This is a genomic window from Thermovibrio ruber (assembly GCF_055380895.1).
The window spans coordinates 223,530-454,215 of the sequence record NZ_AP042397.1 but is presented as its reverse complement, the minus strand read 5'-3'; the positions used below and the strand labels follow the sequence as shown (position 1 = coordinate 454,215).

At 44.2% G+C, this 230,686-nt stretch carries 219 protein-coding genes, 1 pseudogene and 1 riboswitch (2 of these 221 only partly in view); of the genes and pseudogenes, 117 read left to right on the top strand and 103 right to left on the bottom strand.

Annotation, left to right across the window (positions count from 1 at the left end; genetic code table 11):
* Positions 1-286, top strand: the 3' portion of a protein-coding gene (locus ACZ424_RS02335; protein ID WP_464904918.1) for a PocR ligand-binding domain-containing protein. Its footprint begins 44 nt before the window's first position; only the last 286 of its 330 coding nucleotides appear in the window; its start codon lies off the left edge, out of view; its stop codon occupies positions 284-286.
* 126 nt (positions 287-412) lie between these two features.
* The gene (locus tag ACZ424_RS02330) at positions 413-1,156 is read left to right on the top strand and encodes a GGDEF domain-containing protein (RefSeq protein WP_464904917.1); all 744 of its coding nucleotides are present in this window, start codon (positions 413-415) and stop codon (positions 1,154-1,156) included.
* Here the strand turns inward: ACZ424_RS02330 and ACZ424_RS02325 are convergent.
* Positions 1,153-1,494 carry a histidine triad nucleotide-binding protein gene (locus tag ACZ424_RS02325; protein ID WP_464904916.1) on the bottom strand — a complete coding sequence of 114 codons (342 nt, stop codon included), beginning with the start codon at positions 1,492-1,494 and terminating at the stop codon, positions 1,153-1,155. The genes ACZ424_RS02330 and ACZ424_RS02325 overlap by 4 nt on opposite strands.
* On the bottom strand, positions 1,473-2,735 hold the full coding sequence (locus ACZ424_RS02320) for a penicillin-binding transpeptidase domain-containing protein (RefSeq protein WP_464904915.1): 1,263 nt from the start codon (positions 2,733-2,735) through the stop codon (positions 1,473-1,475). The genes ACZ424_RS02325 and ACZ424_RS02320 overlap by 22 nt, the downstream gene beginning before the upstream one ends.
* Before the next feature lie 49 nt (positions 2,736-2,784).
* Here ACZ424_RS02320 and ACZ424_RS02315 point away from each other — a divergent pair, with 49 nt between their 5' ends.
* From ACZ424_RS02315 to mnmH, 3 genes are read left to right on the top strand one after another with little or no spacing between them, the layout of a single operon-like run.
* Complete coding sequence (locus ACZ424_RS02315; RefSeq protein WP_464904914.1) at positions 2,785-3,867, top strand: DNA double-strand break repair nuclease NurA; 1,083 nt, start codon at positions 2,785-2,787, stop codon at positions 3,865-3,867.
* On the top strand, positions 3,860-4,552 hold the full coding sequence (locus ACZ424_RS02310) for a class I SAM-dependent methyltransferase (RefSeq protein ID WP_464904913.1): 693 nt from the start codon (positions 3,860-3,862) through the stop codon (positions 4,550-4,552). The genes ACZ424_RS02315 and ACZ424_RS02310 overlap by 8 nt, the downstream gene beginning before the upstream one ends.
* Entirely contained in the window at positions 4,543-5,574 is a 1,032-nt protein-coding gene (gene mnmH, locus ACZ424_RS02305; RefSeq protein ID WP_464904912.1) for a tRNA 2-selenouridine(34) synthase MnmH, read from the top strand. The genes ACZ424_RS02310 and mnmH overlap by 10 nt, the downstream gene beginning before the upstream one ends.
* Here the strand turns inward: mnmH and ACZ424_RS02300 are convergent.
* On the bottom strand, positions 5,550-6,638 hold the full coding sequence (locus ACZ424_RS02300) for an SPOR domain-containing protein (protein WP_464904911.1): 1,089 nt from the start codon (positions 6,636-6,638) through the stop codon (positions 5,550-5,552). The genes mnmH and ACZ424_RS02300 overlap by 25 nt on opposite strands.
* Before the next feature lie 96 nt (positions 6,639-6,734).
* Here ACZ424_RS02300 and amrS point away from each other — a divergent pair, with 96 nt between their 5' ends.
* From amrS to ACZ424_RS02280, 4 genes are read left to right on the top strand one after another with little or no spacing between them, the layout of a single operon-like run.
* A complete protein-coding gene (amrS, locus tag ACZ424_RS02295) occupies positions 6,735-7,742 on the top strand; it encodes an AmmeMemoRadiSam system radical SAM enzyme (protein WP_464904910.1) in 1,008 nt (335 codons plus the stop codon).
* A 40-nt stretch (positions 7,743-7,782) separates the two neighbouring features.
* Entirely contained in the window at positions 7,783-8,241 is a 459-nt protein-coding gene (locus tag ACZ424_RS02290; protein ID WP_464904909.1) for a YbhB/YbcL family Raf kinase inhibitor-like protein, read from the top strand.
* 14 nt (positions 8,242-8,255) lie between these two features.
* The gene (locus ACZ424_RS02285) at positions 8,256-9,518 is read left to right on the top strand and encodes an MBL fold metallo-hydrolase (protein ID WP_464904908.1); all 1,263 of its coding nucleotides are present in this window, start codon (positions 8,256-8,258) and stop codon (positions 9,516-9,518) included.
* Between the two features lie 8 nt (positions 9,519-9,526).
* A complete protein-coding gene (locus ACZ424_RS02280; RefSeq protein WP_464904907.1) occupies positions 9,527-10,966 on the top strand; it encodes a hypothetical protein in 1,440 nt (479 codons plus the stop codon).
* Here ACZ424_RS02280 and ACZ424_RS02275 read toward each other — a convergent pair.
* The 5 genes from ACZ424_RS02275 to polX all read right to left on the bottom strand — a co-directional run bounded on the left by ACZ424_RS02275 (position 10,947) and on the right by polX (position 16,411).
* The gene (locus tag ACZ424_RS02275; RefSeq protein ID WP_464904906.1) at positions 10,947-11,321 is read right to left on the bottom strand and encodes a hypothetical protein; all 375 of its coding nucleotides are present in this window, start codon (positions 11,319-11,321) and stop codon (positions 10,947-10,949) included. The two genes, ACZ424_RS02280 and ACZ424_RS02275, sit on opposite strands and share 20 nt — an antisense overlap.
* Positions 11,290-12,213, bottom strand: a complete 924-nt coding sequence (lpxC, locus tag ACZ424_RS02270) for a UDP-3-O-acyl-N-acetylglucosamine deacetylase (RefSeq protein ID WP_464904905.1) — start codon at positions 12,211-12,213, stop codon at positions 11,290-11,292. The genes ACZ424_RS02275 and lpxC overlap by 32 nt, the downstream gene beginning before the upstream one ends.
* A gap of 96 nt (positions 12,214-12,309) precedes the next feature.
* On the bottom strand, positions 12,310-13,962 hold the full coding sequence (locus tag ACZ424_RS02265) for a radical SAM protein (protein WP_464904904.1): 1,653 nt from the start codon (positions 13,960-13,962) through the stop codon (positions 12,310-12,312).
* Between the two features lie 130 nt (positions 13,963-14,092).
* Positions 14,093-14,611: an Hsp20/alpha crystallin family protein gene (locus ACZ424_RS02260; protein ID WP_464904903.1), complete on the bottom strand. Its 519-nt coding sequence runs from the start codon at positions 14,609-14,611 to the stop codon at positions 14,093-14,095.
* 66 nt (positions 14,612-14,677) lie between these two features.
* The gene (gene polX / locus ACZ424_RS02255; RefSeq protein ID WP_464904902.1) at positions 14,678-16,411 is read right to left on the bottom strand and encodes a DNA polymerase/3'-5' exonuclease PolX; all 1,734 of its coding nucleotides are present in this window, start codon (positions 16,409-16,411) and stop codon (positions 14,678-14,680) included.
* A gap of 39 nt (positions 16,412-16,450) precedes the next feature.
* On the opposite strand from polX, the gene ACZ424_RS02250 reads away from it, so the two are divergent.
* The 9 genes from ACZ424_RS02250 (at position 16,451) to ACZ424_RS02210 (ending at position 25,474) form a co-directional block, all read left to right on the top strand.
* The gene (locus ACZ424_RS02250; RefSeq protein ID WP_464904901.1) at positions 16,451-16,861 is read left to right on the top strand and encodes a hotdog domain-containing protein; all 411 of its coding nucleotides are present in this window, start codon (positions 16,451-16,453) and stop codon (positions 16,859-16,861) included.
* The gene (locus ACZ424_RS02245; protein ID WP_464904900.1) at positions 16,858-17,937 is read left to right on the top strand and encodes a hypothetical protein; all 1,080 of its coding nucleotides are present in this window, start codon (positions 16,858-16,860) and stop codon (positions 17,935-17,937) included. The genes ACZ424_RS02250 and ACZ424_RS02245 overlap by 4 nt, the downstream gene beginning before the upstream one ends.
* Positions 17,930-18,619 carry a YggS family pyridoxal phosphate-dependent enzyme gene (locus ACZ424_RS02240; protein WP_464904899.1) on the top strand — a complete coding sequence of 230 codons (690 nt, stop codon included), beginning with the start codon at positions 17,930-17,932 and terminating at the stop codon, positions 18,617-18,619. The genes ACZ424_RS02245 and ACZ424_RS02240 overlap by 8 nt, the downstream gene beginning before the upstream one ends.
* 13 nt (positions 18,620-18,632) lie before the next feature.
* Positions 18,633-19,637: a 3-dehydroquinate synthase II gene (locus tag ACZ424_RS02235; protein ID WP_464904898.1), complete on the top strand. Its 1,005-nt coding sequence runs from the start codon at positions 18,633-18,635 to the stop codon at positions 19,635-19,637.
* Between the two features lie 9 nt (positions 19,638-19,646).
* Positions 19,647-19,958, top strand: coding sequence for a hypothetical protein (locus ACZ424_RS02230; RefSeq protein WP_464904897.1), 312 nt, complete (start codon positions 19,647-19,649; stop codon positions 19,956-19,958).
* Positions 19,955-20,899, top strand: coding sequence for an ADP-glyceromanno-heptose 6-epimerase (gene rfaD / locus ACZ424_RS02225; RefSeq protein ID WP_464904896.1), 945 nt, complete (start codon positions 19,955-19,957; stop codon positions 20,897-20,899). The genes ACZ424_RS02230 and rfaD overlap by 4 nt, the downstream gene beginning before the upstream one ends.
* A gap of 100 nt (positions 20,900-20,999) precedes the next feature.
* Positions 21,000-21,383 carry a MerR family transcriptional regulator gene (locus ACZ424_RS02220; protein WP_464904895.1) on the top strand — a complete coding sequence of 128 codons (384 nt, stop codon included), beginning with the start codon at positions 21,000-21,002 and terminating at the stop codon, positions 21,381-21,383.
* Positions 21,380-23,923, top strand: coding sequence for an ATP-dependent Clp protease ATP-binding subunit (locus ACZ424_RS02215; protein ID WP_464904894.1), 2,544 nt, complete (start codon positions 21,380-21,382; stop codon positions 23,921-23,923). The genes ACZ424_RS02220 and ACZ424_RS02215 overlap by 4 nt, the downstream gene beginning before the upstream one ends.
* A 237-nt stretch (positions 23,924-24,160) precedes the next feature.
* Positions 24,161-25,474 carry a hypothetical protein gene (locus ACZ424_RS02210; RefSeq protein WP_464904893.1) on the top strand — a complete coding sequence of 438 codons (1,314 nt, stop codon included), beginning with the start codon at positions 24,161-24,163 and terminating at the stop codon, positions 25,472-25,474.
* A gap of 129 nt (positions 25,475-25,603) precedes the next feature.
* Here ACZ424_RS02210 and bioF read toward each other — a convergent pair whose 3' ends face one another.
* Genes bioF through dnaX form a run of 3 tightly spaced genes read right to left on the bottom strand, consistent with a single transcriptional unit; the run spans position 25,604 to position 28,637 of the window.
* Complete coding sequence (gene bioF, locus ACZ424_RS02205; RefSeq protein ID WP_464904892.1) at positions 25,604-26,707, bottom strand: 8-amino-7-oxononanoate synthase; 1,104 nt, start codon at positions 26,705-26,707, stop codon at positions 25,604-25,606.
* The gene (locus ACZ424_RS02200) at positions 26,707-27,261 is read right to left on the bottom strand and encodes a response regulator (protein ID WP_464904891.1); all 555 of its coding nucleotides are present in this window, start codon (positions 27,259-27,261) and stop codon (positions 26,707-26,709) included. Before ACZ424_RS02200 ends, bioF begins: the two co-directional genes overlap by 1 nt.
* Positions 27,258-28,637: a DNA polymerase III subunit gamma/tau gene (dnaX, locus tag ACZ424_RS02195; protein WP_464904890.1), complete on the bottom strand. Its 1,380-nt coding sequence runs from the start codon at positions 28,635-28,637 to the stop codon at positions 27,258-27,260. Before dnaX ends, ACZ424_RS02200 begins: the two co-directional genes overlap by 4 nt.
* A 160-nt stretch (positions 28,638-28,797) precedes the next feature.
* Between dnaX and ACZ424_RS02190 the strand changes: the two genes are divergently transcribed.
* Positions 28,798-32,184, top strand: coding sequence for a cytochrome c3 family protein (locus ACZ424_RS02190; protein ID WP_464904889.1), 3,387 nt, complete (start codon positions 28,798-28,800; stop codon positions 32,182-32,184).
* A gap of 272 nt (positions 32,185-32,456) precedes the next feature.
* Here ACZ424_RS02190 and ACZ424_RS02185 read toward each other — a convergent pair whose 3' ends face one another.
* Positions 32,457-35,039, bottom strand: coding sequence for a plasma-membrane proton-efflux P-type ATPase (locus tag ACZ424_RS02185; protein WP_464904888.1), 2,583 nt, complete (start codon positions 35,037-35,039; stop codon positions 32,457-32,459).
* A 58-nt stretch (positions 35,040-35,097) separates the two neighbouring features.
* Complete coding sequence (locus ACZ424_RS02180; protein ID WP_464904887.1) at positions 35,098-35,238, bottom strand: hypothetical protein; 141 nt, start codon at positions 35,236-35,238, stop codon at positions 35,098-35,100.
* 201 nt (positions 35,239-35,439) lie between these two features.
* On the opposite strand from ACZ424_RS02180, the gene ACZ424_RS02175 reads away from it, so the two are divergent.
* Genes ACZ424_RS02175 through ACZ424_RS02140 form a run of 8 tightly spaced genes read left to right on the top strand, consistent with a single transcriptional unit; the run spans position 35,440 to position 44,682 of the window.
* Positions 35,440-36,981 carry a chloride channel protein gene (locus ACZ424_RS02175; protein ID WP_464904886.1) on the top strand — a complete coding sequence of 514 codons (1,542 nt, stop codon included), beginning with the start codon at positions 35,440-35,442 and terminating at the stop codon, positions 36,979-36,981.
* Between the two features lie 39 nt (positions 36,982-37,020).
* A complete protein-coding gene (locus tag ACZ424_RS02170; RefSeq protein WP_464904885.1) occupies positions 37,021-38,538 on the top strand; it encodes a glutamate synthase-related protein in 1,518 nt (505 codons plus the stop codon).
* Positions 38,539-38,546: 8 nt separating this feature from the next.
* On the top strand, positions 38,547-38,999 hold the full coding sequence (locus tag ACZ424_RS02165; RefSeq protein ID WP_464904884.1) for a 4Fe-4S dicluster domain-containing protein: 453 nt from the start codon (positions 38,547-38,549) through the stop codon (positions 38,997-38,999).
* Positions 39,000-39,004: 5 nt separating this feature from the next.
* Positions 39,005-40,294, top strand: a complete 1,290-nt coding sequence (locus tag ACZ424_RS02160) for an NAD(P)/FAD-dependent oxidoreductase (RefSeq protein ID WP_464904883.1) — start codon at positions 39,005-39,007, stop codon at positions 40,292-40,294.
* Complete coding sequence (locus ACZ424_RS02155) at positions 40,294-41,415, top strand: class II glutamine amidotransferase (protein ID WP_464904882.1); 1,122 nt, start codon at positions 40,294-40,296, stop codon at positions 41,413-41,415. Before ACZ424_RS02160 ends, ACZ424_RS02155 begins: the two co-directional genes overlap by 1 nt.
* 11 nt (positions 41,416-41,426) lie before the next feature.
* The gene (locus ACZ424_RS02150) at positions 41,427-42,221 is read left to right on the top strand and encodes a GltB/FmdC/FwdC-like GXGXG domain-containing protein (protein ID WP_464904881.1); all 795 of its coding nucleotides are present in this window, start codon (positions 41,427-41,429) and stop codon (positions 42,219-42,221) included.
* 38 nt (positions 42,222-42,259) lie between these two features.
* Positions 42,260-43,468, top strand: a complete 1,209-nt coding sequence (gene trpB / locus ACZ424_RS02145) for a tryptophan synthase subunit beta (RefSeq protein ID WP_464904880.1) — start codon at positions 42,260-42,262, stop codon at positions 43,466-43,468.
* Entirely contained in the window at positions 43,462-44,682 is a 1,221-nt protein-coding gene (locus ACZ424_RS02140; protein WP_464904879.1) for an EAL domain-containing protein, read from the top strand. Before trpB ends, ACZ424_RS02140 begins: the two co-directional genes overlap by 7 nt.
* Positions 44,683-44,708: 26 nt before the next feature.
* Here the strand turns inward: ACZ424_RS02140 and ACZ424_RS02135 are convergent, their stop codons facing one another.
* The 4 genes from ACZ424_RS02135 to ACZ424_RS02120 form a co-directional block, all read right to left on the bottom strand.
* A complete protein-coding gene (locus ACZ424_RS02135) occupies positions 44,709-46,559 on the bottom strand; it encodes a citrate/2-methylcitrate synthase (protein WP_464904878.1) in 1,851 nt (616 codons plus the stop codon).
* A gap of 10 nt (positions 46,560-46,569) precedes the next feature.
* Complete coding sequence (locus ACZ424_RS02130) at positions 46,570-47,871, bottom strand: ATP citrate lyase citrate-binding domain-containing protein (RefSeq protein ID WP_464904877.1); 1,302 nt, start codon at positions 47,869-47,871, stop codon at positions 46,570-46,572.
* 80 nt (positions 47,872-47,951) lie between these two features.
* The gene (locus ACZ424_RS02125) at positions 47,952-50,159 is read right to left on the bottom strand and encodes an NADP-dependent isocitrate dehydrogenase (RefSeq protein ID WP_464904876.1); all 2,208 of its coding nucleotides are present in this window, start codon (positions 50,157-50,159) and stop codon (positions 47,952-47,954) included.
* 58 nt (positions 50,160-50,217) lie between these two features.
* The gene (locus tag ACZ424_RS02120; RefSeq protein WP_464904875.1) at positions 50,218-52,173 is read right to left on the bottom strand and encodes an aconitate hydratase; all 1,956 of its coding nucleotides are present in this window, start codon (positions 52,171-52,173) and stop codon (positions 50,218-50,220) included.
* A gap of 126 nt (positions 52,174-52,299) precedes the next feature.
* Here ACZ424_RS02120 and ACZ424_RS02115 point away from each other — a divergent pair, with 126 nt between their 5' ends.
* Positions 52,300-53,475: an RtcB family protein gene (locus tag ACZ424_RS02115; protein WP_464904874.1), complete on the top strand. Its 1,176-nt coding sequence runs from the start codon at positions 52,300-52,302 to the stop codon at positions 53,473-53,475.
* A 196-nt stretch (positions 53,476-53,671) separates the two neighbouring features.
* Here the strand turns inward: ACZ424_RS02115 and ACZ424_RS02110 are convergent, their stop codons facing one another.
* The 9 genes and pseudogenes from ACZ424_RS02110 to ACZ424_RS02070 form a co-directional block, all read right to left on the bottom strand.
* Positions 53,672-53,812 carry a nitrate- and nitrite sensing domain-containing protein gene (locus tag ACZ424_RS02110; RefSeq protein WP_464905201.1) on the bottom strand — a complete coding sequence of 47 codons (141 nt, stop codon included), beginning with the start codon at positions 53,810-53,812 and terminating at the stop codon, positions 53,672-53,674.
* A gap of 169 nt (positions 53,813-53,981) precedes the next feature.
* Positions 53,982-55,055, bottom strand: a complete 1,074-nt coding sequence (locus ACZ424_RS02105) for a hypothetical protein (RefSeq protein WP_464904873.1) — start codon at positions 55,053-55,055, stop codon at positions 53,982-53,984.
* A gap of 48 nt (positions 55,056-55,103) precedes the next feature.
* Complete coding sequence (locus tag ACZ424_RS02100; RefSeq protein ID WP_464904872.1) at positions 55,104-57,047, bottom strand: DUF505 domain-containing protein; 1,944 nt, start codon at positions 57,045-57,047, stop codon at positions 55,104-55,106.
* A 40-nt stretch (positions 57,048-57,087) separates the two neighbouring features.
* A pseudogene (locus tag ACZ424_RS02095) lies at positions 57,088-57,204 on the bottom strand (IS5/IS1182 family transposase); the annotation flags it as partial.
* 101 nt (positions 57,205-57,305) lie between these two features.
* Positions 57,306-57,431, bottom strand: a complete 126-nt coding sequence (locus ACZ424_RS02090; RefSeq protein ID WP_464904871.1) for a hypothetical protein — start codon at positions 57,429-57,431, stop codon at positions 57,306-57,308.
* The gene (gene mqnE / locus ACZ424_RS02085; RefSeq protein ID WP_464904870.1) at positions 57,428-58,540 is read right to left on the bottom strand and encodes an aminofutalosine synthase MqnE; all 1,113 of its coding nucleotides are present in this window, start codon (positions 58,538-58,540) and stop codon (positions 57,428-57,430) included. Before mqnE (ACZ424_RS02085) ends, ACZ424_RS02090 begins: the two co-directional genes overlap by 4 nt.
* A complete protein-coding gene (gene mqnE, locus ACZ424_RS02080; RefSeq protein ID WP_464904869.1) occupies positions 58,540-59,649 on the bottom strand; it encodes an aminofutalosine synthase MqnE in 1,110 nt (369 codons plus the stop codon). Before mqnE (ACZ424_RS02080) ends, mqnE (ACZ424_RS02085) begins: the two co-directional genes overlap by 1 nt.
* Positions 59,642-60,055 (bottom strand): metal-dependent transcriptional regulator, encoded by a 414-nt coding sequence (locus tag ACZ424_RS02075; protein WP_464904868.1) that lies wholly within the window; start codon positions 60,053-60,055, stop codon positions 59,642-59,644. The genes mqnE (ACZ424_RS02080) and ACZ424_RS02075 overlap by 8 nt, the downstream gene beginning before the upstream one ends.
* A gap of 57 nt (positions 60,056-60,112) precedes the next feature.
* Positions 60,113-61,552, bottom strand: coding sequence for an FAD-dependent oxidoreductase (locus tag ACZ424_RS02070; protein ID WP_464904867.1), 1,440 nt, complete (start codon positions 61,550-61,552; stop codon positions 60,113-60,115).
* 66 nt (positions 61,553-61,618) lie between these two features.
* Between ACZ424_RS02070 and ACZ424_RS02065 the strand changes: the two genes are divergently transcribed.
* Both ACZ424_RS02065 and ACZ424_RS02060 read left to right on the top strand, forming a co-directional pair.
* Positions 61,619-62,587 carry an ADP-ribosylglycohydrolase family protein gene (locus tag ACZ424_RS02065; RefSeq protein ID WP_464904866.1) on the top strand — a complete coding sequence of 323 codons (969 nt, stop codon included), beginning with the start codon at positions 61,619-61,621 and terminating at the stop codon, positions 62,585-62,587.
* Positions 62,588-62,612: 25 nt separating this feature from the next.
* Positions 62,613-63,872, top strand: coding sequence for a peptidyl-prolyl cis-trans isomerase (locus tag ACZ424_RS02060; protein ID WP_464904865.1), 1,260 nt, complete (start codon positions 62,613-62,615; stop codon positions 63,870-63,872).
* Here the strand turns inward: ACZ424_RS02060 and ACZ424_RS02055 are convergent.
* The gene (locus ACZ424_RS02055; protein ID WP_464904864.1) at positions 63,837-65,045 is read right to left on the bottom strand and encodes a M16 family metallopeptidase; all 1,209 of its coding nucleotides are present in this window, start codon (positions 65,043-65,045) and stop codon (positions 63,837-63,839) included. The two genes, ACZ424_RS02060 and ACZ424_RS02055, sit on opposite strands and share 36 nt — an antisense overlap.
* Before the next feature lie 43 nt (positions 65,046-65,088).
* Between ACZ424_RS02055 and murD the strand changes: the two genes are divergently transcribed.
* The 6 genes from murD to ACZ424_RS02025 are packed head-to-tail and all read left to right on the top strand — an operon-like array spanning position 65,089 to position 70,501.
* Positions 65,089-66,348: a UDP-N-acetylmuramoyl-L-alanine--D-glutamate ligase gene (gene murD, locus ACZ424_RS02050; RefSeq protein WP_464904863.1), complete on the top strand. Its 1,260-nt coding sequence runs from the start codon at positions 65,089-65,091 to the stop codon at positions 66,346-66,348.
* Entirely contained in the window at positions 66,338-67,504 is a 1,167-nt protein-coding gene (locus ACZ424_RS02045; RefSeq protein WP_464904862.1) for an FtsW/RodA/SpoVE family cell cycle protein, read from the top strand. The genes murD and ACZ424_RS02045 overlap by 11 nt, the downstream gene beginning before the upstream one ends.
* Positions 67,501-68,592 (top strand): undecaprenyldiphospho-muramoylpentapeptide beta-N-acetylglucosaminyltransferase, encoded by a 1,092-nt coding sequence (gene murG, locus ACZ424_RS02040; RefSeq protein WP_464904861.1) that lies wholly within the window; start codon positions 67,501-67,503, stop codon positions 68,590-68,592. The genes ACZ424_RS02045 and murG overlap by 4 nt, the downstream gene beginning before the upstream one ends.
* Positions 68,571-69,095 (top strand): SMC-Scp complex subunit ScpB, encoded by a 525-nt coding sequence (gene scpB, locus ACZ424_RS02035; RefSeq protein ID WP_464904860.1) that lies wholly within the window; start codon positions 68,571-68,573, stop codon positions 69,093-69,095. Before murG ends, scpB begins: the two co-directional genes overlap by 22 nt.
* Positions 69,070-69,924: a cytidylate kinase-like family protein gene (locus ACZ424_RS02030; protein ID WP_464904859.1), complete on the top strand. Its 855-nt coding sequence runs from the start codon at positions 69,070-69,072 to the stop codon at positions 69,922-69,924. The genes scpB and ACZ424_RS02030 overlap by 26 nt, the downstream gene beginning before the upstream one ends.
* A 1-nt stretch (position 69,925) precedes the next feature.
* On the top strand, positions 69,926-70,501 hold the full coding sequence (locus ACZ424_RS02025; RefSeq protein WP_464904858.1) for an isochorismatase family protein: 576 nt from the start codon (positions 69,926-69,928) through the stop codon (positions 70,499-70,501).
* Here the strand turns inward: ACZ424_RS02025 and ftsZ (ACZ424_RS02020) are convergent.
* Positions 70,498-71,577, bottom strand: a complete 1,080-nt coding sequence (gene ftsZ / locus ACZ424_RS02020; protein WP_464904857.1) for a cell division protein FtsZ — start codon at positions 71,575-71,577, stop codon at positions 70,498-70,500. The two genes, ACZ424_RS02025 and ftsZ (ACZ424_RS02020), sit on opposite strands and share 4 nt — an antisense overlap.
* Before the next feature lie 54 nt (positions 71,578-71,631).
* Between ftsZ (ACZ424_RS02020) and ACZ424_RS02015 the strand changes: the two genes are divergently transcribed.
* Positions 71,632-72,654, top strand: a complete 1,023-nt coding sequence (locus tag ACZ424_RS02015; protein ID WP_464904856.1) for a DUF1786 domain-containing protein — start codon at positions 71,632-71,634, stop codon at positions 72,652-72,654.
* Here the strand turns inward: ACZ424_RS02015 and ACZ424_RS02010 are convergent.
* Positions 72,637-73,464 (bottom strand): tyrosine-type recombinase/integrase, encoded by an 828-nt coding sequence (locus tag ACZ424_RS02010; RefSeq protein WP_464904855.1) that lies wholly within the window; start codon positions 73,462-73,464, stop codon positions 72,637-72,639. The two genes, ACZ424_RS02015 and ACZ424_RS02010, sit on opposite strands and share 18 nt — an antisense overlap.
* A 282-nt stretch (positions 73,465-73,746) precedes the next feature.
* On the opposite strand from ACZ424_RS02010, the gene ACZ424_RS02005 reads away from it, so the two are divergent.
* The 9 genes from ACZ424_RS02005 to ACZ424_RS01965 are packed head-to-tail and all read left to right on the top strand — an operon-like array spanning position 73,747 to position 84,226.
* Positions 73,747-74,433, top strand: a complete 687-nt coding sequence (locus ACZ424_RS02005) for a hypothetical protein (protein WP_464904854.1) — start codon at positions 73,747-73,749, stop codon at positions 74,431-74,433.
* A gap of 1 nt (position 74,434) precedes the next feature.
* Complete coding sequence (locus tag ACZ424_RS02000) at positions 74,435-74,926, top strand: HIT family protein (RefSeq protein WP_464904853.1); 492 nt, start codon at positions 74,435-74,437, stop codon at positions 74,924-74,926.
* Positions 74,926-75,981 (top strand): hypothetical protein, encoded by a 1,056-nt coding sequence (locus tag ACZ424_RS01995; protein WP_464904852.1) that lies wholly within the window; start codon positions 74,926-74,928, stop codon positions 75,979-75,981. The genes ACZ424_RS02000 and ACZ424_RS01995 overlap by 1 nt, the downstream gene beginning before the upstream one ends.
* Positions 75,971-79,918, top strand: coding sequence for a translocation/assembly module TamB domain-containing protein (locus tag ACZ424_RS01990; protein ID WP_464904851.1), 3,948 nt, complete (start codon positions 75,971-75,973; stop codon positions 79,916-79,918). The genes ACZ424_RS01995 and ACZ424_RS01990 overlap by 11 nt, the downstream gene beginning before the upstream one ends.
* On the top strand, positions 79,915-80,742 hold the full coding sequence (rnhC, locus tag ACZ424_RS01985; RefSeq protein WP_464904850.1) for a ribonuclease HIII: 828 nt from the start codon (positions 79,915-79,917) through the stop codon (positions 80,740-80,742). The genes ACZ424_RS01990 and rnhC overlap by 4 nt, the downstream gene beginning before the upstream one ends.
* Positions 80,739-81,626 (top strand): signal peptide peptidase SppA, encoded by an 888-nt coding sequence (gene sppA, locus ACZ424_RS01980; RefSeq protein ID WP_464904849.1) that lies wholly within the window; start codon positions 80,739-80,741, stop codon positions 81,624-81,626. The genes rnhC and sppA overlap by 4 nt, the downstream gene beginning before the upstream one ends.
* Positions 81,589-82,224 (top strand): lytic transglycosylase domain-containing protein, encoded by a 636-nt coding sequence (locus ACZ424_RS01975; protein WP_464904848.1) that lies wholly within the window; start codon positions 81,589-81,591, stop codon positions 82,222-82,224. The genes sppA and ACZ424_RS01975 overlap by 38 nt, the downstream gene beginning before the upstream one ends.
* On the top strand, positions 82,221-83,498 hold the full coding sequence (gene purD / locus ACZ424_RS01970; RefSeq protein ID WP_464904847.1) for a phosphoribosylamine--glycine ligase: 1,278 nt from the start codon (positions 82,221-82,223) through the stop codon (positions 83,496-83,498). The genes ACZ424_RS01975 and purD overlap by 4 nt, the downstream gene beginning before the upstream one ends.
* Positions 83,495-84,226 carry a glycerophosphodiester phosphodiesterase gene (locus tag ACZ424_RS01965; RefSeq protein ID WP_464904846.1) on the top strand — a complete coding sequence of 244 codons (732 nt, stop codon included), beginning with the start codon at positions 83,495-83,497 and terminating at the stop codon, positions 84,224-84,226. Before purD ends, ACZ424_RS01965 begins: the two co-directional genes overlap by 4 nt.
* Before the next feature lie 34 nt (positions 84,227-84,260).
* On the opposite strand, the gene ACZ424_RS01960 is transcribed toward ACZ424_RS01965, so the two are convergent.
* From ACZ424_RS01960 to ACZ424_RS01885, 16 genes are all read right to left on the bottom strand, one after another.
* Entirely contained in the window at positions 84,261-84,893 is a 633-nt protein-coding gene (locus ACZ424_RS01960; protein WP_464904845.1) for a tetratricopeptide repeat protein, read from the bottom strand.
* Positions 84,894-84,905: 12 nt separating this feature from the next.
* A complete protein-coding gene (locus tag ACZ424_RS01955; RefSeq protein WP_464904844.1) occupies positions 84,906-85,802 on the bottom strand; it encodes a TonB-dependent receptor in 897 nt (298 codons plus the stop codon).
* Positions 85,777-87,873 (bottom strand): urea transporter, encoded by a 2,097-nt coding sequence (locus tag ACZ424_RS01950; protein WP_464904843.1) that lies wholly within the window; start codon positions 87,871-87,873, stop codon positions 85,777-85,779. Before ACZ424_RS01950 ends, ACZ424_RS01955 begins: the two co-directional genes overlap by 26 nt.
* Complete coding sequence (locus tag ACZ424_RS01945) at positions 87,867-89,222, bottom strand: diaminopimelate decarboxylase (RefSeq protein WP_464904842.1); 1,356 nt, start codon at positions 89,220-89,222, stop codon at positions 87,867-87,869. The genes ACZ424_RS01950 and ACZ424_RS01945 overlap by 7 nt, the downstream gene beginning before the upstream one ends.
* A gap of 11 nt (positions 89,223-89,233) precedes the next feature.
* Positions 89,234-90,262, bottom strand: coding sequence for an ATP-grasp domain-containing protein (locus tag ACZ424_RS01940; protein ID WP_464904841.1), 1,029 nt, complete (start codon positions 90,260-90,262; stop codon positions 89,234-89,236).
* The gene (locus ACZ424_RS01935; RefSeq protein WP_464904840.1) at positions 90,255-90,506 is read right to left on the bottom strand and encodes an HPr-rel-A system PqqD family peptide chaperone; all 252 of its coding nucleotides are present in this window, start codon (positions 90,504-90,506) and stop codon (positions 90,255-90,257) included. Before ACZ424_RS01935 ends, ACZ424_RS01940 begins: the two co-directional genes overlap by 8 nt.
* A gap of 245 nt (positions 90,507-90,751) precedes the next feature.
* Complete coding sequence (locus ACZ424_RS01930) at positions 90,752-90,934, bottom strand: helix-turn-helix domain-containing protein (RefSeq protein WP_464904839.1); 183 nt, start codon at positions 90,932-90,934, stop codon at positions 90,752-90,754.
* A gap of 13 nt (positions 90,935-90,947) precedes the next feature.
* Positions 90,948-92,003, bottom strand: a complete 1,056-nt coding sequence (hypD, locus tag ACZ424_RS01925; RefSeq protein ID WP_464904838.1) for a hydrogenase formation protein HypD — start codon at positions 92,001-92,003, stop codon at positions 90,948-90,950.
* The gene (locus tag ACZ424_RS01920; RefSeq protein WP_464904837.1) at positions 91,996-92,766 is read right to left on the bottom strand and encodes an ABC transporter permease; all 771 of its coding nucleotides are present in this window, start codon (positions 92,764-92,766) and stop codon (positions 91,996-91,998) included. Before ACZ424_RS01920 ends, hypD begins: the two co-directional genes overlap by 8 nt.
* 11 nt (positions 92,767-92,777) lie before the next feature.
* Entirely contained in the window at positions 92,778-93,764 is a 987-nt protein-coding gene (gene hypE, locus ACZ424_RS01915; RefSeq protein ID WP_464904836.1) for a hydrogenase expression/formation protein HypE, read from the bottom strand.
* Positions 93,761-94,585 (bottom strand): phosphatidate cytidylyltransferase, encoded by an 825-nt coding sequence (locus ACZ424_RS01910; protein WP_464904835.1) that lies wholly within the window; start codon positions 94,583-94,585, stop codon positions 93,761-93,763. The genes hypE and ACZ424_RS01910 overlap by 4 nt, the downstream gene beginning before the upstream one ends.
* Positions 94,582-95,268: an isoprenyl transferase gene (locus ACZ424_RS01905; protein WP_464904834.1), complete on the bottom strand. Its 687-nt coding sequence runs from the start codon at positions 95,266-95,268 to the stop codon at positions 94,582-94,584. The genes ACZ424_RS01910 and ACZ424_RS01905 overlap by 4 nt, the downstream gene beginning before the upstream one ends.
* 8 nt (positions 95,269-95,276) lie before the next feature.
* A complete protein-coding gene (locus tag ACZ424_RS01900; protein ID WP_464904833.1) occupies positions 95,277-96,164 on the bottom strand; it encodes a methylenetetrahydrofolate reductase in 888 nt (295 codons plus the stop codon).
* Entirely contained in the window at positions 96,165-96,815 is a 651-nt protein-coding gene (locus ACZ424_RS01895; RefSeq protein WP_464904832.1) for a methylenetetrahydrofolate reductase C-terminal domain-containing protein, read from the bottom strand.
* Between the two features lie 149 nt (positions 96,816-96,964).
* Complete coding sequence (locus ACZ424_RS01890; protein ID WP_464904831.1) at positions 96,965-97,813, bottom strand: peptidylprolyl isomerase; 849 nt, start codon at positions 97,811-97,813, stop codon at positions 96,965-96,967.
* 62 nt (positions 97,814-97,875) lie between these two features.
* A complete protein-coding gene (locus ACZ424_RS01885) occupies positions 97,876-98,427 on the bottom strand; it encodes a SurA N-terminal domain-containing protein (RefSeq protein ID WP_464904830.1) in 552 nt (183 codons plus the stop codon).
* Positions 98,428-98,549: 122 nt separating this feature from the next.
* On the opposite strand from ACZ424_RS01885, the gene ACZ424_RS01880 reads away from it, so the two are divergent.
* Genes ACZ424_RS01880 through ACZ424_RS01845 form a run of 8 tightly spaced genes read left to right on the top strand, consistent with a single transcriptional unit; the run spans position 98,550 to position 103,878 of the window.
* On the top strand, positions 98,550-99,062 hold the full coding sequence (locus ACZ424_RS01880; RefSeq protein WP_464904829.1) for a YceD family protein: 513 nt from the start codon (positions 98,550-98,552) through the stop codon (positions 99,060-99,062).
* Between the two features lie 3 nt (positions 99,063-99,065).
* Positions 99,066-99,245, top strand: coding sequence for a 50S ribosomal protein L32 (rpmF, locus tag ACZ424_RS01875; RefSeq protein ID WP_464904828.1), 180 nt, complete (start codon positions 99,066-99,068; stop codon positions 99,243-99,245).
* Positions 99,246-100,250: a phosphate acyltransferase PlsX gene (plsX, locus tag ACZ424_RS01870; RefSeq protein WP_464904827.1), complete on the top strand. Its 1,005-nt coding sequence runs from the start codon at positions 99,246-99,248 to the stop codon at positions 100,248-100,250.
* Positions 100,251-101,195, top strand: coding sequence for a beta-ketoacyl-ACP synthase III (locus tag ACZ424_RS01865; RefSeq protein ID WP_464904826.1), 945 nt, complete (start codon positions 100,251-100,253; stop codon positions 101,193-101,195). It begins immediately after the preceding gene.
* 18 nt (positions 101,196-101,213) lie between these two features.
* Positions 101,214-102,164 (top strand): enoyl-[acyl-carrier-protein] reductase FabK, encoded by a 951-nt coding sequence (gene fabK / locus ACZ424_RS01860; RefSeq protein ID WP_464904825.1) that lies wholly within the window; start codon positions 101,214-101,216, stop codon positions 102,162-102,164.
* A 10-nt stretch (positions 102,165-102,174) separates the two neighbouring features.
* On the top strand, positions 102,175-102,642 hold the full coding sequence (gene ribH, locus ACZ424_RS01855; RefSeq protein WP_464904824.1) for a 6,7-dimethyl-8-ribityllumazine synthase: 468 nt from the start codon (positions 102,175-102,177) through the stop codon (positions 102,640-102,642).
* Positions 102,642-103,085 carry a transcription antitermination factor NusB gene (gene nusB / locus ACZ424_RS01850; protein WP_464904823.1) on the top strand — a complete coding sequence of 148 codons (444 nt, stop codon included), beginning with the start codon at positions 102,642-102,644 and terminating at the stop codon, positions 103,083-103,085. The genes ribH and nusB overlap by 1 nt, the downstream gene beginning before the upstream one ends.
* Positions 103,072-103,878, top strand: coding sequence for an LpxI family protein (locus tag ACZ424_RS01845; protein WP_464904822.1), 807 nt, complete (start codon positions 103,072-103,074; stop codon positions 103,876-103,878). Before nusB ends, ACZ424_RS01845 begins: the two co-directional genes overlap by 14 nt.
* Positions 103,879-103,992: 114 nt before the next feature.
* Here ACZ424_RS01845 and ACZ424_RS01840 read toward each other — a convergent pair whose 3' ends face one another.
* Positions 103,993-105,117, bottom strand: coding sequence for an iron-containing alcohol dehydrogenase family protein (locus tag ACZ424_RS01840; protein WP_464904821.1), 1,125 nt, complete (start codon positions 105,115-105,117; stop codon positions 103,993-103,995).
* Between the two features lie 62 nt (positions 105,118-105,179).
* Here ACZ424_RS01840 and rgy point away from each other — a divergent pair, with 62 nt between their 5' ends.
* Positions 105,180-108,764: a reverse gyrase gene (rgy, locus tag ACZ424_RS01835; RefSeq protein WP_464904820.1), complete on the top strand. Its 3,585-nt coding sequence runs from the start codon at positions 105,180-105,182 to the stop codon at positions 108,762-108,764.
* 27 nt (positions 108,765-108,791) lie between these two features.
* On the opposite strand, the gene truB is transcribed toward rgy, so the two are convergent.
* Genes truB through ACZ424_RS01775 form a run of 12 tightly spaced genes read right to left on the bottom strand, consistent with a single transcriptional unit; the run spans position 108,792 to position 122,592 of the window.
* Positions 108,792-109,652 carry a tRNA pseudouridine(55) synthase TruB gene (gene truB, locus ACZ424_RS01830; protein ID WP_464904819.1) on the bottom strand — a complete coding sequence of 287 codons (861 nt, stop codon included), beginning with the start codon at positions 109,650-109,652 and terminating at the stop codon, positions 108,792-108,794.
* Positions 109,640-109,867 carry a hypothetical protein gene (locus ACZ424_RS01825; protein ID WP_464904818.1) on the bottom strand — a complete coding sequence of 76 codons (228 nt, stop codon included), beginning with the start codon at positions 109,865-109,867 and terminating at the stop codon, positions 109,640-109,642. Before ACZ424_RS01825 ends, truB begins: the two co-directional genes overlap by 13 nt.
* Positions 109,864-111,822, bottom strand: coding sequence for a type IV pilus secretin PilQ (locus tag ACZ424_RS01820; RefSeq protein ID WP_464904817.1), 1,959 nt, complete (start codon positions 111,820-111,822; stop codon positions 109,864-109,866). Before ACZ424_RS01820 ends, ACZ424_RS01825 begins: the two co-directional genes overlap by 4 nt.
* Positions 111,823-111,826: 4 nt before the next feature.
* Positions 111,827-112,270 carry a hypothetical protein gene (locus tag ACZ424_RS01815; RefSeq protein ID WP_464904816.1) on the bottom strand — a complete coding sequence of 148 codons (444 nt, stop codon included), beginning with the start codon at positions 112,268-112,270 and terminating at the stop codon, positions 111,827-111,829.
* A 3-nt stretch (positions 112,271-112,273) separates the two neighbouring features.
* The gene (locus ACZ424_RS01810; RefSeq protein ID WP_464904815.1) at positions 112,274-112,882 is read right to left on the bottom strand and encodes a type IV pilus inner membrane component PilO; all 609 of its coding nucleotides are present in this window, start codon (positions 112,880-112,882) and stop codon (positions 112,274-112,276) included.
* Complete coding sequence (locus tag ACZ424_RS01805; RefSeq protein WP_464904814.1) at positions 112,866-113,429, bottom strand: PilN domain-containing protein; 564 nt, start codon at positions 113,427-113,429, stop codon at positions 112,866-112,868. The genes ACZ424_RS01810 and ACZ424_RS01805 overlap by 17 nt, the downstream gene beginning before the upstream one ends.
* Complete coding sequence (pilM, locus tag ACZ424_RS01800) at positions 113,416-114,462, bottom strand: type IV pilus assembly protein PilM (RefSeq protein ID WP_464904813.1); 1,047 nt, start codon at positions 114,460-114,462, stop codon at positions 113,416-113,418. Before pilM ends, ACZ424_RS01805 begins: the two co-directional genes overlap by 14 nt.
* Before the next feature lie 18 nt (positions 114,463-114,480).
* Positions 114,481-115,689 (bottom strand): type II secretion system F family protein, encoded by a 1,209-nt coding sequence (locus tag ACZ424_RS01795; protein ID WP_464904812.1) that lies wholly within the window; start codon positions 115,687-115,689, stop codon positions 114,481-114,483.
* Positions 115,689-117,293: a type II secretion system ATPase GspE gene (gene gspE, locus ACZ424_RS01790; protein ID WP_464904811.1), complete on the bottom strand. Its 1,605-nt coding sequence runs from the start codon at positions 117,291-117,293 to the stop codon at positions 115,689-115,691. The genes ACZ424_RS01795 and gspE overlap by 1 nt, the downstream gene beginning before the upstream one ends.
* Positions 117,274-119,178: a type II secretion system secretin GspD gene (gene gspD / locus ACZ424_RS01785; RefSeq protein WP_464904810.1), complete on the bottom strand. Its 1,905-nt coding sequence runs from the start codon at positions 119,176-119,178 to the stop codon at positions 117,274-117,276. Before gspD ends, gspE begins: the two co-directional genes overlap by 20 nt.
* Before the next feature lie 11 nt (positions 119,179-119,189).
* Positions 119,190-119,987 (bottom strand): PDZ domain-containing protein, encoded by a 798-nt coding sequence (locus ACZ424_RS01780; RefSeq protein ID WP_464904809.1) that lies wholly within the window; start codon positions 119,985-119,987, stop codon positions 119,190-119,192.
* A complete protein-coding gene (locus ACZ424_RS01775) occupies positions 119,968-122,592 on the bottom strand; it encodes a CBS domain-containing protein (protein ID WP_464904808.1) in 2,625 nt (874 codons plus the stop codon). Before ACZ424_RS01775 ends, ACZ424_RS01780 begins: the two co-directional genes overlap by 20 nt.
* A 53-nt stretch (positions 122,593-122,645) precedes the next feature.
* Between ACZ424_RS01775 and folP the strand changes: the two genes are divergently transcribed.
* From folP to ftsY, 10 genes are all read left to right on the top strand, one after another.
* Positions 122,646-123,854, top strand: a complete 1,209-nt coding sequence (gene folP, locus ACZ424_RS01770; protein WP_464904807.1) for a dihydropteroate synthase — start codon at positions 122,646-122,648, stop codon at positions 123,852-123,854.
* Positions 123,848-124,660, top strand: a complete 813-nt coding sequence (gene cdaA, locus ACZ424_RS01765) for a diadenylate cyclase CdaA (protein WP_464904806.1) — start codon at positions 123,848-123,850, stop codon at positions 124,658-124,660. Before folP ends, cdaA begins: the two co-directional genes overlap by 7 nt.
* Positions 124,644-125,321 carry a YbbR-like domain-containing protein gene (locus tag ACZ424_RS01760; protein WP_464904805.1) on the top strand — a complete coding sequence of 226 codons (678 nt, stop codon included), beginning with the start codon at positions 124,644-124,646 and terminating at the stop codon, positions 125,319-125,321. The genes cdaA and ACZ424_RS01760 overlap by 17 nt, the downstream gene beginning before the upstream one ends.
* Complete coding sequence (glmM, locus tag ACZ424_RS01755) at positions 125,281-126,627, top strand: phosphoglucosamine mutase (RefSeq protein WP_464904804.1); 1,347 nt, start codon at positions 125,281-125,283, stop codon at positions 126,625-126,627. Before ACZ424_RS01760 ends, glmM begins: the two co-directional genes overlap by 41 nt.
* Before the next feature lie 17 nt (positions 126,628-126,644).
* Positions 126,645-128,558: a DUF3857 domain-containing transglutaminase family protein gene (locus ACZ424_RS01750; RefSeq protein ID WP_464904803.1), complete on the top strand. Its 1,914-nt coding sequence runs from the start codon at positions 126,645-126,647 to the stop codon at positions 128,556-128,558.
* Complete coding sequence (locus ACZ424_RS01745) at positions 128,528-128,764, top strand: hypothetical protein (protein ID WP_464904802.1); 237 nt, start codon at positions 128,528-128,530, stop codon at positions 128,762-128,764. The genes ACZ424_RS01750 and ACZ424_RS01745 overlap by 31 nt, the downstream gene beginning before the upstream one ends.
* Positions 128,764-129,753 carry a tRNA (adenosine(37)-N6)-threonylcarbamoyltransferase complex transferase subunit TsaD gene (gene tsaD / locus ACZ424_RS01740; RefSeq protein WP_464904801.1) on the top strand — a complete coding sequence of 330 codons (990 nt, stop codon included), beginning with the start codon at positions 128,764-128,766 and terminating at the stop codon, positions 129,751-129,753. Before ACZ424_RS01745 ends, tsaD begins: the two co-directional genes overlap by 1 nt.
* 38 nt (positions 129,754-129,791) lie before the next feature.
* The gene (locus ACZ424_RS01735; protein WP_464904800.1) at positions 129,792-130,187 is read left to right on the top strand and encodes a GIY-YIG nuclease family protein; all 396 of its coding nucleotides are present in this window, start codon (positions 129,792-129,794) and stop codon (positions 130,185-130,187) included.
* A gap of 128 nt (positions 130,188-130,315) precedes the next feature.
* On the top strand, positions 130,316-131,347 hold the full coding sequence (trpD, locus tag ACZ424_RS01730) for an anthranilate phosphoribosyltransferase (RefSeq protein WP_464904799.1): 1,032 nt from the start codon (positions 130,316-130,318) through the stop codon (positions 131,345-131,347).
* 36 nt (positions 131,348-131,383) lie between these two features.
* Positions 131,384-132,826 (top strand): signal recognition particle-docking protein FtsY, encoded by a 1,443-nt coding sequence (gene ftsY / locus ACZ424_RS01725; protein ID WP_464904798.1) that lies wholly within the window; start codon positions 131,384-131,386, stop codon positions 132,824-132,826.
* A 42-nt stretch (positions 132,827-132,868) separates the two neighbouring features.
* Here the strand turns inward: ftsY and ACZ424_RS01720 are convergent, their stop codons facing one another.
* Genes ACZ424_RS01720 through moaCB form a run of 7 tightly spaced genes read right to left on the bottom strand, consistent with a single transcriptional unit; the run spans position 132,869 to position 138,121 of the window.
* On the bottom strand, positions 132,869-134,062 hold the full coding sequence (locus ACZ424_RS01720; protein ID WP_464904797.1) for an ABC transporter permease: 1,194 nt from the start codon (positions 134,060-134,062) through the stop codon (positions 132,869-132,871).
* Complete coding sequence (locus ACZ424_RS01715; protein ID WP_464904796.1) at positions 134,059-135,249, bottom strand: ABC transporter permease; 1,191 nt, start codon at positions 135,247-135,249, stop codon at positions 134,059-134,061. Before ACZ424_RS01715 ends, ACZ424_RS01720 begins: the two co-directional genes overlap by 4 nt.
* A complete protein-coding gene (locus ACZ424_RS01710) occupies positions 135,246-135,929 on the bottom strand; it encodes an ABC transporter ATP-binding protein (RefSeq protein ID WP_464905200.1) in 684 nt (227 codons plus the stop codon). Before ACZ424_RS01710 ends, ACZ424_RS01715 begins: the two co-directional genes overlap by 4 nt.
* Positions 135,922-136,314, bottom strand: a complete 393-nt coding sequence (msrB, locus tag ACZ424_RS01705) for a peptide-methionine (R)-S-oxide reductase MsrB (RefSeq protein WP_464904795.1) — start codon at positions 136,312-136,314, stop codon at positions 135,922-135,924. The genes ACZ424_RS01710 and msrB overlap by 8 nt, the downstream gene beginning before the upstream one ends.
* Complete coding sequence (locus ACZ424_RS01700) at positions 136,298-136,654, bottom strand: molybdenum cofactor biosynthesis protein MoaE (protein ID WP_464904794.1); 357 nt, start codon at positions 136,652-136,654, stop codon at positions 136,298-136,300. The genes msrB and ACZ424_RS01700 overlap by 17 nt, the downstream gene beginning before the upstream one ends.
* Positions 136,635-137,195, bottom strand: a complete 561-nt coding sequence (gene mobA / locus ACZ424_RS01695; RefSeq protein WP_464904793.1) for a molybdenum cofactor guanylyltransferase — start codon at positions 137,193-137,195, stop codon at positions 136,635-136,637. The genes ACZ424_RS01700 and mobA overlap by 20 nt, the downstream gene beginning before the upstream one ends.
* Positions 137,196-137,209: 14 nt before the next feature.
* Positions 137,210-138,121 (bottom strand): bifunctional molybdenum cofactor biosynthesis protein MoaC/MoaB, encoded by a 912-nt coding sequence (gene moaCB / locus ACZ424_RS01690; protein WP_464904792.1) that lies wholly within the window; start codon positions 138,119-138,121, stop codon positions 137,210-137,212.
* 67 nt (positions 138,122-138,188) lie between these two features.
* Here moaCB and ACZ424_RS01685 point away from each other — a divergent pair, with 67 nt between their 5' ends.
* Both ACZ424_RS01685 and ligA read left to right on the top strand, forming a co-directional pair.
* A complete protein-coding gene (locus tag ACZ424_RS01685) occupies positions 138,189-138,425 on the top strand; it encodes a hypothetical protein (RefSeq protein WP_464904791.1) in 237 nt (78 codons plus the stop codon).
* A gap of 30 nt (positions 138,426-138,455) precedes the next feature.
* On the top strand, positions 138,456-140,627 hold the full coding sequence (gene ligA, locus ACZ424_RS01680; protein WP_464904790.1) for an NAD-dependent DNA ligase LigA: 2,172 nt from the start codon (positions 138,456-138,458) through the stop codon (positions 140,625-140,627).
* Here the strand turns inward: ligA and ACZ424_RS01675 are convergent.
* The 10 genes from ACZ424_RS01675 to glmS all read right to left on the bottom strand — a co-directional run bounded on the left by ACZ424_RS01675 (position 140,624) and on the right by glmS (position 153,372).
* Positions 140,624-141,709: an ABC transporter permease gene (locus tag ACZ424_RS01675; RefSeq protein WP_464904789.1), complete on the bottom strand. Its 1,086-nt coding sequence runs from the start codon at positions 141,707-141,709 to the stop codon at positions 140,624-140,626. The genes ligA and ACZ424_RS01675 overlap by 4 nt on opposite strands.
* On the bottom strand, positions 141,706-142,821 hold the full coding sequence (locus ACZ424_RS01670) for an ABC transporter permease (protein WP_464904788.1): 1,116 nt from the start codon (positions 142,819-142,821) through the stop codon (positions 141,706-141,708). Before ACZ424_RS01670 ends, ACZ424_RS01675 begins: the two co-directional genes overlap by 4 nt.
* Positions 142,814-144,670 carry an ATP-binding cassette domain-containing protein gene (locus ACZ424_RS01665; protein WP_464904787.1) on the bottom strand — a complete coding sequence of 619 codons (1,857 nt, stop codon included), beginning with the start codon at positions 144,668-144,670 and terminating at the stop codon, positions 142,814-142,816. Before ACZ424_RS01665 ends, ACZ424_RS01670 begins: the two co-directional genes overlap by 8 nt.
* Entirely contained in the window at positions 144,667-145,839 is a 1,173-nt protein-coding gene (locus ACZ424_RS01660) for an HlyD family secretion protein (protein WP_464904786.1), read from the bottom strand. Before ACZ424_RS01660 ends, ACZ424_RS01665 begins: the two co-directional genes overlap by 4 nt.
* Complete coding sequence (locus ACZ424_RS01655; RefSeq protein ID WP_464904785.1) at positions 145,836-147,125, bottom strand: TolC family protein; 1,290 nt, start codon at positions 147,123-147,125, stop codon at positions 145,836-145,838. Before ACZ424_RS01655 ends, ACZ424_RS01660 begins: the two co-directional genes overlap by 4 nt.
* On the bottom strand, positions 147,061-148,638 hold the full coding sequence (locus ACZ424_RS01650) for a DHA2 family efflux MFS transporter permease subunit (protein WP_464904784.1): 1,578 nt from the start codon (positions 148,636-148,638) through the stop codon (positions 147,061-147,063). Before ACZ424_RS01650 ends, ACZ424_RS01655 begins: the two co-directional genes overlap by 65 nt.
* Positions 148,635-149,900, bottom strand: a complete 1,266-nt coding sequence (locus ACZ424_RS01645; protein ID WP_464904783.1) for an HlyD family secretion protein — start codon at positions 149,898-149,900, stop codon at positions 148,635-148,637. Before ACZ424_RS01645 ends, ACZ424_RS01650 begins: the two co-directional genes overlap by 4 nt.
* A complete protein-coding gene (locus tag ACZ424_RS01640) occupies positions 149,897-150,457 on the bottom strand; it encodes a TetR/AcrR family transcriptional regulator (protein ID WP_464904782.1) in 561 nt (186 codons plus the stop codon). Before ACZ424_RS01640 ends, ACZ424_RS01645 begins: the two co-directional genes overlap by 4 nt.
* A gap of 223 nt (positions 150,458-150,680) precedes the next feature.
* The gene (gene purU / locus ACZ424_RS01635) at positions 150,681-151,532 is read right to left on the bottom strand and encodes a formyltetrahydrofolate deformylase (RefSeq protein ID WP_464904781.1); all 852 of its coding nucleotides are present in this window, start codon (positions 151,530-151,532) and stop codon (positions 150,681-150,683) included.
* A 10-nt stretch (positions 151,533-151,542) separates the two neighbouring features.
* A complete protein-coding gene (gene glmS, locus ACZ424_RS01630; protein WP_464904780.1) occupies positions 151,543-153,372 on the bottom strand; it encodes a glutamine--fructose-6-phosphate transaminase (isomerizing) in 1,830 nt (609 codons plus the stop codon).
* Between the two features lie 61 nt (positions 153,373-153,433).
* Between glmS and mnmE the strand changes: the two genes are divergently transcribed.
* From mnmE to ACZ424_RS01615, 3 genes are read left to right on the top strand one after another with little or no spacing between them, the layout of a single operon-like run.
* The gene (mnmE, locus tag ACZ424_RS01625) at positions 153,434-154,834 is read left to right on the top strand and encodes a tRNA uridine-5-carboxymethylaminomethyl(34) synthesis GTPase MnmE (RefSeq protein WP_464904779.1); all 1,401 of its coding nucleotides are present in this window, start codon (positions 153,434-153,436) and stop codon (positions 154,832-154,834) included.
* A gap of 4 nt (positions 154,835-154,838) precedes the next feature.
* Entirely contained in the window at positions 154,839-155,759 is a 921-nt protein-coding gene (locus ACZ424_RS01620) for a peptidoglycan DD-metalloendopeptidase family protein (protein ID WP_464904778.1), read from the top strand.
* Positions 155,719-156,099 carry a bactofilin family protein gene (locus ACZ424_RS01615; protein ID WP_464904777.1) on the top strand — a complete coding sequence of 127 codons (381 nt, stop codon included), beginning with the start codon at positions 155,719-155,721 and terminating at the stop codon, positions 156,097-156,099. Before ACZ424_RS01620 ends, ACZ424_RS01615 begins: the two co-directional genes overlap by 41 nt.
* Here ACZ424_RS01615 and ACZ424_RS01610 read toward each other — a convergent pair.
* The 6 genes from ACZ424_RS01610 to ACZ424_RS01585 are packed head-to-tail and all read right to left on the bottom strand — an operon-like array spanning position 156,057 to position 160,706.
* A complete protein-coding gene (locus ACZ424_RS01610) occupies positions 156,057-156,845 on the bottom strand; it encodes a 6-carboxyhexanoate--CoA ligase (protein ID WP_464904776.1) in 789 nt (262 codons plus the stop codon). The two genes, ACZ424_RS01615 and ACZ424_RS01610, sit on opposite strands and share 43 nt — an antisense overlap.
* Positions 156,811-157,974, bottom strand: a complete 1,164-nt coding sequence (locus ACZ424_RS01605) for a mechanosensitive ion channel family protein (RefSeq protein ID WP_464904775.1) — start codon at positions 157,972-157,974, stop codon at positions 156,811-156,813. The genes ACZ424_RS01610 and ACZ424_RS01605 overlap by 35 nt, the downstream gene beginning before the upstream one ends.
* A gap of 1 nt (position 157,975) precedes the next feature.
* Positions 157,976-158,422: a D-aminoacyl-tRNA deacylase gene (gene dtd, locus ACZ424_RS01600; RefSeq protein ID WP_464904774.1), complete on the bottom strand. Its 447-nt coding sequence runs from the start codon at positions 158,420-158,422 to the stop codon at positions 157,976-157,978.
* Between the two features lie 3 nt (positions 158,423-158,425).
* Positions 158,426-159,037 carry a MarC family protein gene (locus ACZ424_RS01595; protein WP_464904773.1) on the bottom strand — a complete coding sequence of 204 codons (612 nt, stop codon included), beginning with the start codon at positions 159,035-159,037 and terminating at the stop codon, positions 158,426-158,428.
* Positions 159,025-159,906, bottom strand: a complete 882-nt coding sequence (locus ACZ424_RS01590) for a UbiA-like polyprenyltransferase (RefSeq protein WP_464904772.1) — start codon at positions 159,904-159,906, stop codon at positions 159,025-159,027. Before ACZ424_RS01590 ends, ACZ424_RS01595 begins: the two co-directional genes overlap by 13 nt.
* Positions 159,906-160,706: an HAD-IIA family hydrolase gene (locus tag ACZ424_RS01585; protein ID WP_464904771.1), complete on the bottom strand. Its 801-nt coding sequence runs from the start codon at positions 160,704-160,706 to the stop codon at positions 159,906-159,908. Before ACZ424_RS01585 ends, ACZ424_RS01590 begins: the two co-directional genes overlap by 1 nt.
* Positions 160,707-160,843: 137 nt before the next feature.
* Here ACZ424_RS01585 and ychF point away from each other — a divergent pair, with 137 nt between their 5' ends.
* The 5 genes from ychF to ACZ424_RS01560 are packed head-to-tail and all read left to right on the top strand — an operon-like array spanning position 160,844 to position 164,767.
* The gene (ychF, locus tag ACZ424_RS01580) at positions 160,844-161,947 is read left to right on the top strand and encodes a redox-regulated ATPase YchF (RefSeq protein ID WP_464904770.1); all 1,104 of its coding nucleotides are present in this window, start codon (positions 160,844-160,846) and stop codon (positions 161,945-161,947) included.
* Positions 161,947-162,591: a DNA repair protein RecO gene (gene recO / locus ACZ424_RS01575; RefSeq protein WP_464904769.1), complete on the top strand. Its 645-nt coding sequence runs from the start codon at positions 161,947-161,949 to the stop codon at positions 162,589-162,591. The genes ychF and recO overlap by 1 nt, the downstream gene beginning before the upstream one ends.
* Positions 162,592-162,648: 57 nt before the next feature.
* Positions 162,649-163,839: an NAD(P)/FAD-dependent oxidoreductase gene (locus ACZ424_RS01570; RefSeq protein ID WP_464904768.1), complete on the top strand. Its 1,191-nt coding sequence runs from the start codon at positions 162,649-162,651 to the stop codon at positions 163,837-163,839.
* Complete coding sequence (locus ACZ424_RS01565) at positions 163,839-164,552, top strand: aminotransferase class IV (RefSeq protein ID WP_464904767.1); 714 nt, start codon at positions 163,839-163,841, stop codon at positions 164,550-164,552. The genes ACZ424_RS01570 and ACZ424_RS01565 overlap by 1 nt, the downstream gene beginning before the upstream one ends.
* Positions 164,553-164,602: 50 nt before the next feature.
* Complete coding sequence (locus ACZ424_RS01560; RefSeq protein WP_464904766.1) at positions 164,603-164,767, top strand: hypothetical protein; 165 nt, start codon at positions 164,603-164,605, stop codon at positions 164,765-164,767.
* A 387-nt stretch (positions 164,768-165,154) separates the two neighbouring features.
* Here ACZ424_RS01560 and ACZ424_RS01555 read toward each other — a convergent pair whose 3' ends face one another.
* The 18 genes from ACZ424_RS01555 to prmC all read right to left on the bottom strand — a co-directional run bounded on the left by ACZ424_RS01555 (position 165,155) and on the right by prmC (position 182,605).
* Positions 165,155-165,556, bottom strand: coding sequence for a chemotaxis response regulator CheY (locus ACZ424_RS01555; protein WP_464904765.1), 402 nt, complete (start codon positions 165,554-165,556; stop codon positions 165,155-165,157).
* A gap of 10 nt (positions 165,557-165,566) precedes the next feature.
* Positions 165,567-166,538: a chemotaxis protein gene (locus ACZ424_RS01550; RefSeq protein ID WP_464904764.1), complete on the bottom strand. Its 972-nt coding sequence runs from the start codon at positions 166,536-166,538 to the stop codon at positions 165,567-165,569.
* Positions 166,539-166,540: 2 nt separating this feature from the next.
* Positions 166,541-168,424, bottom strand: coding sequence for a methyl-accepting chemotaxis protein (locus ACZ424_RS01545; protein WP_464904763.1), 1,884 nt, complete (start codon positions 168,422-168,424; stop codon positions 166,541-166,543).
* A gap of 1 nt (position 168,425) precedes the next feature.
* Positions 168,426-168,932, bottom strand: coding sequence for a chemotaxis protein CheW (locus ACZ424_RS01540; protein ID WP_464904762.1), 507 nt, complete (start codon positions 168,930-168,932; stop codon positions 168,426-168,428).
* Complete coding sequence (locus ACZ424_RS01535) at positions 168,929-170,920, bottom strand: chemotaxis protein CheA (protein ID WP_464904761.1); 1,992 nt, start codon at positions 170,918-170,920, stop codon at positions 168,929-168,931. Before ACZ424_RS01535 ends, ACZ424_RS01540 begins: the two co-directional genes overlap by 4 nt.
* Positions 170,921-170,931: 11 nt before the next feature.
* Positions 170,932-171,453, bottom strand: a complete 522-nt coding sequence (locus ACZ424_RS01530; protein WP_464904760.1) for a hypothetical protein — start codon at positions 171,451-171,453, stop codon at positions 170,932-170,934.
* A gap of 82 nt (positions 171,454-171,535) precedes the next feature.
* On the bottom strand, positions 171,536-172,630 hold the full coding sequence (ftsZ, locus tag ACZ424_RS01525) for a cell division protein FtsZ (protein ID WP_464904759.1): 1,095 nt from the start codon (positions 172,628-172,630) through the stop codon (positions 171,536-171,538).
* A gap of 10 nt (positions 172,631-172,640) precedes the next feature.
* A complete protein-coding gene (locus ACZ424_RS01520) occupies positions 172,641-173,885 on the bottom strand; it encodes a cell division protein FtsA (RefSeq protein WP_464904758.1) in 1,245 nt (414 codons plus the stop codon).
* Positions 173,864-174,610 carry a cell division protein FtsQ/DivIB gene (locus ACZ424_RS01515; protein ID WP_464904757.1) on the bottom strand — a complete coding sequence of 249 codons (747 nt, stop codon included), beginning with the start codon at positions 174,608-174,610 and terminating at the stop codon, positions 173,864-173,866. Before ACZ424_RS01515 ends, ACZ424_RS01520 begins: the two co-directional genes overlap by 22 nt.
* On the bottom strand, positions 174,595-175,488 hold the full coding sequence (locus tag ACZ424_RS01510) for a D-alanine--D-alanine ligase family protein (protein WP_464904756.1): 894 nt from the start codon (positions 175,486-175,488) through the stop codon (positions 174,595-174,597). Before ACZ424_RS01510 ends, ACZ424_RS01515 begins: the two co-directional genes overlap by 16 nt.
* Positions 175,485-176,789: a UDP-N-acetylmuramoyl-tripeptide--D-alanyl-D-alanine ligase gene (locus ACZ424_RS01505; RefSeq protein WP_464904755.1), complete on the bottom strand. Its 1,305-nt coding sequence runs from the start codon at positions 176,787-176,789 to the stop codon at positions 175,485-175,487. The genes ACZ424_RS01510 and ACZ424_RS01505 overlap by 4 nt, the downstream gene beginning before the upstream one ends.
* Positions 176,767-178,194 carry a UDP-N-acetylmuramoyl-L-alanyl-D-glutamate--2,6-diaminopimelate ligase gene (locus ACZ424_RS01500; RefSeq protein WP_464904754.1) on the bottom strand — a complete coding sequence of 476 codons (1,428 nt, stop codon included), beginning with the start codon at positions 178,192-178,194 and terminating at the stop codon, positions 176,767-176,769. Before ACZ424_RS01500 ends, ACZ424_RS01505 begins: the two co-directional genes overlap by 23 nt.
* 3 nt (positions 178,195-178,197) lie before the next feature.
* Positions 178,198-178,497, bottom strand: coding sequence for a YtxH domain-containing protein (locus ACZ424_RS01495; RefSeq protein WP_464904753.1), 300 nt, complete (start codon positions 178,495-178,497; stop codon positions 178,198-178,200).
* Positions 178,498-178,557: 60 nt separating this feature from the next.
* Positions 178,558-178,815: a hypothetical protein gene (locus ACZ424_RS01490; RefSeq protein WP_464904752.1), complete on the bottom strand. Its 258-nt coding sequence runs from the start codon at positions 178,813-178,815 to the stop codon at positions 178,558-178,560.
* Positions 178,816-178,818: 3 nt separating this feature from the next.
* Positions 178,819-179,787 (bottom strand): GTP 3',8-cyclase MoaA, encoded by a 969-nt coding sequence (moaA, locus tag ACZ424_RS01485; RefSeq protein WP_464904751.1) that lies wholly within the window; start codon positions 179,785-179,787, stop codon positions 178,819-178,821.
* Positions 179,788-179,826: 39 nt separating this feature from the next.
* On the bottom strand, positions 179,827-180,480 hold the full coding sequence (gene hisG, locus ACZ424_RS01480) for an ATP phosphoribosyltransferase (protein ID WP_464904750.1): 654 nt from the start codon (positions 180,478-180,480) through the stop codon (positions 179,827-179,829).
* Between the two features lie 11 nt (positions 180,481-180,491).
* Complete coding sequence (murA, locus tag ACZ424_RS01475; RefSeq protein WP_464904749.1) at positions 180,492-181,757, bottom strand: UDP-N-acetylglucosamine 1-carboxyvinyltransferase; 1,266 nt, start codon at positions 181,755-181,757, stop codon at positions 180,492-180,494.
* Positions 181,757-182,605 carry a peptide chain release factor N(5)-glutamine methyltransferase gene (gene prmC / locus ACZ424_RS01470; protein WP_464904748.1) on the bottom strand — a complete coding sequence of 283 codons (849 nt, stop codon included), beginning with the start codon at positions 182,603-182,605 and terminating at the stop codon, positions 181,757-181,759. Before prmC ends, murA begins: the two co-directional genes overlap by 1 nt.
* A gap of 28 nt (positions 182,606-182,633) precedes the next feature.
* Here prmC and ACZ424_RS01465 point away from each other — a divergent pair, with 28 nt between their 5' ends.
* From ACZ424_RS01465 to ACZ424_RS01420, 10 genes are read left to right on the top strand one after another with little or no spacing between them, the layout of a single operon-like run.
* Positions 182,634-183,326, top strand: a complete 693-nt coding sequence (locus tag ACZ424_RS01465) for a biotin--[acetyl-CoA-carboxylase] ligase (RefSeq protein ID WP_464904747.1) — start codon at positions 182,634-182,636, stop codon at positions 183,324-183,326.
* Positions 183,323-183,994, top strand: coding sequence for an HD domain-containing protein (locus ACZ424_RS01460; protein ID WP_464904746.1), 672 nt, complete (start codon positions 183,323-183,325; stop codon positions 183,992-183,994). Before ACZ424_RS01465 ends, ACZ424_RS01460 begins: the two co-directional genes overlap by 4 nt.
* 43 nt (positions 183,995-184,037) lie before the next feature.
* A complete protein-coding gene (gene secD / locus ACZ424_RS01455) occupies positions 184,038-185,708 on the top strand; it encodes a protein translocase subunit SecD (protein ID WP_464904745.1) in 1,671 nt (556 codons plus the stop codon).
* A 9-nt stretch (positions 185,709-185,717) separates the two neighbouring features.
* Positions 185,718-186,605, top strand: coding sequence for a protein translocase subunit SecF (secF, locus tag ACZ424_RS01450; RefSeq protein WP_464904744.1), 888 nt, complete (start codon positions 185,718-185,720; stop codon positions 186,603-186,605).
* Entirely contained in the window at positions 186,602-187,681 is a 1,080-nt protein-coding gene (locus ACZ424_RS01445) for an LptF/LptG family permease (protein ID WP_464904743.1), read from the top strand. The genes secF and ACZ424_RS01445 overlap by 4 nt, the downstream gene beginning before the upstream one ends.
* Complete coding sequence (locus ACZ424_RS01440; protein ID WP_464904742.1) at positions 187,675-188,724, top strand: LptF/LptG family permease; 1,050 nt, start codon at positions 187,675-187,677, stop codon at positions 188,722-188,724. The genes ACZ424_RS01445 and ACZ424_RS01440 overlap by 7 nt, the downstream gene beginning before the upstream one ends.
* Positions 188,721-189,428: an endonuclease V gene (locus ACZ424_RS01435; RefSeq protein ID WP_464904741.1), complete on the top strand. Its 708-nt coding sequence runs from the start codon at positions 188,721-188,723 to the stop codon at positions 189,426-189,428. Before ACZ424_RS01440 ends, ACZ424_RS01435 begins: the two co-directional genes overlap by 4 nt.
* Entirely contained in the window at positions 189,418-189,846 is a 429-nt protein-coding gene (gene ndk / locus ACZ424_RS01430) for a nucleoside-diphosphate kinase (protein ID WP_464904740.1), read from the top strand. Before ACZ424_RS01435 ends, ndk begins: the two co-directional genes overlap by 11 nt.
* 49 nt (positions 189,847-189,895) lie before the next feature.
* Positions 189,896-190,720 carry a hypothetical protein gene (locus tag ACZ424_RS01425; protein ID WP_464904739.1) on the top strand — a complete coding sequence of 275 codons (825 nt, stop codon included), beginning with the start codon at positions 189,896-189,898 and terminating at the stop codon, positions 190,718-190,720.
* Between the two features lie 8 nt (positions 190,721-190,728).
* Positions 190,729-191,502: a fumarylacetoacetate hydrolase family protein gene (locus ACZ424_RS01420; RefSeq protein WP_464904738.1), complete on the top strand. Its 774-nt coding sequence runs from the start codon at positions 190,729-190,731 to the stop codon at positions 191,500-191,502.
* A gap of 242 nt (positions 191,503-191,744) precedes the next feature.
* Here ACZ424_RS01420 and ACZ424_RS01415 read toward each other — a convergent pair whose 3' ends face one another.
* Entirely contained in the window at positions 191,745-193,913 is a 2,169-nt protein-coding gene (locus tag ACZ424_RS01415; protein ID WP_464904737.1) for an IGHMBP2 family helicase, read from the bottom strand.
* Between the two features lie 104 nt (positions 193,914-194,017).
* On the opposite strand from ACZ424_RS01415, the gene murC reads away from it, so the two are divergent.
* A complete protein-coding gene (gene murC, locus ACZ424_RS01410) occupies positions 194,018-195,319 on the top strand; it encodes a UDP-N-acetylmuramate--L-alanine ligase (protein ID WP_464905199.1) in 1,302 nt (433 codons plus the stop codon).
* Complete coding sequence (gene polA / locus ACZ424_RS01405; RefSeq protein ID WP_464904736.1) at positions 195,316-197,820, top strand: DNA polymerase I; 2,505 nt, start codon at positions 195,316-195,318, stop codon at positions 197,818-197,820. Before murC ends, polA begins: the two co-directional genes overlap by 4 nt.
* Here the strand turns inward: polA and ACZ424_RS01400 are convergent.
* On the bottom strand, positions 197,817-198,077 hold the full coding sequence (locus ACZ424_RS01400) for a hypothetical protein (protein ID WP_464904735.1): 261 nt from the start codon (positions 198,075-198,077) through the stop codon (positions 197,817-197,819). The two genes, polA and ACZ424_RS01400, sit on opposite strands and share 4 nt — an antisense overlap.
* Positions 198,078-198,135: 58 nt before the next feature.
* On the opposite strand from ACZ424_RS01400, the gene ACZ424_RS01395 reads away from it, so the two are divergent.
* From ACZ424_RS01395 to ACZ424_RS01290, 22 genes are all read left to right on the top strand, one after another.
* Positions 198,136-198,798, top strand: a complete 663-nt coding sequence (locus ACZ424_RS01395) for an O-methyltransferase (protein ID WP_464904734.1) — start codon at positions 198,136-198,138, stop codon at positions 198,796-198,798.
* Positions 198,798-198,918: riboswitch (molybdenum cofactor riboswitch) on the top strand. Its footprint overlaps the gene before it by 1 nt.
* A gap of 98 nt (positions 198,919-199,016) precedes the next feature.
* Positions 199,017-199,751, top strand: a complete 735-nt coding sequence (gene modA, locus ACZ424_RS01390) for a molybdate ABC transporter substrate-binding protein (RefSeq protein WP_464904733.1) — start codon at positions 199,017-199,019, stop codon at positions 199,749-199,751.
* A complete protein-coding gene (gene modB, locus ACZ424_RS01385) occupies positions 199,741-200,427 on the top strand; it encodes a molybdate ABC transporter permease subunit (RefSeq protein WP_464904732.1) in 687 nt (228 codons plus the stop codon). The genes modA and modB overlap by 11 nt, the downstream gene beginning before the upstream one ends.
* A 235-nt stretch (positions 200,428-200,662) precedes the next feature.
* Positions 200,663-201,259, top strand: a complete 597-nt coding sequence (locus ACZ424_RS01380; RefSeq protein WP_464904731.1) for a beta/alpha barrel domain-containing protein — start codon at positions 200,663-200,665, stop codon at positions 201,257-201,259.
* A complete protein-coding gene (locus tag ACZ424_RS01375) occupies positions 201,253-202,302 on the top strand; it encodes an ABC transporter ATP-binding protein (RefSeq protein ID WP_464904730.1) in 1,050 nt (349 codons plus the stop codon). Before ACZ424_RS01380 ends, ACZ424_RS01375 begins: the two co-directional genes overlap by 7 nt.
* The gene (locus tag ACZ424_RS01370; protein ID WP_464904729.1) at positions 202,299-203,321 is read left to right on the top strand and encodes a molybdopterin-binding protein; all 1,023 of its coding nucleotides are present in this window, start codon (positions 202,299-202,301) and stop codon (positions 203,319-203,321) included. The genes ACZ424_RS01375 and ACZ424_RS01370 overlap by 4 nt, the downstream gene beginning before the upstream one ends.
* Positions 203,321-204,532, top strand: coding sequence for a molybdopterin molybdotransferase MoeA (locus ACZ424_RS01365; RefSeq protein WP_464904728.1), 1,212 nt, complete (start codon positions 203,321-203,323; stop codon positions 204,530-204,532). The genes ACZ424_RS01370 and ACZ424_RS01365 overlap by 1 nt, the downstream gene beginning before the upstream one ends.
* A 120-nt stretch (positions 204,533-204,652) precedes the next feature.
* Positions 204,653-205,921 carry a hypothetical protein gene (locus ACZ424_RS01360; RefSeq protein WP_464904727.1) on the top strand — a complete coding sequence of 423 codons (1,269 nt, stop codon included), beginning with the start codon at positions 204,653-204,655 and terminating at the stop codon, positions 205,919-205,921.
* A complete protein-coding gene (locus ACZ424_RS01355; protein WP_464904726.1) occupies positions 205,918-206,523 on the top strand; it encodes a hypothetical protein in 606 nt (201 codons plus the stop codon). Before ACZ424_RS01360 ends, ACZ424_RS01355 begins: the two co-directional genes overlap by 4 nt.
* Entirely contained in the window at positions 206,520-207,395 is an 876-nt protein-coding gene (locus ACZ424_RS01350; RefSeq protein ID WP_464904725.1) for a cytochrome c3 family protein, read from the top strand. Before ACZ424_RS01355 ends, ACZ424_RS01350 begins: the two co-directional genes overlap by 4 nt.
* Before the next feature lie 10 nt (positions 207,396-207,405).
* The gene (locus ACZ424_RS01345; RefSeq protein WP_464904724.1) at positions 207,406-208,500 is read left to right on the top strand and encodes a hypothetical protein; all 1,095 of its coding nucleotides are present in this window, start codon (positions 207,406-207,408) and stop codon (positions 208,498-208,500) included.
* Positions 208,500-209,432 (top strand): formate dehydrogenase subunit gamma, encoded by a 933-nt coding sequence (locus tag ACZ424_RS01340; protein WP_464904723.1) that lies wholly within the window; start codon positions 208,500-208,502, stop codon positions 209,430-209,432. The genes ACZ424_RS01345 and ACZ424_RS01340 overlap by 1 nt, the downstream gene beginning before the upstream one ends.
* The gene (locus ACZ424_RS01335; RefSeq protein WP_464904722.1) at positions 209,432-210,142 is read left to right on the top strand and encodes a hypothetical protein; all 711 of its coding nucleotides are present in this window, start codon (positions 209,432-209,434) and stop codon (positions 210,140-210,142) included. Before ACZ424_RS01340 ends, ACZ424_RS01335 begins: the two co-directional genes overlap by 1 nt.
* 12 nt (positions 210,143-210,154) lie before the next feature.
* Positions 210,155-210,961, top strand: coding sequence for an NHL repeat-containing protein (locus tag ACZ424_RS01330; RefSeq protein ID WP_464904721.1), 807 nt, complete (start codon positions 210,155-210,157; stop codon positions 210,959-210,961).
* Complete coding sequence (locus ACZ424_RS01325; protein WP_464904720.1) at positions 210,961-213,636, top strand: cytochrome c3 family protein; 2,676 nt, start codon at positions 210,961-210,963, stop codon at positions 213,634-213,636. The genes ACZ424_RS01330 and ACZ424_RS01325 overlap by 1 nt, the downstream gene beginning before the upstream one ends.
* 11 nt (positions 213,637-213,647) lie before the next feature.
* Positions 213,648-213,797: a hypothetical protein gene (locus tag ACZ424_RS01320; protein WP_464904719.1), complete on the top strand. Its 150-nt coding sequence runs from the start codon at positions 213,648-213,650 to the stop codon at positions 213,795-213,797.
* A 10-nt stretch (positions 213,798-213,807) separates the two neighbouring features.
* On the top strand, positions 213,808-213,939 hold the full coding sequence (locus tag ACZ424_RS01315; RefSeq protein ID WP_464904718.1) for a hypothetical protein: 132 nt from the start codon (positions 213,808-213,810) through the stop codon (positions 213,937-213,939).
* Positions 213,940-213,969: 30 nt separating this feature from the next.
* Positions 213,970-214,392, top strand: a complete 423-nt coding sequence (locus tag ACZ424_RS01310; RefSeq protein ID WP_464905231.1) for a deoxycytidylate deaminase — start codon at positions 213,970-213,972, stop codon at positions 214,390-214,392.
* Positions 214,393-214,433: 41 nt separating this feature from the next.
* A complete protein-coding gene (gene thyX, locus ACZ424_RS01305) occupies positions 214,434-215,039 on the top strand; it encodes an FAD-dependent thymidylate synthase (RefSeq protein ID WP_464904717.1) in 606 nt (201 codons plus the stop codon).
* Positions 215,032-216,357 (top strand): TldD/PmbA family protein, encoded by a 1,326-nt coding sequence (locus ACZ424_RS01300; protein ID WP_464904716.1) that lies wholly within the window; start codon positions 215,032-215,034, stop codon positions 216,355-216,357. The genes thyX and ACZ424_RS01300 overlap by 8 nt, the downstream gene beginning before the upstream one ends.
* Positions 216,358-216,657, top strand: coding sequence for a 30S ribosome-binding factor RbfA (rbfA, locus tag ACZ424_RS01295; RefSeq protein WP_464904715.1), 300 nt, complete (start codon positions 216,358-216,360; stop codon positions 216,655-216,657). It begins immediately after the preceding gene.
* Positions 216,654-217,640, top strand: a complete 987-nt coding sequence (locus ACZ424_RS01290) for a DHH family phosphoesterase (protein ID WP_464904714.1) — start codon at positions 216,654-216,656, stop codon at positions 217,638-217,640. The genes rbfA and ACZ424_RS01290 overlap by 4 nt, the downstream gene beginning before the upstream one ends.
* On the opposite strand, the gene ACZ424_RS01285 is transcribed toward ACZ424_RS01290, so the two are convergent.
* Together ACZ424_RS01285 and ACZ424_RS01280 are read right to left on the bottom strand one after the other, a co-directional pair.
* A complete protein-coding gene (locus tag ACZ424_RS01285; protein ID WP_464904713.1) occupies positions 217,637-219,811 on the bottom strand; it encodes a BamA/OMP85 family outer membrane protein in 2,175 nt (724 codons plus the stop codon). The two genes, ACZ424_RS01290 and ACZ424_RS01285, sit on opposite strands and share 4 nt — an antisense overlap.
* Before the next feature lie 362 nt (positions 219,812-220,173).
* Positions 220,174-221,103, bottom strand: coding sequence for a radical SAM protein (locus ACZ424_RS01280; protein WP_464904712.1), 930 nt, complete (start codon positions 221,101-221,103; stop codon positions 220,174-220,176).
* A gap of 63 nt (positions 221,104-221,166) precedes the next feature.
* Here ACZ424_RS01280 and ACZ424_RS01275 point away from each other — a divergent pair, with 63 nt between their 5' ends.
* The 8 genes in view from ACZ424_RS01275 to ACZ424_RS01240 are tightly spaced (each overlapping or abutting the next) and all read left to right on the top strand, a layout consistent with a single transcriptional unit that may run on beyond the window.
* Positions 221,167-222,678: a sodium:neurotransmitter symporter family protein gene (locus ACZ424_RS01275; protein ID WP_464904711.1), complete on the top strand. Its 1,512-nt coding sequence runs from the start codon at positions 221,167-221,169 to the stop codon at positions 222,676-222,678.
* Positions 222,668-222,823 carry a hypothetical protein gene (locus ACZ424_RS01270; protein ID WP_464904710.1) on the top strand — a complete coding sequence of 52 codons (156 nt, stop codon included), beginning with the start codon at positions 222,668-222,670 and terminating at the stop codon, positions 222,821-222,823. The genes ACZ424_RS01275 and ACZ424_RS01270 overlap by 11 nt, the downstream gene beginning before the upstream one ends.
* Entirely contained in the window at positions 222,820-225,510 is a 2,691-nt protein-coding gene (locus ACZ424_RS01265; protein ID WP_464904709.1) for an AAA family ATPase, read from the top strand. The genes ACZ424_RS01270 and ACZ424_RS01265 overlap by 4 nt, the downstream gene beginning before the upstream one ends.
* Positions 225,494-227,191 (top strand): mechanosensitive ion channel family protein, encoded by a 1,698-nt coding sequence (locus ACZ424_RS01260; protein WP_464904708.1) that lies wholly within the window; start codon positions 225,494-225,496, stop codon positions 227,189-227,191. Before ACZ424_RS01265 ends, ACZ424_RS01260 begins: the two co-directional genes overlap by 17 nt.
* Positions 227,166-228,125, top strand: a complete 960-nt coding sequence (locus ACZ424_RS01255) for a PhoH family protein (protein ID WP_464904707.1) — start codon at positions 227,166-227,168, stop codon at positions 228,123-228,125. Before ACZ424_RS01260 ends, ACZ424_RS01255 begins: the two co-directional genes overlap by 26 nt.
* A complete protein-coding gene (locus ACZ424_RS01250) occupies positions 228,094-230,154 on the top strand; it encodes an HD family phosphohydrolase (RefSeq protein ID WP_464904706.1) in 2,061 nt (686 codons plus the stop codon). The genes ACZ424_RS01255 and ACZ424_RS01250 overlap by 32 nt, the downstream gene beginning before the upstream one ends.
* Positions 230,141-230,470: a diacylglycerol kinase gene (locus tag ACZ424_RS01245; RefSeq protein WP_464904705.1), complete on the top strand. Its 330-nt coding sequence runs from the start codon at positions 230,141-230,143 to the stop codon at positions 230,468-230,470. The genes ACZ424_RS01250 and ACZ424_RS01245 overlap by 14 nt, the downstream gene beginning before the upstream one ends.
* Positions 230,470-230,686 carry the 5' portion of a DUF2905 domain-containing protein gene (locus ACZ424_RS01240; protein WP_464904704.1) on the top strand. It continues 23 nt past the right edge of the window, so the window shows 217 of its 240 coding nt (coding positions 1-217); its start codon is at positions 230,470-230,472; its stop codon lies off the right edge, out of view. Before ACZ424_RS01245 ends, ACZ424_RS01240 begins: the two co-directional genes overlap by 1 nt.

Here is a 230,686-nt window from a genome sequence, read left to right as displayed (position 1 = left end):
GGGAAGACTCCTTCAGAACTTCGTTTGCCATTTAGGAGCTTCCTCAATGGTTTGGGATGAGAGGGGGGAGCTTCGTTTCGTTGACTTTGTTACTCCCTACTGTGAACTCATCTATTCAAGGGTTCCTGAAAGATGCGAGGCCGACAGAAGAGAGCGTTTTGAGAAGGCAAAGGAAAGGAAAAAGCCCTTTCTCCATACCTGTTTTGCCGGAAAACTGAACTTCGTTATTCCCCTTAAGGTTGACTCCAAAAAAGACGAGTTTTTCATAGGCGTTGCCGGTGGCTGACAGGGTTTAAATAAACTCTCCCGGCGGGAGATAGTTAAGATTGAAAAGCTTGCTAACGAGATAGGAATTGATAGATCCCTCCTCTTAAAACTTGCAGAGGAAGACTACCAGCTTGGATGTCAGAGGTTGGGTTTCCCGATTCAAAAGGTAGGAAGGAAAAAAGTTCTCCTCTTTCAGAGTGAAATGTTCTATAGGGCATTCTTGAGGCATTTAAGCCTACCTAAAAATTATCCTGAGGAGCTCTTAAGGGTTCTTAACCGAATTGAGGAGCTTATTGGCTGGAACTTTGTAAAGCGAATAAACGGCGACGGGGGTGCTTTAACCCATCCCCTTACAGATGCCCTTAACGACCTCGTAGATTCCGTTGACTTCTTAGTCAAGAACGTAGTTCCACGGAAAATAATTTACTATGCCTTTAGAGATCCTCTAACAGAAGTTTTTAACCGTTACTTTCTTCAGGAACAGATTCACTTCCTCTCTAGGAACAGAGAAAACTTTCCTATTGGACTTATCTACTTAGACCTTGACAGATTGAAACAGGTTAACGACACTTTTGGCCATAGGGTTGGAGACCTCTACATTCAGCAGTTTGCCTCTATTCTCCGTTCGTCTGTCAGGAAGGGAGACCTTGTCTTTAGAGTGGGGGGAGACGAGTTTCTAATCCTTGTCCCTAAGGCAAGCGAGAGGTTATTAAACAGGATAATTTACCGTATAAGGAACAACACAGAATTGGTTAATAGAACGGGGAAACTTCCGGTTCCCCTCTCCTTTTCTTCAGGTTGGAGCCTCTGGACTTCCCCTTCTGAACCCTTTGAAATAGCCCTTGAGAGGGCAGACAGGATGATGTATTTAAACAAATTTTCACGTTAGCGGCAGACCATTGGCCCTAAGGGAGCTCCTCCAAGTAGGTGGAAGTGGAGGTGGTATATCTCCTGTCCTCCGTCTCTGTTGCAATTAACGAGAACCCTGTAGCCGCTTTTGGCTATTCCCATCTCTTTCGCTATCTGCTTTATCACGGTGAATATGTGCCCTATCAGTTCCTTCTGTTCCTCATTTATGTCGTTAAGCGTAGGAATGTGCTCCTTTGGAATTACTAAGATGTGAACGGGGGCTTGGGGGTTTATGTCGTGGAACGCCATAACTTTATCGTCCTCGTATACAACCTTTGCAGGTATCTCACCGTTTACTATTTTGCAGAAGACGCACATCTCGTCCCTCCTTTTGCGTATCTCTCCTGTAGTTTAACAAAATCTGCAGCTGCAACCGCTGCTATCTCGTAACCAGAGATGTAGTAGAACCAGTTGTTAACTGCAACAGACGAAACTGCAAGTGTTTTTCCGTTGTAGCTCATAAATCCGGTAAACCACTCACACCTTCCTTCAGGGTAGCTTCTCTCTGTAAGAGTTCCCGTTTTCCCGCCTACTGTAAGGTTACTGTATCTCCTGAGGAGTCTAAAGTATCTTCTGCTTGAAATAGTTCCGGTTTTTACAGTTAAGACCATCATCTTCTTTATTTTGTCTGCCGTTTTTTCCTTTACTACCCTTCCTAATGGAGTGGTTTCAAACTTATACTCCTTTCCCGTTTTGAGGTCTATAACTTTTTGGATCAAACGTGGTTTAACCATCACTCCGCCGTTTAATATCGTTTGAGCTATAAGGGCTTCGTGGAAAGGACTTGTAACCGTGTCGCCAAGACCAGCAGCGATAAGGGCTAACTCGTAGTCGTCAAGAGGTTTTCTGACAATCCCCCACGGAAAGTTGTATCCGGTTCTGTTAAATCCGAACTTGTAGGCATACTCCATCAGAGTTTTCTTCCCTATGAGCCTTCCTAAGTTCCCAAAGAATGGGTTTGCCGATGTTGCAAAGGACTGTGAGAATGTTCTCTCTACTCTATAGGGGCTGTTTAGCCATACTGATGGGGAGCAGGAGTCTCCTACGCCTCCACAGTTAAGCTCAGTTTCAGGGGTTGCAACTCCCGTGTCTAAAGCTGCAGCGGCCGTTACGATTTTAAAAGTAGAGGCGGTAGGGAATGAGCGCTTAAACAGGAGGTTAGGATAGTCAAGGCTTGAGACGGCTGCTACAACTGTTCCCGTTTTTGGGTCTAATGCAACGTAAGCTCCATACTTAACCTTAAACTTTTTAAACTCGTTTTCTACGGCTTTCTGAAACTGAGGGTTTACTGTGAAAACGATTTTGTAGTTCCCCGTGTTGTATACGAACTTGTCTCCTTCCTGCTCTGCTTTCTTGAAGAGCTGATACTGGAGTTTAAAGTCGCTTTCAAGCTCTTTAACTATTTGTGGCATCTGATTTTCTTGTGTCTCTTCAACCTTTGCCTCTGCGTCCTCTTCCTTACCTTTTTTCGGAGCGAGCGTATTTACAAAACTCACCAGCAGTAGAAATAGGAGAGCAGAGATAAGGGGAACAGAGAAAAGTTTTATCTTCTTTCTCATATCTCCTCCGTTGCAGCATATAATATATGCACAGCATAGGAGGTTGACTTTGACGATTAGAGGAGTTCTTATAGAGGCTGCCTACAGGAAGTTAGGAGTTGTCTCAATCTCTTCCGACGGCCTTGAGGAAATTTCAAAGAAGGTTAAGGAGCTCTGGCGGGAGCTCCCCCCACCTACCCCGCCGGAATCTGCAGGAGCCGTTGATGGCAGTAGGAACAGGAAAGAGTTTTCGGGTTACGTTGTTTACGCAGTCGGAGCTGCTTCTGCGTCGTTTAACGGCAGTAACCCTGTAGAGCTTGAGATAGATGCAGACGTTGACCTCTTAAAGCCTTACGAGTATTCAGACTCAAGACTTAGAATCTTAATGGGAATTTTGGAGTTTAAGAGAGCTCTCTCTATCCTTCCTCAGGTCTCCCTTCTCATGCTTGACGGTTCGGTGATAGGAGCTCTCATTAGACCCCCTTCCTTCTATCACGAGGTCTCAGTTAACGGTGAAGTTAAAGAGAAGGTGTGGGAGCTCTTTAAGGAGTTAGAAGAGAACTACTCAACCAACAGGATAAACTCTAAAGACTTCTATAGTAGAATTCAGAAGGAGTTTTCAGGCAGGGACTACGCTGTTGCTGCAGGTTATTTGGAGTACCTTGAGTATCTCTACACAATTTACCTTCTGTTGAAAGAGGCAAAAAAGAAGGGAAAGCGCTTGGTAGCCTTGTCTAAACGGTCTGATTCAAGGCTCCACTCTTTAGACAGTCTCCTTCCAGACATTGCCGTTCTTAACCTCTTAAATCTCCCTTCCGGATACATTAAGCCAAAGTTTGGAAAGAGAGTTGACGAGGAGAAGAAGTTTAAATATCCCGGTAAGTTTGATCAGCTCTTAAGACTCTTTTCCTTTACAGTTTCTTTTGTAAAACTGAGGGATTGGGTTCACAAAGTTGAGGTTTTAGAAAACTCTGAGTCGGAGGGGAACTTTAAGGAAATTCTGAGTTTCCTTAACTTTTACTCTGTTTCCGGATACCCGTATCCCCTTGCCGAAGTCCACAGGAGCGTGAAGATAACCTCTGCAGACATTGAAGAGGTTCTGAGAATACTAAAGCTAAGGGGAGTTACGGGGAGGGAGCCCTTAGGTGAGTAATCCCTTTACAGGAAAGGTAGCTAAAGAATACGACAGCTTCTTTGAAACTGAATTTGGGAAAACGGTAAAGAAGTTAGAGGGGGAGCTCCTTTTAAAAGCTCTCTACCCGTTTAAAGGCGGGGAACTCCTTGAGGTCGGCTGTGGAACTGGAATTTGGATGGACTTTTTAAAAAGTAAAGGTTTTCCCGAACCTGTAGGACTTGACCTTTCAGTAGACATGCTTCTTGAAGCAAAGAAAAAAGGTTTAAAAAAGCTGATTAACGGAACGGCGTTGGAACTACCCTTTTTGGACGATTCCTTTGACCTTACCTACTTCGTAACGAGCCTTGAGTTTATTACAGATAAGAGGAGAGCTCTCCTTGAGGCAGCCAGAGTTTCAAAGAAGGGGATTCTTGTAGCTTTTCTCAACAGGTATTCACTTCTAAACCTATACAGGGAGCTTAAGTCCCTTTTCGGGAGTTCCGTTTACTCGTCTTCAAACTTTCTTACTAAGGAGGAGCTCCTTTCCTTTGGCCGATACGTTAACGAGGTGGGGAGGAAAAGGCTTAAACTGGAAAAGTTCTACACCACGCTTAATTTAACCCTCGGCACTCTCGTCAGAGAGGAGTGGGAGAGAAAGTTGGGGTTTAACCTGCCTTTTGGGGCTTTCGGAGTTGCTCTTTTTAAGGTGCAGAGATGGAGTTAGTAAGGGAGATAACTGTAGAGGAAGCTCTTAAAAAGAGTTATCGGTTCATAGATACGAGAACACCTGAAGAGTTTGAGGAGTTTCACATTCCCGCCGCCTACAACGTTCCCCTTTTCTCTGGGGAGGAGAGGAAAAAGGTCTCTAAGGTTTACTACGAGAAAGGAGAAAAAGAGGCGCGACTCTACGCTCTTGAAATTGTTGGCCCCAAGCTACATAAAATTGTTAGGAAAGTAAAAGAGATAAAAGAAAAAGAGGGAAAAGTAGTCGTTTACTGCTGGAGGGGAGGTTTAAGGAGTCTTGCCGTTGCCGCCATCTGCACCCTTGCCGGAGTTAACGTTCCGAGGCTCGTTGGAGGTTACAGGGCTTTTCGCCAATACATACTCAAGAGGATAGCTGAAATCCTTGAGGGTAAAAAACTTATTGTTCTTTATGGTCCAACCGGCTGTGGGAAAACGAGGATAGTTAGAATCCTTAAAGAGAAAGGTTATCCTGTTATAGACCTTGAGGGACTTGCGGGGCATAGGGGTTCTGTTTTTGGCGGAATCGGGCTTCAGCAGCCTTCCCAAAAAATGTTTGACGCTCTAATGTGGCAAGAGGTTGAAAGGTTAAAAGACTCTCCGTGTATTTTGGTTGAGGGGGAGAGTAGAAAAATAGGGAAACTCTTTATACCGGAGCCTTTCTGGAAAGCAATGCAAAAGGGGGAGAAGATTTACATAGAGCTCCCGTTGGAAGAGAGGGTCAGGATATCAATGGAGGACTACGGTGTAGACAGGTTTTCTCCCGAGGTTTACTTGGGAGCTCTCTCAAGAATTAAGAAAATTTTGGGAGACGAAAAGTATAGGAAAATAGAGAAACTGATACAGGAGAAGAGATACCCGGAGGCGGTTACAGAGCTTATGGTTAACTACTACGATAAACTTTACTCCCGCTCAACGCCTCCGGAAGTTAAGCCTTTCGGAGTAAAGACCTTTGACGAGGCAGTTTCTACAGTAGAAACCTACTTAGCCTCTGTTTGCGGGTAAACCCATCTTTCAGGCTTGTAAACACAGATCCTTGAAAAGGCTTTTTTATTAATCTTTTCCCTTATCTCTTTTGCCAGTTTCTTATCTTTACTGAGGCTTCTGTCAAATCCTACCCTTAAGGTGAAAAACTTCCCTATCTTTTCAACCCTTACGTAGGGAAACTCATTCAACTTCTCTGCCAATTTTATGAGCCTTTCTGGGGAAGAGTCTGTAGCAACCTGAACGCAGTAATAATTTACTCCTCTGAGGAGCTTTTCTCTTTTCTGTATAGAGCTGACTTGAGTTTTTTCGGAGCTCTCCTCAGGAAGTTTTTTGTTCTCTTCAGCCTTTTTGTTAGCCGTAACGACTCCTTGAGAAGGGGTAGAGCTTCGGTTGGCGGCTAACTGTTGGGAGCTCCCCTTTCCTGCTCTTTCGTTTAACTCTTTTTCGGTACTTACTTCTACCTTAGGTTGAGGCGGTTCCTGAGAGGTTTTTACTTCCCTTTTTTGTTTAACTTCTTTCTCTTTTGCGAAGAGCTCTACCTCCCTTCTGGTCTTTTTTCCGTTTGCCTCAGAATACTTCACCGTTAGACCGGTGTTTTTCGTATAGAAAAATATTTTAGCTCCTAAGAAAATAGTTCCTGCTGTTACTACAACTACCATTAGATACATAATTTTTTTGAGTTTTCTCTTTAGGGTCAGGTTTCGCTGGAAGGTGAGGAGCTCTTTCCTAATTTCGTTGTCCTGTGTATAGTTCATAAACTCGCTGGGAATGGAGATAATCCTTCTCCACAGGTATTCCCTTATGAGGAACTTAAACAGATTCTCCTGGTCTTTAGACAGGTTCTCAAACTTACAGAAGAGTGTGCCGTTTTCGGAATAGCACTTGAGTTTTACGTCGGGGATTATTAGTTCGTTGTAGGTGTCGTAGGGAAAGATAAAATTAGCCGTAACTGTCTCTTTCAACTCAACAATGGGAGAGTTCTCTATAACGGCTCCCGTAACCCCCCACTTTATCACCTTAAAGCGTTTGTTCCCAACCTTAATGTAGGCGGGTATGTTAAACAGGTTTCTGTTCTCCTCCATCTTTTCTCCCTTGTTTTACTCAATTTCTCAGTTGGATTAAATTGAATTAATGAAGCTGCTAAAGAATTAGCGTTGAAATTTTATCAGGAGGGAGAGATGCCAAAAACTGTTGCTCGTTATTGGGAGCCCCTTGAAGGTGGAAAAGTTAGGTGCATTCTATGTCCAAGGGAGTGTGTAATTCCTAACGGAGGAAAAGGGTTCTGTTTGGTAAGGGTTAACGAAGGGGGAACTCTCTACACAACCGTTTACTCTGAGATAACATCTGCAAACTATGACCCTGTTGAGAAAAAGCCTCTCTACCATTTTTACCCAGGCTCTGTTATCTTCTCAATAGGAACAAACGGCTGTAACCTTGACTGTAAGTCGTGTCAGAACTGGGAAATTGCTCGGAGGGATACTCCCTACCTGAGGCAAGTCTTTACGCCGGAAATGGCAGTTGAATACGCAAAGCGTTACGGTTCAATAGGTATTGCCTACACGTACAACGATCCGATTATCTGGTTTGAATATGTAAAAGATACTGCAGAGAAGATAAAAGAGGCAGGTTTAAAGAACGTTATGGTTACGAATGGAAACATAAACCTTGATGCCTTGAGGGAGCTCCTGCCCCTCATTGACGCCTTCAACGTTGACCTTAAAGGGATGGACAGGGAGTATTACCTCAAGTTTTCCTCTTTCCCAAATCCGAATGTGTGGCAAGTATGTGAAGAGATAAAGAAGGCAGGAAAACACCTTGAGCTGACAAAACTCATAGTCCCAGGATTTGAGGAGTTTACTCCAGAGCACTTTGAGCGCTACGCAAAGTGGGTTGCAGAGAACCTTGGAAGGGACGTTCCTATTCACTACTCAAGGTTTTTCCCTGCTTACAAGCTGATGAACACTCCACCTACACCGGTAGAAGTTATAGACATGGCCTATGAAGTAAGTAAGGAATACCTCTGGTATGTTTACGTAGGGAACGTTATTGAACCGGAGAGGGAATCTACTTACTGTCCCCGGTGCGGAGAGCTCTTAGTAAAGAGAGTAGGGTACAACGTAGAGGTTCTCTTTACTCCAGATGGTAAGTGCCCAAGGTGTGGAAGGCCGGTAGATTTTGTTTTTTAAGAAAGTGGTAAACTAGATAGGAACCTTGTAGGAGGGAGAGATGAGACTTTTTAGTCCGGCCTTTGGAAACGGAGAGTACATACCGATTAAGTATACCTGTGACGGAGAAGACGTTTCACCACCTCTTCTCTTTTTAGAGCCTCCTGAAGAAACACAGAGTTTTGCCATCTTAGTTGACGACCCGGACGCTCCCGGAGGAGTTTTTACCCACTGGGTTATTTACGACATTCCTGCCACTTTTGAGGGCTTACCTGAAGACATTCCACCGGCTCTGGAGCTAGAGTATGGAATAAAGCAGGGAATAAACGACTTTGGAAGAGTAGGTTACGGAGGACCTTGCCCACCGCCGGGAAGACCCCACAGGTATTTCTTTCTACTCTTCGCCTTAGGCGTTCCTACTCTTGGAATCCCTGCCGGAGTTGGAAAGAGGGAGTTCTTGGAGGCGATTGAGGGGCACATCCTTTCCCAAGATGAGCTTGTAGGCCTTTACGTTAGGTAATAAATTACTCGCCTATGGAAAATCTGTTTATACCAATAAGTGGTGGGAACGAGATAGGGGCAAGCTGTTACCTCTACATCGTTTCCGGAAAAAGGATTCTCGTTGACTCCGGAATAAGGTTTCACAGGAGTGAGCCTTACCCGGACTTTAACTTTTTAAAGGCGCTTTCTCCGGAGCTTGACGCCATTTTTATCACACACGCCCATGTTGATCACTGTGGTAGTATCCACATTCTCTCCAACCTTTACCCGGATACTCCTATATACACTACCCACGAAACTGCTCAGCTCCTTTCACTTATGGTTGAAGACGCAATAAAGGTTCGCTACATAAACGACAGGAACTCTCTAGACGAGTGGAAGGAGTATAAACTCCTTAACGAAGCTCTCTCCCGAGTTGAGAGAAGAGATTTCTTTGATAGGATTGTAGTTGGAGACGTTGAAGTCGTTCTCTACCCTGCTGGTCACGTCCTTGGAGCTGCCTCTGTAGGGATTTACTACGGGGAAAGCTCCCTCGCCTTCCACTCCGGTGACATCTCTTTCTCTCACCAGAAAACCGTTGGAAAGGCGGAGCTCCCCTCAGAGAAAGCCACTTTTTTAGTCCTTGAAAGCACCTACTACTACTCAGACAGAAGGTTTAGAAGGGAAGAGGACGAAAGGGAGCTCCTTGAAACCGTCAAGAAAACCGTTGAAAGGGGAGGAAAAGTCCTCATACCGGCCTTTGCCTTCGGAAGAGCCCAGGAGATACTCCTCCTCCTTTCAGAAGGCATGAGGAGTGGAGCCGTTCCGCCGATGACCGTTTACGTAGACGGTCTTGCCAGAGAAGTTTCAACTCTCTACGAGAACCTTTTAAGAAAAAACCTATTTAACTACTACGTTCAGCCTGCTCCCTCCTATCAGGGGCTTCCTTTCGAAGAAGCGTGTAGGGAAAACCTGAGGGAGGCAGACTGTATTCTCTCAACTTCCGGAATGTTGGTTGAAGGAACGCCCTCTTACATCTACAGTAAGCTTCTTTCAAAAGACCCTAAGAGCTCTATCATCTTTAGCGGGTACATGGCAGAGGAGAGCTTTGGCTACAGACTTCTCTCAAGTAAGAAGCTCCTTTCAGCATTCAGGTGTCAAATAGAAAAACACCACCTCTCTGCCCATTCAGACCGGAAAGAGCTTGAGGAAATTCTTGAAATCCTTAATCCTGAAAGGACAGTTTTCGTTCACGGATACCCTACAAACGACCTTAGGAAGCACCACGCATTTAACAGAGAGGTTGTTAGGTTTTGAGGGTTTACTTGGGATACCCTGAATCATACTTGTCAGACAAGAGTTTTAAGCTAAAGGACAGCTTCCTCTCTGAAGTTGGAGTAGACTACTCCTCAGTTCCCGTTGAGGTAAAGAAGAAGCTACTTTCCCTCTTGGAAAATATTGATAAGAGAGACTACCTGTTCCTCGGTGATGTCTTCTACGACGGAATAGACGTTTTAGAGTTTGCACTCTTTCCCGTTGAACCCCATTCTTTTGACGAGGTAATTCTTCCCGGTTACGTTTACGGTAAGTCTACGTTTCTGATAAGGAACTTGTTTAAGAACTCCTTTGGAAAGAGGATTTCTGTTTTCTACGACTTTAACTTGTTTAATAAAAGAACGGTTGTCGTTAATGTTGGGTATACGAAAACTTCTCTATCTTTAGGTGGGGAGCTTCTATTCATTTTGCCCTTTGGCGAGTTTCATTTGGTAGATACTTTAGGAAACTACCTCTTTAACAGGTTCATAGGGGAGACCGGCGTCTCAAACGCGACTCTAAGGAGGGAAGGGCTTAGAGGGACTATTCTTGACCTCTGTAGAAGCTGCGGAGCCCGTCTCCTCTTTGGAAGGACTGATAAGGTTGAAATCCCTTACTTTGGCTACAGCCGCAAAGTTTCTATCAGTGAAGTTCGTCTTGCCATCACCCCCGTTGTAGGGAATACCCGCTTTGGCGAGTTTATAACAGGTCTTTCGGACTTTTCCTCTTCCCTGATTACAGCCCTTTATTCCTACGAAGAGTTAGTTAGAGAGCGGTTAAAGGTGGAGAGAGTTGTTCTCGTAGGAAGGCTCAGATGGCCGTTTCTTGATGTTATCTCTCAGGTCTTTCCCGTCTCTGTTGAGGAGTTTTTGGGTAGGGAGCTCCTCTCTCTGAGTGTCGTTAACAGGAACTTTAAGATTCCCGTAAGGAGTTTTTCCCCGGAGAAGTCCGTCCCGAGGGTTGTACCTGTAGAGGAGTTTCCCCAAGAGGTTTCCCTTGAGTCGCTCCGTCGCTACTTTAACAGCAGAGATCCTAAAGGTATAGGTGTTATAGAGAAACTCTCGGAAGAGAGGTTAACAGACAGGTCTCTCGTCTCTTTTGTCTACGAGCTCCTCTCGGTTTTAAGGAGGTGTTCTGGCAGGAGCTCTGTTGAAATTGCCTACCTTAACAGTGCAATCTCTGCCCTTAGTCGATTAGACATTCCAGAGTTCCTTTTCAATAAGGTGGAGAGGGAGCTCTCTGAGAAGGCCTTTAACTGGAACTTACCCTTTGAGACAAAGCTTAACATTCTCTATTTTTGCCACAGGTTCAGAGATAGACTTCAAACCTCTCCGCTTTCTGTTTTTCCTCCTTTAATGCTCAGCTACATAAGAGAGAGGAGGATAACGGAAGGGGAGAAGAACTTTGTAAGAACAGTTGCGGAAGGCTTTTTTACCCCTTCCCGTAGTTGACCTTTATCGTTAAGTAGGCGGCAAGGGCGACCATTATTACAGAGGTTGTTGTTGCTGAAAGGCAGAAGGGAAGGAGGAAGAAGCTCCCGAGTTTCAAGTAGAGGAGTGAAAGAAGAATCCCAAGGAGTGGAAAGGGAAGTAGGTCTTTGTATTTTCCCCTCTCTAAGTAGAGGAACAGCCAGGTAGACAGAACGTCAAAGATTAGGCACCTAACGGCCATCAGTTTCAGCTGTAGGTTTGGAAGGACGTTAAAGTAGAAGAGAGGAACTTGAGCAGCTAAAACGATAAAGAAGAGAACTATTCCAACTTGAAGTCTGTATCTCTCAATTAAAAGAGGGAACTCCTTCTTCTCCAAAACTTAATCCTCTTTCTTTCCCCTCTGTTCCTTCCTCAAACTCAACGAGTTCGTAGAGCCTTTCACTGTATATTCTTTTGACTAACGCTGCGTTGAGGGCGTGACCTGTTCTAAAAGCTGTTATTTTTGCCAAAAGAGGATATCCTAAAATGTAAAGGTCTCCTATAAGGTCAAGGGTTTTGTGGGCTACAAACTCGTTGTCAAGCCTTAATCCCCCTTCGTTGAGAATTCCGTAGTCGTCTATAACTACTGCGTTTTCAAGGCTTCCACCTTTTGCAAGTCCGGCAGCCCTTAAAGATTCTACTTCTTGGTAGAAGCAGAACGTTCTGGCCTTTGCAATTTCCTTAAAGTTCTTTAGGTTATGGGTATAAACGAGCCTCTGGTGGCGGACTTTCTTGTAGGTGTGGTTAAAGGAGATTGTGTTGTCTATCTCAAGCTTGTCTGAAGGTTCTGCAAGAACCCTTTTTCCCTCAAACTCAATTAAAACTTCCTTTTTTAGAACTGCGTATTTCCTCTTCTGGGAGAGTTCTTTAACTCCTGTCTCCTCAAATAGGTAGATGTAAGGGGCGGAGCTCCCATCAAGAATAGGGAGTTCCTCGGAGTCAAGGTATACAAACAGGTTATCTATTCCAAAGGCAGAGAGAGCTGCCATAAGGTGTTCAACCGTTTGAACGCTTACGTTTCCATCGGAGAGATTTGTTGCGTAGAAGAGCCTACTCAGGTATTTCGGAGAGGCCTTTATTGAAGGAGAACCCTCAAGGTCGCTTCTTATGAAAATGATTCCCGTATTTGACGGTGCTGGAACAAGTCTAACGTTTACCTTTTTTCCCGTGTGTAAACCTATACCGCTGAAGCAAACCTCTTTGGCAAGGGTTCTTTGGTAAACCTGCATAGAGCTCTCCTGTCTTTAGAGTTCTTCTAAACCAAATTATATTCGGCATATCCGTTCAGTTTTTGGATTTTAAAAGGGGGAATTTGCAAATTTGCACTATGCCTTTTTAACGAGCTCTTCTTCTCTGCAGAGCCCACACACCTTACAGCCCGGGAAGCAGGTAGGGGTAGACCGCTTTTCGTAGACCATTTGGTATTCATGCCACAGGTATTCCCTGTTTATGCCGCTTTCTACCACTTCCCACGGAAAGAGCTCCTCCTTTTCCCTTTCCCTCGTGTAGAGCTCTTCAAAGGGCAGTCCTAACTCTTTAAGGGCTTTTCTAAAGGGGACTCTCTCTGTTGCACTGGTTACAGCAGCTTCTCCAACCCTCGTATCTCCCCTTGAAATAATTGCCTGAAGGATGGCGTCTTTTACGTTCTCGTGTGTTAGCTTTACTCCCTTTACTTTTCGGAGCTCCCTCTGAAGAACTCTCTGTTTCTTCTCTATCACTGACTTGGAGTTTAAACCGTACCACTGAAACGGTGTAAATGGCTTTGCTATTACTGGGTTGACGCTTACGTGGATTTCTCCTCTTACTCCCCTCTCTTTCCAGAACTTCCTGCCGATTTCTAAGAACTTTTGGGTCATTTGAGCTATTGCCTTTATGTCTTCTTCTGTCTCTCCAGGGAGACCTATGAGGAAGTAAAGTTTTATATTCTCTGCTCCGCTCTCTAAAGCCTTCTCTGTAAAGGTGAAATACTTCTCATCTGGAACTTTTTTATTTATTGCAAACCGGAGCTCCTCCCTTCCTGCCTCCGGAGCTATCGTTACGGTTTTCTGTCCCGACTCCTTAATAATTTCAAAGATTGCAGAGGAGGAAGACGAGGCTTTAAGTGACGAAAATGAGGCTTTAACGTTGTATTTCTTGAGTATTTTGTGGAGCTCCTCCATTTTAGAGTAGTCTGTAACTCCTGCTCCTATCAATCCGATCCTGTCAACGTACTTAGACGCAATTTCTATTTCTCTTTCAACGACCTTTAAGTTCTTTTCCCTGTAGGGAAGTCCCATGTAGGTTGCAACACAGAACCTGCACTTCTCTATGCAGCCCCTGTTAAGCTCTATCAGGAACATGTCTTTAAAAGCAGCGTCTCCCGTTAGAAAGCAGGAGTGGGAGGGAGTTTGGGAAAAGAGCTTTGACCTGTAGATTCTCTTCTTCTCCCCTTTTATCTCCTTAACAAATAGGTTTTCGTAGAGAAAAGAGTAATTTCTACTCACTATTACGTTGTCAAACCCATCAAAGGTTTCAAGGGATGGCGATTGCCGCAGAGCTCCGAAAACCTCCTCAATTCTCCCCTCTGCCTCTCCAAGGTAAACGGCGTCAAAGATAGGAAGAATAGGAGCAGGGTTGTAGTAGAGGCCTATTCCCCCTCCAATTATCAAGGGAGAGTTCTCTCTCCTCTCCCTTAAAGGGTCTATTCCCCAGCTTGAAAGGAGCTCTGTGGCCTTAAAGATGTGGTTTTCGTAGGTTATTGAAAAGGCGATAACGTCAAACTCTTTCGGAGAGAGTTCTAAAAAGTAGGAGCTCCTCAACCCATCAAATATCAAGTCGCAAGTTATCCCTTCTATACTGTTTAAGAGGGAATAAACCCTGTGAACTGCAAGGCTTGAAAAGCCTACCTTTTCGTTTCCCGGATATACCAGTAGAACCTTCAGGTTTTCGGGTCTGTGCTTAAGGTGGTTACACTCTCTAACTATGACAAGTTCTGACATAAACCTCCTTTAAGAAACTGAGAATAGTTCTCAATAAATATTGGGCAAAGTAACGTTCCTGTCAAAATGAAAAACCGCCCTAAAGGGCGGCCGGTTAACCTTTCAGATAAGTCCAAGTTTTTTTTCTAATCTACTTCTCTTCCTTTCCCTTATCCTCTTTGCCCTTTTCCTTCTCTTCCGGCTCTTTAACGATAATCTTAACCTCTTTCCTTGCAGTTTCTGCTTTAGGAAGCCTTATCTCAAGGACTCCCTTGTCGTAGTAGGCCTCAATTCCCTCTTCCTTAACCTCTACAGGAAGGGGAATTACTCTTTGGAACTCTCCGTAGAAGGTCTCGCTGAAGAATACGTTGTCTTTCTCTTCTTTCTGCTCCTGCTTTTTAACGCCCTTGATTATCAGGTAGTTTCCCCGAACTTTAACGTCAATGCTGTCTTTGTCAAGCCCGGGCATTTCGGCTCTAACAACAATTTCGTCCGGAGTTTCATACATCTCAATCCTTGGCTCAAACCCAGCTTCAAAACCAGGAAATTCTCCGAAGCTGCCGAAACCTCTCATCATTTCGGCCATAATTCTTTCAATTTCCTGAAACTGTTTGAACATATCCTCAAACGGGTCAAACCCTCTTCTCCTTCCGAAGAATCCTCTGAACATCTCTCCCTCCTTCAATTGAGTTTTAGCTAACTTTCAATCCTATTTTAATATTAGGCCAGCCGACTGTTAAGTCAACTGCTCTGCGCCGAATTTTTTCCTCTTCTCTTTGACGAACTTTTGGAGCTCCCCCAAACTCCCTGCATTAACAACATCCTTTTTCTCAACCCAACCCCTTCTGGCCGTTCCCACTCCAAGCTTTATCATCCACATGTGGTCAACGTGGTGTGAGTCTGTGCTTATAATGAGCTTTACCCCGAACTTAACCGCCATTCTGCAATGGGCGTCCCTTAGGTCAAGCCTGTTGTAGTAGGAGTTAACCTCAAGTGCCGTTCCCGTTTCTGCTGCTGCTTTCATTACTTTCTCAAGGTCTAACGGGTAGCCCTCCCTCTGGCCGATTACCCTTCCCGTTGGGTGTGCTATTACATTTACGTATGGGTTGTTTATTGCCTTTAGAATTCTCTCTGTGTTGTCCTGGTTGAACCTTGAGTGGATTGCAGCAACAACAAAGTCAAGCTCCTTTAAGATTTCATCTGGGTAGTCAAGGCTTCCGTCAGGAAGTATGTCAACTTCCGTTCCTTTTAGAATTTTAATTTTTCCCTTAAACTTTTCGTTCAGTTTATCTATCTCGTAGTTTCTCCTCTCTAAGTCTTCTTCTGAAAGCCCTCCTGCAACCTTTAAGCTCTTTGAGTGGTCGGTTATTGCAACATACCTGTAGCCCATTTCTATGGCCTTTTTGGCTATTTCCTCAATGGTTGAGGCTCCGTCTGACCAGTTTGAGTGGACGTGTAGGTCTCCCTTTATCTCGTCGTAGCCGATGAGTTTCGGAAGCCTGTGCTCAAGTGCCGCCTCTATTTCTCCTGTGTCTTCCCTTATCTCCGGTGGCGGAGTGTCCATACCGAGGGCTTTGTATATCTCCTCTTCCGTCCTTCCGGCAATCTTTTCGTCTCCCTTAAACAGACCGTACTCGTTGAGCTTATAGCCAAGTTTCAAACAAATAGTTCTCAGGTGTATGTTGTGGGCCTTAGATCCTGTAAAGTATTGGAGGGCTGCGCCGTAGGAGTCCGGCTCTATAACTCTTAGGTCTACTTGCTCTCCCTCCTCAACAATTACAGTTGCTTTTTTAGTTCCCTTCCAGAGAACCTCTTTAACGTTTGGAAGGTTTACGAAAGCGTCAATGATTTCAATGTTGTTTCCAGTTGCTAAGATGTCTATGTCTCCAACGGTCTCCTTCATTCTTCTTGTAGAGCCGCATACAGATATCCTCTCAACTGCAGAGTGTTCTTTCAGCTGGTTTACTATCCTGTCGGCAATGAAAACGGCAACTCCTAAAAGTATCCTTCCGCCGCTCTTATCAAGGAGCTCTATCCCTTTCTTTATCTTTTCAACCTTTTTAATTCCAAAACCGGGAAGTTTCAGTAGATCTCCCCTCTCAATTGCCCGTTTTAAGTCCTCAATGCTTCTTATTCCGAGCTCATCGTAAAGAAGTTTCACCGTTTTAGGGCCAACTCCCGGAATGTCTAAAAGAGTAAAGATTGTATCGGGGACTTGCTGTTTTAACTTCTCAAACTCTTCAATCTTCCCGGTTCTGAGGAACTCTAAAATCTTTGCCTGAAGTCTCTGTCCTATTCCTGGAAGCTGAAAGAGTTTCCCTTCTTTAGCTAAAACTTCAATGTCTTCAGAAAGGTCTCTTATGAGCCTTGCAGCGTTCCTGTAAGCCCTTATGTGGTAGGGATTATCTCCCATAAACTCAAGTATGTCTGCCCACTTGTCAAATATGTCTGCAAGCTCTTTGTTCTTCATTTCCTCTACCTCCTTCATTCTATTTATAATTCAACTACTATGAATGGAAAAGAGCTGAGAAGGGACAATTACTGTTTTGTCTGCGGTGATGAAAACCCTAAGGGTATGCACTTAAAGTTTGAAAGGAGAAACGGAAGAGTTTACAGCCGCCTTTCTCTTCCCAAGTTCTACCAGGGTTACGACAACGTTATTCACGGCGGGATAATTTCACTTATCTTAGACGAGTCTATGGCATACCTTCAGGGGTTAAACGAGAGGTTCCTCACCGGAAAGATAACCGTTAGATTTCACTCTCCCCTTTTCGTTGGGGAAGAGGTTGAAGTAGAGGCCTGGGTTGAGGAAGAAAGGAAGAGGTTTAAAGTGACGAAGGCAGTTATGAGAAAGATCTCAGGTGAAAAGGTTGCAGAGGCAGAAGCCCTCATGTTCGTGGTTAAGGAGATTAAAAGATGAAAAGGTTGCTGTCTGCGCTTGTTCTTCTCTTTCCGGCCGTTTCTGTCGCCCAGGAGTTTCAGGTTATTTCAAGTGCTGCCTCTATTAGGCAGGTTCCAATGGGTCAGATTGAGAAGACTTTAAGTGAAGGAGATAGAGCTCCCCTATCAACACTTTTCACTTTTTGGGGAAAGACGGAGAGCGGTTGGGTTAACCTTGACTATACCAGCTTTCAGTTTCCCTTGGAAAAAGTGATAGGAGAGCTCTCCTTAAAGTTTGCTCTTGTAACAACTCCTATGGAAGTTAACGGCCTTGATTTAAAGGAAAACGACGTACTGTACGTTGCAAAAATTGAAAAGGGAAGCGCCCTTTGTGTTTTCAGAAATAGAGCCTTTTTAGTTCCGGAAAAAGACTTAAACATTGAAGATGACACCTTTTCGGTTGTTGTTGTGAACAGGGGAGCTCTCCTAACAGACGGCATAAACTCTGTTGAGTTAAAACCGGGAATAGCTCTGCTAAAGGGAAGCGGAGGTTACATCTACAGAAACCACTACTATACATCTTTAAAGGTTCAAAAAGACAGTAGAGACTTAGATTTAGACGCCGTTTTAAAAGAGATTAACAGGATCATAGACATATTTAACAGTGCAAAATTCTCCTCACCTCTTGCCGACAGGTTGGGCTACTACGTTAAGACCCTTCCTGTAAAAGACTCAGACTTAAAAATTGTAAGAACAGACGACGGTGGTATTGGGGCTGTTGTTTACCTAAGGTATAAGTTCTTCCTCAAAGGTGGAGAGCCGATAACTGGGAGGAGAACGAGGCTTTTCCTTAAAAAGTCTAACTACGAGTTCTGGAGGAAGCTGACGAAGGAACTCTTTGATTCTGGCGTCAACAAGTTCGTTGACATCAGGGTTTTCAGGTTTGACGGCAAAAGCTCATACGAGAACTGCGGTTTTGTAGATTCAAGTTACCATCTTTACAGTCTGGGTTACTTAAAGGACTGGAAGTCTTTTCTCAGTAACTCAGAGTCAAACTTGAGCGACGATCTCTGGTTCTTTGCAGACGAGGTTTACGAGAGGTTAGAGAATGATTAGGGATAACTACGAGAGGATAATGGAAGAAATAGAGAAGGCTTGTTTGAGAGCTGGAAGGAATCCTAAAGAGGTAAAACTCCTTGCAGCAACCAAGACCAGAACTCCCGATGAGATAAGGGAGGCTTACCGGGTTGGCGTAAGGCTCTTCGGAGAGAACAGAGTTCAGGAAGCGAGGGAGAAAATTCCTCAGCTGGAAGACTTAGAATATGCAGATTGGCATATGATTGGCCACCTACAGACAAACAAGGTTAAGTATGCCGTGGAGCTCTTTAACTGCATAGAGACTTTAGACAGAAAGGAGCTCGTAGATGAGCTCTTAAAGAAAATGAAAAAAAAGGGCATCGAGAGTATAGACCTTTTAGTAGAGGTTAAGCTCTCTCCTGAAGAGTCAAAACACGGCTGCCCTCCGGAGAAAGTGGAGGAGCTCCTTTCCTACGCTTTCCAGTATCCTCAGTTAAACATTTTAGGTTTTATGACCGTTCCTTCATACCTTGAAAATTCGGAAGAAGTCCGCCCCTACTTTGTCAGACTGAGGGAGATTCGGGATAAAATGGAGGAGGTTTTTGGAAGGAAGTTTCCGGAGCTCTCTATGGGAATGTCCCACGACTTTACAGTAGCCGTTGAGGAAGGGGCTACAATTGTAAGGATAGGAAAAGCTCTTTTCGGCCCAAGAAACTATTAGGAGGTTTATGGTTATGAAAAAAGAGTTAATCGTTTACGTTAAAGACCCAAAGGATAAAAAAGTTGTAACTGCAGCCCTTGAGTCTGGAGTTTCAGCTCTCCTTTTAGACAAGCCTGAGAGTGAAAAGGTTAAAAAGCTTGCAAAGGTTAAGACAATTGCTCCAGACGGAGACTTCAAGCTCGGCGAAGACTACGTAATCGTTGAGATAAAGGGAAAGGAGGACGAGGAGAGGGCAGCGGAGCTCCTTAAAAAGGGCAAAAAAGTAATCGTTAAAACAACCGACTGGACGATAATTCCTTTAGAGAACCTCTTAGCCCAGGGAGATGACGTCTACGCTTGGGTTAGGAACGCAGAGGAAGCAGAGACGGCAATAACCATTTTGGAGAAGGGAGTTAAGGGAGTAGTTCTTGACACAGAAGACGTAAACGAGATAAAGGCAGCCGGAGAGGCAATTAACCTTGCAGGTGAAAAAGTTCAGCTTGAGGTTGCAAAAATAACAAGGGTAAAACCAATCGGAATGTGTGATAGGGTCTGTATAGACACCTGTTCAAACATGACCCGGGGAGAGGGAGCTTTAGTTGGTAACTCATCTGCGGGAATGTTCCTTGTACACGCAGAGACAGAGTCTAACCCCTACGTTGCAGCAAGGCCTTTCAGGGTAAACGCCGGAGCCGTTCACATGTACGTTCGCCTTCCGGGTGGCAAAACCAAGTATTTGGCAGAGATAGAGAGCGGCGACGAGGTAATGATTTACAACTACAAGGGAGAAGGTAGGATTGCCTACGTTGGAAGGGCAAAGGTTGAAAGGAGGCCGATGCTCTTAATAGAGGCCAAAACAAAAGATGGAAAGAAAGTTTCTGCAGTTCTTCAGAACGCCGAAACCATTAGACTAACCTCTCCTAAAGGAGAACCAATTTCTGTTGTTGACCTAAAAGAGGGAGACGAAGTTCTTGTTTACACAGAGGAACCTGGAAGGCATTTTGGAATGAAGGTTAAAGAGACAATCGTTGAAAAGTAGGAGGAGGGTATGGGAGACGAATTTTTCAGGGAGCTGATGGCGGATGCTTTGGGGAAGTCTCCGAAGGAGCTTTCAGAATATCTCGGGAAAAACCCAAAAATCTGCGACATTTTCGTTCAGAGGGTCTACTTAGACGATCAGCTGAGGAAATTTGAGTGGGGAGTTTCCGTTGTTCGGTTTAACGGAGACGAGTTAGAAGAGGCTACAACGTACGGGGTTTTCCACAGCTGGAACTTGGCAAAGAAGTACGGTTATGCCCTAAAGGAGTTCTTTAAGAGTAAGGGATACGAAACTCACCTGAAAGGAGAGCTTGGAGAATGAGAGTTTTGGTTACAGGAGGAGCAGGTTTTATAGGTTCAAACCTCGCCTTAGAGCTCCAGAAACGCTACCCAGACTGGGAGGTTTTCGTTTTAGACGACTTCTCAAAAGGAACGTTTAAGAACCTGATTGATTTTGAAGGAGAAGTTATCACTGGCTCAATAACGGATAGAGAAACTTTAGAGAAGCTCAGGAAGTATAAGTTTGACGCTGTTCTCCACCAGGCTGCAAACGTTGACACGACAGACATGAACCAGCGGAGAATGATGGAGGTCAACTGCGAAGCCTTTAAGGATTTATTGGAGCTCGTTAGAGAGTCAAGGGGAAGAATGGTCTACGCTTCCTCTGCAGCTGTTTACGGAAACACTCCTCCACCTATGAAGGTTAACCGGGGCTTAAAGCCTGAAAACGTTTACGGCTACTCAAAGCTTGCAATGGACAGGTACGCCTACCGTTTCATCTCAGAAAACCCAAAAATTTCCGTTGTTAGTCTTCGCTACTTCAACGTTTACGGCCCAAGAGAGACCCATAAGGGAAAGATGGCAAGTATGGTTCTCCAGCTAACAGTTCAAATCCTAAAGGGTAAGAGACCTCGCCTTTTCAAGTGGGGGGAGCAAAAGAGAGACTTTGTCTACGTTATGGACTGCGTTGAAGCGAACATAAGGGGACTCTTTGCAAAGAGGAGTGGAGTTGTAAACGTTGGAACCGGCAGGGCAAGGAGCTTTAACGAGGTTGTTGAGGTAATAAAGAAAACGTTAGGGGTAAACGTTGAAACTGAGTACTTTGACAACCCTTATGACTTCTACCAAAACTATACAGAAGCCGACCTTACGGATACTAAAGAAATTTTAGGTTGGCATCCGCAGGTTCAGATAGAGGAGGGGATTCCCCTCTACGTTAACTGGATTAAAGAGAACGTTAACTGGGAGAAGCTTCCTTACTAACCGGTAGCCGCTCCTCCAAAGTTAAAAAGTTTTTTTAGAATAGTTGACGATTGGTTTAAAAATAACTAAATTGTTATTCAAGGATAAAGGAGGAGCGGCGGTGATTGACAAGGATACCCCCGTCTACATGATAAGCATTGTTGCAAAGATTGCCGGTGTTCACCCTCAAACCCTTAGATTTTACGAGAGTGAGGGGCTTATTAAACCCTCAAGGACTGAGGGGAAGACCCGTCTTTATTCAGAAAGGGACTTAATCCGGATTAAACGGATAGTCTCTCTAACGAGGGAGAGGGGCGTTAACGTAGCAGGAACCAGCTTAATCCTCAAGCTTGAGGACGACATTGAGCGCCTCTTTGAGGCACTTGCCGAGAGGCTTGACTGTGAAGCAAAAGAGATGCTTGTAGAGCTCTTATCCAGTCTCCACTTTGACGAACTTAACAGAGAAAAACTCTTACAAATACTAAATAGAGGAGGAGAGAGATGAACATCTGGGACGTTTTAAGCGGTAGAGCAAAAGATGCAATTTTACTTTCTCAGGAAATTGCAAGGCAGCTTGGTGAAAGGTATGTAGATACTGAACACCTGCTCCTTGCAATGGTTGAACTTCCAGGTTCGCCAATACTTGACATCTTTACACTTTCAGGCTACGACCCTGTAAGGGCTAAAAAGTTCATAAGGGAGCAGGTTGATAGGGTTGGAAGGTTAGGAATTCCAAGCAGTTACGCTGGATACGAGGAGATTTACATAACTCCAACTCTCAAAAAGGTCTTTGACGCTGCCTTAGACATTGCTCGTCAGATGAAGGCCCGTAGCGTAGACCTTGAGCACCTCTTCCTTGCATTCTATGAAGTTCCAGAGGGAATGGCCTACAGGATCCTTCTTAAACTCGGTCTTGAGAAAGACGAAGCTGTTAAGGCCGTTAAGAAGTACAGGGAAGGAAGGGCTAAAGTTTCCCGTGAAATCGGAGCCAAAGCCGGAAGGGGTGGAAAGCAGCTTCCCGAAGTTCTCAGAAAGTTCGGTATTGACCTTACCGGTCTTGCTGAAGAGGGTAAGCTTGACCCAGTTATTGACCGTGAAACTGAGATTAAGAGGGTTATCCAGATTCTTTCCCGTAGGACTAAGAACAACCCTGTTCTTGTTGGTCCTGCAGGAGTTGGTAAAACTGCCATTGTTGAAGGTGTTGCCCAGAAGATTGCAAACGGTGAGGTTCCAGACAATCTGAAGGATAAGAGAATCGTTGCCTTAGACATGGCAGCTCTCGTTGCCGGAACCAAGTACCGCGGTGAGTTTGAGGAGAGGTTAAAGCAAGTTCTTGACGCAGTTAAGGAAGAAGGGAATATCATTCTCTTCATTGACGAGCTCCACACCGTTGTTGGAGCTGGAGCTGCAGAAGGTTCTATGGATGCAGCAAACATTATGAAACCAGCTCTTGCCCGTGGAGAGATTAGAGTAATCGGTGCTACAACTGTAGACGAGTTCAGGAAGTATATTGAAAAAGATCCAGCTTTAGAGAGGCGTTTTGCTCCCGTTTGGGTTGATGAGCCTGACATTGAAACTGCAATCCTCATGCTCAAAGGTTTAAGGCCTAAACTTGAAGAGCATCACGGAGTTAAGATTACAGACGACGCTATTGAAGCTGCCGTTAAGCTCTCTAAGAAATATATACAGGGTAGGTACTTACCTGATAAGGCAATTGATGTTTTAGACGAGGCCTGTGCTCGTAAGAAAATAGAGGCTACTTATAGCTCTCCGGAGCTCTCCGAGCTTAAAGAGAAGCTCCACAACTTAAGGGCTGAGCTTGATGAGGCCGTTAAGAACGAAGAGTTTGACAGGGCAGCAAAGCTCAAAAAGGAGATTAAGGATATAGAGGCCCGCATCAAAGAGCTTGAAGAGAAGATGGAGAAGTCCAAAGAGCAGGGAGAGGAGAAGCCCGTTGTTACTGCTGAAGATGTTGCAGAGGTAATCTCTGAAATGACGGGTATTCCGGCCTCTAAACTTCAGGAAGAGGAGATTCAGAAGCTCCTCAGGATGGAGGAGGAGCTCCACAAGAGGGTCATCGGCCAGGAGAGGGCTATCAAAGCCATTTCCGAGGCCATCAGGCGCGCAAGGGCAGGACTTCAGCCGCCGAACAGGCCACTGGGAAGCTTCCTCTTCCTGGGACCAACCGGTGTTGGTAAAACGGAGCTTGCTAAGACCTTGGCAGAGTACCTGTTTGGTGACGAGAGCGCTATTATTAGGCTTGACATGTCTGAGTACATGGAAAAGCACGCAGTTTCTAAGCTGATCGGAGCTCCTCCAGGATACGTTGGATACGAGGAGGGTGGTCAGCTTACAGAGGCCGTTAGGAGGAAGCCTTACAGCGTAATCCTCCTTGACGAGATTGAGAAGGCTCACCCAGACGTGTTCAACATACTCCTTCAGATCCTTGACGACGGTAGGCTCACAGACGCTAAAGGTAGGACTGTTGACTTCAGCAACACAGTGATAATTATGACCAGCAATATTGGTTCTGAATACCTGATGCACCTCTCTAAAGAGGAGTTTGAGAAGAACTACGACAAGATTAAAGAGCAGATAATGAACGAGCTCAAGAGACGCTTCAGGCCTGAGTTCCTTAACAGGATTGACGAGATAATCATCTTCCATCCTCTCAGCGAAGAGGAGATTAAGAAGATTGTTGATCTCCTTATCTCCAAGCTCAACAAGAGGCTTGAGGAGAGAGGTATTAAGGTTAAGCTTACTGAAGAGGCTAAAAGCGAACTCGCTAAGAGGGGCTACGTTCCAGAGTTTGGAGCAAGGCCTCTTAGGAGAACAATTCAGAGGGAGATTGAAACTCCTCTATCTGTAAAGATACTTGAGGGAACTGTTAAAGAAGGAGACACTGTAGTTGTTGACTACGATAAAGAGAAGGGAGAGTTTACTTTCAACGTTGAGAAGGAGGAGCTCCCTCCAAAGCAAGCAGAGATAAAAACTGCCGAGGAGAAGGAAGAAGATAAGGATAAGGGAAAAGACGAAAATAAATAACCTAATCGTGAGATAACTCTTAGCCCCCGCAAATTGCGGGGGCTTTTTATTTTTATAGTTGAATTCTATTGGTAATTCCTAACACTACAGAGAGAGTTTCTTAACGTAAAGTGGCTCTGAAACCTTGGCCTTTAAAGTTTATTCCTAAACAACTTATTCATAGTTTGCTGCAATTGACCTTCTTTTTACCGTCCTATATACTTGAGTTATCGGGAGTGGCTATAAAAGAGGTGCAAATTGGCATATGTTAGATTACCTGATTTACCTAAAGGAAAAGAGTTTGAAGAATATATCTCTGCCTTTTTTCAATCAGGTGGGAGTTACATTGAAAGAAACATAATTGAAAGAGAAACCGAAGAGGTTTTGGAACTGGATATTGTTACTACAGACTACTCCTCATCTTTGCCAAAAATCAAACTCGTCGAAGTAAAATCAGGGAGTTGGGGATTTCCGGATTTATTTAAAATTAGGGGGTGGATGGATTATCTAAATATTGATAACGGTGTATTTATTGCAAGTAAAGAAAGAGACCACATAGATCTTTTTAAAGAGAAAGCCAAGAGACTAAATATAGATTTAGTGGTAATTCCTGATTTGAGCAATTCTAAAGAAGCATTATCTGAAGTCATAAATAATAGCACTATTCAAGATGTAGATATCTCAATGTGGAGATTCTCTTATTGGGTTGAACGTAATTTGCTGAAACGTCTGAACCGAAAGAAAAAATCACATTCAGATAAGAAATGCTTTAAAGCTTTGAATGACTATTATTTTAAAGTTAATAGTGGAATATTCTTTACTGAGAGTATTGTCCAAAAGGTAAAAACCTTATACTCTACCTTCAAAGATTTTTCACACATTTCAGCTAAATGTGGAAATGAACTTATAGGTAACATTTTTGATGAGGAATACAATAGCTTACCGAAGCAAATCTATGAGGATACTTACTATAAATGCAATTACAATGTTATTCAAATATCCACATTTATAGAACACCGAGCAAGATTGGCTATTTTGAAAAATGCAATTGATTATCAACTATACAAAATGGCTGGGAATGAAAATAAAACCAAAGATACCTTGAAAATAGCGGGATTGGACTTTGAAATATTATTATTAGATTTACCAACCTCATTCAAAAAAGGGTTAGATACTCTCTCTAAGCATAAGTATTTTCACAAATATCCCGTTTTCTGGCAATGGTTCATGTGGATATTTGGAGGATTTATTTTGAAAGATTATAAAGAAAAAGAATATGAAGTATTATCCCAGAGAACAGGTATTCCTATAAAGGAAATACCAAATGCCTTGAAAGCTTATCAAATATTATTTCCACAAGAAGACGGGTGGTTTATGGATTTGTCTCCAGTATCAAATATAAAGATGCTTAAAATGTTCTCAGTTCCTTTTATGGGAATAGGTGCAAACTATAGAAGGTTACTTTACACCGAATCGAGAGAATTTAAAGACTTAAAACTAACAGGAACGCATACATTAAATGACTTGATTAAATGGAATAATCTAACAGTAGAGGTGTTGAAAAATGAATAATAAACCCCTTCCGATAACACAACATATACGCTACGGGCTAAAGCCCTTGCCCTTCGGGACATTGCTTTTGGCAACTTCGTATATGCTGCGAACGTTAAGAGTAAATTAAAATAGGTTAAATCTTGGGTTTTATCTGGCCAAGAAGGATTTGATACTCTGGTAAAGGTTAGTCATCTCTTCTTCTGTGTGTTCTGAAGTTATTGTTATCCTTAGTCTACTCTGTTTTACTGTCGGAGGGCGGATTGCTGGGACGAAAAATCCTTCTTCATAAAGTTTTTTGGAGAGATTCACAGCTTCTTCCGGGCTTTTAAGAAGTAATGGAAAAATTGCCGATTGACTGTTAATTCCTGTTAGCTTTCTGAAGAACTTGATGTTTTCTTGTAGTTTTTTCGTCCTTTCTGGAACTAACTTCAGGTTTTCTAACGTTTGGCAGGCAATTGCTGGGGGAAGGGCAGTTGTAAATATAAAGGTTCTGCATCTGTTTATTAGGTACTTCCTTAAAACTTTACTTCCGCATACAAAAGCGCCAAAAGTTCCAAGGGCTTTCCCGAGGGTTCCAACTATTACTGTTCTCTCGTCCGGCTTCAGGTTAAAAACTTCTAAACTTGACCAACCTATAACTCCCGTTCCGTGGGCATCGTCAAGGATTAAAACGGCATCATATAGGTCTTTTAGTTTAAAGAGTTCTCTCAGTGGAGCTATGTCTCCATCCATACTAAAAACTGTATCGCTTACGATGAAACAGTGACGGTAGTTTTTCCTCTCTTTTGAAAGAATGAACTCTAAAGTTTCTGCGTCTGAGTGGGGATAGATGATCTTTTTAGCCTTTGAGAGTCGGCAACCGTCAATGAGGGAGGCGTGGTTAAGTTCATCTGAGAGGATTAAATCTCCCTCTTTTGCAAGTGTTGATATGACTCCAACGTTTGCCATGTAGCCGGTAGAGAAGAGAAGAGAAGCTTCTGTCCCTTTTACCTTTGCAAGTTTCTCTTCTAACTTTTCGTGAACTTCCAAGTTTCCACAAACGAGCCTTGAAGCTCCGCTTCCTGTTCCCCATTGTTCAAAACACTCTTTTGAGAAATTTTTTGCAAGCCCCAGGTAGTCGTTTGACGAGAAGTTAAGAAGTTCTCTTCCATTTATCCTTATTTTTTTTCCCTGAGGTGAAGAGAGAGAACGGAGCTCTCTGTAAAGCCCCAATTCTTTAATTTTAAGAATTTCTTCTTTTAGCCACTCCATCAGCTGTTTATTCCGTATTTGTTCAGTTTTCTGTAGAGGTTTGAGATGTCTATCTCCATGAAATTTGCACTTTTTTTAAGGTCTCCGTTAAACTTCTTAATAATGCTTAATATGTAGTCTTTCTCAAAAGCTTCTTTAGCCTGTCTCAGTGGAAGATTGCTGTAGTTGCACTTTTTTTCCAATTTTTGGGTTTTTCTTTTAACTGCATTATCAATTGTAGAAAAGAGTTTTTCGTACTTTATAGGCTTTTCTATAAAGTCAAACGCCTTTAGTTTCATTGCTTTTACAGCAGTTTCAACGGTTCCATGGCCAGAAACTATAATGACTGAGATTTTCTCTGTTAGCCCTTCGCTGTTGAGTTTTTCCAAAACCTCCATTCCTGAAGTTCCGGGTAGGAAAAGGTCAAGGATTAAGATGTCGGGGTTTATCTCTTTTACCTTCTGAAGGACTTTAGAGCCCAACTCCTCTGTAAACACTTGGTGGCCTTCGTCTTCTAAAATTTCTTTTAGAGTTTCCCTTATGGTTCTTTCGTCGTCTACCACTAATATTTTCATTGCCTGCCCTTTGGCCTCAGTTCCAGGATTTTTGCGTTTAAAATTTTAATCATAGTATCAATTTTTTTCTCCGATTCTTCAGATAACTTTTTTGTATTCTGAACACTTTTTACTTCGGGTTCTATCAGTTTTATTCCTTTCCCGAAAATCTCTTTCAGCCTTTCAGCTCTGGTTTTGAGCATCTGATAAGCAGTTATGTTCTTAGGGTATATTTCTACGAAGTTCCCTTTATCTATGGTTTTTTCTATGAAGGCTTTTAATGTTTCTGAGTTTCCGTTTTTAGTTTTTTTTTCAGTAGGTCTTTCTACTGTCGTAATTTTTAAGTTTCCGTTGAGAAGTTCTGAGAGCTTTTTAACTTCACTAAAGTATGACAGTTTATAAAGGGTGAAAAAGAGTAACGTGAAAGGGTAAGGATGGTTTTGGAGCTCCCTGTATCCTTTACTTACTATCTCAAAAGCTGCCGTTAGCTCTTCGTCTGAGAACTCTGAGTTTGACAAGAATTCTCTCTCTATCAGCTCTATTGTCTGTTTTGTGATGTAAATTGGGTTGTATCCCTCAATTTCTAACTTTTTGAGTCTCTTTTTCAATTCTTCCTTTTCGCCTTTAAAACCTAAAGAGAGGAGCTCCCTCACTTCCCTTCCTGTCAGTATTCCTAAGAACTCCGAAACTGACTTTGTTTCAACTTTTCCCTGTCCTAAGGCTATTGCCTGGTCTAATAAACTCTCTGCATCCCTCATACAGCCCTCTGAGGATACCGCTATAAGCCTCAGGGCTTCCTCTTCACACTCAACTCCCTCTTTCTCACAAATTTCCTTTAGAGTTTTGACTATTACCTCTTCAGGGATTCTTCTGAATATGAACTTTTGGCACCTTGAAAGGATTGTAGGTGGAATCCTGTCAAGCTCTGTCGTTGCCAGGATAAATACGACGTGCTCAGGGGGTTCTTCAAGGGTTTTAAGAAGGGCGTTAAAGGCCTCCTTTGTGAGCATGTGGAACTCGTCTATTATATAAACCTTCTTCTTTCCTTTAACCGGCGCGTAGTGGACGGATTCTCGGAGCTCCCTTATCTGGTCAACTCCCCTGTTTGAGGCTGCGTCTATTTCTATAACGTCTGGATGTGAGCCTTTTGTTATTTCAACACACTGGAGGCAGGAGTTACACGGCTCTCCTTCCTGAGGGTTGTCGCAGTTTAGAGCTTTGGCAACTATCCTTGCGGTTGTCGTCTTTCCTACTCCCCTTGGACCTGCAAATATGTAGGCGTGGGCAACTCTGCCCGTTGCTACGGCGTTTCTCAAGGTTTCAGTTATGAACTCTTGACCTGTAACTTCAGAAAACCTCTGTGGGCGATACTTTCTCGGTATAGCTGTGTAGGCCATTTCCTCTCCTTCCTTTAATTGAAATTATACCCGAGAGCAAGTATAAGTTTTCCTTTATTAATTAAAGTGTTTATAAATTAATTTAGTGATTAATAATATTGACATTTAGTTTATAAAGTAGTATAAAATTAGGTAAGAATCCTATTAGGAGGTCTTCATTATGGAAGGGGTCAGAGGAACTATCTCACTGGCGCTCCTTACTTTACTCTTCGGGAGCTCCCAGGTATTTGCCCACCCTTCAGTTGACCTGAAGGACGTTCTGGGCAACAACATCCTTGACTCAAGCGGGAACGTCGTATCAAAGCTCCCGGTCAGCTACCAGAAATCCTGTAGCGCCTGTCACGACCTTGACTTCATCAATGAAGGCTGGCACAGCCAGCAGGGAAGGCTTTCTATTCTGACTTCCGATGTTTACAGCCTCTATTACCAGAAATTCGGTGACAAAAACTTTACTAACGGCCTTCCGCAAGATCAGTCAAAACTGTGGTTGAAATGGTTTGGTCCAAACAACATCTATGGCCCGGGAGGTATGTACAACAGGGTTACTGTTCCCCACATGTTAAAACTTGCTCCCTACAAAACCACTGATCCCCTTGACGTTGACCTTACTACTGCTGACTGGGATTTTGGAAAGTGCTCAATCTGTCACCCAGGTGGGGGTTACGGTTTGAAAGACCAGAAAGACCAACCTCTTGATCAAATGGATATGACAAAGGTTGAAGACGGACTTAAAAACGGTACCTATTACGGCGATTACCTTATGAACTCGGTAGACGGTTCTGGAAAACTAATAGTTCAGACCTACCACGCAAAGGCTGGAGACGTAACAGTTCCAAACGTTAGAGACAACGACTGTCTCGTTTGTCACGCCTACTCCTACGACCTTGCTAATGCCCGTATGACTTCATGGAAGAAGAAACACCCCGGCTGGGTTGATACCGTAGGAGCAAGGCTTGGAACAGTTAATGCAGACTGGACTGTCTCCTACGATGCAACTGCCGTTCAGAACTTCCATAACCTGATAGGCTCAACTTCTAACGAGTCCTGTGCAAGGTGTCACGCAGGAGTTTCTGACCTTAATGCTGATGGGAAGATCACTCCTTACGACAACATAGGACTTTTTGGAAACCTCTCCATACTTACTTCTCCTGGCTTTTTCAAGAGGGCTCAAGAGATTGGAGACGTTGCTGAATTAGGAAGCGACGGACTTCCTCACAAAGTTATTGATCCTGATAAAAGACCCCAGTTCTTTGATCCCAAGACAGAAACTTGGAAAGATGTTCCATACTTAGACGTTCACGCAGAAGCTGGTCTTAAGTGTGCCGACTGCCACTTCCCCGTTAAGCACGAACCGGTTTCAACAGGGGGACTCGGTTACGTTCCAAACCTTTCAGCTGCGATTCCTTCACACGACCTTGCCAAAGGAACGGACGGATTTAACGTTCGTTCAGATTTAGACGGAACGATCACCTGTACGAAGTGTCACACCAATTACCTCCAAGACCACGCCGGAGTTTTTGGCCCCGGAGATGCAACTGCTAAACACATGAAGTATATCCACTGCACAACTTGTCACATTCCACAGAAGTTTAACGGGGTTATCCAAACTCTCATAAGAACAACGGAGGAAGGTAAAGGTCACCTCTTTGCAAACTTTAGAGAAATTGAAGTTAACGGAGAGAAGAAGTTCGTAACAGTTCCGTTTACTCCTGACTACGTTTGGTTCCCTGACATTCCAGCTAAAGGACAACCTCCTACACTTAAAGTTAAACCGGCTAACTTGATTGCGGAGCTCTACTGGAGGCTCAGCGACGGAAGAACTGTTCCAAACAGATTTCTCCACATGGTATTCAAGGTTTCTCCGGATACCTGGGACGTTAACAATCCCAACAGGCCCGAAGCAGAGTTTGGACTCACCTACTTTAAAGACGGTAAACCTTACATTCCTGCAAAAGCCCTTAACAATCCATACGTAAACCCAGGTGGAATGGTCTTTTGGGCTTACGTTGGTAAGTATGGTGATAACGTTGAATTCACCAACTCGGACGTTGCGCAACAGCTCGGAGTTGACGACAATGCTCCCATAGTTGGTAGGTTCAGGCCGGATGGAACAGTTGATTGGATAGACAGTAACAACAAAACCGGCTGGGTTGTTAAGTCTACCCTTCCAAACATGCTTGAGAACCCGGAAACTGGTGAAACTATGATAATCAGAAAAGATGATGCTGAAGCTCCTTTTGTTGATAATTCAGACGAAATCCAGTTCGCAGCTCAAGCCCTTGAAGCTGCTATTCATAAAATAACCGGAAAGACAGTTAAAGTTCAATACGTTTATCACTTAGGTATATTTGACGGTTCCTACATTATGAGTCACAACATTGCTCCAGTAAGTAGCGATCCTCAACTAAGCGGTGGTGATGCTGCATATGCAAAAGACCCAATGCACGTTCTTCAATGTGAGGACTGCCACTCTTCTAAGGGCCGTTTCAACAGGCCGGTTCAAAAGTATCCACACATAGATACTGTTCCTGGGGTAACAGTATTTGAAGTTCCGAAGGCTGCTATAGAGGGATACAGTGGAGACTTTACACAAGAAGACCTGAGAAGACTTACCTACGCTTACTACTCGCCTACAGATGTAGAAGTTAAGCCTTACGACGGAAACGGCTACATCGCTGCCGTTTGGACTCCAGATGGTGCAAACATTGATCCTCTCACAGCAGAGCCAGACAGCGTTGATACAAGCTTTGTTCCACAAGGTAAGCAGATTGAGGAGGCCTTTAAGATTAAACTGACTGGTTCTGAAGCAACCTTTGAAGTTATTCCAGCCGTTGGCAAAGCTTCAGACTATTCAGTTGTTGCAGGGCCAAACACGGTTATTAAAAGTACTCAGGTTGAGGATGGAAGACTTCTCTTTACTGTAGCTACATCTTCTAAACAGTCTGACGAAGCTACCGTTGCCATTGTTAAGGGAGCTGCACCATCTCCTACACCTTCTGTTCCAGTAGTTCCTCAAGTTACCGTTCAGAATGTTCAAGATGGAACGGCTAACCTTCTAGTTAACTTAAATGGTCAAAAGAAAACTATTGAAGTTGAGGTTAAGAACGCTGTTATTCAAGGAGCAGCACCTGAAACAGAGGTTCAGCAGATTGCTCAGGAGAAAAAATTGGCTAAAGTAATTGCACATCTTGTTGTGGTTCCACAATCTACTACATTTACCATTACATTTACCGGCCTTTCTTCCGATGAAGTTCAAAAGGCTACAGTTGTTCCTGACAGGGGAATTGTTACCAACATCTCCCGTGATTCTGAAAATGGAACCGTTATTGCAACAATTTCTCTAACCGCAACGAAAGCAGAAGAACCAGTTACCGTTGTTCTTGGAGAGTTTGCTGCTAGTGGATCTACCTCAACAGGTGGAGGCGGCGGAGGAGGATGTTCTCTCACTCCAAACGCCGGAGCTGGAAACATTCTCTCACTCCTGTTTGGTCTACTTCCGCTCGGATTTATCAGGAGGAGAAAAAACAGTAGAGAAGGTGGAGCATAAAACGGCGGGAGTTTTTAAAGAACATTGAGTTCGTTGGAATTGGATGTGTTGCTGGGGGTCTTCTGGACCCCGTTATAACCTCCTGGGGAACACCCCACAAATACCAACCCCAGGAGGCAAGAATGGAACTACAAAAGATTTTACCAGACCTCGTTAAAGAAGTGGTAAAGCAAACCTTAGAGTCAATGAGGAGATTCAGGAAATGTTCCTCAGGAGGTATTCCTAAATGGCTTACACAAAATTATTGACACAACCCCGGAGCCCGCTAAAAACTAAGCTGAAAAGACTTTCCTTATAAACTTAAAGTGACCTGGAGCGAACATAAACTTCTTCTCCCAGTACATCTTCAGAACTGCCATCTTTACTGCATCGTTAAAGAGAAACCAAACAGAGGCGTATCCCCAGATGAAAAGTCCCCAGCCCCAACCTACCGGGGTTATCAGTCCGAATCCGTAAACGGCAATTATCGTTCCAAGCAACCTTGTTCCAAACGTTGCAACGAAAAGGATTGCTGAAGGCCACGGTTTCTTCCAGAACCAGTTTTTAACCCTTGTGTTGTAGATTGTTCCATGCCCGGCAACCACCAGTTTTGTGAATATGATTGACTGTATGAGATCTTGAGGGAGTTTCCAGTACTCTTCAAGTAGGAAGAAGAGAGTAAACGAGGAGAGGACTCCTGCAATTCCAAGCCAGAAGGCCATAACGTTCATCTCGTAGAAGTCCCACCTTACGGGTTTTGGGGAAACTTTCTGTCTGTCGTAGGCTATGGCTAAGATCGGAATGTCGTTTAGGAGGGCAAGGAGAATTATCATTATCGTTGTAATTGGGTAGAACTGGAAGATGAGGATGGAGAAGGTCATGAAGAAGACAACCCTTATCGTCTCTGTAATTCTGTAAATTGTATAGGATTCCATTCTTGCAAAGATTTCCCTTGCAATTTCCATAGCTTTGATGATTACCCTTAAGCCTGGGGCAAGGAGGACTAAAGCTGCTGCAGCCCTTGCCGCGTCTGTTGCTCCAGATACTGCTATTCCACAGTCTGCCTTCCTTAGGGCAGGTGCGTCGTTTACTCCGTCTCCAGTCATTCCAACTATATGTCCAGCCTTCTGGAGCTTATCAACTATGAAGTACTTGTCTTCAGGGAATACCTCTGCAAAGCCGTTTGCCTCTTCAATTATCTTTATAATCTCAGACTCGTGGCGTTTTACAGTTCCAATTGAGAGCTTCGTGTTCTCAAGCTCTTTCTTAACAAGTTCTGCCACCTCTTTTGCCTTCTTTTCGGCCTCCTCAGGGCTAAGACCTTCAACTCTCATTATTGCCTTTGCTATTATCTGGGCTAAAACTGCGTACTCCTCGTTTGTTGTCTCCCGGAGCTCCCTTGCACTTATTATCTTTTCACCGATTCCCAGTATTCTTGCTATGTACCTGGCAATGGCTATGTTGTCTCCAGTTACCATCTTAACTTCTACACCGTACCTCTTTGCCTCCGCTACTGCCTCCTTTGAGTCTGGGCGGGGCGGGTCGTAGAGAGGGATTAAACCTACGAAGTGGAACTTCTCCTCCTCAGGTTTTTTGTAGGCTACGCCAAGTGTTCTAAAGCCGTTCTCTGCAAACTCCCCTATTTTTTTCGTAATAACCTGTGGGTCTATCTCGCTTTTGTCTGAGAGCTCCAGTATCACTTGGGGAGCTCCCTTCGTTACGTAAATCTTCCTATCTCCACACTTTACTAAAGCTTCTGTTCTCTTCCTTACCGGGTCAAAGGGAATGAACTTCTCCTGAATGCACTCCTTCGTTTTCTGGTAGAGGTTGTGTTTCTTTAGCCAGTCGAATATCGGTATCTCTATCGGGTCGTTGTTCTCCTCACGAGATGCAAGGGCTGCGTAGAACATTAGGTCTTCAGATGTGTAGCCGTTTACCGTAAATGGAATTGAAACTGACATCTTGTTCATAGTTAGGGTTCCAGTTTTGTCTGAACAGAGGACGTCAACTCCTGCAAGCTCCTCAATTGAGGCAAGCCTACTAACAATAACCTGCCGTTTTGCAAGGTAGAGAGCTCCCACTGCCATCGTAACTGTTAAAACTGCAGGTAGGGCAACGGGGATTGCTGCAACGGTTAGAACTAAAGAGAACTGTAACAGGTCTATCAGAGGTTTCCCCCTGTTGATTTCAACTAAGACCATTATTGATATTAAAATGAGGGTGAGAACAATTAGGAAATTTCCAACTTTAATAACCATCTCCTGGAAGTGGGAACGCCCCTCCTTTTCAGCCTTTGCAACTAACTGAACAGTTTTTCCGAAGTAGGTACCTAAGCCGGTTGCAACTACAACTGCATTTATCTCTCCTTTCTTCACTATTGAGTTTGCGTAGGCTATGTCACCGGGCTTTTTTGTTACGGGAAGTGACTCTCCCGTTAGGGCCGACTGGTCAACTAAAATGAAGTCTCCCCCGTGGTCAAGTTTAACGTCTGCAGGGATAATATCTCCAATCTTTAGTTTTATTACGTCGCCAGGAACTAAGAGCCTTGCATCTATTAGCTTCCACTTACCGTCCCTTAGAACCAAACTCTTTTTTGCTAACTTTTCTTTGAGAACCTTTAAAGCTGATAGGGCTTTGTGTTCCTGCCAGAAGTCAACACCAGCGTTTACAAATAGGAGAATCAATATGATTACAAAGTCTTCCCAGTGTTTTACCAGTCCAGACAGAACTGCAGCTGTTTCAATCATCCAGGGAATCGGTCCCCAGAACCTTCTAAATATTCTGTGCCAGAGGGGTTCTTCCTTCTCTGGAATTTCGTTGTAACCGAACTTCTGAAGTCTCTTCTTTGCCTCTTCTTCCGAAAGTCCCCTTTCCAAGGAGGTTTGAAGTTCTTTAATGGTCTCTTCTATACTTTTGTTTTTGAACGCATCTATCTTAGCTATTGTTCTCCTCCCTCTCCTTCCACCAGTCGTAGCTTATTATGGAGCCAATAATAACTACTGCAACTATCACTATGGCTCCTAAAACTTCTAAGGTTTTAAAGAAAATGTCTCCCGGCGAGAGGTAGTTCTCCATCTCTGCCCTTCGATGTCTGTTGTAGTTTCTTGCTATCAGTTTATCACAAATTTACTGGGGTATATTGGGGTATATAAGATTTGATAAAATACCCTTACTTTGAGCAGGATTAAGAACTTACTTAAACTCTTGAACCATTTCTTCCTTATACCCTCTATAATTGGAGTGATAGGGGGTTTTTCAGCCATCCTTTTTAGAAAGTTGATTTTTCTAAGCCATTCCCTCTCAGACGGGATACTCAACGCTCTCATTTCCTATCCTGTCCTTCTGCCGTTTATCTTTTTTCTTACCTATCAAGTTTCTAAGTTCTTCGTTGTTTCCCCTGAGGACGCAACCATTGACGAGATAGCAAAGAGAATATCACTTGAAAGAGGTGGTTTTAACCTTAAGAAAGGAATTTTAGTTCTCTCTTTAACTTCGTTTAACATAGGTTTTGGAGTTCCTGTAGGCCGCGAAGGTCCAATTGCTAAGTTGGGAGGGGTTCTTTCGGAGCTCTTCTGTAAACTATTCCGTATAGACAGGGTTCATCTCCCAATCTACTTAACCTGCGGTGTTGCCTCTGCTATCTCTGCAACTTTTAATGCTCCTTTAGCTGCAGTTCTCTTTGGGACGGAGATAGTTTTGGGGAAGATAAACAGCTATGTTCTCATTCCCTTGGTTGTTTCGGCCAGCGTAGGAGCCTTAGTTGCCCAAGAGTTTCTTGGAGACTTTACTGCCTTCTACGTTCCACCTCTCCACTTTCAGGACGCTGAAATTCCCCTTTTCATACTTGTGGCTTTCCTCTCAACCGTTTCATCACTTTTCTTTTTCGTTTCTCTTAACTTCTTTACCCGTTTGAGGACTACATACCGCCACCACTGGGGAAAGGTTGCCTTTAGTTTCGGCCTTGTCGTCGGTCTTCTTCTCCTCTTTCACCCGGAAGCTGCCGGAGTTGGTTATGGAGCTGTAGGGGAGCTCTTCAAGAACCATTTTTCTCCCGTTTCTGCCCTTGAGATTGCCCTTACCAAATTAATTGCCGTTGTTCTCTCCTTCGGCAGCGGAGTTTTCGGTGGTGTAATGGCTCCCTCAATCTTTACGGGGGCGTTTTTAGGCTATTTCGTAGGAAACTACTCCAACTTCGATCCGAGAGTTTTTGCCCTTGTCGGTTCTGCAGCTATGCTCAGCGGGATTTCAAGAGCTCCCTTCCGTTCCTCCTTGGTAATCGTTGAGCTTACTCACAGCTACCAGCTAATAATTCCTACCCTTTTGACCTCTGTTACTACGAATTTCCTTGTAGGTCTCTCAAACGAGATTGACTTCTTTAAGAGAGCTCTCTTCCACAAGGGAATTAATCCCGAGGAGCTCCTCTCTGCGCGCCTCAAAAAGTTTAACCTTTCAGACTACTTAAAGCCTGTTCCTCCGGTTTACGAAAATGCCCACGTAAAGTATTTGATAGAGCGGTTCTTAAAAGAGAAGGAGAGGTACATCCCTGTCGTTAAAAGCCCCAAGGATAGACAGCTTGTAGGAATCGTTTCCCTTCGGGATTTAAGACTTGCAGCTATCAGCGACCTTTCAAGCCTCAGAGTTAAAGACCTGATGACTGAAGAGCCTTTTGTTCTGACGGTGGGAGCTCCTGTTGAGGAACTCCTAAAAGTCGTTGCCATATTTGAGGCCAACCTGATTCCTGTCGTTGACAAAAAAGGCGTGTATCAAGGTATGTTTGACGTAGACTCCTTCCTTAGGAAGATTTCGCTCCCTGAGTAGCCTGTAGTAGAATAATCACACTCACTTTGGGGGTGTGAGATGCTCTTTAAGAAACCGCAAGTTGCTTTCTACCCTTTTATGGTCTTAAGAGACGACTACAAGTGCGTTAGGTGTAAGTCCTGCGTTGACCAGTGCTCCTTTGACGCTACATACTACGACGAAGACCTTGACATGATAATGAACCACCACGAAAACTGTGTTAACTGTAAGAGATGTGAGGCTTTCTGTCCAACAGACGCAATTAAGGTGGTAAAGAACCCTTCAACTTTCCACCCAGATGCCAACTGGACCCCTGAGGCAATCAGGGACATCCACGTTCAGATGTTAACTGGAGCCGTAATCCTTACCTCAACGGGAAACGACAAGCCTATAAAGAACTACTTTGACCACCTCCTTTTAGACGCCTGTCAGGTAACAAACCCTCCAATAGACCCTCTAAGGGAGCCTATGGAGTTAAAGACGTTTATCGGAAGGAAGACCGATCAGCTCCAGTTTGACTCAGACGGAGTGAGCATAAAAACGACAATAGGAAAACAGCTTGAGCTTGAGATACCTGTTATGTTCTCTGCAATGTCCTACGGTTCAATTAACCTCAACCTTCAGAAGGCTATGGCAATTGCCTGTAGGGAGTTTGGAACTTACTGGAATACGGGAGAGGGAGGTCTTCACAGGTCCTTAAAGGACTTTAAGGACTACACTATCGTTCAGGTTGCATCTGGCCGATTTGGGGTTGATCTTGAGTACCTTGAAACCTCTGCCGCAATAGAGATTAAGATAGGTCAGGGAGCAAAGCCCGGTATAGGCGGACACCTCCCTGGAGAGAAAGTAAACGAGGGAATTGCCGAAACAAGGATGATTCCAGTAGGCTCAGACGCAATCTCTCCGGCTCCCCACCACGACATCTACTCAATTGAAGATTTGAGGCAGCTCATCTATGCCCTTAAAGAAGCTACGAACTACGAAAAACCCGTTTTCGTAAAGATTGCTGCTGTTCACAACGTTGCCGCAATTGCCTGCGGAATTGCCCATGCAGGAGCTGACGCCATTGCGATAGATGGAGTCAGAGGCGGAACAGGTGCAACGCCAAAGTCTTTGAGAGACCACGTTGGTATTCCAATTGAGATGGCTATTGCAGCAGTTGACGACAGGCTCAGGAAGGAAGGGCTCAGGAATCAGGTTTCCCTCATAGCAGCAGGCGGTTTCAGGAGTGCCGTTGATGTTCTTAAGGCGATAGCCCTGGGGGCTGATGCCGTTTACATCGGAACGGTTGCAAAGCTTGCTGCCGGCTGCACCCAGTGTCAGCAGTGCCACACCGGTAGGTGTGCATGGGGAATTACAACAAACGACCCTAAACTGGCAAAGAGGTTGAACCCAGATATTGTTGCTGAAAACCTCTACAACCTTTTAAGGGCTTGGGCCCACGACATAAAGGAACTCCTTGGAGCTATGGGCATCAACGCCATTGAGTCAATTAAGGGTAACAGGTTGAGGCTCAGGAGCTGGGGACTTACGGAGCAGGAAAACAAAATCTTGGGCGTTCTGCCTGCCGGAATGTAGGGGGCAAGATGAAGAAGAGAAAACTGATGAAAGTTTACCCCATAGAGGAAAACTGTATCTCTTGCCGCTACTGTGAAGTTGCCTGCACTATGGTTCACAGTGAGAGTAAAGACCCTGTTAAGGCCTACAAACTTGAGAACCTGCTGCCAAGGGCAACAGTTGAGGTAAAAGGTGCAGTTTCTCTTTCCCTCATGTGCCGCCACTGTAAGCATCCTTTCTGCTTTGACGCTTGTATATCTGGGGCGATAATGGTTGATGAGAACGGAAAAGTTAACCTTGATGAAGAGAAGTGTGTAGGCTGCTGGAACTGCGTTTTGGTTTGCCCATTTGGAGCAGCCCACCCAATGATAAAAGAGGAGAAAAGACACTCCTTTAAGTGTGACCTCTGTGGGGACAGGGGATTCCCTGCCTGCGTTGAGGCATGCCCCAACAGGGCTCTTGTTTACGACTTTGAGAGGTAAGAGAAATGAGATACGTGATAGTAGGGAACAGTGCTGCTGCGGTTGGGTGTATCACCGGAATAAGGAAAGTTGATCCGGAAGGGGAGATAGTTGTTATCTCCTACGAGGACAGGTGCTACTCAAAGCCGATGATCGCAGACGTTTTGGTTGATATTCCAGAGGATAAGCTCCTCTATAGGGATAGCTCATTCTTTGAGAAGAACAGAGTTGAGGCAGTTTTAGGCCATAAAGCTGTAAAGATTAATACAGACTCAAAGGTCGTAGTCCTTGACTCAAACGAGCTTGTTCCCTACGACAAACTCCTCATAGCAACCGGTGGAAAACCCTTCGTTCCGCCGATAAAGGGAAGTGACAAGAAGGGTGTTTTTACGTTTACGGAGCTCCGCTCAGCCCTATCCTTTAAAGACTACCTGAAGGAAAACGGAGCTAAAGAAGTTGTAGTTATCGGTTCTGGTTTTATCGGCCTTGAGGTTGCCTACTTCCTCAGGGAGATTGGAGTTAACGTAAAGGTTGTGGAGCTCCTTGACAGAGTCCTTGCACGAGCGCTTGATAGGAGGAGCTCCCAGATAGTTGAAAGTATGCTAAGGGAGAAAGGGGTTGAATTCATCTTCAACGATACGGTTGAAGAGATTATGGGAGATGAGAAAGTAAGTAGCGTTAGGTTAAAGTCCGGCTCCGTTTTAAGGGCAGATGCTGTAGTCGTTGCCATTGGTGTTAGGCCCAATACAGAACTTGCAGAAACTGCCGGAGTGGAAGTTAACAGGGGAATTGCAGTTTCAGACAATATGGAAACTTCCGTTCCAGATATTTACGCCGCAGGAGATTGTATTGAATGTTTAGACATCGTTGACGGTCAGAAAAAACCGATACCTCTATTTCCCTTAGCCTTTGAACAGGGCTTTATTGCCGGTTTAAACATGGCTGGTAAAAAGATGAAATACTTAGGCGGTTTTGTCCTCAACTCTTTGAAGTTCCTACCTGTCCCAGTTCTCAACGCCGGCGTAGTTGAGCCGATTGACAATTCCTGCGAAATTCTCGTAAACGACAAGTTTGAGAAGAAGGGCTACTACAGGAAAGCTATTGTTAGGAATGGAAAACTCGTCGGCTTCATAGCCATTGGAGAGATAGACAGGACGGGAATCCTTACGAACCTCATAAGGCAGAAGATAGACGTTTCAGATATAAAGGAGAGGTTGGTTGAACTTGACTTTGGCCTTGTAGACCTTCCACAGTGGTGGCGGGAGGAGAAACTAAAGCAGGATAAAACGGCCTACAAAGACTGGAGGGCGCTCTAATGGCTTGCTACAGCGAAATGGCAGGGTGCGGCCTTGCCGGTATAGTTAATAGGGACGGAAAGAGGATAAGCGGGAAGTTCATATACGACTCAATAACTACGATGAAAGAGCGTGGAAACGGAATGGGAGCCGGCTATGCTGCCTACGGAATCTATCCGGATATGGCTGACTTCTACGCCTTCCATGTGATGCTTGACGATTTAGATTACGAATCGGAAGTCAACGCTGTTCTCAACAGATCTTTCAGAATAGTAAAGTCTGAAATGATTCCAACTAAAGAAGTTCCTTCTCTATATAAAAAAACAAAGCCCCCCTACTTTTACCGCTACTTCGTTGAGCCGAGAGACGACGCGAGGCTTCCTATGGAGTCTGAGGAAGACCTTGTTGTTAGAACAGTAATGACGATAAACGAGAAAGTTGAGGGGGCCTACGTCATCTCAAGCGGAAAGAACATGGGAGCTTTTAAGGGAGTAGGTCATCCCGACGAAATAGGGGACTTCTTTGAAATAAAGAGTTACGAAGGGTACATTTGGCTTGCCCACACCCGTTTTCCGACGAACACTCCCGGATGGTGGGGAGGAGCTCACCCTTTCACCCTCTTAGACTGGGCAATAGTCCACAACGGAGAGATAACTTCCTACGGAACAAACAAGCGCTACGTTGAGATGTTCGGTTACAGGTGCACTCTCCTTACAGATACGGAGGTTGCGGCTTACCTTTTTGACCTTCTCTTTAGAAAGCATAGGCTCCCTATAAGGGCTGTCTTTATGGCAATGGCTGCTCCCTTCTGGAAAGACATTGAACACTACAGGGAAGTAGGCCTTGAGAAGGTTTACAGGATGGTAAAGATGATAAGAACTGTCTACGCTCCTGCAATGCTCAACGGTCCATTTGCAATGCTCTTTGCCTTTAAAGACGGCGTAATTGGCTTTAACGACAGGATAAAGCTTCGTCCCTTTGTTGCCGCTGAGAAGGGAGATACTGTTTATATGGCCAGTGAGGAGTCTGCAATTAGGGTTATCTGCGAAGACCCAGATAGGGTTTGGATGCCAAAGGCGGGAGAGCCGGTTATTGCCCTTTTAAACCACTGTAAAGAAGAGGACCTCTGTTACCCAGCTTAAAGGAGTAAGCTATGGAAGTTAGGGAGATAGGAAAAGGCGTTTATGAGGTAGTTTGTGGAACTGCCCACTACAGAAAAGTTAACGCAAAGGTAAAGGAGCTTGTAAACAACGGAGCTGAAAAGGTTATCTTGAAAGAGGTTTACGGCCAGAGATACATAGGGACTGGAGTTAAAGGGAAAGTAAAGATAGAGGTTCACGGAACTGCCGGAAACGACCTTGGAATCTTCCTATACGGTCCAGAAATTGAGGTTCTTGGAAATGCTCAAGACGGCGTTGGAAACACTATGAGAGACGGGAAGATTATCGTTAGAGGCCACGCCGGAGATGTCTGCGGCTACGGAATGAGGGGAGGGAAAGTTTACGTAGAGGGAGACGTTGGCTACAGGGTCGGAATCCACATGAAAGGTTATAAAAACTTAGTTCCAACTTTCATAGTAGGGGGTAAGGCTGGAAACTTCTTTGGTGAGTATATGGCCGGTGGAGTTCTGATTCTTCTGGGGTTAAATAGAAAACCCGGAGAGGACATAGTTGGCGACTACTGTGCGACGGGAATGCACGGTGGTGTAATCTTTGTAAGGGGAGAAGTTCCTCAAAGGTATTTAGGAAAGGAGGTTAAAGTCTTTGAACCGGACTTACAGGACATAAAGCTCTTAACTGAAGAGCTAAAAGGCTTTTCAGAGGCCTTTAACATACCGGTTGATGAAATAATCTCTGAACCCTTTACGAAAATTGTTCCCGTCAGCGCAAGACCTTACGGAAGGATGTACGCCCACAGGTGGGGAATTGCTACTGGTATTATCAAGTAGTAAACTTCTCTTCTCATTAAGTAAACAGGAGGCTTGTTTTGTATAGCTACCCTGACGAGAGAGGCAAGTACGGAGAGTTTGGAGGGAAGTACGTTCCAGAAACCTTGATGGCTGCTCTCTCCGAGCTTGAGGAGAGTTATTTAAATATAAAGGAAGATCCTGAGTTTAAAGAGGAGTTTGAGAGGCTACTTAGGAACTACGTTGGCCGTCCTACTCCCTTACAGTTTGCAGAGAGGTTTTCCAAATACCTTGGAAATGGAATTAAAATTTATTTAAAGAGGGAAGACCTTAACCATACTGGAGCTCACAAGATAAACAATGCCCTTGGTCAAGCCCTCCTTGCAAAAAGGATGGGTAAAAAGAGAATCATTGCCGAAACTGGGGCTGGTCAGCACGGGGTTGCAACAGCTACTGCCTGTGCTTTCCTAGGTTTGGAGTGTATTGTTTACATGGGTGAAGAGGACGTTAGGCGCCAAGCCCTCAACGTTTTTAGAATGGAGCTCCTTGGAGCAAAAGTTGAGGTTGTAAAGAGCGGTAGTAGAACCTTAAAAGATGCCGTTAACGAGGCGATTAGAGACTGGGTTACAAACGTCAGAACTACCCACTACATAATTGGTTCAGTAGTTGGTCCACATCCTTACCCGAAGATAGTCAGGGACTTTCAGTCTGTAATTGGGAATGAGACGAAGAAACAGATATTGGAGGCTGAAGGAAGATATCCAGATACTATAGTTGCCTGTGTAGGTGGTGGCAGCAACGCTATTGGTATTTTCTATCCGTTCGTTGAAGTGGAAGACGTTGAGCTTGTTGGAGTTGAGGCAGGTGGTTACGGTTTAGATACAGATAAACACGCTGCTACTTTATGTAAGGGAAAAGTTGGGGTTTTTCACGGAGCAAAGTCCTACCTTCTTCAAAACGAGGACGGTCAGGTTACTCCTACTCACTCCGTTTCAGCAGGGTTAGACTATCCAGGTGTCGGTCCTGAACACTCACTACTAAAGGAGATAGGAAGGGCTAAGTATGATGCAGTTACGGACGATGAGGCCCTTGAAGCTTTTCAAGTTCTTTCAAGAACCGAAGGGATAATTCCAGCTTTGGAGAGTTCCCACGCTATTGCCTGGGTCATAAAGAATAGAGAAAGCCTGAAAGGTAAGCTTGTCGTTGTTAACCTCTCTGGAAGAGGAGACAAGGACGTTTCTCAGGTTAAAGACCTCTTAGAGGAGAGAAAGGATCTCCGTTTATGGTAGATGAGATAACGGGGCTACCATCTCGTAAGTCTTTCTTTAGGGAGCTTTCTAACTTAAAAGGAAATAAACCTGTAATTCTTCTTCTTCTTGACATAGACGATTTCCGATTTGTCAACTTTACCTACGGTTATAGGATCTCAGATTCTGTTTTGAAAGCCGCCGGTCAATATTTCCATAGAGTTTTAAATAAGTTCTTTTCAGAAGTTTTCCTTGCCAGGGTTGGAGCTAACTGTTTCGGAGCTCTCATAAAAGACGAAGTTCCCTTAATAAGGATTGAGGAGGTCTTTAACAGGTATCTCCACCTTGTTGAGTTTAAGTTGAAGTCAGAATTTATCCGTTTGACGACAAGTGCCGGAGTTAGTGTTGGCATTTCTCGGTTTGAAGAGGTTTTTTCACAGGCAGAGAGCTCTCTCTACTCTGCAAAAGAGTCTGGGAAGAACACAATTGTTGTTTTTCAAGAGGCTAAAGCCTACGATATTGAGAAGTTCAGACAGGTAAGACAGAAATTAATAAGAGCTATACGTGAAAAAAAGGTTATTCCACACTTTCAGCCTATAGTATCTTTAAGAACGGGAAAAGTTTATGGTTATGAAGTCTTATCTAGAATTTTTGTAGGAGATGAAGTTCTTAGAGGAGACTACGTCTTTTTGGTTGCAGATACGTTAGCTCTTACCCCTGAAATAGATAAACTGCTTTTTATTAATGCTATTAAGTATTTTGGAGATTACAAGCTCTTCTTTAACCTATCTATGAAATACTTTTTCAGAGAATTAAACGCAATATTTCAGGTAGCTAAGAAGTATAACCTTGACCTCAGTAACGTAATTTTTGAGATTACAGAATCTCAAAAATTGATGGAAGAGGGAGTAGCAGTAAGTCTGTTTAGTCTATTTAAAGAGTTTAACGCAGGGATTGCTGTTGATGACTTTGGAGCTGGCTACTCAAACTTTATGTATCTGAAAAAGTTCCCGGCAGACGTCCTTAAAATTGATGGAGCCTTTGTAAGGGGGGCGAAAGAGAGCACAAAAGACCTGACAATAATAAAGGCCATTGTTGATGTTGCAAAAGTTTTTAGATTAAGGACTTTAGCTGAATTTATAGAAGACGAGGAAACTTACAGATTGATGAGAAGTATCGGAGTCTCTTTAGGTCAGGGATTTTTCATAGGAAAGCCGGAACCTGAACCTAAAAAAGTAGAGATTAAAATAACTTAATAAAAGGGGGGAAAGCCCCCCTGAATTTAAACCCCTTCTGGACGCTTGACGTCGTAGAGAATGTCGTCCCAAGGATGCCTGTAGAGAGGCATTGCGAGGCGCTTTTCGTCTAAAATGTGGCCAATGAATCCGATTGAACGGCCTAAGACGAAGAAAGCGTTAAAAGCTCCTGCCTCAATTAGCTCGTCAATTTCTTCTTCTGAGAATCCTAAGCTTCTGAACATGTCAACTAAGAGAACGCCGATCGTTCCGTCAACGTTGAGGATGAGGTTTTCCTTCTTGGCAGTTGTAACCTTCTCAACCTCAAGGGCGTAGTCAAGGAGCTCCGTTGAGGGGAAGTTCTCTTTTGCGAAATTCTTGAGGAGTTCTACCCTCTTGTCTGGGTTCTTAGTTGACTTGATCCTGTGGCCAATTCCCGGAATCGGCTTCTTCTCAACCTTCTTCATGTAATCAACAAACTCGTATGGGTCCATTCCCTTCTCTTTGGCCATCTTAAAGTATTTAGCAGCTCCGTCAATTGCACCGCCAAACCTTGGGCCGATGGTTAGAAGCCCAGTTACGAGAGCGGAAATAAGGTCTTTTCCAGCCCTTGCAGTAACCTTCGCGTTGTGAGCTCCAGAAACTGCAGGTCCGTGGTCTGCGACGATCTTTAGAACCATGTCAATAAACTGAGAAGCCCAAGACGGGAACTTCCTCTTGAACCAGAGTAGTCCAATTACGTCCGCAATAGAGTAACCCTTCTCAACAACCTCAGAGATAGGAACTCCGCAGTATGTTGCCTCCTCTCCTCTGTCGTCAGAGATGGTACAGATAAAGTGGGTAGGTCTTCTGACCTTTCCTGCCTTTCTTGCCTTGTCGTAGTCTTCAGGGATTGGCGGAACTTCGGGTTCTTCAATCTCTCCAATTTCTCCCTTAGCCTTGAGCTCTTCGTAAACTGAGCGGATTACCTCTGGGAAATCGTTGAAGGAGTCTGGAACGATAGCTCCTGCCTCTTTAAGAGCCCTGTTCTTAGCGTCTGCCGTCTCCCTGTCGGCCCCAGCTTTAGCCCCTGCGTGGCCGAACTGAACCTCTCCTCCAAAGTGCTTGGCAATTGTTCCGATGCACCAAGCTATAAGGGGCTTAGTGATTAATCCCTTTTCAAGAGCCTCTACAACTCTATACTCTAACTCTCCACCAACCTCTCCGAGCATAATCATGTACTTGACTGCAGGATTCTTCTGGAACCTAAGGAGGTGGTCTAAGAAGTCTGAGCCCGGGAATCTGTCTCCACCTATGGCGATACCTTCAACGATACCGTCTGCGTTTCTTGCAATGATGTTTGATAGCTCGTTGAAAAGGCCTCCAGACCTTGTAACCAGTCCGCAGGAGCCAGGTCTGTGGAGTTTTGACTTAACGATGTTCTCAAGGGTTCCACCGGCGTTTCCAATCCTGAAGGCCCCTGCAGCAATTCCTCCAACTGTAGCAGGTCCGATTATCCACTTGCCTTCAGCCTTTGCCCTTGCTGCCATGTCACGGGCAAGCCTTTCAGGGATACCTTCTGCAGTAATGGCGATTGTCCTGATTGTCGGTAGGTTGAGGGCTTCCCTCGTAACATCGTATGCCGTTCTAAAAGAGGCAAAGTTTACAAGAACGTCTGCGTCTGGGTGAGCTTCTGCTGCCTCTGTTGTTGACCTATAGATTGGGATCATTATCTCTTCTGTTCCGTAGAAGAACTTCTCAAACTTTCTGTTCTGGGTTGGAGCTACGATTGCAACGATTGAAGGTGAGCGTCCAACTAAGTAATCGTAGTCAAGCATCCTCTGGATAGCATTTCTGTTGAGGTTCCAGAAGATTGCCTTTGTGTTCCTGTCAAAAAGTATGTAATCAGGTCTTCCCATTTTCCCCTCCTTATGGATTCTCCTTTAGAGCTTTCTCAACTATTGCTGTGATGTGGGTTTCTGGTCCATAAACCTCTATTGGAAGTCCAAGTTCCTCTGCAGCCTTCTTGATCTTTGCAAGACCTACTTCGTAGTTTGGACCTCCACGGCGGACGTAGATTTTAACCCCTACCTCTTTCAGCTTGTCCGCATACTCCTTGAGGGCATCAATTATTCCGTCAAATGTCTTTGCAACGTCTGTGAAGTTTGCAATAGCACCACCGATTATGAGGATCTTAGGCCTTCCTTGTGGGTCCTTGTGGCGGGTCATAAGGTCAAGAACGGTTTTAACGTATTCCCTCGTCTCTGCCCTTGATGGGTTACCTGAGTACTCTCCGTAGTTTGCAAGCTCCTTAACGTAGCCAAGGTCCGCAACTGTGTCTGCGTAAACTACTGAAGCTCCACCACCAGCAACCAACGTCCAAATCCTTCCCTCTGGATTGAGAATGGTGAGCTTAAGAGAGGCTCCAGACTTTTCGTCCATCTCTTTGATGTACTTCTCCTCAGGTGAGAGCTCCCCTCCAAAGCCTGCAGGGAATTCAAGTTCTCCCCACTTCCTTCCAACCAAGAACTGGGCTGTATCGTCAACCCTTCCAACAAAGTCAAGTGGATAAACTTTGTTTCCAACCATAACAAGAGGGTTAATCTCAAGGTATGCAAAGTGCATATCCCTAAAGAACCTGTAGAGACGCTTAACGAAGTCTGTAAACTTCTCCTTGTCTTTAATCTCAGGTGGAACGTTCTCCTCTATTAGCCTGTCAATTTCCTCCTCAGTTGCAAGAGGGGGGATAACAACTTCCTTTACCTTGTCCCAGTTCTCCTCAACGTCAATTCCGCCGAAGGCAGACATGTAGATGTGGTCTCCATCGTAGCCTAACGTCATAGCTACGTAGTACTCGTCTTCTGGAGAGTGGGGAACGCAGGGCTCAATGAGGAAGTGGGTAAGCTTACCCTTTTTCCCCTTAATCTCTACTTCTTCCTGCATCTTCTCCTTGATCCACTGCTTTGCAGTCTCGTAGTCAACGTCGCAGGGCTTCTCCTTCTTAAAGAGAATGAGTCCTAACTTTCCCCTCTTTCCAAAGAGCATGTCCGGCTTTGCAACTAAGGGAACTTCCCTGAGCCAGGGGTACTCTTCGGGGAGCTTGTCTAAGTCGGTTTCAGGAGTTACAAGGACAGACCTGAACTGATACTCAAACTCCGGAGCGAAGTACTCGTCCCAGTGCTGGGCAAGGATCCTCTTGCCGTCGTACTCCCTAATTCCTCTCTGTGCCATCTATCTCCTCCTAAGTTGTTTACATACGAAAAAGGGGGGCAATTTGCCCCCCTAATTTTAACAACTTTTTTACAAATTGTTTACAGTGAATCAATTATCTCGTTGAGCGTCTTTGAAGGCCTCATTGCAGCTGTAGCCTTCTCGTCGTCTGGGTGGTAGTAGCCTCCTAAATCTTTGGGAGAACCTTCTGTTGCAGCTATTTCGGAGAGTATCTTCTCCTCGTTCTCTACAAGTTTTGCTGCGACAGGTTCAAATACCTTGGCGAGTTCTGGATCTTCTGTTTGAGCTGCAAGCTCTTCAGCCCAGAACCTTGCAAGCCAGTAGTGGCTTCCCCTTGTATCAAGCTGTCCAACCTTCCTCTTTGGAGTCTTGTCCTCGTCTAAGTATCTCTCTACGGCCTTAGAGAGGGTCTCTGCCATTACGAGAATTCTCTTGTTCTCACTTCCTGCCTGTTTGTAGGCAAGCTTCAGAGCCTCAACAAAAGCAAGAAACTCTCCTAATGAATCCCACCTGAGGTGGCCTTCCTTAGCAAACTGCTGAACGTGCTTTGGAGCAGAACCTCCGGCTCCTGTTTCAAAGAGCCCTCCACCTGCGATAAGTGGAACGATTGAGAGAGCTCTCGCGGAAGTTCCAACCTCAATAATCGGGAAGAGGTCTGTCAGGTAGTCCCTCAGAACGTTTCCAGTAACAGAGATTGTGTCAAGTCCCTTTCTAAACCTTTCTAAAGTGAACTTCATTGCCTCCCTTGGAGGCTTAATGTACCATTCAACTCCCTCAAGGTCGTATTTCTGAAGCTCCTCCTTAACCTTCTCAATGAGTTCCCTGTCGTGGGCCCTTAGTGAGTCAAGCCAGAAGACAATTGGAAGACCTGTTTCCTTAGCTCTGTTTACTGCGAGCTTTACCCAGTCCCTAATTGCAATGTCCTTTGCGTGGCAGCTTCTATAGATGTCTCCTTCCTCTACCTCGTGCTCCATGAGAACACTTCCGTCTTCGTCAACAATTCTAAATTTACCCTTGCTCGGAGCAAACCAGGTCTTGTCGTGGGAACCGTACTCCTCTGCCTTCATCGCCATGAGGCCAATGTTCTGAACAGATCCAACTTTTGTTGGGTCAAACTGTCCACGAACCTTTATGTCCTCAACAATTTCTGAGTACATTGTTGCGTAGCACCTGTCTGGAACTGTGATTACGCAGTCATCTGTCTCTCCGTTTGGTCCCCATCCCTGGAGCCCGTTCTTTATGACTGCAGGGATTGAGGCGTCAATAATTACGTCGTTTGGCCTGTGGAGGTTTGTGATTCCCCTGTCTGAGTCAACCATGTAGAGCCTTGGCTGCTCTTTGTATATCTCCTCAAGGGTTTTCTTAATCTCTTCTTGCTTTTCAGGTGGGAGCTTTGAAAGCTTGTTCTCAAGGTCAATCAGTCCCTTGTTGGGGTCAAATCCTATCTCTTCAAGCTCTTTTCCGTGCCTTTCAAAGAGTTTTTTGTAGTAAACCCTGATTGCGTCTCCGAAAATTGCAGGATCGGAGACCTTCATCATTGTGGCCTTTACGTGGAGGGAGAAGAGGATGTCTTTGTACTTGGCGTCGTTTATAACTTCCTCAAAGAACTCCTTGAGTTTCTTCCTGCTCATAAAGGTTCCATCAACGACGTCACCCATTCCCATGTCAAACTCTTTGAGGACCTGAACGTTTCCGTTCTCGTCAACGAACTCGTACCTTATCTTTGTGTCCTTCTTGAGTGTTACAGACTTCTCATTCTCGTAGAAATCCCCGCTCTTCATGTGGGCAACGTAGGACTCAGACTTTGGAGAGACCTCTTTCATCCTGTGGGGGTGCTTTTTCGCGTAGTTCTTAACAGGAGGAGCTATACGCCTGTCTGAGTTACCCTGCCTAAGGACCGGGTTAACAACGCTACCTACACACTTGTCGTACTTTGCTTTTATTTCCTTCTCTTCTTCTGTTTGAGGGTTTTCCGGGTAGTCTGGAAGATCGTAGCCCTGTGACTGGAGCTCCTTAATACAATCAAGGAGCTGGGGTAGTGATGCAGAAATGTTTGGAAGTTTAACAATGTTTGCCTCAGGCTTGTGAACCAACTCTCCGAGATAAGCAAGGTCGTCTGGAACGTAGCCAAACTGAGCAAGAACTCTTCCAGCAAGGGAGATGTCCTTAAGGTCAACGTTCACTCCTGCGAGCTTTACAAACTGCCTGATAATTGGAAGCAAAGAGTAGGTTGCAAGCAGTGGCGCCTCGTCTGTCTTTGTCCAAACAATAGTTGGCCTTTTAGCCATATCTATCCTCCTCCGGATTTGATTTCAAAGGAAAAGGGGGCTTCAAGCCCCCTGGTTTTTAGTTGTTCTTTTGGTTTTCAAACTTCTGCTTAACGTAGGCAAGAACGCCGCCAGCCTTGATGATTTCAACCTGCCGCTTGTTGAGACCGTGCTTTGTAGGAATGGAGATTCCCTTTGTCCTGTTTATCACGGTGATGATGTTGTCTTCTCCCGGAGCGAAGTTTGAGAGGTCTATTTCAAGGTAGTCTCCCTGGTCTATCTTGTCGTAGTCCTCTTTGTTTACAAACACAAGGGGAAGGATTCCAAAATTTATGAGATTTGCGTGGTGGATACGGGCAAAAGACTTAGCGATTACGGCTTTAATTCCGAGATACATAGGTCCGATTGCTGCGTGTTCCCTTGAGGAGCCCTGTCCGTAGTTCTCTCCCCCTACGATGAACCCGCCACCTTTCTCCTTTGCCCTCTGGGCGAAGGTTTCGTCTACAACTGAGTAGACGTATTCGGAGATTGCAGGGATGTTTGAACGTAGCGGGAGGATCTTTGCTCCACCTGGGATAATGTGGTCTGTGGTGATGTTGTCTCCGACTTTCAGGAGAACTTCTCCCTCAAGTTTGTCTCCGAGAGGCTCCTTGTAACCTACGTAGTTAATTGTTGGACCCTTAAATACTTCAACCTCGTCCGGGTCTGCAGCTGGGGCAAAAATCATTGAATCGTCAATTTCAAACTTCTCAGGGAGGAATACCTTAATTTCCTCAAGACCTAAATCCCTCGGGTCTGTGATAACTCCTTTCATAGCGGTTGCTGCCGCTGTTTCTGGTGAAGCAAGGTAAACCTGAGCGTCTTTTGTTCCTGAACGGCCGTAGAAGTTCCTGTTGAAAGTTCTAACAGATACTCCTCCGGAAGGTGGTGCGAATCCCATACCGATACAGGGGCCGCAGGCGTTCTCAAGTATCCTGAAGCCTGCCCTTAGGAACACGTCGTAGTATCCTTCCTTGTCCATCATTCTGAGGACTTGCTTTGAGCCTGGAGAGATTGCTGCAGAAACTAACGGGTGAACCATTTTTCCTGTTCTCTTAAACATCTCTCCAACTGTTTTAAGGTCACGGTAAGAGGAGTTTGTACAGGAGCCGATTGCAACCTGGTGAACCCTTAGTCCTTCAACCTCTTTAACCTTCTTAACGTTATCAGGCATGTGTGGGCAGGCGATCAACGGCTCAAGCTCAGAAAGGTCTATGTCAATTACCTCGTCGTAAGTTGCGTCTGGGTCTGCCTGGAGCGGCCTCCACTGGGCTTCCCTTCCCTGAGCCTTCATAAAGAGGTAAGTCTGTTCGTCGCTTGGGAAGATGGAGGTTGTAGCTCCAAGCTCTGCTCCCATGTTCGTTATTGTTGCCCTCTCTGGAACTGTAAGGTATTTGACTCCCTCTCCGCCGTACTCAAAAATCCTTCCAAGTCCTCCCTTAACTGTTAGGCGGCGGAGGAGCTCCAAAATGATGTCCTTAGCTGAAACGAAAGGTCTTAACTTTCCATAGAGGTTAACCCTTACAACCTTTGGCATTGTGAGGTAGAAGGGCTCACCTGCCATTGCAAGGGCAACGTCCATTCCGCCAGCTCCAATTGCAAGCATTCCGATTCCACCGGCAGTTGGTGTGTGAGAGTCTGAACCGAGGAGAGTTTTTCCCGGAACTGCGAACCTTTCAAGGTGAACTTGGTGGCAGATACCGTTTCCTGCCTTTGAAAAGTAAATTCCATACTTTGCAGCAACTGTTTGGAGAAAGAGGTGGTCATTTGCGTTCTCAGGGCCTCCTGCTTGGAGGGTGTTGTGGTCAACGTAGGAGACGGAGAGCTCCGTCTGAACCTTTGGTAGCCCCATAGCCTCAAAGTGGAGGTATGCCATCGTTCCCGTTGCGTCCTGGGTAAGTGTCTGGTCAATCTTAATGGCTATGGGCTTCCCGGGAGTCATGTCCCCTTCAACGAGGTGAGTCTTAATAATCTTCTGGACGATGTTTAGTCCCATTTCTCCTCCTGTTTATATAAATTTCAAATAGCTTTCAAAAACCTTGCTCAAAATTATGTAAAAATTTTGTAAAAATTTCAACAGTGGCTAAAAGTCTTTGTAGCTTAATCTTTTGGTAGGTGCAAGATGGAGCCGATTGTTTTAGAGGGTAGATTTCCTGTTTACATATATGCAGGTTCAGTTGAGGATGATGTTCTCTCTCAGGTTGAGAGGGTAAAGGACCTTCCTTTCTTCAGAGACAAGATAGTGATAATGCCAGACTGTCATGCAGGAAAGGGGTGTGTAATCGGGTTTACCGGCTACTTTGACGACGTTGTCATTCCGAACATTGTTGGAGTTGATATAGGCTGCGGAGTTTACACCTACCCACTTGAGAGGAGGGTTGACCCTAAAAACCCAGGGGAAGACGTTAATCTTCCAAAGTTTGACGCCTTTGTTAAAGGAAGGATTCCGACGGGATTGACTTCAAGAATGAAGAACAACGCCAAGAAGCTTCCTCTCTCAAATGAAGACAAGGGGCTCCTCTCTGAGATCCGTTCTGTTCTCATCAATACTTACAGGATAGACCTTCAGGAGCCTCTACTTCAGGTTGGAACGTTAGGTAGCGGGAACCACTTTCTTGAGCTTGGAGTTGACGATGAAGGTAGGCTATACCTTACGGTTCACACCGGCTCAAGGAACCTTGGACTTAGGCTCTGTAACCACTTTCAGAGGCTTGCTTGGGAACATACAAAAAAGGTTATGCCGGACTTTCCCAAAGACCTTGCCTTCCTGCCGATGAAGAAGGGAGGAAGGGAGTACATAAGGGCAATGAGGCTTGCACAGTCCTACGCTGACCTTAACAGGAGAATGATTCTGAAAATCATCGTTGAGGAGTTTTTTAGGGAAGAGTTCAAAGAGGAAAGGCTGATAAAGAGCGTCCACAACTACATAGACGTTGACAGAGATATGTGCGTGAGGAAGGGAGCTATCTCTGCACATAAAGGTGAGAGGGTTGTAATTCCTTTCAACTTAACTACCGGTTTGGTTATAGGAAGGGGAAAAGGTGTAAGAGAGCTTAACTTCTCAGCTCCTCACGGTGCTGGGAGGAAGGTTAGTAGGAGGAAGGCAAAAGAGCTCTTCTCGGTAGGAGAATTCAGAAAGGCCGTTGAGGAGGCAGGCGTTTACTCCTCAACAGTTTCAAAGGAGACTTTAGACGAAGCTCCTTTTGCCTATAAAGAACCAGAGAAGATTCTTAAGTTTTTACCTAAAACCCTTGAGGTAGAGAAGTTTGTTAGACCTATCTATAATTTAAAAGGATAGGGAGATGATAGAAGACCGACAGAGTCTATAAGTCTGTTGTTAAACTGTGTGTAGAAGGCTATTGCTTTGTTTAGTAGGTTATTAACTATGTTTTTTATCCCAATAAGCTGTGGAAGTTGTTCGTTTATAAGATTTAAGAAGAACTCCCTCACTTTAGGGGGAAGTGCTTGAACTGTCTCTTTTGAGAGAACCCCCTTTAGCTGATTCGTTTGTCTGTCACTTTTCTCTGTTCTTTAAGCTCCTCAGAAAAGGTTTTCCCTCCGCTTCCTAAAAATCCAGCAGTCCTTCCCCTTTCTTTTTGGAGCTCGTGAACTAAGAGGGAGACTCTTTCTGCGATTGTGATGCTGGTTTTGAGATTTTCAGATTTAAGGTAGTTTCTGTAAGCACTGTTTATCAGCTTGTAGGAAAGGATACCTATGGCAAATAGGGAGAGAAGGGTATCCCACGGCTCTCCTCCTTTTGTTTAATTCCCGTTAATTTTACAGGAGAACCGTGAGATACGTCATTTAAGCTACCGGGTAAGCAAACTCCGGTCTTTCCTCTAAGAGCTTGATATCTGTAGCCTCTTTTGGTAAAGGAACAACTTTAACCCTCTCAACCCAGCGTTCAGGAAGGTGGATTACCCGCTTGCCAATCCTTATAACTGCAGGTGAGACTTTTGCCTTATACTTTATCCTTACTCCCCAAACTTTCTTTCCGAACTTGTTCTCAAACTCAGCAGGTCCTTCTATTTCAATATCTTTAGCTGAACCAGGGAAGTAGATTCTCTTTGCAAAGTGTCTATTCCTTCCCTTGTGAAAGTAAACCAGCCATAAAGTTTTCCCTTCTTTGTACTTGGCCTCTGTAGGAATATATTGCTCTGCCTTTTTCTCTTCTTCAAGGAGCCTTTGAACATACTGTTCTAAGGTTTCGTCTTCCCTAACTTCGTTTTCAGTCCAGACCTCAAACTCAACCTTCCATCCCCTTACTTCGGCTATGATGTTGGCAAGCTTAACGTTTCTCTCTTCCTCCCTCTTAACCAGCTCATCAATCTTGTCTAAAATATCTGAGAATCTTTCTCTAAAGTCCTCTAACCTCGTAATTGCAACGATTAGATCTCCTTGTTTCTTTAACCTCTCAAGGGTCCCTTTGTCCTCAGCTAAAACCATAGCTTTTTTGATTTCGCAGAAGTTCCTGCGGAGCTCCTCCAGTATCTCAGGGGAGAGCTTCAGGTCAACAACGCTCTCTAAAATCTCTTTCATTATCTGTTCAGGAATTTCCTTCAGCTTCTCGTCTATGCTCCTGTTGTCGCTTCCCCAGGGGCTGTACTCTTTGTCCCACTTTTTATACTTGGCTACGTAGTTGGCAAGCCTTACTGTTACCCTGTTCTCCTCTAAAGCTACCTCTCTAAGCTCTTCAATCATTGGGCCGAACTTTATCTTCCAAAACGGCGAGTATGTGAGGGTGCACAGGTAGTCTGAGCGTTTTTTCAGGTCTGTTAGCTGTTCTGGAGTTTCTACCTCTAACATTTCATCTCTGATGATACAGTTAATACGTCTGATGTCCTCCGGTCCTTCTACTTTTCCGTAGATCCTTGCCATCTCTCCCTCCACTATTCAGTTAAAAGGGGGAATAGCTCCCCCTTGTTCTTAGTTCAATTTCTCTAAAGCCTCTAATATGAGCAGTCCGGCTTCGTTGATAGAGTTCTTACCTACAAGGTTTGAAGCCCTGAGGATAACCATCTCCTTCTCAAAGGCTTCTGGATCAAGTCCCGAGAGTTTAATGGCCTCTTTTATGTTCTTCGGAAGGATTCTTATCTTCCTCTCTTTAACGTAGAGGGTTCCAACTTTACTGAGGGCTTCAAGGACTCTAACGGCAAGTGGAGTAATAGGGTTTGCAAAGCCTTCCGGAGTTCCGGATAGAGCTCTCTTTATGAGCTTTCCAGCCTCTGTAAGAATAATTGCTTCGTTCTGAAGGATGTCTATGTAGCCCCTTGCCTCAAGCTTGTTGAGTGCGTAGTCAATTTCCTCCTGCCAGGTTTCGTCAAACTGTTCGTAAACGTCTTTAACGAAGAAACCTTTCTCAGGAAGCTTGTGGAGAACTTGAAGCTCAAACTTTGTGATGTGGGGAAGTCTTCTGATCTGGTATGCCATCTCGGCATACATCTTACCGGATTCCGTTGCCTCTCCACCGCCTATGAGCTGTGTCTTAACTCCCTTGTTATACCAGTCAACGTTAGGAGCTGCAAACTCCTTGTTTGTAATTGTAATTGACTTAACTGCAACTGCGGGAATTTCCCTGAAACCGCGGGTCTTCATGTCTTCAAGTACTTTCTTTCCAAATTCAGTTAGGTAGTGGACTTTCTTTCCTTCAAACTCTTCAGCCCTAATCAGGTTGAAAGACTCAAGGGTATAGAGGGATTCCTGAACGATGTCGTACATCTTTTCATACCATTGGTTGCCCTTTTCGTAGAACGACTTGAAGAGCTCCTCAACGGTTTTAACCTCAGAGAACTTCTTCTTAATCTCCTCTTTCTTCTGATAACCTAAGTCTTGATAGATTCTCCTTCCATAGTGCTCAAGAAGGTGTTTATACTCTTTAACGGGCTTGTAGAAGAGGTAGTGGACGAGCTCGTCAACTGTTGGAAGGGTAGACGGATCTTGTTCGTGGTGCTTCCAGACCTCCTCTATTCCTTTAAGGAGCTCCGCGTCTAATATCTCAACGTTCATAGACTTAACGGGCTTAAAACTCCTCTCCTTCCAGATTCTATATGCCTCTAACAGGTGTTCACCTGCTGGAAGTGGGTTCCCTTCGTCGTCTATGAGGGCAAGTGCAAAGAGAACTTCTTTCTCCTCGTCCGTTACGGCATCAAACCCTTCGTAAACTGCCCTTTCAAGTGAATCCATTATATCTTCAGAAATTACCGTTTCAAGGGTAGGAGCAATTGTCTCACAGGCAGCTTTTATTTCCCTTCCAAGTGGGGTAAGAGCATAAACGTCTGAAGTTGGAACGGAGAAGGCTAGTAACCTCATAGCTCCCATTAGAATCGGGAACCTACCTCCCGCAGGGAGCATTGAGGATTCAGCAGGTCCTGCCGGCATCTCCTTGATGTACTGGCAGAGCTCCCTGTCAATAATGAGCCTCGGGTGAGCGTTTTTAAACACTTCGTAGATGTCTTTTGCATACTGGTTGATGGCCTTGAAAGTCCCCTTTTTCTCTACTTTCCTTTCTTCAATGAATCCCCTCTTTTCTAATTCCTTTTCGGTTAGAGGACCTGGAACGTCGTCGTTTTCAATGGCCGTCTCAATCATCATAAGAATTTCAGAGCCGAGCCATCTAAACTCTTCCGTCCACTTGGACGGGTGTTCTATCAGTTTTTTCTCAACCATTTCGTCTAAAATGTTTGCGAGAACCCTTCCCCAGTAGGTAAGGGAGTACTCTAAAGGTCTTACCATCCTTAAAAGGTTCATCCTCTCAAGCTCTAAGTAAGGAGGTTCCTCACTCTTTACAAAGAGCTGGCAGGTTGGTGCGTTGTTCTTCTCCTCCTCCCTTACTCTCATTAGTGCCAGTGCGTGTTCTTTTCTGATTACCATTTACTTCCCTCCTCACGGACTTTTCTTTTCTAAGTTTAAATTATGTCAAATAAAATTTTAAGTCAATTGGTGAGGCTTTTTGAAAGATCCAGAGGAATAAGAAAAGAACCCAGAGATTGAACAGGCAAAACTTAGCTAATACAAACAACTGAGCTATCTAAAAGCTCTTAGTCCTCTTTTAATAACCAACTCTTTGAAGTTGGTAGGAATAACTTCGCGGGCCGATATATCCCGCTACCTGGTAAAGAAAGGCGTTGTTTAACCCTGAGTTCTGTTTTTTTTCTTCTCATCTAACGTGTGCTTCCAGGCTAAAACGGCAAAGGAAAGAGGTAAGAGGATTGCAATGATTGTGCAGATTATTCCAAGAATCGTGTTTTCGCTCATCTTTTAACCTCCTCGTAAATCTTAACGACGTTGTAGAGGGTATCCCTCTCAACGGGAACTTTTCCGGCTTCCCTTATCAGCTTTATTAGTCTCTCTTTCGGTATAAACTGACCTGCCCTTGCCCCTGCAGCTTGAGTAATGTCTTCCTCGGTTACCGTTCCGTCTATGTCATCTGCTCCAAACTGAAGGGCTATCTGGGCTACCTTCTCACCTAACATTATCCAGTAGGCCTTTATATGGGGGAAGTTGTCAAGAAGTAGCCTTGAGACGGCGATTGTTTTAAGTTCGTCAAAACCTGTTGTGTAGTTAGCTCCAGGTATTTCTGTATTTTTAGGGTGGAAGGCAAGGGGAATAAAGGTTTGAAAGCCTCCTGTTTCGTCCTGAGCCTCCCTGATCCTTATCAGGTGGTCAACTCTGTCGGCGTAGGATTCAATATGGCCGAAGAGCATTGTTGCGTTGCTCTTTAGTCCAAGTCTGTGTGCCGTTTTGTGAATCTCTAAGTACTCTTCAGCCGTTATCTTGTCCGGGCAGATTCTCTTCCTTACCTCTTCTGTAAATATCTCTCCTCCTCCCCCGGGAATTGAGCCGAGTCCTGCTTCTATTAGCTCTTTCAGCGTCTCTTCAATACTCCTGTTTCCCTTTTCTGATATGAACTTAATCTCTTCGGCTGTGTAGGCCTTAACGTGAATGTCTGGGAAGGCCTTTTTAACCTCTCTCACTATTCCAATGTAGTGGTCGTAGCTCCAGTCTGGGTGCAGTCCTCCTACTATGTGAACCTCTGTGAGTCCGGGGTTTTGCTTCTTATACTCGTCCAACTTTTTTAGGATTTCATCAACCGTTAACTCGTAAGCTCCTTCTTCTCCCTTTCTCTTCCTGAAGGCACAGAACTTGCAGGTTCCAACGCAGATGTTTGTAGGAGTTATGTGAACGTTTACGTTAAAGTAGGCAAACTTCCCGTTTTTCCTCTCGGCTACCAAGTTAGCAAGGTAGCCTATTGTGTGTATGTCTTTTGACTCAAAGAGTGTAAGACCGTCTTCAAAAGAGAGTCTTTCTCCATTTAAAACCTTTTGGGCAACTGGTATTAACCTTTCGTCTCTTATAAACTCCATCAGTAGACCCTCAGAACGTTGTAGTTTGTGTCCCTTTCAACAGGTATTTTTCCAGCCTCTTTTATGAGGTTTATCAGCCTCTCTTTTGGCATAAACAACGAGCCGGGAGCTCCCGCCGACCTCGTTATCGTCTCCTCAACCACAGTTCCGTCTAAGTCATCAACTCCAAAGTGAAGTGAGACTTGAGCCAGTTTTTCTCCTAAAGTTATCCAGAAAGCCCTAACGTGGGGAAAGTTGTCAAGGATTAGTCTCGCTACTGCCAGCATCTTCAGGTCGTCAAAACCCGTCGTGAAGTTTCCTCCCAACTCTGTGTTCTTTGGCTGGTAGGCAAAGGAGATAAACGCCTGAAAGCCTCCCGTTTCGTCCTGGAGCTTTCTGAGCCTTAATAGGTGGTCAACCCTTTCCTCTACAGTCTCTATGTGGCCGTAGAGGATTGACGCGTTTGTTTTCAGCCCGTAGGAGTGAGCTATTTTGTGGATCTCTAAGTACCTCTCAGCAGAGAGTTTCTGAGGGCAGAGTTTCTCCCTTACCCGTTTACTGAAGACTTCTGCTCCTCCTCCCGGAAGCGCGTCAAGTCCTGCCTCTATAAGCTCTTTTAAAACTTCCTCGGCACTCTTTCCAGATATCCTGCAGAGGTGGTCTATCTCTTCTGCAGTGAAGGCTTGGATTTTCGCCGTTGGAACGGCTCTCTTTATCTCCCTTATGAACTCTAAATACTTTTCGTAGTTCCACTCCGGGTGAAGGCCGCTTACTATGTGAATCTCAGAGACGTTTCCAACCTCCTTTGCCTTCTGAACTGCCTCTTCAACCGTTAACTCGTAGGCGTCCTTATCGTTTTTTTCCTTTCTGAAGGCACAGAACTTACAGCTTCCAACGCATAGGTTCGTAAGGTTTATATGCCTGTTAACTGTAAAGTAAACTAAATTTCCGTTCTTTTTCCTGTTAACGAAGTCTGCAAGTTTTCCGACCGTTAGCAGGTCGTTGCTCTTAAAGAGTTTCACTCCATCTTCAAAGGAAAGCCTTTCTCCCGAAGCTACCTTCTCGGCTATCGGAAGGAGTTCCCTGTCCTCAACTAACCTTTCGTCAGTTATCTCCTCAATTTCAACCATTTTCTTCCTCAAAGGGCTTGATGTTCTTCTCTTTAAGTGTCTCCATTAGTTTCTCTATCCGCCTGACCGTTTCGTCTGAGAGGTGGTGTTCTATTAAACACCCTTCCCTCTCTGCGTCTTCGGGGGGAAGCCCTAAAACAGACCGGAAGAAGTTAATCAGAACCTTGTGTTTCCTGTAGAGCTCCTTTGCGTAGTTTCTTCCTTTTTCTGTTGTGCTCACGTATCCGTAAGGTTCATACTTTATGTAACCCTTCTCCGAGAGCCTCTTTAAGACTTCTGTAACTGTAGGCATCTTGACGTTTCTCGCCTTCGCTATCTCTTTAACCCGCGCTACTTTATTCTCCCTTTCAAGGAGGTAAATTGTTTCAAGGTAGTCCTCAAGCCTCGGTGCTAACTTCTCTTCCATCTTCTTTCCCTTTCTTTTCTTTACTGGAGAATATATTCCTAACTACGTTAAGTTTCACTAACTCCTCACCTTTACTCCGCAGTGTTGGCAGAGGGAGCTCTCCGAGACTATAAACAGGTTCTCGCCTGAAACCCTGTTCGGTTTTTCCCTGTGTACGTCAACGGTAAACCACGCCCTTTCAGAAAGGCCTATTTTTTTTAAAATCTCTGCTGCCGTTTCTCTTGCTCTACTGCAGGCCTCAACGAAAGTCGTCATTCCAGAAACTGCGTCTCCCGTTATGAAGGTGTTTTTACCTTTTGAGAGTTTCTCTATTAACTCTTTATCAACTTTAAAGCCCACGGCGGGAATAAGGTAGTCAAACTCAAACTTTCCACAGGATAGCTCCACCGTTTTTCCCTTTATCCCATTAACGGCACAGTTTGTGTATACCTTTACTCCTTCCCTTACCGCTGCTGAGAGCTCCTTCCTCTGCGCCCTTATTCCCTTTGCATCTCCCCTGTAGAGGACTGAGACGTCTGCTCCGAGCCTTACTCCAAGCCTTGCAACGTCTATAGCCGTATCTCCTGCTCCTAAGACTATTAACTTTTTGTCGCGGAGCTCCGGTGGCTTTTTCAGAAAAGAGAGGGGATAGACAACCCTTTCTCCTTCTATTCCTTCAATTCTCCTTTCAATCTGTGCCCCAACAGCTATGACAACTGCATCGTATCCTTTTAGCTCTTTTTCAACAGGGTTATTCGTAAAAACGTTCAAGTTCTTAAAGGATGTTGCGTATTCTATTTCCTTTTTAGCAAGCTCTCTATTGAACTTGAAGTTCGGAATGTAGTTGATTAAACCTCCCAACTCACTCTCTTTCTCGTAGAGGTCAACCTGAACTCCACAGGAGGCGAGGTAGTAGGCAGCAGTGATTCCTGAAAGACCTCCTCCAACAACTGCCACTTTTCTCTTTACTTCTGGGAAAAAAGGCTCTCTTTCTTTTATTTCTAACTCTTCTAGGAAAACTTTTGCCATTTCTCTATGAACTTCCCGAATCCTCAGAGGTCTCTCAGGGAGGATTCCGCACTTCTCCTCGCAGGGTGCAGGGCAGAGCTCCCCGAGAGTAAATGGAAAAGGTGATGACAGGAAAAAGATTCCAACTCCCTCTTCAGGTTTTCCCTCTTCACAGTAAGCCATAAATGAGGGAATCTTTGCCCCTATCGGACAGAAGTCCTCACAGGGGGAGGTTTCTCTGTTTTCGCTCCTTCCTGCGTCTAACACTTGGAGGCCGTAGAGGAGGGCTTGAGCTCCTACTAAAGTTAAAGATCCGTAGTTTATCGGGAATCCCAACAGATACCAGTAGTAGAAGGGAAAACTGAACAGCGTAAAGAACGAAAGACCGGTTAAGTATCTTTTTCCGTAAACCTGTCCAGCTCCGGGAATAAGAGCTGAGAGGAGCTTACTCTTTCTCCTTTCCTTAATTATCTTGGAAGTTTTAAGGGCAACTTTCCTGTCAGGCTCCATAACTTCTCCTTCATCAGTAAATACAATTATAGAGGTTTAAAGCCATTAAAGGGTTTAGGAGGAGTTATGCTTGAGGAGAAGATAGAAGGTGCAGTTTTCGGAGCTGTTATAGGGGATGCCCTTGGAACCTTAGTTGAGGAGATGGACAAAGAAACAGTTAAGAAAGCCTACGGAGGTCCCATACTTGACTTTAAGGAGCCCTCTCCCCTCTCTGTCTGTCCTCATCTCAAGAAGGGGCAGTATTCCCACGAATCTCAGATCTTTCTGATGGCTCTAAGAGTTTACGCAGAGAAGGGCTACTTTGATGAAAGCCTCTACATAGAGGAGCTGATAAACTGGGTGAAGGATGAAAAGTCCCACAGGTATCCTGCAGGCTCCCACGTAAACGCTGCCCTCTCTTACGCTGCCGGCCTTGAACCGGACGAGGCGCGGGTGAAGGCCTGTGATATAGACGGTGCTATACCAGCTGCTGCTGCAGGTATCTTCAGGTGGGACAGCAGCTACGACGCCTACTCTGAGGGGAGGTATATAGCTTCAATTACACACGACGACGAAGCCCTCGTTGATACAGCTGGAGTTCTTGCCGTTGCAGTTTCAGAAGTTTTAGGGGGAAGAGTCCTTCTCTCGTCAAGGGAAGACCGTTTGGGTTTTGTTGAAGTTCTCAGGGAGTTTGCCCAAACACAAATGGTGCGTTCCTACTTAGACCTTCTCTATCAGGCTCTTGCTAAGGAGAGTGTGAGCTTGGACGAGATTATTCTGCTCTTAGGTAACGGAAGTTTCGCCCCCGAGGCCTTTTCCCTTTCTCTCTACATAGCCTTAAACAACTCCAAGTCTTACAGAAGGGCTGTCGTGACGGCAGTTAACTCCTACGGAGACTTTGGGGGAGATACAGATGCCGTTGCCTTCGTTGTTGGAGCTCTCGTCGGGGGTTACTTAGGCATTTCGTCAATTCCGGAGGAGTGGCTTAAATGTCTTGAAGGGGCTGATTATATTGATCTTCTTGCAAAGAAATTAATTGATAAAATCAAACAATAATTTCAATTTAAAACTTGGAGGAAGTATGAGGTATAGAGAACCATTTATAGCTTTCGTCTTGTCAGCCCTTCTTACGGGGAGTTCTCCTGCCGCCTGTAACCCGGATACTCCCCTTTTGAAAATTGACGGCCGGACTGTTGACTACTCCTACTTCCGTTACGTTGAGTCAACCATTCCCCAGTGGGCTATGAAGAAGTATTACTCCGGCGTTAAGGGTAGGGAGGAGCTCCTTCAGAAAATCCTTGAAAGGCAATTGATCTTCCAGTCTTATAAGGATAAGGGTTTTTTTGATAGGCCAGAAATAAGAGAACATGTTGAGAGGTTTAAGGTAAAAACTCTCGCTTCTCTATACCTTGCTGAACACATAAAAGCGCCAAGAGTCACGGAGTCGGAGGTAGAGGCAGCCATAAAGAAATACTACAAAGGGAAGAAAGTTACGCCAGAGCTCCGCCGTTCAGTCAAAATAAACCTTGAAGCTCAGAAGATATCCCAAGAGAGGGAAAGGGTAATCTCATCTGTGAAGTCTCGTCTAAAGATTCTTAGCCTTAACCCTAAGTCTTCCAGTGACGTTGTTGCAGTTTATAATAGGAAGAAAATAACCTACGGTGATATTAAACCCTTAATTGAGGGGAAACCAACGCCTTTGGCTTTGAAGAGAGCTCTTGAAACTTACGCTCTCTACTTAGAAGCGCTGAAAGAAGGGCTTGATAAGAGTCGTAGCTTTAGGAATCGGCTCCTATCCTTTGAGGAGAACCTTGCAGCTTCCTCTTTTGAAAAAGAAATTTTAACCAGTATAAAGGTTTCAGACAGGGAGATTAAGGACTACTACTCAAAACACAGGGAAGAGTTTAAAACCCCTGCTTCTGCTAAAGTTCTCATCTTCGTCTTTCCGTCAGAGAAGGAGGCCAAGAAGTCTCTCAGCGCCCTAAACTCGGGAAAATCTTTGAAAGAGTCTATTCCTGGATACATCTTCTCAACAGGTAGAGAATGGACAGTCCTTTCAAACGACGAGAACAATCCGGTTTCTATGCTGGTCTTTTCGTCTAAGAAGAAGTTTAACCTCCTTAACATGCCAGACGGAAGGACTCTTCTGATAGTTGTTGAGAGCAGGAAACCTTCAACTTACCTTCTACTGGGAGACGTTTACTCCACAATAAAGATCAGGTTGAAAGGGGAAAGGGCAAAAAAACTCATCGAGGAAAAGGTCTCTCAGCTAAAGAGGAAATACTCTGCCAAAGTTCTTCCCGCTTCAGAAAGCTGTTTCAGGGAGGAGGAGTCCGATTAGGGGCTCCTCTTTTAGGAACTCTACTGCCTTTAGAAATTCTGAAAATTTAGCTTCCTGGAGGTCTTTCAGGAACTCTGTTGAGTACCCGATGTCTTCCATAACGGTTACAGCGAAACCTAAACTGTCTGCCTCTCCAGATTCCCTTCCGAAAACTTCAGCCCTATAGAGCTTCCTCTTTGCTATTTCAAATTCTTCTTCCTTTACATCTAAAACGTTTCGGCAGAGCTCCTTCATCTCCCTTACAGCCACTTCCGGTTTGTCTGTAACTGCCCCTAAGGTAAAGTTTGCTCCGAGTTTAAGGTTCTGGTAGTTTGACGAGGCTGAGAAAACTACTCCCGTTTCTCTTAGCTTTCTAAACAGGAGGGAGCTCCGTCCTAAAGAGAGTAGTGAATCCAGTATGTCGTAGTAAACGTCGTGTCTTCCTGCAGGTGGAAGCTTCCAACCTAAGAGAACGTAGGGAAGTTCCACTGTCGGGTGTCTAACTACGAACTCCCCTTCTGAAACGAGGTCTTTCTCTCTTTCTGGAGTTAAAGGAGTGTCTTCCTTTTTTAGGCTTCCAAACAGTTCCTCAACTCTCTTTAAAACTTGTTCTGCCTTTATGTTCCCTTCAACTACGACGGTTATCCTTTTCGGGGTGTAAAGCCTCTCGTAGAAATCCCTCACCTTTTTGGAAGTGAAACTCTTAACCGTCTCTTCAAAACCTAAAATCGGGAACCTGTAGGGAGCTCTTCTATAAAGTCTTTTTAAGAACTCCTCAGTAAAGACCTCGTGGGGGTTGTCTTTGCTTCTTGCTATTTCTTCAAGGACTATAGGTATCTCTTTCTCAACGTGCTTTTTGTCTATTAGAGGCCTCAGCGTAAGGTCTGATAGAACGTTAAGGCCGGTCTCCCACTCCTGAGCCGGAAGGTTTGTGTAGTAGTACGTGTAGTCGTAGGAGGTCGCTGCGTTAAGTTCCCCGCCTACCCCTTCAATAACTCTGTCTGCCTCTCCTTCTGGGAAGTTCTCACTTCCGTTAAAAACTATGTGTTCAAGAAAGTGGGCTATTCCCCTTTCCTCTTCTCTTTCGTATGCCGCTCCTGCCTTTACCCAGACAGAAACGGTAGCAGAGAAAAGGTCGGGTCTCTCTTTTACTACGGCTTTTACTCCGTTTTTCAGCGTCTTTACCTTTAACATGTGGAAAATTATACTTTAGAGAAACTGCCGGAGGGAACAGAACTTGAGAGCTCTTATTTTAGGAAAAGGCCTAAGCGGTAAAGGAGCAGCTCTTCTTTTAAGTTCTTTGGGTTTTTTCTATGAGTTCTACCAGGATGGCAATGGTTTACCTGACTTGTCCTTATTTGATTTTGCTGTGAAGTCCCCTGGGTTTCCTATTAACCATAAAATTTTACAATATCTAAGCAAAAAAGACGTACCCACCCTCGGCGAAATTGAACTCGCCTTCCGCTTCTCCCGAGGAAAAATCGTCTCAGTCACAGGGACAAACGGAAAGAGCACGACAACAGCTCTCATTCACCACACGCTCAAAATCAACGGATACAAAACATTCATCGGCGGAAATTTCGGAATTCCCTTTTCTGAGTTTGCACTAAAGACCACACCAGAAACCATCTCCGCCATAGAACTCTCTTCATTCCAAATAGAAGACCTAAAGTCTTATAGGTCAAACGTTTCCGTAATCCTAAATGTCACTCCTGACCATATGAACAGATACAGAGATTTCACAGAATACAGAAATGCAAAACTTAAACTGATTAAACACTCGGACCTAACAGTTCTAAACAGAGACGACGAACAGTTAAGAAACTTAAAAGGGAATAACCTTATCTTCTTCAGCACAAGGAGGAAAGCAGATACCTATGTGGCAAAGAACAAATTGATCATCAACCTAAAAAACAGAGTAGAGCTCCCTTTAACAGAGCTCCCTCTAAAGGGAATTCACAACTTAGAAAACTACACTGCTGCCGCTACAGTTTTAAGTATTCTAGGACTAAACGAAAAAGAGATACTTAGAGGATTTAAATCCTTTAAAGGTCTTCCCCACAGAACGGAAATCGTAGAAACAGTAAAGGGAGTTACCTTCGTAAACGATTCAAAGTCAACAAACCCAGATTCCCTTAAAAAAGCCCTTGAGAGCTTTAAAAATATTATCCTGATAGCCGGCGGAAGCGATAAAGGACTTGACTTTGGCCACCTAAAAGAACTTGTCAGAGAAAGGGTAAAGGCAGCCGTATTTATAGGAGAAACGGCAGAGCTCCTCTCCCAAACATTCAGAGAAGAAACCCTCACGTTAACGGCAAACTCCATGGAAGAGGCGGTAAGGAAAGCCTTTGAACTCTCTGATGTAGGAGATACAGTCTTACTCTCTCCGGGATGTGCCAGTTTTGACATGTTTAAAAACTTTGAGGAAAGGGGAGAAGCCTTTAAAAGAGAAGTCTTAAAACTTAAAGAGAAGCTGGAGGAAAAAATTGAAAATTAGAGAATCCTACGGGTGGATAATTTTTGGGAGCTCCCTCTTTCTTTCACTCCTTGGGATCATATTTGTCTACACAGGAAGCTACTTCTGGTGTGTAAAGCACGGAGCTCCGCCCTACTCGTATGCCCTTAAACAGTTCGTTGCCTTTACTTTAGGAGTTACAGCAGCACTTCTAATCTATAAGTACGCAGACTACAGGAACTTTGTCTCAAAAAAGTTCCTCTGGGCGACATACTTTACAGCAATATTCCTCTTAGTCGCAGTTCTCCTCTTTGGAAAAGAGATAAACAACTCAAAGAGCTGGATAATTGTAGGAGGGCTCTCTTTTCAACCGGCAGAGCTTGCAAAAATCCTGATAATCGTATTTGACTCAGCCTACATAAGGTATAAGTGGTATGACATAACAAAGAGCCTCAAGTTCTTCCTTACGTTCATAACCTTCGGTCTGTTCATTCCAGACCTTCTCATACTTGCCGAGGGTGACCTTGGTTCCGCAATGATACTGACAATTTCGGTCTTTGCAATTCTCTTCGTTACAGGTTTGAACGTTAAATACATAGTTTATCCGGCTGCCTTAGGAACAGCCCTTTTTACTCTTGCCGTCGTTACAGCTCCCTACAGGCTCATGAGGATAAAGATTCTCCTTCATCCGGAGAACTACATACAGACTACAGGTAAGTACAGTAGCTACCAGTTAGTCCAAGCGTTCGTTGCCTTTGCAAAGGGGGGCATCACGGGAATGGGAATCGGAAACGGAGTTCTATCAAAGTTTCAGTTCCTCACGTTTGCCTTTAGTGACTTTATGTTTGCCCACATAGCTGAGGAAGTCGGAGCCTTAGGAGTTCTTTTTGTTCTCCTTATATACCTTTTAATTCTCTACTCTGGGCTTTCAATAGCCGACAGAACAGACGAACAGGTTGGGAAATACATGGCCTTAGGGCTTACCCTATACATTTTCCTTCAGGCGGCCGTCCACATAGGAGTAAACATTGGGCTTCTGCCGACAACAGGTATAACGCTTCCCTTTATGAGCATGGGAGGGAGCTCCCTCATTTCTCTATTCATTGCCGTGGGAATAATAATGAGCGTGGCAAGGCACCTTCCTCCGGAGTCTCAGGTAACAGTTAAGTTAATGAGCAAGGGGAGGTATACATATTGAGGTTTCTAATAGCTGGCGGTGGAACAGGAGGGCACTACTTCCCAGCACTTGCCGTTGCGGAGGCCCTGAAGGAAAAAGGACACTCAATCTTCTACGTCGGAACAGAGAACGGCATAGAGAAAACCTTAGGCTTCCCATCTGAAAATTCCCTGCTACTTAACGTTTCTGGGTTTATTGGCAGAGGGTTAAGAGGATACTTCTCCTCTTTCAGGTTTGTTACCTCAACCCTAAAACTCCTAAGAGAGATTGAAAGGTTCAATCCAGATGCAGCTATAGTTTTCGGAGGTTACGCCTCTCTCCCTTCGGGAGTCGCTTCTTTTCTGAAGGGTATTCCCCTATACGTTCAGGAGCAGAACTCGGTTCCCGGCAGAGTTAACAGATTTCTCTCAAGGTTTTCAAAGTGCTCATTTTTGGGGTTTCCGGGTGCAGAGGCTTTTTTAAAAGGTAAAAATCTCTTTACGGGAAACCCTGTAAGGAGACAGGTAGTTGATGCATCAAAGAGAAGAGAGGAGGTAGGGAGAAAAACTTTAGAAAAGCTCAACCTCTCAAGAAAAAAGAAAACTCTTCTCGTTATAGGAGGAAGTCAGGGAGCTCTCTTCCTCAACAGGCTCTTCATAGAGACGGCTCCGCTCCTCAACAGGGAAGTTCAAGTCATTCACATAACGGGGAAATCTAAGGAAGAGGAAAAACTTAAAGTAGTTTACAGAGAAAGTGGAATAGATGCAAGAGTTTTCCCTTTCTACAGGGAGGTGTGGGAGCTCTACTCTATAGCCGACTGTGCCGTTTCAAGGGCAGGAGCTCTGGCGATTTCGGAACTCTCCCTCTTTGGAATTCCTACCCTCTTCGTCCCTTTCCCTTACGCAGCTGACGACCATCAGCTGAAAAACGCACAGTTTCTTTCACAGATGGGAGCTGCGCTATACCGGAAGCAGGAGGAGATCACTCCACAGGAAACGGCTCAAATAATTGAGACGCTTCTCTTTGGTATAATTGATTCACAGAAGCTGAAAGAGAACTTCCTCTCTTTCTCAAGACCCAACGCTACAGACAGAATAACAGAGGTGTTATGCGAGAAAAGAGGCTGTTAGAGGCTGCCATTTTCCTGTCTCAAGATCCAGTTAGACCTGAGGAGCTCTCTGAGAAGTTCGGAATCCCCGTTGATAGAGTAGAGGAGCTCCTTGAGGAACTCCTGAAAGAATACAGCGACAGGGGAATTGTTCTTAGGAGGGTGGCGGGCGGTTACAGGTTCTTTACAGCTTCTGACCTTTCTCAAGACCTGAAAGAGTTCGTAGAGGACAGACCTGTTAAACTCTCAAGATACCTGCTTGAAGTCCTTGCCGTTATTGCCTACAACCAACCCATAACAAAGAAAGAGATAGCCATGATAAGGGGACAAAATCCTGATGGAGCTCTAAAGTCTCTGCTGGAGAAGGGACTAATTGAAGTAGCCGGTAGAGCTCCTACGCCTGGCAGACCGAAGCTATACAGAACGACAGAGAGCTTTCTCTACCACTTTGGATTAAATTCACTTTCAGAGCTCCCAAAAATTGATTTAGAGGAAGAAGTTGGACAGGATTCAAGAAGCGATTGAGATGCTCTACGAAGACGAATCTTTAGCCCTGTGCTGTGAAGATGCAATTCCTAAGGTTGAGGAACTCTTCGTTCAACTTGACAGAGTTCTGCCGAGATACATAGACGAGGATTTCTTCCTTGAACTTGCGGACACTATTAGGATAAACTTACTCTCAAACCCAGAGTATAAAAGAAGATTTACGGAGGAGAAGATGGGTGTCGTTACCGTTACCTACGAGTTAGGATCCATGGGGCTTGAGGTTGCCAAGCAGGTTGCGGAGAAGTTGGGCTACAGGTTTGTCTTCACCGAGGTTCTCCAGGAGGTTGCAAAGAGGTTGGGGGTTCCTGAGTGGAAGGTTGAGGAGTTCAACGAGTTTAAATACGTTCCCTCAAAGCTCTCACTCTTTGACCTCTTCCAGCTTGACAAAGACCTAATAGACTTCGGAGCAATCTTTGGAACGAAAAAGAAGGAGATAACTTTTGAGGAGTTTAGAGAAGCTTTAGTTAAAGCAGTTACAGCATTTGCGGTCTCAAACAACGTTGTTATTGTGGGGCACGGAGCTGCCTGCATACTTCAGGAGTATCCAAACTCCTTACATGTAAAAATTGAGGCTCCTTTCGTTGATAGGGTAAAGACGTATGCCGAAAACACCGGAAAGAGCCTTGAAGACGCAGAGAAAGAGCTTAAAAAAATTGATGAGAAAGAGGTAATGTTCTACAAGGACATATGTGGAGAAGATATTAGAGAGATTAACCTTTTCCATATAAAGCTTAACACCTCAAAAGTTCCGGTAGAGGTTGCAAAAGAGCTCGTAGTAAACGGATTCAAGCTGTTGGTTGAGGAGTAGTATGGTCTCTTTAACCGACAGAGATGCCCTCGTCGTTGTTGATATGCAGAACGACTTCATGCCCTGGGGAAGGCTTCCTGTTCCCGGGGCTGACAAGATAATCCTAAAAGTTAACTATTACTTAAAACTCTTCTCATCAAAGGGGATTCCCGTTTTTGCAACGAGGGACTGGCACCCGGAAAACCACATCTCCTTTGACGTTAACGGAGGAAGGTGGCCGGTTCACTGCGTTCAGTGGAGCAGGGGAGCAGACTTTGCCGAAGGGTTGGAGCTCCCACCGGACACTTTCATAATAGACAAGGGTGATAGGCCGGAGCTTGAGGCATACTCCGGGTTTCAGGGAACTGTTCTAAACAACCTTTTAAAGGAGAGGGGAGTAAGAAGGATTTTCGTCTGCGGTGTCGCAGCAGAGTTCTGTGTTAAGAATACCTGTATAGGAGCTCTAAACTTAGGCTACACAATCTTTGTCTTAAAAGACGGAGTTAAAGGTCTAACTAAAGATTCGGAGGAGGAGGCGGTTAGGGACCTCCTCCGTTTAGGTGCTGTCGTCATAGAAAGTTCCAATATTATCCCTTAGTCCTCCTTCTCAAGGTCTTTGAGAATGTTCTCAATATCTATGGGGAACTCTGAGATTTCGGAGGTTTCGCTCTCAGCGCTACCGGTTTTCCAAATAGTTCCGCCGGTAGCCCTTCCCTTTTCGTCAAACCCTGTCGCTATAACGGTTACTTGAATAATCCCTTCAAGTTTTTCGTCTATCGTAACTCCAAAGAAGAAGTTTGTATCGTCCCTCTTCGTCCTCTCCTTTATTAGACCGGCAGCGGCGTAGGCTTCGTCAAGGGTTAAATCTGGTCCTCCGCTGATGTTTACGAGTATTCTGCTTGCTCCCTCCACCTGAACGTTCTCAAGGAGAGGATTGTCTATCGCCTTCCGTGCTGCCGTCAGAGCTCTGTCCTCCCCGTCTGCTTCACCTGTTCCCATAAGAGCGTAGCCTCCGCTGTGCATAACGGTCTTAACGTCGGCAAAATCAAGGTTTATAAGGCCGGGCTTCGTTATAACTTCCGTTATTCCCTTTACCGCCTGGTAGAGAACGTTATCTGCAAGTTTGAAAGCGTCCATTATTCCAATCCCTTTAGGAGCAACTGTTATCAGCTTCTGGTTTGGAACTACCATAAGCGTGTCAACAAACTCCTTTAGCCTCCTAATTCCTGCCTCCGCATATTCCTGGCGGCGTCTCCCCTCAAAGTCAAAGGGCCTCGTTACAACTCCAACTGTCAAGATCCCCATGTCTTTTGCTATCTTTGCAACTATCGGGGCTGCTCCAGTTCCCGTTCCGCCTCCCATCCCGGCAGTTATGAAGACCATGTCAGAGCCTTCCAACACTTCCCTTATTTTGGGCTCGTCCTCTAAAGCAGCCTGTTCACCAATTTCTGGTTTTCCGCCGGCTCCAAGGCCTTTGGTTAATTTCTCTCCTATCTGAACTTTAACAGGAATAGACATCCTTGAAAGAACTTGGGCGTCTGTATTAACGGCTATAAACTCTACGCCTTCTATTCCCCTTTCATACATCCTTGAAACGGCGTTTCCTCCGCCTCCTCCAACTCCTATTACCTTTATGACCGGTCCTTGAAACTGGTCATCTGCAACTTCAAACATAGAACTCCTCCAAACTTCGTAATTCTTTAGAATTTTATGTAAAGGAGGCGGAGTGTGGCAAACTTTCTCTTTGCTGTTGACGTGGGAAAAGGCACTCAAGATATTGTTGTTCCAAACTTTAAAGAAAACGAAGAGAACTGGGTTAAGGTTATTCTTCCTTCCCCTACAGAGAAGCTGGCCAGGAAGGTTAAACTATTTAAAAGGGATATAACAGTTGATGGTTACGTTATGGGCGGGGGGCCTGTTAAGAGAGCTCTCCTTGAACACATTAAGAAGGGTTACTCGGTAACTATTACAGAGAGGGCTGCAAGGACTGTAAGGGACGACCTTGAAGAGGTAGAAAGGTTAGGTTTCAGTATTGTTGACTCTGTAGATGATGTAGATCTGTTTCTTACCGACTTAGAGATTGATAACTACCAAAAAATTTTATGGTTAATAAATAAAGACTTGGAACTGAAAAACTTTACAGTCGGCGTCGCGTGTCAAGACCACGGGTTTGTCAAAGGTCAGAGCGACAGGGTGACCCGGTTTAACTTTTTGAGAGAGCTCCTTGAGAAGGAGAGGCGACCTGAAAAGATGGTAATAATCGAAAAGACCGGCTTCTTTTCAAGATTTGATTCTATCCTGGAACAGCTAAAGGAGGCAGGGTTAAACGGGTTTGTTATGGACAGTAAGCTGGCGGCAGTTGCCGGTATGGTGGATTACGCCGATAGGTTAGGAGTTGAAGAGTTTGTCGTTTTAGATGTAGGGAACGGCCACACCTTGGGGGCCTCTGTAAAAGGTGGTGAAGTTATAGGTCTGTTTGAGCACCACACCAAATTGTTGAACAGGGATAAGGTAGAGAAGCTCGTTAAAAAGCTTGTTAAAGGGGAGATAACTTTTGATGAGGTGTTTGAGGACGGAGGGCACGGAGCCGTAGTCTTTGAAACTATTGAGCCGGAAAGGGTTTTTGTTGTTGGACCAAACAGGGAAATTCTTAAAGGCTACGGGGAGGAAGCCTACCCGTTAGGGGATGTTATGCTTTACGGCTGTGCCGGGCTTGTCCGTGCCTTTCGGTTCCTACAGAGAGTTTGTTGAGAAGACCTCGTCAACAACTTTGAACATAAGGTCGTCTCTTACCTTTGCATAGCGGGCAGATGTGTTAGGTGACGCATGGCCGAGAAAGGCCTGAATTACCCTTATGTCAACTCCTCTGTCAACCAAAATGGTTGCAAAGGTGTGACGGAGCTTGTGGGGGTGAAGGTCAACTCCGCTTCTTTCCTTTATTCTGTTGAAAATATACTTTGCTCCTTGATAGCTCAGTGGAAAGAGCCTCTCTGTTTTGCAGCTCTCTGCGTAGGAGAGGAGCTCCCTTCCAAACTCTTCAGTTAGGGGGATAAACCGCTCCTTCCCACCTTTTCCGATAACCCTTAGAACTCTTCTCCCTCTGTATTCAAGGATGCTCTCTTTTGTGAGGGAGAGGAGCTCCGATATCCTTAGGCCACACTGGAGGATTGTTTTTACCATTAGATAGTCCCTGTATGGGCGCTCCCTTGCTGCTTTAAGAACTTTTTCTATCTCTTCTTCTGTGAGAGCTTCTGGAACTCTCTGTTTAACTTTCTTTATCCTGAGGGAGGGTTTAATCGGATTTTTCTCAAGGAGTTCCATGTCAACTAAAAAGTTGAAGAAAGAGTTCAGGGCTGAGAGGCGTCTGTTTATGAGGGAAGGGGAGCAGTTGAGGGAGCTCCGAAAAACCATGAGGTGTGCCGTTTTTATCTTATCAACGGGAACGTCTCCTATCTGTTTTTGAAGGAGTTTCAGGTCGTTCCTATACTCTTTTAGGGTTCTGGGGGAGAGTTCCTTACTCTTGAAGTTTATGAAGAGCTCTACAGCTTCAGAGAGTTTCATGCCGTTTCTCCTTACCGTTGATATATTTCGCCCGTTTCAAGCTGAGGGGTATTCCTATACCCTGTATTCCGAAATTCCGGAAATATATCAACGTTTTTTAAAAGTCAATTTCCAGGTCTTACGGTTTCCCGGTTTCTAATTTCTATTTTACTATAACAAATTGACATTTGTTATAGTCAGTTTACCGGTCTGCCGGTGTATCGGAGGTAGTTTAAAGGAAATAGCGGAAATTTCTCACTTTAACGGGTAGAATCTTAGTAAAGTTTTAGTGTGGAGGGAATTGTGAAGAAAGGTCTTCTGATCTCTACTTTGGCAGTTGTTATAACGTGTAGTGGGGTGTGGGGAGCTCCCCGGTCAAACTCCGACACCCTTGAGACGTTTCTATCAAAAGACCAGAAGTTTTGGGTTGAAGGGCTTGTAGAGTTTATTGAGGACGCTGAAGAACATCTTAAACTCTTAGACGTTGAACCTGTTACGGCTGGGAAGCTCAAAATATTTACGCAGGTTGCCGGAAGCTACAGCATTTCTGCAAAGGAGTTAGAGAAAGCCTACTCCTTAGCTGTTGGGAGGGCTGCTGAAAAGAGCTTAGAGAAACTAAAAGAGAGGATAGAAGAAGAGAATCTTTCTGATGCAGACGTAGCTTTTTTGATGGGAGATATGGCAAAGTTCCTAAAGTTCAGATACGGCAGTTTTGTAAAGAACTACTCCGATAAAATAGCAGGTAAAGAGCTAAAAGAAGCTTTGAAAGAGTGTATTTCACTCAGGTTAAGTCCTACTGTTGAAGCCTTCATGAAGAGTGAAGACTGTAGGGAGCTCCTCAAAGAGTTTCCAAGCGACGTTGAGAAGATTGTCTTCAGTCAGCTGGTTAGGAGAGAGAAAAAACTCATCTTAAACCCTTCACTTACCGATAAACCCAACCTGCGCTATATTTTAGAGAACTTAAAGAGATTTGACCTTTTAGGAGGTTAAGTTGGAGATTATTTGGGCTCCCTGGAGGCTCTCTTACGTATCTAAGGTGGGGAAGGAAAATGATAAGGGCTGTTTTATCTGTAGGGCTGTAGAGGAGCATCCGAAGAAGGACAGAGAGAACCTACTTCTATATAAAGGAGAGAGGGCTTTAGTCATACTTAACAGGTTTCCCTACAACACGGGTCATTTAATGGTCTGTCCCGTAAGGCACACCGGGGACTTTCTTTCTCTGTTACCTGAGGAACTCTCAGAGATTGACCAGTTAATAAAGCGTTCAATAAGGGTACTTAAGCGGGCTTACAACCCTGACGGGTTTAACGTAGGCCTGAACTTGGGAAAGGCGTCGGGGGGAAGTGTTGATACCCACATCCATTATCACATAGTTCCACGGTGGGTAGGAGATACGAACTTCTTGCCGGTTGCTGCTGGGGTAAAGGTAATTCCTCAGTCTTTGACGGAAACTTACGAAACTCTAAAGCGGTTTTGGGAATAATGATTGACAGGATAAGATCTCTTTTCAGCAAAGAGAAGCGGTTTTCCGTTGAGAGCTACCTAAAGAAGCTCTCTGTAAACAGGCAAGACCTGATAAAAGAGATATCCGACGTTGACTTAGACAGCCCGGTTAACGCCTACCTTACGTTGGCTATCCTTCTGAGGGAAAAGGGAGAATATTATAAGAGTTTAAAGATTTTAGAAAGGCTCAAAAGAGAAAAACTTTCTGAAGATGAAAAAAAGTTGATCGTTTTGAACCTTGCCCTCGTTTACAGGGCTGCCGGTTTTATAGACAGGGCCGAGGAAGCCCTCAAGGAAGGTATAGAGCTCTATCCCGGCGAGAGCTTCTTCTACTACGAGTTGGCCCAGCTTAAGAAAGCTTCCGGGAAACTGAACGAGGCGGTAGAACTCCTTGAGAAGGCCGTTAAGTTAAAAGAGGACTTTAAAGACGACCTCGTTCATACGAAGCTTTACCTTGCAAACAGTTACATAGACTCTGGAAGAACTGATAAAGCTTTCAGGGTTATGAGGAAGATGGAGCTCCAGTTTCCCGTTCCTCTCTACTACTATGTTCTCTCAAAGCTTTTCTATTCGGTAGGTGAAAATGAAAATGGTTACAGTAGTGCACTTAAAGGTATAAAACTCTCTCCTAAGAAAGCATCTCCTTTTATTGATGTTGTAGAAAAGTTTGATACTCTTACCGAGGAGAAGTTGGTTCAGCTCGTTGAGGAGTCGGAGCTCTCCCCTCCTGCCGTAGGTAGGGCTGTAAACTTCTGGATGGATAAAGGAGAAACAGAGAAAGCCATAGCTCTACTTAAGCGTTTCTGGGAGAGCAGTAAGTTTGATCCAGAACTCTTTGAAATTTACATTAGGATTTTATGGGAAAGTGGTAGGAGAAAAAAGGTTGCCGAAGAGATCATGTCTCTCCTTCTCCAGCTGAAGGAGAGGAGGAAGATGTATAAGTGTGAAAGCTGTGGTTTTAGGACTAACACCTTTGACTGGATATGTCCTAAGTGCCGAGCTTGGGAAACTCTGGAGATAGAGTGTGAGGTTTAGGGAGTTTCTAAGGGCTTTTCTCAAATCGTTAAAGAGCGGTCGTCTCCACAGAGTCCTCAAGTTTTCTATGGTCTTACTGTTCCTCTTTTTCTCCTATCAGGTTTCTGTAAGCATTGTTAAGTATTGGTTAAAAGAGAAAGAGGAGCTCTCAGTGGTAAAAAAGAACTTTCGCTGGGGGTTCAACTGGAAGAGGGGAGAGCTCTCCTTAGAGGCGGATTACCTGTTCTTAGAAAATCCTAAGTTCTCCTGTGAACTTTACAAGCCGGAGTTGGACGTTAACGTTTACAGGAGTTTTAGGGAGCTTCGTCCAGTTTTTTCGTTTGTCGGTGTTTCAGAAGGTAAACTGAATCTAAAGAGAAAAGGTGAAAAGAGAAAGGAATTTTCCTTCAAGCTTCCTTTTCTGGTGGAGAAGGTAGATGTTGGGAGGTTTACTGTAAAGTGGAACGGCGGGGGTGCCGTTCTCGGAAAGTTTATCTACAACGAGCGGGAGCTTCAGTTTGGAGGGTTAAACGGAAGTATAAGAGGGAAAGAGTTTTACATTTCTTCTTTTAGTGGCGTTAAAAAAGACGGCTATTTCTTAATTCCCGATTTCTACGCAGGTTACGGGAGTTCCAAGTTAAGCGGGGAATTAAAAGTTTACAGTTTAGGTAATTGGTGGTTTTCTGGTAGTTTGTTTTCATCTATGTTTTTTGGTCAAATAACTGTAAAAAATTATGGTAAATTAGATGTGAGCTGGAAGGGAAAGCTGAAGGATTTAAACACAGAAGGTACGGCAATTTTAAGGCTTAAAAGAGGGAAAGTTGTTCTTGAAAAGGTTTCTGGAAAGTTTGACGGGGCAGACTTTTCGTTAAAAGGAGAAGTAGGAGAAAATGTTGAGTTAAAGGGAACAGTTCGGTCAAAGAGATTTGTTTACGGGAACTGTAGAGCCGAAGGGGTTTACTTAAGAGTTTCTGCGTTTGGGAGATTAAACGATCCGGAGGTAAACATAAGAGGAAACATAAGCGCTTTAACAGCTCCGAAGATTGAGCTCAGGAAGTTAGAGGTAAACGGAAATTTAAACAGGGAAAAAGGGAAGTTTAAGTGGAGCTCTGAGAGTTTAGGCGGAGAGGTCTCTTTAGCGTGGAAGGAAAAGAGCGCGAAGGGAACCGTTAAGCTAAAGAGTTTTGAGTTGAAACAGATTCCCGTCGTTAGAGTTTACAGAAGTAAGTATAGAGGTTGGATACCTGAGGTTAACCTCTCTGGTGATTTAGTATTTAAGGTAAGCGATGGTAGAGCAGATTACAGAGGAAAGTTAAAGGTAAATCGATTTAATTTCCAAGGTTTTAAAGCTTCGGGAACGGTTCAGATAACAGGAAATGGAGAGGTTGTAAAAGTTGAAGGAGAACTAACGGGGGAAAAAGGAGGTAAGACTGAAGGAGAAGCGGAGCTCCATCTGAAGAAAATGGAAATAGAGAGTTTTTACACGGCCGAATCTGTCCCGGTTGAAGGGTTCAAGTTTCTTGAGAAAGTTGGTCTTGGAGGAAAGGTAAGCGGAAAAGGGAGAGTTTGGGGGAGTTTAAAAAACCCCCGGGCCGACTTTCAGGTAAGAAGTGAGGATTTAAGGTTTAAGGGTGTAGAGCTTGGAAAGAGTAAGGGAGAGGTAAAGCTTAAGGATTTCGTGTTGTCCGTTAGGGCTATTACAGAAAGAGGAACTTTAGATAGACTGAGTTTGAGGTTAAAAGGAAAGAGGAAGCTCTACCTGAAAGGAAAAGTAAACGGGGTTTCCGGAAAAGAGATTGAGCAAATTTTAAAAGGGTTTAGGGTTAAGCTGCCTTTTAAGTTGGATGGAAAAGGAGAAGGAGCTTTCTCTGTTTATTCAGAAAACTTAAAGGAGAAAGGTTCTATTCAGATAAAGATTAACGTAGACAGTTTCTCTGGGGTTATTAAGTATGACAGTTTGGCGGCTGAAGGAAGCGGAAAGGGGGAAGTTGAATACAGAAACGGTTATGTGATCGTTAACCTATCCGGTGAGCTGAAAAGGGCTTCTTTTAAGGGGAAAGTCTTAAACGGCGGTAGTTATAGGGTTTCTTATAAGGGGAAAGAACTATTAGTCGGTTTAGAGAACAGCCATTACGTTAGTGGAGTAGAAGGTTTTGAGAACAGTTTATCCGGAGATGTGTTTATTGATTTTGAAACGGGAAAACTGGAAGGGAAAGGTAGGGTGACGGGAAGGTATTCACTGAAAGAGAAAGGGGAGGTTTTTGGTGGGGTTGATTATTTCCTTTTTGGTGTTTTGTCTAGATTTACTGTAAAAATTTCTGGTAAATTAAATTGGAACTCTGACATCACTGGAAAAAATGAGTTTAAAGTTGAAGGGGCTATTTTGGAGCCGGATAACCTTGGAACTATAACAGTTTCAGGAAACAACGGTACAGACCTTAAAGTAATAGCAAACAAAGATCAGTGGCAGGTAGTGGGTTCTGTTAGGAACTTGAATATTAAAATACCTCAGGTAAAAGCGAAAATAAATATGGCCTTCGTTAACGTTAACGTCACAACACTTACGGGAACAGTTGCTGTTCCGACATTTAAGGTCTACCCGAAGGGTTTCTACCCTCTATACTCTGTATCGGGTATCTACGCAAATCTAAAGAACGGGGAGCTCCAGCTCTCCGACGTAACACTCTCCTACGTTGACGGCTGGATAAGAGTAAAAGATCTGCTCTTTGACAGAGAGAAAAACGGCTTAAAGGGGAAGGTAGAGGCAAGATTAGGGGCCAAAGGGCTTGTTTACTTGGTAAAAGCCCAGAGGTTCGTTCCATACGTAAGGAACGAGCTCCGAGTAAACGGAGATTTTAGCTACGAAGGGAACCTAAACTACAGGGTAAGTGTAGACGGAACAGGAGTTGAATTTAGGACGGAGTATCTACTTGATAAAGCGGTGGTTAACTCCCTGAAGGCTTTAGTTGAAAACGGCAGATTAAAGGAGGTAGAAAGTAATATAAGTATCGGAAGCGGAAGTATCCTGATATCCGGAGGGGAAAAAGAAACGAATGTAACGGTATCTTTAATTCCTGTAGGAGAAGTAGGAAAGTGGAAAGGGCTGATCTCTGGGAAACTGAACTACGGAGAAGGAGGAATAAAGGGTAACTTAACAGTTTCAAAGGCCAAACTCTTTATAGGAAAGGAAGAGAAGAAAAAGAGGAAGAGCTCCGAGGGAGCTCCCAGATTCCCTGTAAATGTAGATGTAAACCTTCTCTTTGACCAGCCTTTAAAGATAAAGGGAGAACTCTTTAGTCTTACACTGATTCCAAAGCTCTGGATAAAAACAGTAAACGAAAGAGCCGTAATAGGAGGGACCTTCTACGTTACAGACGGAAAAATAGACTACATGGGAAAAGAGTTTAAAGTGATATACGGAACGGGAACGATTGAGGATTTAGAAAGAGAGAAGGGAAGGGTTAATATACTGGCAAGTGCGTATGTATCCGGTTACTACATATACATGAAGATAGAGGGAGAGTTCTCCAACCTTACAATTTACCTCTCATCAGACCCGCCCCTAACGAGGGAACAGATACTGAACCTGATAATGACCGGGGCATCGCCTGAAGAGATTGAGGCAAGCTCCGAGCTCTTTCCGGCAGTTCAAGTAGCATACTACGCAACGGCTTTTTTGTTTAAACCATTTGAAACGAAGTTTAAAGAGACACTAAAGCTTGAAAGTTTCTCTATAGAGCCACACATAACGAAATACGGAGAGACCGTAGCTAAACTAACAATAGCAAAGAGATTGGCGGAAAGGATAAGGCTCGTAGGCTACGGAACAACCGGCCAGAACCCGGAGTACGGGGGAAGCTTCCAATTCTTCCTTAAGAAGAACTACTACTTAGAGTTGAGATACAATAGCTACTACGGCCTTGAGGCCGGTATAGGGTTAGAGGTCAACAAACGGTGAAACTGGAAAAGAAGAAAGTAGAAAAGCTGGTAGAGAGACTAAAAGAGAAGGGAGCAGCGGAGAAAGAGCCGCCGGAACATGCTTCCTACAAACTCAATTTAAAGAATGGAGATTTAATAGTTTACGACTCTGGAAGCATCGTCTACTCGGGAAAAGGAAAGGAAGAGTTAAAAGAAACCGTTATAGAGGAACTCCTCAAGTTAGAGGAGAACTTACCGAAAATAGGGTGCGACGAAGCGGGAAAGGGGGAGTTCTTTGGACCGTTAGTGGTTGCCTGCGTGTGTGCAGACAGGGAGTGTTTAAAGGAACTCCTCAGTTTAGAGGTAAAGGACTCAAAGAGGTTAAAACCGGAAAAGATAAAGGAACTCGGAGAAAAAATAAAAGAGAAGTGTAAGGGAGTTATAAGAGTAATCCCACCTGAAGCCTATAACAGAGAATACGAAGAGTTTAGAAACGTAAATCTCTACCTTGAGAAGGTTTACCAGGAAGTTCTGAAGAAACTACTGAAAAGGTGTAAGCCGAAAGAGATAGTTGTAGATAAGTTCAGTAAAAGGCTGGAAGAGGTTTTAAAGGAAAACATAGAGAAAGGTCTAAAAGGGGTAAAAGTCACCGTAAGGGAAAGGGGAGAATCCGACCCGGTTGTTGCGGCTGCATCAATCGTTGCAAAGTCAGAAAGGTTAAAGGCCATTAAGGAGTTCTCAAAAGAGTTGGGGTTTGAGGTAAAAGAAGGAAACGTAGAAAACAGGAAACTCCTTAATAGGATTCCGAAGGGAGAGCTCCACAGGTTCGTAAAGCTTCACTTTAACATTAAGGAGAGGAAATGAAAAGGTTAAAAACGTTTCTAATAGTTATTTTTGTTGTTCTGTTCTCTGCCTTTGTAACTTGGGAGGTTTCAAAGTTTTTAAATAGGTCGTTGGGTGGACTGGAGGTTGGAAGTGATAAGGTTGCGGTTATAAGAGTAAAAGGGGTTATAAAAGACGCAGACAGATACTTGGAGCTCCTTGATCGGGTAGAGAAGAACAGAAGCGTAAAAGCGGTAGTTTTAAGGATCAACTCTCCGGGGGGAGTTGTAGGAGCGTGTCAGGAGATTCACGATAAGGTTGAAGAAGTAGCCAAAGAGAAACCGGTAGTCGTCTCTATGGAGTCTGTCGCAGCTTCCGGCGGACTTTACATATCTGTTGGGGCGACAAAAATTGTCGCAAATCCCGGAACGATAACGGGAAGCATCGGAGTCATTCTCCAGACTTACAACGTAAGCGACCTGATAAAGAAAATCGGAGTTAAAGTAATAACCGTAAAGAGTGGTCCCTACAAGGACTTACTGAACCCGTTTGAAGAGCCAAATTATAAGCAGATAGAGGTTGTTCAGAAGTTGATAAACGACTCCTACATGCAGTTTGTAGAGGCAGTTGCAAAGGGAAGGAAACTGCCGGTTGGAGAGGTGAAAAAGTTCGCAGATGGTAGGATATTTACGGGGAAAGAGGCAAAAAAGTTAGGACTTGTTGACTATTTAGGGAACTTTGACAGGGCTGTTGAGGTAGCAAAGGAACTGGGGAAGTGCCCGAAGGCAAAGGTTGTTTTCGTAAAGGAGAAGAAAGGGTTGTTTGAGAGAATTTTTGGAGAGGGAAGTGAAAGTATTTTGAAAACCGTAATTGGAGCTCTCAACGGAAATGTTCAAGAAGTTAGGGTTATGTATCTCCTCAATTAGTCTGGTTTTAGGCTGTTTCTACGGTAAGGCCTTCGGGTGGATAAAGGTCTACGAGAAGAATGGAGTTATATACATAGTTGGCTCCGGAGAGAAGAGGTTCAAGAGGCCGAAGAACTCTAAAAGGATTGAGGAGAAAGTCGTTTACTACGCAAAGAAGTATGGACTTCCGGTAAAGTTGTTTAAAGAGCTGGTGAGGGCAGAGTCAAACTTTAACCCGAAGGCGGTTTCAAAGAAGGGAGCTTTAGGCCTTTGCCAACTAATGCCGGAAACGGCAAGAAGACTGGGGGTTAAAGACCCATTTGACCCGGACGAAAACTTAGACGGAGGGGCAAGACTCCTGAAGGAGCTCTACCTAAAGTATAGAAACTGGAAGCTGGCCTTGGCCGCCTACAACGCAGGAGAGGGAGCAGTTGAAAGGTACGGAGGGATTCCCCCATACAAGGAGACTAAGAACTACATAAGAAAAATTTTAAATAGGAGCGGAAATTTAAAAGGAAATCTGCCCAAAAACCGGAGAAAATATAGGATAGTTATGTATAGAAGGGGAGATACTGTTATAATTGCCCAACAATTTATAAACCAAGGGGTAGAGCAATGAAGGTTCTGATAGTTGGAGGCGGAGGAAGGGAACACGCGCTGGCCTGGAAGGTTGCTCAGAGTGAAAAGGTTGAAAAGGTCTACGGAGCTCCCGGAAACCCCGGAATAGCTCAAATCGGAGAGTGCGTTGATATAAAAGCAACCGACATTGAGAAGTTAGCTCAGTTTGCAGAGAAAGAGGGAGTAGACCTTACAATAGTAGGGCCTGAGGCTCCGTTAGTCGCTGGAATAACAGACGAGTTTGAAAAGAGAGGCTTAAAAGTCTTTGGCCCTTCCAAGGCCGCTGCTCAGCTTGAGGGTAGCAAGGCATTTGCAAAGGAGATGATGAAAAAGTATGGAGTTCCAACTGCAGACTTTCAGATATTTGATAACCCTGAGAAGGCAAAGGAGTACGTAAAGAAGGTTGGAGCTCCGATAGTCGTAAAAGCCGACGGTCTTGCAGCAGGGAAGGGAGTAGTTGTAGCCCAGAACGTTGATGAGGCAATAGAGGCAATTGAGAAAATCATGGTTGAAAAGGTTTTCGGAGATGCCGGAAATAGAGTCGTTATAGAGGAGTGTCTAAAGGGAGAAGAGGCGTCTTACCTCGTGATAACGGACGGTGAAAGGTTCGTTCCCCTTGCAACGGCTCAAGACCACAAGGCCGTGTTTGACGGAGACAAGGGACCAAACACGGGGGGAATGGGAGCCTACTCCCCGGCACCTGTCCTCTCTAAAGAGATGGAAAGAGAAGTACAGGAAAAAGTTATCAAGCCGATTTTAAGGGGAATGGCGAAGGAGGGAATGCCCTTCAGGGGAATTCTATACGCCGGGTTGATGATAACAGAAGAGGGGCCAAAGGTCCTTGAGTTTAACGTCCGGTTCGGAGATCCTGAAGCCCAAGCAATACTAAGAAGGTTAGAGGATGACCTTGTTGACGTCGCACTAAGTGCAGTTGAGGGAAGGTTGGTCAAGGAGCTCCACTGGAAACCCGAAACCTCAATCTGCGTAGTCCTCGCATCTAAAGGGTATCCCGGAAAGTATGAGAAAGGAAAGGTGATAACGGGAATAGAGGAAGCCGAAAAAGTCCCGACTGTAGTCGTTTTTCACGCAGGAACAGCAGTTAAAGACGGAAAGTTGGTGACAAACGGTGGAAGGGTCTTAAACGTTACTGCACTTGGCAAGGACATAGTGGAGGCAAGGGAGAGGGCCTACGAGGCCGTTAAGAGGATAAAGTTTGAAGGTATGCACTACAGAACAGACATAGGTTTAAAGGCGGTTAAAAGGTTAAAGGGTTGAAAGAGATTATAGAGAGGTTAACTACAGAGCCGTTCTCAATAGTCGGTCACAGGGGAGCAGGAGGGGAGCTCCCCGAAAACACCTTAAAGGCCTTTAAGTTTGCCGTTGAGTTAGGAGTTGACGTTGTTGAGTGTGACGTCAGGAGAACCTTAGACGGAAAGTTGGTTGTAGTCCACGACCCGGACTTTAAAAGGGTTGCTGGAGTTAAAGCTAAAGTAAGCGAGCTGACGCTGGAGGAGATGAGAGAAAGAATAAGGGTATCCGGAACTGAACCTGTTCCAACGCTGAAAGAAGTAGTTGAAACGGTTAACGGGAAGTGTGGACTCTTTATAGAGATAAAGGAACCCGAAACTACAGAACGAGTGGTAGAAGAGGTTAGGGGAAACACAGAAAAGAGCGACTGGGTAGCCTTTATCAGTTTCTACGAGGGAGCTCTCCAAAAAGTTAAAGAGATTGACGAAAAACTAATAACCGGTTTAATCTACTCAAAACCTCCAGGGAAGATACTGGAAGCAAAAGAGATCGGAGCAGAGATCGTTCTACCGAAGTGGCCACTGGCAACGGAGAAGGCTGTAAGGTTTGCCCACAGGTTAAAAAGAACAGTAGTAGCTTGGGTAGTTGATGACGAGAAAACCCTTGAAAGGTGCTTAAGAAACGGCGTAGACGCAGTGGCAACAGACTATCCTTCTTGGCTGATAGAGAGGAGAAGAGAGCTAAGTCAAGGTTAACTGTAGCAGTCTTCTCGCTGCTGTTTTTAATTCCTCATTTTTTATTTTCTTTTATCTTTTGAAGGTATTCTTTTGCAACAGGGTTCTCGGGGTCAAGGATTAAAAGGTTTTCAAAGATCGTTTTAGCATAAAGCCTTTTACCCTCCCTTAAAAGAGAAAGAGCAAGCTCATTTAGAAAGTTAACATCTGTGGGGTAGATGGAGAGCATCTTCCTATCTACAGCCTCTGCTATGCTAAATTTTTTCTCCTTTCTTAAGGCAATTGAGAGACGAAGGTTTCCGTAGTAGTTGTAGTAGTCAATCTTAAGGATTCTGTAGGCAAGGGACTCAACATCCTCCCAACTCTGCTGAGCCATTAGGGGAAGCATAAGGCCGAGCATGGCCTCAACGGAGGTTGGAATGGCTTTTAAGGCCTTTTTGTAGTGGTATTCTGAGTCTCCGTATCTTCCGGAGAGGTAGTAGAGCCAACCCAAACGTAGGTTGATCGTATATCCGTTTGGGTAACTCTTGTAGACGGGCATTAAGACCTTTATTGCATCCTTGTAGTCTCCGCTCTTTTCGTAGATGTATGAACGGCTGTAGGCGTCTTTTATCTCTGAGTAGTTCATAGAGAAGGCCAAAGGAATTAGTGCTAAAGCCAACAGAAAACCTAAGAAGAGTTTTCTCAAATCAGCCTCCCTTTAGAACCTGTAGCCTAAGGATACCGTTCCGACTGTTTGAGTTACGTTATGGCCTCCTTCTGTGTACCTATTAACAGATAGGTTAAAAGAGACTCGTAGGCCGTTCTTAAAAGTGTAACCAACCTCTCCGTAGGCTCCTCCTTTATATTTTTCAGAAAGGTTGTAGACCACAAAGCCTCCGTTCTTTACGGCAAACATCTGCTTCCCTACCCAGCCACCGATTTTAATGTCATAGCTGCCGTAGTAGTATCGGAGAGTTCCGTCTAAAGAGTAGTAGTTGTCGTTCCCTATTCCAAGTTTATCTGAGTCTGTTACGTGGATGTAGTAGCCTGTTAGATCTAAGTAGAGAGCTCCCCTCTTGTAATCTGAAAATAGTTTAACCGTTGAGTGGGGGTTAACCTGGTAGACGTTAAAGTTAATAGTGTTTGAGTAGTGGCTGTAGTAGAGACCTATACCGGAGTTCCACCTAAAGGAGTAGGGGTACTTAGGGGAGTAGTTTGAGTAGGTTCCATCAAAAAAGAGGGTGTAGCCGCCGTCTGTTAATTCATCGTCGCTGTTTATGTAGTGGACTCCTAAGGTAAAGGTGTGGTTTTTTAGGATCTGGTTCGTGTTTGAGTAAACGGCAGTAAAGTCTTCCTGGTTAAGGTCTGAGTAGCCGTCCTTGTAGTTTATGTGGGTATAGCCTACCCCAAACTGGAAAGCGTTGTGAAGGCCGTCGCCAAGGCTTAAGTAGCCGGTAGTGCTGTAGCCGTCCTCTTTGTATTTGGAGTTGTTGTAGTTTAGGTAGGAACTGTAGAGAGCTCCGTAACCGTAGATAATTTTCCCCATCTCCTGAGCAAAAGAGTTAGAAAAACCTAAAAGGACAAGTACACTAACTAGCAAAAGTAATTTCTTCATCTCCCTTCCTCTTTATTGTAATGTTCTCTACTTTTATTTCTTCAAAACCAAATCTATCTGAAAGTTTAACCAAGGCCCTTAAACGTTTAGAAGGTTGGATTATATCAGATTCAAAGGATAGGGGACCTGTCCAGTGAGAGGTTGAGTGGACAGTGAATCTATCTGGAACAAACGAAGAAAGGAACAGGTAGAACTCCCTCTTTATCCGTGAATCAATCGAGATAAGAGGAAGGTGATCGTGCCATTTAAGGTCCTTGGTAGAAAACAGGGGAATTTTTGGAGAAACGAAGAAGAAGTATTTAAGTGGAGAATTGGTATCTCCCTCAATGTGGTAGAAGTAGAAAGTAGAGTTCTGAATTCCGAAGTAGAGTTTTGCCTTACCGTCTGTAAGGTAGAAGGTTCCGTCTGGGGCCATCTTTACGGTTAGTTCAAGCTCACCTTCGTTCTTCCCGTTGGAGATAGAGTAGCAGAAAACCTGGTCTATTAGGAAGTTCAGTTTGTTGTAGAGGGATTTGTCTGGGAAGATAGGCTGAACCACATCCCCCTCTTTGGGAAGGCCAACGTCGTAGAAGGTCTCTTTTGAGATGTAAGATGAGAAGTTAAAGGGAACGGTTGAAGCTCCCAAGTAGGGAGAGAGCTGAACGTGGACGTGGATGTGGGGCTGTGGGGAGTAGCCAGAGTTCCCACAGAAACCTAAAAGAGTTCCCTTTACAACGGTGTCTCCCGGTTTGACTTGTACTGAGTTTTTCTTAAAATGGCAGAGGAGGACGTAAAAGCCCCTCCTATCGTAGATGAGGACGTAGTTCCCCCAGTTGTTCTCCCTGTCTGCATGTCCTGGAGGGTTGTCCGGAAGCTCTGAAACGACAGAGACTACCTGGCCGTCAACAGGCGATAGGACAGGTTTACCAAAGGCGTAGTAGTCTGTCAGTTTTTCTCCGGTTCCAGAATAGGTTTTTCCGCTCTCGTCAGTTATTACAAAGTCAACAGCATACCTCCAAGGACCCCTGTGGGTCCACTTTCCGTCTACAGACTGCCACACAGTCCACTGGCCGGAGAAGGGAAGACCAATCTCACGGCCGGTAAAGGGAAACCTCCTCAAGTAGGTCAGGTAGTAGTCCAAGGTTCTTTCAGGAGTTCCTTTGTAAATCTTTGTAACGTAAAGGTATCCAACGGAGAAGAGAACGTAGAGGAATAGGAGAGAGACTCCGTTGAATGGAAGGGCAAAAACGGGAATTCCGTAGCTCTCCCAGAAGACTTTTACCCCTTCAACAACTGGGACTGAAACGATAGAGGCAGTCATGGCAAACTTGTAGCTCCTGAGGGAAGGAATGAGGAAAACCCCTCCAACGGCCATCGAGGTAAGTATGTAGTTGAAGGCAGAAGTGTCTGTGAAAACCTTATACCAGGAGCCTGTAAAGAGGTAACCGGTTAGAGCTCCAGAGTAGTAACCAAGAACGGCCAAGAAGAAGAGAATTCGAGAGACGGAAAGTAGAAGGAGGGCTATGATGAACCCTGTAGTAGAGTAGGGTAGGAAGAAGACAGCTCCGAGGGAGCGGAAGAACCCGTCAAGAAATGGGGGGAACGGAGAAAGGAGGAGTAGGGGAGAGTGGGAGTAGAGGTCTGAGACAAAGAGCTGAGAGAACTTGGTTGAGGATAGGTAGAAGAGGGAGCTGACTACGACGAAGGGAAGGCTGAGAACTGGGAGCTTTAGGTAGTAGAAGAGTGAAGATAGGGTGTAGGTTAAGAGGAACGTAAGTATCCCGGCAGAGACAAAAAAGAGAAGGCTGAGGAGACTCAGTTTAAAAAGGTAGCCGAGGGAGAGGCCAACCAAGAGGGGGTTGTAGATGTAGTAGTCAAGCCGAAGGAAGTCCTTCTTAAAGCCGATGAGCCTTGCAAAGATGTAAGAAGAGGTAAGGGCTACAAGACCTCCAATTCCCAAGTTTGGGTTAATTAGAGTAATAAGGAGGAGGAGAGTTCCCCCAAAAACGCTTGAGTTAAAGAGAACGGCAGAGTAGCTCCTAAAGAGTGGAATGGAAAACTTCTCAATCTTCGAGAGGAGTAAGCCTACCATCTCAGCTTGAGCCTCTCAGGTAGTTTCTCCCGCCTTACGATGTCGGTAATGTCTTCAGCCTCCCTAATAAGGTCAACCTCTCCGTTCTGGCCGAGTAAAACCACAGCAGGCCTGTACCGGATAAACTGCATCCACTGTGTAACGTTGTAGGCTCCGACGGGGGAGAGGATGAGCCTTGTTCCCCTCGGAAGGGGTGGAAGGTAAGTAAGGTCGTCAACTACGTCTATGTTCATACATAGTGGACCGTATAGGACGCAAGGTTCAGTTGTTCCGTGGAGCTCCCTGTCTACTTCAACGTTGAACTTGTACCAGAAGGAGGTAAAGAGGATGTTAACTCCTGCGTCTAAAACGTAGGCCTTAAGGCCGGAGGGAAGCCTCTTGGCGGCGTGAACTGTAGTTATGAGGTAGCCTGCCTCGTCAACAATAGCTCTACCGCTCTCTATGATGAGTTTAGGGTAGTCTCCAGGCCTTAGGTTTGAGAGAAGGGCCGAGCAGACCTTCTCTGCAAACTCATCAACCGACGGAACGGCGACTTCAGGTGGAAGGTAGATGCCCTTTAACCTATTCTTAGATGGGAAACCTCCTCCGATGTCTATGTATTCAATCTTAAACCCAAACTGGTCTTCAATTAAGTAGGCAAAATCAACGAGTTTTTTTACTTCAAGTTCATAGGCTTTAGGGTCAAGTATGAAAGTGCCGATGTGACAGTGGAGGCCAACAAGCTCTAACTTCCCGCCTGAGGCTATCCTCTTAACGGCGTCCAAGGCCTGGCCAGATTCCAAGTTAAAACCGAAACGGCTCCACTGGGGATAAATACCGGTGTCCATGTTAAGCCTTATTCCAACCCTTGGCTTTACTCCAAGCTCGTCTACTACTCTTTCAAGGTCTGCTATCTCCTCAAAGTGGTCAACGTTTATTCTGCTCCCCTCTTTAACTGCTGTAACTAAAGAGTCGTAAGGTTTGTAGGGTCCGTTGTAGATTAACCTGTCTCCCGGAACTCCTAAACGGCGGGCTTTTTCGTATTCAAACTCAGAGACTACCTCTGCTGTCTCTCCCTCGTCGTGGAGAACTGCACAGATAGCGTCAAGGTAGTTGGTTTTGTAGGACCAGCTGAACTCAACGTTTGGATACCTAAGGGTAAATGCGTTCTTAATTTCTCGGAACTTCTCCCTAAGCTTTCTCTCGGAGAAGACAAAGAGTGGAGAGCCAAACTTCTCAACCAACTCTTCAACTGGAATGCCGTCAATCTCCTTTCGAACTCTTTTGAGGTAAGCTGGGAAGCTCCCGAACTTGTTCATCATTCCGGTCTTCAGTTTAGAGATTACTGGTTTCTCGTAGGTTTCTTTCATCTTTAACCTCCTCAACTCTCTCCTCTCGTTATAACCTTCTGGAACTCAGTCATGTCCGTTACGAAATCGTCGGTAAACCGGACGTAGAGCTTCCCAGCCTCGTAGTCCCAGCTCCTATCAGGTTCCTCCCCTATGGCAGCTTTAAGAAGCCTCTCTGGAAGGTTGACTCCAACCCCTGCGGCAAAGTAGACCCAAGCGGGGAAACGGGGGTTTATCTCTATGAGGTAAACATCGCTGCTGTTGACTATGCACTCAAACTCAAAGGCTCCCCTCCAGCTGAACTCTGATATAAAACGCTCTACAGCAGAAAGGAGAGCTCCGTTCCTAACGGTAACTCCGGTCCATATCTTCCCAAGGCTCGTAATCCAGAGTTTCTTTATTCCTACAAGGCCAAAGTGCCCCCCTTCACCGTCCCCAACGCCGACTACGTTCATCTCTTCTCCGCTTACAACCTCCTGAACGATTACAGGGTAACCCCACTCTGAAACGATTGAATTGAAGTAAGCAGTGGCCTGAGAGATGTTAAAGGCCTTGTAGGCCTTGTAGAAGATGCCCTTTATCATAACTGGAAAACCTATCTCCTCAACGGCCTTGCTGAGCTCTTCATAAGAAGTAACGACCACCGTTTTTGGGACCTTAACTCCAATTCTCTCTGCAACCTCAGGGAGTTTATCTTTACCCCTGAACTTAAACTGTTCTTCCGTGGGGAGAAATGTTCTTATTCCAAAGCTCTCAAGCTTCTGAGATTCCTTTATAAAAAGGGGGAGCTCTGCGTCTAAGGCTGGAATTACTACATCTAAGCCGTGTGCAGCCTTTATGTAGAGAAGTCTCTCAATAAAGGCTTCTTCTCCAGCTGAAGGATATGGCATAACAAAGCTTTTCTCAAAGAGCCACTTCATGTAGATTCCAGGCTCCATAGCGTCGTAGGCAAAGCCGTAGATAGAAACGTTAAGGCCACTCTCCTTCAAGCCTTTCGCAATTCCGACTCCCGGCCCCGGGTTGTCAACTGCGTTTATTCCCGAAACTGCAATCTTAAACATTATTCACCTCTAAGAGGCCGTTAATCCTCAGCTGCTCAATAAAGTCGATTAAGTCTCTCTTTGCTTCATCCTCGCTTACCTCAAAGCGTTCGGTTAAAGCCTTTACTATCTCTTCCTCTGTTTTTCCCTCTTTGAGGAGCTTAATGATGAAAAGTCCTGTTTTGTTTACCGTGTAGCTGTTCCCCGTTTCGGGGTCAAAGATGAAACCCTCGTCGTTAATGGCCAACCGCTCAAGCTTACCCATTATTTAACCTCCATTCAATCTACTTATTCTTGAGTTATTAGACTTTTAGATAAGCAACAAAAATGCCAAATTTAAGCCTTAAGAACTACTTTTAGAATTACCAGGAAACTATGGTTGTGTCAATAATTTTGTATAAGCCATTATGGAAATGTAGAAGGTTTGGATCTCCCTATGGAGAAGGTAAACGTTCAGCAGGATGGCGGTAAAGAGGACTAAGAAAAGGGAAGCCGGTAGTGTAAGCCCTCTCATATTCTGTACTTTCTCCTCTTATACCTGAGGGACTTTTCATCTATTCCCAACAGTTTCGCAGCCTTAGTTTGAACGTAGCCGGTTCTTTTTAGAGCCTCCTCTATCATCAGCTTCTCAAGGTTTACTACCTTTTCAGGAAAGGTTTCATCATCTTCAACTAAGAGAAGCTTACACTCCATAGATAAAGCCAAATTAAACAGTTGTTTTAACGCCTGAGCGGAACCAGATGTTACAAGCTCCCTCTAAAGATACCATACAAGGACCTTTCGGGCTCCTTGGAGTGCAGGCAGTTCCGTAAAGCTTACAGTCTGTCGGGTAAGCCTTACCGAGAACCACCTTATCGCAGATACAGCCCGGAATTTTCTCCTCCTTTATCTCAGGAAGGTTAAAAACGGCCTTTGCGTTAAGGTGCGAGTACTCTGACCTAAACTCAAGTCCGGACTTTGGAATGTAGCCAATTCCCCTCCAGTTTACGTCAGCCTTCTCAAAGTACTTGTACATAAGCTCCTGGGCTTTTCTGTTTCCCTCAGGTCTAACAACTCCCCTGTAGACGTTTTCAAGCTCAGACCTCCCCTCTCTAATTTGGTATAGGATCCTAACGATTGCTAACAGGAGGTTTTCAGGCTCAAACCCTGCGACAACTGTCGGTATTCCGTATTTTTCAGGGAAAACCCTCCAAGCGTTTGAACCGACGATCGCAGAGACGTGCCCCGGAGCCACAAAGGCGTCAACTCCAACATCTGAGTCTTTAACAAGAACTTCCATAATTTCGGGAGTGAGTTTTTGAGAGGTAAGGACTGTAAGGTTTTCTGGAACTCCCATTTCTAAGAGGGCAGCAGTTGGAGCAGTTGTGGTCTCAAATCCGATTGAGAAGAAGACGACTTTTTTGTCGGGGTTTTCCTTGGCAATTTTAAGGATCTCGTGGGGAGCCGAAACCATACAGTAGTTCCCGCCGTTTGACCTGATTGAACCGATACGGGTTGGAACTCTGAGCATATCTCCGTAAGTGCACAGAATTACATCCGGTCTTTTAGAGAGATTTATGGCGTTGATGACGTCACTCTCTGAGCAGACACAGACGGGACAGCCTGGTCCTGGAACGAGCTCAACGTTTTCCGGCATAAGTGAACGGAGGCCGCTGTAGGCAATAGTGTGTTCGTGAGAACCGCAGACGTTCATTATTTTAACTTTCCCATCTTTCGGAGCAAGAGAGTGAATTAGATCAACCAACTCTTTAACTCTACTCATTTTCTCCTCCGGGATAGATTTTAAGCCCAAAGAGTGAAACTAAAAAGAACAGAGCAACTGCGGGGGTGAAAGTAAACTGGAAGACCATCGTGCTGAGAACTGCAAACTGAACGGCTGCAGCCTTTAGTGGGAAAACTCCTGAGAGTAGAAGACCAACCATAACGCCGGGTATATGGACAATTCCTGCAGATCTGAACATGTCCCTAACGGGAACTGTAATGTCGTCTATTAAGTTCCTGAAGACGTAACCAAAAACCTGAAGATCAGTTGCCCCAAGTGCAAACATTCCAAGGAGTATGTCTTGGAGGTCAAAGAGACGTCTCTTAAAGTATCTAAAAGCAAGAGAAAGACTCCTCATTCCAGCGGCTGTAACGATACCTGCAAGGGGAATGAGAGAAGTAGGAGTTGGTTTAAGAATCCCTGCAAGGTAGAGGGAAAATAGAGAAAAGGTTGAAATGGCAGATATGGAAAGGAATATAATTGAGAAGGTTTTAAGTGTAGAGTAGGGAAAAGGTTTGAGTCTTCTATAGGCTATGAGGGAAGCGTTAAAGAAGAAGAGAAGAACTACTCCAAAATCTAAAGCGGTTATTTTGAGCTTAAGCAGGTAGAGAATAACAAGGGCAACGGTAAAGAGTTGAATCAGTGAAAGGAGAGAGGAGATAAGGAGCTCCCTCCACATACCAGACTTAAACTTAAAGTCAATAGCGATAACCAAGAGGATAAACAGATAGGAAATCAAGATTATTTTTAGAAAGTGCCCCATAAGTGCTCCACCTAACAGATCCTTGGAAGGGGATCTTCCTCTAAGAGTTCAAGCCTCCTCTCTCCGCCGATTGAGGTAACGAGATTCACTCCGTTTCCTTCAACTACTTCCCCGATGACATAGGCGTTTTTACCTAACGGGTGGGAACGGAGAATCTGGAGGGCTCTCTCCTCGTCTTCTGGAGAAACTACAACAACTGCCTTACCCTCATTTGCTAAATAGAGGGGGTCGTATCCCAACATGTCGCAGATGAACCTTACCTCTTCCCTAACTGGGACTTTTTCCTCGTAGATCCTGACTCCAAGGTTTGAAGACTCGGAGAGCTCCACCAAAACCGTAGCAAGCCCTCCACGGGTAGGGTCTCTCATAAACCTAAGACCAGGAAGTTCAAAGAGCGGAGTTAGTAGAGAGTTTAAGGGGGCACAGTCGCTTTCAACCGGCGTTTCAACCTCAAAGCTCTCCCTTGCTAATGAGATTGCAACGCCGTGGTCTCCAACGTAGCCTGTAACAATAACCTTATCTCCCGGTTTAACCAGAAGAGGTGAGAACTCCTTCACAACTTCACCAACCCCTGAGGTGTTTATGTAGATTCCGTCGCACTTTCCCTTCTCTACAACCTTTGTATCTCCTGCGACGATCTTCACTCCGGCAGAATTAGCAGTTTCGGCCATTGAGGAGACGATTCTCTCCAAGGTCTCAAGGGGAAGTCCCTCCTCAACTATGAAGCCAACTGTAATGTATTTTGGGAGAGCTCCGCTGACTGTAAGGTCGTTAACTGTTCCTGAAATTGAGAGTTTCCCGATGTTCCCCCCGGGGAAGAAAAGGGGACTGACAACGTAGGAGTCTGTAGTGACTGCAATTTTTGAAAAGCCGGAAAGGTAAGTTGCGTCCTGAAGTGTATGGAGCTCTGGAAAGTTAAAGTGTTTCAGGAAGAAATCGTTTATAAGCTCTCTCGTCAGTTTACCGCCGCTTCCGTGACCTATCTCAACCTTTTTCAACTGACACCTCCAAGAACAAACAGAATGGGAGCAACTGCCAAAGTACTGTCTATTCTATCAAGGATTCCGCCGTGGCCGGGGATGATGTTTCCTGAGTCCTTTACGCCGAAGATCCTCTTTAGGGAACTCTCAAGCAGGTCTCCCAGCTGAGAAACAAGCGTAAGGAGAAAAAGAAGAAGAAGAGTCAGAAAATTTGAAGGTAGCAAGGAAAGTTTGACGGCAACCAAGTAAGAAATAAGAGTTCCGGCGAAAGAACCGCCAAGTGAACCTTCAACAGTTTTCTTAGGACTGACTGAAGGGATGAGCTTTCTCTTTCCAAAATACTTGCCTACAAGGTATGCAAACGTATCTGTAGACCAGACGATAGAGATGAGAAGCAAAAGAAAAGGTTTAGATAGGCCAGAAATGGCAAAAATTCCAAAGATAAGGTAAATAAAGAAGGCAAGGCACGTGAAGAAATCTTTGTTAACCGTCCCGTCAAGAATAAGAGCATAGGTAAACATGGAGAGAAGTATAAAGAGGGGAGAGACAATTAAAAGCGATGAGAGGAGAGCTCCCCCGTAGAAAGAGACCGCCAAACTCGTGTAATAGTGGCTGAGAAGTTTAATTAGCTGTGGAATGTTGATAAAGAGTAGGAAGAGAAGGGAAAATACGAGAAGGGCTACTGTCTGGTAGCGCTCTAAACGGGAAAGGGAAAAGATCTCTAAAATGGAAAGGGCTCCCAGAAAGTAGACCAATAGGTAGTAGTAAGGAACTGGAGCAAGAAACATAAGTAGAGTATACAGGAAAACAAAAAAAGCCCCTATGAGCCTGGCTTTCATTTTATTCCGCCGAACCTCCTCTCTCTCTTTGAGAAGTCCTCAAGGGCTTTTCTAAACTCCTCTTCGGTAAAGTCCGGCCAAAGAGTTTCTGTAAACCAGAGTTCGGTGTATGCAGACTGCCACAGGAGAAAGTTTGAGATCCGGAGCTCTCCACTCGTCCTGATTAGAAGGTCCAAGTCCGGAAGCTCAGGAATGTAGAGATACTTTCTAAAGGTTTTCTGATCAACCTCCTCTAAGTCAGTCTTTAGGATTTTGTTCACCGCATCAATAATTTCCTGACGGCCTCCATAGTTTACTGCGAAAACTGTAGTTAGACCTGTGCAGTAAGAAGTCTGTTCCTCCATCCAGGCAAAGCCTTCTTGGAGGTAGTCAGGGAGCTCCCAGAGTCTTCCCATAGCCCGAAACTTCACGTTATTTTCAAGGAACAGGTCAAGCTTACTCCTCACGTATTCATACATAAGAGAAAAGAGGAAGTTAACTTCCTCCTTTGGCCTCTTCCAGTTTTCAGTAGAAAATGCATAGAGAGAAAGGTACTTAATTCCCAAATTGCTAGCAGCTATAACTATTTTCTCGGTAGTTTCTGCACCTTTTCTGTGGCCTTCAATTCTGGGAAGACCTCTTTTTACAGCCCAACGGCCGTTACCGTCCATAATTACTCCAACGTGGATAGGCAAGTTCTCCATTTCCCCCTCTAAAATCTGCCGTTATAGTCTTTATGGTTTTTAAGAAAATCTATAAAGTTTGCAAGTTCTTGCACTTTTCCTACCAACATAAAGTGAACACCACCGGAAAACTCAACACAGGCCTTTGCAACTTCTAAAGCGAACTCCCAACCGTAAGAGGCAGGGTCTGAAGAGGACTCAAGGCCTCTAATAAGAAAACTGGGAACAGAAGTAGGGTTAAGTTTTTTCATAAAGTTTGCCATTTTGAGGCTCTTTATGGGAAGAATACCTATAAGAGGAACTGCACCGAAGGAGTAAATAAGGTTGCTCACTTCCTCCGCCAGTTTCACGTCGTAAATTGGTTGAGTCTGAATAAAACGGGCACCGGCCTTTATTTTCTTCTCCAGTTTCCAGATCTGGAGAATCTCAGGCCCTGCAAAGGGATTGTAGACAGCTCCTACGAATAGGTCAACATCCCCCTTTAGCTCTTTACCGTTTAAAAGACGGCCTTCGTTCAGTTTAGAGGCAAGTTCTATAAGTTGAACAGAGTCAAGGTCAAAAACAGGCTTGGCGTCAGGCTGATCACCTAAGGTCGTAAAGTCTCCCGTCATTAAACAGACGTTTTTCACACCTAAAGCGTAAGCCCCTAAAAGTTCAGACTGAAGGGCTATTCTGTTCTTATCCCTACAGGTAACCTGAAGTATCGGTTCATATCCAGAGTCAAGGAGAAGTTTTGCCATGGGAAGAGGAGCCATTCTAACCATAGAACGCTGACAGTCTGTAACGTTAAAAGCGTCAACCTTGCCCTTTAAAGGCTCTATAGAATCAATAACCGGTTTCCAGTCTGTCCCTCGGGGCGGTGCAACCTCTGCCGTTATAACGAACTTACCTGAGTTAAGTTTCTCCCTAAAAGACAACTATTCCTCCAGAGTGAGCTTTCTTGGGTAAACAGAGAGGGAATAGTCTTTTGGAGGAACAGGATTCCTTAGTTTTTCTAACTCTTTAAGCTGCTCCATCCTTTGGGCAATTCTATACCAAATACAAGGAAAGTTCGGATCAACTTCACACTTTCCAGCTATGGCTCCCCCACAGGGACCGTTGGTTAAAGACTTGGGACACCTTGCAATGGGACAGATACCGCCGGTATCCGATATAACGCAGTCTCCACAGGCTATACAGTATTCCTCAAAGTACCGCCCTTCCCGTTCTGAACCGATAAAAAGCGTTGTAACACCAGTTTTAACGGGAATGACTACGTTTTCGGCTATCAGTTGAGTTCCTGCACCGCAGGCAAGGGAGAGAATAACGTCTGCGCTCTCTTCGGCTTCACGGAGAAGGCTCTTTGCAGAGTGATCAAGCCTCTCTAAAACGCAGGTTCCGCCGGGGCTTTTTACCCCTACAACTTTGAAACCTTTCAACTCAAGGTAACCGGCAATCCTGTAGGCCTCACGGAGACCCCCGTTCTTACACCTTGCAGAGCCCAACTGACAGCCTATTACGTAAACACGCTTAAAACCGGAAAGTGAGCTGAGTATTTCATCTAAAGGTTTCAGTTTAACAGTTACCAATAGAACCTCCTGAAAGGAAAAGCATAGAGGCTTAAAGATGGTATTCTACTAAATAGTAAGGCAGCAAGAAGTTTTACAGCAGGAATTTGAGGGGGAGCTCCCCCTCAGCAGTAACCTAACCCCAAAAACTCTAAAAACTTATGAACAAACTACATGTAAACCTTTACACTGGCGCTCTTTTTTAGCTTATCAAGGTAGTCCTTAAGGGCTTTCTGAAACTTCATCATGTAGAGCTGTTCCCTTATCTTATCCCTATTGCAGCGCCCTCTCTTCTCAGACTTTACGTAAACGATGTAAAAACCATTGGAAGTTCTAACGAGTTTATAGCTTCCCGGCTTCAAGTTCCATACAGCTTTGTCTAAAGGTTTTATGAGCATTCCAGGAGAAACTTCACCGATTTGGCCGCCGTTAACTGCAGTTTCCCTGTCCTCAGAGAGCTCCCCGGCAACCTTCTCAAAGGGAACGCCGTTTTGGAGGAGCTCCATCGCTTTCTCAGCAACAGAACGGCTCTTAGTGTAGATGTAGTAAACGTCCCTTACTGGCTTCCCCTCCTCCTTCTCACATATCTGCTCAACTTCACCTTCAGAGACGTTAATCTTTGACTTAACGTCCTTTGCTATTAACTTGGCGATTAAAAGCTGCTCACGAATTTTCTCCTTAAAGTCGTCTAAAGTAAGCCCTTCTTTACTGAGAAGTTCCTTTAGTTCTTCCTCGTTCTTTATGCCGCTTTTATCCATAAAATCTTTAAGAGCTCTCTCAACCTCTGAATCTGAAACCTTTAAACCTTCCGATTTGGCCTGAGTAAGTAGTATCTCCTTCTCAATCACTTTGTCCCTTGCAACTCTGAGATCTGGAATGCCGTTCTCCTTTGCATAAGAGACAATTTCGCTGTAGAGTATCGGCTCCCCGTTAACAACGGCAGCTATGTAGTCAACAACTTTTGCCTGAGACGGTAGAGCAGTCAGCAGAAGAAATAGAAGGAGAACTTGGAAACGCACCTTCAACCTCCGCAATCGGTTTAAAAGCCCTAAAGGGGCAGTTATACCTTATATACCTTGAGCTACTTTACATAGATTTCAACTTTTGACTTCTTCTCAAGCTGGGAAACGTATTTGTTCAGCGCCTCCTTAAACATCTCTTGCTCTTTCTGTTGTTTAAGACTCTGAACAATAAACGGTTTAAGTGAACTGAAAGGAACAGGTTTCCCGTTTGCGTCTGTAAACCTCTCCTTGTTCTTCTCGTAGAAAGCTTTTGCTTCACTGTCTGAAATTTGAACACTTCCGAGCTTAATGTGTTTTCTTAAGAGAGCCTGAACCAAAATACGCTTTTTCATCGTCTCAATCTCTCTCTGAACTCTGGAATCTTTCTCAACGCCCTCTTTTATAGCCTCTTGGTAGAGGAGCTCCTCCTTCACCATGTTGTTAAGGAGCTGTTTTCTAAAGGTAGGGTTCTTTTCAAGGGTTTTGTAGTTTGGAGGTAGAGACTCCATAACTTGGTTCAGGTCTTTTTCTGTTATGGCCTTCCCGTTTACTTTGGCCAATATTTTCTCAGCAGCAAGGGCAGAACCTCCAACGAAAAGGGCTACAGACAGAGCAACTAACGTTTTTCTCAACTTATCCTCCAAAAAGTTTATTTGAGCTAAAGTTAGTTTACTACCAATCCGATTGCAAAGATAGGGGTTGAGCATAATTTTATGGAGCAAATTTTCCACAAAAACCTTTTTAGGTGAGCAGTATGAAAAGGAAAGTTAACCTTAACGAGATAACGGCAAAGGAGCCATTAAAGGTAAAGACGGAAATTCAGCCATCTGTAATGAACCTACCGAAAGAGGAGATAAGCAACGCCTCGCCTTTTAAGTTAGAGGTTGAGATACAGAAAAAACCGACAGGCTATCAAGTTAAAGGACACATAACCGGAGACGTTGAACTTACTTGCAGCAGGTGTTTAAGGAAGTTTACGCATCACGTTGAGCAAGACTTTGACTACAAACTGCTTCCCACTTCCGAAATATCCGGAGGAGAGATAAAGGGAAGTGACCTTGATATAAAATTCTTCGACGAAACTGTTCTTGACCTTGCTGAAGTTGTTGAGGAACAGATAGTTCTTAACCTGCCGGTAAAACCGATATGCAGCGAGGAGTGTAAAGAAGTCCACTACAGAGAGTGGAAAGAGGAAGAAAGGAATAGAGAGCCTGACAAAAGGTGGGAAAAACTTAAAGAGCTTAAAAATAAACTGAAAAAGGAGTGAGGTATGGCAGTTCCAAAGAGGAAAGTTTCAAGAACGAGAAGGGACAAGAGGAGAACACACTGGAAGGCCAAAAACCCTGCCATCTCTGTATGTCCAAACTGCCTTCAGCCTAAGCTTCCCCACAGGGTATGTAAACACTGTGGATACTACAACGGCAGGACTGTTGTAGAGGTTGAGGAGTAGATGAAAGTCGTTTTGGATGCTATGGGGGGAGACTTTGCCCCCCATACCCCCATTGTAGGGGCAGTTCAAGCAGCAAAAGAGTTGGGAATAAAGGTTGTTCTAGTTGGAGACAGGGAAAAGGTTGAGAGGGAACTCTCCAAACTCTCCTACCCAAAAGAGCTGATTGAAGTCGTCCACGCAGACGATGCCGTTCCTATGGATGAGCAACCGGCAAAGGCGCTGAAGAGGAAAAATTCCTCTATTCACGTAGGGCTAAATCTGATAAAAAACGGCGAGGCCGACGCGTTTGTTAGCGCAGGAAATACAGGGGCAGTAATGGCAATCGCCCTGTTTACCCTTGGAAGGCTAGAAGGAGTTGAGAGGCCGGCTATCTCTACAATCCTTCCTAACTTAAAAGGACACACATTCCTGTTAGACGTAGGGGCAAACGTAGACTGTAAACCCAACCACCTTCTTCAGTTTGCAGTAATGGGAAGTGCCTACGCCCGCTACGTTTTAGGGGATGAAAATCCCAAAGTAGGCCTTTTAAACATAGGAGAGGAAGAGGGAAAGGGTAACGAGCTGACAAAAGAGGCGTATAAACTCTTAAAAGAGGCAAGGGAAAAAGGTTTAAACTTTATAGGGAACGCTGAGGGAAGAGACATCTATTCGGGAAACTTTGACGTTATCGTGTGTGACGGCTTTGTCGGAAACGTCGCCCTTAAACTAAGTGAGAGTTTAGCAAAGATACTTGCGAAAATTTTAAAAGAGGAAATTGAAAAGCACTTTATCTCAAGATTAGGAGCTTTAGCTCTTAAACCGGCCATAAAAGGATTTAAGAGGAGAATAGACTACGCAGAGTGGGGAGGAGCTCCACTCCTCGGTGTAAAAGCTCCTGTTATAATTTCCCACGGGAGCTCCAACGCCAAGGCCATAAAAAACGCCATCAGAACGGCTACACAGTTTGTAGAATCGGAGCTTAACAGACACATAGAGGAAGAGATAGAAAAGTTAACGGGTAGGTAAATGGGCGTAAAAATAGTCTCTACCGGTTCTTACGTTCCCGACAGAGTTCTGACGAACTTTGACCTTGAGAAAATGGTTGAAACTTCCGACCAGTGGATAACTACCAGAACTGGGATAAAAGAGAGGAGAATCAGCCAAGGGGAAACAACCTCAGACATGGCTGCAGAAGCGGCAGCAAGGGCAATAGAGGGTAAAGTTAACCCGGAAGAGGTAGAGCTGATAGTTGTCGCAACTGCTACTCCTGATGCATTCTTCCCGTCAACGGCGTGTAAAGTCCAGTCAAAGCTGGGAAATAGAGGAGCTGTAGCCTTTGACATATCTGCAGCCTGTACAGGTTTCATTTATGGACTATACACTGTAGACTCAATAATGAGGAGCAAAGGAGTAAAGAGAGCCCTCCTCATTGGAGCGGAGAGGTTCTCAAAAATACTGAACTGGAAAGACAGGACAACCTGTATACTGTTTGGGGACGGAGCAGGTGCCGTCCTCGTTGAGCAGAGTGACGAAGAAGGAGTTTTAGGGTTTGACTTAGGGGCAGACGGTTCTTACGGGGAGCTCCTCGTAGCCCCATCTGTAGGTTCTAATGAAGAACAGCCTCACTACTTGAGAATGAGGGGAAACGAGGTATTTAAAGTTGCTGTAAGAACCATGGTTGAGTCTGCACAGAGGGTTTTAGAGAAAACCGGTATCTCCCCGAAAGAAGTATCCCTTTTGGTTCCCCATCAGGCAAACGTAAGGATCATAAATGCAGTTGCAGAAAGGCTTAAAATACCGAAAAACAAAGTCTTTATAAACCTGAACCGTTACGGAAACACAAGTGCAGCTTCAATTCCCATAGCGTTAGACGAGGCTGTAAGAAGCGGAAAAGTTAAAAAAGGTGATAAAGTTCTCATGGTTGCCTTCGGCGGAGGGTTTACCTGGGGCTCGTGTATAGTAGAGATATAACGGTAAACTGGAGGGAGAATGTTAAAGACGAGGGTATGCGAAATACTGGGAATTGAATACCCTATTCTGCAGGGAGGAATGGCCTGGATTGCAGATGCTGAGCTTGCCGCAGCCGTTTCAAACGCCGGAGGATTAGGAATAATAGCTGGGGGCAGTAGAACAGCAGAGGAGCTCCGCCGGGAAATACGCAAGTGTAAAGAGCTTACAGATAAGCCTTTTGGCGTAAACGTAATGTTGATGATGCCCAACGCCGAAGAGATAATTCAGGTCTGTTTAGATGAAGAAGTCCCTGTAGTTACAACAGGGGCAGGAAATCCCGGAAAGTATATACCTGCCTTTAAAGAGAAGGGAATAAAGGTCATTCCCGTAGTTGCAAACGATGCCCTCGCCAAGAGAATGGAAAGAATAGGCGTTGACGCCGTTATAGCCGAAGGTATGGAGGCCGGAGGCCACATAGGAAAACTGACGACGATGGTTCTCATACCCTCAATAGTAAGGGCTGTTAAGATTCCCGTCATTGCAGCAGGTGGAATAGCCTTAGGTGAACAGGCAGCAGCTGCCTTTGCCCTCGGAGCCGAGGGGGTTCAGGTTGGAACAAGGTTTTTAGCCGCAAAAGAGTGTAATGTTCACCCCAAATATAAGGAGAGAATCTTAAAGGCAAGGTTCAATCAGGTTACAGTTACAGGAATAACTACCGGACACCCGGTCAGGCTTCTTGAAAATAAACTGACGAAGAAGTTTGCAGAGCTTGAGTTTTCAGGAGCTCCAAAAGAGGAGTTAGAGGAGCTGGGAAGGGGAAGGTTGAGACTTGCCGCTGAGAGTGGAGACGTTGAGTGGGGCTCTGTAATGGCCGGTCAAGTAGTTGGGTACGTCAACAAAGAGGAAACTGCCGAAGAGATCGTTAAAGATATAATAGAAGGAGCTGAGAAAACCCTTAAAAACCTTTGTAGCCGCTTCTTTGAGTGCTAAGGAGACAGAAATGAGAGTAACTGAGGGAAAACTCTGGGCAGAAGGCTTTAAGTTTGGAATAGTTGTAAGCAGGTTCAACTCATTCATAACCGAAAGGCTCCTTGAAGGAGCGTTAGACTGTTTAAAAAGACACGGCTGTAGAGAGGAAGACATTGAAGTAGTTTGGGTTCCCGGTTCTTTTGAGATACCCTTAACTGCAAAGAAGCTGGCAAAAAACGAAAAATATAGTGCAGTTATAGCCCTTGGAGCTGTTATAAGGGGAGAAACTCCCCACTTTGACTACGTAGCGGCCGAGGTAAGTAAGGGAGTCGCCGCAGTTTCTTTAGAAACGGAAAAACCAGTGGTTTTTGGAGTTTTAACAACAGACACAGTTGAGCAGGCCATAGACAGGGCTGGAACAAAAGCAGGAAACAAGGGTTGGGAGGCTGCCCTTACGGCCATTGAAATGGTAAACCTACTGAAGGAGATGGAGGAGTGATGGGTAACCTCTCAAACCCAGAGAAGAAAAGGGCAAGGGAACACGCATACCTGATAGCTTATCAGGTTGACGTTTCAGGGTTTTCACCTGATGAAGTTGCAGAAACCTACTGGGAAGAGCTTGAAGAAGAGAGAGATAAAGAGAAAAAAGAGGTAAAAGAACTGGCAGAAAGGTTAGTAAAGGGAACTTTTAGAAACCTTCTTGAAGTTGACTCCCAAATATCAAAACACCTAAAGAGAGGGTGGATTATAGATAGACTTTTGCCTATGGACAGGTCTATCCTGAGGGTGGCCACCTACGAGCTTTTGAAAGAGGAGATTTCACCGGCAGAAGCCGTAATAAACGACGCAGTGGAGCTTGCAAAGGAATACGGAGAGGATGAAAACTCATACAAGTTTATAAACGCCATTTTAGACAAAGTTAAAAAAGATGCAAGAAGTTAGACTTGGACTTCTTGCCGGAGCCGGGGAGCTCCCCCTTGAATTCCTCAAATCGGCAAAAGAGAAAGGAATAGAAGTAACAACATTTGGAATAACAGGCCTTACGGACAAAAGGGTAGAGGAACTTTCAAAAAGAGTAATCTGGATAAAACCGATAAAGTTAGGGAAATTCTTAAAAGAGCTGAAAAAGAGCGGCGTCAGGGAGATTGCCGTTTTAGGAAAAGTTGAACATAGGGAAGCTTTAAAGCTGAGAAACCTTGACATAACTGCATTTAAACTGATAGCAACTCTAAAAGACCTTAAACCTGAATCGCTGATAAGGGGAGTTTTTAAAGAAATAGAGAAATCAGGAGTTAAGGTCATCTCCCCAGAAACCTTCTTAAAACACCTTCTCGTTCCGCCGGGAACTCTGTTTGGCCCTCAGCCGGACGAAGAAACCCTGAAAGACATGAAGTTTGGAATGAAAGTTGCAAAGAAGATAGCCGAACTTGACATAGGCCAAACGGTGGTTGTAAAGAGGGGAACTGTAGTAGCAGTTGAAGGTGTAGAGGGAACAGACAGGTGTGTAGAGAGGGGAGCGGAGCTCTCCTCCGGCGGTTTTGTGGTCTGTAAAGCTGCAAGGCCTAACCAAGATATGAGAGTAGACGTTCCTACTGTAGGGGAGAAAACTATAAAACTGGTAAAGGAGTTAGGTGGAAAAGGAATAGCAGTAGAAGGGAACAGAACGTTTGTAGTTACGCCGGATAAAATAGGGGAGCTCTGCAGAAGACAGAGACTCCCCCTTTTAGCCCTTTAACCCACAACCCTCCCCTGGCCCCACTTAAGCCGTCACCCTGTTGTTTTTTCTCAGGTATAAGAATAGCCCTTGAACTGTAAGAGTTTCAAGACCCAAAAGTTTTAACATAAAGTTTTAAACTAAAGTTTCAAGAATAGCCCTTACATTCCTCTCCGTAGGAATCCTCGGAAGGTTGCCCATAAGGAACTTCTTCTCCATAACTAAAGACAAAAAGAGGGTGAAATCGTCCTTATTAAGGCCAACAGAAGAGGCTTTCTCAGGGATTCCTAAGTATGAAAGGAGCTCCTTTAAAGAACAGATAAAGCCCTCGGCTCCGCCGGAAATACCCAAGTAGTTTGAGAGTTCCTCAAGGCTGTCCTTTACAGAAAGGCCGTAGAACTCAAGAACCGGAACCAAGAATATACCGTTCGCAAGGCCGTGGGGAACCCTATAGAGAACCCCTAAAACGTGGGCAAGGGTGTGAACAAGACCTGCACCGGCATCGGTAATTGCCATACCTCCCAAAAGGCTTCCCATCATAACCCGCTCTCTTGAATAGAGGTCTTTGGGATTCCCAAAAGCCTTTGGAAGGTAACTGAAGAGGAGCTTAACAGACTCAAGGGAGTAGAGTTTGCTGATAGGGGTTGCCCTCTTTGAGAGAAAGGCCTCTAAAGCGTGGGTTAAAGCGTCAACTCCCGTATTTGCAGTAACGGTCTGAGGCATTGAAAGCGTAAGTTCTGGATCGTCTAAGGCCAGAACGGGAAATAGGTAACGGGAAATAAGGGGAGCCTTTTTCAGTTTCTCCCTGTCTGTAAGAACGGCGTAGGGAGTAACTTCCGAACCGGAACCGGCAGTTGTAGGAACGGCAACAACTGGAACTCCCGGATTTTTAAAGGCTTCAGGAACTCCTATAAACTGGCGAAGGTCACCCTCGTTTGTAAGCATAACAGAGACTGCCTTGGCTACGTCTAACGGACTTCCTCCCCCTATGGCAACAATGAGCGTCGGAGAGAATGATTTCACCTCCTCTAAAACCTGTAAAGCGTTCTCTATGGTGGGATCAGGCTCTACAGAGCAGAAGACCTGTGTCTTTCCGGTAAGGAGCTCCGTTATAGTTTTCACGTAGCCTTGAGATACGGCAGAGGACCCGCAGATAACTGCCGTTCTTGACGGATCAAGTTTCAGGAACTCAACCTCGTCTTTCAATTTATAGAGAGCTCTCCTTCCAAAAACTACCCGAGTAGGCATGTGGTGTCTCATCTCTATCTCCCTCAAAGATGTTGTGCTACACTATTTTCAAGTCTAACAGAAAAGAGGTGGATATGAAAATAGCAGAGTTTCACAGAATGTGCCCAAACTGTGGAAGGATCATTTCAGACGAGAGGCTTAAAAAAGGTTTACCCTGTGAAAAGTGTCTACCTAAAGAGATTGAATACACCCAAAGAATTGAAATATGTGAAAACCTTGAAAAAGAGAAACGGTTAGAGAAATTCCAGGAAATTTGCCAAATAGACCAATTCGTAGAGGACTACACAAAGTTTTTCAAGGAAAAGACTGGGTTCTCTCCGTGGAGCCTTCAGGTTATGTGGGCGAAACGGGTAGCGTTAAAGAAGTCCTTTACAATGATAGCTCCTACAGGGGTAGGGAAAACTACGTGGGGACTTGTAACAAGTGCATACATAAAAGGAAAAGTTTACATACTGGTTCCAACCAAACTCTTAGTTCTCCAAACTGTGGAAAGACTAAAAAAACTGACAGACAAAAAGATAGTTGCATACACGGGAAAGAAGAAAGAGAAAGAAGAGATAGCATCGGGAAACTACGACATCTTAGTAACTACAACAAACTTCCTCTACAGGAACTTTGAGATTATCCCAAAGCCCTTTAAGTTCGTTTTCGTTGACGACGTAGATTCTCTTCTAAAGAGTGCAAAAAACGTAGATAAGGTTATACAGCTCCTCGGTTTTACAGAAGAAGACGTTGAACTGGCAATGAAGGTAATTGACTTAAAGTCAATGTTGGCAAAACAGGGTGAAAACGCTGAAAGAAAGCTAATTGAAAGAGTAAGGAAGTATGAAAGATACCTTGAAAAGAGACGGAAAGAAATAGAGAACGTTTTAGTAGTTTCCTCTGCAACGTCTCAACCAAGGTCTAAAAGGGTGAAACTCTTTAGGGAACTTTTAGGATTTGAAGTAGGGAAGTCTGCAACAACACTAAGAAACGTTGAGGATATTCTCATCTACACAGATAAGGACTTTTTAGAAGGAACAGTTGACCTGATAAAGAGGTTCGGAAAGGGAGTTTTCGTATTTGTATCTGCAGACAGGGGAAAAGACTTCGTAGACGTTATTGTTGAAGAACTTAACTCAAATGGAATACCTGCAGTCTCCTACGAGGATTTTACTCCGGAGAATCAGGAGAAGTTTGTAAAGGGAGAACTCTGGGCTGCAGTCGGAATCTCAAGCTACAGAAACCCCCTTGCAAGGGGAATTGACCTTCCTCAGGCCGTAAGGTATGCAATCTTTATAGGCGTTCCAAAGATGGAGTTCAGCGCAAGACTCTCCTTAGCACCGGTTAAGCTACACGGAATGCTTTTAGTTCTGAGGGAACTCTTTCCCCAAGAGGAACAGCCAAAGGCTATTTCATACATCAGTTACCTGAAAAAGTATCTGACGCTAAAAGAGGAGCTCCTTGACAGATACCCAAAGATTAAAGAGAAATTAGAGGAGATAAAGGAGTTCATAGAGAAATACCTGAACGACCCTGAGTTCTTAGAGAAAATCAGGGAATCCGAAACCGTCTCACTGAAAGAGGAAGGGGGGGAGCTCTACTTAGTGGTAGGAGATGCAGCCGGATACATACAGGCTTCCGGAAGAACGTCAAGAATGTTTGCAGGAGGCCTTACAAAAGGCGTAAGCCTCATGTTTATAGACGACCTAAAAGCCCTGAACTCCTTGAGGAAAAGAGTTCTCATATTTTTGGAGGATATAACCTTTAAGGTTTTAAACAGAGACAGAGGAAAGGAACTTGCAGAAAGGTTCGGATTTGAGCTCATAGAGGAAAAAGACCTCCAGAGGATATTTGAAGTTGTAGACAGAGACAGGAAGAGGGTAAAAGAGATATTAGAAGGAAGGATAACGGCTGAGACGAAAAGCCTTGTCACGACAGCCCTTGTTGTAGTTGAGTCTCCAAACAAGGCAAGAACGATAGCCAACTTCTTTGGAAAGCCCGTAAGGAGAAGGATAAATGACGTAGACGCCTATGAGATAAACATCGGGAACAAACTTCTACTCCTTACAGCATCTAAAGGCCACGTATTTGACATAACGGTAAGAGACGGAATCTGGGGAGTAAAAGAGGAAGAGGGAAAGTTTATTCCCGTCTACGACACGATAAAGTTCTGTTCGGCCTGTAACGAACAGACGACGGAACCTTACTGCACAAAGTGTGAAGGGAAGCCAGACCTTGACAAAATAACTATTGTTGAAGCCTTGAGGGAGTTAGGGTTAGAAATAGACGAAGTTTACATAGCCAGCGACCCCGATACAGAAGGAGAAAAGATAGGGTGGGACGTAGGAACCGTCGTAAAGCCTTACCAGATGAAGATGAGGAGAATGGAGTTTCACGAAGTAACCAAGTGGGCATTTATGGAAGCCCTTGAAAACCCGAGGGAAATTGACGAGAACCTCATAAAAGCTCAAATAGTAAGGAGGGTAGCAGACAGGTGGGTCGGTTTCTCTTTGAGTCAGCGCCTGTGGAAAGTCTTTAAAAAGAGCTGGCTCTCTGCCGGAAGGGTTCAGACGCCTGTTTTGGGCTGGGTGATAGAGCGTTACGAGGAGAGCAAAGAGAGAATCGGGATCGTTACAATTGAAACTGAGGCGGGAAAATTCTCCTTTAAAGTAGACGACCCAAAACTCCTGAAGGGAATCGTTGCAGACAAGTTAAAGCTAAAGGTCTTAAAGAAGAAAGTAGTAGAGAAAAATCCAAGGCCGCCTTTTAACACAGGGGAGCTCCTTAAAGAGGCCGCAGATACTCTAAAACTCTCTGCAGAGAGAATTATGGAAATTGCCCAAGACCTGTTTGAAAGCGGCTTCATAACCTACCACAGAACAGATTCTACAAGGGTTTCAACGGCAGGAATGGGAGTTGCAAAGGAGTATATCTCCGAAAAGTTTGGACCGGAGTTCGTAAAGTTGAGACCGTGGGGAGAAGGCGGGGCTCACGAGTGTATAAGGCCAACCAGACCGTTAGATGTAGATGCCCTTAGAACACTGGTTTACGTTTCCGGGTCAACGGCAAAAATGACGAGAGACCACTTTAAGGTATACGACCTCATATTTAGAAGGTTCATGGCGTCGCAGATGGTTCCTGTAGAAGTAGAAAAAGTAGAAGTTGAATTGAAAATCCTTCCGGATGAACTGACATCTCAGGAAGAATTTGTAACGAGAGTTGTTAAAGACGGCTGGAATCTAATATTTCCTATTGAGGTAGAGGAGATTCCTGTAGAGCCCGAAGAGGGAGAAACCTACTACTTTGACGTTAAATCCGTTATAAAGAGAACAGTTTCCAAAGTCTTCCCGTATACACAGGGAGAGTTAGTTGAGGAAATGAGGAAGAGAAGAATAGGAAGGCCGTCAACGTACGCAAAGATTGTCCAGACCCTTCTTGACAGACACTACGTAGTTGAAAGGGGAAGGTTTCTATACCCTACAAAGTTAGGAATAGAGGTTTACAACTACCTGTCACAGAACTTTCCAGACTACACCTCTGAGGAGTTTACAAGAAAACTTGAAGAACTGATGGATATGGTTGAAAGGGGAGAGGCAAACTACCAGGAGATAATAAGGGAGCTGAAGCCTGTTTTAAGGTTTGCAAAGATTGACCCGAGACAGGTTGTTGGTGAGTAAGCTGCGGCCTCGTGCCGCTTCCTAACTTTACGAAATTACCGTTTCAGGTTTGAGAACCTCTCCGTTTGACCTTCCGACTCCCAAAAAGTTGCCGGTACAGGAGAGGACTGAGTAGAAACCTTTAGGGAGCTCCCGTCTCAAGAAAACCCCGTTTCTAAAGAGTCTTTCTTCCTTCTCCGTCAGTTTAAGGACGGGAAATCCTAAAACCTCTTGGGGTGGTTTTAGAAAGGGTTTTATGCCTTCCTTTTCCAGCTCCTCAAGGGGAACTGCCTGCTCTTCACAGATTTTTCCAACGCAAGTTCTACAGAGCTCCACAACAACGGCACTACACCCCAAAGAACTGCCGATATCGTGAATTAAAGACCTTATGTAGGTGCCGGAAGAACAGTGAACCTTTAGCTCAAATTCGGGATAGGAGAAAGAGAGGAGCTCCAACGAGTAAATTTCAACCGTTCTGGAGGGGAGCTCAACCTTTTTTCCTTCCCTTGCAAGCTGGTAAGCCCTCTTTCCCCCTATACGAACAGCAGAATAGGAAGGAGGAACCTGTTCAACTTTCCCGGTAAATTTAGGAAGAACCGAGAGGAACTCCTCTTTTGAAACTTCCCGGCATTTGACGGGGGAGAGTTCCCCGTCTACATCGTAAGTTGGAGAAGATAAACCAAACCTCCCTTTAACTACGTAGACCTTGTCCCATTTCAGAAGGTATTTAGAAAGCCTGGTGGCCTTTCCAATGGCGAGAATAAGAACTCCGGTAGCCAGGGGATCTAAAGTTCCCGTATGGCCAACCTTACACCTCTTCCACACAAGCTTTCTGACTTTAGAAACAACGCCGTGAGACGTTACCCCTTTAGGCTTGTCAAGAACTAAAAAACCTGTCATTGCTGACATAGGTCGTTATCGTTCTCAATAAAATTGGAGAACTCAACAGGAATAGAAACGGTCTTTTCAATAGTGCCGCCGCAGTTAGAAGAAAAGTTGTAGATAACGTTTACCCTGTAAAGGAAAGGAGCGTAATTCTCATACTTTTTGTATTCCGATTCCTTCAAGAAATCCGGAGAGGTCATCTCTTGGGGCAGTAAGGTAATAGGAAGAAGTTTTCTCACTTTGTTACCTCACCATTGGATTCAACGATGACAGGGGTTATAAACACAAGCATCTGTTTCTTTGAAACGGTAGTCTGAGAGTTCTTAAAGAGCCAACCTAAAAGGGGAACTCTTGAGAGGACAGGAACACCTGAGACAGACTTGTTCTTCTCTTTCTCATAGATACCACCTATAACTAGAGTATCCCCGTTGTGGACGAGAACTTTTGACTTAACGTTCCTAGTATTTATAGCCGGTTCACCGCTTCCGGTAACTGTAACGTAGTCGTAGTTGGGGGAGTCTTTGTGGAGCTCCAAGTTAAGCAAAACATTGTTGTCTGAAGTTATGTGGGGTTTCACTTTCAAGATGAGAGATGCCTTTTTGAAGTTAATACTGTAAGAGGTGGCACCTCCGGCACCTACCGTTGATTCTCTGTACGGTATCTCTATACCCTGTTCTATCGTAGCTTCTTGATTATCAAGGGTTAAAACTTTTGGAGAGGAGATAATCTGGGCTTCTCCGTCAACCTCTAAAGCCTTAAGTGCAAGTTCCACCCTCAAAGTCTGAGAGCGGTTAAGTATTCCTAACGCAAGGGTTGAGTTCATGACAGGAATGTTGGATAGGTGCATGTAAGAGTCAGGAGTAATTAAAGGAGAGTAACCGGATGTATTGAATCCGTAGCTACCGGTAGTGTAAGTTGAACCACTTGAGTTACCTATACGGTTGTATCCGCTAATATACCAAGTAAAGCCTAAGTCCTTCTCAGCCTTTGTGCTAAGCTGAACAATTTTAGCTTTAACGAGAACCTGTTTTCTGGGTTTATCTATCTCTTTAATAAGCCTAACTATATCCCTGTAGTGTGTCTGAGTAACTCTCAGGAGAAGTGAGTTTGTCTGCTTGTTTACAGCTATCTTTTCTCTGCCTGATTTACCCAACATGTTCGTTATGTCTTTAACAAGGTCTGAAGCGTTAACGTAGTTAACCGGAACAATATACTCGTTAACAGGCTCTAACTTTTCCTCTTTTACTATCTTTGATTTTGGAAGGACTCTTATGTAATCCGGTGTTTCTACGTAGGTAAGGGAAAGGGGCTCAAGAACAGCCTTTAAGGCTTCCTTCCAAGGAACCGGCTTCTTAAAGTCAACGTTTACCTTTCCGCTAACTTCAGGGTCAAACACAACGTTAACGTTTGCAACAGATACTATTGCCCTAACTACAGACTTTACCTCAGCATTTGTAAAGTGAAGAGCAACTTCCGGACCTTTAACTTTAAGGTTTTGCTTCCAATTTTTCGCAAGTTTTACTTTAGGAGTTAAAAGTTTCACAAAAACTTGATTCTCTTTTGGTAAAACCTCTACTGCTTTAACTTTTGGTGAAAGCGTCAGAGTAATAATAGCTCCTTTATCTGAATTGGAGAGAAACACGGAGTTAACGTAGGTTGCGTTGATATATTCTTTCCCCGGTTCCAATTTAATATTAGGCACATTTAGTATTAATTTATTTCCTACTTTTTCAAATCGTGGATTTACAGGCATAGGAAAATCAATAACTATCTCTTCTCCGGATACCGTTTTAAGGGAGTTTATTTCCGGTTTTATGAAACCTCCCTCAAGGACTTTAAGCTTTACAGTTTTACCCGATTTAGAAAGCTTCAAAACTCCGGCCTTGTTAAGCTCTACAACCAGTAGTGAATCTTCACCTTTCGGTATAAGTTTAGCACCTTTTACAAAGTCTCCCCGCTTTCCTACAGAGTAAGGCCTGTTTATCTCACAGTTTTTAAGATAAACAACTATCTTCTTACCCCTGTCTTTTTCCGGAACAACAGAACAGCCTTCCTGTATCAAGTCTATCTCTAAAAAGTTCCGACTAATACCGCCAGCCGGCTCTGAAGAGTAGAGGAAGTTAACACTTTTTAACTGACCAGCATAGGAAAGGGAAGAAAGTATCAAAACTAACGGTAGAAGTTTCCTAAACATTATGTTAGCCCTCCAGATTCACATTTAAAGTTTCGTAGCTCTTTACGAGCTTACCTTTCCTGTAAAAATAACGTGCTATAACAACTTTAGAAGGAGTTATTCTAACTATCTTTTCCGAAGGGGAAACGGCGTCTCCTTCTCTCAACATGTAAGTTTCCCCTGTTTCAGGGTCAAGAACAACTAAGAGATACCCTTTCCCTCCACTCAAAACTCCCTGAATACTCAGTTCAGTTAGGGGTTTAGAAATAGCTGGTTTAAAAAGTCTTACAAGATTATTTTTATTCCCTTTATTTAGTTTTCCTTTCAACTCTTCAAGTTTTTTGAGCTTTTCTTCTTTCAGTTTAATGGGATTGATAAATGGATCAACAAACTTTGTCTCACCGGTTTCCTGAGAATAACTACTACTACTCAGCATTAAAATTAAGAGGAGAAAAATCAACAACCTCATACTCTACTCCGTCAGAGTAAATGCTTTTATTTCAAGAGTCGCTTCAAGAGTAGCTCCTTTAGGGAGCTCCCCCTTTCTTTTACCGCTCCAACCATCTTTAAAAGTGTAGAGAGACTTTAACTCTATGTTTCCGAAGTTGATAATTCTGTTTGCTTTAGACAGTTTTTCACACCAGTTTATAAAACTTGGGTAGTTTCCGATAAGTTCCACCTTATACGGATATTCAACGTAATACCTGTGGCTTCTAGGAGATTCCTTCTTTATGAGCTTTATAACCATACCGCTGTCAGCATCAGTAATTGATTTTATTATCTGACTAACGTCTTCCTTTCCAGTGGGCAATTTACTTTCTATCTGCTCTATCTGTTTGTTGAGTTCTTCAAGCTCCTTTAAAAGAAGTTGTTTTCTCTTCTCTACAACTTTAAGCCTGTTAACTGTAAGGGTAAGAGATTCTATCTCTTGTTTTTTTCTGGCTAACTCTTCTTTAAGAGATGAAATTTTAAAGTAGTAGATAAGGCCGGTGAGAATAAGAGCAAAGATGAAGATAACTATCCATTTCTGCCACCTGGGGATGTGAAGCCACCTTTCGTAGAGACTAACGAGCTGTTCCATTCTTTAGCTCCAAGCCAAAGTTAAATTTGTAGTAGGTTACTTTATAGTCTAAGTTCTTATTCTCGTAGAACTTTCTAAACGTTTTACGAAACAGGATACTGCCAAGTTTCTCTTCAGAAATATTTAAGAAGTCTGGAAATTTATCGATGTTTAAAGTTCCACCTACCAGTTGAAGCCGATTTCCGGTATAGGAAAGGGAATCTAACCATACGTTTTTAACGTTGTCAGGTTCTGCAAAGAAGTAGAGAAAGCCAGGAACTTTTCTCCTTTTATCAAGTTGTGAAACTACACTGAGTTTTTTCTGAAGCTCTTTCTTCTTTGAAAGGAGCTCCTTCTCTGTCCTTTGAACCTGATGAAGTCTTCTTATCTCCCGTCTAAGGTTGTCTATTTGGAGTTGGGCGTTTTTTATCTTTTGGTTCAGGGAGAGGGTATAAAGGTAAGTGCCCACACTGACGGAAAAAACAATGAGTAAAAAGAAGATAAGGTCAGGTTTCAAGTATTTAGAGTAAGCCGACTCTTTTGTCTCTGCAAAGTTAAACCTTAGCATTTTCGTCACCCTTATATCTGATACTTAATCCCGATGCAACAGCAAATTCCTCACTTCCCAATATACCGGAAAACTTTAAGGGGTTTCCTCTGGTTACCTCTAAGCCGGAGAACTCTCCTAAGAAGTCAGCAATACCTTTTAGTTTTGCAGAACCTCCGTAAAGGTAAACAGACCCAACCTCAAGGTTAAACCGGTCTTTAAAGTTATCTATAGTCCACATTATTTCCGTGGCTATTTTTCTTAAAACTTTCTTTATAACACCGAAAGCCTCATCGTAAGTGACATCTTTTACAGTCTCTCCTCTCTTAAGAAACTCCACATCTCGAGAACTGAGCATAAATTCTTTTTGAAGCTGCTCGTTTATTGCCTGACCGCCTATCTCTATATTCCTGGTAATGTAGGGATAACCTCCAAATGAAACTATAACTTTTGTAAAAGATGCTCCTATATCAACCAAACAGACCGGAGAAACCGTTTTTTCAGGGTTGTTAAGGTAGAACTGATTGTTTATTGCAGCAGGCTCTATATCTATAACAATCGGGCTAAGATCAGCTTCCTGAAGAAGCTTTATCCGGCTTTCAAGGAAATCTTTCCTTATTGCTGCAATGGCTATGTCTAAGTTTCCCTTCTCAACGGAAATGGGAAGGACTTTATAGTCTATGTTTACAAGTGAGAACTCCTCAGGGTTTATGATGCTTTTCATGTAGTCTATTACAGCCTCTTCAGGGTTTTTTGAAGAAGGGATACTGATAACGCTGTATAAACAGGCAGACAGTGGAACGTGTACTATTACCTCTTTGTCTTTAACGGAGAGCTCTCTATAAAGCTCTTTAATAGTATTAACAAGCTCTAACTCATCAATTACTTCAACTCCAGCAAATACCTGCTCCCTATACTCTTTCTTTCCAAAAGTTTTAACCTTGTAGCTATTTCCCTTTCTTTCCGACTGGACGAGTTTGAGGGAAGAGGTGCCTATATCAAGAGCAGGAACTAAGTAATCGGAACCTTTAAAAAACTTTACTAACCAATCCATTAATCACACCCCATACTCTTAAAAAGCTTTAATAGTGCTAATACTCAAAATTGGAAGAAGTAGAGCATAAACTATAAAACCTATAACCACCCCTACAATTAACATAGTAACAGGCTCAAGAAGGGAAGTCAAGTTTTTTATTTTAAAGTTCAGCTCATTCTCTAAAAACTTTGCTACTCTTAAACTCATTTGGGAAAGATTTCCAGAATCTTCTCCCGCTTTTATCAGTTGAACTGCCACCTTCGGAACCTGATTAATTCTTGAAAGAGCTTGATAAAAGGAAGCTCCTCTCTCAAGGTCTGAAATATTTTTAAGAAAAAAGTTTTTTAATTCCTCGTTTAGGATGGTATCTGTAGCTGTTCTGAAAGCCTTTACTGCAGGAACTCCGGCAGACAGTAGGTCTCCAAACGTTGTAAAGAACTTCACAAGTTCGGCATAGATGAAAAGCCTTCCTACCAACGGAAGGTTCAGTTTGAGGGCATCTAACTGGCGCCTCTTTTTACGGTAAAGGAAGACAAGAAAGACAGTAAAAACCGCAACAGAAATTAGAATGAAGATGTAGCGGTTCAGAATAAAAGAGCTAACAGAGAGGAGAAAGCGGGTTGAAAAGGGGAGCTCCAAGTTGGCAGTAGTGTAGATGGCCTTTACTTTTGGAATTACCGTAACCAACATAAAAACAATAACGCTGAAGGCAACAGTTAGAAGGACTGAAGGGTAAATCAAGGCCTGCAGAACTTTCCCTTTTATAGATTCGCGCCTTTCAAGGAGCTCTGCTGCCATAATCAGATTTTTAGAGAGAAGGGCGGAGCTTTCACCTGAAGATACAAGGCCGAGAATAACCGGATCTTTCACTCCAGCCCGTTTTAGAGACTCTGTAAAGGAAAGTCCCTCTTTAAGACCATCTACCAACTTTTTGTAGAAAACTCTCAGGTATTCTTTTTCTTCACCTTCCGTAAAGGAGTCAACTGCTTCAACTATGGGAATACCCGAATCCAAAAGTGTAGAGAGGGTTCTGAAAAAAATTGTAAGCTCTGAAGGTGAGGGGGTTCTTCTGAAGAGTTTAAGGAGAAAGCTTTCCTTCTCCTCAGTCTTCTCCTCATAGAGGTCTAAAGGGTAAATTCCCTTGCTTTTCAGAAGAGCATATGCGCTACTTTTCGTAGGAGCTTCTACTACTCCCTTTACCTCTCTACCGTTACTGTCTAAAGCTCTGTAGGAAAATACAGCCATTACCCTCTCGTAACCCTCAGAACTTCTTCAGGGGTTGTTATTCCCATTTTTACCTTCTGGGCACCGTCAAGCCTAAGAGTCCTCATTCCTTTTGAAACGGCAAACTCTTTTATCTCATCACTGTCCCGACCTTCAAGGATAAGCCGTCTTACCTCTTTATCAAGAGTCAGTATCTCGTAAATGGCCGTTCTACCTAAGTAGCCGGTTCTCATACAGTGTTCGCACCCTTTTCCTCTGTAGAAACTGCCGGTAAAGTCCGTAAGACCTAAGTCTTTCAGCTCCTGAGGTGAAGGAGTGTAGGGTTCTTTACAGTAGGGACACACTTTCCTTACAAGCCTCTGGGCTACAACGCCGATAACTGAAGAGGCAACTAAGAAAGGCTCAATCCCCATATCTACAAGCCTTGTTACAGAAGAAGGAGCATCGTTTGTGTGGAGTGTTGAGAAAACTAAATGGCCGGTTAGGGCTGCCTGTGTTGCAATCTCTGCCGTTTCGGTATCCCTTATCTCTCCCACCATTATTACGTCCGGGTCTTGTCTTAATATGCTCCTTAGGGCACTTGCAAAGGTAAGGCCGATTTCCGGTTTTACCTGAACTTGAGATATGCCTTCAAGCTGATACTCTACCGGGTCTTCAACTGTAATTATGTTTATGTCTTCCCTGTTTATCTCCGAAAGGGCTGCGTAGAGGGTTGTCGTTTTACCCGAACCTGTAGGGCCGGTAACTAAGATGATGCCGTGGGGTGTTTTTATGAGCCGGGAGAAGGTTTCATAGTCATCGGGAAGAAGTCCTAACTCCTTCGTTGAGTAGAGGATGCTCTCTTTTGAGAGAAGCCTAAGAACAACTCTCTCTCCAAAGTAAGTAGGGAGAGTTGAAACCCTTATGTCAATCTCTTTTCCCCCTAAACGAATCATTATGCGGCCGTCTTGGGGAAGTCGCTTTTCGGCTATGTCTAAGTTGGCCATAATTTTAAGTCTTGAGATAACCGGCGGGACTTTTGAGACGGGGAGCTCCCTCACCGTCTTTAAAACACCGTCAACCCTGAGCCTTACCCTCATTCTATCTCTAAATGGCTCAAAGTGGATATCGCTGGCACGAGCCCTAACTGCAAGGGTGAGTATTTCGTTGATAAACTGAACTGCCGGTGCTTCTTCTTCAACGGTAAGAATGTCTTCTACGTAAGATTCTTGAGAGTGAAATTCCTCGGAAGTTAAATCTCCAGAGGAGAAAAACTCAGTAACGGCATCAAAAGGAACGACGACAGCCCTTACAGGCTTTGAGAAAAACCACTCAAGCTTTTTTAATCCCTCGTAGTTAAAAGGGTTATCGGTTGCAACTGTAACGCTGTTCTCTCCTTCAGAAACGGGAATGAGACGCTCTTTTTTGAATATCTGAAGAGGAACTTTCTGGAGGAGCTCCTGGCTGGTAGAAGGGAGCTCCCTGTAAAACTCAAAACCTCTCTTTTTGAAGAGCTCCTCAACTTCCGGCAGATTCCACTTAAGAATACCAGAAACCTGCCTGAAAGAAGAGTAATTCCTGTCCGGAATAAGACCTTCAGACTTTAATTTCTCAATAAACTCTTTTTCAGTTAAGGTTTTTAACATGAAATTCCGTCTCCTGATTCAGTTCAAAATTACCGAAACCTCTAAAGTCAGAGAATATACCCTTTCGTGACTCCTGGATACTCTTTATGTTGTTGATGTAGTCTTTAATCTTAGAAGCAGTTAAGCTGTTCTCTTCCTGAAGATTCCTAACAACATGGGGAGTTATGAAAACAAGCAGGTTAGTCTTCTCAATCTGATGGCCTGTCTTCTTAAACAGATTTCCAACGACGGGAATGTTTCCCAAAATAGGAACTTTCTCAATTGTAGTCAGCTTCTTACTCTTTATAAGTCCGCCGATGACGAGAGTTTGTCCGTCTTGAACGTCGACTGTCGTTTTAGCCTCCCTCTTTGAGGTTACCGGAGCTGTTTGGTCTGCATTTGCGTATCCGACAACGTCTTCAACCTTTTCGTAGACCTTCAAACGGACTTCTCCAGAAGAGGTTATGTGAGGAGTGATCTTTAGAACTATACCTACATCCTTGTAGTCGTAGGAGATAACAGGGTTGTTGTTGGCATCGTATTTTAGACCTGTAGAGTATGGAATTACTTTAGAGATGTTTATTTCTGCCTCCTCGTTATCAAGGGTAAGAATTTGGGGAGTTGCAATAACGTTTACTCCCCCCTCTTTAGCGTAGGCGTTGAGGAGAAGACCTATATCCGGAGTTCCGTTCCTCCACTTGGCTATTCCCAAGAGAAGACCCGGAGATGCAGAGGGGTAACCGGGCTGAAGTGGTAGGTTCCCATAGAGGCTACCGCCAAATGGAACGTGGCTTCCGCGGGAGAGGAACTTCCACTCAACTCCCATCTGTAAGAGCTTGTCCATAGACATCTCAACTATCTGAACTTCAACAAAAACCTGAGGTCTTTTAACGTCTATACCGGAAATTACCTCCTTAACAACTGAGAAATCCTGAGGTGAGGCAAGGATAACGAGAGAGTTGCTTCCCTTGTCAGCAACAACTTTTACAGGACCAGTTAAACCGTACTTCTTACTGTTTACTCCTTTAAAGAGAGAATCAAGAACTTTTGCAGTATCGTCTGCAAAGGCGTATTTGAGCTTTACAATGTGTATATCTCCAGACTTAACTGAAACAGGAGTGTCTATGTGGGGTAGTAGAACTTTCACCCTTTCTATAGCTCCAGGAGTCCCGACTAAGAAAATCGTATTGGTTCTGTCGTCTACAGCAAAGTGGTAGTAGTCCCTTCCTGGAATGGGTGTCGTTCTCGCTACGTCAAAGGCAAAACCCCTGTCAAGAACAGCTGAAAGGACTTTTACGGCGTCTTTTGCATTGGCATTCCTTAGGGTAAAAGTAGCTATCTGAAGTTTTACAGGTGTTCTATCAAGCCTGTTCAGTATAACCATCAACCTGTGAAGGTTTTTCTCTTTATCTGTCACTACTATTGCATTTGTATCCTTTACAAAACTCACCTTTCCTATGTCTGAAAGCATATTTCTAACAAGGCCTTGAAGGTTTAAAACGTTAAGATGATGGGGAAGGTAGACGTATGTAAGGACTCTATCTCCGCCGTCAAGTCTTCCTTTAGCAATATTGGTTGACTCCCTTGCAGCGTGCCTGTTCCTGACGATTTTGACGTATCTGCCGTAGTCAACGACCTGATAGCCCAGCTCGTCTAAGGCGGCAACGTAAAGGTTAAAGAGCTCCCTCCTCGGTATCGGTTTCGGTGAGATAACCGTTATTTTCCCTTTGAGATCTGGGGGAACTATTACGTCCTTTCCAACGGCCTGACTGACAACCTTTGTAAAGTCTTTAATATCAACATCTTCAAAGTTTACCTGAATAGAGGAAGGCTGCTGAGAAAACGAAACAGACGGGTAAAGGGTTGCCAAACAGACAAGCGAAGCCGTAATCAGTTTCCTAACCATTTTAACCTCTCCTATTCCAATTCATAGTGAAGTTTTAGTTCTTTTCCGTTTCTGAGAACAAGAACGGTTATGGAATCGGCATTTTTTAACTGTTCAAAGGCTGAGAATGAATCCTCAGGAGTCTTTATCCTTATATCGTTGATTGAAAGGATAACGTCACCGGGACGAATTCCCAACTTGTAGATAAAACTCCTCGGGCTTACGTAGGTAACCTTTAAACCTAAAGGGTTTTTAATGGGAACTATGTTTATGTAACGGAGAAAGTCCCCTGAAGAGATCTGATTAATAATCTCATTTCTTTTAACAGTAAAGGTGTTTGTCTGCGAGCTAAAAGTCGAATTAAAAGAACTTACGCTTACTTTCTTGAGACTTTTGAGAACTAAAATAACTTCCCTTGAACCTTTTGAGAAGATGGCTCTATCCGGATAGACCCTGACCAGTTTGTAGCCGTGGAGTTCCTCTCCGACGGAGAGTATTTTTGACTTACCGTTCTTCTCAAGGATTGCCATACTCTGACCACAACTGCTACAGACAACTGTTCCCTTTAGGGTATATTCACCTAAGGAGAAGGTCTCCTCCATAACCGGAACAGAAAGTTTGGGAGTGGAAGACTTAGGCTTAAAGAAGCCCTCTTTCGCCACCATGAAATCTGTAGTGTAGGAAGGAAGAGAACAGTTAACATTTAGAAGTTTAAAGTGATAAATATTAGGGAACTTTAGGGAAACGGCAGACGAGATGAGGTAGGCAACGGAAAAGCTCAAAAAGGCAACGGAGAGAATTTCAAAGTAGTTAAGAAGTTTTTGCTGCATTAACAATCTCCTTGAGGGCTTTCAACTGCTCATCTCTACTTTCTTTCGGAAGTTTACCGTCTATGATTGCATATTTTATCTTATTAAGATACTCTTTAAAACTCGGACTCGGTTTAAGGTTGAGTCTCTTGAGGTCTTCTCCCGTAACAAGGGGTTTCACGTAACGCCACTCTTTCATAAAGTTGAGGACTGAAGGCTCAACCTCGGGAGAAACAGCAGCAAGGAGAAGGAGAAACTCGTCGCTCTTCCTATCAAGGGTGGTGTAGACCTGACTGGGGAGCTCCACAGCTTTGAGAGACGTTAGGGTTTTGGAGAGTTCCCTTAAGTAACGCAACAGCGTCTCTGCTTCTTTCTCTGGAAAGGAGAGCTCCTTAAGGTAACCCTCCACTTTAGAGATAGGTTCCCTGAATAGGAGAGCTCCTAAGTAAACAAGGTGGTATTTCGTCTCTGAGTTTGGAAATGTGAGCTTGTGCCAGTTTACAAGCTTTCTTACCCGCTCAAAAAGGTCTTTCTTGTAGCGGTTCCAGTTAAGGTCAGGGAAGAGCTCTCCAAGAATTCCGTAGCGCTCCAACTTCAGGAAAACTCTCAACGGGTTCTCTTCAAGGAGTATCTGTTTAAGCTCGTGGTAAATCCGTTGACCTTCAACAGTTTTAAAGAGCTTCCTCTCAACGGCCATCTTGAGTAGTTTCCCTGTGTGGCGGCCGAGCTCAAACCGGTAGCGGGTGGCAAAACGGAGTGCCCTTAAAATCCTGGTAGGATCTTCAACGAAAGAGAGTGAGTGGAGAACCCTGATTTTCCTGTCTTTTATGTCTTTTAAACCGCCGAAAAAGTCTATCAGACGGCCAAAGTCCGAAGCGTTTATCTTTACGGCCAGAGTGTTTATCGTAAAGTCCCGGCGGAAGAGGTCTTTTTTGAGGGGAGCCATATCAACTTCAGGGAAGGCGCCGGGAGCTCTGTAAACTTCCGTCCTTGCAGAAGCCATGTCTATTCGGTTTCCGTCCGGGAAGACGAGGGTTGCAGTTTTAAACCTGTCAAAAGTGTGAACTTTTGCTCCAAGCTCCTTGGCAACCTGTTTGGCAAAAACTGTAGCGTCTCCTTCAACTACAATGTCTATGTCGTAGTTCTTCCTGCCTAAAATAAGGTCTCTAACAAAGCCCCCTACTATGTAGGCGTTGAGGCCGTGTCTGTCTGCAATTTCGCCAATTTTTTTAACAAGGGAGTATAGGTCTTCAGGAAGGAAACCTCTTAGGAGCTCTGAAACGTTTCTAAAGTGGGGAGACGAAGAAAGCCTTTTCTGGTAAAAGGAAGAGATCTCAGAGAACTCTTCTCTGTAAACGTTGAGAAGAAGGTCTGTTCTCGTTATCACTCCAACCGGTTTCTTCACTTCAACGACTGGAACAAAGCTCTGGTGCCTCTCAACGATTATCTTCTCAACCTGACTGAGGGGAGTATCGGGAGAGACCGTGAGGAAATCCCTCTCCATAACCTGAGAGACCTTCTCGTTCTCAAGACCCATGTAAAGAGCTCTGTCAAGGAGAGCTCTGTTTACAATACCGACCAAATTTCCTTCGCTGTCTACAACCGGAGCAGCGTTTATACTGTTTTTCATTAGGATTAAACGGGCAGAGGAAACGGTATCGGAGTCAGAAACGGTAATAGGTGGAGACGTCATAACGTCTCTTGCCCTCTTTAGCGGCTCTACAGTTTTCGGAAGGATTTCCCTTAACCGGTCAATAACCTCAAAAACGGTTTTCCCTTTAAAAGAGGCTGAAGCTGCCTCTCTATGCCCTCCGCCTCCGAACTTTTCTGCCACTTTTGATACGTCTACTTTAGAACTCTGAGAACGCCCTATGAGAAAAGTCTTTCCCTGAACTTCAACAACTCCGAAGACTGCTGGCAGGCCGGTAATCTCCAGGAGCTTACTGATAAGGTGAGAGACATCTCCAACGTAGGCATCAAACCGGCCAAAGGTTATACCTAAAAGGTTCCCGTTTATTTCAACGGTCTTTAAGTTGTCCTTTAAGGTCTTCAGTAGGTCTATTTCGGTATCCGTCAAACCTTTAGTAAGGTAGCGGCGGACGAAAGAGAGAGGAGCTCCCAATCCCAGAAGGTAGGCAGCAGCCGTAAAGTCTAAAGGGGTAGTTGACGGGTATGTAAAAGAGCCGGTATCAGCGTAAATACCCAAAAGGATAACCGAGGCCTCGTAGGGGGAGGGAACGATTCCCTTTCCCTTTAGAAGAAGCGCAACAATGGCAGAGGTTGAACCTGCTTCCTTGTAGTGGACCTCTGCAGGTAGGTCAAAGTTTCGGGAGTGGTGGTCAAAAACGAGTATTTCAGTCTTCTCGGTGATGTTCCGACGAACGCTTTCTGGTATCCTTTCAAGGGAGTCTGTGTCAGCAACAATGAGACGGTCAACACTCCCTGAGAAAGAGCTCTCCTTAGTATAGTCAAGAATATCGGGGTTCTCCTTTAAGAGTTTAACCACCTCTGAACCTTTTGTATCCGGGAGAACAACCTCTGCATTGGGGTAGAGTTTTTTTAGGCCCACAACGGCTCCAAGAGCGTCTAAGTCCATATTCTTGTGGGTCGTTATAACTGTTCCCATCGGCCTCCCGAAAGTATAATTTTCGGTGATTAAAGCATAGCGGAGATACTAAAGTGAAAGTAAGAGTTAAAGAGATAAAAAACAAGAAGGAGCTCTCCGAATACCTAAAAAAGTTGGGAAACACTCACGAGGGAATAAATATACTGAGCCAGAAAGGAAAAACCTACCTGTTTGAGGTGGAAGATATAGACACAAGGGGAGCGAACATCCTGAAGCAGGACGCCATATCTGTAGGCGGAGACTGTGCCGTTCCGAGGAGCGCTTCCGTATTCAAGCCGGGAAAGTGGACGGTTCTCCTGATGGTAAACGAGAGGGAGTTGAGAAAACTTATAGAAAAACTGAAAATGCAACCTTATGGTCTGAGAGAGTTGGGAGAAAATCTGAAAGAGACATTTGATAACTACCAGAAAGAGGATTTCTCCGTTGAGTATAGGGGAAGGGAGCTCCCTCTAAAAAGGCCGGTCGTTATGGGAATACTTAACATTACGCCAGACTCCTTTTCAGACGGAGGAAAGTTCAACAGGTTAGACGCGGCAGTTAAACGGTGCGAGGAGATGTTAGAGGAAGGGGCAAAAATTATTGACGTAGGAGGGGAGTCTACAAGACCCGGTTCAGAGCCCGTTACCGTTGACGAGGAGCTGAGAAGGGTTATTCCGGTAATAGAAGAAATTAGAAAAAAGCTGGGCAACGGGTTTTTTGTATCCGTTGATACCTACAAAAGCAGGGTTGCAGAAGAGGCTTTAAAGGCAGGAGCAGACATCGTTAACGACATAAGCGGTTTTCGGTTTGACGAGAGAATGGCAGAGGTCGTTGCCCACTTTAAATGCCCTGCAGTAGTAATGCACATAAAGGGAACTCCAAAAGACATGCAGAAAAATCCATACTACGAAGATGTTATGGGAGAGATAACTGACTATTTTTGGGAAGTCTTCAGAAAGGCTGAGGAAAAGGGAGTTAACAGAGAACAGCTAATAGTTGACCCGGGAATAGGATTTGGGAAGAGGCTTGAGGATAACCTCTGTATACTGAAGAGGTTGAAAGAGCTAAAAGTTCTCGGAAGACCTATACTAATAGGAGCTTCAAGGAAGAGTTTCATAGGAAGAGTAACCAACGTTGAGATACCAGAAAAGAGACTTGCCGGCAGTATTTCTGCCGCCGTAATCGGAGCTATGAATGGGGCTAAAATCGTAAGAGTCCACGACGTAAAGGAAACAGTTGAGGCGCTGGAGCTACTTTCTGCCGTTGAGGAGGTAGAGTGTTAGAGTTCATACCCCACCTTACACTGTGGGACTTTATAGACATACTCTTAGTCTCTGCAATTATCTACTGGATACTCAAATACCTATCTCAAACGAGGGCTGTCCAAGTTCTTTTAGGATTGCTCCTATTCTTAATACTGGGAGCTATCGCAAAGGCACTTCACCTCTACACAGTGTCATTCCTGTTTAACAGCTTTATAACTGTCGGAACTTTTGGTCTAATAGTCATTTTCCAGCCAGAGATAAGGAGGCTACTTGCCCGATTAGGAGAACAGAAGTTCGGAATATTCACATCGGAAGAAGAGGCAGAGAGGGTAATAGAGGAAATAGTAAGGGCAGCGGCGGTTATGTCTGAGGACAGGATAGGAGCTCTCATAGTGATAGAGAGGGAAATAGACCTTGACAACTATACAGAAGCCGGAACGGTTGTTGACGGGAAGGTGAGCAAGGAGCTCCTCATAACGATTTTCTGGCCGGGAACTCCCCTCCACGACGGAGCAACAGTAATAAGGAAAGACAGAGTCTACAGGGCTGGAACTTTCCTTCCACTATCCCTCAACCAAAGTCTTCCCCAAACGGTAGGAACGAGACACAGAGCCGCAATAGGAATAACGGAGGAAACGGACGCAGTAGCCGTAGTAGTCTCAGAGGAGACAGGAGCAGTCTCTGTTTCATACGGAGGGAAACTGATTAAAAACCTTGATCCTCAAAAACTTAAAAAAGTTCTGAAAGGATTACTGATAAAAACTCCGGAAAAGAAAGGAAGGTTCTCAGTTCTTAAGAGGAAATTAGATGAAGAGAGTGTATAAATTTTACGAAGTTATAGCAAATAATTTCCACTATAAGGTTCTTGCTTTCATTTTTACACTTCTCCTCTGGTTTCTTGCAACTAACAAGGAGACAGCAGATGCAATACTCACATTAAAATACACGCCTGTCCCAACTGGAGACTATAGAGTAGTAGATTATTTCCCGAAAACTCTAAAAATAAAAGTTGAAGGGTACAGGAAGGAAATATTAAGACTGAAAGAAGAAAAGAAAGTAAAGGTGTATTTACCGGACAGTATACCGGAAAGTAAAGGCTGGATAAAGTTAAACCTCACAAAGGAAATGATAAAGCTGCCGTCTCCAACAATAAACCTAAAAAAGTTCGAGCCTAAAAGCATAGAGGTAAAAGTAGAAAAGTTGGTTAAAAAGGCCGTTCCGATACAGGTAGAACTCTCAGGACTTAAAAAAAGAGTAAAAGTAAAAGTGGTTCCAAACTACGCAGTCGTATCACTCCCTGAAGATACAGCGGGGTACGTAATATTTGTCAGAACGGAGAAAGTAGACGTTTCAGACGTTAAACTACCTGCAGTGATTGAAGTTAAGCTGAAATCAAACTACAGAGTTGAACCTCAAAAAGTGAAGATCTTCTTGGAGGGAAAAGATGAAGGTAAAGAGAAAGCTTTTCGGAACCGACGGAATTAGAGGAATAGCCAACAGATACCCTTTAACGCCTGAAATGGTTCAGAAGATAGGACTGGCATACGGAACTTACTTAAACGCCAAGTTCCCGGAGAAAAAACACACAGTAGTTATCGGGGAAGATACAAGGCTTTCGTCAGACATGATTAAGTCTGCATTTATCAGCGGCCTTACAGCCACAGGCGTTGATGTAATTGACGTTGGAATCGTTCCGACTCCTGCAATTTCCTTTTTCGTTGAAAAAGGTGAATTTTCTGGCGGAGTTATGATATCGGCATCACACAACCCTTACGAGTACAACGGACTAAAGTTCTTCAACCAGGAAGGGGAAAAGTTCTCTGAAGCCGAAGAAGGAGGACTTGAACTTGTCGTTTTCAACAAATATGAACTCCCAAGGGCAAACCCAGACGAAATTGGAAGGGTATTTGACGGATACAACATGATAGAGATGTATAAGAAACACCTTGAGTCTGCCGGGAGGTACTTGGCAGGCCTGAAAATAGGAATAGACTGTGCAAACGGAGCGACTTATCAGATAGCTCCAGACGTGTTTAACGCCCTTGGAGCAAAAGTCTTTACGTTTAATGCGGAACCCGACGGAAAGAACATAAACGACGGTTGCGGAGCTCTCCACCCAGAGTTCATAGCTCAGAAAGTTAGGGAGCTCCACCTCCACATGGGATTTGCCTACGACGGCGACGGAGACAGGTGTATTGCAGTTGACGAGGAGGGAAATGTAATTGACGGAGACAAGATAATCGCAGTCCTTGCAGCCCACTTCAGCAACAGGTCTAAAGAGGTAGTCGCAACGGTTATGAGTAACATGGGACTTGAAGTTTTCCTAAAAGAGATGGGACTGAAACTCCATAGAACACCAGTTGGGGATAGAAACGTTGCAGAGAAGATGAAAAAGGTCGGAGCTGTTGTTGGAGGAGAACAGTCCGGACACGTAATAGTGAGGGATTTTGGGAAAACAGGAGACGGGATACTAACCTCTGTTCTTATAGCCTCTATCGTTAAGTCGTTGAAAAAACCGATGAGTGAAATATTCTCAAAGATTAAAACCTTCCCACAAAAACTTGAGAACGTTAGGGTTAAAGAGAAGCCGCCAATTGAAAGCTTAGAGAACCTTCAGAGGGCAAAGGAGGAAGTAGAGAGGGAACTCTCCGGAAGGGGAAGGCTCGTTATTAGATACTCGGGAACTGAGCCTGTTTTACGGGTAATGGTTGAAGCTGAGTCTGAGGAGCTGATAGACAAAGCTATTAAAAAGATAGTAGAGGCCATAAAAAAGGACGGAATAGCAGAATAAAAACCGGGAGGTTCAAGATGGTGCAGCTTCTAACCGCCATATTAACAGTTTTTCTCCTTTTAGCTCCCTCATTTGGGAAGGAGAAAAACTACGGAGCAGTAGTTCTATACGACAAGTGTTTCGTAAAGTTCTTTCCAGATGGAAGAAAAGTTTGGAGAGAGGAGAAGGCAGTAAAGATAACTGGAAAGAAGGGAATAAAAGATTTCGGGGAGATAGTTATACCGTTTTCAACAGAACACCAGAAGTTAAAAATACTCTACGCCTACACTGTAACCCCAGATGGAAAGGTACTTAAGCCGGGAAAAAAAGCTATAAACGTGGTTTATCCACCCTTCGTATCAGAAGCTCCAATCTACTCAGACCTCAAGTATAAAACCATCTCAATGCCGGGGGTAAGAGTAGGCTCAGTAATCAAGTATGCCTACGAGTTAAAGACTGTTAAACCATATATGAAAAACCAGTTCTGGGAAACAAACTACATGCAGGATGAATACCCTGTAAAGGAAGCTTCGTTTACAGCTCTGATTCCGAAAGGGAAATACTACAAGTTCAAAACGTACAACATGAACAAGGAAGAGTCCAAACCTCAGGTAAAAGAGAAAGGGAAATTTGTGGAGCTCTCCTGGAAGATAAAAGACGTTCCGCCAGTTATTAGAGAACCGAACATGCCCCCTTTTGAAGAAATTGCTAAGAGAGTTGTAATTACGTCGCTTAAAAGCTGGCAAGAAGTTTCAAAGTGGTATTCAGAACTGGCAAAAGAGGCCGTTAAACCAGATGAACTGGTAAAGGAAACTACTCTAAAAGTAGTTAAAGGAAAGAAAACGACAGAGGAGAAGATAAGAGCCATTTACAACTTTGTTTCACAGAACATCAGATACGTTGGAATGGAGTTTGGAATAAACGGGTATAAGCCTCACAAGGCCTCTGATATTCTAAAGAACAGGTATGGAGACTGTAAAGACCACGCAACGCTACTTATAGCGATGCTAAAGGTTATTGGAGTAAAGGGATACCCGGTTTTAATCCCGACAATTGAGAGGGCAAACTTAGACCCAGAGATGCCTATGCCAACGGCTTTTAACCACGAAATTGCAGCAATAAAGTGGAAGGGGAGTTGGTTCTTTATGGACACAACTTCAGACTTTGTTCCTTTTGGTTACCTCCCTCCCAGCGACCAGGGAAGGGGAGTCTTAATAGTTGACGTTGACAAAGAGAAAAGAGAACTGGGAAAAACGCCGGTCTTTCCTCCTGAGTCAAACTTAGAAGGGTTTAAAGGAAAGTTCACTTTAAAACCTTTTGGAAGCCTTGAAGGTGAGTTTAAGTTCAACTACACGGGAATTTACGGAGTAATAGAGAGGGCAAGGTTAACAGGAGCTCCCCAGGAGCAGGTAAGAAGACACGTTGAAGAACTTGCTGCTAAAGTTTCCCCCGGATTTGACGTTGAGGAGTTCAAACTCTCAAACTACAGAGACTTAAACGAAAATGAGGTGTGGATAGAGATTAAAGGAAAGGACAGAAACTACGGAACCGTAACCTCCCACTACCTTCTTGCAAAGTTCCCAACTCCAGACTACAGCAGGTTAGTTAGCTTGGTTGCAGCCAAGAGTAGGAGATACCCTTACGTTGTAGGGTATAAAATGGAAAAACTATCAGATGTGAAACTGGAACTCCCCAAAGGCTACACACTCTACCTGAAGCCTGAAAACTTCAGTTTCAAGAATAGGGTTGGTAGCTTCTCTGTTGAGTGGAAGGTTAACGGAAGAGAACTCTCCTTCAGGTCAAAAATGGTTCTGTGGAAAAGGGTCGTTCCAGTTGAGGAGTATCAAGACTTAAGGGAGCTCTTCAACACGGCAGTTAAGACCCTGAGAAATCAAATAATAGTTCTTAAAAGGGGGAACTGTTGGAAGAAAAAGACTTCGTTAAAGAAATAGTTGAAGAGGTTGAGAAGATACCGGGAGTTAAAAGGGTTGAGGTTGTTCCCGTATGCGAGATATACATAGATGCCTGTTTAAAGGTTATTTCAGATACAAAAGAGGTTAAGAGGGAAGTTGCAGACAGAATAATTGAAGTAGCAAATAGGTTTGAGAAGAGGTTGGGACACAGGCCTGAAATCTACTGGGATTTAGAGGTGGAGTAGTGGTTGTTTTAGGAATTGACACTTCCTGCGATGATACCTCTGTTGCCGTCTACAACGCTTATAGGAACAGGGTTCTGAGCAATATTGTCTCATCACAGTACCAGTTTCACCAGCCCTTTGGTGGAGTAGTCCCTGAGATTGCCGCAAGGAAACACGCAGAGAACATAGACGTAGTTTTCAGAGAAGCTCTAAAGGTTGCAGGAGTTTCAACTGAAGAAATTGAGCTCGTTGCAGTGACGAGAGCTCCCGGCCTTCTCCCTGCCCTACTGGTAGGTTTAACCTTTGGAAAGGGAATCGCCTTTTGGAGAGGTATTCCTTTTAAGGGAGTTCACCACATAGAGGCACACCTACTCTCTCCCTTTATTGAGAGTGAGCCTGAATACCCGTTCTTAGGTTTAGTTGTCAGCGGAGGCCACACTCTAATTGTTTTAGCAGAGGAGTTTGGGGAGTACAGGGTAATTGGAAAGACGTTAGACGACGCTGTTGGAGAAGCCTACGACAAGGTTGCAAAGCTACTAAACCTTGGATACCCGGGAGGACCTGTAATAGACAGAATTTACAGGGAGTTCAGCGGAGAGTTCTTAGAGCTCCCTAAACCGCAGGTTAAAGGTTTCAACTACAGCTTCAGCGGCATTAAGACGGCAGTTAGAAGGTTGGTTGAGAAAGGCTACCCATCAGACCAGATAGCGGCCTCTTTTCAGAAAACGGCAGTTGAGTATTTGGTTGGGAAGCTAAAGAGAGCTCTCAAGGAAACCAGAGTTAAGAGGATAGCAGTATCAGGTGGAGTTTCAGCAAACAGTTTACTGAGGGAGAAATTGAAAGAACTGGAAGAGAAAGGCTACAAAGTATTTATGCCGAAAATGGAATTCACATCAGACAACGGAGCAATGGTTGCCTACACGGGATACAGGAGGTTTTTATTAGAGGGAGGAGATTCGTTGGAGGTGGGAGCTCTCCCGAGGCTCTCCTTAGAGGAGGTGTCGACCTGAAGGGAAGTTACAGCCTCGTTTTTTACCTAAGAGGGGAGTTGGAGTTTAGAGTAAGGAGTAGAAAGCTCTTCAGGTTAGAGAAAGGAATTTACTGTTACTGCGGCTCTGGAATGGGAAACCTTGAGAAAAGGATATTGAGGCACCTAAAGAGAGAGAAGAAGAGACACTGGCACTTAGACTTTATAACCACAAGTGAGCTCTTTGAACCACTGGAGGTGTGGATTTTCAGGGGAAAAAGGTTTGAGTGTGAGCTTGCAGAAACTTTGAGCAAAAACGGAAACGAACCGGTTTTAGGCTTTGGCTCAACAGACTGTAGCTGTAAGAGCCACCTGTTTAGACTTAACAGTTTAGAAAGTGAAAGAGCACAGGTTAAAAACTTAGGAGCTAAAGTGGTTAAAGCATCAGAAATTAAAAACTACTTTGACGGTATTTAAGGGAAAAACATAACTTAAATTTTGAAACTCAAGTTGGAGGCTGGCAGTGGGAGAGACTGTAATAAAAGTTCCTGAAGACGTTCACGAAGTTATTGACTTAAGGCACAACATAGTAGAGAGGCAAAGTTATGGAAGTAAAAGAAATTCTTAACGGACTGATTGAGAAAAAAGACCTTACCAGAGAGGAAACTTACTCCCTCTTTTCTTCAATTATGGAAGGAAAACTGACCGACGTCCAGATAGCAGGAATACTGGTTGCACTTAGGGCAAAAGGAGAAACTGTTGAGGAGATAGCCGGAGCAACGGAAGTTCTCAGGGAAAGGAGCAGGAAAGTTCCTCTAAAGGAGGAGCTCCGTAAGAAGGTTGTTGACACCTGTGGGACAGGAGGAGACTTAAAGGGAACGTTTAACATTTCCACGACTGTTGCTTTAGTCGTTGCTTCCTGCGGCGTTCCAGTTGCAAAACACGGGAACAGGTCTGTTTCAAGCAGGTGTGGAAGTGCAGACATATTAGAGAGTTTCGGCGTAAAGATAGACCTTGAGCCTGAGCAAGTTGCAAAGTGTATTGAGGAGTTAGGATTTGGCTTTATGTTCGCTCCAAAGTTCCACCCTGCAATGGCAACTGTAGTGAGGCCAAGGAAAGAGCTTAGAATAAGGACGATTTTTAACGTTTTAGGGCCAATGACAAACCCCGCAGGAGCTATAAGGCAGCTGATGGGAGTTTACGACGAGAGGTTAACTGAAAAGTTGGCAGAGGTTCTGTTAAAGCTTGGAACCGAAAGGGCATTTATCGTTCACGGCAAGGATGGAACAGACGAGATAACGATAAGTGACATGACAAAGGTTACAGAGATAAAGAACGGAGAGATAAAGAGCTACGTAATCGCTCCGGAGAACTTTGGGCTTAAGAGAGCTCCCTTCTCAGAAATTAAGGGAGGAAAGACGTTAGAGGAAAACAGGGAAATAGTTAGGAGAATTCTTACAGGAGAGGAAAAAGGGGCAAAAAGGGACGTTGTTGCACTGAACTCGGCCTTCGCCCTATTGGCAGGAGGAAAGGTTGAAAGCGTAGAGGAGGGGATAGATCTCTCCGTTAAATTGATGGAGGATGGGAAACCTTACGAGCTCCTCTGTAAGTTAGTTAAGTTGACAAACGAGCTCTAACAGATAGTTTTTTTCCAAAACCCGAAAGGAGAGAATATGTTCGGTTTCTTCAAGAGGAAGAAGAGTTTAGAGGAAGAGCTCCGAGAAAACCCGAACCAGCCTGAGAAGTGGTTGAAGTTAGCAGAGGAGAACGAGAAGAGAGCTCCAGAGGCGGTTGCAAACGCCCTCATATACAGTAAAGGAGAGCTGATAGAGGAAGTCGCAAAGCTCATAAGGAACCTTGCGATATTCAGGGAGTTTGAGCCGTACACTGAAAAAGTTGAGAATGAGTTAGGGAAGGACTACGCTTCGTTCCTAAAGGGGCTGATAGAAGAGTATAAAGGGAATTTACAGAAAGCAAGGAACCTTTACGACGTAGCAAGGAACAGCCAGAGCGAAAAGCTCTCATTCCTCTCAAGCTACCACATAGCGAACCTCTACATAAAGGAAGGGCTTTACGAACTTGCCTACAAAGCTTTAAAAGAGGTTGAGGAGAAAGTTCCAGAAACCTACAAGTTAGAGTTTACAGTTAAGAAAAGAGAGGTTGAGGAAAAGTTAGGGATTGGTAGCTCTAAAGTTTTAAAGAGCTTCAAGGAAGGTTTAAAGAAGACGAGGGACGCCTTAGGCCTTTCAGACTTTGCAGGAAGGAAAGTTGACGAGAGCCTGTTTGAGGAGTTAGAGGAGAGGTTAATACTTGCAGACGTTGGAGTTAACACGACGTTAGAGCTGATAGATTACCTAAGGAACGAGGCGAAAAAGAGGAAAGTAAAGAGCTCCGATCAGCTACTTGAGATTTTAAAGGAGAGAATGAAGGAGCTCCTCAGACAGTGCAAAGGAGACTTAAACCTCAGCGAGAAGCCCTCTGTAATTTTAGTCCTTGGAGTAAACGGAGTAGGTAAAACAACAACGATAGGAAAGTTGGCAAAACAGCTAAAGGACTCTGGACTCTCGGTTGTCCTTGCAGCTGCAGACACCTTTAGGGCTGCAGCAATAGAGCAGCTTGAAGTATGGGCAGAGAGGGCAGGAGTAAGAATTGTTAAGGGGCAGGAGGGAACAGACCCTGCAGCCGTTGTCTTTGACGCAATTCAGAGCGTAAAGGCAAAGGGAGAGGACGTTTTAATAGTTGACACAGCAGGGAGGCTCCACAACAAAGAGAGGCTGATGAAGGAGATACACAAGATAAAGAGGGTAATAGGAAGGGAATTTCCGGGACAGCCTGCAGAGATACTCCTCGTTTTAGACGCAAACACCGGCCAGAATGCCATCTCTCAGGCAAAGGCCTTTAAGGAAATTACAGATGTTACAGGAATAGCCCTAACAAAGCTTGACGGAACGGCTAAGGGTGGAATCGTTGTCGCAATCTGTAACGACCTGAAAATACCGATAAAGCTTGTAGGAATAGGGGAGAGGATAGAAGACCTCAGAAAGTTTGACCCGGAGGAGTTTATAGAAGCCCTGTTTTCTGAAAAGAGAGCAGAAGAGGAAACAGCAGAGAGTTAGTCGCTGCTCTGGTTAGCGTGTTTTTATGCACCAATAAAAAGATTACTCCTCTTTTAGAACCTCTTTAGGTTCAAAGGAGAGAGACCTTAAGGCGGGGTAAATTCCTGAAAGAAGACCTATGAGAAAGGAGAACACAAAAGAGAATATAGCCTCTTTTAGCGGAACATAGACCGGCCAGTGGGCAACAAGGGAAATAAGAACAACTATAAAAACGGCAAGAAAAACACCGAAGGAAGCACCTACCAAGGAAAGTAGAGCAGACTCCAAGAGGAATTGGATAAAGATGGCGGTTTTTGGAGCTCCGAAAGCCCTCCTCACTCCGATCTCAATGAGTCTCTCGTAGACCGAAAGGGTCATAACGGCCAATATGCCTAAAGCTCCAACTCCGAAGGAGATAACGGAAACGATGATTGAGAGCTTCGTAAATATCTCCATAGCCTGTTTCTGTGTGTTAACGAGATCGGCGTAGGAGTTAACAGAAAAATCCTTTTTCCCGTGGCGTTTAAGAAGGAGTGACGAAACCTCTTCCTCTGCCGTTTTAAAGGCTTCGGGAGAAACGGGAAGAACGTAAATGCCGTCTATGTAGTCAACGTTTGAAATTCTCTTAACGGCAGAGGTAATCGGTATGTAGATCCTGTCGTCAAGGTTCTCTCCGCTGAGGTCTGTCCCTATCTCCTCCATAACTCCGACGATTCGGTAGGGAGCGTTAAAGAGGTAAACGGTCTTTCCTACGGGGCATCTTTCCCGGTAGAGCTCCTTAGCAACCTTGTATCCCAGAACTGCGGCCTGAGAGATGCTCTCAACGTCCGAATCGATTATAAACCTACCGCAGAGGAGCTTGTGGCCTGAAATCTTTAGGTAATCGGGAGAGACTCCCCTAACAGAGGCAGAGTAGAATTTGCCGCCGTAGTGGACGTTTGGAGAGACTTTTTTGAAAGGGGAAACTGCCGAAACGTCCGGGCACTTTTCTTTAATCGCCTCTGCATCTTTTAAGGTTAAAGTAGGATAGAACGAAATCTGAATAGTCCTCCCCCCTAAGTTTTTAACCTCACCGGGGAGAACTACCAAAACGTATGAGCCCAATTTCCCTAAACCTCTCTCTACTTTGAGTTTCATTGCATTTGTTATCCCGAGCATCAGAGTAAGGACGAAAACGCCGATTGAGACGCCAATTAGAGAGAGGAGAAATCGTTTTTTGTTCTCTCTTGCATAGGCAAGGAGAGCTCTAACAATCACGCCTTCCTCCTCAGGGCAGAGACGGGCTCAAAGGAAGCTCCTTTCTTTGCAGGGAAGTAAACGGCAAAGAGGCAGACAAAAAGGGTAAACAGGTTAGCAACAACAAAGGCCTCAACTGGGTAGACAACGGGGATGTTGAGAAGGGGAAGGATGAACTTTATTGAGAGAGCTCCGATAACGTTCCCCAAAATAGAGGCAGCAATAGATATAACAACCGCCTCGTAGAGGAATCTCTTTAGAATTTCCCTCTTTGTAGCTCCGAGAGCTCTCCTTAAACCAATCTCCCACTGCCTTACGTAGATGTTTATGTAGAAGATTGAAGAGAGAACAAAACCGCCAACCACAAGGGCTGTAGCTGAAGCAATTCCTAAAAAGAACGCAAGGGTTGCAGAGAGCATAGAGAGGAACTTTTTAACTACTACCGGAGTAATTACCATAAACTCGTCGGGTTTGTGGCGCTTCAGGAGTATTTTCTCGGTTTCCTCAACTATCTGGTTGTACTCGTCCATGTTTAAAACTCTGAACCTTATTATGCTGATGTGGCCGTAGGTTTTCTCAACCAACCTGTCAAAGAGGGGAAAGGGAATAAACACCCTGTCGTCTAAGTTGTGGCCGTTGGGAGTTTTTCCCTTCTTCTTGTAGAGGCCAATTACCTTAAAGGGAACTTTACCGATTAGGATTATCCTGCCGACGGGGCTCTGGTTCGGCCAGAAAAAGTCGGCAACGTCGTGTCCGATAATTGCAACCTTTCTAAAGTCCTTAAAGTCTGATTCTGTAAATCCTCTTCCCCTCTCTATCCTGTAGTTCCATGAGAGGAGCCAGTTCTCTCCAACTCCAAAAACGGTTGTAAACTTTGAAGTCTCAATGTCTGAAACCGTCATAGGCTTAACAACTCCGTAAGTAAGGGCAAAGATTCCCTCTAATTTACCTATTTCCTTTACATCGTCCAACGTAAGGTTCTGAAAACCGCTCCTTGGCCCTTTTCTGATTGAACCGGAGATGATGAGAACAGAGTCCGGCCCTAACTTCTCTATTACCCTGTTTGCAAGGAGGGAGCTCCCCTTAATTGCCGCAACGATTAGAACTAAGGAGACAACTCCAAATAGAACTCCCAAGAGGGCAAAAAGAGTTCTCAGCTTGTTGTGAAGGAGTGATAAAAGGAGCTCCTTTATCAGGAAACCTCTCATTCAACGACCCTTCCGTCCCTGATTTTGACTATCCTCTGGGCGTGTTTTGCAACCTCAGGGTCGTGGGTAACGACGATAACTGTCTTCCCCTCTGAGTGGAGCTCTTTAAATATCCTCATTACTTCCCGGCTTGACTCTGTATCAAGCTGACCGGTCGGCTCGTCTGCAAGGATGATCTCCGGAGAGTTTATAAGAGCCCTTGCTATTGCAGTCCTCTGTTTCTGACCTCCGGAGAGTTCCTCAGGTTTAAAGCTCAACCTCTCTGAAAGGCCGAGGCGAGTTAAGAGTTCATCAGCCTTTTCTTTCGGAGACTTATCAGAAAACCTCCTCTTTCTTTCCTCTTTAGGAAGGTATGTAACGGGAAGAAGAACGTTATCAAGAACGGTCAGGTATGGAATTAGGTAGAAGGCCTGGAAAACAAAGCCGATGTATTCAGCCCTGAGCTTTGAGACCTCTTTATCTGGGAGTTTCAAAACGTCTTTTCCGTCAAGGTAGTAGTCTCCAGAAGTTGGCCTGTCTAAACAGCCTAAGATGTACATAAGAGTTGACTTACCGGAACCTGAAGGCCCTACAATTGAGACAAACTCTCCCTTTTCAACAGTAAGGTCTATTCCTTTTAAGACCTCTACCTCAAAGTCTCCCTGTCTGTAGACCTTCCGAATATTTCTAAGCTCAATCAGAGCCAACTTCACTCTCCGGAATAAAGTCTATTGAGGCCGAGTTTATACAGTAGCGAACGTTTTTCTCTGTATAGCCCTCTCCGTAGAAGACATGCCCCAAGTGGGCTCCACAGCGGGAGCAGACAACCTCTATACGGTCGTCTGGGAACTCCTCGGGAACTTCCTTAACGGCTCCGGGAATTGCTGCATCAAATGAAGGCCAGCCTGAGTACGAGAGGAACTTGTTGGAGCTCCTAAAGAGAGGCTGTCTACAAAGCTTACAGACGTAAATACCTTCTTCAAAGTGGTTCCAGTATCTGTTCTGAAACGGGGGCTCTGTCCCCTTTTTAAAAATTACCCACTTCTCAAAGTCGGTTAAGTGGCTGTCATCAAACCTCTTTTTCAACGACAATCTCCTTTTTTATCCTGGAAATGAGCTCCTCAAAGGCCGGAAGGACGTCTGAGCGGTAGCGCCCTCCAACGACAACTATCATAATGTCGTCTCCAACTGAGAGCTCCCCAGAATTTAACCAAACCTCAACGGCCTCAATTCCGTCCCTTGACTCAATCTCTAAAACAAGCTCTTCCAGTTTCTCCTCGTCGTAGGAGAGCTCCATCCCGGAAACCTTACTCCCGGAACGGGAGCTCCCTCTAACAATTCCGTTGTGAACGAGAACCATTCCAAGGTTCTCCGGGTTTGAACGCCTCTTCACCCTCTCAACAACCTCATCTATAGAGGGCCTCATAGTAGTCCTCCTGTCTGTTAACGTTAAGTGTGGAAAGCCTTTTATAGTCAAGTGGTTCAAGCTTAGAAAACGGAACTTCCTGAGAGTTAATTAGTCTGTGTAGGTCTTTAAGTCTGTGTGAGCCTGATTTTAGAAACTCCTCAACGAAAATTATGTGGTCTTTTAAAAGAAGTGCAAAGAGGGAGTGAATGTAGTCTCTATCCCTTAAAACTGCTGGGGGAATTTGGTTAGAGAAGGCTTTTATCAGCTCCTCTTTAACCAGAGGTACGTCTCCCGGAAGAACTAAAACTTTTCTGTAGGTTGAGATCCTTAAAGCAGTATAAACACCGTAAATGGGGGAGTAATCTGAAAAAGGCTCTTGAACGACTCTTAAGTTTCTAAACTGTTCAGTCAGGTGGAAGTAGAGGTTGGGAGTCTTCGTTATTAAAAGGACTTCAGGGAACTCTTTTAGTTTCGCAACAACAGACTCAATCAGCAGTTTTCCTTTAAAAGGTGTTAAGAGTTTATTTCGGCCGAAGCGGGAGCTCCTCCCGCCAGCCAAAACGGCAGCCGTTATCAGTGGCCACCTCCCTGTGCCATCTTTAGAGCGTGTTTTAATAGGGGAGCAAAGGTTTTTAAGTTTTCCTCAACTCCCTTTGAAGAGCCCGGAAGGTTGATAAGGATACAGTTTGGAGAGAGTAAGCCTGCTTTAGCCCTTGACATTAAAGCCTTTGGAGTGAAGCGGACGCCGAGAACGTGCATAGCTTCAGAAAAACCTTCCATCTCCCTGGTAAAGAGCTCTTGAGAGGCCTCGGGAGTTACATCCCTCGGGCTAAAGCCTGTTCCTCCTGTAGTAACGATTATATTTGCTCCCTCTTCTTTAAACTTCAGAACAGCCTCTTTTATCTTTTCCTTGTCGTCTGGAACGACTGTATACCCGATAACTTCAGCTCCGAACTCCTCAAGTATCTTTTTAGCAAGGGGGCCACTCCTGTCTTCCCTCTTTCCGTTATAGGTAGAGTCTGAAACAGTTATAACGGCAGCCTTCAGGCTTTTTAAGTCTTCCGCCCAGTCAGACTTTCCTCCGCTCTTAGAGACGAGTCTAACTTCCTCAATAACCATGTTCTTTTCAAAGGCTTTACACATGTCGTAAACGTTAAGGAGAGCAGTTAAAACGGCGTTCATCGCCTCAACCTCGTAACCCGTCCTCCAGATTCCCCTAACTTCTGCCTCAACCTCTACGTAGTCCTCACCAGCTCTAACGTTGACCTCTATGTGGTCAATGGGAATCGGATGGCAGAAAGGCATAAGCTCAGCAGTTTTTTTCGCTCCAATAAGGCCGGCAATCTGAGAGGCGGCCAAAACGTCTCCTTTTGGAATTTCCTTATTCAGAATCTTTTTCACAGTTTCAGGAGAAAGTCTAATTCTACCAACGGCTTTAGCAGTTCTAAGTGTATCAAACTTGGTTGAAACATCTACAGTCCTCACATTGGCCTCCTTGAAAGGGATGGAAGGAACAGGTTTAATTGTATCAGTCCAAAACGGGAGAGGAGAGTTGGAATTAAAGGTTAATCAGTTTGGCATAACGGGAAATTTCTTTATTGAAAAGGATGGGAAGAAAGTAGAAAAGGAAGTAGCCTTTAACAGACCTCTCATCTCAAGGGAAGGTTTTCTGTGGATAAAGGACGTAATAGAATTAAACGGAATTCCGGCCGTTGAAGTTAAGTTCTCAGAGTTCTCGGTAGCTCCGGTTCTCTTTATAGTTTTCTTCGGAGCTTCACTATACTATTAAGTGTAAAGCTCTTAAAGAGTGGAGGGAGAGATGTATACGAAGGCAGAAGAGAGAGAGCTCCAAAAACTGACGGATGAGCTTTTGAAGTTTATTGAAGAGAAAACAGAGAAAGACTGGAAAAAGCTTACAAAGGAAGAAGCTGAAGAGTTAGCAGAAAAGTTAAGGAGAGTTATCAGATACCACGACTACAAATACTTCGTTCAGGCAAACCCTGTAATTTCAGACTATCAGTATGACAAGCTCTTCCACGCTCTTGAAGCCCTTGAGAGGGCGCATCCTGAGATAATCACTCCAGATTCTCCGACACAGAGGATATCTCCAGCATTTACGGGAGAGTTTAAGAAGGTTAAACACTACGCAGAGATGACATCCCTTGAAAATACATACTCTGCAGAGGATTTGAGGGAGTGGGACAGGAAGGTTAAGGAACTCCTTGGAACAGACGAGGTTGAGTACATAGTTGAGCCTAAGTTTGACGGAGCAAGCGTAGAACTTGTTTACAAAAATGACCTACTGGTAAGGGGAGCCACGAGGGGAGATGGAGTTTACGGTGAAGACATAACTATGAATGTTAAGACGATAAAGTCAATTCCTCTGAGAGCTCCCTTTTCAAAACACGGAATTGACCTCATATCAATCAGGGGCGAAGTAATAATGCCAAAGAGCGTATTCAGAAAGCTCAACGAAGAGAGGGAAAAGCAGGGGCTTCCCCTCTTTGCAAACCCAAGGAACGCAGCAGCCGGAACAATTAGGCTAAAGAACCCTGCAGAGGTTGCAAATAGAAGGCTTGACTGCTACGTCTACCAGATACTCTACTCTGAACCAAAAAAACTGTGTAAAGACATTAGAACTCAGAAAGAGGCACTGGAGCTCCTTTTAAACTGCGGATTTAAAACTCCACACATTCAGAAGGTCTGCAAGAACATAGACGAGGTTATTGAAACGGTCTTAAAGGCTCAGGAAGAGAGGGAGAGCTGGGACTTTGAGGCAGACGGAATGGTTGTAAAGGTTAACGATACCTGTGCCTGGGAGAAGTTAGGGGAGACGATGCACCACCCAAGGTGGGCAGTTGCCTACAAGTTCCCAGCAAAACAGGCAGTTACAAAGCTTGTTGACGTCGTGTGGCAGGTTGGAAGGACGGGAGCTCTCACCCCCGTTGCAATCCTTGAACCTGTTGAAGTAGGAGGAGTAATAGTCTCAAGAGCTACGCTGTTTAACCCCGATTTTATAAGGATGAAAGATATTAGGATAGGGGACTACGTAATCGTTGAAAGGGCTGGAGAGACGATTCCCTACATTGTCGGCCCTGTAGTTGAGAGGAGAACGGGAGAGGAGAAGCCGATAGAAGTTCCTACCCACTGCCCTGTTTGCGGAGCTCCCATAGTTAAGGAGCTTGACGAGGCAGTTCCGAGGTGTCCAAACATCAACTGCCCGGCGCAGTTAAAGGAACACCTAATCTATTGGGGAAAGGTTTTAGACATAAAGGGACTTGGAGAGGCAACTGTAAACCAGCTGATGAAGAAGGAACTGGTAAAGTCCATTGCAGACCTTTACTACCTCAACAAGAAAGACCTGATAAAACTGCCCGGATGGGGCGTTAAGAAGGCGGAAAACCTTTTAAACCAGATTGAGAATTCTAAGGGAGCTCCCTTCTGGAAGAAGTTAACGGCACTTGGAATCAGACACGTTGGAGAGAAGACTGCACAGCTCCTTGCAAAAAGGTTTAGAAACATTGAAGAGCTTATGAACGCAGAATTTACGGAGCTTGCATCAATTCCGGGAATTGGACCGATAACGGCAACCAGCATAAAGAACTTCTTTAAGGCTGAACAGAACCTTGAAATGATAAAGAGGCTTGAGGAAGCAGGATTTAGGTTTGAGAGAACAGAAGAAGAGGAGAAAGAGCAAGAGCTCCCCAAACCTTTAGCCGGCCAGAATGTTGTATTTACGGGGGAACTTGACCACTTCACGAGGAAAGAGGCTCAGCACATAGTGGAGCTCCTTGGAGGAAACCCGACAAACTCAGTAACGAGGAAGACCAGCTTTGTAGTTGTAGGAAAGAATCCCGGCTCAAAGTTTAACAGGGCTCAGAAGTTAGGAATAAAGATGATTAACGAAGAAGAGTTCATAGAGATGCTGAAAGAGTTTGCAAAGGATAACCCTGAAGTAAGAAAGATTCTAGAGGAGAAAGGGATAATTTAAATCTTCCTAACCATAAAATAGTTGCCTAAGGTAAAGAGAGTTCCCCCCTGAAGGGTAAGGGCAACAACGTCGGGAATCAGGTTTTTTAGATGAACTCCTTTTATTGCAATAGCGAGAGCTCCGTCTATGTAGTATTTAAGGGGAGAGAGAACCGAAAGCCACTGGAGGAGTTTCGGCATCGCCTCTATTGGAGTCCAGTTTCCCGAGAGGTAGAGAATTGGAATGAGAACAAGAATTGTAATTTGCGAAACCTGGAGCATGTTCTCAGAGAGGGATGCAATAAACATGGAAAGGCCAGAAGCTGTAAAGACGTAGAGGAGAGTTAAGAGCAAAAAGTCAACCTCACTTCCCCTAAAGGGAACTTCAACAACCCTTTCAACTGTAGAGAAAAGGGCGAAGGCTGTAAATAGGAGAACTATCAAACCCATAGAGACAGACTTTGCAACCATAAAGACGATGTTTGAAACGGGAGAGACGAGCAACATCTCTATGTTCCCCCTCTCCTTCTCCAAAACAACGGCAGAGGCCGGAAGGAGCAGCAGGAATAGGGTAATGACAGTAAGGAGCTCCGAGTAGGCCATAAAGAGCTTACTAGAGCAGTTCTGGTTAAAGTAGACCCTTGGAACTACCTCAATAGGCGGTTTAAAGAACTTTCCGGTTAGGAAGTTATATATTATTTGAGTGGCGTAAGCGGAAAAGAGGTAACTTGAGGAAACTTCGGCTCCGTTTACGAGTATTCCCACCTCTGTTCTGTTCCCCTTCTTAAGGTCTTTCTCAAAGTTAAAGGGAATCCTGATTACTCCTATGGCCTCATCGTTTAGCAAAACCCTCTCCAAATCTTTATCTAATAGGAGGTAGCCTTTGAAGTTGAAGAATGGCCTGTGGAACTTTAAAAGGAGCTCCCTTGAGGTATGGGAAAGGTCAAAGTCTTGAGCATAGAAAGAGGCGTTCTTCAGCGTAAGGTCAACCCCGGTAGCGGCAAGGTAGATGTCTAAAGTGAAGGCGTAAACTGCAAAGAGGAAAAGGCCCCTGTTCCTCAGAAACTGAACAATCTCTTTGTAAAGGAGAACGAAGAAGTTCATCTCTCCCTCTTTTTAAAGAGTAGGTAGTTAAGCCCGAAAAGGAGAAAGAAGAAACAGGTTAGGATCAGAAGGTCTGGAAGGAGGAGTTTTAAGGAAGAGGCTTTAAAGAAAATGGACTTTAAGAGCCTCATGTAGTAGAAGGTTGGAATTAAGTGTGCAGTTAGGAGAGCTCCCTTTCCCATAGAGGAAACGGGAGTCAAGTATCCTGTGTAGAGAACAGAAGGAACTACAGTCAGTATAACTGTTCCGATAAAGGCTGCAGCTTGAGATCTAAAGAAGACAGACAGTAAAAGACCGAAAGCCGTAGAAACAGCAATGAAAAGGAGTGAAGATGCCAGAAGGACTAAAAAGCTCCCCTTCAAGGGAACTTTAAAGAGGAAAAGGAGAATGAGAAGAAGAATAGAAAAGTTAAACGTTGAAACCGTAAACCCGGCAAGGAGTTTACCCAACAGGTATTCAAGCTTTCGGACTGAAGAAACATAAATGTTGTAGATAGAGCCAGACTCCTTTTCCTTTACGATTAAAAGAGCTGAAAACACCGCAGGGGATATTGAGAGAACAACAGCTAAAGTTCCCACTGCAACGATGTAGTCCTGGTTTAAAGACTCGTTGAACCAGTAGCGGGGCTTAACCAAAACCGGAATAGAGTAACCTTCTCTTTTAGCCAACTGGAGGTTCTCTAAAGAGACAACTGCATTGACGTAGCTCTTTATTACCTCAGCCCTGTACGGAAACGTTCCGTCAACCAAGAGCTGAAACTTAGCGCGCCCTCTCTTAAAGTCTTTCTCAAAGTTGAAAGGAAAGATTAGAGCTCCCCTCACATCTCCGAAGGTCAGAGCTCTGTCAAGCTGTTTCCGGGAGGAGAAGTAGCGTTTAACCGTAAAATATTCACCGTTAGATGTAAGTTTTGAGACGAGCTCCCTTGAAAGGTAAGACTTGTCGTAGTCTAAAACGCCGATTGGAACGTGTTTTATCTCAAGCTTTAAACCGTACCCGAAAACTAACATCATACTGAGGGGAACGGCAAGGACTGTAATAAACGAAACCTTATCGCGAAGGAGCTCCTTAAGTTCCTTCTTAACGATTGAAAGAATCCTTCTTAGCTTAAACATCCCCCAACACCTTAAAGACGAAAACGTCTTCCATAGTAACAGAAGAAGGCTTTATCAGTTTAAAGGAAACTCCCAAGTTTTTTAGGTAGCTCTCCGTTAGAGGAGTCTTTGAGAAGACCTTCACCTTCCTTCCAAAGAGGGAGGTTTTAAACCCCAAATTTTTCAGTTTCTCTTCGGTTTCAAAGGGGAAATCGGTATAGATGAGGTAAGGAGCTCCCAAAACCTCTGAAAGCTCCCTCTTGAGATTTTCAGGGGAGCCAAGGGCTACCGCAACTCCCCTGTTCATTAGGAGAATCCTGTCGCAGTATTCGGCCTCATCCATGTAGTGTGTCGTTACAAGAACCGTTACTCCGAACTTTTTAGAGAGCTCCCTTATCACCTGCCAGAAAACGTCCCTCTCAACAGGGTCAACGCCGGATGTAGGCTCGTCTAAAAAGAGAATTGGAGGGGAGTGGAGAAGAGCAGAAAGGAGTGCGACTCTCTGTTTTATTCCTAAAGGGAGCTCCGAAACCAGTCTGTTTAAGAATTCCTCTAACTCAAAGGCTGAAGAAACCTCTGAGACTATGGCTTTAACCTTAGAGGGAGGAACACCGTAAACGTTTCCCCAGTAGACAAGGTTCTCAATAACTGTCAGGTCTTCGTAGAGGGAGAACTTCTGAGAGGTATAGCCGATAATTTTCTTAACCTCTTTTCCTACTGGCTTACCTGCAACCAAAATTTTCCCGGAAGTTGGCCTGTAGAGGCCTAAAATTGTCTTTATCAAAGTGGTTTTCCCGGCTCCGTTTGGCCCTAAAAGGCCAAATATTTCTCCCCTTTTAACAGTAAAAGAGACGTTGTTTACGGCAGTAAAACTTCCAAACTTCTTAACGACTTTTTCAACCACTACAGCGCTTTCCGGAAAGGGGAAGTTCGGCTTGAAAACTTCAGGAAGTTTTACCCTCCTAAGTCCAACCTTCTCAACGAAAACATCCTCTAAGTTGGGTTCTGTCTCCTCTGAAGAAAAATTCAGTTTCTTCTGGAGTTCTCTAAACTCTGAAAGTTTCTCACTGCCGATAACGACTCTTATCTTGTTCCCTTTGAGCCTCGGGGTATTTGTTATCCTCCAGAGCTCCTCGTAAACCCCGTCTAAGTTTTCCGAGGTTATAAGGAAAACCTTTGACTCTGTATTTACAACCTCATCGTAGTTTCCCTGAACGACAGACTTTCCCCTCTTCATAAGAAGGAGCTCCGTCCCCCTCTCGGCCTCGTCCATGTATGAAGTTGAGATGAGAACAGTTTGACCTTCTCTGTTAAAGGAGTATAGAAGTCTCCATATCTCCCTCCTTGAAACAGGATCAACTCCGGTTGTTGGTTCGTCTAAGACAAGGAGCTCTGGCTTGTGAATAAGAATGCAGCAAAGTGAGAGCTTCTGCATCATTCCGCCGGAAAGCTTTCCTGCAGGTCTGTTCCTGAACTCCCAGAGGCCCGTGGTTTTAAGGAGGAGATCTTTCCTTTTCTCCTTCTCTTCCCCCTCAACGCCGTAGAGATCTGCGAAAAAGTCAACGTTCTCCTCAACTGAAAGCTTTTTGTAGAGGTTCTGTCCCAAACCTTGAGGCATAAAGGAGAGTTTCTCCTTTACCGGCTCAAAGGATCTTTCGTCGTTTGGGTCAACTCCAAAGGTCAGCAGTTTCCCCGAGTCGTAAGAGAGGACGCCGCTAACTGCCTTAAAGGTTGAGGACTTACCGGCACCGTCTGGTCCTATAAAAACAAAGATGTCCCTCTCTTTTACAGAGAAAGAGAGGCCGTCAACGGCAACGGCTTTACCCTTTCTGTAGGTAATTCTTAGGTTTTCACACTCAACTACTCTCATTTTCTACCGATTGGAACGTAACAGTCTGCCGGCATTCCGGGCTTTAGAACGTGGTTCGGGTTATCAAGGAGTTTCAGCTTAATCTTGAAAACCTCCTTAACTCTCTCCTCCTTTGTCTGAACCTCTTTTGGAGTGAACTCGGCCTTAGAGGAGATAAACGTTACTACTACCGGAAACTTCCTGTTTGGATAGGAATCAACAGTGATGTAGCCCTTTTGCCCCAAGCGGATGAGCCCGACTTTTGTCTCGGGAACGTAGCCCTCAAAGTAGAGGTTGTTAAGGTTGTAGAGAGTAAAGAGCCTCTGCCCGCGAGCTACAACCTCACCCGGCTCAATCAACTTTTCCGTAATTGTTCCGTCTATGGGGGAGGTTATTTCAAGGTTTTTTAGAACTGCTTTTACCTTCTCAACTAAAGCTCTTGAGGCTTTCGTTTTCTCCCTGTAGGCTGAAACCTCCTGCTCTTTTGCCTTAACGGTCTCCTTTAAAGCTTTAACTTCCCTCTCAAGGGAGACGACCTCTTTTCGGCGGTTCTTTGAGAGCTCCACTCCTTTTTTTGCAGCAGAGAGGTTCGCCTCTAAGGAGTTAAGAAGCTCCTTGGCAGCCTTTAGGTCTGCTTTAGCAGTTTCGTAGACCAGCTTAACCTGGTCAAAATTACTCTCAGATATGACTCTTCGGATGTAGAGGTTCTTATACCTTTTGTAGTCCTTCTCAGCCTTCTCAAAGGCTGCCTTTGCCTTCTCATAGTTTGCCTTTGCTGAGAGGAGCTGAGAGTCTGCAGACTTCAGTCTATCCTTAGATGTTCCGATTTCAATCTCAACAGACTTTCTAAGCTCTGAAAGTTTTGCTCTTAAGGAAGAAAGCTTTTCTCTATAGTAGGAAAGTTCCGCCTCTTTCGCCTTCAGTGCAGAGAGAGACGCCCTGTAGGCAGCCTCTGCCCTCTTTAGCTCTGCGTTGATTTCAGAGGAGTCAATTCTTGCAAGGATTTCACCCTTCTTTACATCGTCCCCCTCATCGTGGAAAACTACAGCAACTTTCCCGCCGTACTTCGTTCCAACGTCGTACTGGTCTCCCTCAATCCTTCCGTTTATGTAGATGGAGTTCTCCTCACTCTGTTTAAAACAGCCAGAAATAAAGAGGAAAAACGGGAGAATCAGGCATAAAAGCCTCATTTTCCACTCCTTAAAAGTGGCCTTCCTACTGCAAACTCAAGGTAAGCAAGGGCTGAATTGTAGTCTGCAAGAGCTGAGTTTAGAGCTCTCTCGGCATCGTAGAGGTATGCAATCGCGTCAACCACCTCAGTTGAAGTTCCAACGTGCTCCCTGTAACGCTCCTTTGAGTCTCTAAGGAGCTCCTTAGCCTCTTTAACCTGTGACTGGGCGGTTTTTACCCTTGAAGCGGCAGACTGGAGTTTAGTATAGGCAGAAACAACCTGAAGCCTCACCTTGTCTTTAAGCTCTTTCAGTGAAACTTCAGCCTTGTGTCTCTCCTCCCTTGCTCTCTCAAGCTGGAAGAACCTTTTACCCCCCTCAAAGAGAGGGAAGTTAACAGTAAAGGAGACGGCAGTTGAGGAGTAGATTTCCCCCGGATACTGGTCGGTTTTCTGGTAGCCGATTGAGAGGAAGGCCTTTGGAGAGAATGCAGAAGCAGAAAGCCTCACCCCTTCGTTTGAGGCTTTTTTCAACATTTCTGCGTATTTAAGGATCGGTCGGCTCTCAAAGGCAGTTTTAAGGAGCTCTTCTAAACTAAAGTTCACAGGCTCAAACTTTAAAGTTTCCTCAGGGGAGAAGGAGAGCTCCGGGAATCCAACGTCTGTTTTCAACTTCTCAAGGGCAACTGTGTAGAGGGATTTAGCGTAAGTTAATTTTTCCTCTGCGTCCCTCAATTTCACTTCAGCCTCAAGAAGGTCTCTCCTGGGAACAATTCCCTCGTCAAAGAAGGCCTTAACGTCTCTATAGTGGCTCTTAGCGGCCCTTAGGTAGGTTTTAGCAGTTTCTACAGAGGCTTTTGCCTTCAAAAGGTCAAAGTAGTCCTCCTTAACGGTCAGAATAACCTTGTTTACTGTCTCTTTAAAGAGGTAGTAGGTTGCCTCTTTCTGCTTGTTCCTCATCCTGACTGAGTAGGTTATCTGGCCTCCGGTAAAGAGAGGCTGGTTCAGCTTGACTCCGAACTGGTAGTAGCTGTCGTTAAAGAGAGAAAAGGTTGCAGGGGGAGCTCCGGGAAGTGAGAAAGAGTAGGTCGGAACCTCTGAAAGGTTCGTTTTCGTGTAGAAGAGGTTAACAGTTGGAAAATAGGAAGAAACCGCCTCTCTGTAGAGGAGGTCTGAGATCCTGTATTCGGACTTTGCCTTCTGGATCTCCTTAGAGTTCTTTAAGGCCAAAGAGACTAAATCCTCAAGCTCTCCCGCCTTCAGGTCTAGCGGGAGGAGTATCAGAAAGAGAAAAATCAGAGCTCTCATATCTTTCCTCCAGTAAAAGTGCAGGAATTAGAGTGAAAATACCGCAGACAGTTGCAAAGAAGAAGGCGTCTCCAAATGAGTGCCAGAAGGCATGTTTTGAGAACAGGTTGGCAAGTAAGGCCTTTGTAGTGGCCTGGGCGTTAGAGGGGAGCTCCGATCGGAAGTAGTGGAAGAAGTTTGAAGCCCTGTTTAGAAATTCGGCTACCTGTGGAGAGGAGGAAGAAACCTTCTCAGTTAAACGGACAAAGTGGACTTGCTGGGAAGAGAGGAGAATGTAAGTTGAGATTGCAGTTCCTACGCTTCCTCCAACGAGCCGCAAGAGGTTCTGAATAGACGAAGCCTGACGAAGGAGCTCTCCCCTAAAACTTCCAAGAGAGACCTGAGAGAGGGCAGGGAAGAAGAACCCCATCCCAATTCCCCAGGGCATGAGGTATGCAACTATCTGAAGTTTAGTCATGTCAAGGTTAAGCTTAGCCTGAAGATAAGTTCCAACGATAAATATGGTTGTTCCAACAATTATTGAGGCCTTTTTCGTTAGAACCTTTCTATCTATGAGGACTCCGGCAACCATACTGAAAAATCCCGTTCCCATAGAGGGCCAGAAGAGGATCTCTCCGGCAGTTATCGTAGGAAACTCCCTCAGCTTTTCAAGATAGAGAGGAAGGAGGAAATAGGAGGCGTAAACTCCCATACCAAAAACGGTTAGTGAGAGAACAGGGTATCGGAAGAAGGGGTATTTAAAGAGGCTTAGGTTTAAGAGTGGATGCTGGGTGTGGAACTCCCATATAACAAAGAGAACAAAGGAAACAGCAGAAGTGTAGAAGAGGAAAACCGACTTAAAGTTACTCCAGCCCCAGTTGTTCCCTTTTGAAAGGACAATTATTAGGGAGACGAGGGAAAGTGCAAGGAGTATAAGTCCTAAAAAATCAAGAGGTTTATCGTCTTTGTGGAGCTCCCTGTCGTCTTCCATAAAGATTGTTAAAAGGTAAACGACCAAAATTCCGGGAAGGAGGTTTACGTAGAAGATCCAGCGCCAGTTTAAATGCTCCGTTATGTACCCCCCGAGTGTTGGACCCAAAGAGGGGCCGAAAGTCGCTCCGAGGGCAAACATTCCCATTGCAACCCCTCTCTTCTCAGGGGGAAAGAGCTCAAAGAGAAGAGTCATAGTCATAGGAACGGCAACTCCCTCACCTATTCCCTGAAAGATCCTTGAAACAACCATCATGTCCAAACTGGTTGCAAGGCCGCAGAGTGCACTCATAAGGGTAAAGAGGGAAATTCCGAGTATGTAGGTATTCCTGTGGCCTATCTTCCCTCCCAGCCACCCGACGGTAGGCATTGCAACGGCAGAGGCAACCATGTAGGAGATTATTACCCACTGGATGTCGTCAGGTTCGGCGTCAAAGGCGCTCATCATGTGGGGAAGTGCAATGTCAACAATTGTCGTATCAAGGAGGGTCATAAACATTCCGGCAACAATGAGAACTCCAAGAAAGAAAGCCCTCCCGTTCATCTCTCTTTCCTTATCTTCACAAAAGCGTTAGTTCCCGGTTTTATGCAGCTTAAGGGAACGCCAGAGAGCTTTATCTTTACTGGAACCCTCTGTGTAACTTTCGTGTACTCTCCCTGTGATGTATCACGAGGGATGAGAGCAAAGACTGAACCGGCAGACCTTCCAACTTCAAAAACCTCTCCCTTAAAAGTTTTTCCACAGACGTCAAGCTCAACCTCGGCAGGAACCCCTACCTTAACGAAGGAAACCTTGTCCTCATCTACCCAGGCAAGGACATAGAAGGTTTTAGGGTCGTAGATCGAATAAACTGCAAGCCCGGGAGAGACAAAGTCGCCTACCTGATGCCACCTCTTTGCGACGAAACCGAAAATAGGAGAGGAAACGAGGGTGTGTGAAAGCAAGATTTCAAGTTTCTTTTCTTTTTCTTTAAGGGACTTTATCCTCTCAGAGAGACTCCCTATTGAGTAGCGGAGCTCCTCAATCCTCTTCAGGTTTTCCTTTTCGGAAGTTAACTTTTCTTTTAACTCCTGAATCCGCTTTTCAGAAGCTGAGAGTTTTTCTTTCAAGGCCAAAACTTTAAGTTTCAAAGATTTCGCTTCTTTTAGGTTCTCTTTGGCAGCAGAGTAGTTTGAGAGAGTTCCCTCATACTGGGCCTTTGCAAAGTAGTAGGCAGACTTAACGTCCTCAAACTGCTGGAGCGAGATAACCCTTCTTCTGTAGAGGTTTTTATACCTTTTAAACCTATTCTCCATCCTTTCCAAGTTCACTTTTGCCGCAGAAAGGTTTGACTTAGCAGCCTTTAAAGAGGCTTTAGCTTTTGAAACGGAAGTTCTATAGAGGACCTCCGCCTGTTTAAGCTGTGATTTTAAAGCTGAAACCTCATCCTGGGCAGCTTTAAGCTGGAGCTCCATTGATCTCACGCTGGCTGGAATCTGTTTTTCCAAACGGGAGAGCTTTACCTCCATCTCCTCTTTCGTTTCAGTTAGAGAGGAAATCTGATGTTTCAGTGAAGAAAGCTCCTTTTTAAGTGTAGAGTCGTCAACCTTAAAGAGGGGTTCCCCCTTTTTAACCTCTTGAAACTCCCGTTTGTAGAGTTTAACGATGTAGCCAGAGACGTCCTCTGTTGAAACGTTGACGATGTCTGCTTTCTGGAAAGCGTTGTCTGTTACGATATAAACGTATCGCTGGTAGACGAAGTAGAGAAACCAAACCGTAATGAGGAGAATGGCAAAGGCACCTAAGAGAGTGATAAACCGTTTCAAGTTCTCCCTCCTGAAACAGCGGTAGAAAGGAATTTAACAAAACGGACTACGTCTTCACGGGGGAGCTCCTTCCCCTGAAACACCTCTTCAGAAACGAAAAATCCGAAGAGGGCAGACCTGAAAACCTTTACTTTCGTTTTAATCTCCTCTTCAGAAAGGGTCAGAACGGAAGAGAGGACGTTCTGAAGGAGCTCCTCAAGGGTTTCAACGAACCGGAAGTAGACCTCCTCTACCTCATCGGTTAGACCCGTAACTTCTGAGAGGAGAATTTTTAGAAACTCCTTCTTCTCCCTTAAGGAAAAGTAGAGTTTAAGACCGATATCGGTTAGAAGGTCCTCTTTTGAACCTTTGGGAATGGAAATTTCCCTGATGTCGGGAATTATTGAGTAGTTGATCAAAACTTCCCGGAAGAGCTCCTTCTTACTTCCAAACAGTCTAAAAAGTGTAACCTCTGAAACGCCGGCAGCTTGGGAGATCTCCCGTGTGGTCGTTCCAAGATAGCCCTTACGGGAGAAACAGCTGTAGGCTGCCTCAAGGATTTTCTCCCTCGTAGTCAAGCAACCTCCAGTAATGTAAGTAATTACTTACATTACTAAGTATACATCTCCTAAAACTGGGATTCAAGAATTCAATAGGGAAAAATAAAAAACGCTAAGTCCTGAATATTCCCCTCTCAATTACTTCAGAGAGTTTAGCTGTATACCTGTCATACCACTCCGAAAGGTTGAGCCTCAAAAAACCGACAACAGATTTAACTGATAGTTAAACTTTAATAAACAATTACTCAAAAATAACAGTTTTATTATTATAAATCAGGATTTTGTTCTCCAAGTGCCACCTTACCGCCCTTGAGAGAACAATTTTCTCAAGGTCCCTCCCCTTCCTTATCATGTCCTCAACGCTGTCTCTGTGACTCACTCTAACAACATCCTGCTCTATTATGGGTCCCTGGTCAAGCTCCTCCGTAACGTAGTGGCTGGTAGCCCCAATTATCTTTACCCCCCTTTCGTAAGCCCTGTGGTAAGGCTTCGCTCCGACAAAGGCCGGAAGGAACGAGTGATGAATGTTGATTATCCTGTTCCTAAACCGGTTAACGAACTTGTCGCTGAGTATCTGCATGTAACGGGCAAGAACGATAAGGTCAATCTCCTCCCTCTCTAAGAGCTCAATCTCTTTCTCCTCAACTGAGAGTTTATTCTCTTTCGTTTTTGGAAAGTGGTAGAAGGGAACTCCAAACATATCAACAACGGGTTTCAAATCCAGATGGTTGCTGATTACCAGTTTTATATTCCCCCGGAACTCCCCGGCTTTAAATCTGTAGAGAAGGTCATAGAGACAGTGGTCGTAACGGGAAACGAAAATGGCAACGTTCTGAACTTGTGAACTAAAGTGAAGCTGGTAGTCCATACTGAACTTTTCTGCTATAGGTCTAAAAGACTCCTCTATTTGGGATTTCAGAAGCTTAAAACCGTCAAGTTCCCACTCAATTCTCATGAAAAAGGTAGAGTTTTGAGAATCTATGTGCTGGTCGGCGTGAATTATGTTTCCGTTGTTCTTGGCTATAAAACCGGTAACCTCTGCAAGTATTCCTCTCTTGTCAGGACAGGAAATTAAAAGAGTAGCCGTCTCCATACAGTCCCTCCTACTCTACAGTAACGCTCTTTGCAAGGTTTCTGGGCTGGTCAACGTCGTATCCCAAAAAGTCTGCGATATAATAAGCAAAAAGCTGAAGTGGAACAACGTTAACAATAGGAGACAGATACTCGTTAACCTCTGGTACCTCTATTAAAAATTCGGCAAGTTCACCAACTTTTTTAACAGACGGGTTGGTTACGGCAATTACCTTTCCTTTTCTGGCCTTTACCTCTTCTATGTTTGAGATAACTTTATCCAAAACTTTTCCTTTTGTTGCAACAACTATTACTGGAACCTTCTCATCAATGAGGGCAATGGGACCGTGTTTCATTTCACCTGCAGGATATCCTTCTGCATGGATGTAGGAGATCTCTTTAAGCTTTAGAGCTCCTTCAAGGGCTATAGGGTAGTTAACGTGCCTTCCAAGGTATAGGGCATCTTGGGCTTTGTAGAACTCAAGTGCCGTTTTCTTTACAAGTTCCTTCTCTCTCTCAAGGTTCAAGAAGGTTTCTAATTTTGATGGGAGTTCCAGCAGCTCTTTCAGGAACCTGTCTACCTCTTCAGAGGAAAGAACTCCCCTCTCCCGTGAAAGGTAAAGTGTAAACAGGAAAAGGGCTGTAAGCTGAGTGGTAAAAGCCTTCGTTGAAGCAACGCTAATCTCGGGGCCTGCGTAGGTGTAGATAACTGTATCGGCCTCTCTCGTTGCCGTTGAGCCGATAACGTTACAGACCGTTAGAAGTTTTGCTCCCTTCTCTTTTGCAAGCCTCATAGCAGCTAAAGTATCGGCGGTCTCCCCAGACTGGGTTATTGAGATAACAAGGGTATTCTCGTCAACTATCGGGTCTCTGTATCGGTATTCAGAAGCGTAGTCAACTTCAGTAGGGATTTTTGCAAAGTTCTCAAGGTAAAACTTGGTTATTAGCCCTGCGTGGTAAGAAGTTCCACAGGCAACGATCTGAATCCTGCTAAAGGAGTTTGGGTTTATACCTTCAAGTTCGGTTTCACCTCTGAACCAGCTCATATTACCGCTTATCGTGTCGGCAACAGCCCTCGGCTGTTCGTTTATCTCTTTAAGCATAAAGTGTTTGTAGCCTGCTTTCTCCGCCTGAGAGAGAGACCAAGGAATCGTTATCTCCTTTTTCTCCACCTTCTCACCGTTGATGTCAAAAACGGAAACCTGAGATGAAGTAACCATTGCAACTTCAAAGTCTTTGAGGAATACGACTCTGTTTGTGTAAGGGAGAAAAGCGGGAACGTCTGAAGCGACGAAGTTCTCACCCTCTCCCAAGCCAATAACCAAGGGGCTGTCTTTCCTCGCAACGAAGATCGTATCGGGCTGGTGGAGTGTTATAACAGCTATGGCGTATGAACCTTGAAGTTTCCTTAGAGCATTAAGGAAAGCGGTAAAAAAATCCGGAAAAGTCTTTAACTCTTCTTCAATCAGGTGAACGATAACCTCTGTGTCTGTTTGAGAGAGAAAAGTATGCCCCCTTTCTATAAGGAACTTTCGGAGCTCTGCATAGTTTTCAACTATTCCGTTGTGAACCAAGGCTATTTTCTTTGTGCAGTCAAGGTGAGGGTGGGCGTTAATGTCATCTGGCTTTCCATGGGTTGCCCAACGGGTATGACCGATTCCAACGTTTGAGTAGACGGGGATTCGGCGGAGCTCTATCTCTATGTTCCTGATCTTCCCCTGTTTTTTGTATGTAAAAATTTCATCGTCAACCAAAAGGGCAATACCTGCAGAGTCATAGCCCCTGTACTCAAGCCTCTTTAATCCATCAATAATCACGTCTTTTGCGTTATCCTTTCCAATATAACCTACGATTCCACACATCAGAACTCCCCCTGAATTGGCTAAGTTTTATTTTTGAAGTATACCAACCGGAGGAAAGAGGATGAGAGACTTACTCTGTGAGGATACAATCGCAGCAATAGGAACTCCCATAGGCAAAGGAGCAATAGGGATAGTGAGAATTTCAGGAAAAGAGGCTCTGAGAATTCTCAAAGAGACTTTTAGAACCAAGTCCGGTAAACAGAAAGAGCACTTTGAAGACAGAAAGATGCACTACGGAATTGTTGTTGACAGGTTTGAAGAACCGATAGACGAAGTTTTAGCCGTTTACATGAAAAGCCCGAAGAGTTTCACAGGAGAGGACGTCGTTGAGATCCACAGCCACGGCGGAATAGTAGTCGTTAGGAAGATTTTAAGGGAAGTTTTAAACAGGGGAGCCCGACTTGCAGAGCCGGGAGAGTTCACAATGAGGGCATTTTTAAACGGCAAAATCGACCTAACACAGGCGGAAGCGATAAATGAACTCATTGAGGCAAAGAGTGAACTCTCTGCAAAAGTGGCTCTGAGGCAGCTTGAAGGAGCTCTCTCTCAAAAAATTAGAGAGATAAGGGATTTTATTCTTGAAACGAGAGCTTACGTAGAGGCAGCGGTAGACTTCCCGGAAGAAGAGGTAGAAATAATTGAAAGCGGAAAGGTAAAAGAGAGGCTTTTAGAAGCCGTAGAGAGAATTGAGAAACTCCTTAAAACCTACAGAGAAGGGAAACTAATAAAGGAGGGAATAAAGGTAGCAATTGTAGGAAGACCAAACGTAGGGAAATCCTCACTCCTTAACGCACTTCTTCAGGAGGAGAGGGCAATAGTTACAGAAATTCCAGGAACGACGAGAGACGTAATAGAGGAGAGCGTAACCTTTAGAGGGCTTCCCTTAAGGCTCATTGATACGGCAGGTATAAGGGAAGCAGAGGACAGAGTAGAGAGGATTGGAATTGAGAGAAGCCTGAAAAAGCTTAAAGAGGCAGACGTTATTCTTTTCATAGTTGATGGCTCTGAAGGCTTTACAGAAGATGACAAAGAAATACTCACACAAGTAGAGAACAGAGAGAAAGTGATACTTGTTATAAACAAGAAGGACTTAGGGTTAAAGTTTAGATGTATAGATGCAGTAGATTTCGGGTTTAAACGGTGCGTTGAGATAAGCGCCAAAACGGGAGAGGGAATAGAAAGACTTGCCGAGCTCATAACTGACCTTGTAATGCTTGAGCCTGAAACAGTTATTGGTGGAGAAGAGGTCGTTATTACGTCTGAAAGGCACAGGGAGCTCCTTGAGAAAGCCAAGAAAAGTTTAGAGAGATCTATTGAAACCCTTGAGTCGGGTATAGAGTCTCCCGAATTTCTCTCCATGGATATAGAAGAGGCGTTGAAAGCTTTAGGAGAAATAGTCGGAGAGGTAACAACGGAGGATATGTATGATATTATTTTTTCCCGATTTTGTATAGGGAAGTAGTAAAATGGAGAAAAGCGACAGGATACAGCTGATAGTAGTAAAGGACGACCTTGCCAACTACGAAAGGTTCACCGTTTCAAAGAAAGTTATAGTAACTGTAGGAACGCTATTTGGCGTATTCCTTGTATTTCTTTCCATTTTCTCCATCTACGCTGCGTCTAAACTGTTAGAGCTCTCCCAGTCTGAAGGGAACTTAAGGGACGAGATATCCCGTTTGGAGTTGGAGCTCTCCCAGACTAAGAAAGAGAACGAAGAGCTGAAAGAGACAGTGGCGCAGCTGAAACAGGAGAAAAGGGAAACTGTTGAGGAGCTTGCAAAGAGGTTAGAGATAATAAACTCCCTCATGAAAAAGGTCGGGTTAAAGGTTGACACATCTGAAGGTAAAGGAGGAACTGCCGTTCCACTCTCAAAAATATTAACAGAAGACGATGTTGACTTAGATTTAAGCTCTCTCATACCTCAGGTTGACAGGATGATAAAGGAATTTAAAACTGTTCCAATAGGCTACCCGACTTACGGAAGGATAACCTCTCCGTTCGGTCTTAGGATAAACCCGATTACAGGAAGGGCTGAGTTTCACTTAGGAGTTGACATAGCAAACAGGTGGGGAACGCCGATAAGAACGCCGGCAGACGGAAAAGTTATAAGGGCAGGTTACTGTGGGTTAATGGGAAGGTGTGTTGAAATTGACCACGGAAACGGAATAGAGACCTACTACGGTCACCTATCCAAAATCTTAGTCCACAAAGGTGAAAAGGTAAAAAGGGGAGAGATAATCGGCTTAATGGGAAGCACAGGAAGGAGCACAGGTCCCCACCTTCACTACGCAGTAAAGTTCAGGGGTAAAATAGAAAACCCCAAAATATTCCTGGAGGCTCTAAAGAATGTTAAAGAAGAAAAAAGAGGAAGAAACCACAGAGGTTAAGAGTATACTATCTGATGGTTTAAAGATTGAAGGGAACGTTATCTCCGAGGGGAAGATAAGGATTGACGGAACTATTGAGGGAGACGTAAACGGAGACTACATAATATTTGGTAAGTCGGCGGTTGTAAAGGGAAACATAAAGGCAAAGAGTCTCGTTATCATGGGAACTGTTGAGGGAAACATAGACGCTGAAAAGTTAGATCTTAAAAGCTCTGCAAAAGTTAAGGGAGACATATCTGTGAGGGAGCTCTCTGTAGAACCGGGAGCTTCCGTAGACGGAAAAGTTACAAGCGGAAGCTACTTAAGCTCTTCTAACTCTTCAAAAGAAATAACTGAATAACTGGAAACATAAGAGACAATAACCGGTTTTCTCTCAAGATAGAATACAAGATTGTTTAAATCTACACCCTCTCTAACGAAAAATACCCTTCCACCTAAAGGAAGGCCGGAAGGTTTTAAGTTAAACAGCCTAAAGTAACCCAATCCTTTAATAGACAAGTAACCGGTCGTGTAGTCGGGATCGTCGGAGATGCAGAGCTCCGCCAAAACGTCTCGGTAGTTTAAAACCTTCGTTGATAGGGTAAGGGCTTCCTTCAGGTTCTCTGTATACCTATCCCCTGCAAGTTCTTTTAGCTTCTGGGCAGCCTCGTCTGTAATGTCAATAAACGAAACTCGGACTCCCCTCTCCCTGTCGGGTTCAAGCCTCTTCCCAGAAGGAATTTCAACGACGGCAGCTCCCCTCATAACACCTTTAGACGGTGAAATACCTGTAAGAAGTAGGTTGTAAAAGCTCAGGCCAATATCTACGGGAACGGCAGACAAGGAAAAAAGCTTCTCAAGTAAAGTTTCACCAGAACTGCTTCCCCTTACTTCGTAGACGGGAATGGCTTGAAGGTAGAGAGGCTCCTTTTTCAGCTCTTCAAGTTTAATAGAGATAAAGTCGGGCTTACCTCTGGAGTGGTTTTTAGCCCGTTTGAGAAGTGAGAGAACAACCTCATCCAATTTCTCTTCAGGGACTATCCTCTCTGCTCCGGATATGTGGAGCCCCTCTTTAGAGCTCCTCATCTTTACGCTGAAGAGAGCCATTTAACTCCACCCTCAGTGGATTTCTAAACCAAAGGTCGTTCTGTGGAAACGGAATCTCAATACCGTTCTCCCTAAAGAGTCTGTTAATTCTTTCGTGGAGGAGAGACTTTATACCGAAGGCGATATCCTTCCTCTCTACGTAGTAGATGAGCTTAAAGACAAGAGCGCTATCTCCAAAGCTCGTAAAGTAGACAGAAGGAGAAGGATCATCAAGGATGCCTTCTATTCCCTCCGTAGCCTTTAAAAGGAGCTCCTTAACCTTCTCAACGTTTGAGCCGTATGAAACTCCCACCTCAACAAAATCCTTAACTCTTGGGTCTGGGTAGAGGGCGTTTTCAATAACTCCTTCGGTCAGCTTAGAGTTTGGAACCGTTATCAGGTTGTTCCCAGAAATCGTAAGAATCCTTGTCGTTCTTAAACCTATGTCGTAAACGTAACCCTCAACATCAATATCTTTTAGGTAAACTCTGTCACCTATTCTGAACTGTCTATCCGTTACAAGCATTATTCCCGAAATGAAGTTTTTAATTGTATCTTGGGCAGCAAGACCTACAGCTAAGGAGCCAACGCCCAAAGAGGTAACCAAAGAGGTAACGTTAAAGCCCAATCTGTCTAAAACGGCAATTAGAGCAATAAAAACGATAAAAACGTTAACAATTTTTGAAATCATAGAGTAGTAAGTATCTATCAAAGGAACTTCTCTTAAGGATACTTTCTTTTTTACCCTCTCTGAAAACTTTTCAAGTAATAAATCTGTTACTCTTATAGAGATAAATGTAGCTATAAAAACGTAAAGAACGAAAAACAGCGTATTTAAAATCTTCATTATTTTCACAGGCAGACTTAATTGAACAATAGAAAGGTTCAAGAAAAGGAGAAAAAGGAAGTAGGATATCCAAGACGAAAGGCTTATCATTATTTTTTCAGCCTTTGTTATCTTTTTATCAAAAAGGGTAACCTTCAGAATTAAAGCTTTTATAAGTCGCTTACTCCATAGAGAAAGAAAGGCCAAAATAAAGAAGAAAAGTGCAAGAGTATACTCAACTTTCATCCAAGGAAAAGCTGTTGATATGGTATGAACAAAGTTCTGCTTAAGTGTAAGTAAGGCGTTTTCTAAGTGATTAGCCATTTTAAAGTTCCTCCTTCGTTAGAATAAAAGTCACGGGGCCATCGTTAACGATGTGAACTTTCATGTCTGCACCGAACACCCCCGTTTGAACGGGAATCCCTTCCTCTCTACACTTTTCAACAAAAAGGTTAAACATCTCTTCAGCCTTTGAAGGTTCCTCTGAAGACTGAAAGCTGGGACGACGCCCCTTTCTACAGTCTGCAGCTAAGGTAAAGTTGGAAACTACCAAGAGCTCCCCTCCTACATCTTTTAGTGAAAGGTTCATCTTTCCGGAAGAATCTTCAAATATCCTGAGCTCTACCACCTTCTTTGCCATCTTCTCAACGTAAGATTTCAGGTCTCCTTTCTCAAAACCGATTAGAACGACAAGACCTTTACCTATCTCTGCAACCGTCTCTCCGGAGACTACAACTTTACCCGAAAGAACTCTCTGGACGCAGACTTTCATACTTCACCCCTGAAACCAAAGGTGTTTTACGCCGTCAACGATAAACTGTGAGCCTAAAGCTCCGACAAAAAGACCGAATATACGAACCGTAACATTAATTCCGGTAGTTCCTAACCTTCTTGCAAAAAAGGAAGATTGGGACAGCGTAAGATAAACCACTATTAGGGAAATAAGAATAGCTATAAGGAGCTCCCCAAACTGAGCAACGCTTCTTACCTCTTCCCTAAAGATGAGAAGGGTAGTAAAAGCTCCGGGACCGAAAAGGACGGGAATACCGATAGGAACTATTGAAATATCTTCTTTTTCGGCCGCAGCAGAACTCTCCTCTTCCGTGTGTTTAGTTTTGGGAGCTCTTGCCTGAAGCATCTGAAACGCCATGTGAAGGAGTATAAGACCACCAAAGATTTTTATACTGAATATGTTTACCCCCATGAGTTTTAAAAGAGCATCTCCAGAGAAAACCGTAACTAAAGAGGCTATAAAAACCGTAAGCGAAGACTTAAAGGCAACTCTTTTTATCTCTCTCACAGATCCAACAAGACCTGCAACCATTATGGCCGCAAAAATCGGGTCTAAAATTACAATCAGAGAGAGGACAAACTTTAAAAGAGACATTTTCCTCTCCAAAATTTAAAAATATAGTCCAGCAGCGTAAAGAGAAAAACCGTTAGAGAAATATAGCCGTTCAGGTTAAAGAAGGCATACCCAATTTTTGACCTGTCCTTAGAGACCAGGATGTGCTCCTTTACCATAAAAACAGTGGAAATCAGAAGACCCAAATAGTAGAAGAAGCTCATATGTTCAAGAACACCTACGATTATAAGACCCAGAAGAGTTATAACGTGAAAGATACGGGAAAGAAGGAGAGCTCTCTTATCACCTAGCTTTGCCGGTATAGAGTAAAGCCCCTCCCTCTTATCAAATTCAAGGTCTTGAAGTGCGTAGATAACGTCAAAACCGGCAACCCAAAGGGCAACCGAAACTGTAAGTATGAGGGCTGGAATGTCAACCGTTCCCCTTACAGCCACCCATGCCCCTAAAGGTGCAAGGGCAACAGCAACTCCCAAAACAAGGTGGCACAGTGCAGTAAACCGTTTTGTAAAAGAGTAGATAGTAAGAACGATTATGGCGATGGGAGAGAGTTCTAACGCCAACCTGTTGAGCTTATAGGCGGCAAAGACCATAATTCCGAAGCCTAAAAAAGCGAGGAGAAAAGCCTCTGAACGCTTAACCATACCTCTAGGAATGTGTCTATTCGCCGTTCTCGGGTTCTTAGCATCAATCTCTGCGTCTATAGCTCTGTTTAAACTCATTGCGGCCGTTCTGGCACCAAAGAGGGCAACGGTTATCCAAAAAATTTGGTAAAGTGAAGGAAAGCCGTTTGCTGCCATTAGAGCTGCCGTGAGGGCAAAGGGAAGGGCAAAGACCGTGTGCTCAACCTTTATAAGCTCCATGTAGGTCTTTAAACGCTCCAAAAAAACCATTAAGGTCTCTCCTCTAAAAGCTGAAGGCACTCTCCGATGTGTTTAAAGACATAGTCCGGCCTGAACTGAGGGTCAATACTCTCTAAAACAGAGACGTCTCTATACTTTCCGCTGAGAACGAAAACAGTTTTAAAACCGGCCACTTTTTTGCCCTCGGCAAGGTCTGTAAACGGATCGTCGCTAACCATGTAAACCTTCTCAGGCTCAGAAATCCCTATCAGCTCAAAAGCCCTGTTAAAGTATTCTTGAGATGGTTTTCCGAAAGAAATGACAGGTTTGTTCGAAGCGTAAGAGAGAGCTTCGGCAATCGCCCCAACGCTGGGACCTACAAGTCCGTCTGGGTCAAGGATAATCCTGTTCCTGTGGAAAGAGAAGAGTTCTGCTCCCTCTAAAACGAGGGCAGAAGTGGCAACTTTCAGCTTTCCGTAGGTTATCTCCCTGTCCCTTCCGACAACAACGGCATCTACCTTATGGTCTTCCCTAACGTCAAATCCCTCTTCACGGAAGAACTCTTTAACCTTATCAGTTCCTAAAAAGTAGATGCTCTTAACACCCCTCCTCTTTAAAAACTCACCTGCAAGGAGCGAAGGTGAAAGGAGGTTGTTCCTGTTAACGTTAAATCCCTTCTCTTTCAGTATCTTAATAAGGTCGTTAGGTTTTTCCGTTGAATTGTTGGTTGCAACTATCCAGGGAATTCCTCTCTCCTCTAAGTAACGGGTAAAATCTAAAGCCTCAGGGAAAGGCGTATAGGTCTTATCCTTAACAAGAGTTCCTTCAAGGTCAAGAAGGAAGCCTACCATCTCTCTCCTCCAACTGTGAAGATACTACGGCGGCGATTATATCAAGTAACAGTTTTAAGCTACTTCTCGGCTGTGGTTTAAGTATACTGAAGTGCTTAAATTTCAAGTTCCGAAATTTAAAAGAGAGAGGAGAAAAGATGGGATTTAACTGCGGAATCGTAGGGCTTCCAAACGTCGGGAAATCAACGCTCTTTAACGCGCTGACAAACACGATGAAGGCAGAGGCTGCAAACTACCCGTTCTGCACAATTGAACCAAACGTCGGAGTCGTTGAAGTTCCGGACGAAAGGCTCTACAGGATAGCCGAAATTGTAAAACCAAAAAAGATAACTCCAACAACGATTGAGTTTGTTGACATTGCAGGTTTGGTGAGGGGAGCAAGTAAAGGAGAGGGATTGGGCAACCAGTTCCTTGCCAACATAAGGGGAGTTGATGCGATTGCCCACGTTGTAAGGTGTTTTCAGGACAAAAACGTTGTTCACGTAGACGGTTCCGTTGACCCTATAAGGGACATTGAAACGATCAACTTAGAACTTGTTATGAAGGACTTAGAGAGCGTTGAGAAGAGGCTCCAGAAGGTAACAAAACAGGCAAAGAGCGGAGACAAAAAACTAAAAGCAGAAGCCGAAGCCCTTGAGAGAATTAAAGGAATATTGGAGGAAGGAAAGAGACTTCACCCGTTTTTAAAGGACTTGGGAGACGAGGAGAAAAGGGTAATCAGGGAGCTCCAGCTGCTAACTGCAAAACCTGTAATGTATGTGGCAAACGTAGATGAAGAAGGGCTGTTTGAGGATAACGCGTTTGTAAAGCAGGTCAGGGAGTATGCGAAGGAAGAGGGAGCTCCCGTCGTCAAGATTTGTGCAAAGGTTGAAGCTGAACTCAGCGAGCTCCCAAAAGAAGAAAAAGAGGAGTTCTTAAGGGAGTTAGGGTTAAAAGAGCCGGGACTTAACGCAGTAATCAGGGAAGGGTATAAGCTCCTTGACTTAGTAACCTTCTTTACTGCAGGTGAGCCAGAAGTAAAGGCCTGGACAATAAGAAAAGGGACAAAAGCCCCTCAAGCTGCCGGAAAGATACACTCCGACATAGAGAGGGGATTCATCAGGGCAGAGGTCATTAAGTATGAAGACCTGATAAGGGAAGGTTCCATTCAGGCCTGTAAAGAGAAAGGACTAATGAGACTTGAGGGAAAAGACTACGAGGTTCAGGACGGAGACATAATCCACTTTAGGTTTAACGTTTGATGGAGACTGAAGGGGTAGTTCTCAAGAGCAGAGATTTAGGAGACAGGCTGAGGTACCTCTCTGTCTACACGGAGAGGCTCGGAAAGTTGGACTTACTGGTAAAAATCCAGTCTAAAGAGTTCCCGCTAAAGTATGAACCGTTCTCGGTAACGCTCTTTAAACTGAAGCAGAAGGGAGAGAACTGGGAAGTTTTAGAGAGTAAGCTGATTAAAGATAACTTCCCAAAAAACAGAGAAGAACTCCTCTACAGGTCTAAAATCTCAAGGCTTCTGCTTCCGCTACAGTTACCCCCGGACAGAAAAGTCTATCAGCTGGTTAAGATGTATATAGGGGAAAGGGGAGCTCCCCCTACATATACCGCCTTCTTGCTGAAGTTCCTGTTCCTTGAAGGACTTATGCCAAGGCTCTTTAAGTGTGTTGAGTGCGGTTCCCGTAAAATCGTTGGCTTTTCAGTTGAAAAGGGAGGCGTTGTCTGTAAAAAGTGTAAGTTGGAAGAAGACCTAAACTGGAAAAGACAAGTATCCGAGGAGGCCTACAGGTTAACGAAAGAACCTCTTGAAAAACTGAAGAAAAACAAGTTCAAGTGGTTAAGCCTAATAGAAACGTCAGCTGAAAAACACCTGAGGTTCAGAACAGAAAGATAATTTTGATATATTTTTTAAATAGATTCTCAAAAGCCAATTAAAGGATACGAGGTGGAAATGGTACCAAAAGTTCTGGTTTTAGGTGGAGGAATAGGGGGAGTTGAAGCAGCCTTTGCACTGTGTCACAAATGTTTTGATGTTGAGCTAATATCAGAGAGGGACTACCTCTACATCTACCCCATCTCTATCTGGATACCTACACACGAATACGAGTGGGAAGACGTTACCATTCCACTGGAAGAAATTGCCAAAGTTAACGGATTCAAACTAACCATAGGAAAAGTAGAGAGGATATCAAGTGCCGAGAAGAAGGTTTACCTATCGGACGGAACAGTTAAGGACTACGACTACCTCGTAATAGCCATAGGGGGTTCAAAGGTTAAACATAGAGGAAGCGAAAACTTCCTCTCAATATGCGGAAAGCCAGAAGAGTCTATAAAAATAAGGGAAAGAATTGACCAGCTGATAGAGAAGGGAGGCGGAGTAATAGCTGCAGGTTTCGGCGGAAACCCAAAAGATCCTTGTGGCGTAAGGGGGGGACCGGCCTTTGAGTTTGTTTTTAACTTAGACTGTTACTTTAAGAAAAAGGGAATAAGGGACAAGTTTGAGCTCCATTTCTTTGCACCGATGCCCAAACCGGGAATAAGGTTGGGAGAGAAGAACGCAGAAAAAGCCTACAAAATGTTAGATAAGTTGGGAATAAAGAGGCATTTTGGGAAGAAAATAAAAGAGTTCAAGCCCGACGGAGTTGTTTTTGAAGACGATTCCTTTCTGAAGACAGATTTAACGATGTTCATCCCGGCTACAGACGGACACCCGGTATTTAAAAACTCAGACCTTCCCCTTAACGAAGCCGGATTTGTAAAGATAGAGCCGACCTGCGCAGTTCCTGGAACCGATGAAACTGTATGGGCTATAGGAGACAGCGCCGCCTTTGAAGGGCCTAAGTGGAAGGCAAAACAGGGTCACATAGCTGAGGTTATGGCAAGAATTGTGGCAAGGAACCTTGAAAACAAGGTAAAGGGAGATCCTAAGAGGGAAGACTACATTCACCACCTCCACATCGTCTGTCTGATGGACATGGGACCTTGCTGGATGAGCGGAGCTCTGGTATACAGAGACGACAAAAGAGCGATTATGCTGCCCCTTCCCTTTGTAGGACACTCAGTGAAAAAACTGTGGGGATGGTACTATAAGGCAAGTAAACTGAAGAGAGTTCCGAAAATCCCGGGGTTTGACGCTCCGTAATGGAAAGGTTTGGAGTATTTGAAACGGTAAGGGTGGAAAACGGAAAGCCCGTCTTGATTGAATACCACTACAGGAGATTAAGGCAGAGCTCCCGCCTCCTGAACTTCTCCTTTTCCAGTTCACTTTCAGAGTTTAAAACCCAAATAGTGAAAGTTGCCGGTGCTGGAATAAAGTTAGTTCGGTTCACTATTTTTAGAGATGGAAAAGTAGAGGTAAAATCGAGGGAGTGTTTGAAGAGAGAGTCTGTCTCTTTACTTCCCGTTTACTCCGTCAAGAGGTGTTTTTCTGCTCTCTCATACCATAAAACAGTAGATATAATGGATTCACTCTATGCACTTGAGGAAGCAAAGAGGAAAGGTTTTGACGAAGCTCTCCTATTTAGCAGTGAGGGTTTCGTCTCAGAAACGGCATTTGCAAACATTTTCTTCTACAGAGACGGCATACTCTTTACTCCTTCCCTTAAAACGGGATGTCTGCCTGGAACCAGAAGAGAGTTTATAAAAGAGGTGTGTAGCGAAATGGGAGTTCCCGTAATTGAGGGATTTTTTGAGGTGAGGGAGCTCCTCCAAGCAGATGAGGTTTTCATAACAAGTGCAAGAGAGGATATCTGTCTTGTCAGAAAAATCGGAAGTTATTCGTTAAAAGAGGTAGAAGGAAAACCGTTTTATAGCAGATTAAAAACCGTTATAGAGGAGGTTCACAACAGTTACTAAATAGTGCATATTACAATACTTTTCAGCACAAAAGAGATACAAAAAGACAGATGATAACACTTTCCTGTAGACTGGAATTTAAAACAGGAAAAGGGAAAAAGAAAAAGGCGGTATTAAAGCTCAAAAGAGAGCTGAAGAAAATAAATTCAGATATAAAAGCTGTAAAGAAAGAGATAGAAACACTTAAAAGCTCTGAAAGTGATTCAGCTACCTGACAGCAGACCTCTGGAGGGAACAAGTCTGTGAGGGGCCTCTCGGAAGAGAGACGAAAAAGCTGGAGAGTTCTCAGAGCAGTCCTCACCTTCCCTCTTCTCGGGAAGTCTTTTGTTAGGGACTTCTCTCCCTGAGGCTGTGCAAACATTGAGCCGGCGGAAGGCGAAGTTGAAAAAGCTTGACAAGTATGAAGGAGCTCCCAGCCACTACAGAAAAGTAAAGGTAAGAGTTCAAACAAAGGAAGGATAAAGAAGTTGAAGCTATAACTTATGTGGCGTGGGAAGAGCATAAGAAAGAATGGTTAAGTCCTTCAGAAGACTACCTCAACCTCCTTTGCTTCCAAATTATTATGTAAAGAAACCTAAGAGTTATATAGGATAACCACTCTTTTACTTGTTTAGAGAGCTAAAAATTGCCTCTAACTTCTCCTTCAGCGTTTCCGCAGTGAAGGGTTTTACGATGTAGTTATTTACTCCGGCCTTTATTGCCATAAGAACGTTCTCTTTCTTGGCCTCGGCAGTAACCATAAGAACGGGAAGGTGCTTTAGCTTCTCGTCGCTCCTTATGGCCTGAACAAGCTCAATCCCGGTCATGTTGGGCATGTTCCAGTCAGTAATGACAAGACCGTACTTATCTGGATTCTGACGGAGCTTCTCAAGTGCTTGCTTTCCGTCTTCTGCTTCATCTACGTTTTTATAACCAAGCTGGGCAAGGAGCGTCTTCAGAATCTTCCTCATTGCAGCCATATCGTCAACAACGAGAATGTTTATATCGGAATTGGGTAACGCCATTTAAACCTCCCTACTTTGTAATTGCATACTGGTGAACAAGCTTAATTAAGTCCGGAGCATCAAATTTTACAAGATGGGCATCTGCTCCTACGTATTTACTCTTGTCAACGTTGGCCCTGTCGCTGAGAGACGTATTAATAATAACGGGAATTTTTGAAAACTCCGGGTCTTCCTTAACCTTACGGGTAAAGGTTAAACCGTCCATACCGGGCATTTCAATATCAGAAATTATAAGCTGAACGAAGTCAGTTATGTCTTTCCCCTGAGCTTTAGCTTCCTCAAGCCAGTTGTGAAGCATATGAAGGGCTTCAATTCCGTTCTGGGCTTCGTAAACGGTATGCCCGTCTGCCTCAAGGATTCTCCTGATAATTTTCCGAGCAACCGGACTGTCATCAAGTATCAGTATCTTAAAGTGGCCTTTTTTCTCTATTCCTTCTATGTCTTTCTTTACTTCCTCTTTACCAAAGATCTTAATCATCCCAAGCTCGTCAAGTATTCCTTCAAAATCAAGCAAGAGTAGAAGCTTGTTGTCCTCTATTTCAATAACGCCAACAACTTTTCCCCCTAACTTCTCAACAATACTCTTAGGAGGTCTCTTTATATCTGCCCATTTAATCCGCCTTATTCTTCTTGCCTCGTGGACTATTACCCCTACTATTTCCCTAAGAAACTCCATCACAATAACGTAGCGGCCGGCGTTGGGGGGCTCCTTTATTTTCATCCACCTTGCAAGGTTGATTATGGGAACCATCTGCCCCCTGATCTTCGCAAGCCCCTCTGCCTCAGGGGGTAGCCCAGGAGCCTTAATAATATCCTTCGGGCGGAATATTACCTCTTTAACCTTTGCAACGTTAACGCCGAGTATCCACTCGTAAGTAGAACCGTCGTCTAAAATCTCATACATCCTAAAGTCTATTATCTCAAGCTCGTTGGCACCGGTCTCAAGTATCTTTGGAAGGAGTTCCTTCTTCTTCTTCGCCATAACTAAGCCCTTTCATCGCTTTTTTTACTTGAGAGAACTATCTTCGCTATGGCTTTTGTAAGTCTCTCAGAAATCTTATTGACAATTTCAGATATCTCGTGCTCTTTTCCTTTAATTTCCTCCACATCGTCGTTGTTCATAGCAACAAAAAGTTCTTTAAGGAGGAGTTTAACTTCAAAGAGCTCATCTTCAATCCCCTCAAAGATGTCTCTGAGGGAAGGATACTTCTGAAGGAGTTCCGCAATCTCCTTGTTCTGGAAGCTGAGGCTCCTTATTAAAGAATCAACTTCTGCAATAATTGAGATGTCGGGATTGAGGTCTTCAACAAATTTAGCCTTAATGACATCATTAACTTTTGCAGTAAAGTTACCAAGCTCTGCAAGTTTATCAAGGAGAATAGCTGCATCGCCCAACTTAAAGATGTAGAAGGTTTCCCAGATCTTGTGAAGGCTCGTATCTGTCTTCTCGGCAATCTTAATAACCTTGTTGGCCTGTTCTCTTACTGAGTGAACAACACTGTTTGCCTTATGTATGTTCTTAACTATCTCCTCTGTCTTTCCTTTCTGAACAGAGACTACACTTGACAGATCGTTAATAACTTTAAGAACCTCTTCTGAGGAACTCTTTAGCGTAGCGTAGGTCGTCTGGTTCTCTTTAAAGATGTTCATTCCATCTTCAACGGCTACAACGCTCTTGTTCGTAATCTCGGCTGTCTTAACCATCTGGTCTCTCATACTCTTGACAACTTCCCTAATCTCAGTTGCAGACTTGTTCGTCCTCTCTGCCAGTTTTCTGACTTCATCGGCAACAACGGCAAATCCCCTTCCTGCTTCTCCAGCCCTTGCAGCCTCTATGGCAGCGTTAAGGGCAAGGAGGTTGGTCTGTTCTGTAATAGAGGTAATAACTTCAACAACCCTGTCAATCTGTTCAGTTTGAAACTGGAGGGATTTAACAACTTCTTCCATCTCTTTTGTAATGTTCCTTATATACTGCATCTGGCCAATAGACTCTACCGTCTTTTGTTCAGCCTCTTCAAGCTTTGAGAGTACAAACTTGTAGTTCTCCATAAGTTTGTTGGAAACTTCAACCAACTTGTTAACGGTCTTTTCTATCTCATCGGTTGCAACTATCTGGTTCTCAGAAAGTTTAAGAACTTCTTTCAGCTCTTTTATGGCAACGGCAATTGCAACGATTGTGGAAAGGTTGTTAACAAGGGACTGTTTCGTTGCTTTAAGGTTCTGGAGGAACATCCTCCTTGACTTCTCTAACTGGTCTTCAATCTCTTTCTCAGCTGTAGCGTCTTTCCAAGTTACCATGTAATACCTTACAGAACCGTCCTTGTTGGCAATTGCATGGCGGTATGAGGCCATAACGTAAGGGCCAACGGGAATATCTGCATTTTTCTTATGCTCTCCGGGGTGGGTAGATTTAAGGAGCTCCTTAACCCTCTCAGGATCTTTGTGGAAAAGGTGGATGCTGGTTCCGATGAGCTTATCGGGATCAATTCCGAACTCGCTGATAAAGACGTCTCTCCACTTGTTGGCTATTTCAAGAGCTCTCCTGTTTGCGTAAACTAACTTATTCCCAGCTCTACCAGGCTTAAAGTCAGGAGTTGCAAGGAATATCGCCTCTTCCATAAGGGAGTCAAGTATCTGCTGATACATGTAGATGTCGTTATCCATTTGTTCAACTTTCTGTTTGTAAGTCTCAAGTTCTTTAGAAAGCTCCAAGTTCCTTTGGGAAAGTTTTTTCAGCTCATCTTGAAGGGAACTCTTCTCCCTTTCGCACTCCTCAAACTTTTTCTGAAGTTTTACATTCTCAACTTTTAACTTCTCCAACTCTCCCTTTAGCCTCTCTATTTCCTTCCTCTCGCCTGAACAAAACACCTCACTCCTCCTGATTAAATATTGATTCTACGTTTAAAAGGATAAGAAGCTCTCTATCAAGCTGAACAACACCAGATATAAACTTCACATCAATTCCGACAGTTCCTATAGGCTCCGGAAGTACGTCGCTTTCAGGAAATTTCACAGAGCCAACTATCTCATCAACTATTACCCCAACCTCCCCTTTCGGAGTTTCAAGAATTACTATCTTGTTCTTCTGGTAAATATCCTCAGGTATCTCATACGGAATCTTCAGGTGTTCCTTTAGATTTATAACGGGGACGATCTTTCCCCTTAGGTTCATAACTCCTATAACGAAAGAGGGGGCTTTCGGAACAGGGGTTAAGTCCCTGTTGTTTGTTATCTCTATTATCTGTTCTATGGGAACGCCCACAAGCTCTTCGTTAAGCCTAAAAGCTATTACCTGAACTTCCTTTTCGTGAACTTCTCCTATGAGCTCTTCAACACCTAAAACGCTAAGCTCTTTCTCCTTAGCTTCCTCGCTCATCTCTTAACTCCGATCAACCTTGTTCTGTAGTCTGAAAGCAGAGAGTTAAGATCCAAAATGAGGACAACCCTTCCGTCTCCGGCTATGGTTGCACCTGCAATTCCAGGGATATCTGAAAGGAGCTCTCCTAAAGATTTAATAACTATCTCTTCTTCCCCAAAGAGTTTCTCTATTGAAACGGCAATTAGTTTTTCTCCCACTTTAACAATAACGACGAATGCTTTGTCGTTGCTGTCGGGAACTTCTAAAAGCTCGTTAAGCGAAAAGAGGGGTAAAACCTCGTCCCTCAGCATAAAGCTCTTGAAACTTCCAACCTCTTTAACCTGATCTTCTTGGTATCTGACAATCTCAACAACGGAGTGAAGGGGAACAGCGTAAACTTGACCGTTACAGCCAAGCATTAAGGTTCTAATAATTGCAACAGTCAGAGGCAATTTCAAAAGAATCGTCGTTCCCTTGCCTAATTCACTGTCTACCTCTATAGAGCCTCTCAAAGAGTGAATGGTACTGGCAACAACGTCCATCCCGACACCACGACCGGAGACGTCGCTAACCTTATCTGCAGTTGAAAATCCAGGAAGGAAGATAAGCTCATAGGCTTCCTTATCGCTCATCTGAGCTGCCTGTTCCGGAGTTATCAACCCCTTCTCAAGGGCTTTTCTCTTAACCTTTTCAGGATCAATTCCTCTTCCGTCGTCCTGAATACCAACAACTATGTGGTCTCCCTCGTGGTAGGCAAAAAGCCTTATAGTCCCGACTTCTGGTTTTCCCTTTGCTACCCTTTCTTCCGGAGGCTCTATACCGTGGTCTAATGCGTTCCTTACAAGGTGAATGAGAGGATCTTCAAGTTTGTCAAGTATAGATCTATCAAGCTCTGTATCCTCACCTTCTATAATAAGCTGAACCTTCTTGTTTAGCTTTCTGGCAAGGTCTCTAACCAAGCGAGGAAACTTACTGAATATCTTTTTAATAGGCTGCATTCTCAGTTTCATAACTGCGACCTGAAGGTCGCTAACCGTTCTATCAAGGCTTGTTACCGCCTCTACTAGCTTCTCTACAGCTTCAGTCCGATACTCTCTCTCAACGTCTTGGGTAACCCTAAGGATTCTGTTTCTATCAAGAACGATCTCTCCAACCAGGTTCATAAGGTTTTCTACCCTTTCAACGTCAACCCTTATAGTTTCTGAGCTCTTCTTCTCAGTTTTCTTAGAGGCAGTTTTAGACTTTGAAGCTGAAAATGGTAAAGAGGTTGAAGCTACAACTTTTTGTGGCTCCTTCTGTTGCTTGCTGGTCGGTTCTTTTTTCTCATCTTCCTTTTGAGCCTCAGGCTCTTTCTGCTTTATCAGGTCTTTTACGTCCTTGCCCTCTTCTATAAGTTTCTCAATCTCCGGAATAACGTCCATAGGGCGTTTATCCGGGGGCATTAGAATAATCTCTTCAAGTATTCCGGCAAGGTCTTTATCGGGATACTGAAGTATCAACTCTTTAAGTTTGCCAGATATCTCTTCAACAAACTCCACTTCCCCTTCAGTTGAAGGAACTCCATCTCCTTTACTCTCTGATGAGCCAGAAGAAGCGGGAGACTCACCTTTTAAAACGGCATCTAAACGGGAAAGAAGCCCTTCTATCTCTTCCATGTCCGGGAGCTCTTGGCTATCTCTAAGCATTTGGAGAGCTTCTTTTAGTTTATCAATACCCTCCAAAATAACGTCCATTATCTCGGGGGTAAGGGTCATTTCGTCGTTTCTAAGCTTGTTGAAGATGTCCTCAATTCTGTGGGCAATCTCAACAATCGGAGTAAGGTTTAAGAAACCGGCTCCCCCCTTAAGGGTATGCATTCCTCTGAATATTTTGTTAAGGAGCTCCTTATCTTCAGGGTTTGATTCTAGGTCAACTAAATCTTGGTCTAAGTTTTCAAGGATCTCCTCTGCCTCTACTAAGAACTCCTCTAATATTTCTTGGAGCTCCTCGGGAATCTCTACCTTCATCGCCTTCTCTCCTAAAGGCCAAACTGCTTCATAATTTCGTCAACTTCAGATTGAGAAACCTCTTTTTTCCACTCAAGCTCCTCAAGCTTCTTCTTTATCTCCCCTTTCTCTTCTTCCTTTTCAGTCTCCTCAAGACCTGCAACAAGAACAATCCTTACTATGCTCTTTTCAAGGTCAAGTAGAAAATCTCTAACCTTTAAAAGCCTTTGAGCCATAATGTCTTGAAATTCAAGAAGTGTAAGGGAGTTCATAAGTGTGTTAAGAACCGACCGAATGAGGGATATAGCCTTTTCTCTCCCTTCTCCCTTAAGGTTTGAAACTATTTCAACAGCCTTCTGGAGCTTCTCCATTGAATCACCTATAGCTTCAATTAGCTTCTTAGTAGCCTCTTCACTTTCACTGATCGCCGTGTCTATATGTCTATTAACGGCTTTAAACCCCTCTCTTTTAGAGGAAACCTTGGAAAGTTCGTCTTTGAAGGATTCAATAAGGGAAAGGAGCTCCTTAATCTCCTTCAGTAAACCCTTCTCCATCCTACCCTCCTCCGAAGTGTGAATCACCAGTCAAAACCGACTAAAACCAAAAGAAAGGAAGCTTTCAGGCTCCCTAATACAATTACTCCTCTTTAAGCTTTTTGAGGAGCTCGGAAACATCTATATCAAGCATATCAACGCTCTCTTGAGCTTGAAAAGGCGTGCTGGTTTTTGAGCTCATCGCAATTTCAGAAAATCCTGAAATAATAGGCCTACCCTTCTCGTCAAATCCTGTTGCTATAACAGTTACTTGAATGGAACCTTCAAGTTCGTTGTCTACAGTAACTCCGAAGAAGAAGTTTGTATCGTCTCTCTTAGCCCTTTCCTTTATCAGCCCGGCAGCGGCGTAGGCCTCGTCAAGCGTTAAATCTGAGCCTCCACTGATGTTTACGAGAATCCTACTTGCCCCCTCTACCTGAACGTTCTCAAGGAGAGGGTTATCTATCGCCTTCCGTGCTGCCGTCAGAGCTCTGTCCTCCCCACTTGCCTCCCCTATACCGATGAGTGCGTAGCCTCCGCTGTGCATAACGGTCTTAACGTCGGCAAAATCAAGGTTTATAAGGCCGGGCTTCGTTATTACTTCCGTTATACCCTTTACCGCCTGGTAGAGAACGTTATCTGCAAGTTTAAAGGCGTTCAGTATGTTCATATCCTTAGGAGCAATAGTAAGGAGTTTTTGGTTAGGAATAACCATAAGCGTGTCAACAAATTCCTTTAGCCTCCTAATACCTGCCTCCGCATACTCTTGGCGGCGTCTCCCCTCAAAGTCAAAGGGCCTCGTTACAACTCCAACTGTTAAGATTCCCATATCTTTTGCTATCTTTGCAACTATCGGGGCTGCTCCAGTTCCCGTTCCGCCTCCCATCCCGGCAGTTATGAAGACCATGTCAGAGCCTTCCAACACTTCCCTTATTTTGGGCTCGTCCTCTAAAGCAGCTTGTTCACCAATTTCTGGTTTTCCGCCGGCTCCAAGGCCTTTGGTTAATTTCTCTCCTATCTGAACTTTAATAGGAACAGGCAGTTTTGAAAGAACCTGTGCATCTGTATTAACGGCAACAAAATCAATTCCCTCAATTCCCATTTCATACATTCTTGAAACGGCGTTTCCTCCGCCTCCTCCAACTCCTATTACCTTTATAACGGGCCCCTGAAAAAGGTCATCGGCTATGTCAAACACGTTAAACCTCCTAAATAATGTCTGTTATGAAACGCCAAAGAGAAGCAAAAAGACCTCCTGCCTTTTCGTAAGATTTCGTAAGGTCTTCCCTTATGTCTGATAGTTTCTTTCTATCTGTAAGAGAAATGATGTAGTCTGTAACGCCTATAATCGGAGATAGAGCAACATCTACAACTTCAGAGTGAGAAAGAGAAGGAACAGTTACAGGTGCTTTAAACATCTTTTCGGCTAAGATATTAATATCTTTCAGTTTAGAAAGACCTCCGGTAAGGTATATACCACTAAGGTTTTCAAGGTAATCGTTATTCTCTTCAGAGAGAATTAATTTAATGTCATTAAATACCTCTTTCAGTTTTAGGTGAATCAGAGCTGATATTAAAATTCTTGGAACCTTTAGAGTTCTACTACCGTAGTTAACGTGAACAACCTCTTCCTTACTAACGTTAAAGGCGTAAGCGCTACCGTATTCGTTGTAGAGCCTCTCTGCCTCTGTTCTGCTTATTTTTAGCTTCTTAATGAGAAACTCCAATATGTCCTCACTGCCAAAAGGCAGATGGCGAGAGAGAACCGGCTTATCCTCCCTGAAGTAGATAAACTCCGTGTTACCGGCTCCTATGTAGAGAAGAAGGTTGTTGTTAAAGTAGGAGTTTGGCTGTCTTATACCAAAAGAAGAAGCAAAGGATTGAAGAACTACCCCTTTCAGTTTTAGGTTGAGCTCTTTTAAAAGGTCGGCAATAGTCTTTACGTGGGAACGGGAGGCAAGAACTATGAAGGCCCTCATTGTGAGCCTTTTACCACTCCTACCTATCGGGTTCTGTATTCCGTCAACAGTATCAACTATAAACTCCTGAGGGACGACGTGTATTACATCGTAGTAGCTCTTTACTGTCTGTCCCTTTATCCTTAACAGCTCGTCTTTAGCTTTATTCTTAACAACGTTAACGTCGTTATGAGATATGGTTTTTATTCCAGGGAACTCTATGGAAGCTTCAACCTGATAACCTAAGGTGCAGCCTCCGGGGATTAGAACATAGGCCTCGTTCGGAATGGCAACCGGAGACTCTAACTTTAGACTGTTAAGGGCAGTATTAAGGGACTCTTTAGCAGAAGCTAAGTTTACAATATTTCCGTTCTTTATTCCCCTTGAAGGTGCCGTTTTTATGAAAAACTGAAACCTATCCCCCTTATGAACAGAAAGCGAAGCCCTAACAGAGCTTGTTCCCAAATCTAACGTTAGGATTTTTTGTCCGAGCATTTTTCTTGCCTCCCCTTAATTACCATCATCTGTTCAAACCAGAAGTCGTAGACCCCCGGCTTAAAAAAGCCCTTTTTTGACATCTTGTTAAACTGTTCCCACGCATCTCCCCATATTCCAAGGTAGATAAGAACTGGAGGAGACTTAAAGGCCAACTGAACTCCGCTATCAAGCAGGGATATCTCAGGTTTTTTCCTTTCCAACTCTATCTCACTAAGTTTTGAGCTTAGTAACTTTAATTCCATTTTAACAGATTTTTTTAATATCAAAAACCCGTTTACGGTAGTAAACGGAGAAGATTTACCTCTATAGAAGAAGATAGGGTATCCATTTTCTCTCCCTACTCCTTTTTTAAGAACAAATCCGTTTTCACCTATTAAGTATATTTCCTTATCAGAGATCAGAATAAACTCGGGACGGGTTTCCCATATTTTAACGGTCAGCTTCCCCCCTTTTACATCTAAGTCACACTTTTTTACCCAAGGTAGAGCCTCTACCTCTTCTTTTAGGTTTGAAAGAAAATCAGGTGTTAAATCCTGACCTACGTGAACGTAGGAAAGGAGGTATTGGCTAATATCTGCCTTCCAAGGTCCCGTTTTTTCAACAACTATAAACTCAACCTGTGAAAGCTTTGAAGGAGCCGTAACTATACCGTAGACGACAGTAGACCCTACAATGAAAAGGGCTAACAGGAGAAACCATCTCAGTTTTAGCCTTCTCCCCACTCGCCTAACATCTCCTCAATCAGCTTCTCAAAAGAGATACCACTGTAAGCTGCAGCTTTAGGTAAAAGACTCCTCTCTGTAAGTCCAGGAATTGAGTTTACTTCTAAAACGAATGGAGAACCGTAACGATTTAACCTAAAGTCAACCCTAACAGCCCCTCTACACTCAAGAACTCTATAAACTTTTTCTGCAATTGACTTTAACCTATTTTCAAGTTTGGAGTTAATAGGAGCAGGAATCAGGTATTGGGTTGCGGTATCCTTATACTTCGCAGCATAGTCGTAGAACTCCCTTCCGGGGAGTATTTCAACGGGGGTAAGGGCTTTACCGTTTAGAATGCCAACAGTAAGCTCTTTTCCCTCAAGGTATTCCTCTATTAAAACCTTTGAATCATATAGGAACGCCTCTTCAAGAGCTCCCTCAAAATCACTTTTAGACTTAACCAAACTAACCCCGACACTTGAACCAGCCCGAGCAGGCTTTACAACGCAGGGGAATTCCAGCTCATCTGGGTCTACCGTTTCACCTCTGTAAACGGTTATACCGGCCGGAACCGGAATACCGTAACTCTTTAAAACCCGTTTTGTTAAATCTTTATCAATAGAAATTGCACTGGCAGAAACTCCGGAGCCTGTATAGGGAATTCCCATAATATCAAGAAGCCCCTGAACAGTTCCGTCCTCTCCCGGTGAACCGTGGAGAACGAGGAATACTTTATCCGGCTTAATTTTAGAGAGCTCTAACGGTAACTTTTCAGAAAGCTCTATCGGGAAAACCTGATGTCCCAAGGTTTTAAGGGCAGAGATAACGCTCTCTGCACTCTTTTTTGATACCTCCGACTCTGGAGAAGGACCTCCGAATACAACGGCAACTTTCACTTTCCCAACCTCTGTTTCACTATTCTAACTGCATCTTCTAACCTGTTTCCCCTTGAACCCTTTACAAGAACTGCCTTCCCGGAGAAAGGGTATTCAGATAGAAAGTTAAGGAACTCGTCCCTATCTGTAAAGTGGTAAGCCTTTCCTTTAAAAGCCTTCACCGTTTCAGATGTCTCCTTTCCAAAAGCTATAAGCTCGTCAACTCCAAGTTTTACCATCTCCTCACCTAAGATTCTGTGTTCCTGTTTAGAGAAAGAGCCCAACTCCAACATCTCACCGGCTATAACAACTTTCGGAAGTTTAAAGAGGGAAAGAACGTTAAGAGCGTTCCTGAAAGAAGCAGGGTTTGCATTGTAAGAGTCGTCTATTAAAACACCTTTCGGTAAACGGTAGATCTCCATTCTCATCTGGGGAGGGCGAAAGTCTTCAACAGACTTAAGGAACGAAAGGGAATACCCCAAGATTTTTAGGAGAGCTCCCCCTATTAAAGAGGCGTTCACAACAGAAAGGCCGGGAACTGAGGTAAAGAGCTCCACTTTCTCTCCAAAAACGGAGATTTCAAAATTCACCCCTTCCGGAGTCTTCTCAAGACGTTTAAGGCTAACGTTTCCTTCCTCTCCAAAAGTTACAGTTTTAGGCGATTTTGAGTAGTGGGAAAACTGAACAGGAACGATAGAGAACTCCGTAAATCGGGTAAGACTAAACTTTTCATTTATTAGGTTCTCAAAGTTTCCAAAGCCCTGAAGGTGAGCTCTTTCAACCGCCGTAATAACAGCTACGTTTGGTTTGAGAAGGCGGGAGAGCTCCTCAATCTCTCCGGGAGCGTTTGTTCCAAGCTCCTGAACGTAAATAGCACTCTTTTTTAGATTTGAAAGGGTATAAGTAAGCCCTAAAAGGTTGTTGTAGCTCTTTACGTTGGAGTAAACAGAAGAACACTGGGAGAAAAGGTGGGAGAGGAGCTCCTTCGTCGTCGTTTTCCCAACGCTACCGGTTATACCGATAACAGTTCCATCAAACTCTGAACGCCTGTAGAGGGCAATTCTTCTAAACGCTTCAAATGTATCTGGAACTTTAAGGGCAAACTTTCCTTTAGGCGGTTCAAACTGTTTAGATGTTAGAAAACCTACAGCTCCTTTAGAGAGAGCTCCCTCTATAAACAGGTGGCCGTCCCTCTTCCCGGAAAGAGGAACAAAAACCTCTCCTGCTCTTATCTCCCTTGAGTCAAAGTGAAAACCTGAAACGGGAAGGTTTTCTCCGGAGAACTCCCCTCCGGTTATCTCAGAAAGTTTTTTTGCATCCATAGAACTCCTCAACAACCTCTCTATCGCTGAAATAGACAGTGTAATCCTTAAACTGCTGGTAATTTTCGTGGCCTTTTCCTGCAATCAGAACAACGTCCCCTTCTCTCTTGTCACTGAGAGCCCACTCAATAGCCTTTCGTCTATCGGGAATAACGACAACTTTTCCTCTATCAGCTACTCCCTTTAAGATGTCTGAGATTATTGCCTCAGGGTCTTCACTTCTGGGATTATCGCTTGTAAGAACGACAACGTCTGACAGGAGTGAGGCCACCTCTCCCATGGGAGCTCTCTTCTCTCTATCTCTGTCACCCCCGCAGCCGAAAACCGTTATGAGCCTTCCTTTAGTAATGGGTTTTAGAACTCTTAAAACCTTCTCAAGGGCATCGGGAGTGTGGGCGTAGTCAACGAAAACCCCCGGAGAAACCTCTTCAAGTCTACCGGGAACCTTTACGCCTTTAAAAACTCGGGTCAATTCCTCCGGCGGAAAACCCAAAAGCGTAAGGAGAGAAAAAGCGGCGGCAACGTTGTAGTAGTTAAAGAAACCTTTAAGTGAAGTCTCAACGTTATAGAGAATCCCTCTGTAACGAATGGGAACAAATCCAATAGAGTCAAAAGATTCTATTCTAAACTCCCCTTTGGTACCGTAAGAGGAAACTCTTTTAAAGAGAGGCCTTAGGGAAAAGAGGAGCTCCCCCCAAGGGTCGTCGGTATTAAAGAGGGAAACTTGTGATTTAAAAAAGAGCTTCTCCTTTGCGACAAAGTAGCTGAACATACTTTTGTGGAAGTCAAGGTGCTCGGGGGTAAGATTTGTAAAGATTCCACCATTAAACTCCAAACCGTAAACCCTGTCAAGCTCAAGACCGTGGGAAGAAACTTCACAAACAACCCACTTTACGCCTCTGTCTTTTAAGTAAGCGAGCTGTTTGAAAAACTGTGTAGGTGAAGGTGTCGTTCTCTCTGACGGGAAACGGGACTGGTAAGTTCCCCACTCAACGGTTCCTATAAGGCCGGCAGTCTCTCCCAAACGGTTAAGAGCAGAGAAGATGAGGTAGGCCGTTGTGGTTTTCCCGTTTGTTCCCGTTATGCCTATTAAGGAGAGCTCCCTCTCAGGATTTCCAAAAAAGCGGGCTGAAATCAGAGAGAGGTGTTTTCTCGGCGTTTCTGTAAAAAAGACCGGAAGTCTCCTTTTAAGCCGGAAATAGGTCTCTTTAGAATCTGTGAAGACGGTTACTGCTCCTCTCTTAAGGGCATCTTCAACGTAGAGGTTTCCGTCTGTAGAAGTTCCCTTAAAAGCAAAAAAGAGATAACCGGGCTCCACCTTTCGGGAATCCTCGGTTATCCCTCTAACTTTAAGTTTTTTTTCAACTTTGAAGCCAAAAGGTGAAACGAGAGAGGAGAGCTCCAAAGACTACTCTCCCTCCTTCTGAATGGTCTCCTCAAGCTTCTGAATTTTCGCCTCAACTTCTTCAAGGATTGACTTTTTCTCATCTTCAGACATCTCTTCCTCACCGGAAGAAAGGAGCTGCTTTATGGAGTCTGAAATCTCCTTTACAAGGTTTTTAGTCCTCTCAGGAAGATCACTCTCTTTAATCTGTTCCTGAAGCTCTTCCAACTTCTTAACGAGCTCTTCCCTCTTTGTTGTTGCAACGTAAGCTGCCCCTGCACCTACGAGAGTTCCCAAAATAAACATCAGAGAACCTTTTTTCATCGTCTCCCTCCTTAGAAGTTTTAACCAATTAAGTAATCTAATTCAAATTTCCAAAAAGTGTCAGTTGTTTTTCTTCCCTTTAAGCTTTTTAACGAAGGAAAGGGTAGATGAAACAACCTGAAGCGACTCTGTTATTGATGAAACTGTAGCCTTCAGCTCTAAAACGGCCGGTTTAAGCTGGTTGTTGACGGTATCAACGCTCTCCTCAACTTTTTTAAGGACTCTGTAAGCTATCACTAAAAGAACAACTATTCCAACGGTTATAGCTACAGAGCAGACGGCAATAACCGTAAGGTCAAAAGCTATCAGAGTTTCCATCTACTACCCCCCTATTGTGAACATTTTCCTTGAGCAGCCTAAAGACTCAAGGGCTTCTATTCCATTTACTTTCCTCTTGAGAAGAAGAGCTCCCGCTATCGTCTTCCTTAAAAGTTCTTCTGAGTATCCGGGAGAGCGGAGAATTGACTTAAGGTTAATTTCTCTATCAGACATAAGACAGAGCCTTAATTTACCGTCAGAGGTAAGTCTAACTCTGTTGCACTCAGAACAGAAGTGCTGGCTTACAGAAGGTATAAAACCTACAACTGCTTCCGTATTTCCGACCCGAAAGCTCTTTGCAGGACCCATCTTAACGGTTTTAACGGGTTTTAGTTCTCCGAACTTCTCCTCAAGGAGCTCCTTCATCCAAGAGATGGGAATAAAGTTCTCTCTGCTGAAGAACTGACCTCCTACAGGCATAAGCTCAATGAAACGAACCTCTACGCCGATATCGGCTGAGAACCTTACGAAATCTTCAACTTCTGAGTCATTGAAACCTTTTACCAAAACGGTATTTACCTTCACGGGAGTAAGGCCAACCTCTTTAGCTTTCTCTATTCCTCTTAAAACTCTGAAGAAAGCATCTTCGGAAGTTCTCGTTATGTATGAAAACTTCTCCGGATTCAGCGTGTCTAAACTTACGTTTACCCGTTTAAGACCTGAATCTTTCAAAGTTTCGGCCTTTTCCTCTAAGAAGAACCCATTCGTCGTAAGTGAAATTTCGTTTATCCCTTCTATCTCTTTCAGCTGAAGGATAAGGTTTTCAATCCCTTTTCTTACTAAGGGCTCTCCTCCCGTTAATCTGACAGAAGTTACTCCGAATTGGGAGAAAACCCTTACGATTTCCGATATCTCTTCGTATCTAAGGATTTCAGTGTAGGGTACAAACTCCTTCTTTCCTTCAGGCATACAGTAGCGACATCGAAAGTTGCACCTGTCGGTCACAGAAACTCTTAAGTAGGATATGGCCATTATTCCTTTATTCCTTCTTGGTAAGAAACTAAACAGTAACTATTTTACCACCTTACATTTAAGAAGCTCTTTCATTCTGTCAATAAGCCCCTTTATGAGGGAGTATTTTGTTTTGAGGCTTGCTCTGTTAACGACAAGGCGGGCTGTTGAGTGAAGTATCACATCAACTTCTTTTAATCCATTGACTTTAAGTGTCGTTCCTGTTTGAACTAAGTCAACTATCCTGTCTGAAAGCCCTACCAAAGGTGCAAGCTCAACAGAACCGTAGAGTGTGATTATCTCAGGATGGATTCCCTTACTTCTAAAGTAGGCATCGGTGATTTTAGGATACTTGGTCGCAACCCTTATGTAGGAGAGTCTGTCTAAGTCGTAAGGTTCAGTTATGCCTGTAGGCTCGGCAACAGAGAGCCTACAGGCTCCAAACTTCAGGTCTAAAGGTTCGTAAAGCTCATACCCCTTTTCCTCTATTACGTCCTTTCCGGCTATACCAATGTCGGCCGTTCCGTAGTAAACGTAGGTAGGAACGTCCATCGGCTTTACCAAAATAAACCTGAAGTTTTCCCAATGGAAGACCAACTTCCTCGTTTCAGAGAGGGTTTCAGAAGCGTCTATGCCGCTCTTTATCAAAAACTCAACGGCCTCTTTTAAGAGCCTACCCTTTGGAAGGGCAACAGTTACAGTTTCATAGCCCATTACCAGCTCCTTTAGTAGTTAAGTTCACTGGGAACTCTCTCTATTTCAGCCCCGAGAGCTTTCAGCTTCATCTCAAGCCTCTCGTAACCCCTATCAAGGTGGTATATTCTGTAAACCTCTGTAGTATTTTCCGCTCCAAGCCCTGCAACAACTAAAGAGGCACTTGCCCTTAAGTCGGTTGCAGTAACTTTAGCTCCTGTAAGTCTCTCAACTCCTTTAACGACGACTGTGTTTCCCTCTATTTTAAGGTCTGCTCCCATTCTCTGAAGTTCAAGGGCGTGCATAAACCTGTTCTCAAATATGGTCTCTTTGATTACAGAAACTCCTTCAGCCGTACACATCGCCGCCATAAACTGGGCTTGCATGTCAGTCGGAAACCCCGGGTAGGGCTGTGTGGTTACGTCTATTCCCTTAAGTCTCCCCTTTTTCCTGACCCTAACCTCCGTTGGTGAGAGTTCTTCTATCTCAAGCCCAGCCTCCCTAAACTTGTCAAGAACGGTCTTAAGAGTTTCTACTGGAAAATCATCAATAATAACTTCTCCACCAGCAGAAGCAACAGCAGAGAGGAACGTTCCCGCTTCTATCCTGTCGGGCATAACCGAGTAGGTAACGGGAGAGAGCTCCCTCACTCCTTCCACAACTATAACGTCTGTCCCTTCTCCCTCTATATAGGCACCTGCCCTCTTTAAAGCCCTTGCAAGGTCTACTATTTCAGGCTCTTTAGCAGCATTCCTAATAACGGTTTTACCCTCTGCAAGGGTAGCAGCCATTAGAAGGTTTTCAGTTCCTCCAACAGTTGGAAAATCGAGAGTAATATCTGCACCTTTAAGCTTTCCGTTAACTTCGGCAACAATGTAGCCATGGGATATCTCTATCTGAGCACCCATCTTTGAAAGCCCTTTCAGGTGAAGGTCAACAGGCCTTAAACCGATTGCACACCCTCCGGGAAGGGAAACCTTTGCCCTACCAAAACGGGCAAGAAGGGGACCAAGGGCAAGGATAGAAGCTCTCATTTTCTTAACAAGCTCGTAAGGAGCTTCTGGGATTACTTTACTCTCCTTTACTCTTACACGGCCTGAACCTCTTTCAACGGAAAAACCCATGTGTTCCAATAGGTCACAAGTCGTCGTAACGTCCTTAAGAGCAGGAACGTTTGAGAGGTCAAGCTCCCCTGTAAGTATAGAGGCAAAGAGTATTGGAAGAGAGGCATTTTTTGAGCCGGAGACCTTTACCCTGCCCCGGAGCTCCCTACCGCCCCTTATAACAAACTTTTCCATTAGATTTTTACCCCCGTTACAACCCTATCTATTTTAGAAAGGTCTTTTAAAACACTTACAGAACGAAAGCCAAAAGACTCAAGGAGAGAAGCAACCCTATCGGCCTGCCCTTCTCCAACTTCAAGAGCAATAAAACCTCCAGGTTTTAACTTCTCTGAAGCCTGAGCTATTAACCTCTCTATAATCTCATATCCGGTCTTCCCTCCAAAGAGGGCAACAGCCGGCTCAAACTTCAGAACTTCTTTGTCAAGACGAGGGTCCCCAATCGGAACGTAAGGGGGGTTTGAGACAAGAACGTCAACCGGAAAGTCAACAGGAGAAAGAAGGTCTCCTTTCAGGAAAGAGACACCACTGCAGCCCAACCTTTCCCTGTTTAGCTCTGCAACGGAAAGGGCCTTATTTGAAATGTCTATACCGTAGAATTGGTGCTTTCCTCCCGTTAGCTTACACAGGGTCAAGACTATACAGCCTGATCCCGTTCCTACGTCAACAACTTTTAACCCTTCTTTTCCCTTTATGTAGTCGTAAACAACCTCAACAAGGAACTCTGTCTCCGGCCTGGGAATGAGAACACCCCTTTCAACGTGAAACTCAAGACCGAAAAACTCTTTCTTTCCAGTTATATAGGCTACAGGTTCTCCCTTTGCACGCCTTATAATGAGCTGTCTGTAGTTCTCAACCTCTTCGTCGGTCAAGGGTCTCTCAAAGTTCGTGTAGAGCTCCACCCTGTTTTTAAACCCGAGGGAGTGGGTGAGGAGGAGCTCCGCGTCTAACCGTGGAGAACGAGACCCTCTTTCCCTTAGTATTTCAGTTGCCCTTTTAAGCAGCGTTCCAACAGTCCACTTCATAGCCGAGGAATTATAAAATACTAAGGTCATGAAAATTGTTGTTTTAAACACTATTGACTCAACCAACCAAGAGGCAAAGAGGATTCCCTTCTGCCACGGCCTCTGTATTGTTGCAAGGGAACAGACCGGAGGAAGAGGAAGGAGAGGAAGGAAGTGGCTTTCAGAGAAGGACAAAGGACTATACGCCTCTTTTGTTCTAAGGCCGCTCAAAGAGAACCTGACCCTATCAAGCTTGGCCTTTGGATGGGCAGTTTTTAAAACCCTTTCTAAGTTTTCAGAAGGTTTTTACTTGAAGTGGCCAAACGACGTTTTTATAAACGGGAAAAAGGTTTCCGGAGTTCTACCAGAGCTCTGCAGAGACAGGCTCATCGTTGGAGTGGGAATAAACCTATACTACACCAAAGAGGAACTCTCCCTCTTTCCCAACCCTGCAACATCTCTCAAAGCAGAAAGAATAGAGTTTGACAGGGAGTTGCTGATTAAAGAGCTCTACCAGTGGGTTCTTAAAGCCCACAACCTTGTAGAGGAGAGGAGATTCCGTGTAGAGGAATTTGAGGAGAACTGCCCCTTGATAGGAAAAAGAGTAAAGGTTGAAGAAAGCGGAGCTGTTTTTACCGGAAAGGCTCTGGGAATAGACAGAGACGGAGCTCTAATAGTTGAAACAGAATCGGGTATAAAGAGACTATTTTCCGGAGAGGTCAGCGTAAGGGAGGAGAAGTGAAGGAGATTGAGTTTCCAACCTACAGAGAACTCCTTAAAGACAGAAGAATCCTCTACTACATAAACAGAGCTGACTACTTCCTTGAGAGAATGGGATATACAGACCACGGGATAAAACATGTTAGTTGGGTTGCAGAGAAGGCAAGATGGCTACTCTTTGAAACAGTTGGAGATAAAAGACTTTCAGAGCTTGCAGGAATAGCAGGGCTTCTACACGACATAGGTCACATCGTCTCACGCCACGACCATGCCCAAAGCGGAGCTCTCCTTACCTATCAGCTTCTAAAAGGAAAAGGATACTTAGACGACGACCTAACAGAGATAACCTTTGCAATCGGAAACCACGAAGAAGGAACTGGAGAACCGGCAACTGAGGTAGCTGCGGCTTTGGTAATAGCCGACAAGTCCCACGTTCACAGAACAAGGGTTAGAAGCAGGAAAACGATAAGGGAAGACATTCACGACCGGGTCAACTACGCAGTCCTCTACAGCAATTTAGAGGTAAATAGACAGGAGAGAACGATAAAACTAGTTCTGAAAATAGACACGAATATCTCAGACCTTTTAGACTACTTTTCAATATTTCAGCCAAGAATGGAAATGTGTAGAAGAGCAAGTGAGGTTTTGGGGTTTAAGTTCCGGTTAAAAATTAACGATACAGACCTATAAGATTTTGTATCATTCAGACTCAAGTTCAGAAAAGGGAGTTCCAATGAAGAACCTAAAGTGGAAACTACTCTTTGTTATAGCGGTATTTTTAGGAGCCCTCTACCTTGACCTGACAAAGCCTATAAACCTGGGACTTGACCTAAGAGGCGGGACTCATTTGGTTCTACAGATAGATACAGAAAAAGCCCTTGAGGACGAAACATCTACGGCCCTGAGGGAGATAAAAAGAATGCTTGAAGAAGAGAACATTCCGGTTGTCTCAGCCTTAAGGAGAGGAACTGAAATAGACATAGAGCTCCTCTCCCCAGATTACACATCAAAAGCAGTCTCACTTATAAAAGAGGACTACAGCAACATGTTTGAGATAACTCCGGCCGGAAAGAAAATAGTTCTCAAAATGAAACCTTCCTACAAGACAAAAGAGATAGATAGGTTAGCAGAACAGGCCCTTGAAACTATAAGGAACAGGATTGACCAGCTTGGAGTTGCAGAGCCGGTAATAGTTAGGAACGGAAAGGACAGGATCATTGTGGAGCTCCCCGGCGTTAAAAACCCTGAGAGGGCAAAAAAAGTTATCGGAAAAGTTGCAAACCTTGAGTTTAAAGAAGTCGTAGATACGGCAAGAACTCCAGACGAGCTGATAACAAAACTCGGAGGAACGATTCCGGAAGGCACAACTGTAATTATTAAGCCGTCTCCAACAGGTCCAAAGTTCTTTTTGGTCAAAAATGGAAAAGAGGAAGAATTAAAGATTAAGAGTTTAGAAGAGCTTGTGGAGAGATTTGGCGGCCACGTTCCGGACGACCAACAAATACTCTACCAAGAGATAAAGAACAAAGAGGGAAAAGTTGTCGGCTACACGTTCTTTATTCTTAAAAGAGAGCCGATCCTTACAGGGGCTTACCTCAAAGATGCCTACCCAAGCCAAGACGAAACCGGAATGCCGGCCGTAAGTTTCGTTCTAAAAAGTGAAGGGGCAAGGATTTTCGCTAACTACACGAAAAACCACATAGGAACCAGACTTGCAATAGTTCTTGATAATAAAGTCCAATCTGCCCCGGTAATCAGAAGTGAAATAGGGGCCAGGGGACAGATAACGGGTCAGTTTACATACCAGGAGGCAAGAGACCTCTCAATCGTTTTAAGGGCAGGAGCTCTCCCTGCACCTGTAAAGATAGTTGAGGAAACAACCGTAGGCCCCTCGCTGGGTAAAGAGTCCATTGAAAAGGGCGTAAAGGCAGGAATAGCCGGAATTGTGATCGTTATGCTCTTTATGGCCGTCTACTACAAAACGGCCGGAGTTATTGCAGACCTTGCCCTCCTTATGAACGTCGTTCTTCTCTGGACAATGATGGTCGTTTTAGGAGCAACACTGACCTTACCGGGCATTGCAGGTTTCATTCTTACTGTAGGAATGGCAGTTGACGCCAACGTCATTATCTTTGAGAGGATAAGGGAGGAGCTCCGAAAAGGCAGAAACCTCTTTTCAGCCGTTGAAGCAGGATTTTCAAGAGCTTGGGGAACAATCCTTGACGCAAACATTACAACCTTAATTGCAGCAGCCGTCCTCTTTCAGTTTGGAACAGGCCCCATAAAGGGATTTGCTGTAACCCTCTCTTTAGGTATTCTCTCAAGTATGTTCACTGCTGTTTTCGTTACAAAGGTTTTCCTTGACCTCTTGGTCAAGCTCAAGCCACAAATCTTCAAGGTTTAGGAGCAAAAGATGAAAAAGCTTGATTTCATAGGAAACAGATACTGGGCCTACATCTTCTCTTTAACGCTCATTATAGGAAGCTGGGTTTACGGAGCTCTCATAAAAGGCCCTAAATTTGGAATTGACTTTACAGGCGGAGTTTTGGTTGACGTTAGGGTAGAAGACCCTCAGGTTAACACCGGAACTTTAAGGGAGCTTTTTAAAGGAAAAATTGAGGGAGTTTTAGTCCAGAACGTTGAAGGAGAGGGAAAAAACGAGTTTATGATAAAAGCCCCGGTAGATAAAGACCCTAACAAAACTGTTGAAACGATAAGAACCGTTTTGAAAAAAAAGTTTGACGGGAAACTTGAGATAAGAAAAGTAGAAATGATAGGGCCAACTGTTGGAAAGGAGCTGAGAGAAAAGGGAATAATGGCAATAATTTATGCCCTGATAGGAATTCTCATCTACGTAGCGTGGAGGTTTGAGCCGATATTCGCCTTCGGAGCCGTCTTAGCTCTAATCCACGACGCCCTTGCAACAACAGGAGTTTTTATGTCTGTAGGGCGGGAGTTCAGCCTTCCGGTAATTGCAGCCCTTCTAACGGTAATAGGTTACTCAATTAACGATACCATAGTTGTCTACGACAGAATCAGGGAGAACATGAAAGTTCTACTAAGGAGTAAACCATTTGAGGAAATAGTCAACGACAGCATCAACCAAACCCTCTCAAGAACAGTAATTACCTCACTAACAACACTCTTTGTAGTTCTCTGCCTATACCTGTTTGGCGGAGGAGTCATAAACGACTTTGCCTTCGTCCTGCTCGTGGGAATCACAGTCGGAACTTACTCCTCTATTTTTATTGCAAGTGCAATCGTCGTTGACTGGTATAAATACGTTAAGAAGGAGAAATGAAAACCCTATACAGGTATATCTCCTACGAACTTTTAAAACTCGTGTTAATATCTTTTCTCCTTTTTCTGTTCGTAATCCTTGTAGATAGGGCATCAACAATAGCAGAAACAGTTTTAGGTCAGGGAGTTTCTTTCTTTGACTTCCTTTCCGTCCTCATAAAAGGACTTCCTGCATTCTTTGGAATAGTAATCCCAATCTCTTTTGTTATATCTACGCTGATACTGTTTATACAGATGGAAAACAACAACGAGTTAGTAGCCTTAAAGTCCTGTGGAGTCAGTATAAAACAGATATCTGTTCCTGTTTTTATTATGGGTTTTCTGTTTTCTTTGATTTCGTTCTACTCATTAATGTTTTTAGCGCCAAACAGTAACGTTGCAATGAAAAAGGAGCTTCAGGAGCTCGTTAAAAGAAAAATAACCATGAGTATTTCTCCAAAAAATTTCTCATCAAACTTCCCGGGGATAACATTTTACGTTGAAAAAGTGTTCCCAGAAAAAGGTTTAATAGAGAACTTTATGGTCTCACTCCAAAAAAAAAGTCAGCTACTAACAATTTTCGGGAAAAGAGGAACCCTTAGAACTGTAGGCGATACAGTCTTTCTTGATATATACAACGGCAGTGCTCAAATGATAGACTGGAAAAAACCGAAAGAGTTTAAACTACTAAAGTTCAAAGACTACACAGTAGAACTCTACAGGTTCTCAAACAGAGAAACCTTCAGTGCAGAAAAGTATAAAACACTCTTTCAGCTCTTGAAGGAAAAAAGTATGGAAGGGAAGGTAGAGCTCCTCAAAAGACTCTGCCTCTCCCTCTCCCCACTAATCGTTGGAATACTTGCCTTTTCAGTAGCAGTATCACTCCCTAGAGGAAGTATGGGAGTAGGTATAGCTTTCGGGCTTCTACTAATTGTAGCTTACTACGTCGTCTATACAGTATCCAAAAAACTTGCCGTTAAGCTGGGAAATCCGGCCTTTGCCCTTTTTCCAGACGTTATTTTTGGAGCTCTTGCAGCAGCCGGGTATTACGGAGCCGTAAAGGAAAAAATCTCAATCAACACCGGGATGAGATGGTAAAGAGATTAGACAGGTATGTATTCTCGGAAGCCTTTAAAATACTGGTTCTGTCGCTCCTTACCTTCCTTACGCTCTTCGGAATAGTTGACCTTGTAAGCCACATTGACCTTATACTAAAAATAGGTTTTCTCAAAAGTCTCCAATTTGTTACCGGAAGGTTTCCACTCTACACAGTTAGAATCATTCCCATAGCCGTTCTCATAACGACAATGGTTACACTGTCAAGGTTCTCATCAACAAACGAGCTGATAGTGGCAAGAGTTCTGGGTATCAGCATTTACAGGTTCTCCCTTCCCCTCTTTGCTTTGGCAGTAATCTCTTCGTTTTTTTCACTCTACGTTCAAGAAAGCTTACTGCCGAAAGGATTAAAGCTTACAGAGGTAGTCGGAGGAGAGAGTGAAAAACCAAAGAACCTCAACGGTGTCTGGTTTCAGGATAAAAAAGGAGACTTCATATTTATCTGGTCGTTTGACTTAAAAACAAAAGAAGGAAAGTGGGCAAGCCTGATAAAAGTTAACCAGTTCCAGCCAACAGAAAGGTTAGACGCAGAGAAAATCCTTTACAAAGGGAAAGGCGTTTGGAAACTTGATAAAGTTCTAAAAAGGGAATTAGAGAACTTTAAGACAGTAGAGCTCCCTTCGCTAAAACTGAACTTAGGCGTAGAAGTTAAAGACCTAAAGCTTTCAGAGATGAACCCCCAACAGTCGGGACTAATAAAGCTCTACATAACAATAAAGCGCTTGAGGAAAATAGGATACAACACAAGAGAGTTAGAAGTAGAACTCTACTCAAAGCTGGCCTTGGCACTATTCCCGATAGTAGTAACGGCAATCGGAATACCCTTTGGCATCTACAACCCCAGAAACAGGAAAGGCTACACATTAGCAATAGCCAGCCTTATCGTCGTCGTTATGTGGGTCACAACCGCCCTGTTCTTAAGCCTCGGAAAGAGCGGAGTTTTACCGTCCCTTTACGCAGCTTTTGCACCTTTAATACTCTTCGGAGCTCTAGGACTATTTCTTTTGGGAAGGGTTGAATCTTGAAGTTCTCCTACAGGAAGGCAAAGAAAGCTCAAGAGATACTGAGAGAAAAACTTGAAATAAAACCCCTTGAAAGGGAAGTAAACTTAATAGGAGGTTGTGACTTAACGTTCCTTGACCCCTTCAAAAACCCTACCCTCGGTATAGGAGCCTTCGTCGTTCTAAAGTTTCCAGAACTTGAGGTTTTAGAAAGAGTATATGAAACAGAAGAAGTAAAAATTCCATACGTTCCCGGCTTCCTAGCGTTTCGAGAGCTCCCTCTCCTTCTTAAAACTTTTCGAAAGCTAAAGAACAGACCCGACGTAATCTTCGTTGATGGACACGGAATAACACACCCGAGAGGTTTGGGAATAGCAGCCCACTTTGGAGTTGTAACGGGAATTCCTACAGTTGGCTGTGCAAAAAAGCCCCTATATGGCAAGTTCAAAGCCCCCTGTAGAGACGTCGGGTGTAAAGAACCGATACTCCATCCTGAAACCAATCAGTTAATAGGATATGCAGTAAGGCTGAGGAAAAACTCAAAGCCGGTACTTGTATCCTCCGGAAACCTGATAACACCAGAAGAAGCCCTTGAGCTAACACTAAAAACGGCCAAGGGATACAAGCTGCCGGAACCTACGAGACTTGCCCACAACTACCTTCAAACTGTTAGAAAAGGTATAATACATCGCAAATTCAAGGAGCCGGAGGAAGGAAATGGCAGTTGAGAAAACGCTGGTAATAGTAAAACCAGATGCTGTTAAGAAGAACGCTGTTGGAGATATCGTAAGGATTCTTCAGGAAAACGACCTAAAACTCCTTGCAATTAAAATGGTTCACCTTACAAAAGAACAGGCTAAGAAGTTCTACATCGTTCACAAGGAAAGACCTTTCTACGATGAACTTACAGACTATATGTCTTCAGGACCCTGCGTTCCTATGGTTTTTGAGGGAGAAAACGCCATATCAAGAGTAAGAGAGATAATCGGAGCTACAGATCCTGCAAAGGCTGCAGAGGGAACGATAAGAAAGAAGTATGGAACAGATGTTGGAAGAAACGCTGTTCACGCTTCAGACTCTCCGGAATCTGCAGCCTACGAGATTCCTTTCTTCTTCAACCAGCTGGAAATTCACGACCAGTATTAATTTTAGAAGGGAGGGAGCTCCCTCCCCCTAACACTATGCAGGAGACTGTATGGACGACAGTTTCAGTTTGTTAGGTATAGACAAAGAGTTTTGTCAAGAAGCCAAAGAATCTGGAACGGAATCTTTGGTAAAACACTTCGTTTTTGAAGACCTTTTAGACACATCAGAAAAACTCATCTGTTACTCAAATGAGATAGGCGAGTTTTCCATCTACAACTACGTCCTCGTGAAAGAGAAACTTTCCCTCTTTTCCAAAAAGAAAGAACAGGACTTAGGCTGTTATTTAGGTTACAAAAACGGTTCTGTTTACACGTTTGAGGACTTTAATTTTAAAATAAACTCCTTTGAAAAGTTTACTCTCCTTACGGAAGCGGTAGAGGTAACAACAGGCAACTCGTTTTTCTTTGAGCTCTGCAACCTGTGTCAACTCCCCGAGAAACTATCCGGAGAACTTGACGTTGCCCTCAGTATATACACGCGAAACCTTAAGAACCTCTCCCCTCTCATCCACTTTGACCAGATTGCTGACGAGAACAGGGAACTCCTTAAACTGGTCTTAAAAGGAAACAACAAAGCCCGGGAAAAGTTAGAGTCTGAAATAGGTGAAACGGAAACAAAACGCCTAATAGAGGAGTTCAAGTCAAAACCGGAAGAACTGTTTGACACATGTCTCCTCTATCTTGGAAACAGCTATACAGTAATAGGGGTAGTAACTTCAGTAAAAGAAGCTCGGTTTAAAGAATATCCCTTAACTTTGGTTGAAGTGTTCTCTGAAGAGATAGAATTAACGGTTCTAACATCCCAAAAGGTTAATCTAACAGAAGGAGAAAGGATAAAACTAAATGGTAGAATGTTCGGGATAGCCATCGTTTAGGAGGAGAGGTGAAGGTAGGAAGGTTTAAACACGGAGATAGAACAATCTTTGCCCTTGTAAAGGGAAAAGAAATAGTTCCTATCAAAGAGAAGCGTATTTCAGAGCTTATGGAAAGCATAACTCCAGAAGGAGAACCACTCTCTTTTAAAGATGTAAAGTTCTTATCACCGACAAGACCAACAAAAATAGTAGCAGTTGGCCTTAACTACAAAGCCCATGCCGAAGAAATGGGCAAACCTCTACCTGAGGAACCTCTCATTTTCATGAAACCGTCAACAGCAGTTATTTCCAACAAAATGAGAATAGTAAAGCCTAAAATGTCTCAAAGGGTAGACTACGAAGGAGAATTAGCTGTTGTGATCGGTAGAAAGTGTAAAAAGATATCTCCTCAGGAAGCTCCCGACTACATATTGGGCTACAGTTGCTTTAACGACGTAACAGCACGAGACCTTCAGCAAAAAGACGTTCAATATACAAGGGCTAAATCGTTTGATACCTTTGCTCCATACGGTCCATGGGTAAATACCGAAATTGACCCGATAGGTTTAAAAATAACCACCAGAGTAAATGGCAAGATAAAGCAAGAGGGAAATACTGAAGATATGATTTTCTCCCCTTTTGAACTGGTTTCATTTATCTCTCAAATCATGACACTCTTACCTGGAGACGTAATCGCAACAGGAACACCCCCGGGCGTTGGCCCACTCCAAGCCGGAGACAGAGTAGAGGTTGAAATAGAAGGAATAGGAACTCTTATTAACTACGTAGTAGACGAAGAGTAGTTTTTAAAACCTTAGAGCGGGAGTGAATACATATCTTTAAATCCTACTTGTTTAGATAAAACCCAAGATTTAGCTTACTCTAATGGTCAAAGAGCTACTTAGAACGGCGAAGAGAAGGTCAAGTGCAGCGAGGTAAGTGTAAGTCATTTATAAAACTTTGATGCTTTTGGAGAAAGCAATTAAAGCTCAAGGTTTTAGATCTATTTTAAGCCAAAATGCCCTCGCTGCAGTGTTAGGGAATACTAATCGGTTATAACTAAGAGTTTACCGGTATCCTTTACGTAATTAACGAACCGCTTGTAAACAGGATGATTAGAGAGGGTTTTTGTGTTTCCGATTAGCACAAGTTTTCGGCGGGGGCGGGTTATTGCAACGTTGAGACGCCTTAAATCCTTTAGAAACCCTATTTCTCCTTCGTCGTTTGACCTAACAAAAGAAACGATGATTACCTCTTTCTCTCTTCCCTGAAAGCCGTCAACGGAGTTGACCTCAACCTTTAGCTCTTTTTCCAGTAAAAGCTGTTTTATCAGTTTAACTTGAGCAGCGTAAGGGGTAATTATTCCTATGTCTTTTCTGTCAAGTCCCATTCTGTGGAGCTCCAACGCAACCTCAACGGCAATCTTTGCCTCTTCATAGTTTTCGTAAGAGGTTGAGCCTTCAGGCTGGAACTCGTAGGCATTTATGTTTGAAACGTCTATGAAGCCTATAGGTAAACTTGGCTCTAAGACTTCTGTAAACTTTTTAGGAGGTTCAAGGTTAAAGTCTGCAAGGGTATGGTCTTTAACTTCTGGGGCTGCAACGAGTTTTCCGTTGTAAAATTCTCTGTTCGGGAATTCCATTATTTTCTCGTTCATCCTGTACTGAACCCGAAGCATTGAGGAGAGCTCCGGGTAAGACTCTATAAGTCTCTCAAAAAGAGTCCTTTCAAGCTCCTTTGCATCCTCACTTACGACGGTCGGAGGAAGCTGCTTGTGGTCGCCGGCTATGTAGAACCTGTCTGCCCTCATTATCGGTATTAAGGTAGACGGTTCAACCTGTTGGCTTCCTTCGTCTATAACTGCAACGTCAAAGTGGAATCCTTCAAGGAGCTCCGACTTAACCATAGAGTTTGTTGATATAACAACGTCTGCCTCTGAGATAATCTCTCTAAGGACCAGATTCTCCATCTCTTTAAGTGCCTTTATCCTTACGTCAACCTCGTAGTTCGCAAGTATCCACTCGGCCATTGAGCGCATTACCTTCTTTGGAACCCCTCTGAAGCTCTTTCCCTTCCTTCCGAAGTAGACTATCTCGTCGTCGCTCATTCCCCGGCGAAGCTGAGGAGTAGGCTTTGTGAACTGGTCTCTCCTCTCTATAAGCTCCCTTACTTTCTCCCAGCCCTCTTTTATCTTCTGGGTTTTCTCGTGCTCCTCGTAGAGGGCGTAGATGGAATATCTCTCAAGCTCTTCAAGAACTCTTGCAGGGTGGCCAATTCTGACGAGTTTCAGCTCTGGATATTTAGAGAGATTCAGAAGAATGTTGTCTGCAGCGATATTTGAGTCTGCCGTTGCGATGACTTTCTTTCCCTGTTTAACAAGCTGAACTATGAGCTCGGTTATCGTGCTGGTCTTTCCAGTCCCCGGAGGTCCGTGGAAGAGGTAGAAGTCCGGGGAGCCGAGGGCTCTCCTAACTGCCTCCAACTGGGTTTCATTGAGCCTCCTGTCTACAGGTTCAAAGTCAACGGGTTCTCCTTTTTCTGGTTCTCTCAGCCCCAAAATGGTGTTCCTCAGCTCCCTCTGGCGGCCGACGGCGTGGCGGAGCTCCTCTAAGTTCTCCTCCATCCTCTTGAAGGTTACGTCGTTAACGTAGAGGTCAATCCTAACTCCCTTCTTGTAAACCCAACGGGGAGGTCTGTTGTCAAACGCTACCGTTATCGTTTTCTCGGTGATTTTCACAACAGTTCCTAAAAGGTCGCTCTTTAGTGGATTTCCCTTGCTGACTAAAACGATGTCTCCCGTAGAGATTTCCGTTTCTATCGGTTTCTCTCTCCAGAAGCGAACCAAGTGGAGGTGAAACTTTGTCCCGGCCTTCGTCCCTTTTAGGTCTAAAATGGCTCTGCCGAGGAGCTCCCTCTCCCTTCCAGAGAGCCTTCTAATCTCAGCCTCTTGAGCCTCAATTTCTGCAAGCCTCTCAACGTCTATTAGGTATTTAAACCTTTCAACGTACCTGTGGACTGTGCATATCTCTTTAGCCTCTTCCTCAGAGGGTATAAAGTCCTCGTAAATCTGGCAAAGGGATTCATCCTTCAGGAAAATGAGAGTTTTCCCGTTGGCTATACAGGTTTCCCTAACATCGCCCTTTTTAAGTCCTAAGTGTTTTAACTCCCTCTGGAGTCTCTTTCCATCGTATATTCCCTCAAGTAGTATCGGCATACTTACCTCACAGGTTAGAATTCTGGTGTATTCTGGTGTTCTGAGAATTTAAAAGAAAAGGAGGAAGCTTGGTAGTCCACATAGTCGGAATCGGCGGAATCGGAATGTCCGGAATTGCATTAGTTCTAAAGGCAAAGGGCTATACAGTCCAGGGTTCAGACCTGAAAGAGAGCTCTATGGTTAAGAAGCTAAGAGAGGCCGGAATAAAGGTCTTCATAGGCCACAGGAAGGAAAATGTTAAGGGAGCAGACGTTTTAATCCACTCCTCGGCCGTTAAAGAGACGAACCCTGAGATAGTTGCCGCAAAGGAGCTTGGAATCCCTGTAATTCCAAGGGCAGACATCCTGTCGGACTTGATGAGGTTTAAAGAGGGAGTTGCAGTTGCGGGGACACACGGGAAGACGACAACGAGCTCTATGGTTGCAAAGGTATTTTATGAGGCCGGTTTAAAGCCGACGATTCTCGTAGGGGGAAGACTCTCTTTCTTAGGAGGATCCAACGCCGTTGAGGGAAACGGAAAGTGGTTGGTTGCAGAGGCCGACGAGAGCGACGGAACGTTTTTAAAGCTAACGCCGACCCTCTCTGTGATAACCAACATAGACGCCGACCACTTAGACTACTATGGCAGTATGGAGAAACTGATAGAGGCCTTTACAGAGTTTGCAAACAGAGCCTCTTTCTACGGAAAGGTTTTCCTGTGCACCGAGTGTGAAAGGGTAAAAGGAATTGTTCCGAAAGTTTACAAGAGGAAGGCTACATACGGGTTTAAAGACACAGACTTTACTGCAGAAAGTATCCAGCCGGCAGGGCTTGGCTCAATCTTTGAAGTGAGGTATAGGGGAAAACAGCTGGGGAGATTAAAGCTCAACGTTCCGGGAAAACACAACGTTTTAAACGCCTTAGGGGCAGTTGGAGTCTCTTTAGAGGCGGGAATCCCCTTTAGCCAAGTGGCAGAAGCGTTGGAGGAGTTTAGAAACGCAAGCAGGAGAATGGAGCTGAAAGGAACGGTTAACGGAGTTACGTTTATTGATGACTACGGTCACCACCCGACGGAAATTCAGGCTTCCTACAGAGCTCTTAAGGAGTCGTTCCCGAACAGAAGAATAGTCGTCCTTTTTCAGCCTCACAGGTTCTCAAGGACTAAAAATTTGTGGAGCGAGTTCGTAAGGGTTTTAAGGGAGATAGACAACCTTTATATCTGCGACATATATTCCGCCGGCGAGGAAGAGATTGAGGGGATAACCGCCGAGAGGCTGGCTTCTGAGTGTGGAGCTCTCTACGGAGGAAGCTTAAAAGAGGCCTGCAGTCTGATTGAGAGGGAACTTCGCCCGGGAGACGTATTCCTCTCACTTGGAGCAGGAGACGTAACAAAAGCCTTTGAACTGATTACTGGAGAAGAAGAATGAAGAGAGTTTTCCTCTTTGACGGAACGAGCCTTGCATACAGGGCTTACTACGGAATAAAGGGACTTTCAACAAGTAAAGGGTTTCCGACGAACGCCGTTTACGGCTTTATAAGAATGTTTCTAAAGATCTACAGAGACTTTAAGCCGGAATACGCAGCAGTTGTATTTGACGCAGGGAAAAAGACATTCAGAACGGAGATTGCAAAGGACTACAAGGCAAACAGAAAGCCAACTCCCGGCGATTTTAAGGTTCAGCTTCCCTACATAAAAAGGTTCTTAAAGTGTTTAGGAGTAAAAACCCTTGAGTTAGAGGGCTACGAGGCAGACGACATAATCGGAACCCTGAAGGAGAAGTTCTCAAAAGAGGGAATTGAGGTCGTAATCGTTACTCCTGATAAGGACATGAGACAGCTGATAGACGAGAACACGAAAGTTATAGCCATATCAAACAGAACGGGAAATTCTAAAACCTACGACTTGAAAAGTTTTAAAGAGGAGTACGGAATAGAGCCTGAACAAATTCCTGATGTATTTGGACTATCTGGAGACGCCGTTGACAACATACCCGGAGTTCCGGGATTTGGAGAGAAGACAGCTCTGAAGCTTATTCAGGAGTTTGGCTCCTTAGAGAAACTCTACGAAAACCTTGGCAGACTCACCCCGAAAAGGAGAGAAACATTAGAGAAGTTCAAAGAGCAGGCTTTTTTGAGCAGGAAACTTGCAAAGATAAAGAGGGACGTTCCGATAGAGATAACCCTTGAGGACTTAAAGGTTCAAGAGCCAAAGGGAGAGTGTTTGAGGGAGCTCCTTACTGAACTTGAGATGAAAAGTATTGCCCAAGAGCTAAAGAAACTCTTTCCAGACCTTGACTTTGGAAAGCCCGTTGAAAAGGGAAAAAGACTTAGTGAAGAGGAGCTAAAGGATTACCTGAGCAGAGTAGACCTCTTCACAAAGCCTGAGATTCTGGTAGTTCCCAAAGGGGCAGACTTTATAGTTGCAAACAGAGAAGGCTACGCCGTTTTAAACAGAGAACAGACAAAAAATGTTGTTAAAAGGGCAGGAAAGGTTTACACGTTTAACCTAAAAGAGCTCTACCACTCTTTGGGAGAGGAGATTAAGGGAAAGCAGGTTGAGGACATCTCTCTCCTCTACTACCTGAAGAATCCTCTTCTTAAGAGTTACTCGGAGGAAAACCTTCTTAAGGAGTTCCTTCAGTCGGTTGACCTCTCTCCGGTTGAGGCCTACGTTCAACACGGGTTTAAGCTGTTAGAAACTGTAAAAGGGGAGTTAAAGAGGCTAAACCTTGAGAGGCTCTACAGAGAGGTAGAGATACCCCTGGCATACGTTCTATACAGGATGGAGAAGAGGGGCGTTCCCTTTGATAGGGAGTATTTAGAAGGGTTCGGAAAGGAAATTGAGAGGAGTTTGGAGGAGCTCCAGGAGGAAATCTACAGAGAAGCAGGAGAGCCGTTTAACGTAAACTCTCCCAAACAGCTTGCCTACATACTCTTTGAGAAGTTAGGACTGAAACCTCTGAAAAAGACAAAGTCAGGATACTCAACAGACGTTGAGACACTTACCACTTTAGCCCTTGAAGGGAACAGAATAGCCCAGCTCCTCTTAGAGTTCAGAAAGCTCTCTAAACTCCACGGAACGTTTATAAAGGGAATTCTGAAACACATGGACGAGAAGGGAAGAGTCCACACAAAGTTCCTTCAGACGGCGACAGCAACAGGAAGGCTCTCGTCGGCAGAGCCTAACCTTCAGAACCTACCGGTTTCAGACGAATTCTCAAAGAGGATAAGACAGGCGGTACGAGCTCCGGAAGGGTATACGCTGGTTTGGGCAGACTACTCTCAAGTGGAGCTCCGGATTCTTGCACACCTGTCACAAGACGAAAAGCTGATAGAGGCCTACAGGGAGGGTAAAGACATCCACACAGAAACGGCAAAACAACTCTTTGAAACTGAAGAGGTAGACGAAACTAAAAGGAGAGTCGCTAAAACGGTTAATTTCGGGATTATCTACGGAATGAGCCCTCACGGACTATCAGAGAGACTCGGAATACCGGTTAAAAAAGCAGAAGAATACATAGAGAGATATTTCTCACAGTTCCCAAAGGTTAAAGAGTTCATAGACAGAACGCTTGAAGAAGCATACAAGAAGGGATACGTGAAAACCCTTTTTGGAAGGATTAGGCCTCTGCCGGAGCTCCGGGACAAAAACTACCACGTAAGGAGTTTCGGGGAGAGGGCAGCGATTAACGCAAGAATCCAGGGAACGGCGGCAGACATCATGAAGATGGCGATGGTGGAGCTCCACCCGAGACTTGAAAGGGTTGGAAGTTACCTGATACTTCAAGTCCACGACGAAGTTGTGGTGGAAACGCCAAAAGAGGCAGAAGAACAGGTTAAGAGAATAGTAAAGGAGACTATGGAAAACGTCGTGGAGCTCTCGGTTCCTTTAATTGTAGACTTAGAAAGTGGAGAGAGATGGAGTTAGAACAGATAGTCAACTACTTCTGCAAGGGTTTCAAAGTCCTTGCTAACTACTTCTATCCCCAGCTCCTGGTAGGCAATCTTTTTACTACACTTTGGGCAGACAATCCTCTTTACTCCCTGGGCAAGGAGAACTTGGGCAATCTCTGAATCGCTGCTTGAAACGTTTTTGTAGAGGCTTACACTAAGGTCTTCAGCCTCAGGTGATAGGATCACAAAGTAGGGAGCAAAGAAGAAAGGTCTCTGAAACGGGAGAGTCAAGCTCTCTCTCTTCAAGTATTGGAACTGCCGTCTTCAAAACTTACCTCCGGAGGCTTTTGTGTTTAAAAGGTGGGAAAACCTTAGTGAAATTTTACTCCCTGAAGTGGAAAGATTCTGTAACGTTTACAACGAAAGGGAAGAACTACTAAGGGAGATTGAGGAGTTTTCAAAGAGGGAAAAAGTTCCGATACTCCTGCCAACGTCTGCTGCCCTTTTAAGGTTAACGGTAAGCATCCTTAAACCTAAAAGGGTTTTAGAGATAGGAACAGGAGTAGGATACAGTACGCTGAACATCTACTTTGGCTACAAGGAGGCAGAGATAATAACCGTTGACTCCAACAGAAAAAGACTTGAAAAAGCCAAAGAGTTCTTTGAAAGTGCAGAAGCTCCCATTAAAACCGTTTTCTCAGACGGCTTAGATTACTTAAGGAACATCCTCTCAATAGGTGAAACTTTTGACTTTATCTTTGTTGACTCTGTAAAGTCTGAATACCCATTCTTCAACTACAAAGTTCAACCGCTGCTGAAAGAAGGAGGAGTTGCACTGTTTGATAACGTTCTCTTCAGGGGATACGTAGCAGGAAGGGAATACGATAGGAAGTATGATAGGGGAGTAAAACTGCTAACCAAGTTTTTAAAGGACGTAAAGGAATATCCGAACTTTGAGGCCACTCTCATTCCCGTTGGAGACGGTCTTCTGTTTCTAAGAAAGTTAGTATAATAAAGGTTGGGTTCCGAGTCTGGTTACCTAAGGGCAGATGCCTATGGAACCAGACCGATAGGGTTCAGCTGGAAACGGCTGAGCCTCCCGGGCTTGGAAAGGAACCCGACAGCTAAGGGGGTCAGTCCAGGCTCGGGCTGACCCCCTTTGTAGTTTATGGCCCAGGAGCCCCCTAAGCACCTCCCCTAAACTTGGGGTCTCCTTCCTGGAGGTGAGAGATGGTTCTAAAGTTTTATTTTACAACACTTGTTCTCCTACTACTCTCAACGGCCACTTACGGTAAAGAGCTTTTTATCTTCGCTGCAATGGGAACGAAAGGGCTCGTGAAAACTGTAGGGAATGAGTTTCAGAGGGAAACGGGAACAAGGCTAACCCTTAATTTTGCCTCTTCCGGCAAACTATTAAATCAGATAGTGGCAGGAGCTCCCTCCGACGTCTACATATCTGCGTCAAAGTTCTGGGCTGACTACGGAGTAAAGAGGAAAACTCTCTTAAAAGAAACAGTTAAACCATTTGCAGAAACCTCTTTAGTCCTTATAGCTCCAAAAAATGGAAAGGTAAAAGAGCTGACAGAAGCACAGAAAATAGCCGTAGGTAACAGACTTTCCCCCGTCGGCAAGTATGCGATTGAAACGCTGAAAAACTTGGAAGTTTACGGAAGAGTAAAAGAGAAGCTCGTTTACGCTCCAACCGTCCGTCAGGTAACTGTCTGGGTAATGACGGAAAACGCCGACCTCGGAATAGTCTACTATTCAGACTACCTCAAGTTCAAAGACAAGGTTAAACTGATAAAGGTCTTCCCCGATAACCTTCACAACCCCATCAGGTTCTATGTAGCCTGTGTAAAAGGAGGAAACTTAAAAGAGTGTAAGGAGTTTGAAAGAGCTCTCTCAGAAACAAAAGACTTCATCTATAAAAAGTTCGGATTTAGAAAGGTAAAAAATGGTTCTTGATAGTGAAGCCCTCTTTTCAGTTGAGCTTTCCCTTAAAGTTGCTACAGTTTCAACAGTTATCGTTTTCCTCATAGGGCTTCCTCTGTCCTACCTGCTGTCAGCTAAGGAGCTCCCCTTCAAAAACCTGATAGACACCCTTATAACTCTTCCTTTAGTCTTCCCGCCAACAGTTACAGGATACATTCTCCTCCTCCTCCTGGGAAAGAACGGACTTATAGGCCAAGTCATCTACAAACTCTTTAATACAGGCATAGTATTTACGTGGTATGGAGCCGTTGTTGCCTCTTCAGTTGCAGCGTTCCCAATTTTTGTAAAAACGGCAAGGAGCTCTTTAGAGTCCGTAAACAGAAACCTCATCTACGCCGCCTACACCCTCGGGAAGGGAGAGGTTGAAACGTTCTTTAGGGTCCTTCTTCCACTTGCAAGGAGAGGAGTAATAGCCGGGCTTGTCCTTTCATTTGCAAGGGCTCTCGGCGAGTTCGGAGCAACCCTCATGTTAGCCGGAAACATTCCTTTCAGAACAAACACAATACCGATTGAGATATACAGCGCCGTTTCAGACGGAAACTTTGAAAGGGCAAACTTGCTAACGGTCATTATCGCCGTTATCTCACTGTTAATCATCTTTACAGTAAACAAGCTAACGACTAGGAGGTTCACAACAGTTGATAAATAGTGCATATTACAATACTTTTCAGCACAAAAGAGGTATAAAAAGACAAATAATAAACTCTCCTGCAGACTGGAATTTAAAACAGGAAACAGGAGAAGAGAAAAAAGTCAGTATTAAAGCTCTAAGAAGAACTAAAGAAAATAAATTCAGATATAAAAGCTGTAAAGAAATAGAAACACTTAAAAGCTCTGAGAGTGATTCAGCTACCCGACATCAGACCTCTGGAGGGAACAAGTCTGTGAGGGGTCTCTCGGAAGAGATAAGACCAGTATTGGTTGAAGAGAAGTGGGAGATAGTGGTGAAGCGACGAGTACAGGGGCTATGGGTAGCTCAAAAAAACCGCTTAGAACTAAAAGATACCAACGCAAAGATTGTTTATCCTCTGAGAAAAAGCTCCGTAGTCTGCGGAACAGAGGAGTGCGTAAGGATATTTGAGAAGTTCGGCGTTGATGTAGAAACTCAGGTAGAGTCCAGGAGTTTCATAGAGAAAAGAGAAGTTATTTTATCGGGAAAGGGGAAGAAAGAACTCCCTCACCTTAAAAAGAGAGCTCCCGAAAAGAAGATAATCATAGAAGCCGAAACATTAGAAGAAGCCTTTGAGTGTATAGAAAAATGGGCAGACATCGTTCAGTTAGACAAGTTCCCCGTTCACCAGATAAAAGAGGTAGTTGAATTCAGGAACAGACACAACCCTCAGGTCAAGTTGGCAGCAACCGGAGGAATCAGAGAAGAAAACGTTGAGAAATTTGCAACGAGCGGCTTTGATTTCTTAGTTCTCACTTCTGTTTACTTCAGTAAACCGATAGATGTAAAAGTGGAAATTACCCCATGTTAAGGTTCCTGGCAGAAAAGAAACTAAAAAACTTCAACTATAGCGTCTCGTTTAGTTCAGATGCAGAGATAACAGCCCTTTTCGCCCCTTCCGGTTCAGGAAAAACGGTAACGCTTCAGATGATAGCCGGCCTCCAAAAGCCCGAAAGGGGAGAGATTGAGGTAAACGGAAGGACACTTTTTAGCTCAGAGAGGAAGATAAACCTTCCCCCTCAGAAGAGAAACGTAGGATACCTGTTTCAGCACTACGCCCTCTTCCCCCACATGACAGTAAAGGAGAACATCCTCTTCTCGTCAAGAGATAAGAAGCTGTTCAGAGAAGTCGTAGAGCTCCTTGAGATTGGAGACATACTCAACAAACTTCCAGACCAAATTTCGGGAGGCCAGAAACAGAGGGTAGCCTTGGCAAGGGCTATTGTGAGGAAACCTGAGATACTGCTTTTAGACGAGCCCTTTTCAGCACTCCACAGGTCTTTAAAGGAAAACCTTTACAGGGAGCTCCTTACAATAATCAACCGATTTAACCAAAGGGCCGTCTTAGTTACCCACGACTTTGAGGAAGTTCTAAAGCTGAGCAGGAAGGTAGTAGTCCTTGAAAATGGAAGAAATGTTCAGGAAGGAAGTCCTGAAGAGGTCTTCTTCTCGCCGAAAACGGTTAAAATAGCAAAGCTGTTAGGCCACAGGAACTTTCTAAAGGGAAGAGTTACCGAACTTGAAAAAGAGTTTGCAGTAGTTGAAGTTAAAGGGAGACTTAAACTGAAGCTGAAGAGGAGAGCTCCACTCAAAATCGGCCAGCAGATAACCGTCTCCATTCTCCCGATGTCTGCAACCTTTTCTCCAGCAGTAGAGTCAAACAGAGTTGAAGCTCTGATAAAGAGGATAGAGAGAATGGGGAACTTTCTCTTCCTTCAGGCAGAGATAGAGGGAGAGGAGGTAGAACTCCAGCTGCCTTTGAGCCTCACTCCTAACTATATCTTGGAGGAAGGTAAAAGGACAACACTTCACCTTTCCGCCGACCAGATATGCACTATTAAGGAGGAAGAATGAAAAGGAAAGTTAAAGTTGAAGACGCCGTTGGAATGGTTTTAGTCCACGATATAACCGAAGTTGACCCTGAAAGGGGATTTAAGGGAAGAGCTTTCAAGAAGGGGCACGTAATCAGGCCTGAAGACGTTGAGAAGCTTAAGAGACTGGGAAAGGAGTATATCTACGTTCTGGAGCTTTCTGAGGATGAAATCCACGAAGATGACGCTGCAAAGATACTGGCCGATGCCCTTATGGGAGAAAACCTCTACAGGGATGAGGAGCCGAAAGAGGGAAAGATAAACATCTATTCTCAGGTTTTCGGGCTATTAAAGATAGACGTTGAGAAACTTTTTCAGTTCAACATGGTCGGGGAACCGTCGTGCCCTACAATCCACACAAATATGTATGTAAAGCCTGGGGAAAAGGTTGCAGCAGTAAGGATAATCTCTTTAGTTGCACCAAAGAGAGAAGTTGAAGAGGCTGTAAGAATTGCAGGAAAGGGAATAATGAGGGTTATCCCTTTTACAGAGAAAAAGGCCGGGATGATAATAACTGGAAACGAGGTCTACTCAGGAAGAATCAAGGATAAGTTCTACGACAGGCTAAAGCCAAAACTTGAGTTCTTCAAGTGCTCTGTTGAAGAAAAGGTAATACTCCCAGATGATAAAGAGAAAATAAGACAAAAGATTGAGGAATTTGCAGACAAATACGACATCGTTATTCTAACCGGCGGAACATCTGTTGATCCCGACGACGTTACCTACAGAGCGATAAAGGAGGCAGGTGCAGAGAACTTCATAAGGGGAAACCCAATCCAGCCGGGAAACATGCTGACGATGGGCTGGGTTAGGGGAAAGCCTGTTGTTGCAGTTCCAGCTGCGGCTCTCTTTTATAAGGCGACATCCTTTGACATCTGGCTTCCGAGACTTTTAGTGGGAGACGTAATCACAAAAGAAGAAGTTGCAATGAAGGGACACGGAGGACTATGCCACAGCTGTCCCGTCTGCGTATTTCCAATATGTCCATTCGGGAGACCGTAATGAAAGTAAAGTGGGAAGAGGCAAAAAGGATCATTGCAGAGAACACAGAACCTGTTAAAGAAACGGAACTGTTAGCGTTAGAGGAGTTAAAGGGAAGGGTTTTAGCAGAAGACGTCCTTTCTCCGATAGACTTTCCAGACGTAAACAAGTCGGCAATAGATGGGTTCGCCTTTAAAAGTTCCTCACTAAAAAAACTCCCCGCAGAGCTGAAAATCGTTGGAGAAACTGCAGCCGGGGATACAGAGAGAAAACAGGTTAAAGAGGGAGAGGCCGTTTTCGTAATGACTGGAGGGGAAATTCCGGAAGGGGCAGATGCAGCCGTTAGAGTTGAAGACGTAGAAGTTGAGGGGGAAAAAATTATCGTTGACTTTCCAGTTGAACCAGGGACTCTCGTAAACTTTAAAGGAAGTGAGATAAGGAAAGGAGAGGTTCTGATTGGGAAGGGGGAACTCCTAAACCCCTTAAAAGTCTCACTCCTTGCCTACGTTGGAGTTTACGATGTTAAGGTTTTCAGAAGACCGAAAGTCGGAATCCTAACGACGGGAAACGAAATCCTTGAGCCATGGGAAAATTTTAGAAAGGGATGTGCCTACAACTCAAACTACTACTTCCTGAAAAGTCTTGTAGAAAAGGCTGGAGGAGAAGTTATAAGGCTTGGAAAGGCTAAAGACGAGCCTGAAGCCTTATTAAGGACAGTAGAAAACGGACTAAGCTTCGTTGACATACTTGTAACAACCGGCGGAGTTTCAAAGGGTAAGTATGACTTCGTTAAGGAAGTTGTTCACAGAGCAGGAGTGGATGTGTTTTTCAAACAGACAAACATAAGACCCGGAAGGCCTCTTGTTTTCGGCAGAAAAGGGAAAAAGCTCTTCTTCGGTTTACCCGGGTATCCGGCTGCTACGGCTGTAAACGCCTTTGAGTTTTTAATACCTGCAGTAAGGAAAATAGCAGGAATCAGGAACTGGGAGAATAGATACGCCGAAGCAACTACAGAAGAAAAGCTCAAGTCAAGGCCTCACAGAGTTGACTTTATAAGGGTTAAAGTGAGGGAAGAGAACGGCTGCCTTAAGGTAAAAAGCTCCGGCAGTCAGCAAACCTCTGTTTTTAAAAGCCTCGTGGAGTCAGACGGACTTGCAGTTGTCCCGGAAGGTCAAGGCTCCCTTGAAGAGGGAGAGAGAGTAAAGGTTCTGTTGTTCAACCAGTTTTTGTAAAATTTCGAGGGGTTTTGGTTAGAGTTAAGATAAAAATTTGCGAATGTTCTATAAAACTTGACAGGAAATTGAAAGGTTTTGTAATATTCTGCAATACAGCTCCAGCAGAGAGGGATAAACGTGGGGATAGAGAGGTTAACAATAGCGGTAGGGCTGGGGATAGGCCTACTGACCGCACAGTCTCTCGCAGCTGTCACCGTTCCCGGGTTTGAGGGAGAACTTAAAACCCAGATAGAGTTCAGACAGGATGTTTACGATAGAGACTCTTTTCCCTTTGACAACTACCTAAAATTGGACTTACGAGACCTTAAAGGGAACTCGGAGCTCCACTTCTACGGAAAGCTCTGGAAGGATTTAGGATACGGAACCGACTGGAACTTAGACCTATACCAGCTTTACGTTGACGTTCCCCTTAACAAAAAGAGAACTTCAGTCCTCTCTGTTGGTAGGCAGTTTATATCTGAAGGGTTTGAAACCTACGTTGCAGACGCAGTTAAGCTTGACACAAGCCTTAAAAACGGAGTGAGGTATACAGTTTACTTTGGAAAGCCCCGTTTTTTCGAGCCCAACACCCACTCCGGAGATGATTTACTCTTTGGATTCAAAATTGACTACAAGGGCTACTACTTAGGTTTTGAACACTTAAGGGACGACGGAAAGGTAAAGAAGAGTTCCTTTGTTTTTGGGAACTATAAATACTTAACCGAAGACCTTGCCCAGTATAGCCGTTTAGAGATTGACGCAGCCCACGGAGAACTAACCAACGCAAGTTTTGGCTTTAACTACTTCCCAACAAAGAGACTGAGGTTTAACACGGAACTTGAATACTACGACGGTTCTTACACATACGACGACCACACAGTTAGAGAGGACAGGATCTTCTCACTCTTCTCACCTAACGGAAGGGAGCTTCGCTTTACACAAAGCGCCTACTACGACGTCACGAAACACTGGCAGCTCTTTGGAAACATCACGCTAACAGACGTCCAGAGGAACGGGAAGGACAACGGCTACCTGACAAAGATAGGTGCAGTAAGGGACACTTGGTTTGAAAACGGTTTAAGGGCTTACGGAGCTCTCCTCTACCAGAACAGCTGGCTAGGAATAATGAGAGGATTTGAACTGGGATTCACTAAATACATCTGCGAAAAGCTAACTCTTAACGGAACTGCCGACATAGCCCGCTACGACAAAATAACCTACGGAAGACAGTGGGCAACTGCGTACTACTTAAGGGGGACATATCAAACGTCAGAGTTCTCAAACTTAGAGCTTGGAGTTGACTACAGGAACAACGAAGACTTTGACCACGACCTCAGGTTAATCCTTAGGTACAACCTACTCTTCTGGGGTGGAACGGGAGAAAAAAAGGCAGAGGATAGGAAATGAGAAAAGGGTTAAAACTCCTTACTCTTTTAGCAGTATTAGCTGTAGTAAGCTCCTGCGGAAATGGGAAGGTTAACTACAGCGAGGAGCTCGGAGCAACTGCCAAGTTTCACCACAGAGAACACAAAGAGTTTATAGATAAACACGGCTGTATACCGTGCCACAAAATGAACGTTGAGATGTCGTGGGCAGACATAGAAGCTGCTGAGAGGAGCTCAAAGAAAATCTTAATGCCATCTAAGGTTACCTGTCACTACTGCCACAACAACCCGGGTAAGTCTCCTACTCCCAACGCTCCAACACAGTGTTACATCTGTCACTTTAACATGAAAGAGATAGAGCCGGCAGACCACAAAACGGCCAACTGGATGAAAACCCACAGGTTCGCATACCAAGCACAGCCTAAGAAGTGCTCAGAGTGTCACAGGCAAAGGTTTTGTATAGAGTGTCACGAGAGGAGAGACACAATTCAGCACAAAGTTCACCCCAGAAACTACGAGTATACACACAGCATAGAGGCTGCGGCAGACCCTGCAAAGTGTAGCAGGTGCCACAGAGTCGGCTTCTGTATGGAATGCCATACAAAGGGGAACTGGACAAGATGAGGAAGGGACTGATAGGTCTAGCGGTTATATGTGTGTTATTTGGGGGAAATGCCCTTTCTACTGAGTGTGGCGGAAAGGGATACATAGGAAGTGATGTTAAGTTCTGTCTTAAGTGCCACACAGAAGGCTGCCCAGTGCTACACCCAATTGACGTTCAGATAAGGGATACAGAGTGTATAAAAGTTCCAAACTCTTTCCCGAGAACGTGGGACAACAGGCTCACCTGCACCACCTGTCACGATATGACAAGCTCAAACGAAAAGTTTTTAAGGACAAATAGACCGATAAAACACAGGTATGACTTCTGCTTCCAGTGTCACAATCCCGAGTGTTACAAGAAGTTTAACCCCCACAAAACGATAGTCTCAAACCTTCCCTGGAGTGAAAAGAAAAAGGCTTGTATCTACTGCCACGGTTTTGGAGCAAAACTTGAGGCCTACAAGGCTTGTGTTGGATGCCATACGAAGACGCCGCACGCTGGAGCTCTAGAACACCTAACAGCAAAGTCTGAAAAGGTTATGAAGCTGGTAAAGGGAAAAGCTGAAGTTGTTGATATCTCTTCAATGGCACAGCTAAAGCCGAAGTTGGACGAGAAAATATTAAAAAGCAGAAAACCGAAAGTAATCTTAGTAAATAAACGGATTGAGTGTATAACCTGCCACAACCCACACCCGCAGATAGCCATACCTGCACCACTGGAAAACAAAGAGTGGGCTAAGGTTGAAAGGGCAGATTTAGACTACAAACTTAAAAAACTCAACCTTGAGCTTAACAGGTTTGAACTTAACACGAAAGGCGTAAAACTCATGAGTAAAGACCTCAAAAACGGCAAGCTCTGCCAGGTTTGCCATTCCATCAACTCGCTTAAGTAGGGGGTAGAGAGTGAAAGCCTTCATATTAGGATTAACAGGGGCAATCGCTATTACGGGAACAGGCCTCGGTATGGGAACGTCTGACGACGGATGTTTGGTCTGTCACAGACTGAAAGGGCTTTCCATCGTTAATAAAGAGAACAAAGTAGAGGACTGTAGTATTTCAGATGCTCTATTTGCCCACTCCGTCCACAGAAACGTTGGGTGCACAGAGTGCCACACGAAAATTGAACAGTATCCCCACAAACCGGGCAGCGGGAAAGTAAACTGTGCAACCCAGTGTCACGTTATTGATCCGTCAACTAAGAAACCGTTCTCACATAAAGAAGTTTACGAAACCTGGAAAGAGAGTGTTCATGGAAAGAACTACGAGAAAGCCCCAGACATCTACCCCTACTGTACATACTGTCATACGAACGATTTACTCGTTGAGGTTACTAAGCTTGAGTCAATGAAAATGAGCTTTGACAGGTGTTCAATCTGCCACCAGAACAAAAACTGGATAAAGGACAGGCTCTCTCACGTTGCAAGTAGGGAACCGATTCCTATCATCAGGAACGGGTTTACTCACCGGTTTATAAAGACAAGGCGCGACGGCTGGGAGATTGTGGAGCTCTGCGCTTCCTGTCATGAAGATGAAAAGAAGATGGAAAAAGCTCTTGATATAGAAGGAATTCACGACAAATTTGAAAGAGAACACGTTTTAACGGCAGTTGAGTCTTACAAAGTAACAATGCACGCTAAAATGCTCTACTTAGACAGGAACGATACAAGAGCTGCAGACTGTTTAGACTGCCACACCAACAAGGACGGAAACTTCCACGACATATTCCATAAAAACGATCCAAGATCTTCAATAAACGCTAAGAACATTGAGCTAACCTGTGGCCGCTCAACAGAATGCCACCCACTGGCACCAAAGTACCACATGGCCAACTTTGCCACAACTAAGTGGGTTCACATGCATCCAATTCCAGACTCTTTAGGACAAAAGATAGTTAAGATAGTTGAAGAGTTTATGTTCTGGTTAACAACTGGAACGCTCCTCTTTGCAGTTACGATTGTCGGACTTGACCTTCTTAAAAACCTGAGGAGGAAGCACTAATGGGACTCTGGGAAGCCTTTAAGAAAAGGTTTAGAGTAAGAGCTGAACAGGATAAGCTTCTCATCGTTGACGGTGAGAAGATAATGATACAGAAGTTTACCCTCTTTCAGAGGCTACTCCACGTTGGAATATTTTCAACGTTTATCTGGCAGATAATTACAGGATACCCTCTCAAGTTTTACGACACTGCCTGGGCAAAACCGATTATAGACCTATTAGGTGGAATATCCGGAGAGATGACCATCCACAGAATTTCCGGTTTTATAATGTTCTCAGACTTCCTCCTCACCGTCCTCTACTTGATTTTAATCCTGATAGCCAACTGGGACTTAGCTAAAAAGGACTTCTTCGGTTACTTTAAAATTGTTCCCGGACCTACAGACGTAACCTTTGTCCACTACATTAAATACCTGTTAGGCTTTAGGAAAGTTCCACCAGATTGGGATGAATACATCTGGGTTGACAAGTTTGACTTCTGGGCAGTCGGTTGGGGTATGCTCGCAATCGGAATTACCGGTTGGATGCTCTGGCTACCGGAAGTGTTTACAGGTTTCCTTCATTTACCACCAGAAACCGTTCAGATAGCTTATTTAATGCACTCAGACGAAGCAGTCTTGGCGTTAGGATGGATTTCTTTAGTTCACATGTATATAGTTCACTACGGCCCCAACAAGTTTCCTATGGACTGGATCTGGTTAACCGGAACGGCGTCTGAAGTTGAATGGATTGAGGAAAGGCCAAGGAGTTACAGGAGAATTATTAAAGCCGTTGCTGAAAACGAGCCTCATTTACTTGAGAAGTACCCGTTTTTGAAAGAGCGCTACAGGTTTGTTCTTGAAGTTGAAAAATTGCCTGAAGAAGAGATGATTGAGAGAATGCACGAGTATGCTCACCACCTTCTTGAAAAGGAAGTAGAAGGGAGGAACGGATAATGAGGAAGTTACTAATAACAGCTCTATTAATTCCGGCTGCAGCACTGGCAGCTGAAAACCCGCTTCTGTCTGCTCCTGCAAACAACGTAGGGGAATGGAAGCAGAAGCTGAAGGAATTTGAAAGGCCAGAGCTTTCAAACCTGAAAGAGTATCCTAAGCCGTTCCACTCACCTAACTACTACAGGTATAGTATGAACGACGTCTGTAGCGCCTGCCACACATTTGCAGCCCACAAGAAAGACAGGAAATTCTCTCCGTTCTACAACGCCCACGGAACGTTTATGAGCTGTAACGTTTGCCACTTTTTAAAGCCAGGAACTACTTACAGCTGGGCTGAGATAAAAGAAGGGAAAGTTACCCTTTTGAAAAAGGGAAATTTTTACGGCCTAAAATACATAAAGGTTGGAAACAGAGTAATACTTTCCGGAGAAGAGAGTAACGCCAAGATTGTTCCTGTCTATAACGGTCAGCCGGTAGAGATTCCTCTAAAGGGAGAAGATCTTCTGAAAGATACAACAGCCGTTGCAAAGATGCACAATGCTCTAACAGACAAGCCTCTTAAGTGTGATGACTGCCACAAAGTAAACGGAAAACTGGACTTTAGAGCTTTAGGTTTTAGTGAAGAAAGGGTGAAAGACCTTGAACACAACGAGATAGTTAAAGGGCTCAAGGAATACGAAACTATCCATTTCCCCAAATTTATCTGGTAAGGGGTGAACGTAATGAGGAATCTTATGCTAATTCTGGCAGTTTTAGTAGCTACGGTGACAGGGTCTCTCTCTGCAGAGATCAGAGGAAACTGGAAGTTCCCATCAGATATAGCAGTATCTAACGGGAAACTCTTCGTTATAGATGGCCTTAACAACAGAATAGCAGTATACGACCTCTACGGAAACCACCTTACGGACATAAATGTAGATTCACCCTTTGGAATAGCTATAAAAGACGGTCTTCTATACGTAACCAGCCAAAAGGGAAAACTCTACGTAATGGACGAAACGGGAAATGTAGAAGAAACGTTTAACCTGAAGGGAAGGCCGATAGACGTTACAAAAATAAAGGACAGGCTCTTTGTTACAAACGGGAAAACAGAGTCTGTAGACATCTATGACTTAAACGGCAAGTTTTTAAAGAGCATAGGCGGAAAAGGAAGTGCTCCTGGGAACTTTGTTGGAATATTTATGATAGACAGCTCTCCAAAACTCATCTTCGTAGTTGACTCAGTAAACGCCAGAATTCAGGAGTTTGACAAAAACGGAAATTATGTAAATAGCTTTGGAATATTCGGTATAGAAGAAGGAGACCTCTTTAGACCAAAAAGCGTTGCTTACTGTGGTAACGGAACGGTTGCAGTATCAGATGCAATTACAGGTGCCGTTCAGCTATTTGACGTTTACGGCGGTTTAGAGAAGGTTTTAGCAAAGGGACTCTACTACCCAACAGCTGTAGCCTGCTACAAAGGGGAGGTTTTCGTTCTAGAACCTCTTAAAAAGAGAGTCCTTACATTTAAGGTTCAAGGGGTCAAGTAATGAGAAAATCACTTCTTGTCCTTTTAACTGTTTTAGTCGTCCCAGGAGTTTCAGAGGCGAAGCTTAAGAAAAGTATGAAAAAGGAGTGTTTAGTCTGCCACGAAAACTGGCTCCTTGAAGCAAAGGTTAAGTCTCCTACACTTTTAACATCAAAGTCCTTCACAGCTGCAAATAAACTCATGTGCCTTTCCTGTCACGACGGCTCAATGGCAGACGATAGGCTAACGTTTTTAGGTTTCAAACACTTCTCCCACCCGGTAGACGAAAAAGTTCCAAAAGACTTTAAAATGCCTAAAGGTTTCCCTCTTCTTGACGGGAAGCTCTACTGTGGAACCTGCCACACTCCCCATACAAAAACCGGAAGTGAGAAGAAGCTTGACTACACGTTTATGAGAGAACCTAACGTTAACTCTACCCTCTGTATAAAGTGTCACAAGCAGAATGCAGAACACGGCCTCAACCATCCAATCTTAAAGGATACAGAGAACAAGCTAAAGGTTAAATACGCCGTTGAAATTGAAAAGTTAGGGGGTAAAGTAACTAAAAACCAGGAAGTTCAGTGTGAATCCTGCCACTCTGCCCACAGGGGTAGAGCTCCCAAAACTCTAATTGAACCGGCAAAGAACTCTCAGCTCTGTGCAGTTTGCCACATAGAGAACGTAAACTCCAAAGAACACCCTAACTTCAGAAACCACCCTATCCACAAGAAGTTCCCCAAAGGTGCAGATGTTGCTTTCTTCAAAGAACAGAAGGCAGTTACTTCTTCTGTTGAGTGTATGACCTGCCACAAAGTCCACAAAGAGGAAAACAAACACCTGTTAGTTGCCCAAGAAAAGAAAATCTGTACTCTGTGTCACGTTCAGGAAAAGGCCGTTCTTAAAACCAAGCACAACATAGACGGAAACTCGTGTAAAACTTGCCACGTTGCTCACAAGGCAAAAGGAAGGAAACTTTGGAGTAGACCTATACCTGAAGACGCCTTTGACTATGCAGCTCTTATAGACGCAAAAGGAAAAACCGATATCCTCTGCCTCTCCTGTCACTACCCTCAACACGTAATTGACGGAAAAGAGGTAGAAACCGTTGGAACGCTCACCCACCCAACTGGAGTTAAACTGAAAGAGAAGATTGCACTTAAACTTCCTCTTCCCCAAAACAGGTTAGCCTGCACAACGTGTCACGATCCTCACCACTCTTTTGACAACAGTCCAAAAGGGAAGTTTTTGAGAGCTCCACGGCTCAAACTGTGCTACACCTGTCACAGGAAAGAGGCAGACGTTAAGAACGGCCCACACGCAGAGATAGATAAGAAGTGGAAGAAAGGAGACTGTGCAGCTTGCCACAACGTCCATAAGGCAAAAGGTGGATACCTCTCAAGGGTCGTTTACGGCGAAATTTCACCGATGGAGCCGCCTGTTGACGGCTTTTGTCTGGCCTGCCACGACCCTGAAGGAATGGCAAAACACAAGGTTAAGCAGAGTGTATTCAACGAACACCCCGTCGGAGTTAAGAACCCGACAGACAAGCTACCTGGTAAGGAAGTCTCCTGTGCAACGTGCCATGACCCACATACTCACAAGGAAGTCTTACTGAGGATTCCTGTAAGAGGTAACTCGGAACTCTGTCTAACCTGCCACGTAGACGAAAACTTGAAAGGAACTCCACACGACCTACTCAACAACCCTGACGTGAAACTGACAGAGAAGGAGAGAGAAGAACTCCTCAAAAACGGAGTATGCTCTGCATGCCATACTCCACACAATCCTAAGTTTAAAGTTCTCTGGAACAGGAAAACCGGAAAAGGTGAAACAATAGGTGAAAAGCTCTGTTCCTCTTGCCACGCCAAGGGAGAAATTGCCGAAGACAAAACCGTAGGTAAATTTACCCACCCGATAGGTCGTGAAGTTACTGAGAAGAACCTTTCTATGATAGAAAACTCAAGGCTACCACTCATTAACCAGATGACCGGACACCCTGCAAAGAAGGGTGAAACCGGAATTATGGACTGTGCAACCTGCCACGATCCACACAACGGAGCAGACAAAGAAAGGTTAACAAGGTATACTGTTGCAGCAGACAGCTCTCTCTGCACCGCTTGCCACACTAAAGAGGCAGCGGTTATCGGGACCGACCACGACATGAGAATAGTTAAGAAGAACTTTAAGAACGCCCTTGGAAAAGAAGTTCTAAAAGACGGAGTATGCTCTGCATGCCACGTTCCCCACAGAGCAAAAGACAAACTCCTTTGGGCTACAGACGTTAAGGAGATAACGGACAATAGAATGTCAAACTACTGCCTCACGTGTCACAGAAAAGGCGGTGTAGGAAGTAAAAAGGTTGTGAAATACTACTACCACCCCCACAAGGACGTGGTTGTAAGGAACTTTGACAGGCCTGGAAGGGAAGGAGACTGGCCGCTCTTTACAAGAGACGGAAAAGAGGTTCACGTAGGCGGTGACATCGCCTGTGAAACCTGCCACGACCCACACGTTTGGAGTAAGTGGACAAGGTCAGTTCCCGGTAAACCGGTTGAGGGTAATGCCCTTAACAGCTTCTTAAGGAATAAAGACCTGAAAGGAAGCATCTGTGTAGACTGCCACGGTTTAGATGCCCTCTATAGGTATAAGTTGTTCCACTCAAGTAAAGTTCACCATAAGAACCCTTCCTACAAATAGGAGGTTAGAAAATGGCAAGAGAGGTTAGCTCAAGGGATATAGAAAAAGAGGCTTGGATAGTTCTAATAGCCACCCTGTCTGTTCTTTTACTCCCGATTCTTGGAGTTTGGTTCGTTAAGTTCGTTCACTGGTATTCCCAATCAATATTTATGTGGCTATAAGGGGGAGAGTATGGCAAGCAGAGCTCTCAAAACGGTATTCGGCTTTAGGAAGTGGATAGCCTCTGTTGAGATAATCCTCTACATCTTCATGTTCATAACCCTGATTATGACTGCCTATCACCACATCTTTGGAGGCCACTAATTGCCTCGTCCTTCTTGGGATGAATACTTTATGTCTATCGCTCAAATGGTCTCAACCAGGTCTACCTGTTTAAGGAGGAAGGTTGGGGCCGTTTTGGTTAAGGATAAAAGAATAATATCTACCGGCTACAACGGTCCACCCAGCGGCCTTAAACATCCAGAAGAAGTTGGTTGTTTAAGGGAAAAACTTGGAGTTCCTAGCGGGGAGAGGCACGAGCTCTGTAGGGGGCTCCACGCAGAACAGAATGCAATAATTCAGGCAGCCCTTCACGGTGTACCCACTAAGGGTTCTACCCTCTACTGCACCCACTGTCCCTGTTCGCTGTGCGTTAAAATGCTCATAAATGCAGGAATAACAAAAGTAATATACAGGGAAGGTTACCCAGACTGGCTGGCAAAGGAGATAGCAAAAGAGGCCAACCTTCCTCTCATTCAGTTCGGCAAACAGGACTAGGATTTATAATTAATCTCCACTATTTCAAAGGAGGTCTCCGGTTGAAAGTTTTCCTCATCTCTTACAACTACCCAGAACTTTCAAATACTGAGGAGCTCCTTCGCCACTTAACCTTTACTTTTCTGGTTGACGGAATATCAAGGGCCTGTTCCCACCAGCTTGTAAGACACAGACCGGCCTCTTACAGCCAGCAGTCCCAAAGATACGTAAGTATGAAGGACTTTCCCTACGTTGAGCCCGAAAGCCTTAAAGGACTAAAAGTTGAAGTAGACAAAAAAAAATACTCCTTTAAGGAGCTTATGTCCTTTTTAGGGAAAGCCTACGAAGGGTTTGTTGAGGAGGGAGCTCCCAAAGAGGACGCCCGATTTGTCCTTCCCAACGCCTGTTCAACGAGAATCGTCTTTACTATGAACGGAGAGGAAATGGTCCACTTCTTAAGACTTAGAACCTGCACAAGGGCACAGTGGGAAATCAGGAAAATGGCAGTTGAAATGTTAAAAATCCTCAGAAAGGAGTTTCCGGAGCTCTTTAAAGGTGTAGGTCCAAACTGCTATTACTTAGGCTACTGCACAGAGGGTAAGAAGAGCTGCGGTAAACCAGAAGAGGTAAGGGAATACTTCAGAAACCTGGAGGTAACTGATGTTTAAGATAGTTGAGAGGACGGCAAACTACTTGAAGAAATTGGGAGTTGAAAACTATGACATCTACGCCGTTGAAGGGGAAGGAACAGGAGTAGAGGTTAAAGGAGGAGAAGTTGACAGGATCAAAACTTCCCAGATGAAGGGAGTAGCAATAAGGGTAGTAGTTGAAGGAAGATTGGGATTTGCCTATACAAACGACGTTTCAGACGACGGGATAAGAATTGCAATTGAGTGTGCCAGAGAAAACGCAAAATGTTCAGAACCAGACGACTACAGCTTCTCTATGCCGGAAAATTCCACCCTTCACTTTAAACTGAACGACGACTATGACACAGTACCGATTGAGAGAAAAGTAGAACTGGCAAAAGAGCTTGAATCTCTATCTCTCCAGTTTGACAGCAGGGTAAAGAAGGTGAGAAAGGCCTCTTACGGAGACGGGAAGACGACCGTCTACTACTACAATTCAAACGACCACAACTTTAGCTATACGACTACAAACTACACTTTAAGCATTCTTCTTGCCGCCGAGGAGTCTGGAGATTCTCAGATAGGGTGGGACTACCAGTCTACAAGGTTCTTCCATCAGCTTAACCCTAAGCTCGTAGCAGTTAACGCTGCAAGGAACGCAACGGAGCTCCTTGGAGCAAAACCCATAAAGACGAAGAGACTTCCGGTAATATTTAAAAACTGCGTATTTGCAGAGCTTATAGAAACCCTTTCTGCAGCCTTTTTAGGAAACAACGTTCTTAGGAGAAAATCCCTATTTGCCGATAAACTGAGCCACGAGATAGCAAACCACACCCTTACCATATACGACGACCCCCACCACCCAGACGGCACCGGAAGCTGTCCCTACGACGACGAAGGAGTCGTTACGAAGAAAAAGGCAGTTGTAGAGAGGGGAGTCCTTAAGAACTTTTTACTTGATATGTATTCTGCCAAGAAGTTGGAGCTTAAACCTACCGGAAACGGCATCAGACACTCAATCTCGTCACTACCCACGTCAGGAATTACAAACTTGATAGTTGAAAGGGGAGTTTTAAACTTGGAGGAGATGGTGAAAACTCCTGAAGAGGTTATAGTTGTAACAGACGCAATGGGAATTCACACGGTTAACCCGATATCTGGAGAGCTTTCAATAGGTATAAGCGGAGTATACTACGTAGACGGCAAAAAAGTTATGCCTGTTACGGGAATGACCGTTGCAGGAAACATGAAGGAGCTCCTTAAGAACATAACAGAGGTAGGAGCCGACCAGAAGTGGCTCGGAAACGTGTGCAGCCCGTCGGTCTTAGTAAAAGAACTTACAGTTAGTGGAGAGTAAATGAAAAGTTACAGACGAGAAAGGTTAAAATCTCAGCTTTTAAGGGAAATTTCAGATATAGTCAGAAGGGAAATAGACTTGCCTGAGAACATATTTATAACCGTTAAACGGCTAGAGCTCTCCAAGGACGGCTCAAAAGCAAACGTCTTTATATCGGGGCTTAAAAAGGAGGACGTAGTTTTAGCCGTAGAAAGACTCAACAGAGCTGCAGGATACATTCAGCACCTTTTGGGAAAGAGGTTAAAGCTCAGAACAGTTCCCCGTCCCCAATTTCTCATTGACTTAGAGGTAGAGCTATGAAACTGAACAGACATGAAACGGCGGAGCTCCTAAAGAGCGTTGAAGGAAAAATCTTGATAACTACACACAAAAACCCCGACGGAGACGCGATAGGGAGCTCCTTAGGCTGGTTCAACTTCCTTAAAAAGTTGGGAAAGAACGTCAGGGTAATCTACAGGGATAGGATCCCCTTCTTCTTTGACTTCCTTCCGGGAGTTGATAAGGTAGAGGTTAAAGAGGAGATAGACGAGGAGTTTGACTGGGTTGTCATCACAGACGTTTCAGACCCTAAGAGGACAGGATTTGAGTCAATCCCTGCCAAGAAGTCTTTAGTAATTGACCACCACATAACGGCAGAGCCCTTTACAGACTATGCAATCGTTGAACCTGAAATCTCAAGCACCTGTGAGCTTTCATACCACATAATGAAACTGATAGACGAAAACCTCATAGACCTCTCGGTTGCACTACCGATCTACACGGGAATCCTTACAGACACAGGAGGGTTCAACTACTCAAACACCTCTCCGGAAACCCACTCTATCGCAGCGGAGCTCCTCAAAAAAGGAGTCAACCCCTACCAAGTCTATACGAACATCTTTGAGAGAAACAGAATAAACAAACTAAGGCTATTGGAGTTAGTCTTAAGGACACTCTCCTTTGAGCTTAACCAGAAAGTTGCCCATATAACTCTTTTTAAGAAGTTCTTAGAGGAAACAGGAGCTTACCCGGAAGAGTCTGAAGGCTTCATCAACTACCCCAGGTCTATTGCCGGAGTTGAAGTTGCCCTTTTCTTTAAGGAGATAGAGGAGGGATTCTGGAAAGTCTCAATGAGGTCTAAAGGGAAGGTAAACGTGGCCGAGGTTGCAAAATCCTTCGGCGGAGGCGGCCACAAAATGGCGGCAGGATTTGAGTTTGAAGGCAACTTAGAGGAACTTAAAAAGGAGCTCCTCAAAAGGCTTGAAGTCGCTTTAGAGAAGGCCTACTACGACAGTATCGGTTAAAACGGGAAACCGAAAGAGATGTGAAATCTGCCTCTTCCCTGACCAGGAACGGACTTTAGCTTATAGCCGTAGTCTACTCTAAGTGGGCCAACGGGAGTTAAGTAGCGAAGACCAATACCTACCGAGGAATACCAGTCTGAGAGGGAAAAGCTTGAGGGTTCCCTGAAGACTTTTCCAGAGTCGTAGAAGAGAGCTCCTTCCAGCTGACCATAGAGCTTGTGGCGGAGCTCCACGCTGAAAAGCCCGTATGCCTTTCCACCTACGTAGTTACCTTTATCGTCAGTCGGAGAGATAGTTCCATACTTGTAACCCCTTACGCTTTCAGCACCTCCTAAGAAGAACCTATCCTGAATGGGAACCGAAGAACCTTTTAGAGATGAGATAAAACCGGTTCCAAGTCTTAGGGCAGCAGTTAAACCACCGAAACTCTTTAAGAAAAGGAACTTCTCCTCAAGAAGCGTGTAGTCAGCATCTCCTCCTAAAAGAAGACCAGCAAAGGAGATTTTTGTGGAAGAGAGGTAACCCTTTTTCGGGTTTGAGATACTGTCTCTCCTGTCGTAGGTCTGAAGGTAGATAAAACGCCTTTCAAGGCTAAAACGCTTTGCAGCAATGGAAGTATCACGTAAGGTTTCCCTTGAAACTTCAAACTCAAAAGCTTGAGAGAATGATTTTGCCTTTTTCCTCTCCAAAGAAAACCTGTAGAGAACCTTGTCTGACTTAAAGCTCTCGTATATCTGCTCCTTCTTTACGATAGAGTAGCCAAGGTTCCAGTTTTTAAAAGGAAAGGCCGGCTTTAAAACCTTAAAAACGGCATCATACCCCTCTTTCTGGCGGTAGCGACCGAAAAGGAAGAACTTAAGCCCCATCCCAAAGGGAGAGGTCATTGAGAGAAACCCGTTTGTTACAGCTCCGTAATCGGTTCCATAACCGATAAAACCTTTTGCATCTAGAAAACTACCCTCTCTAAGATCAATAACCTCAGAAATGGCCGAGTCGGAACGAACCTCAGTTATGTTAACTGAGGAGAAAAGCCTGCTGTCAAGGAGCTTTGAGTACTGCTTAACAACTTTCTTCCTTGAGTAGAGCTCCCCTGGAGAAATAATTATCAGGTTTCTTATGGCCGAAACTCTTGTTCTCCTGAGCCCTTTTAAAACGACATAACCGAAACGATACTGTTTACCAGTTTTTACCTTAACCCTCAGCTCTAAATCAACCTCTGCAGGAGCTTCAGATAGCGTATATACCTCTACTCCTACCTTAACGTCGGGATATCCCTTTGAAGCGTAGCAGTCTGAAATTCTGCCGGTTATCTTTTCAACCTGTGAATCTGTATAAGGGAAAGGAGTTTCTACCCCTTTAAAACAGCCCAGCTTATCCCCAAAAACCTTAACGGAAACCACTTTAAAAACGGGACCTTTCCTAAATCGGAATAGGAGAGTGTCGGGGAACTCCACCCTGTAATCTGCAACTGCCTCTCTAAATCCCTTCTCTTTTAGTTTTAAAAGGATTCGCTGAACCAGAGAGTTAACCGCGTCTTCAGAGAAAGGCTTACCCAAGAGGGATTTATACTCTTTTTCTTTAAGCTTTAATCCTTCCACTTTTATCTTCTTAACGAGAACGTAAGAACCTTCGTCAATCTCAAACTTAACAAGGACTTCCTTTCCTTTATCAAGGACTGAAGTTTGAACCTTAACAAAGGGAAATCCGTGGTTTCTGTAAAACTTCTCAATCTGTCTTTTTGAGTTATCAATCTCAAACTCGTCAACCGAACGGGCAGAAGAGAAGGTAAGGAGCTCCTTCAACCTATCAGCAGAGAAGTGGCGGTTGCCGGAAAAGAGAATCCTGTAAAGTTTTCCAGGTTTAAGCTTCACGTAAAGGTAAACTCCACCCCCAGCAAGAACGGTCTTAAAAGTTATGTTACAGTTGTAGTAACCCTTCTCTACGAGAATTTCTTCAAGTTTATCCTTAAGGTCAGAAAGCTTCTGGTAGTTTAATGGCTTCCCTAAAAGTGTCCCAATCAGGTTAAAGACCTCTTCTTTAAAAGGAGGGGGAGAATCTACGGAGATAGACTTAACTATGAGGGGAGCTCCCTTCTCAACAGAAACTATAGCTTCATAACCGCAGCCAACCCTTTTGAAGGAGATGGAGACCTTAGAACGGGAAAAACCCAAAGCCTTCAGCTTTAACAGTATGAGCTGCTTAATACTCTCTATACCGGACTGAGGAACAGGCTTTCCTAGTAAAAGAAACTTTACGACCTTTTCAATATCTTTAAGGTCGGAAAGCCCCTTAAACTCAACTGACTCAACAACTCTGTAGTCCTTAATGAGAAGAGTATCTCCCTTTACCTCAACGCTGTAGCCTAAACTATTAAGGAGCTCCGCAGCTACTGACTTACAGTCAGAGAAAAAGCAAACCCTTTCGGATTCCCTCTCTATCTGGTTAAGAAGGTTTCTGTCAAAACAGACCCCTTTAACCGTCTTAGTGGTAAGGGCAGACGCTCGGTTTAAAAAGAGAAATAGAAAAAGAAGGGCTAAACAGAAATACCTTTTACGTATGGCTCCCCTCCGTATAAGACCTCCTTAACCTTTCCCTCTCTCTTTAAGTCTTCAACGGCCCTTTCAACCTCTTCGGTCAGAACGCCTAAAGCGTCTGCAATCTCCTCAACGGGACACGGCCTCCTTACTACTATTCCGTAAACCTCATCTTTTAGCTGAGGGAAGGGAAATTTTCTCTTCCTTGCCTTTGAAGGGGCAACTATCTCCGTAGCCGGGTATCCAACTTTCTCGGCTATCCGACGGAGCTCCTCAAAAGAAAGCCCCTCAACTCCGTAAGCCGGAGGCCTTGCAACTGTATTGAGCTGCCACTTGTGGGGAGAGAGTCTGTGAATTACCTCTCCCAACTTCTCTACTTCTTCTTCGGAGTCATTAATTCCCTTAACAAAAAGGGTTTCAACCCAAACTTTACACTCAGTCTCCTTTAAAAGCCTCTCTATTCCCTTAACGATACTCTCAACCTTAAGTCCCGGAACAGGTCTGTTTAGTTTCTCAAAAACCGGCTGTGAAACGGCGTCAAGTGAAGGGAGAACAACGTCTATACCCTTAACCTCGTTGAGGACATCGTTCCTCTCAAGGAGAGAGGAATTTGTAAGAAGAGCAAGTTTATAGTTTGAGTAGTTCTCCTTGAGCCAGTTTACAAGCTCCCCCAATTTTGAAAAGAGAGTAGGTTCACCGTAGCCTGAGAAGGTTATGTAGTCAACCTCAGGAGAGGAGGAGAGGAATTGGGAAAGCTCCCTCTTAACACCGTCAAGTGGAACGTATTCAGCCCTCTCTAAAGTCTTCTCAGTTGTAGCTCCAACCTCACAGTAGAGACAGTCCATACTGCAAACCTTGTAGGGAACGAGGTCAACACCTAACGAAAAACCCAACCTCCGGGAGAAGACAGGACCAAAGATGTATTTCATCAGCAACAGCCTCCGTATTTTAAAATTACCGAACACTCAATTTATACAAAATTGGGGGAAAAGATGAGCCAAATTAGGGAACACTGGAGCTCCAGGTTAGGCCTCATACTGGCTATGGCAGGAAACGCAGTAGGGCTTGGGAACTTCCTTCGCTTTCCGACTCAGGCTGCCGAAAACGGCGGCGGTGCCTTTATGATTCCCTACATGATAGCCATGCTGATAATAGCAGTACCCCTTATGTGGACGGAGTGGGCAATAGGTAGGTATGGAGGCTCTAAAGGACACGGAACAACGCCCGCTATCTTTAAACTCCTCTGGAGAAACCCGATATCAAAATACATCGGAGCTCTGGGTCTGTTCGTTCCTTTCATCGTCCTCTGCTACTACATCTACATTGAATCCTGGACTTTAGGGTACTCCTTCTTCTCAATAGCCGGCCTTCTTCCACACCCTGACCCAAACCTCCCTCAAAGTGAATACCTTAAGCCTTTTGCGGAGTTCCTTCAGCACTATACAGCTCCTTCAGTTGCAGCATACGTTTTCTTCTTAATTACCGTTGCCTTTAACGCCTACATTCTCTACAGGGGAGTAACCGGAGGAATTGAGAAGTTCGCAAAAGTTGCAATGCCTACCCTCTTCTTTTTAGCTCTAATTCTAATGGTCAGGGTAATTCTCATAGAAACTCCAAACGGAACGGCAGTTCAGGGACTTGACTTCCTCTGGTACCCGGACTTTTCACAGCTTACAAACCCGAAGGTCTGGCTTGCCGCAGCCGGACAGGTCTTCTTCACGCTAAGCTTAGGGTTTGGAGCAATTATCACTTACGCCTCTTACATCAGAAAAGACGACGACATTGTAGCTTCAGGCCTTTCTGCTGCATCTCTAAACGAGCTTGCCGAAGTAATTTTAGGAGGATCTATAGCAATACCGGCAGCTGTTGCCTTTTTTGGAGTTATGAACGCCCAAGCCGTTGCAAACAGCGGGGCATTTAACCTTGCTTTTGTTACTCTTCCCGCTCTCTTTTCCCACTTAACAGGGGGAGACTTTATAGGGTTCATTTGGTTCTTCCTCCTCTTCTTTGCTGGGGCAACTTCGTCCGTTGCAATAACGATGCCAGTAGTTGCCTTCCTGGAGGACGAGTTTGGCTTCTCAAGGAAGGTTGCCGTTACCGTAACTATTATTTTCGCCTTTTTAGTGGCCCAAATTCCGATATTCATGCCTAAAGCTTTAGACGAAATGGACTTCTGGGCGGGAACGTTCTTCGTTGTTCTATTTGCACTCCTTGAGGTAATCATCTTCTTCTGGTTCTTCGGGAGCTCCAAGGCCTGGGAGGAGATAAACAGGGGAGCTCTCTTCAAAGTCCCGAGAATCTACTACTACATCCTGAAATACGTTACCCCCGTTGCACTCTTTCTGATACTTGCAACCTGGACGGTTGGTCAGCTTCCTCAAAAGCTTGCTTCATCAGACTTTCAGGTTTGGGTTGCCCGTTTTGTTATGGTCTTTATACTGGCAGTTCAGCTCTTCATGGTCTACCTTGCAGACAGGAAAAGGAGGATAAGTGATGAAGGGTAGCTCTCTACTGTTTATGGTCTTCTCCTGGATGACTGTCTTCGGCTTTGTCGTCTTCTGTTTCACCGTTATATTAAGAGAAGGTGAAAAGAGAGTTAAAAGGAAAACGGAAGAAGACCTACTTGAGGAGAGAGAGGAGATTACATGATAAAACTCAGAAGATTAAAACTTGAGAACTTCCTTTCCCATAAAGACACAGAAGTGGAGTTTGGAGATGAAACCTACGTAATTTTGGGAGACAACGCCTCAGGTAAAACATCTATTCTTAGGGGTATTTTCTTTGCGCTTTTCGGTAAAGACTTGAAAGAGAAAACCACCAAAGACCAGCTAATAAACAGAAGGGCAAACGCTTCAACCGTTGAAATTGAGTTTATACACAGGGGAAACAGGTATCGGATTATCAGAGAACTCTCCCGCAAACGGAACAGCGCCGTTATTGAGAAAGACGGAAAGCTCCTTGCAAGGGGAATAAGGGAGGTAGAAGGGGCCGTATCCCATAGTTTAGGGCTTACTCCAGACATGTTCAGAAATACCGTCTTTGTTCCTCAAGGGGAGATAGTAGACCTTCTTAAAGGCAGACCCCAGGAGAGGAGACAAATACTCAACAGGCTTTTAGGACTTGAAGAGTTCGGAAAGAAACACGAGGAGTTAAAAGAGGAGATAAAGAAGCTGAAAAGTATTGAGAAAGTTTTAGAAAATCAGCTCCTACTCCTTAAGGGAACGGAGAAAGAAATAGAGGAGGAGAGGGAGAGAATTGAGAAGCTAAAACGGGAACTCCACTCCCTTGAATTAGAGGTAGAAGGCCTTACGGAAAGCCTTGAGAGGGAAAGAAAGGATTTTGAGGAGCTCCGCCGGGCAAAAGAGGAGTTTGAGAGGTTAAAGGGTGAACTTGAAAGGCTCAAGAAGGAAAGAGAAAGGGATGAAAGAAGAGTAGAGGAGCTCTCAGAAAAGCTAAAAGAGATTGAGGAGAGAAAGGAGCAGATTTCACAGCTTCGCTCTGAAGTTCAGCTTTTAAAGTTCTGTGAGGAGTTAAAAGGCGTTGTACAGGAGCTAATTTTAGTTGCAACTGAAAAGAAAAGGAGTAATGAGAAGATAAAAAGGGTGAGAGAAGAAGTTCAAATTAGGAAAGAGCTGGAAAAAGAGCTCCCTAAACTTGAAAGTGAACAGGAGAAGAGAAGAGAGAAACTTGCATCGCTGAAAGACGAGAAAACTAAACTGACGGAAGAAGTTGAAACCTTAAAAGAGAGGGAAAAGCAGTTTAGGGAGACAAAACTAAAAAGAAAATCGTTAGAGGAACAGATAGAGAGGCTGAAGAAAGGCATTCCGGAAGTAACAACAGAAGAATTAGAGGAGTTAGAAAACAGGCTTAAAACGTTAGAGAGAGAGATTCAGGAGTTAAGGGTTAAAAAGGAGAAGACGGCAGCAAGGATAACCGAGCTTGAGGAGAAGCTGAAGCTCCTTCAGAGGGAAACGTCTGAGTGTCCCGTCTGCGGAGGGGAACTCCCCCAAGAGAAGAGGGAAACGCTGAAACTTGAAGCCCAAAAAGAGCTGAAAAACAGGGAAGAAGAGCTTAAATCACTTAAACTGAGGCTGGAAGAGGCAGAAAAGGAGTTTCAGGAAGAGAGGAGAAAGTGGGAAAAGCTCAAAGGGGAGCTCCAAGAGAGAAAGAGAAGAGAGGAAGAAATTTCAAATTTAGAGAAGGAACTGCAGGAAATTGCACCGGTTGAGTTTAAAGAAGAGGAGTTAAAGGAAAAGTTAGAGCTCCTTGAGAATGTGAAGGAAGAGTTCTCAAAACTTGAGAAGGAAATTGCGCTGACAGAGGCAAGGGTAAAAGAGGTAAAGAGACAGCTCTCAAGACTACCTGAAGAGAAGGAGCTTAGAGAGTTAGAAGAGGAACTCAAAGAGATTGAAAGGAGAGAGATAGCTCTAAAGGAAAAGGCCTCTGAGATAAAGGAGCGGTTTGGAATTAACGTAAGCTCAACGAAGCAGCTAAATGAGCTGATAGAAAACCTCAAAAAGAAGCAGGAACTCCTCAACAAAATAGAAGGAGAAATAAAGAGCGAAAGGGAATTTAGGGAGCTCCTCAAGCAGCTCCAAGAGGAATTAAAAGAAAAGAGCGAGAAAGAGAGGGAGCTCTCTTCACAGTTAGAGAGACTAAACTTTAAAGAGAGCCTCTATTTGGCGTCTGAAAGGGCCGTAAAGTCTACAGAGAATGCACTGAAGGAGAAAAGGGAAAAACTCAACAGGCTGATAGGAGAGCTTAAGAGCAGGGAGGAAAACCTTAAACGGCTTGAAGAAAAGAGGGCAGAGCTCCAGAAGGTTAAGGAGAACGTTCAAAAGGTTAGGAACAGTCTCTACATTCTCCAAAGAGTTCAGGAGAGCATCCACCCGGAAAGGGGATTCTTAAGGAGAGTCAGAACAACACTCCTGCCCCAAATTGCAAACTTCTGCAAAGAGTTCTTCTCATCATTTGACTTTGAGTTTGGAGACCTCTTTATCTCAGAAGACTTGTCCATTGAGTTTGGAATGCCCGGCCAGGGAACGATGCTCTTGGAAGACCTCTCAGGAGGGCAACAGGTAGCCTTTGCCTTGGCCCTCAGGTTCGCAATGGCAAGGAACTTCTCCCAGTCTATGGAACTTTTAGTTTTAGACGAACCGACCGTCCACTTAGACGCCCAGAGGAGAATGGGACTGACGGAACTTCTCCTAAAACTCAAAGGCAGAATTCCTCAAATGCTTATAGTAACCCACGATCCGGAGCTTGAAGTGGCAGGAGACAAGGTAATAAGAGTTAAAAACCAAGGAGGCTACTCCTACGTTGAAGTTGGATCCTAACCTTTACATCCCATTTTCTCTCTTTGCCTTGACAGCGGTAATCACACTTGTGACTGAGCTCTTCCTAAAGAAGAGCCTCAGAAAAAGGGTAGAAGAAACAATAGCAGACGTTATTTTTCTCACCGTAGCCTCTCTAATCCTATTCGCCATCGGTTGGTTACTGTCAAACCAACTGCCCTACTGGAACTACAGAGAGCTCTTGAGAAACCTCTCAATTCTAACTTCTGCTATCTACATAACGAGAGCTGCACACCTCTTAACAAACCGGAAGGAGCTCTGGTTTATCCCATACATCTGTTTCATACTGGCCTTTGTCACGTCAACACTCTTCCTCTTTCTACCGTTTAAAAGCCCAAAAATATTAAAAATTTTAATAGTGCTGAAAAAGTTTTTCATATTTTTAGGTTTCCTTCTGATAGTCTGGGAACTTAGTTCTGCAGTTAACAGGAAAATAATTGAGAAAACAGTAAAAGTAACAGGAACTATCCTCCTAACAGTTCTCTTCCTTCTATGGGAGCTTGACTACCTAAACTTTAACTTTAAAACGCTCCTGGGAATGGCTCTTATAGTCTTCCTTACTGCCCTCTTAACCGTTATAAACTCTAAACTCCTTCCCTTCCTAAAGGAAAAGCTACAGAGGGAGCTTCCCCAAAAAGACCTTGAATCTCTTGAACAGAACCTTAAAGTTTTGGTATCTACAATCTACATTCTTGTTTTAATACTCATTCTAAAGGGATTTTCAAACTTCGGAGTTCTAATAGACAAACTGCACTCCCTTTACTTAATTAATACGGAACTGATAAAGATATCGGTAGAAAACCTTATTAACTCGGTTTTCTGGGGAATAATCCTCTTTTCACTCCTCAATACGGGCAAAAAACTCGTAAAGCTTTCATTTCCAAAGGAGAGAAGAGAAGTAGAGGGAGGTTCGGCAGAAGCATTAATATTTAATATAGGAGTTCTTTTTAACCTTATCGTTCTCCTTTCCAGCTTGGGAATCACCTGGAAGGTTCTACTTCCCATAGCTGGAACTTTGGGCGTAGGTATAGGTTTTGGTCTCCAAACGATAATGAACAACTACGTAAGCGGTTTTATACTTCTGTTCAGCAAGAAACTAAAGGTCGGAGACATTTTGGAGCTCCCCTCAATTTCAGTAACCACGTTGGGAACAACATCTCCCAGCGTCTTTGGAAAGGTGGAGGACATAGGAATCCTGTCAACGATAATCCGGACAAACGATGGGGTTGAGATATCCATCCCAAACTCCTCGTTCATAAGTTCTCCAATAGTGAACTTTTCGTACAAAGACCCTTACGTAAGACTGAAAATACCTGTAGGCGTTGCCTACTCGTCAGATCCGCTGAAGGTAAAGGAGATCCTACTCTCGGTTATTGAGGAGCTCCCCTACACGGTAAAGTTCCTTCCCAAAACTATTAGGTTTGAGGAGTTTGGAGACAGTGCCCTTATCTTTAGAACCATATTCTGGATAGACGTAAGGAAAAACCTTTTGGTAAGGAGTATCGTAAGCGACTTCTACTACAAGGCGTGGTATAGACTAAAAGAGGCCGGTATTGAAATACCATTTCCTCAAAACGACGTTTGGTTCAGAAACAGCTTAAAGGTTGAAATAGAGAAACCCAAAGGAGGAGGTTTTATTGATAAAGGTAATCCTGGAGCTTGAGCCGGAAGACTTCTACACAATCGTTGGCCACCACGAGGAAAATTTAAGGAAGCTTGCTCAAATACTCGGAGTAAAGATGGGCTCTCGGGGAAACGAGATAATGATAAACGGGAGCTCCGAAAGTGAAGAGAAGGCAAAACAGTTCCTTAAAGACCTTGAAGGATTGGTTAAATCGGGACATAAACTCACAAAGGCAGATGTTGACATGTATCTAACCCAGCTTTCAGCAAGGAAAGAGTCAAAAGTTAAAGAGTCAACGGGAGACGTTATAGTCACAACATACAGGGGAAAAAAGATAATTGCAAAAACCCCAACTCAGAAAAAGTATTACGAGGCAATAAAGAAGAACGACATTGTATTCGGCGTAGGGCCGGCAGGAACGGGGAAAACTTACTTGGCCGTCGCTGCAGCTGTCTCCTACTTCAAAAGGGGGCTTGTAAACAGACTTATCCTAACAAGGCCGGCAGTTGAGGCAGGGGAGAAGCTGGGCTTTCTACCAGGAACACTTCAGGAGAAGATAGACCCCTACCTCAAACCTCTATACGACGCCCTTTTTGAGATGATTGAACCCGAAAAAGTTAACTCTTACTTAGAGAGAAACATATTTGAGATTGCACCTTTGGCCTACATGAGAGGAAGAACCCTAAACGACGCTTTCATTATCTTAGATGAAGCTCAGAACACGACAAGAGAGCAGATGAAAATGTTTCTCACGAGGCTCGGTTTCGGCTCAAAGGTTGTCATAACGGGAGATGTAACACAGATTGACCTACCCTCAAGTAAAGTTTCTGGGCTTGTTGAAGCTACGAAGATACTGAAGGGCATAGATGGAATTGAAATAGTAGAGTTTTCAAGAGAAGACGTTGTAAGGCATAGATTAGTTCAGGAGATAATCAAGGCCTATGAAGAGTATGAGAGAACAAAGGAGAGTTAATTTAATCATCTACTCTCTCGTTGTTATTTCGGGAATAGTAGTAACGCTTTTTCTACTTCCCATAAACCTCGTCAATATTCCAACTCTAAAACCAGGGGAAGTAAGCCCATTAGACGTAAGGTCTCCTGTATCAATCAAGGTAATAAACAAGGAGAAAACAGAAGAGCTTAAAGAGAGAGCCCGAAAACAGGTTCTTCCCCTCTACCAGTCCAACCCGGAAGCCGTCAGGAAAACCATCAGAGAGGTTGAAAACTTCAACTACCTCACAGACAAAGAGAAGGAAACTGTAAAGTGGCTCCTCCGGTCTTACTACAGCCGGGGAATCATATCTCAAGTTCCCAAAGGTTATTCAAAGGTAAAGCTTCTTTCAGAAGGAAAGGAGAAAATCGTTCCGACGAATGCTTTCCTGACGCAAGAGAAAGCCCAAGAGGAGCTGAAAAAAGACCTTCAAAAACTAATAAAAAACAGAGAAACCTCAGAGAAAGTTTACGAGAACTTGCAGTTAGAACCCAACATAGTCTTTAAGGAGAAAGAGACAAAACGCTTATGGAAACAGGCTGAGTCAAAAGTAAAACCTGTTTACATTAGCCTTAAAAAGGGAGAATTAGTAGTCAAAAAGGGAGAACGGGTTACCTCAGAAGAGACTGAAAAGCTTAAAGCTCTCAAGGAAAACTACTCAAAGGGAAAAACCTTTAACAAATACCTGTCTCTCTTTCTCCTGTCTATAGCCCTCTACTTCTCCGTAGTAAGGCTCTACAAAGTCCTCAGCCCTTCGGCATATCAGCTGAAAAACCTTCTCTTCTCATTTACCGTAATAACACTTGACATCTTCTTTATTAAGTTCTTCACATTCCTTTCAAAGTTAACCTTAGAGACACTCAACCTGCCAATAAACGAAAACCTCATATACGTCCCCGTTGCAACATCTGTCGTTTTCGCCTCAATGTTTGTAAATAAGAAAGTAGCAGTTATCCACATACTCCCGGTAACCCTCCTATCGGGCTTCATCCTCTCAAGACCGGAGTTCTTGATAGTTCCAATGACCGTAGGAGCAATCTTTTCTGCCTTTGATTCAAGGAAGCTAAAGAGCCGAGAAATAATCTACAAAAGCGCGTTTAGAGGCAGTATCCTAACTGCTCTATCACAGTTAGTTCTACTTATCTACTACTATGGGTTTAAACTTAACTCCCTTTTCTACGTTGAGCCTGTTCTTACCCTTGCTGGAGGAGTTATAACAGCCGTTGCCGTAAACGGTTTAAGCCCCCTAATAACAAATCTTTTTAATTTCACAACTGACATAGTTTACATGGAGCTGATAAACCTCAATCACCCCCTTCTAAGGAAACTGGTTCTAAAAGCTCCCGGAACTTACAGCCATTCGGTTATGGTTGCTACGCTGGCAGAAGCTGCAGCTGAAGCCATAGGGGCAAACGCTCTCCTTGCCAAGGCAGGAGGGCTGTTTCACGACATAGGTAAGTTGAAAAACCCTCAGGCCTTCATAGAGAACCAACTGGACGGAATAAACATCCACGATAAACTGCCGCCAGAAAAGAGCGCAGCAATACTCAGATCTCACGTGGAGTATGGTGAAGAGCTGGGAAGGAAGTATAAACTCCCTGAAAAGGTAATAGACATAATAAAACAGCACCACGGAACAAAACTTATGAAATACTTCTATCACAAGGCAAAAGAGATCTACGGAGATAAAGTTGACGAGAAGGTTTTCAGATACTCGGGACCGAAACCACAGTTCAAGGAATCGGGACTTCTGATGCTTGCAGATACTGTTGAAGCAGCAACAAGGTCTATGAAAGACAAGCAGTTTGACCTTGACTCGTTCATTCACAGGTTAATCTGGGAAACTGTTGAAGAAGGCCAGCTCAACCAGAGTGGACTATCTTTGAAAGAGATAGAGACCGTAGAAAAGGTTTTCAAAAAAGTTCTATCGGGCATATACCATAACAGGATAGAGTATCCCGATGACAAAGACATTAAAGGGAGTTCTAAAGGGTCTGATGTTCGCTCTTGAGGGGTACGTAGGAGCCTTCAGAGAGGATACCCACTTCCGAATAAACTTGATCCTCAGCCTCTTGGGAACTTTCCTCTCCCTGATTCTCCTTGACGGCTGTTTAAGAATAGTTGTTGCCCTTGTTAACTACCTCGTTTTAGCCTTTGAACTCTTAAATACGGCACTTGAAAGAGCCGTTGACACGGCAACATCTGAGTTTAAACCGACTGCAAAGCTCTCAAAGGATGCAGCATCCGCAGCCGTTTTAACAGTTGGAGTTTTTGCACTGATCTGTGACTTCCTGTTTTTACTTCCACAGATTCTTAGGAGGCTCTGATGTTTGATGAAGTCGGTAAAATCCTCGTATACTTCGGAGTAGTCCTCATAATCTTCGGTCTTTTAATAATACTCCTGTCAAAGGTGGGGAACTCCCTTCCCATAGGAAAACTTCCCGGTGACATCTACATAAAGCGGGATAACTTTGTTTTCTACTTCCCTCTCGGAACCAGCATACTGATAAGCCTTCTACTTACAGGCCTCTCCTTTTTAATAA

Bases quoted from the DNA above. Each gene is read 5' to 3' on its own strand.
- ACZ424_RS02325 (WP_464904916.1), bottom strand. From the start codon at position 1,494: ATGTGCGTCTTCTGCAAAATAGTAAACGGTGAGATACCTGCAAAGGTT.
- ACZ424_RS02320 (WP_464904915.1), bottom strand. From the start codon at position 2,735: ATGAGAAAGAAGATAAAACTTTTCTCTGTTCCCCTTATCTCTGCTCTC.
- mnmH (WP_464904912.1), top strand. From the start codon at position 4,543: ATGGAGTTAGTAAGGGAGATAACTGTAGAGGAAGCTCTTAAAAAGAGT.
- ACZ424_RS02300 (WP_464904911.1), bottom strand. From the start codon at position 6,638: ATGGAGGAGAACAGAAACCTGTTTAACATACCCGCCTACATTAAGGTT.
- amrS (WP_464904910.1), top strand. From the start codon at position 6,735: ATGCCAAAAACTGTTGCTCGTTATTGGGAGCCCCTTGAAGGTGGAAAA.
- ACZ424_RS02290 (WP_464904909.1), top strand. From the start codon at position 7,783: ATGAGACTTTTTAGTCCGGCCTTTGGAAACGGAGAGTACATACCGATT.
- ACZ424_RS02285 (WP_464904908.1), top strand. From the start codon at position 8,256: ATGGAAAATCTGTTTATACCAATAAGTGGTGGGAACGAGATAGGGGCA.
- lpxC (WP_464904905.1), bottom strand. From the start codon at position 12,213: ATGCAGGTTTACCAAAGAACCCTTGCCAAAGAGGTTTGCTTCAGCGGT.
- ACZ424_RS02265 (WP_464904904.1), bottom strand. From the start codon at position 13,962: ATGTCAGAACTTGTCATAGTTAGAGAGTGTAACCACCTTAAGCACAGA.
- ACZ424_RS02260 (WP_464904903.1), bottom strand. From the start codon at position 14,611: ATGTTCAGAGGATTCTTCGGAAGGAGAAGAGGGTTTGACCCGTTTGAG.
- polX (WP_464904902.1), bottom strand. From the start codon at position 16,411: ATGAAGAACAAAGAGCTTGCAGACATATTTGACAAGTGGGCAGACATA.
- ACZ424_RS02250 (WP_464904901.1), top strand. From the start codon at position 16,451: ATGAATGGAAAAGAGCTGAGAAGGGACAATTACTGTTTTGTCTGCGGT.
- ACZ424_RS02245 (WP_464904900.1), top strand. From the start codon at position 16,858: ATGAAAAGGTTGCTGTCTGCGCTTGTTCTTCTCTTTCCGGCCGTTTCT.
- ACZ424_RS02240 (WP_464904899.1), top strand. From the start codon at position 17,930: ATGATTAGGGATAACTACGAGAGGATAATGGAAGAAATAGAGAAGGCT.
- ACZ424_RS02235 (WP_464904898.1), top strand. From the start codon at position 18,633: ATGAAAAAAGAGTTAATCGTTTACGTTAAAGACCCAAAGGATAAAAAA.
- ACZ424_RS02230 (WP_464904897.1), top strand. From the start codon at position 19,647: ATGGGAGACGAATTTTTCAGGGAGCTGATGGCGGATGCTTTGGGGAAG.
- rfaD (WP_464904896.1), top strand. From the start codon at position 19,955: ATGAGAGTTTTGGTTACAGGAGGAGCAGGTTTTATAGGTTCAAACCTC.
- ACZ424_RS02215 (WP_464904894.1), top strand. From the start codon at position 21,380: ATGAACATCTGGGACGTTTTAAGCGGTAGAGCAAAAGATGCAATTTTA.
- bioF (WP_464904892.1), bottom strand. From the start codon at position 26,707: ATGGAGTGGCTAAAAGAAGAAATTCTTAAAATTAAAGAATTGGGGCTT.
- ACZ424_RS02200 (WP_464904891.1), bottom strand. From the start codon at position 27,261: ATGAAAATATTAGTGGTAGACGACGAAAGAACCATAAGGGAAACTCTA.
- dnaX (WP_464904890.1), bottom strand. From the start codon at position 28,637: ATGGCCTACACAGCTATACCGAGAAAGTATCGCCCACAGAGGTTTTCT.
- ACZ424_RS02190 (WP_464904889.1), top strand. From the start codon at position 28,798: ATGGAAGGGGTCAGAGGAACTATCTCACTGGCGCTCCTTACTTTACTC.
- ACZ424_RS02180 (WP_464904887.1), bottom strand. From the start codon at position 35,238: ATGGAGAACTACCTCTCGCCGGGAGACATTTTCTTTAAAACCTTAGAA.
- ACZ424_RS02170 (WP_464904885.1), top strand. From the start codon at position 37,021: ATGCTCTTTAAGAAACCGCAAGTTGCTTTCTACCCTTTTATGGTCTTA.
- ACZ424_RS02165 (WP_464904884.1), top strand. From the start codon at position 38,547: ATGAAGAAGAGAAAACTGATGAAAGTTTACCCCATAGAGGAAAACTGT.
- ACZ424_RS02160 (WP_464904883.1), top strand. From the start codon at position 39,005: ATGAGATACGTGATAGTAGGGAACAGTGCTGCTGCGGTTGGGTGTATC.
- ACZ424_RS02155 (WP_464904882.1), top strand. From the start codon at position 40,294: ATGGCTTGCTACAGCGAAATGGCAGGGTGCGGCCTTGCCGGTATAGTT.
- ACZ424_RS02150 (WP_464904881.1), top strand. From the start codon at position 41,427: ATGGAAGTTAGGGAGATAGGAAAAGGCGTTTATGAGGTAGTTTGTGGA.
- ACZ424_RS02140 (WP_464904879.1), top strand. From the start codon at position 43,462: ATGGTAGATGAGATAACGGGGCTACCATCTCGTAAGTCTTTCTTTAGG.
- ACZ424_RS02135 (WP_464904878.1), bottom strand. From the start codon at position 46,559: ATGGGAAGACCTGATTACATACTTTTTGACAGGAACACAAAGGCAATC.
- ACZ424_RS02130 (WP_464904877.1), bottom strand. From the start codon at position 47,871: ATGGCACAGAGAGGAATTAGGGAGTACGACGGCAAGAGGATCCTTGCC.
- ACZ424_RS02125 (WP_464904876.1), bottom strand. From the start codon at position 50,159: ATGGCTAAAAGGCCAACTATTGTTTGGACAAAGACAGACGAGGCGCCA.
- ACZ424_RS02120 (WP_464904875.1), bottom strand. From the start codon at position 52,173: ATGGGACTAAACATCGTCCAGAAGATTATTAAGACTCACCTCGTTGAA.
- ACZ424_RS02115 (WP_464904874.1), top strand. From the start codon at position 52,300: ATGGAGCCGATTGTTTTAGAGGGTAGATTTCCTGTTTACATATATGCA.
- ACZ424_RS02105 (WP_464904873.1), bottom strand. From the start codon at position 55,055: ATGGCAAGGATCTACGGAAAAGTAGAAGGACCGGAGGACATCAGACGT.
- ACZ424_RS02100 (WP_464904872.1), bottom strand. From the start codon at position 57,047: ATGGTAATCAGAAAAGAACACGCACTGGCACTAATGAGAGTAAGGGAG.
- ACZ424_RS02090 (WP_464904871.1), bottom strand. From the start codon at position 57,431: ATGAGCGAAAACACGATTCTTGGAATAATCTGCACAATCATTGCAATC.
- mqnE (WP_464904870.1), bottom strand. From the start codon at position 58,540: ATGGAGTTTATAAGAGACGAAAGGTTAATACCAGTTGCCCAAAAGGTT.
- mqnE (WP_464904869.1), bottom strand. From the start codon at position 59,649: ATGGTTGAAATTGAGGAGATAACTGACGAAAGGTTAGTTGAGGACAGG.
- ACZ424_RS02075 (WP_464904868.1), bottom strand. From the start codon at position 60,055: ATGGAAGAGAAGTTAGCACCGAGGCTTGAGGACTACCTTGAAACAATT.
- ACZ424_RS02070 (WP_464904867.1), bottom strand. From the start codon at position 61,552: ATGGAGCCTGACAGGAAAGTTGCCCTTAAAACTTCCAAGATAATTAAG.
- ACZ424_RS02065 (WP_464904866.1), top strand. From the start codon at position 61,619: ATGCTTGAGGAGAAGATAGAAGGTGCAGTTTTCGGAGCTGTTATAGGG.
- ACZ424_RS02060 (WP_464904865.1), top strand. From the start codon at position 62,613: ATGAGGTATAGAGAACCATTTATAGCTTTCGTCTTGTCAGCCCTTCTT.
- ACZ424_RS02055 (WP_464904864.1), bottom strand. From the start codon at position 65,045: ATGTTAAAGGTAAAGACGCTGAAAAACGGAGTAAAAGCCGTAGTAAAA.
- scpB (WP_464904860.1), top strand. From the start codon at position 68,571: ATGCGAGAAAAGAGGCTGTTAGAGGCTGCCATTTTCCTGTCTCAAGAT.
- ACZ424_RS02025 (WP_464904858.1), top strand. From the start codon at position 69,926: ATGGTCTCTTTAACCGACAGAGATGCCCTCGTCGTTGTTGATATGCAG.
- ftsZ (WP_464904857.1), bottom strand. From the start codon at position 71,577: ATGTTTGAAGTTGCAGATGACCAGTTTCAAGGACCGGTCATAAAGGTA.
- ACZ424_RS02010 (WP_464904855.1), bottom strand. From the start codon at position 73,464: ATGAAACTCTCTGAAGCTGTAGAGCTCTTCATAAACTTCAAGAGTAAG.
- ACZ424_RS01995 (WP_464904852.1), top strand. From the start codon at position 74,926: ATGATTGACAGGATAAGATCTCTTTTCAGCAAAGAGAAGCGGTTTTCC.
- sppA (WP_464904849.1), top strand. From the start codon at position 80,739: ATGAAAAGGTTAAAAACGTTTCTAATAGTTATTTTTGTTGTTCTGTTC.
- ACZ424_RS01975 (WP_464904848.1), top strand. From the start codon at position 81,589: ATGTTCAAGAAGTTAGGGTTATGTATCTCCTCAATTAGTCTGGTTTTA.
- purD (WP_464904847.1), top strand. From the start codon at position 82,221: ATGAAGGTTCTGATAGTTGGAGGCGGAGGAAGGGAACACGCGCTGGCC.
- ACZ424_RS01955 (WP_464904844.1), bottom strand. From the start codon at position 85,802: ATGAAGAAATTACTTTTGCTAGTTAGTGTACTTGTCCTTTTAGGTTTT.
- ACZ424_RS01950 (WP_464904843.1), bottom strand. From the start codon at position 87,873: ATGGTAGGCTTACTCCTCTCGAAGATTGAGAAGTTTTCCATTCCACTC.
- ACZ424_RS01945 (WP_464904842.1), bottom strand. From the start codon at position 89,222: ATGAAAGAAACCTACGAGAAACCAGTAATCTCTAAACTGAAGACCGGA.
- ACZ424_RS01940 (WP_464904841.1), bottom strand. From the start codon at position 90,262: ATGTTTAAGATTGCAGTTTCGGGAATAAACGCAGTTGACAACCCGGGG.
- ACZ424_RS01935 (WP_464904840.1), bottom strand. From the start codon at position 90,506: ATGGGTAAGCTTGAGCGGTTGGCCATTAACGACGAGGGTTTCATCTTT.
- ACZ424_RS01930 (WP_464904839.1), bottom strand. From the start codon at position 90,934: ATGGAGTGTAAGCTTCTCTTAGTTGAAGATGATGAAACCTTTCCTGAA.
- hypD (WP_464904838.1), bottom strand. From the start codon at position 92,003: ATGAGTAGAGTTAAAGAGTTGGTTGATCTAATTCACTCTCTTGCTCCG.
- ACZ424_RS01920 (WP_464904837.1), bottom strand. From the start codon at position 92,766: ATGGGGCACTTTCTAAAAATAATCTTGATTTCCTATCTGTTTATCCTC.
- ACZ424_RS01910 (WP_464904835.1), bottom strand. From the start codon at position 94,585: ATGAAAGCCAGGCTCATAGGGGCTTTTTTTGTTTTCCTGTATACTCTA.
- ACZ424_RS01905 (WP_464904834.1), bottom strand. From the start codon at position 95,268: ATGGAGAACTTGCCTATCCACGTTGGAGTAATTATGGACGGTAACGGC.
- ACZ424_RS01880 (WP_464904829.1), top strand. From the start codon at position 98,550: ATGAAAAGGAAAGTTAACCTTAACGAGATAACGGCAAAGGAGCCATTA.
- rpmF (WP_464904828.1), top strand. From the start codon at position 99,066: ATGGCAGTTCCAAAGAGGAAAGTTTCAAGAACGAGAAGGGACAAGAGG.
- plsX (WP_464904827.1), top strand. From the start codon at position 99,246: ATGAAAGTCGTTTTGGATGCTATGGGGGGAGACTTTGCCCCCCATACC.
- ACZ424_RS01865 (WP_464904826.1), top strand. From the start codon at position 100,251: ATGGGCGTAAAAATAGTCTCTACCGGTTCTTACGTTCCCGACAGAGTT.
- fabK (WP_464904825.1), top strand. From the start codon at position 101,214: ATGTTAAAGACGAGGGTATGCGAAATACTGGGAATTGAATACCCTATT.
- ribH (WP_464904824.1), top strand. From the start codon at position 102,175: ATGAGAGTAACTGAGGGAAAACTCTGGGCAGAAGGCTTTAAGTTTGGA.
- nusB (WP_464904823.1), top strand. From the start codon at position 102,642: ATGGGTAACCTCTCAAACCCAGAGAAGAAAAGGGCAAGGGAACACGCA.
- ACZ424_RS01845 (WP_464904822.1), top strand. From the start codon at position 103,072: ATGCAAGAAGTTAGACTTGGACTTCTTGCCGGAGCCGGGGAGCTCCCC.
- ACZ424_RS01840 (WP_464904821.1), bottom strand. From the start codon at position 105,117: ATGAGACACCACATGCCTACTCGGGTAGTTTTTGGAAGGAGAGCTCTC.
- rgy (WP_464904820.1), top strand. From the start codon at position 105,180: ATGAAAATAGCAGAGTTTCACAGAATGTGCCCAAACTGTGGAAGGATC.
- truB (WP_464904819.1), bottom strand. From the start codon at position 109,652: ATGTCAGCAATGACAGGTTTTTTAGTTCTTGACAAGCCTAAAGGGGTA.
- ACZ424_RS01820 (WP_464904817.1), bottom strand. From the start codon at position 111,822: ATGTTTAGGAAACTTCTACCGTTAGTTTTGATACTTTCTTCCCTTTCC.
- ACZ424_RS01815 (WP_464904816.1), bottom strand. From the start codon at position 112,270: ATGAGGTTGTTGATTTTTCTCCTCTTAATTTTAATGCTGAGTAGTAGT.
- ACZ424_RS01810 (WP_464904815.1), bottom strand. From the start codon at position 112,882: ATGGAACAGCTCGTTAGTCTCTACGAAAGGTGGCTTCACATCCCCAGG.
- ACZ424_RS01805 (WP_464904814.1), bottom strand. From the start codon at position 113,429: ATGCTAAGGTTTAACTTTGCAGAGACAAAAGAGTCGGCTTACTCTAAA.
- pilM (WP_464904813.1), bottom strand. From the start codon at position 114,462: ATGGATTGGTTAGTAAAGTTTTTTAAAGGTTCCGATTACTTAGTTCCT.
- ACZ424_RS01795 (WP_464904812.1), bottom strand. From the start codon at position 115,689: ATGGCTGTATTTTCCTACAGAGCTTTAGACAGTAACGGTAGAGAGGTA.
- gspE (WP_464904811.1), bottom strand. From the start codon at position 117,293: ATGTTAAAAACCTTAACTGAAAAAGAGTTTATTGAGAAATTAAAGTCT.
- gspD (WP_464904810.1), bottom strand. From the start codon at position 119,178: ATGGTTAGGAAACTGATTACGGCTTCGCTTGTCTGTTTGGCAACCCTT.
- ACZ424_RS01780 (WP_464904809.1), bottom strand. From the start codon at position 119,987: ATGCAGCAAAAACTTCTTAACTACTTTGAAATTCTCTCCGTTGCCTTT.
- ACZ424_RS01775 (WP_464904808.1), bottom strand. From the start codon at position 122,592: ATGGGAACAGTTATAACGACCCACAAGAATATGGACTTAGACGCTCTT.
- ACZ424_RS01760 (WP_464904805.1), top strand. From the start codon at position 124,644: ATGAAGAGAGTGTATAAATTTTACGAAGTTATAGCAAATAATTTCCAC.
- glmM (WP_464904804.1), top strand. From the start codon at position 125,281: ATGAAGGTAAAGAGAAAGCTTTTCGGAACCGACGGAATTAGAGGAATA.
- ACZ424_RS01750 (WP_464904803.1), top strand. From the start codon at position 126,645: ATGGTGCAGCTTCTAACCGCCATATTAACAGTTTTTCTCCTTTTAGCT.
- trpD (WP_464904799.1), top strand. From the start codon at position 130,316: ATGGAAGTAAAAGAAATTCTTAACGGACTGATTGAGAAAAAAGACCTT.
- ftsY (WP_464904798.1), top strand. From the start codon at position 131,384: ATGTTCGGTTTCTTCAAGAGGAAGAAGAGTTTAGAGGAAGAGCTCCGA.
- ACZ424_RS01715 (WP_464904796.1), bottom strand. From the start codon at position 135,249: ATGAGAGGTTTCCTGATAAAGGAGCTCCTTTTATCACTCCTTCACAAC.
- ACZ424_RS01700 (WP_464904794.1), bottom strand. From the start codon at position 136,654: ATGAGGCCCTCTATAGATGAGGTTGTTGAGAGGGTGAAGAGGCGTTCA.
- ligA (WP_464904790.1), top strand. From the start codon at position 138,456: ATGTATACGAAGGCAGAAGAGAGAGAGCTCCAAAAACTGACGGATGAG.
- ACZ424_RS01675 (WP_464904789.1), bottom strand. From the start codon at position 141,709: ATGAACTTCTTCGTTCTCCTTTACAAAGAGATTGTTCAGTTTCTGAGG.
- ACZ424_RS01670 (WP_464904788.1), bottom strand. From the start codon at position 142,821: ATGTTTAAGCTAAGAAGGATTCTTTCAATCGTTAAGAAGGAACTTAAG.
- ACZ424_RS01665 (WP_464904787.1), bottom strand. From the start codon at position 144,670: ATGAGAGTAGTTGAGTGTGAAAACCTAAGAATTACCTACAGAAAGGGT.
- ACZ424_RS01660 (WP_464904786.1), bottom strand. From the start codon at position 145,839: ATGAGGCTTTTATGCCTGATTCTCCCGTTTTTCCTCTTTATTTCTGGC.
- ACZ424_RS01655 (WP_464904785.1), bottom strand. From the start codon at position 147,125: ATGAGAGCTCTGATTTTTCTCTTTCTGATACTCCTCCCGCTAGACCTG.
- ACZ424_RS01650 (WP_464904784.1), bottom strand. From the start codon at position 148,638: ATGAACGGGAGGGCTTTCTTTCTTGGAGTTCTCATTGTTGCCGGAATG.
- purU (WP_464904781.1), bottom strand. From the start codon at position 151,532: ATGGAGACGGCTACTCTTTTAATTTCCTGTCCTGACAAGAGAGGAATA.
- glmS (WP_464904780.1), bottom strand. From the start codon at position 153,372: ATGTGTGGAATCGTAGGTTATATTGGAAAGGATAACGCAAAAGACGTG.
- mnmE (WP_464904779.1), top strand. From the start codon at position 153,434: ATGAGAGACTTACTCTGTGAGGATACAATCGCAGCAATAGGAACTCCC.
- ACZ424_RS01620 (WP_464904778.1), top strand. From the start codon at position 154,839: ATGGAGAAAAGCGACAGGATACAGCTGATAGTAGTAAAGGACGACCTT.
- ACZ424_RS01615 (WP_464904777.1), top strand. From the start codon at position 155,719: ATGTTAAAGAAGAAAAAAGAGGAAGAAACCACAGAGGTTAAGAGTATA.
- ACZ424_RS01610 (WP_464904776.1), bottom strand. From the start codon at position 156,845: ATGGCTCTCTTCAGCGTAAAGATGAGGAGCTCTAAAGAGGGGCTCCAC.
- ACZ424_RS01605 (WP_464904775.1), bottom strand. From the start codon at position 157,974: ATGGCTAATCACTTAGAAAACGCCTTACTTACACTTAAGCAGAACTTT.
- dtd (WP_464904774.1), bottom strand. From the start codon at position 158,422: ATGAAAGTCTGCGTCCAGAGAGTTCTTTCGGGTAAAGTTGTAGTCTCC.
- ACZ424_RS01595 (WP_464904773.1), bottom strand. From the start codon at position 159,037: ATGTCTCTTTTAAAGTTTGTCCTCTCTCTGATTGTAATTTTAGACCCG.
- ACZ424_RS01590 (WP_464904772.1), bottom strand. From the start codon at position 159,906: ATGGTTTTTTTGGAGCGTTTAAAGACCTACATGGAGCTTATAAAGGTT.
- ACZ424_RS01585 (WP_464904771.1), bottom strand. From the start codon at position 160,706: ATGGTAGGCTTCCTTCTTGACCTTGAAGGAACTCTTGTTAAGGATAAG.
- ychF (WP_464904770.1), top strand. From the start codon at position 160,844: ATGGGATTTAACTGCGGAATCGTAGGGCTTCCAAACGTCGGGAAATCA.
- recO (WP_464904769.1), top strand. From the start codon at position 161,947: ATGGAGACTGAAGGGGTAGTTCTCAAGAGCAGAGATTTAGGAGACAGG.
- ACZ424_RS01570 (WP_464904768.1), top strand. From the start codon at position 162,649: ATGGTACCAAAAGTTCTGGTTTTAGGTGGAGGAATAGGGGGAGTTGAA.
- ACZ424_RS01565 (WP_464904767.1), top strand. From the start codon at position 163,839: ATGGAAAGGTTTGGAGTATTTGAAACGGTAAGGGTGGAAAACGGAAAG.
- ACZ424_RS01560 (WP_464904766.1), top strand. From the start codon at position 164,603: ATGATAACACTTTCCTGTAGACTGGAATTTAAAACAGGAAAAGGGAAA.
- ACZ424_RS01555 (WP_464904765.1), bottom strand. From the start codon at position 165,556: ATGGCGTTACCCAATTCCGATATAAACATTCTCGTTGTTGACGATATG.
- ACZ424_RS01550 (WP_464904764.1), bottom strand. From the start codon at position 166,538: ATGGCGAAGAAGAAGAAGGAACTCCTTCCAAAGATACTTGAGACCGGT.
- ACZ424_RS01540 (WP_464904762.1), bottom strand. From the start codon at position 168,932: ATGAGCGAGGAAGCTAAGGAGAAAGAGCTTAGCGTTTTAGGTGTTGAA.
- ACZ424_RS01535 (WP_464904761.1), bottom strand. From the start codon at position 170,920: ATGAAGGTAGAGATTCCCGAGGAGCTCCAAGAAATATTAGAGGAGTTC.
- ACZ424_RS01530 (WP_464904760.1), bottom strand. From the start codon at position 171,453: ATGGAGAAGGGTTTACTGAAGGAGATTAAGGAGCTCCTTTCCCTTATT.
- ACZ424_RS01520 (WP_464904758.1), bottom strand. From the start codon at position 173,885: ATGCTCGGACAAAAAATCCTAACGTTAGATTTGGGAACAAGCTCTGTT.
- ACZ424_RS01505 (WP_464904755.1), bottom strand. From the start codon at position 176,789: ATGGATGCAAAAAAACTTTCTGAGATAACCGGAGGGGAGTTCTCCGGA.
- ACZ424_RS01495 (WP_464904753.1), bottom strand. From the start codon at position 178,497: ATGAAAAAAGGTTCTCTGATGTTTATTTTGGGAACTCTCGTAGGTGCA.
- ACZ424_RS01490 (WP_464904752.1), bottom strand. From the start codon at position 178,815: ATGGAAACTCTGATAGCTTTTGACCTTACGGTTATTGCCGTCTGCTCT.
- moaA (WP_464904751.1), bottom strand. From the start codon at position 179,787: ATGGCCATATCCTACTTAAGAGTTTCTGTGACCGACAGGTGCAACTTT.
- hisG (WP_464904750.1), bottom strand. From the start codon at position 180,480: ATGGGCTATGAAACTGTAACTGTTGCCCTTCCAAAGGGTAGGCTCTTA.
- murA (WP_464904749.1), bottom strand. From the start codon at position 181,757: ATGGAAAAGTTTGTTATAAGGGGCGGTAGGGAGCTCCGGGGCAGGGTA.
- prmC (WP_464904748.1), bottom strand. From the start codon at position 182,605: ATGAAGTGGACTGTTGGAACGCTGCTTAAAAGGGCAACTGAAATACTA.
- ACZ424_RS01465 (WP_464904747.1), top strand. From the start codon at position 182,634: ATGAAAATTGTTGTTTTAAACACTATTGACTCAACCAACCAAGAGGCA.
- secD (WP_464904745.1), top strand. From the start codon at position 184,038: ATGAAGAACCTAAAGTGGAAACTACTCTTTGTTATAGCGGTATTTTTA.
- secF (WP_464904744.1), top strand. From the start codon at position 185,718: ATGAAAAAGCTTGATTTCATAGGAAACAGATACTGGGCCTACATCTTC.
- ACZ424_RS01445 (WP_464904743.1), top strand. From the start codon at position 186,602: ATGAAAACCCTATACAGGTATATCTCCTACGAACTTTTAAAACTCGTG.
- ACZ424_RS01440 (WP_464904742.1), top strand. From the start codon at position 187,675: ATGGTAAAGAGATTAGACAGGTATGTATTCTCGGAAGCCTTTAAAATA.
- ndk (WP_464904740.1), top strand. From the start codon at position 189,418: ATGGCAGTTGAGAAAACGCTGGTAATAGTAAAACCAGATGCTGTTAAG.
- ACZ424_RS01425 (WP_464904739.1), top strand. From the start codon at position 189,896: ATGGACGACAGTTTCAGTTTGTTAGGTATAGACAAAGAGTTTTGTCAA.
- ACZ424_RS01415 (WP_464904737.1), bottom strand. From the start codon at position 193,913: ATGCCGATACTACTTGAGGGAATATACGATGGAAAGAGACTCCAGAGG.
- murC (WP_464905199.1), top strand. From the start codon at position 194,018: ATGTCCGGAATTGCATTAGTTCTAAAGGCAAAGGGCTATACAGTCCAG.
- polA (WP_464904736.1), top strand. From the start codon at position 195,316: ATGAAGAGAGTTTTCCTCTTTGACGGAACGAGCCTTGCATACAGGGCT.
- modA (WP_464904733.1), top strand. From the start codon at position 199,017: ATGGTTCTAAAGTTTTATTTTACAACACTTGTTCTCCTACTACTCTCA.
- modB (WP_464904732.1), top strand. From the start codon at position 199,741: ATGGTTCTTGATAGTGAAGCCCTCTTTTCAGTTGAGCTTTCCCTTAAA.
- ACZ424_RS01375 (WP_464904730.1), top strand. From the start codon at position 201,253: ATGTTAAGGTTCCTGGCAGAAAAGAAACTAAAAAACTTCAACTATAGC.
- ACZ424_RS01370 (WP_464904729.1), top strand. From the start codon at position 202,299: ATGAAAAGGAAAGTTAAAGTTGAAGACGCCGTTGGAATGGTTTTAGTC.
- ACZ424_RS01365 (WP_464904728.1), top strand. From the start codon at position 203,321: ATGAAAGTAAAGTGGGAAGAGGCAAAAAGGATCATTGCAGAGAACACA.
- ACZ424_RS01355 (WP_464904726.1), top strand. From the start codon at position 205,918: ATGAGAAAAGGGTTAAAACTCCTTACTCTTTTAGCAGTATTAGCTGTA.
- ACZ424_RS01350 (WP_464904725.1), top strand. From the start codon at position 206,520: ATGAGGAAGGGACTGATAGGTCTAGCGGTTATATGTGTGTTATTTGGG.
- ACZ424_RS01340 (WP_464904723.1), top strand. From the start codon at position 208,500: ATGGGACTCTGGGAAGCCTTTAAGAAAAGGTTTAGAGTAAGAGCTGAA.
- ACZ424_RS01335 (WP_464904722.1), top strand. From the start codon at position 209,432: ATGAGGAAGTTACTAATAACAGCTCTATTAATTCCGGCTGCAGCACTG.
- ACZ424_RS01330 (WP_464904721.1), top strand. From the start codon at position 210,155: ATGAGGAATCTTATGCTAATTCTGGCAGTTTTAGTAGCTACGGTGACA.
- ACZ424_RS01325 (WP_464904720.1), top strand. From the start codon at position 210,961: ATGAGAAAATCACTTCTTGTCCTTTTAACTGTTTTAGTCGTCCCAGGA.
- ACZ424_RS01320 (WP_464904719.1), top strand. From the start codon at position 213,648: ATGGCAAGAGAGGTTAGCTCAAGGGATATAGAAAAAGAGGCTTGGATA.
- ACZ424_RS01315 (WP_464904718.1), top strand. From the start codon at position 213,808: ATGGCAAGCAGAGCTCTCAAAACGGTATTCGGCTTTAGGAAGTGGATA.
- ACZ424_RS01310 (WP_464905231.1), top strand. From the start codon at position 213,970: ATGTCTATCGCTCAAATGGTCTCAACCAGGTCTACCTGTTTAAGGAGG.
- ACZ424_RS01300 (WP_464904716.1), top strand. From the start codon at position 215,032: ATGTTTAAGATAGTTGAGAGGACGGCAAACTACTTGAAGAAATTGGGA.
- rbfA (WP_464904715.1), top strand. From the start codon at position 216,358: ATGAAAAGTTACAGACGAGAAAGGTTAAAATCTCAGCTTTTAAGGGAA.
- ACZ424_RS01290 (WP_464904714.1), top strand. From the start codon at position 216,654: ATGAAACTGAACAGACATGAAACGGCGGAGCTCCTAAAGAGCGTTGAA.
- ACZ424_RS01280 (WP_464904712.1), bottom strand. From the start codon at position 221,103: ATGAAATACATCTTTGGTCCTGTCTTCTCCCGGAGGTTGGGTTTTTCG.
- ACZ424_RS01275 (WP_464904711.1), top strand. From the start codon at position 221,167: ATGAGCCAAATTAGGGAACACTGGAGCTCCAGGTTAGGCCTCATACTG.
- ACZ424_RS01270 (WP_464904710.1), top strand. From the start codon at position 222,668: ATGAAGGGTAGCTCTCTACTGTTTATGGTCTTCTCCTGGATGACTGTC.
- ACZ424_RS01265 (WP_464904709.1), top strand. From the start codon at position 222,820: ATGATAAAACTCAGAAGATTAAAACTTGAGAACTTCCTTTCCCATAAA.
- ACZ424_RS01250 (WP_464904706.1), top strand. From the start codon at position 228,094: ATGAAGAGTATGAGAGAACAAAGGAGAGTTAATTTAATCATCTACTCT.
- ACZ424_RS01245 (WP_464904705.1), top strand. From the start codon at position 230,141: ATGTTCGCTCTTGAGGGGTACGTAGGAGCCTTCAGAGAGGATACCCAC.